Origin of the sequence: Micromonospora sp. NPDC049044, from assembly GCF_040649215.1 — a bacterium.
Classification (GTDB): Bacteria; Actinomycetota; Actinomycetes; order Mycobacteriales; family Micromonosporaceae; genus Micromonospora.
The window spans coordinates 1-212,925 of the sequence record NZ_JBEZFA010000008.1 but is presented as its reverse complement, the minus strand read 5'-3'; the positions used below and the strand labels follow the sequence as shown (position 1 = coordinate 212,925).

The window sequence follows — 212,925 nt, the reverse complement described above, 5'->3', positions numbered from 1 at the left end:
CACCCGCTACGACAAGACCGCGACCTCGTACCAGGCCACCGTCACCATCGCCGCGCTACTCCAATGGCTGTGAACCTTTGAAGACACGGCCTAGCACGGACGGGGGGAGATTGGGGGTTGTGCACAGGGCCGGTAGTTGTCCACAGGGCACCGGGTTGGGGTCGAGGAGTGGCCGCATGGTGCCGCAGATTCTGCGGCATGGCAGAGCCCCTGTATCGATATTCGGAGCTGCTCGCTGCCGGCTTCAGCCGGCAGCGGGTCCGGACGTTTGCCGAGCTGTCCCGCCTGCACCGGGTGTCGCGGGGCATCTACGCGCCGTCGGCTGATCCGGCAACACACCTCCCGGCGATTCTCCGACGGCTGCCCGCCACCGCCGTCGTCGGTTTCCACACCGGTGCGCAACTGCATGGCTTCGGCGACGTCCGCAGCAACGAGGTGCATGTGATCGTCCCGGCTGGGGAAAACGTCCCGCACATCCAGGGCGTGGTCGCCCACGAGGCGGTACTGCCGGTACGCGATCCGGTGCTGCTGGCTGGAGTGCCGTGCGCACCCGCTGCCAGGTGTGCGGTGGATTTGGCCCGATCGATGCGTCGGATGGAGGTGATTCCGCTGCTGGACCTCTGCCTCCGCGTAGGCGCTTGCCAGGCTGAGGAGCTGCTGGTTGAGGTCGCTCGCCACAAACGTCTGCGTGGGGTCTGCCAGGCCCGCGATCTCGTGCCACGTGCCGATCCTCGTGCGGAGTGCCGTCAGGAGAGCCAGCTTCGACTGGTCCTGATCGACGGCGGCCTTTCACCGCCGGAACCGCAGATCTGGGTCCGGGACGGCAACGGGATACCGCTCTACCGCCTGGATCTTGGCTATCGGCAACACCGTGTCGGTGTCGAATACGACGGCTCGTCCCACCTGGACCGCGCCCGTCTCCGACGCGATCGTTTCCGATCGAACTGGCTCGCCGCCAACGGCTGGCAGATGCGCCACTTCACGGACCTGGACCTCTACCGCCGCCCTACCCACATCATCAAAACCCTGCTCCCCCTCCTCCACCCCTAAACCCACCCCCGCCTCGCCCTCCACCCCCAGGCCCCCCGCCCCGCTCTCCAACCGGTCGATCATGGACTTGTGGTGCCCGATAAAACGGGCAAAGTTGGAGCTGGCGCCCACCACAACTCCATGATCGACGCGGCCGGGGGTGCGGGACGCGGGACGCGGCCGGGGGTGCCGGGGCGTGGCCGGGGGTGGTGTAGGTCACGTTGGGGGGTTTGGGACGGATGGCGCAGGGGGTTGGCGATCGGTACGAAGTCGACGGCGTCCGGGGTGCTTGCTGGTTTGCCCGCCGGACGCTCGCGTGGAGGATGGCTGCTGCGGGTGCTTACAGAACCCTTAACCCGGGCCTGCGACGGTATGCCGGGCAAGCGGAACTCGGGGGAGCAGACGACGTGCGGGTGCTGGTGGCGGACGACGAGCGGTTGTTGGCGGACACGGTGGCCGAAGGGCTGCGCCGTCTGTCGATGGCCGTTGACGTCTGCTACGACGGCGGCGGTGCGCTGGAGCGGATCGGGGTGCACCGCTACGACGTCGCGGTGCTGGACCGGGACATGCCCGTGCACACCGGCGACGAGGTGTGCCGCAGCATCGCCGACTCCCAGGTCGGCACCCGGGTGTTGCTGCTCACCGCGGCGGCCGGCATCCGCGACCGGGTGGAGGGGCTCGGGCTCGGTGCGGACGACTACCTGACCAAGCCGTTCGCCTTCGCCGAGTTGGTGGCCCGGGTGCAGGCGCTCGGCCGACGGTCCACCCCGGCGCTGCCACCGGTGCTCAGCCAGGACGGCCTGACCCTGGACGTGGGCCGGCACGTGGCCACCCGGGACGGCCGGCCGCTCACCCTGAGCCCGAAGGAGTTCGCGGTGCTGCACGTGCTGCTGCGGGCCGACGGGCAGGTGGTGAGCGCCGAGGAGTTGCTGGAGCAGGCCTGGGACGAGTTCGCCGACCCGTTCACAAACGCGGTACGGGTCACCGTGATGACGCTCCGGAAGAAGCTCGGTGATCCGACGATCATCCACACCGTTCCGAAGGTCGGCTACCGGATCGGCGGTACGGCGTGAGCTGGACGCCCCGCCGTCGGGTGCTGCTCGTGGGCCTGCTGGCACTGCTGGCCGGGCCGGTGCTGCCGACGATGGGCAAGTGGCTGACCGGGGTGACCTGGGCCTGGGGGCAGCAGTTCTGCGACGTGCCCCTGCCCGGCCTCAGCACGGTCTGCGCCGAGGCGCGGCCGGGGGCGTTCGTGCTGCCCCTGGTGGCCGTACTGCTCGTGACCGCGGCGGCCCTGGTGGCGCTCTGGTTCGGCGCGGCGTGGTGCCTGAGCCCGGTCCGGGACCTGGCCGGGCCGATCGGACACGTCGGCCCGCAGAACCTCGGCCACCGGATCCGCCCCCGGGGGCGCGACGAGCTGGCCCGGCTGGCCCGGGCGATCGACGAGATGATGGAACGCATCTCCGCCGGATACGAGGGGCAGCGGCGGTTCGCCGCGAACGCCTCGCACGAGCTGCGCACCCCGCTGGCGGTGCAGCGGACACTCATCGAGGTCGGCATGGCTCGGCCGCTCACCGGTGAGCAGTTGGAGTTGCTGACCGCCCAACTGCTTGAGACGAACGAACGCAACGAACGACTGATCGAGGGTCTGCTCGCGCTCAGCGAGAGTGACCAGGGTCTGCGATCGCGGATACCGCAGCGGCTCGACGCGATCGTCGAGGCGGTGCTCGCCGGGTACCAGGACCGTGCCCGGGAGGCTGCGATAACCGTCGACACGCACCTCACGCCCCGGGTCGTCGTCGGCGAGCGGGTGCTGTTGGAGCGCCTGGTCAGCAACCTGGTGGAGAACGGGATCAAGTACAACCGGCAGGGCGGCTCGCTTACCGTCGTGGTGAGCGGCGTGCCCGCGCTGTCCGTGGTCAACACCGGTCAGCCCGTGCCGGCCGAGGCGGTGGCCGGTCTCTTCGAGCCGTTCCGCCGGCTCGCCCGGGACCGCACCTCGCAGGGCGGAGGCGCCGGTCTCGGCCTGGCCATCGCCCGCTCGATCACCCAGGCACACGACGGGATCATCGCGGCCCGGCCCGCCGAGCACGGCGGTCTACGGGTCGACGTCCAACTACCCAATGTGACCTAGCGCCGCACCACCGTTTCCCGGGTCCGGCGTACCGGCGGATCCGATCCGTGGTGTGCCCGAAAGGAGAAACCGATGTCACGCACCGTTGCCCCGGTCCGGGCCGATGTGGAGGAGGCCGCCCGCTGGCTCGCCGGCCGGGTGGTCCGCACCCCGGTGCTGCGGTCCCCGGTGATCGACGGACTGGCCGGGGCGCGCGTCCTGCTCAAGGCGGAGAACCTCCAGGACGGCGGCTCGTACAAGATGCGTGGCGCGCTGCGGGCGGTTGGTCGGCTCGCCGCCGCCGGCCACCGCGGGGTGATCGCGCAGAGCACCGGCAACCACGCGGTGGCGGTGGCGTTGGCAGCCCGGCAGCACGGGATCGCGGCGACGGTGGTGCTGCCTGTCGACGCGGCACCGACGAAGGTCGACCGGGCCCGCGCGGCGGGGGCGCGGGTGGTCTTCGCCGGCACCAGCGTGGCGGAGCGGGTGGCGGTGGCCAACGGCTTCAACGACGAGAGCGGTCACCCGGTCGTCGACGCGTACGACCATCCGGACGTCATCGCCGGGCAGGGCACCGCCAGCCTCGAACTGATCGAGGAGGCCGAGCGCGCCGGCACACCGTTGGACGCGCTCGTCGTACCCGTGGGTGGTGGTGGCGGGGTCGCCGGCGCCTGCCTGGCCGCCGCCGGCACGGGCATCGAGGTGTACGGCGTGGAACCGGTCGGCTGTGACTCGCTCGCCCGCAGCCTGGCGGCCGGTGAGCGGGTCCCGGTCGTGTCGGTGCCCACCATCGCGGACGGGCTGCGGCCGTCCTGCGTGGGCGAGTTGCCGTTCGCGATAGTGCGGGACGTGCTGCGCGGAGTCGTCCGGGTCGACGACGACGAGATCGGGGCGGCGTTCCGGCTGATCCTGACGGAGCTGAAGGTGCTCGCCGAGCCGTCCGGGGCGGCCGGCCTTGCCGGCGCGCTCCGGCTCGCCCCCGAAACCGGCCGGCGGCGAACCATCGGGGTGGTGCTCACCGGCGGGAACGTGGAGCCGGCGCTGGTGGCCAGGCTGCTGGTCCCGCCGCCCGCGGAGCTGCCGGGCCTGGAAACGGTGGCGGCATGAGCGCGCCCACGCGGATCGGAATCCTGTTCGGCGGACCGTCGGCGGAGCACGAGGTGTCCTGCGCGTCCGCGCTCGGGGTGGCGCGGGCGCTCGGCGGTGGCGGCTACCGCACTGTCGCCGTCGGCGTCACCCGCAGCGGCGGGTTCCGGCTGATGCCCGACGCGCTGCTCGCCGAGTTGCGGGACCGGCCGGCGGGCGAGCGCGCCATCGACGACCGGCTGCTGGTGACCGGACCGGCCGTCGAGCTGCGGGCCGGTCCGCGTCCCGGCGTCGTGCAGGTGTCCGCGGGTAACGCCCCCGGCGCGGTGCACGCCGAGCTGGACGTGGTCTTCCCGGTGCTGCACGGCCCGTTCGGCGAGGACGGTGTGGTGCAGGGGCTGTTGGAGTCACTGAATGTGCCGTACGTCGGGTGCGGCATCCTCGCCTCCGCGGTGGGTATGAACAAGGTGGCGATGAAGCGGGCGCTGCGCGCCGAGGGCATCCCCGTCACCCCGTACGTCGCGTTCGACGCACACACGTACCGGGCGGCCGGCGACCCGGAGAAGCTGGTCCTCGGGCTGCGTCGGCCGTTCTTCGTGAAACCGGCGAGCATGGGTTCCTCGATCGGCATCTCCCGGGTCGGGGAGGGCGACGACCTGGCCGCCGCCGTGACCGAGGCGTTCCGCCACGACCAGCTCGTCATTGTCGAGCAGGGGGTGGCCGGCCGGGAGTTGGAGTGCGCGGTGCTCGGCGGCTGGCGCCCCGAGGCGTCGGCGGTGGGCGAGGTGCAGGTGGCCGGCGGGTGGTTCGACTACCAGCAGAAGTACTTCGGCGACGCCGACCCGATGATCGTCCCCGCCGTACTGCCGGACGAGGTGACAGCGCGGATCCGCGACCTGTCGCTGCGCGCGTTCGCCGCGATCGGTGGCTGGGGCCTGGCCCGGGTCGACTTCTTCTACGACGAGAGCAACGGCGAGCTGTACGTCAACGAACTGAACACAATGCCCGGATTCACCGCGCACTCGATGTATCCGAAGGTGTGGGCGGCGGCCGGCCTCGGCTACCGGGAGGTGGTGGACCGGCTCGTCGAGTTGGCCCGTACCCGCCATGCGGAACGGGTCGCCACCACCGGGGGGACCATCCGATGATCCTGCTCGCCGATCCCCGGGTGGCGGCGGTGCCCAGCGCCGACGACGGCGATCCCCTGCTGGACCTGCGGAAGCTGCCGGAACTGCGGCTCGACGGCCGCGCGGCCGACCCCGCCGGGGCGTACGCGCGGCTGCGCGCCGCGGTCGTGGACCGCCTGCTCGCCGCGCAGCGTGCCCTGCCGGCCGGGATGCGACTGCTCGTGGTCGAGGGATACCGGCCGTACCAGGCGCAGCTGGCCATCTTCACCGGCTACCGGGACGAGTTGCGCCGACGGCACCCGGACTGGTCCCCGCAGCGTCTGCACCGGGAGACCACCAAGTTCGTCTCGCCGGTCGAGGTGGCCCCCCACACCACCGGCGGGGCGGTGGACCTGACGCTGTGCACCGACGACGGTGTGGAGCTCGACCTCGGCACGGCCATCGACGCGACCCCGGAGGACAGCGACGACGCCTGTTTCACCGCAGCGCCCACGATCTCCGCCACGGCCCGACGGCACCGGCAGATCCTGGTGGACGCTCTCGGCGGCGCGGGAATGGTGAACTACCCGACCGAGTGGTGGCACTGGTCGTACGGCGACCGCTACTGGGCGCTGATCACCGGGGCGCCGCGGACCAGGTACGGGCCGGTGGACCTGGCTGCCGCACGATCGGTGCCCGTCCCTGCTGAACGGTAGGGCGCTCCCGTCCGTACCAGGGTGGGAAGACACCACCGAGGACGGGAGTGACGTCGATGAGGGTGCAGCGCAGGCACGTGCTGGCGGCGACAGTGGCGGTGCTCGCCGCGGCGGGCGTGGCGGTGGGGACCAACTTCGGCTTCGCCGACACCGCCCCGGCCCGGTCGACGGCCTGCGCCGGCTCGGTCACCTTCTCGGCGGAGGGCGGTGCGCCGGCCGCGACCAGTGACCGCTTCCCGGTGGGCACGCGGTTGCGGGTGACGAACCTGGACAACAACCGGGCGACCACGGTGACGGTGACCGGCCCGTCGGGCAGTTGTGTGCTGCTCAACGCGGCTGCCATGGAACTGGTCCGGGAACCGGGCAAGAACGTGATCCGCCGCAACGTCGTGGAGCGGTTGGACGCTGCGGCGCCGCCCGCGCCCGGGACGATCCGCCCCGGTGCCGCGTCGCCGGGCGTGCCCGGTGCGGCACCCCGTTCGGCCTGCTCGGGAGCGATCACCTTCTTCGAGGAGGCGGCCGGACCGGCGGCGACCAGCGGGCAGTTCCCGGTGGGCACCCGGTTGCGGGTGACGAACCTGGACAACAACCGGGCGACCACGGTGACGGTGACCGGCCCGTCGGGCAGTTGTGTGCTGCTCAACACCGCCGCGATGGACCAGATCCGTGAACCCGGCAAGAACGTGGTCCGGCGCAACACGGTCGAGGTGATCCGCTGAGGCCGGCGCCTCAGTCGGACTGCCAGGTGCCGTCGGCGCGGACCCGGGCGGGAGCACGGCCGAGCAGCAGCGTGGTCAACGCCGCGTCGATGGTGTCGCCGAGAAACCAGTCGCCAGCCTGATCGAGGGCGAAGACCCGGCCGCGCTCGTCCACCGCCAGGATGCTGTCCTGTCGTTCGGTGCCGATCGGGAAGAGCCGTACGCCGAGCACCGCCCCGAAGTCCGCGAGGGTGTCGGCGGTGTGCGCGATGGTGTGCGGGCGGATGTCGAAACGGGAGATCCACACCTGCTCGCCGGGACCTCGTCGGGCACCGACAAGGCTGGGAAACGCGGTGAGCGCCTCGACGGCGGCGGGGAAGACCGCATGCTGGTGGGTCGCCCCCCGCACCGCTGTGACGTCCCGCACGGCGGCGGCAGCCATGATCTGGTCCCCGATGTGCGGTCGCCAACCCGCCGCGACCAGCGCGTTGGCGACCTCCGCCGGGAACCGGCCAGGATCAGGGTCGGGTTCCGCCGGGGCAACCCAGGTTTCGGTGTACGCCCGAGCCGCCTCCGGCAGGACGTTGGCGCGCACCAGGAACGTGATGCACGAATCGCACGGCAGGTCGGCGGGGCCGCCAGCCGGGTCACCCGGCTCCCGGACCCGGAAGATCTCGAACCGGGCGTCCGCAAGCAGTGCTGCCGCATCGGCCCGACCCATCGGCGCGATGCCCTCGGCGGCCCGGCGGTGGTCGTACTCGTGCAACACGTCGGAGACCACGATCAGCTCGGCGTGGGCTTCGCCGCCGCGGACCAGGTCGCCCGGAGGCAACTCGTCGAGGTAGCTGCGGACCAGCGGATGGTGGTGCAGCGGAACGTCCGCCCTGGTGCCCTGGGCCGTCCAGATCCGGCCTTCGAGGGTCAGGTGCGCTGTGGTGTTAGGGGTGGCGATCCGATGGATCTCCCGGGCCAGCAGACTCGCCGGGTCGACGGTGCGGGGAGCGGTCGGCTCGGCCGGCTGGCTGCGGCGGTACAGATCCGCCACCACATCGCTCGGCACCCGCGGCCAGGTGGTGACCTTGCCGGTCTGCTTGTCGATGACAGTCGTCGGCAGGTCACCGGGGACCGTGCGCACCTCGGTGGGGACGACGGACGTGATGACGAAGCCGAGGTCGAACTCGTCGACCATCGCGGTGCACTCGTGGCCGAGGCGTTGCGAGTCGCGACGGGCCCAGGTGGCCGCGAGCTGCTCTGCCTGTTGACGGTCGATCACGCATTGAAACTACCGGACTACGCGGATCGATGGCGGCCGGTATGGTGCTGGGTCTACCGACGGTGACGGAGGGGGCAGCGGTGAGCGACCACGTGGACCGGCACGCCAACCGCGAGCTACGGGCCCGATTTGACGACGTGTATGGGCAGTACCAGCAGCTCAGGTCCAGTTTGGACAGCTTGCAGACACGCCTTGCCGAGCTGCGGGTGACCCGGCGGTCCACCGACGGGCAGGTGACGGCCACCGTTGGTGCCCAGGGTCAGTTGATCGAGGTTGAGCTGACGCCGGCCGTCTACCGTGAGCGGGACGCCGGGGCGCTCGGCCGGAAGATCACCGAAACCATCCGGGCTGCCGCGACCGCCGCCGCCGACGCCACCCGCGACCTTGTCGCCGAGGTCGTGCCGGCCGGCTCCGGGTCGCCGGACTTCCTGCGCACCGGGGATTACGCCGCGCTGCTCGGCCGTGCCGACGCCGTTCTCGGCAGGGCTGCGGGGCAGCCATGACCGACGGACAGCTCTGGCTCGATCCGTCGCGGACCCGCCGCGGCGGTGCCGACCTGGCGCTCGCCGGCGAGGCGGTGACGGCCCGTCGAGCGGTCGAAGGGGGTGCGATCGAGGCTGCCAGCGGCGCCCGTCCGTGGGGCCGCGACGACATCGGCGCCGCCTTCGAGCGTAACTACCGCGGGTTCGAGCAGACGGTGCTGCGGGCCTGGGCGGGCGTCGGTCACCGGCTCACCGAGCTGGGCAGCGACGTGGTCCGGGCCGTCGACGCCAGCGTGCAGACCGACGGGGACAGCGCCGCCCGGTTCGGCCGGGCCACCGACCAGCGCTGACGGCGACTGCGATGAGTGTGCTGCCGAGCCCGATTCCCCACCCACTTGATTACGCACCCTGGGACGTGCCGGGCTGGATCTACGAGGCCCTCGACTGGGTGGTCGGTGTGCAGTGGCCGGAGGGCGACGAGCGGGCCGTCTGGGATGTCGCCGACAAGTGGTACGCGGTCGCCGGCGTCCTCTCCGCCCCGTACGCCGACGCCGCCGCGGCCGCCGCCGAGGTGCACGACGGGTACGGCGGTGTCGGGGCGGTCGACGCGGCGTTCGAGGCCGCCTGGCGGGGGATCGCCGAAGGTGTCGACGCCCCGCTGCCCGTGCTGCTCGCGGTCACCGCCGACCTGGGCCGGCTGGTCGAGGAGTGCGGCTGCGACATCGAGGGCGCCAAGCTGGAGGTCTGGATCGAGCTGGGCATCCTGGTCGTCGAGCTGCTCTCGGTGGCGGTCGCGGCGGTGCTCACCGCCGGCGCGGCAAGCCCGGCGGCCGGCGCGGCGGTCACCGCCACCCGGCTGGTGGTGCAACAGATCTTCAAGCGGCTGATGGGGCAACTCGCCAGCAAATCCCTCAAACACGGGCTCAAGGAGGCCGGCGAGCGGGCCGCCAAGGAGGTTGCCCGGGGTGGCGTGCGCGGTCTCACCAGGCGGGCCACCCGGGAAGGGCTTGAGGAAGCCGCCGAGGAGGCCGGGGTCACCCTGGCCACCCAGGCGTACCAGAACTCCACAGGGCGGGCACACGGCCTGGACCTGACCGACCTGGGCGCGTCGGCGGTAGGTGGCCTCGCCGGCGGGGCGGTGGCACCGCTGGCCGGTCTGGGTCGGCACGCGACCGGGCGGGTGGCGCGAGTCGGGGAGCACCTGGGGCGGGAGATGACCGGCGAGGTGCTCGCCGAGAGCGCCGCCAGCCTGGCCACCGGTCAGGGCCTCACCTCCATGCAGGACGTGGCCCGCGCCGCCGCGTCCGGGGCCACCGGTTCGGCCACCGGGCAGACCGACCACGCGTTGCGCACCCGGCTCGACGCGCAGGCCAACGCCCTCGCCGGGGCGTCATTCGCCGGTCCTTCCCTTCCACCAGTGGCACCCGTCGCCGGAGACCTGTCCGCCCCGGCCGACGCGGCTTCGCGAGGGGGTCGGCTCGGATCGGATCCGGCAGCACTGGCCGTACACCCGGCGGGTTCGAGTGACACCGTCTCGGCGCCTGGCGTCCCGGTGCAGGCGATGCCGGCCGCCGCCATGTCACCACCGGACCACCTGGCGCCGCCGCGCGCCGAGCTGTCGAACGGTGGCGCGACCCAGGCGGCGGCACCGCCGGCCCCCGACGCCCACCTGTCGACGCCACAGTCGGTAGGCCCACTGTCCGATCTGGACACCGCCGGCCGATCGCCACAGCCGGCCGAGCCGGTCCCATCCGCGGACGGGCCTCTGCTGAAGGAGGCAGGCGTCACCTCCTCGGTCGTGGCCGATCCGACGCTGCCGCCACCGCCCGCCGATCCACGGCAGCCGCCGGCGCCGGTTCCCGGAGTCTCGCCGGGGGCCGCTCCCGGGGTCTCGCCGACAATTGCGCCGGGGCTGCCGTCGGGGATCGCGCCCGGGGGCCCGCCGACGGTTGCGCCAGGGCTCTCGGCAGTGGCCGCGGCCTCGCCGGTGCCGGCTTCCGGGCCTTCGGCAGTGGCCGCGCCCGGGGCCTCGCCGGTGCCGGCTTCCGGGCTCTCGGCAGTGGCCGCGCCCGTGGTCGGGGCCTTCGGGTCGACAAGCGGCCCAGCCACCGCCGTCCCGCCGGGCCACCCCGGCACCTCGCCGCACCCCACCACCGCCGGCCCGGTCGCCTGGTCGCCGTCGACCGGCACGCCAGCGTCGACGACAGCCACCGGCCCGACACCGCCGGTCACCGTCGCCACCCCGCTGATGCGGCAACCACCCGCCCCGACGCGGGCGCCGCGCGGGCCGGATCACCCGGCCCGGGGCAGGGCCCCGGTCCCCGTCGACGTCGTGGCGTTCGGCGAGCCGACGCCCACCACCGAGACCATCGACTGGTACGCCGCGCAGTGGGCCGCCGCGGCGGAAGCCGCCGAGCGGCAGCGCTACCAGGGCCACTACGAAACACAGCGGAGCGGGTTCGAGCGCAATCGCCGACAGGCCGAGGCCACCCGACTGCGCGGCCGGGCCGCCGAACACGATCGCCGGGCCGTCGAGTACGCCACCTACGCGCGACAACTGCACCAGGCTGGTCACCGGCAGTGGGCCGACGGCTGGCAGCGGGCCGCGAACGACGAGGCACGCGCGTACGCCCAGTGGCGTGACCTGGCGGACGCGGTGCTGGTTGGCAGCACGGCGCCGGCGGTCGTGGACATCGAGGCCAGCGCCTTCGAGCAGGCGAACCGGGACGTTGGCGCGCTCGCGCTCGGGGCGGTGGAGACCTCCGGTCCGTCCCGGCTCACCGGCGACGACACACCCCCGCCGATCGACGACTCCCGGCCGTACGGGCGGCCGGGAGGACTGCGTCCGCCGCTCGCCCTGCACCAGGTCGACGTCGAACGGCAGATGCCCCGCGAGCCGGACGGCACAGTTACGCGCACCGCCGATCCCCGTCGAGGCGGCTGGTTCCGGCTGCTGAACGACGGAGGCCCCAGGGCCGACGCCACCCGGGGCATCAACTGCCTGGACTGCACCCTGTCGATGTTCGAGACCTGGGTGCACGGGCGACCCCGGGTGTCGGCTCCGCGTACCTTCGACGGCTACCTGGACGGGGACATCCGCCGCCCGATCCGTGGCGAGGCAGGCGGCCCGGGCCGGGTGGAGGACGTGACCGGCGGGCGCTTCCAGCAGCTCCTCGCCCCGCCGTCCGGGCGACACCCGTACGCCGGGCAGGCACGGCAGGCCGCCGACCGGGGCTACCGCAACCTGCACGACCAGCTTCTGCTCGGCGGTCACGGCAGCTACGCGTTCCTGGTCACCGAGTGGCCGCACGGCGGTTCGCACGCGTGGGTGGCGCTCAACCAGAACGGCACCGTGCTCTACGTGGACCCGCAGAACGGCGTGGTCCGGGACCGGCCGCTGTACCCCGACGTGGTCGGCATCGACGCGCTGGTACTGAGCGGGGACGGCCGGCCGATGCCGCTCGGCGGGCTACCCCGTGGCCGGTTCAGCGAGCGGCCCGACCTGCCGGACCACCCTTCGACGGACGACGACGGCGGCCACGGCGACCCGTACATCAACCGGATGTATCTGCTGCTTGACGGTCCGGGTTCAGCTCCGGCCCCGACCTCGGACCCGGACCCGGACCCGGACCCGGACCCGGACCCGCCGGAGGGTGATCCGGCCGTCGCGAATGAGCTCGGTGATCCAACCGCCGGGTTGGCGCAGCTCACCGCAGGGGAGTTGGCGACTCTGACGGAGCTTCGTCATCGCGCGCTCGCGGTCGCCGATCGAGTCGAGGAGACGCTGACTCAGGTTGGCCGGAACGTGACAGAGTCGATGGGGCTCAGCGAGCCGGTGCGGTTGCGTAACCGCGCCTTTCGTGTCAAAGAGCTGGATTCGCTGGCACGCAAGTTCGTCGATGAGGCGCGGGGTCTGCACATCGGAGTCGAAGAATTCGCGGGTACAGTCAACGATGTCCTCCGGTTCTTGTTCGAGATGCCCTCCGGGGAGAACTACCGGCGGGGCGTTCAACTGGTGCTCGTGGGGCTCGCGGATGCTGGCTTCTCCATCCCACAGTCAGGCCTGAAGAACTTTTGGCGGGAAGGTAACAAGTTTTACGGATTCAATTGCACGCTTCGATCTCGCGACGGGTTCTTCGTTGAGTTGCAGTTGCACACGCGCGCCTCGCGGGAAGCATGGCTGCAGACTCATGGCGACTACGAGGTCCTACGCCGGGTGACCTCCACGTCTGAGGAGCAGGTGCAGGCGTATCTGCGAATGCTTGCCACGAACCGCGAGCGGCGGATGTCGGAGTGCATCCCGCCGGGGTTGGAGGATCATTTCCCAACTAAGGACGCAAGCTTTGCGAAGTGGTTGGCCCAAAGCGGAGATGCCTGGCAGAAGTATCGGTCGTGGCTCGATCGTCAAGGGATCACCTTCCCGCAGATGGTGCATGAGTTGGGGTTGAGTTCTTCCGATTTCCCGATAGCAGCGGACGTCGCCATCAAGTTGGAGAAAGAGATTGTTGACGTATTACGTGATTTACCGTAACGACGAGCGGGTGGAGGGCCCAGCCGGACTCTTCGTCATGGAGGTAGGCGCAGGCAAGGCCATCCTGTGGGATCACCGCAGTGGAGCCTGGGCCTTCGATCCGGCTCTAGTCATGCGCTTTGTCAACGACTATCGAAACTTCGACCGCTTTGAAACCGTTGATCGTGCCACGGCCGAGAGAGTGGCGGAGACCGTCAGCGGGGGTGCCCCGCTGCCCGACGAGGACGGCATCCGAGCGATGTTCGAGTCTGGCGCCAACGCCACTGGCGAGCGGTCGTCCGGTCAGCAGTGATGGGCTGTGCATGCGAGGGCGTAGGCGCACTCCCGGCCGCTGGTGATGCTGGCGCTAACCGGGCTCGATCGATCCGGAACCGGGGTTGTGCGAGTTCCGGGATCCGGACTTTCTTGTAGGCGAGGCGAATGTCGGCTAGTTGGGTGATTGATCTGCGCGGGCACGTGGACCGGAGCTCTTTGGGTCGTCTGCGGGCTGCGCTCGGCCTGCGTGAGGTGGGGCGTCTCGGCGACGACTGGAACGAGGTGTTCGGCGAAGCCAACCGGACGATCGCCGGGGTGCCGGCGACCATCGAGCTCTGGCGCGACGTGGATAGCCGGGGATGGCACCTCAACATCGAGCTGCCGGCGGACTCGGGTGACTCGGACGTGCAGGACCTGCTGGATGTGGTCCGGGCCAGGGCTGAAGCGGCGGGCCTACAGGTCGCGTCGATCGCCCGTCGTCGATAGGTCGGGTTCGAGCAGCTGATTCGGGTGTATGCCCGGGATTGGCGGCCGTCAGGTGGATCGCAGACTGAGCTACTACGCGGTCTGGCGGAGCGATGAGAGTCGATTGCCGGTGGGGTTGTTTGTGCTCGATGCGGGTCAAGGTCAGGCGCTGCTCTGGGACCACCGGCGTGGGTCGTGGGCCTACGATCCGAACCTGGTCGTGCGCTTTCTGGACGACTACCGCAACGTCGACCGCTACGAAAATATCGATCGGGCGAAAGCCGAGCAGATTGCCCCGATCGTGACGGGATCACCGGGGCTGCCGGATGAGGCGGCCTTCGAGTTGATGCTCGCGAACGGCGCGGCCGGTTTGCCAGGTGATCCAACAGGGGCAGGCGGAGCCGGTGACCAGTGACGGCGCTGGGGCAGCCGCTCAACGGCGCCGCCGGACTCGCCGGGCCTGCCGTGGCGCCCACCGGCTCGGTCCATCGATCGAGCTTGGTCGCAGCCAGTTGTGCCGTGCTGAGTGGACGTAGTTGCCGCTGTCGTGGAAGGCAGGGGACGGACGGGAAGTCGGCCGGGCCGAATAAGATCGACGGATGGCGAGGTCCGGTATGAAGAGCACCAAGTCCAACGTCTGGGCGTGGCCGGTCGGCATCCTGATCGGTGTAGCTGTTGGCATTCCCGTGTTCGGTCCGAAGGGTGGGGTGGCCTTCGGCATCGCCTTCGGGGTCGCGTTCGCGTTCGCCGTCGGCGCGATCAGGAGTCGGGTCGGCGGCGACCCGGTTGACGGGGCGCCGGGGCGGGACGCCAGCGCTACGGACGCGGGTCAGGGCGGCACCTCGACCGACGACGCCCCGGTGGCTCGCGCCGAAGGTTCGCGGCGAGAGTGATCGACTCGGGTTTCATGATGTCGGGGCATCTGAGGCCGTGGGACGGCCCGGCTTCAATGAAGTCGAGTGGATCATGGCGAGCGGCGGCCTCGGGGCCGGGCGGCGGTGTGGCGGGGCCAGGCCGAGCGGCGGCCTCGGCGCCGGGCGGTGGAGTGGCACCGGGTGATGTGGCGGTGCCGGGCAGCGTGGCGGAGGCGGTGGCCGTACAGGAGGAGTTGCGGCCGTTTGTCGACCTGGTCGGGCCGGGGCCCAGCGCGCCCGCGACGGTGGCCGGCCTGGACGTCGCGTACTCCCAGGGCGGTGACCTGCTGGCGGCGGCCGTGACGGTGCTGGATGCCCGAACGTTGGTCGTGGTGGACTCGGCGGTCTGTGTGGGGCGTCCGGCGTTTGGCTATGTGCCGGGGTTGTTCGCCTTCCGTGAGTTGCCCGCGCTGCTCAGCGCGTTGGACGGCCTGGCCACGGTCCCGGATCTGCTTGTGTGCGACGGGCATGGGCTGGCGCATCCGCGTCGGTTCGGGCTGGCCTGCCACCTCGGGGTGGTCACCGGCCTGCCGGCGATCGGGGTGGGTAAGACGCCGCTGGTCGGGACGTGGGATCCGCCGACGGCCGAGCGCGGTGCCTGGTCGCCGCTGCGCGACGGTGGTGACATCGTCGGTCGGGTGCTCCGGACCCAGGACGGTGTGAAGCCGGTCTTCGTGAGCGTCGGGCATCGGATGGGCCTGGAGAACGCGACAGCGCAGGTGCTGGCGCTGGCCCCGCGGTTCCGGCTACCGGAGAGCACCCGCACCGCCGACCGGCTCTGCCGTGACGCCCTCTCCCGCGCGGAGCAGGCCGGCTGATCGAGTTGGGTTTGGTGATGTCGCGGCATCCGAGGTCGTGGGGTGACCCGACATCAATGAAGTCGAGTGGATCACGGCGAGGAAGTCGAGTGGATCACGGCGAGTAAACCGTAACGCGGCACACATCCGGACCGCTCTATGACCGGCGAGGCGGATGGGGCGGTAGTAGCCTGGCCGCGGACCCCACCCGGGGAGAACGGCAGGTTGATCATGACGGTGCGTCGACGCGCGGCACGGCTCGCTGCGGTCTGCGGTCTGGTGGGCGGGCTGGTGATGCTCGGCGCCTCGCCCGCGCTGGCCGACGACGACTCGGTCCGGGTGGGTGCGGCCAGCAGCTTCGCCGCCGGTGGTTCCGCGCAGGGAGTGAACGTGGCGGTGCGCAAGCGCACCGACGGCTGCGTCCTGCTGCGTACCGCTGTGGTTCTCAGCCTTCAGGGTCTTCAGCCGAACCAGGTGAAGGTCGAGGTCAACGCGGGCCGGCACTGGTCCCCGGTAGGCCTGAGCGGTGGTGGCGGCAACGTGGGGACCGTGCAGACGTCGCCGGCGCAGCCGACCCTGTGCAAGGGCAAGGGCATCACCGTGCGGTACCGGGTGACCTTCGGTGCGGGTGTCTCGGGTGGTCGGCTCGTCGTGATCGGCGCGGGCTTCAACGCGGCCGGTCTGGAGATCGGCCGGGGCAGCGACACGGCGAGGGTGACCGGCGCGCGGGTCACCCCCTCGCCGACGCCCTCGAAGAAGGCGACGCCCACCCCGACTCCGACCGACGTCGCGGCCGTCGACGACGCGGTGACTCCGGCGGCGCTCGGCGACGCGTCAGGTGCGCCGGACACCTCGGCGGTCGCCGCGACCTCGTCCGGCGGCACGTCGCCGGTGATGATCTTCGGCGTCGTCATGGTGGCGATCGGGTTGCTGCTCATCGTGCTGCTGTTCCGTCGTTCGCGCCAGGACCGCCGGCCGGCCGACGAGCCGACAAGCGCACTGCCGGGCAACCCCGGTGGCACCACCTACCGGGCCGGCGGTGGGCCACCGGCCGCGCCCGGTCGCCCCGGCCAGGTGTACGGCCAGCAGCCGCCCGCCGGTCCGGGTGTCATGCCGCCAGCGCGCCCGGTCGCCGGTCCCGGTGCCGTGCCGCACGCTGGTGGTCCGGGTGCCGTGCCGCCCGCCGGTCCGGGTGCCGTGCCGCCCGCACGGCCGCCCGCCGGTGGCGTCTATGGCGCCCGACCCGCCGCCGGTGGGCCGCCGGAGGCGACGCAGCTGCTGCCGGGTGCGCCAGAAGGTCGACAGCTGCCCGGGGATCCGCCCCCCGACGATGGCGGTCGCACCGTGATCATGCCCCGGCTCCCCGGCTGAGCGGGGCGCGACCCGGACCCTCCGTTAGGCTCAGGCTCGGTGTCTACCTGCGGCCAAGGAGTGGAACACGTGTCTGATCTGTCCCAGATTGTGAAGGCGTACGACGTCCGAGGGACGGTGCCGGACCAGTGGGACGAACGGGTAGCCGAGGCGCTCGGAGCCGCATTTACCCAGCTGCTCAACTCCACCGAGGAGCCGGGCGACGCGGTGGTCGTCGGGTACGACATGCGCGCCACCTCGCCCGGCCTGGCCGCCGCGTTCGCCGCCGGCGTACGGGCCGAGGGCCGCTCGGTGATCGAGATCGGGCTCGCCTCCACCGACCTGCTGTACTTCGCCTCCGGCTCGCTCGACCTGCCCGGCGCGATGTTCACCGCCAGCCACAACCCGGCCCAGTACAACGGCATCAAGATGTGCCGTTCCGGCGCTCGCCCGATCGGCCAGGAGAGCGGTCTGGCGGAGATCCGGGAGCGGGCCCAGGCGCTGCTCGACTCGGGCGAAGCCCGCCCGGCCGGTGCGCCGAACCGGCCGGCCGAGCGGCGCGACCTGCTGCCCGACTACGCCGGTTACCTGCGCAAGCTTGTCGACCTCTCGGGCATCCGGCCGTTGAAGGTCGTCGTCGATGCGGGCAACGGGATGGGTGGCTACACAGTCCCGACCGTGCTGGGTGACGCCGCCCTGTCGGCGCTGCCGCTGGAGATCGTGCCGCTCTACTTCGAGTTGGACGGCAGCTTCCCCAACCACGAGGCCAACCCGCTCGATCCGGCGAACCTGGTCGACCTCCAGCGTGCGGTTGTCGAGCACGGGGCCGACATCGGGCTGGCCTTCGACGGCGACGCCGACCGGTGCTTCGTGGTGGACGAACGCGGCGAGCCGGTCTCGCCGTCGGCGATCACCGCTCTCGTCGCCGCCCGTGAGCTGGCCAAGCACCCGGGCTCCACGGTGATCCACGGCCTGATCACCTCCAGCGCGGTCGCGGAGATCATCCGCGAGCACGGTGGGCAGCCGGTGGTCGCCCGGGTCGGGCACTCCTTCATCAAGGCGGAGATGGCCCGGACCAACGCCGTCTTCGGCGGCGAGCACTCAGCGCACTACTACTTCCGCGACTTCTGGTTCGCCGACACCGGCATGCTCGCGGCGATGCACACCCTGGCCGCGCTGGGCGAGCAGTCGCTGCCGCTGTCCGTGCTGGCCGGCGAGTACGAGCGCTACATCGCCTCGGGGGAGATCAACTCGACGGTGACCGACCAGGCGGCGGCGGTGGCCGAGGTGCGGGCCGCGTACCCCGACGCGGTGGCCGACGAGATGGACGGGCTCACCCTGCGGTTCCCCGACGGCGCCTGGTTCAACCTGCGCGCCTCCAACACGGAGCCGCTGCTGCGGCTCAACGTCGAGGCGCCTACCCGCGAGCGGATGGTCTCGCTCCGGGACGACGTGCTCGGCCGCGTTCGCCGATAAGATCGCCTGCGCCGGTCGGCACCGCCACCGGTCAAGCCGCACACGTGGAAGGAGCCGTGCCATGGCCCTGGATCCGCAGTTGCTCGAGATCCTCGCCTGTCCGGACACGCACCACGCCCCGCTCGACTACGACGCCGAGGCGCAGACGCTCACCTGCACACAGTGCGGCCGGATCTTCGAGGTCCGCGACGACGTGCCGGTGCTGCTGTTGGACGAGGCGCGCGGCGGCCCGGAGCAGTCGTCATGATCGACGGTACGGCCGGGGTGAGTGGTCGTCGGGACGCCGACGAGGCGCTGCTCGACAACCCGGAGGCGCTGGCCGAGCACGACCCGGGCGGCATGCTCCGGCACACCGCGTCGGCCGGTGCGCAGGTTCGCGAGAGCGCGGCCCTGGCCGCCGAGGCGAATCTGGCAGTCCTCGCCGACGACGGGCGCCCACGTGCCGTCGTGATCGCCGGCATCGGCACCGCGGGGCGTACCGGGGATGTGCTGGCCACGGTCGCCGGGCCGCGCTGCCCGGTGCCGATCATCGGGCACCGCAGCGCGGGCGTGCCCGGCTGGGTGGGCGCGGCGGACGTGGTGATCGCGGTGAGCGCGTCCGGTCGTAGCCCGGAGGCGCTCGGTGCCGCCGAGGCGGCGCACCGGCGCGGTGCCCGGCTGGTCGCCGTGGGTGCCCCCGACTCGCAGTTGCAGTCGATCGCCGAGCAGGCCCGAGCGCCGTTCATCCCGGTGCCCCGGCGTGCCCCGGCCCGAGCCAGCCTCTGGGCGCTCACCGTGCCGGTCCTGCTCGCGGCCCGTTCGCTCGGGCTGGTAAAGGTCAACGAGGCGGATCTCGCGGAGACCGCGGCCCGGCTCGACGCCGACGCCGACCGCTGCCGCTCCGCCGCGGAGTCCTTCGTCAATCCGGCGAAGTCGCTGGCCCTGGGCCTGGCCGGCTCGATCCCGATCGTCTGGGGTTCGTCCCCGCTGGCCACCGTCGCGGCCCGCCGGTTCGGCGACACCCTGTCGGCCAACGCCCGCTACCCGGTGGTCACCGGAGCGCTCGGCGAGGCCGGCCGAGGCCGGGTCGGGCTGCTCGACGGCGTCTTCGGCGGCCTGGCCGAGGGCGAGCGGGACATTTTCGCCGATCCGGCGGAGGACGACGGCGAGGGCACCCGACTGCGGCTCGTGCTGTTGCGCGACGGCGGGCTCAACGCCGAGGACGACACCGACGAGCCGCTCGCCGTCGAGGAACGCCGCGCGGACGCGGTGCAGACCCTCGCCGAGCGTCGCGGCGTGCGGTGTGACGTGGTGACCGCCGAGGGCGGCTCCGCCCTGGAGCGGTTGGCCTCGCTCGTCGCGGTCCCGGATTTCGCCTCGATCTACCTTGCCCTGGCCCACGGGCTGGACCCGATGGCCGTCCCGGCCATCACCGAGATGAAGGAGCTGTCGAACCAGTGAACGACCGTAGGGGGCGGCGCGGCATGCGCGGACCGGTCAGCTTCGTGCGACGAAGCGGAGCGGCGGCATGAGCGCGAACGGCGGGACGAAGGCGATTGTCGCCGCACTGCTGGCCAACGTCGGCATCGCCGTCACCAAGTTCGTCGCCTTCCTGTTGACGGGGTCGTCGTCGATGCTTGCGGAGTCGATCCACTCGGTCGCCGACTCCGGCAACCAGGGTCTGCTGCTGCTCGGCGGCAAGCGGGCGAAGCGGGCAGCCACCCCGGAACACCCGTTCGGGTACGGGCGTGAGCGCTACATCTACGCGTTCATCGTGTCCATCGTGCTGTTCAGCATCGGTGGCCTGTTCGCGCTCTACGAGGCGTACCACAAGTGGCACGACCCGCACGGCATCGACTCCTGGCAGTGGGTGCCGGTGGTCGTGCTGCTGGCCGCGATCGTGATGGAGGGGTTCTCCTTCCGGACCGCCATCAAGGAGTCCAACCACATCCGCGGCAGCCAGTCCTGGGTGCGTTTCATCCGCCGGGCCAAGGCGCCCGAGCTGCCGGTGGTGCTGCTTGAGGACTTCGGCGCGCTCGTCGGTCTGGTGTTCGCGTTGTTCGGCGTCAGCATGACGTTGATGACCGGCGACGGTAGGTGGGACGCCGCCGGCACCGCCATGATCGGTGTGTTGCTGGTGGTCATCGCGATCGTGCTGGCCATCGAGACGAAGAGCCTGCTGCTCGGTGAGGGCGCTGAGCCGTCCGACCTTGCCGTGATCGAGCGAGCCATCACCGATGGCCCCGAGGTGGAGCGGATCATCCACATGAAGACGCTCTACCTCGGGCCGGAGGAGCTGATGGTGGCCGCGAAGATCGCCGTGCCGGAGTGGGAGAGCGCGCACGACCTGGCCCGCGGCATCAACGCCGTGGAGGCGCGGATCCGTGCCGCGGTGCCGATCGCCCGGGTGATCTACCTGGAGCCGGACGTCTACAGCGTCGCCGCCGCCGAGGCCGGCACTGGCGCGGCGGCCGACACCGCCGTGCCGCAGGACGTGGCGGGCGAGGCGGCCGGGCGGCCTGGGGGCTGACCTGTGGAGCCACTCTACGGACCGATTCGCGACTACGCCTGGGGCTCCCGCTCGGCCCTCGCCCTCCTGCAGGGTCGGGTGGTGCCCAGCCCGGGGCCGGAGGCGGAGCTGTGGTTGGGCGCCCACCCGGGCGCTCCGGCACGTGTGGACCGTGCCGGCCGGCGGGTTAGCCTCTGCGACCTGGTGCGCGACGAGCCGGGGCAGTGGCTCGGTCAGCGGGTGTCCGAGCGGTTCGGCAGCCGGCTGCCGTTCCTGCTCAAGGTGCTCGCGGCCGACGCTCCGCTGAGCCTGCAGGCACACCCGGACGCCGAACAGGCGCGGGCGGGCTACGCGGCGGAGGCCGGGCTGCCGGCGGGGCAGCGCAACTATTCCGACCCGTACCACAAGCCGGAGTTGCTTGTCGCTCTCACCCCGTTCGAGGCACTGTGCGGTTTCCGGGATCCGGCGGAGTCGGCCGAGGCGCTCGCCGCGTTCGGCGTACCGGAGTTGGCGCCGGTGGTCGACGCGTTGCGGACCGGGCCGGCGGGGCTGCGCCCGGCGGTACGGACGCTGCTCGGCTGGCCGGTGGCCGAGCGCGACGGGTTGCTGGCTGGCGTGGTTGCCTCCACTGTCGACGGCCCGGACGCGGAGTTGGCCCGCCGACTGGCGAAGGCGTACCCGGCGGATCCGGGCGTGCTCGTGGCGTTGTTGCTGCACCACCTGCGGCTGGTGCCGGGGGAGGCGATCTGGATGCCCGCCGGCAACCTGCACGCCTACCTCAGCGGTTGTGGCGTGGAGATCATGGCGGCCAGTGACAACGTGCTGCGGGGTGGGCTGACCCCGAAGCGGGTGGACGTCGACGAGTTGCTGCGGGTGCTCCGCTTCGAGGTGCTCGACGAGCCGGTGCGAGCCGCGTTGCCGGTGGGTCCAGGTGTGGACTGCTGGCCCGTACCGGTCGATGACTTCGCGCTGCACCGGGTGCGGGTGGGTCCGGCGGTGCCGTCGGTCACGCTGCCGTCGCCCGGTCCCCGGGTGGTGCTCTGCGCCGGTGGCGCGGTCACCGTGGACGACGGCGCCGGAGCGGTGACGCTGGCGTCCGGCGAGGCGGCGATCGGCACCGCGGCCGGCGAGCCACTGCGGATCAGTGGCGACGGCGAGGCGTACGTGGCGACCCCCGGACATCAGTGACCGGCCCTCGCCAGCGACGACACAAGTCCGACTTTTCCGGAATAGCTTGACGACGAGTTGCCCGAGTGTGACTCTATGAGTACGCAGCGTTATCGCGACGACGGTCCGAGAACGTGCGGGGGAAACCAAACCGGGGGGATGCACGGGGCGGGCGGGGCATGGACGGGTAGGTCCGTCCAGCACCGACCGCCCCGTGCGCTGTCCGCGGACCGTGCCTGATGCCCGTCGCCGACGCGCGTAAGGTGGAAGGTCGGCGCAGACATCGTTCGACAGGAGCTTTCATGACCAGCACCCTCCCGGCGTCCGCCAGCGGCACGCCCGAGGCCCGGCCGAGCACGCTCGCCGACGGCGACTTCAAGGTGGCGGATCTGTCGCTCGCCGAGTTCGGGCGCAAGGAGATCCAGCTCGCCGAGCACGAGATGCCCGGCCTGATGGCGATTCGTCGCGAGTTCGCCGAGGCGCAGCCGCTGGCCGGCGCCCGGATCACCGGCTCGCTGCACATGACCATCCAGACCGCCGTCCTGATCGAGACGCTTGTCGCGCTCGGCGCGCAGGTGCGCTGGGCGTCCTGCAACATCTTCTCCACCCAGGACCACGCCGCCGCCGCGATCGTCGTCGGCCCGAACGGCACCGCCGAGGCCCCGGCCGGCGTCCCGGTGTACGCCTGGAAGGGCGAGACCCTCCCGGAATACTGGTGGTGCACCGAGCAGGTGCTCGCCTGGCCGGACGGGCAGGGCCCCAACATGATCCTCGACGACGGTGGCGACGCCACCCTGCTCGTGCACAAGGGTGCCGAGTTCGAGAAGGTCGGCGCGGTGCCGCCGGTCGAGTCCGCCGACTCCGAGGAGTACGCGGTCATCCTGGAGCTGCTGCACCGCTCGCTCGCCGAGGACGGCCAGCGCTGGACCCGGATCTCCGCCGGCATCAAGGGCGTCACCGAGGAGACCACCACCGGCGTGCACCGGCTCTACGAGATGCACCGCGCGGGCACCCTGCTCTTCCCGGCCATCAACGTCAACGACTCGGTGACCAAGAGCAAGTTCGACAACAAGTACGGCTGCCGGCACTCGCTCATCGACGGCATCAACCGGGCCACCGACGTGCTGATCGGCGGCAAGATGGCAGTGGTGCTGGGCTACGGCGACGTGGGCAAGGGGTGCGCGGAGTCGCTGCGCGGCCAGGGCGCCCGGGTCGTGGTGACCGAGGTCGACCCGATCTGCGCGTTGCAGGCCGCGATGGACGGCTACCAGGTCGCCACCCTCGACGACGTGGTCGAGCAGGCGGACATCTTCATCACCGCCACCGGTTGCTTCGACGTCATCACCAACGAGCACATGGCCCGGATGAAGCACCAGGCCATCGTCGGCAACATCGGCCACTTCGACAACGAGATCGACATGGCTGGTCTGGCCAAGCGTTCCGACGTCGAGCGGATCAACATCAAGCCGCAGGTCGACCTGTGGCGCTTCGCCGACGGGCACGCGATCATCGTGCTCTCCGAGGGCCGCCTGCTGAACCTGGGCAACGCGACCGGGCACCCGAGCTTCGTGATGTCGAACTCGTTCGCCAACCAGACGATCGCCCAGATCGAGCTGTTCACCAAGACCGAGGAGTACCCGATCGGCGTCTACGTGCTGCCCAAGCACCTGGACGAGAAGGTGGCCCGGCTGCACCTGGGCGCGCTCGGCGCCAAGCTGAGCACGCTCACCAAGGAGCAGGCCGCGTACCTGGGGGTCTCGACCGAGGGTCCGTTCAAGCCGGATCACTACCGCTACTGATCGACGCGTTACCGGACCGGGTCGGCTGTTCGCAGCCGGCCCGGTTCGTCGTATCCGACGGAGCTGGCGGGGTCAGCCCGGACGGGAGTCGCGGCGGCTGGGGCGGAACCAGGTCCAGACGCACCAGAGCAGCCAGCCGAGCGACACCACGGTGGCCAGTGCCCGCAGGCGCAGCGCGCTGAGCAGCAGGACCAGGGCCAGCACGGCGAGCCACGGCAGGAATCCCTTCACGGCGGGCATCCTCGCACAGCCGAACGGGTGCGTCCCGGCGCCGGTCGGCCGAGCCTTGAGCGCGGGGTCGAGTGAGCTTGTCGTGAACAACTTGACGAGGATCCTGGGCAGGAGCAAGGTATGCCTGGCCTAAGTTAGTTGAGGCGTACCTAATGAACTCGGAGCCCGGATGTTCGCCACCTACCTGATCGGCCTGCGGGAGGGTCTGGAAGCCACCCTCGTGGTCAGCATCCTGGTCGCCTTCCTGGTGAAATCGCAGCGCCAGGACCGGCTTCCGCAGGTCTGGGCGGGCGTCGGCCTGGCCGTGGTGCTGTCGGTGCTCTTCGGCTGGCTCATCGAGTACACGTCGACCTCGCTGTTCTCGCGCTACGAGGATCGGGAGCTGTTCGAGGCGATCACCTCGGTCGCGGCAGTGGTCTTCGTCACCTGGATGATCTTCTGGATGCGCCGGGCGGCCCGGACCATCGCCGGCGAGTTGCGCGGAAAGCTGACCGAGGCGCTCGCCGTCGGTTCGTTCGCGGTCGCCGGCATGGCCTTCCTCGCGGTGATCCGGGAGGGCCTGGAGACCGCGCTGATCTTCTACTCGGCCGCCCAGGGTGCGGCGGGTGACAGCGGGCCGCTGCTCGCGTTGGTCGGTGGTGTCGTCACCGCAGTGGTGCTCGGCGTGCTGCTCTACGCGAGCGCCCTGCGGATCAATCTCAGCAAGTTCTTCACCTGGACCGGCGCGCTGCTGATCCTGGTCGCCGCCGGCATCCTCAAGTACGGCGTCCACGACTTCCAGGAGGCCGGTGTCCTGCCTGGCCTGAACGACCTGGCCTTCGACATCACCGGCGCGCTCGACCCGACCACCTGGTACGCGGCCCTGCTCGCCGGCATGTTCAACGTGACGCCGGCGCCCTCCGTGCTGGAGACGATCGCCTGGATCGGGTACGCCGTGCCGGTCCTCCTGCTGTTCCTGCGGCCGGCCCGCCGCAAGCCGGCACCCGCCGCGACCACCACAGTCACCGAGCACGGCGCCGACACCGGCACCGAGGCCGAGGCCGAGGCGGCAGCCACGCCGCAGCGGGCCTGACCCACGAGGAGAGACAGCTCAGATGCGTACCACCCGATTCTTCGCGCTGGCCGCCGTCGGCGTGCTGGCGACGGCCGGTGTGACCGCCTGCTCCGGTGCCGACAAGGACACCCCGGCCGCGGCCGGCGGGCCGATCGCGGTCAAGGCGACGGACACCGCCTGCGAGGTCGGCACCACGGACCTGGGCGCCGGCACCGCCACCTTCAAGATCACCAATTCCGGTGCCAAGGTGACGGAGTTCTACGTGTACGCCGACGGCGACCGGGTCATGGGCGAGGTGGAGAACATCGCCCCGGGGCTGAGCCGTGAGCTGCACGTGGAGTTGCCGGCCGGCACCTACCAGACGGCCTGCAAGCCCGGGATGAGCGGCAAGGGCATCCGGGGTGCGCTCAAGGTCAGCGGGTCGGCGCAGCCGCTCACCGCCGACGCCGCGTTGGCCGGCGCGGCCGAGAACTACCAGCGCTACGTCAAGAGCCAGACCGACGCGCTGCTGGACAAGACCGAGGAGTTCGTCACCGCGGTCAAGGCCGGTGACGTGCCGAAGTCCAAGGCGCTCTACCCGGTCGCCCGCACCTACTGGGAGCGGATCGAGCCGGTGGCCGAGATCTTCGGCGACCTCGACCCCAAGATCGATGGCCGCGAGGAGGTCATCGAGGAGGGGATGGAGTTCACCGGCTTCCACCGGATCGAGAAGGACCTCTGGCAGTCCGGCGACATCAGCAAGGACGGCCCGATCGCGGACCGCCTGCTGGTGGACGTCAAGGAGATCGTGACCAGGGCCAACGCCGAGAAGCTCTCCCCGCTCCAGCTCGCCAACGGTGCCAAGGAACTGCTCGACGAGGTGGCCAGCGGCAAGATCACCGGCGAGGAGGACCGCTACTCGCACACCGACCTGTGGGACTTCGCCGCGAACCTCGAAGGTTCCAAGGCCGCCGTGTCCGCCCTCCGCCCGGCCCTTCAGCAGCGCTCGCCGGAGCTGGTCACGCAGTTGGACACCGAGTTCGCCAACGTCGAGGCGCTGCTCGGCAAGCACCGCGACGGCGACGGGTGGAAGCTGCACACCGCACTGAGCAAGGCCGAGCTCAAGGAGCTCTCCGACGGGATCAACGCGCTCGCCGAGCCGATCAGCAAGGTCGCCGCAGCCGTCGCGAAGTGACCGGCCGACAGAAGGAGTGGAGTCGATGAGCGGGAGCAGGTTGACCCGGCGCCGGGCGATCACCCTGGCCGGCGCCGGGGTGGCCGGAGTCGCCGGAGTCGCGGCCGGCGCGGGGGCGCTGCTCAACGGCTCCCAGGGCCCGGCGGCGGCGAGCGACCACCCGGCCGGGGCGGTGCCCTTCCACGGTGAGCACCAGGCCGGCATCGTCACCCCGGCGCAGGACCGGCTGCACTTCGTCGCCTTCGACGTGATCACGAAGGACCGGTCCCGGCTTGTCGAGCTGCTCGAGGAGTGGACGGCCGCCGCCGCCCGGATGACCGCGGGACGCGACGCCGGGATCCTCGGCGCGGTCGGCGGGATGCCGGAGGCCCCACCGGACGACACCGGCGAGGCGCTCGGCCTGCCCCCGTCGCAGCTCACCCTGACGATCGGTTTCGGGCCGACGCTGTTCCGCGACGCCGACGGGCGGGACCGCTTCGGCATCGCCGACCGGCGGCCCGCCGCACTGGCCGAACTGCCGAAGTTCCCCGGCGACGCCCTGCAACCGCAGCTCTCCGGCGGCGACCTCTGCGTGCAGGCGTGCGCCAACGATCCGCAGGTGGCGGTGCACGCGATCCGTAACCTGGCCCGGCTCGGCATGGGCGTGGTGAGCGTCCGCTGGTCGCAGCTCGGCTTCGGGCGTACCTCGTCGACCTCCCGGGACCAGGCCACCGCGCGCAACCTGTTCGGGTTCAAGGACGGTACGGCCAACCTCAAGGCCGAGGACACCGACCTGCTGCGCGACCAGTTGTGGGTGCAGCCGGGTGACGGACCGGACTGGATGACCGGCGGCTCGTACCTGGTCACTCGCAAGATCCGGATGCTGGTGGAGACCTGGGACCGGACCTCCCTGGCCGAGCAGGAGGAGATCGTCGGCCGGACCAAGGGCAGCGGCGCCCCACTCGGCCGGACCGACGAGTTCGACGAGCCGGACTTCGCCGCGCGTGGAGGCGACGGCAAGCCGATGATCGCTGAGCACGCGCACGTGGCGCTGGCCCACCCGAGCCGGAACAACGGCGCCCAACTGCTGCGCCGCGGCTACAACTTCGTCGACGGCTCGGACGGCCTCGGCCGGCTCGACGCGGGGCTCTTCTTCATCGCCTACCAGCGCGATCCGCGCCGCCAGTTCGTGCCGATCCAGACCCAGTTGGCGCGGCACGACGTGATGAACGAGTACCTGCGGCACGTCTCCAGCGGCGTGTTCGCCTGCCCGCCCGGAGTACGCGACGGCGGGGACCACTGGGGGCGCGCGCTCTTCGGCTGAGCAAGGGTCAGGTTGGCGACAGCGGGACCGGCCCGAGCCGCGGTGGCGCCGGGCGGCTTCGACGGGGGATCATGGTGTCAGCCTGGGCCCGGGGCTCATCCGGGTGCCAGGCTCCGCAGCACGTGGCGCCGCCGCCCGGATTGCGACGAGCGCTTCTTCGGCGGCACCCTGCGTTACCGGCGGACGCCGGTCCCACCGAACCGAATAAGGATGCAATATTAATCCCATGAGAGCCCGCGTACTGGTGGTCGACGACGACCCCGCGCTCGCCGAGATGCTCGGCATCGTGTTGCGCAGCGAGGGCTTCCAGCCCTCGTTCGTGGCGGACGGCGAACGGGCGTTGGCTGCTTTCCGTGACAGTCGCCCCGATATCGTGCTGCTTGACCTGATGCTGCCCGGAATGAGCGGTATCGACGTGGCCCGGTCGATCCGGGCGGAGTCCGGCGTGCCGATCGTCATGCTGACCGCCAAGAGCGACACCGTGGACGTCGTGCTCGGCCTCGAGTCCGGGGCCGACGACTATGTGGTCAAGCCGTTCAAGCCCAAGGAGCTGGTTGCCCGGATGCGGGCCCGGCTGCGCCGAGGCGAGGACGTGGCCCCCGAGATGCTCACCATCGGGCCACCCGACAACCAGATCACCATCGACGTGCCCGCGCACACCGTCAGCCGCAACGACGAGGAGGTGAAGCTGACTCCGCTGGAGTTCGACCTGCTTGTCGCGTTGGCCCGCAAGCCGCGTCAGGTCTTCACCCGCGAGGTGCTGCTGGAGCAGGTCTGGGGCTACCGGCACGCGGCCGACACCCGCCTGGTGAACGTGCACGTCCAGCGGTTGCGCGCCAAGATCGAGCCGGACCCGGAGCGACCGGAAATCATCCTCACCGTGCGGGGCGTGGGATACAAGGCGGGGACCGGATAGCCTGGTCGCACTGTGTCGACCTCGCCGCCCCCACCCTCCCCGAGCACGGCAGCCCACCGGCCCAGCGCCGGTGGGGAGATCTGGCGCGCGGTGAGCGGGCGGGCCGCCCGGGTGGTGTCCCGGGTGCACCAGACCTGGCGGCGCTCCCTACAGGTCCGGGTCGTGACCATCACATTGGTCGCGTCCAGCCTGCTGGTCGGCGGCTTCGCGTTCCTGATCGCTGACAAGATCACCACCATCCTGCTCGACAACGCCCGCAGCGACGTCCGGCAGCGGGTGATCAGCGGTGCCAGCTACACGGCCAAGCAGGTCTCCCTCTACGGTCAGGCGCAGGAGGCGCAGCTCCAGGAGACCATCGACGGCACCGTCAACTACCTGGCCGGCGGTGACCCCCAGCAGACCAGCGGGGTGGTGGTGGCGATCACTGCCGACGGCTACCCCAACGACATCCAGACCCGCACCGCGCCGTCGGCGAACGTCCAGGCGCTGATCAGCCCCGAGCTGCGGGCCGCGATCGCCGACGGCAAGGTGGCCAGCCAGATCCGCACCGGGCGGCTCACCGGCGAGTCCACCAAATACCTGGTGTACGGCTCACCGGTGCCCACCCGCTTCGGCCAGATCGAGCTCTACTACCTGGTGCCGTTGACCCGGCAGGACGTCACCGCCGCCGACGCCCGCGCCACGGTCGTGGCCACCGGGGTCGCCCTGGTGATCCTGCTCGGGCTGCTCGCCGCGCTCGTCACCCGGTTGGTCGTCAACCCGGTCCGCGTCGCCGCACGGACCGCCCAGCGGCTCTCCGCCGGTCTGCTCGACCAGCGCATGGTCGTCAACGGTGAGGACGACCTCGCGCTGCTCGCCGCCTCCTTCAACCAGATGGCCACCAACCTGCAACGGCAGATCCTGCGCCTGGAGGAGATGTCCCGACTACAGCGCCGGTTCACCTCGGACGTCTCGCACGAGCTGCGTACCCCGCTGACCACGGTGCGGATGGCCGCTGACCTGATCTTCGCCGAGCGCGACGAGTTCGACCCGGCGGTGGCCCGCAGCGCCGAGCTGCTCCAGGCCGAGCTGGACCGCTTCGAGGAGTTGCTCACCGACCTGTTGGAGATCAGCCGCTTCGACGCGGGCTTCGCCATGCTCGACTCCGAGCCGACCGACCTGGTGCCGGTGGTGCACCGGGTGGTCGACCGGTTGGCTGGCCTGGCCGAGCGGGTGGGCGTACCCATCGAACTCGACCTGCCGGGCACGCCGGTGATCGCCGAGGTGGATCCGCGCCGGGTCGAACGGGTGTTGCGCAACCTGGTCGGCAACGCCGTCGAACACGGCGAGGCCCGGCCGGTGCTGATCACCCTCGGGGTGGACGAGACCGCCGTGGCGATCACCGTCCGCGACCATGGCGTGGGGCTCAAGGTGGGCGAGGAGAAGTTGGTGTTCAACAGGTTCTGGCGAGCCGACCCGTCCCGGGCGCGGCAGACCGGAGGCACCGGCCTGGGCCTGTCGATCAGCCTGGAGGACGCCCGGCTGCACGGCGGCTGGCTGGAGGCGTGGGGTGCTCCCGGGCAGGGCGCGCAGTTCCGGCTCACGCTGCCGGCCCGTGCGGGGGACCGGCTGACCACCTCACCGCTGCGCCTGGTGCCGGCCGACGCCGCGCTGCCGTTCGGCGGCCCCCGCGACCGTGGTCCGCTTGCCATCGGGCCCGGCACCGGTGGCGCACTGGCGATCGACCCGGCGCCGGCCGGAGAGGGACAGCGGGCGGAGGTGCGCTCATGAGACGGCCGACGCTGGTCGCGGCGCTCGGCGTGGTGCTGCTGGGTGGCGGCTGCGGCATCCCGGCGGCGTCCGACGTTCGGGTGGACGGCAGGGGCGGGACCGCTACCGAGGCCGGCGTGGTGAACGGTCCGAGCAACGAGCCGCCGACGCGTACCGCCAGCGGCAGCGTCAACGAGGCGTTCGTCCGCAACTTCCTGTCCGCTGCCGCCGGCGAGCCGGATCGGGCGTACGAGCGGGTCAAGGCCTTCGTCGCCCCGGAGAACAAGTCCCGCCTGCAGGAGAAGAAGGGCAGCGAGGTCGCGCTGAACGTGGTGCGGCTGCGGGAGGCGGTCTACACCCTCAACAGCGACTCGACCACCACTGTCAAGATCACCGTGCAGCAGATCGGCGTACTGCGGGCCAACGGCACCCTGGCACCGCCGGTGGCGACCGAGACGGAGTACGAGTTCGGGATCCGCAGCGCGGCGTTCGACGGCGGTGTCAACGACGAGCGGGCCGGGTTGTACATTTTCGACCCGCCGAACGTGCTGCTGCTCAGCGACGCCGCCCTTCGTCGCTACTACCAGGACGAGTCGATCTACTTTTGGAGTTCGGACGGCACCCGGCTCGTGCCCGACCAGCGCTACCGGCCGCTCGCGGTGCCGGCCGAGCGTCGGGTCAACGAGGTGGTGAAGTGGCTGGTCGGCGGCCCCTCCGACTGGTTGCGCCCGGGCGTCGTCGGGCTCCCCGACCGCACCGAGCTGATCAACAACGCCACCGGCGGCAACGGTCGGTGGGAGATCAACCTGGACATGTCCGACGACGACCAGACCAGCATCGACCAGTTGATCACGCAGATCGCCTGGTCGCTCGGGGATCTCCCGGGTGCGCTGGAGTTGAAGATCCGCAACAACTCGCTGCCCGTGCAGGACCTGAGCGAGCGGCGCAACACCCACCCGCTCTACCCCAACGCCGAGGGCCCGCAGCGGTTCGGCCTGTACGAGGGCGCCATCCATCCGCTCGACTTCGGCAGCGAACTCAGCGGCACCGTGCCGCTGGCACCCGGGGCCAACCGCGGCATCGTCTCCGCCGACCTGGCGTTGGCCAAGGAACAGCGGGTCCTCGCCGCGATGGTCGTCACCGGCGGCAGCGCCGGCCGGCACCGCCTGGCGGTGGGTACGGGCGCCGCGCCGGTCGCCGACCTCAACCGCAGCACGTCCGAATACTCCGCGATGAGTCGCCCGGTCTGGTTGCGTACTGTCGACGCCCGCGCCGCCCGTGGCCTGGTCGTCGCCGACGGGCAGCTCTACCGGTTCGACGAGGGCGCGCGGATGTACCAGGTCCCGCTCAACCTGCCCGCCGGCGTGACCGCGGTGGCTGCCGCGCTCGACGGCCAGCGGGTCGCGCTGATCGCCGGTGGCCGGCTCTACGTCGCCGCGGTGAACCCGGACGGTGGCGGCGTCTCCATCGGCCCACCCCGGCAGGTGGCCACCTCGCTCACCGCCCTCACCGCTGTCGACTGGGGCAGCGAGGACCAACTGGTGGTGGCGGGGTCCGTCGGCCAGCCGGCGATCTACGAGATCAGCGTCGACGGCGCCCTGGAGACGCCGCTGCGGACCGACCTCGGTGCCAAGGTCAACCATCTGACCGCGTACCCGACCAATCGCACAGTGCGGGTGCCCAGCGGGGCGTACATGTACGAGGCGAACGGGGTGGCGTACCGCAGCAGCCCCTTCGAACGGATCGAGCCGGACCGGGTCCGGGACATCGCCCCGGTCCCGGCCGGGGTCCGACCGAGCAACCCGTCGGCACCGTTCTTCCTCTACTGACCGGGTGACGTGGTGACCGGCCTCTGGGCGGACCTCGCCGACCTGGTGCTGCCCACCACCTGCGCGGGTTGTCGGGAGCGCCGGCCCGGCCTGCGGCACGGGGTCTGCCCGGCCTGCGCCGCGGCGCTTGGTGCGCTGCGCCCCCGGTCGGTCCGCCCGACGCCCGCGCCGCCGGGCCTGCCGTCCTGCGTCGCCCTCGGCCCCTACGCCGGCCCGCTGCGCGAGGCTCTGCTGGCGTACAAGGAACACGGCCGGCACGGTCTGGCCCGCCCGCTCGGCGCACTGCTCGCCGAGGTTGTCGCGGCGGCGGTCGGTGCGCCTCGTCCGGTGGCGCTGGTCCCGGTTCCGGACACTGCGGCGGCGGCCCGCTCCCGCTACGGCGACCACCTGGACCGGCTGGCCCGGCACTGCGCGGCCCGGCTCGACCAGGGCGGCTGGACGGCGCGGGTGCACCGTCCGCTGCGGGCGCTGCCCCGGCCCGACTCGGTGAGCCTGGACAGTGCCGGGCGCGCGGCGGCGGCCGAGGCCGCCTTCCGCCCGCGCGCCACGGCGGGTCGGGCCCGTGCCGCCGGTACGCCGGTCGTGGTGCTGCTCGACGACATCGTCACCACCGGGGTGACCCTGGCCGCCGCGACCAGGGCGCTGGGTGCGACCGGATGGGTGCCGAGCGTCGCCGCGGTACTCGCGGCGACCCAAAAAAGACACCTCTCGTAACCGACTGTGTTTCCGTTTCACCCGTTGGTGTATGAGCTGTGGAAAATCCTGGGCTGTCTCGGCAACTTGGGGTGACTGCCGGGCGAACAGGAGTTAGCGTTTCGCTGTCGGGGGTAGGAGGTCGTTCCACCCACCCCCGGCGGTGAGAGGAGGCGTAGCCGTACCAACCGGTCGACGCCAGCGGGTCCCCCCACGGCGCGCGACCGGGTTGCCGGATCGAAGACCGTCCGAACAAGGGAGGTCACGTGGACATCGTGGTCAAGGGCCGAAACGTAGAAGTGCCGGACCATTACCGGGTGCACGTAGCCGAGAAACTCGCAAAGATCGAACGCTACGACCACAAACTGATTCGCGTCGATGTGGAGCTGTTCCACGAGCGCAATCCGCGCCAGGCCGAGCACTGCCAGCGGGTGGAGATCACCTGCGTTTCCAGGGGCCCGGTGATGCGGGCCGAGGCCTGCACGAACGACTTCTACAGCGCGCTCGACGCGGCCATCGCGAAGCTCGACACCCGCCTGCGCCGCGCGGCCGACCGCCGTCGCGTACACCGGGGTCGGCACGCGCCGATCTCCGTCGCCGAAGCCACCGCCGGCCTGCCGGTCGCCGACCTGGGCACCAGCACGCTGAGCGCGCCGCTCGACGGCGCCCGCGCCGGCACCGCCGTCGCGGAGCGGGTCGAGGAGGAGCACGACGACCAGCCGTGGCACATCGCCCGGGAGAAGGTGCACCCGGCGGAGCCGATGACTGTCGACGACGCGCTGTTCGAGATGGAACTTGTCGGCCACGACTTCTACCTGTTCCAGGACAAGGAGTCCGGCCGCCCGAGCGTCGTCTACCGGCGCCACGCGTACGACTACGGCATCATCTCCCTCGCCACCTGACCAGCCTCTCGTCGATCAGGGAGTTGTGGTGGGGCCTCCCGCCACAACTCCCTGATCCGGTCTCACCGCAGGTCGGCGGGGAGCAGCGCGAACGTCAGGTCGTCCAGCCGGGCACCGGCCAGGCCCGGCAGCCGGCCATGCTGGAGCCCCTCCCGCCGGAACCCGACCCGCTCCAGCACCCGGTGCGACGCGGTGTTCTCCGGCACCGTGCCGGCGGTCAGCCGGGCGATACCGGCCGGCCCGAACGCCCAGTCCGCAAGCAGTCGGACCGCCCGGGTCGCGTACCCCCGGCCGCGCCACTCGGGCAGCAGCGCGTAGCCCACCGACGCCTCTCCGGCCGCCACGTCGGTGTACGACAGCCCGCAGCTACCCACCGGCTCCCCGGTCGCCACGTCCGTGATCAGCAGTCGGGCGATCTCACCGGTCAGCCAGCCGCTCTCCGCGAGCCGGCACCGCCGCCCGATCGCCTCAGGCGTCGGCGGCACCGGCGGCGCCTGGTTCGCTACCACCTCCGGTCGGCTGTGCAGTCGGTACATCAGCTCGGCGTCGTCCGGCGCGAGCCGGCGCAGACTCACCACCTGGTCGGTGAGCACCCCGTCGGGCAGGTCGGGCAGCAGCCGGGCGACCGGACCGGGCGGGTCGTCGGCGAGGCGTACCCAGGCCAGCAGGTCGTGCCGAGCACCGTCGCGGCCCGCGCCGGCCGACCGGCGCGAACCCTCGTACCGGAAACCGGCGGCCAGCGCGACCCGCTGGCTCGGGCCGTTCTCCGCCTCGGTGAGCAACTCCAGCCGAGCCGTTCCGGTGCCGAACGCGTGCTCGCTCAGCGCGCGGGTCGCCGCGGTGGCCAGTCCGCGCCCCCGCGCCGCCGGCCGCACCCAGTAGCCGATCTCGGCCTGGGCCCGCGCGGGCACCGGGTTGTTCAGCCCGACCGCGCCGAGCAGCCGGTCGGTGGCCGGGTCCGCGACGGCGTACGCCGCGCCGCCGCCGGTCCAGGCCGCCGGAGCGCCGACGTCGATCCACCACCGGGCGTCGGTCCGGGTGTACGGCGTGGGCAGGTTCGTGACGAACCGCTGGGTGAGCGGGTCCGTGCAGCCGTCGACCACGTCGGCGGTGTCGGCGGCCCGGAACGGCCGCAGCCGCACCCCGTGCGCCTCGACGACCTGGCCGGGGCTCACGTCAGGTCCTTGGCGAGCAGCGCGGCCACCCAGGCGTCGACCCGCTCGCCCCGGTGCTGCACCCCACCGCGGGCCGTCCCCTCGAACGTGAAGCCCGCCTTCTCGGCCACCCGCCGGGAGGCGGCGTTGCCCACGTTCGCCTTCCACTCGATCCGGGCCAGGCCCAGCGTGGCGCAGCCCCAGGTGCTGACCGCGACGAGCGCGGCGGGCATGTACCCCCGGCCACGGGCCGCCGGGGCGGTCATGAAGCCGACGTCGGCCAGCAGCGCGTCCCCGGAGGAGATCCGCAGGTCGATGGTGCCCGCGTACCTGTCGTCCGGGTCGGCGACCACGAAGCAGGCGGACTGTCCCCGAGCCCAGGTGTCCTGGGCGTAGACCAGGTACCCCTGCGCGTCGGCCCGCTCGTACGGGTCCGGCACGGTCGTCCAGCGGATGGTCTCCGGGTCCCGGCAGGTCTGCGTCACGGCATCCAGGTCCCGCTCTTCCATCGGCCGTACCGGCAGCTCACCGGCCCCGGTGGTGGCGAACAGGGTGGGCTGTGGGCGGCCGAAGACCGCGGCGCGCCGGGCGACGAGGGTGCCGGGGCCGGCCGGACCGGTCGCCCCGGGCTCGGGTACCTCGCCGGGCAGCAGCGACCCGATCCAGCCGTCCGCGTCGGACCGCGTCGCCGGGTTGGCCCGCCGCAGCCGGCCGTCGATCCGGAAACCGGCCCGGAGGGCGACCAGCCGGGAGGCATGGTTGCCCACCTCGGCCTGCCAGATCAGCCGGCGCAGCCCAAGGGTGGCGAAGGACCAGCGGGCCACCGCCCGGGTGGCCCGGGTCATCACGCCCCGGCCGCGCGCCCAGGGGGCGGTCCAGTAACCGACCTCACCGCTGCCGTCGCTGCCGATGGAGATTAACCCGCACGAGCCGAGCAGTTCACCGCTCGCCGGATCGCAGACCGCGAACGGCGTCCCGGTGCCGGCCGCCCAGGCCGACCCGGTCTGGTCGGTGACGAAGCCGAGGGCGTGTTCGGGCAGATACGGGCGTGGCACGCGGGTCCAGCGCTGAATGTCCGGGTCCTGGCACGCCCGGTGTACGGCGTCGGCGTCGGTCACGCGCCAGGGCCGCAGCAGCACGCCGTCCTCGATGATCTCCACGGGCTCCATCCGTGCATGGTGCCGCACCGTTCGCCGACGGCGTAACCGGATAACGTTCGAGGGGTGCGCAGGACGCGAATTATGTCGGGTTCGGCGGGGTCGACCCCCGCCACCAGTGACCATTGCGCCGATGGAGCGCCTACGATGGTTCGAGACTGTCTAGGGGAGCGTTGATCCGTGTCGATTCTGGAAAAGGTCCTTAACGCGGGCGAGGGCCGCATGGTGCGCCGGCTCAAGGCCATCGCCGCCGCCGTCACCTCGATCGAGGACGACTACGTCAACCTCACCGACGAGGAGCTGGCCGGCATGACCGAACAGTTCCGGGAGCGGCTCGCCGACGGGGAAACCCTCGACGACCTGCTGCCGGAGGCGTTCGCGGTGGCCCGCGAGGCGGCCGCCCGGGTGCTCGGCCAGCGCCCGTACGACGTCCAGGTGATGGGCGGCGCGGCACTGCACTTCGGCAACATCGCCGAGATGAAGACCGGTGAGGGTAAGACGCTGACCTCGGTCATGGCCGTCTACCTCAACGCGCTGTCCGGCAAGGGCGTGCACGTGATCACGGTCAACGACTACCTCGCCCAGCGGGACGCGGCGTGGATGGGTCGGGTGCACGAGTTCCTCGGGCTGACCGTCGGTGTGGTGCTGCCCAACCGGCCGGCCAGCGAGCACAAGGCCGCCTACGAGTGCGACATCACCTACGGCACCAACAACGAGTTCGGCTTCGACTACCTGCGCGACAACATGGCCTGGTCGAAGGACGAGCTGGTGCAGCGTGGCCACAACTTCGCGGTGGTCGACGAGGTCGACTCGATCCTGATCGACGAGGCCCGCACCCCGCTGATCATCTCCGGCCCGGCCGAGCACTCGGCCCGCTGGTACGGCGAGTTCGCCGGAGTGGTGGCCCGGCTCCAGCCCGGCACCGACGGCGAGGGCGACTACGAGGTCGACCACTCCAAGCGCACCATCGCGGTCACCGAGCGGGGTGTCGCCAAGGTCGAGGACCGGCTCGGCATCGACAACCTGTACGAGTCGGTGAACACCCCGTTGGTCGGCTACCTCAACAACGCCATCAAGGCCAAGGAGCTCTACAAGCGCGACAAGGACTACATCGTCAGCGACGGCGAGGTCCTGATCGTCGACGAGTTCACCGGTCGCATCCTGCACGGCCGCCGCTACAACGAGGGCATGCACCAGGCGATCGAGGCCAAGGAGGGGGTGGAGATCAAGCAGGAGAACCAGACTCTTGCCACCATCACCCTGCAGAACTACTTCCGTCTCTACGAGAAGCTGTCCGGGATGACCGGCACGGCGCAGACCGAGGCGAGCGAGTTCAACAAGGTCTACAAGGTCGGTGTCGTGACGATCCCGACCCACCGCCCGATGGTCCGCGAAGACCGGCCGGACGTCATCTACAAGACCGAGAAGGCCAAGTTCAACGCCGTCATCGAGGACATCGCCGAGCGGCACCAGCTGGGTCAGCCGGTGCTGGTCGGCACCGTCTCGGTGGAAAACTCCGAGATCCTCTCCCAGCTGCTGCGCCGCCGGGGCATCCCGCACAACGTGCTGAACGCCAAGTTCCACGCGCGGGAGGCCGAGATCGTCGCGCAGGCCGGGCGTAAGGGCGCGGTCACCGTGGCCACCAACATGGCCGGTCGAGGCACCGACATCCTGCTCGGCGGCAACGCCGAGTTCCTCGCCGCGAACGAGCTGCGTCAGCGCGGGCTCGACCCGCTGGAAAACGAGGAAGAGTACGCCAAGGCGATGGAGGAGGTCCTGCCCACGTGGAAGCAGGCCTGCGACGCCGAGGCGGAGGAGGTCGCGGCCGCCGGTGGCCTCTACGTGCTGGGCACCGAGCGGCACGAGTCCCGGCGGATCGACAACCAGTTGCGCGGTCGCGCCGGCCGGCAGGGTGACCCGGGCGAGTCCCGTTTCTACCTGTCCCTGCAGGACGAGCTGATGCGGCGGTTCCGGGCCGGGGCGGTCGAGGCGGTGATGGAGCGCTTCAACATCCCGGAGGACGTGCCCATCGAGTCGAAGATGGTCACCCGGCAGATCAAGAGCGCCCAGGCCCAGATCGAGGGTCAGAACGCCGAGATCCGCAAGAACGTGCTGAAGTACGACGAGGTGCTCAACAAGCAGCGCCAGGTCGTCTACGCCGAGCGGCTCCGGGTGCTCAACGGCGAGGACCTCTCCGACCAGGTCCGCAACATGATCGACGACACCGTCGAGGCGTACGTGCGGGGGGCCACCTCGGACGGCTACGGCGAAGACTGGGACCTTGAGCAGCTCTGGTCCAGCCTGAAGCAGCTCTACCCGGTCGCCGTGACGATCGAGGAGCTGGAGGAGGAGGCCGGCGGCTCGCGGGCCGGCATGGACGCCGACTTCCTGGTCGCCCGCCTCAAGGAAGACGCCAACGCCGCGTACGACAGGCGTGAGGAGCAGCTCGGCCCCGAAGGGGTGCGGCAGCTCGAGCGGATGGTGCTGCTCCAGGTCATCGACCGGAAGTGGCGCGAGCACCTCTACGAGATGGACTACCTCCAGGAGGGCATCAACCTCCGGGCGTACGCCCAGCGCGACCCGGTTGTCGAATACCAGCGCGAGGGCTTCGACATGTTCGCCACCATGATGGACGGCATCAAGGAAGAGACTGTCGGCTTCCTCTACAACATCGACGTCCAGGTGACCGAACCGGAGCCGGAGGCGGGCTCGGAAGAGGTCACGCTGCTCGACAAGCCGGTGGAGATCCGGGCCAAGGGTCTCAACCAGGCACCGCGTCGGCAGGGCCTGCAATATTCGGCTCCCACCATCGACGGTGAGGCCAGCCCCGGCGCTCCCGCGATCGAGCAGGCCGAGCAGCAGGCTCCGGCGCTCGGTGTGGGCCGACCGGCCCCGGGCGCTCCGGCGGCACCGGGGCGGACCGCCCCGTCCGCCCCGCAACGTCCGGCCACCGGGCTGCGTGGCCCGGCGGTTCCGTCGGCAGCCTCCCGTCGACCGTCGGCGAACCAGGCGGAGGCGAGCAACGGCCCGTCCCGCAACGCGCCGTGCCCGTGTGGCTCGGGTCGCAAGTACAAGCGCTGCCACGGTGCTCCCAACGGCGGCAACTGACCGACCCGACAGCACCTGACCGACGGGTCCCGGCCGACCAGGCCGGGACCCGTTTCGGTGTCCGGGTGTCGGCGGCGGCCTGCTTGCCCGGCTTCCCGAGGCTCCTGCCCTGCCCGGGGTGGCGGGCACCGCGGTGGCTCCCGCACCTGCCGGGGGTGGCGGGCGCCGCGGTGTCGGATGCGGTCAGAGGACGTGCAGCGCGGTGCAGAGCCAGCGGCCCCGGCGGTGTTCCAGCCGGAGTGCCACCGCCCAGCTCCGACCGCCCGCGCCGGTGACGACAGCCGCTGCCTCCACAGTTGCCGGCCGGGGCGCGCAGACCCGCATGCGGAGCAGCCGGACCAGTGGTCGGTCGGCGCGGCGGCGGGGTGACCCCGCCCGCCCGGACGCGCGGACCGACCCGGTCAGCACCTCGCAGGCTCGGGCCAGCTCGGTCAACAGGTCACCTGCTCGGGCTGGGTCGAGCAGGGCCCGCACCTGCGCCGGCGAGCGGTAGCCGTTTATCACTTCCAGGCAACTGCCGACGAACCGATGGGCGGCTCGGGTGGCTTCCGGGGCGGTCGCCGGCGGCGCTGGCGTGACCGGGTGGGTGATCGACCGGCCGGGCGCGGCGCGCAGGGCGGCCTGGCGTTGTGGTGGCCGGACCGGGTCCGGGCGGGTCGCCGCGAACAGGTCGAGGGCGAGCTGACCATGGGTTGGTGCCGGCCAGTACGACCCGTCGATCTCGTCGGCGTACGGCGGGTCGACGGGCGGGACGGGGCGCAGTCGCACCGCTGGCCGAGCAGGCCCGGATCGCGCCTCGCTCATCGTACCCCCTCTTGATCTTGCGTTTGCTTTCGTTTGCCTTCGACATCCTCGATTCTGGACCACGCACCAATGTCGGTCAATGCCTCAGGGTGGCGGGCCGGCCGGGGTGCTACTCCGGTTCGCGGTCGACCAGCGGGTTGCTCTGCACCCATTCAGCGGTTTCCTGGTATTTGCGGGCTATGTACTCTTCCAGGCGCGCCCGCTCGACCCGCCACTGACCCCGTCCACCGATCTTGATCGCCGGCAGTTCGCCGCTGCGCACCATGTGGTAGACCTGCGAGTCCGACACGTTCAGCTCGGTGGCGACGTCGGAGAGCAACAGGAACCTGGGCTCCACACGAACTCCCGGGGTTGATGTCGTTTGGCTAAGTTTGCCATCGACAGCCCGGGACGCCCAGCGCCGCACCGGTCCAACCGGAGGTCGACGCACCGGACACACCGGGCGGAAACTTCCACCGGCCTCCGGTCGGGGTGTATGACGGTCACGGCGTGCGGCATGATCTGCGCCCGTGCCGGCGGACGCCGGCGCGGGGACGAGGCGGGGGAGACGACAGGTGACCGACGAGCTTGTCCGGGTGTACGTGCCGGCGACCGTACCGATGTTGGCCCGACTGCGCGCGGAAGGGCTGGCGGCCGACCAGGCGCACGCGGTGACCCCGGCGCTGCGTGAGTGGTACGCCGAAGGGGACGAGGAGGAGTTGGAGTACGTCGCGTTCACCCGGGCCGCCCAGCAGGCGCTCCAGCTGCTCCGGGCCGACCCGACAGCTCCCCGCCGCCGCGTCGTCGTCTCAGCCGACCTGCCGGCCAGCGCGCTCGGGCGGGGCGACGGCGAGTTGGGTTCCAGCACTGTGACGTTGGCCGAGGCCGTGCCGATGGGCGCCGTCGCGGCCCTGCACGTGGACGGCGCGGACGCGGTGGCGGAGGTCGCCGCGGCGGCCGAGGTGGTGGCGGAGGCGGCCGCCGGCGATCCGGACGCCCAGTTCACGGTCGATGGCGCGGAGGACCACGAGCTTGAGTGGTACGACGTGACGGAGCTGGACCTGCTGCTGCACGCGGCCAGCTGAGCCGGCCCCGCGCTCCGGCCGCCGATGTCAGCGGGCTGGATCCGCCTTGGCCGGGTCCGTGTCGAACGCCTCGGCCGGGTCCGGCTCGTCGGCCGCCGGGTCGACCTGGTGCGCGCCGGCCTCCGGGTCGGCGGTCGGTTCGTCGTCCTCGGCGTGTGCCGGGCCGAGTGTGCGGCCGAACGCGATGAGCGCGGTCAGTGCCCCCACGAAGAGCACCCAGATGCCGTTGTCCACCCGCGAGGTGCCCAGTGAGGTCTGCGCCACCGCGTCCGCCTCGCTGAGTGCGCTGGCCAGATCGAGCAGCGACCGGCCACCGACCCGGATGATCACCTCGGCGAGCAGCAGGAGCAGGCCCGGCCCGGCCCCGGCGAGCAGGTACGCCGGCCAGCGCAGCGCCGGAGCGGCAGGATCGCGGCGAACCATCCGGCGTCGCGCCCAGGTCAGGTAACCGAAGGCGAGCAGCCCGGCGAGCAGCCCCGCGATGAACGACTCGGTGCGGGACACCCACTTGGCCGCGTCGACCACCGACTGCTGGCTGTCGCCGGCCCCGAAGAGGTCGAACAGCGGGTCCCGGGCCTGGCTGAACGCGACCACGAAGATCAGCGCGCCCAGTGCGGCGGTCACCACCGCACCGACCGCCGGGGCGGTCCGCGCGGCAGCCACCGCGCCACCGATGATCGCCGCGGCCGCGGTGGTGCCGGCGATCACGTTCGTGGTCGACGTGTCGAAGTAGGTGAGGTTGATGGCCAGTGCGGCCACCAGCCCGACAAGCATTCCGCCGCCGATCGCCCCGGCGAAGCGCAGGGTGGCCCAGTCGCCGTACCGGCGGGCGAGCAGGTTGCCGCCGGCCAGCGCGACGGCCGCCCCGCACACGAGCGCGGCCGAGATCACGCCGGGCAGCGCGAACGCGGAGAGACTGATCGCGGTCACCCCGGCCGCCGCCGAGTTGGTGGCCTCCCGGGTGGACCAGAGCATGGCGGCCAGCCAGCCGAGGGCCAGCAGCGCGAGCACCGCCGCGCCGGGCGCGGGCAGCGGCCGGCTGCCGGGGCGCGTCGCGTCGGCCGCCGGCTCGTGCGACTCCGCGGCCGGGACGCGGCCGGGCTGCTTGGTCATCGTCTCCCCTTCGAGGCGGCAGGTCACCGACCATTCAGGGTACGCGGGCCCGCTGGGCGCCCCACCGCCGCCGACCACGAGCGGGTGAGCTGGGGCACGCACCGCGGGCCGATCGCCGGATCGACTCCGGTCGGTGAGGGGAGAAGGGGTGGGCCGGTCCTTCGTGGAAGGCGATGGCGGAGGCAGGGTGGGCAGCCCTCCGTGGGAGAATTGTCGGAGGTCCCGCCGCTGCTCGGCCCACCCGTGCGGCGACCGGTCTCCGGCCGCCCGGTCGGTGCCCGCGGGTCCGGTTTCGCCACTGCTGTCGAGATCGCCAGGAGCCTTGATGGATGCCGTGTTCTCCGTTCCCGAGCCGCGCAACGAGCCGGTTCGCAACTACGAGCCGGGCAGCCCCGACCGGGACCGGCTCCAGCGGCGGCTGACCGACCTCGCCGCCGAGCGCATCGACCTGCCGATGACCATCGGCGGTGAGCAGCGGATGGCCGCCGGTGAGTCGATCGACGTGGTGCAGCCGCACCGGCACGCGCACGTGCTGGGCGTGACCGCGCACGCCACCCACGACGACGCCCGCGCGGCGATCAAGGCGGCCAAGGACGCCGCTCCGATGTGGCGGGCGCTGCCCTTCGAGGAACGGGCCGCGATCTTCCTGCGCGCCGCCGAGCTGCTCGCCGGCCCGTGGCGCGACACCCTCAACGCCGCCACCATGCTCGGCCAGTCGAAGACCGCGATCCAGGCGGAGATCGACTCGGCGTGTGAGTTCATCGACTTCCTCCGGTTCAACGTGCACTTCGCCAGGCGTCTGCTCGAGGAGCAGCCGGCATCCTCGCCCGGCGTGTGGAACCGTTTCGACCACCGCCCGCTCGAGGGCTTCGTCTACGCGGTCACCCCGTTCAACTTCACCGCCATCGCCGGCAACCTGCCGTCGGCCCCGGCCCTGCTGGGTAACACGGTGATCTGGAAGCCGGGCCCGACCCAGCAGTTCGCCGCGCACTTCACCATGCGGCTGTTCGAGGCGGCCGGCCTGCCGCCCGGCGTGATCAACATGGTCACCGGCCGGGGCGAGGAGGTCTCCGACGTGGTGCTCGCCGACCCCGACCTGGCCGGCATCCACTTCACCGGCTCGACGAAGGTCTTCCAGCAGTTGTGGCGGACCGTTGGCGACAACATCGCCCGTTACCGGGGCTACCCGCGCCTCGTCGGCGAGACCGGCGGCAAGGACTTCGTGGTCGCGCACACGAGCGCCGACGTGGACGCCCTGCACACCGCGCTGATCCGCGGCGCGTACGAATACCAGGGCCAGAAGTGCTCGGCGGCCTCCCGGGCGTACGTGCCGCGCTCCCTCTGGGAGGGTGGGCTGCGGGACCGGCTGGCCGCCACCACCGACTCACTGACCTACGGCGACGTGGCCGACTTCGGCAACTTCGGCGGCGCGGTCATCGACGACAAGGCGTTCGCCCGGCACACCGCCGCGCTGGAATTGATCGGCGGTGACGACAGCTGCCGGGTGCTCGCCGGCGGCACCGCCGACGACTCGGTCGGCTACTTCGTCCGGCCGACGCTCTTCGAGTGCTCCGACGCCGCGCACGAGACCTTCACGACCGAGTACTTCGGGCCGATCCTCGGCGTGCACGTGTTCGACGACGCCCGGTTCGACGAGGTGGTCGCGCAGGCCGAGTCGATCGCCCCGTACGCGCTCACCGGCTCGGTGTTCGCCACCGACCGCCGGGTGGTCGACGCGGTCGCCGAGCGGATGCGGTACGCGGCTGGCAACTTCTACATCAACGACAAGCCGACCGGCGCGGTGGTCGGGCAGCAGCCGTTCGGCGGCGCGCGGGCCAGCGGCACCAACGACAAGGCGGGCTCCTGGCTCAACCTGGTCCGCTGGGTGTCGCCGCGGACGATCAAGGAGACCTTCGTACCGCCGACCGACCACACCTACCCGCACATGGGCTGACCGGCGACGATCGGCCGGCGACGTCACCCGCGCCGCCGGCCGGTCGGCCCGGATGCCGCGAGGCATCGATAGTCCTCAACGGACAGTCTGCCGCCGACAGTGCACTTAGGAAGACCTGTTGGGTGGCAAACCGGCAAATCCTGGACGCCGGGTGCGCAAAGTGGCAGCGTAGAGGGCATGGCGGATTCCGGAGTCAACCCCACGGCGGCGGCCCTGCTCGGCCTCCTCCACGAGGGCCCGATGACAGGTGGTCAGTTGATGGCCGCTGCTGAGCGCCGTCTGGCGCCGTACTGGTCGATGACGCGTAGTCAGGTCTACCGCGAGTTGCCGGTGCTCGCCGAGCGAGGTTATGTGCGGCTCGGGAAACCGGGGCCGCGGATGAGCCAGCCGTACGCGCTCACCGCCAGCGGGAAACGGACATTTTCCCGTTGGCTCACCGAGAACCCGGGGCGGGACACCATCCGCAACCCGATCGCGTTGCGGATGGCCTTCGGCAACCTGCACTCCGCCAGCCAGTTGAAGGGCCTGTACGCCTCGGCGAACGAATACCACACCGAGGCCCTCGCCCAGGTCCGGGAGCAGGTGAAGAACGCCAAACGGGATGGGGAGACGTACGACGCCAGCGCGCTGGAGTTCGCCGTCGCCTATCACCGGGCCGCCCTGTCCTGGTTGAAGTCCGCGCCGGTCGGGTGATCGCCGGCGGGTGCTCCCGGCGGGTCGCAGCTGCTCAGCGCAAGGTGGCGCAGTGTCGCTTTCGCGCCGGACCGCGGGGCTCGCAAGCCCGATCGCCGTCCGCGCAGTACGCTTACCTGTCGTGACCGCTGCCGATTACGCCGAACAGCTCAAGGAACTCGACGCGACCCTGCGAAACATCGAGGCCGTCCTCAACCTCGACCGACTCCACGAGGACAAGGCCCGCCTTGAGCAGGAGGCTTCCGCCCCCGACCTGTGGGACGACCAGGCCAAGGCTCAGCAGGTGACCTCCCAGCTGTCGTACGTCAACGGCGAGATCAGCAAGCTGGGCAGCCTCCGATCCAGCCTCGACGACGCCCAGGTGCTGTTGGAGCTGGCCGAGGCCGAGTCCGACCCGGGTGTGCTGACCGAGGTCGAGTCGGAGATCACCGGGTTGACGAAGGCCATCCAGGAGATGGAGGTCCGCACCCTGCTCTCCGGCGAGTACGACTCCCGGGAGGCGCTTGTCGCCATCCGCGCGGGCGCCGGTGGCGTGGACGCCGCGGACTTCGCGGAGATGCTGCTGCGGATGTACCTGCGGTGGGCGGAGCGGCACGGCTACCCGACCGAGGTCTACGAGACCTCCTACGCCGAGGAGGCGGGTCTGAAATCGGCCACCTTCGCGGTCAAGGTGCCGTACGCCTACGGCACGCTGAGCGTCGAGTCGGGCACCCACCGGTTGGTCCGGATCAGCCCGTTCGACAACCAGGGCCGCCGGCAGACCAGCTTCGCGGGCGTCGAGGTCCTGCCGGTCACCGAGCAGACCGACCACATCGACATCCCGGAGAACGAGGTACGCGTCGACGTGTACCGCTCCTCCGGCCCCGGTGGGCAGAGCGTCAACACCACCGACTCGGCGGTCCGGTTGACCCACATCCCGACCGGCATCGTGGTGACCTGCCAGAACGAGAAGTCCCAGTTGCAGAACAAGGCCTCCGCGCTGCGGGTGCTCCAGGCCCGGCTCCTGGAGCGCAAGCGCCAGGAGGAGGAAGAGAAGATGGCCGGCCTCAAGAGCGGCGGCACCAGCTCGTGGGGCGACCAGATGCGCTCCTACGTCCTGCACCCGTATCAGATGGTGAAGGATCTCCGAACCGAGCAGGAGACCGGCAATCCGAGCTCCGTCTTCGACGGCGATCTGGACGGTTTCATCGAGGCGGGCATCCGTTGGCGCAAGCAGCGGCAACTCGCCAACGACGGAGCGTAACGACACGCGGGCGGAACGCGTCGTCGATCTCCAGGTAGAGGCCCGATTCGACGACTCGTGCCGGATGGACGGGGCGTGGGGCTTGGCTCAGTTGTTACACCGCGTAGACTCACCACCCGTGATTCAGCTTGAGCAAGTGACGAAGACGTACCCGAAGGCGTCCCGGCCTTCGCTCGACAACGTGTCCGTCTCGATCGAGAAGGGCGAGTTCGTCTTCTTCATCGGTCCATCCGGCTCCGGCAAGTCCACAATCATCAAGATGCTGCTGCACGAGGTGGCCCCCAACAAGGGCCGCGTCGTCGTCAACGGCAAGGACGTCACGTCGATGCGTTCCTGGAAGCGACCCCACTTCCGGCGCTCGATCGGCTGTGTCTTCCAGGACTTCCGGCTGCTGCCGAACCGCACCGCGTACGAGAACGTGGCGTTCGCCCTCGAGGTGATCGGCAAGACCAAGGCGGTTGCCCGCCGGGTCGTGCCGGAGGTGCTGGAGCTGGTCGGGCTCGGTGGCAAGGAGCACCGCTACCCGCACGAGCTCTCCGGTGGTGAGCAGCAGCGGGTCGCCGTCGCCCGGGCGTTCGTGAACCGTCCGCTGATCCTGCTGGCGGACGAGCCGACCGGAAACCTGGACCCGGACACCTCGATCGAGATCATGCGCCTGCTGGACCGGATCAACCGCACCGGCACGACCGTCGTGATGGTCACCCACGACTCCAACATCGTGAACCAGATGCGCCGCCGCGTCGTCGAGATCGAGAGCGGTCGCATCGTGCGTGACCAGGCCCGCGGCGTTTACGGGTGAGCCGGCTCTCCACCCCTGCGCAGCCTGACGACGAACACTTCATGCCGGAGACCCGGAGGAAATCCCGATGCGCGTGAAATACGTCCTGTCCGAGGTACTGGTCGGACTGTGGCGCAACGTGACCATGTCCATCGCGATGATCATCACGATGGCGGTCTCGCTGACCATGCTCGGCGCCAGCGGTCTCATGTACCGCCAGGTCGACGACATGAAGGTCACCTACTACAAGAACATCGAAGTCTCGATCTTCTTGAAGCAGGAGGTGAGCGAGCAGGAGCGCACCGACCTCAACGCCAAACTCGACGCTGACCCCCTGGTGAAGGAGGTCTTCTACGTCAACAAGGACGAGGCTTACAAGAAGTTCAAGGTCATGTACCAGGACGCGCCCGACCTGGTGAACGTGGTCAAGCCCGACCAGTTGCCCGAGTCGTTCCGGCTCAAGCTGAACAACCCGGAGCAGTACAAGGACATCTACGAGCAGTACAAGAACAGCGCGGGCGTCGACGAGATCATCGACCAGAGTCGACTGCTCGACAAGATCTTCGACATCCTCACCTCGATCCAGAACATCGCCCTGGCTGCCGCCATCGTGATGGCGATCGCCGCCCTGCTGCTTGTCGCGAACACCATCCAGGTCGCCGCGTACAGCAAGCGGCGTGAGGTGGCGGTCATGAAGCTGGTCGGCGCGTCCAACTGGTTCATCCAGGCGCCGTTCGTGCTGGAGGCCGTGGTGGCCGGTCTGATCGGCTCGCTGCTGGGTCTGGTGGCCTTGGTAGCGGCCAAGTATCTGCTCTTCGACCGCTCGTTGAGCGCGTTGCAGGGTCTGCTCTCGCCGATCTCCTGGGGCGACATCCTTGTCGTCTTCCCGCTGATGGCCGTCGTCGGTGGCCTGATCAGCGCGGGCACCGCCTGGATCACGCTGCGCTTCTACCTGCGCGTCTAGGCACCGTACGGGTCGTCCCGTCTGTGAAGGACCCTCCCGCCGCCGGAAATAAACGGCGCGGGAGGGTCCTTCTTATTCGGGTAGCATGATCGGTTGTCCGGCTGAGGTGAGTTCGATGCCCGGACCACGGAGGAGAGGGGGTGGCACCGATGCCACGGGAGAAGGGGCGCAAGGTGGTCGCCTCCAACAAGAAGGCCCGCCACGACTACGCCATCCTCGACACGTACGAGGCCGGCATGGCGCTGACCGGGACCGAGGTCAAGTCGCTGCGGGCCGGGCGGGCGTCGCTCGTCGACGCGTTCGCCCAGGAACGTGACGGCGAGCTGTTTCTGCACGCCATGCACATCCCGGAGTACACCCAGGGCACCTGGACCAACCATGAGCCCCGGCGGACCCGCAAGCTGCTGCTCAACCGGGGCGAGATCGACAAGCTCGTCGGCAAGACCCGCGAGGGCGGGCTGACGATCGTGCCGTTGCAGGTCTACTTCTCCGACGGCTGGGCCAAGGTCGAGATCGCGCTGGCCAAGGGCAAGAAGTCGTACGACAAGCGTCAGGACCTCGCCAAGCGGGACGCGGACCGGGAGATCGCCCGGGTGTCCGGTCGGCGCGGCAAGGGGATGGACGAGTAGATTGCCCCGTTTGTCCGGGTCGACGCACCGGTCCGGGGCCTCGGGATGAAAGCCGTTGCGGCAGGCGTTAGTCTTGTCAGTGCCACCACATCGGTGGCCCGTCGAGGGGGTGACTGGTTTCGACTTCGTACGCAGCGACAGGGGAAGCGAGCCGAGGAAGCCGACGTCGTCTCGAGAATCGGTCGTCGGAAACTTATAAGCGCCAATAACCAACGCGCTGACTTCGCTCTCGCCGCCTGAGGCGAGTAGCTAAGTCTGTCGGTCTGGGAACGCCTTCGTCCCAGTAGCCGGCATCAGCTAGGAGGCTGGCCAACCGGACCCGGTCGCGGGGTCCGTGCGGCGAGATCAATCAGCGACTGGGCCCGTCACACCAACTTGCTCGCGTGAGCGGTGGGGCCGAGTAGAGGCACAGCGAGCTGCGCTCGGAGAAGCCCTGACAAACCGGCGAAGGACCCGGGTTCGATTCCCGGCACCTCCACCACCTCGAGCGAAGCGCCCCGGCCCACCAGCCGGGGCGCTTCGTCGTGTTGGATCGGTCGCGCGGAGCGCCTACGCTGCCCCTGTGATGAGCCAGGAGCTGCGCCTTTCGGTGGGTGCCTCACCGTCGCAACGCACCTGGACGGTGGTGGTTGGCGTCTTCGTCGCGGCCGTCGGTGCGGCGTTCGTGGTGCTGCCGCTGATCGCCCGCGGGGTGCTGGGCCAACTGTCCGGCCCGGGTGACCCGTTCTCCTCCTACGAGGACGCTCGCGACGTGCCGCCGGGGATGCTGCCCCGCGCGCTGCGAGATTCCGGCAGTGGCACCGAACAGGTCGGGCTGAGCCCGTTCATCGGGCTCTGCGGCCTGCCGTTCGTCCTGCTCAGCATCTACCTGGTGCTGCGGGTGCTCCGTACTGCCGCATGGCTGGAGGGCAGCAACCTGCGGGTCCGGGGCGCGTTTCGGACGCGCGGCGTCGACCTCGCCACCGCCCGGATCGACACCGCGGCGCTGGCGTACCGGGAGGCGTCGGACGACTTCCCGACGGATGGGCAGCGGGCCCCCGCCATCATCGCTACCGACCGCGCGAATGGACGACGAGTCACCCTCGCGTTGCACGGCATGGGGCTGGTCAGCCTGCCCCCGTCCGAGTTGCGGGCCCTGGCCGACGCGATAGCGACGGGTCGGCCCGTCGACGGCAGGGACGGCGACGCGCACACCGTCGCCCGCCAACTGCGCCGCCTGGCGGAACACCCCCAGCTCGGCTGAGCGACGGTACCTCCGGGCCCACTGGGACGTACGGGACTCCCGGGGTCAACGGGGCGAATGAGCAGGCTCAGGCACCTTTACAGGCGCGGTCGGGCGGGCTCACCATCGCGGTATGGGGTAGCAGCACAGCGCGGGAGGTGCCATGGTCACCGGTCCGGTCCAGCAGTCGTCACTCGGCGCCCGGTCGTCCGCCGCACCGCACCACGCCACCGGGTTGCCCGGTGAGCCACGCCCGGCCGGGCTGGCCGGCGACGTCCACGCGTTCGGCCGGGCCGTCGCCGCACCGCCCACCGAGCCGCGCTGGCGTGACGAGGTCCTGCTCCGGTTGCGTCCGGTGCGGCAGGGCTTCGCCGAGCACGTCCGCGCCACCGAGGGTCCAGCCGGCCTCTACCGGGAGTTGCTCACCCAGTCGCCGCGGCTGCACCACGGGGTGCGGCTGCTGACCCGGGAGCACCCGGGGATCACCGCGGCGATCCTGGCCGTGCAGCGGATCGCCGAGCGGCCCGAGGGTGACCTCGACGAGCTGCGGTACCGGGCCGGGCACCTGCTGCGGAGCCTGGCCCGGCATCGGCGCAGCGGTGCCGACCTGCTCTGGGAGGCGTACCAGACGGACCTGGGCGGCGAAACCTGAGCGGTCGACCGGGAACCGGGGGGTCGACGGCGGCGTCGAACCGTACATGCGTCGACAAGCCCTGTTGCTCGTACTCCCGTTGCTGTTCGTGGCGGGCTGCGCCACCGGCGCGGATCCGGCCGACGGACCCCGCAGCGCGTCGCCCCGCGGGGAGGCGTTCGACAATCGGGCCGCCGAGGTGGCCGAGGCGTGGCGGCCCGGCTCCGAATGGCGCACCGGGTACGTCCCGCTCGAGGGGCCCACGGTGCTCACCGGAGACCCCCGCTTCACTCCCGACACCGAGACGGCCTTCCGGGCCGGGTGGTACCGGGCCGAGGTCGCGATACCGCCCACCCGGGTCGCCGGCGAGATCCGCTTCCCGGACGGCCGGTTGACGCTGCCGCTGGTCAGCGCCGCCGAGGCGTACCAGCAGCTGGCCCAGGGTGATCCGCTGCCCTGCCCGGGGCGACCGAAGCGCACCGGCCGACCGACCCCCGGTGGCCCCAGTGTCGAACCGGGGCCGGACGGGTGGGCCACCAGCTCGGCGCAGACGGCCTGTCTGCCGCTCACCGTCACCGCTGTCACGTTCGGTGCCGTGCCGGTCCGCACGAGCCGGGGCGAGGCGCAGGTCCCGGCCTGGCTGTTCACCGTCGAGGAACTGGCGACTCCGGTGGCCCGGCTCGCCGTTGCGCCGACCGCGGTGCGGCCCGTTCCCGAACCCTCCGCGCCGCCCCGCCCGCTGGCCGACGGTCTGGTGGGCGCCCAGGACCTGACGGCTGTCGACGGTGTCCGGATGACCGTGCGGCTCGGCGTCGGCTCCTGCGACACCGGCATCACGCCGCTGGTGTGGGAACGGCCCGACGTCGTCGTGGTCGGTGGCAGCATCACCCGGGCCACCGGCATCTGTGACGCCATGCTCAAGCTGGAGCCGGTCGCCGTCACCCTCGCGGCGCCGCTGGGCGCCCGGCCGGTCCTGGACGTCGCCACCGGCGCCCCCCTGTCGATCGCCCCACGCTGACCGGGCGGCACCGGAGCTGACGGGCTGCCTCAGAGGATGCTCGGCACGTCGGTGTTGATCGGCACCGGCAGCACGGTCGGCCGGTCGGCACGCAGCCCGGCGGCGAGCGCCGCGCCGAGCTGGTCGGGCGTCTCGACCACCTCGGTGGCGCAGCCGTAGCCGGCCGCTATCGCGGCGATGTCCAACCCCGGCAGGTCCAGGCCGGGCACCCCCGGGGTTTCCTTCAGCTCGGCGAACGCCTTCAGGATCGCGTACTGCTGATTGACCGGAACGACGACCACCAGCGGCAGGGCGAGCCGCGCGGCGGTCCACAACGCCTGCACCGAGTAGTGGAACGAGCCGTCGCCGATGACCGCCACCACCGGGCGACTCCGCCCGGTGTCCCGTTCGGCGAGGGCCACCCCGATCGCGGCCGGCAGGCCGTAGCCGAGGCCGCCGCTGGCCATGGTGAAGTACGACGCGGGGCGGCTGATCCGCAGCTGCCGACGCAGTGCGGACAGATTGGACGGTGACTCCTGCACCAGCACGCCGTCCGCCGGCCAGTGCGCGGCCAACCCGGCGAACAGGGCGTCGGCGCTCAGCGGGACGGTGATCTCCGGTGGGGCCGGTGCGTCCCGGGGCGCGGGCGGCGGCCGGTCGGCCGGCGGCACCCGGTCCAGCAACGCGGTCAGGGTCAGCCCCGGGTCGCCGAGCAGGCTGTCCCCGACCGGGGCCCGCGCGGCCTCGTCGGGGTCGTCCGTGACATGCAGCAGTCGGGCGCCGTCCGGTAGGTGCCCGCCCGGCACGTACGGGTAGTACCGGAACACCGGAGCGCCGACGACAAGCACCGTGTCGTGGCCGCGCAGCGCCTCGGCGAGGGGACCGATCGCGTAGGGGAGCACGCCGCGGAACTGCGGGTGGTCCTCCGGGAACACGGCGCGCTCGGGTGCGGGGGCGGACCAGACCGGTGCGGCCAGCCGCTCGGCGAGCGCTACAGCGGTCGGCCAACTGGCGGAGCGGTCGACCCCCGGCCCGTACACGAGCACCGGGTTGTCGCTGCTCGCCAGGACCCTGGCGAATTCGTCGAGCCGCTGTGGGTCCGGCGCGAACCGGGTGGCCACGGTCCGTGGCGCGGGCAGCGGGTCGGCCGGCTGGGCCCAGTCGTCCATCGGCAGGGAGAGGAAGACCGGCCCGGCTGGTGGCTGCACCGCCGTCGCGTACGCCCGCAGCACGGCCGCGGGGATGTCCTGCGCCCGGGCCGGCTCGTAGGCCCACTTGACGTACGGCTGCGGAAGCTCGGTGGGCCGCCGACTGGCCAGCCGGGGTTCGAGCAGCAGCATCTCCCGGGTCTGCTGGCCGGCCGTGACGATCAATGGGGTCTTGTTGTGCCAGGCGGTGACCAGGTTGCCCATGCCGTTGCCGGTGCCCGGGGCGGTGTGCAGGTTGACGTGGGCGGCCGTGCCGCTGGCCTGGGCGTAGCCGTCGGCCATCGCGACAGCCGTCGCCTCCTGGAGTGCGTGGACGTAGTGGAAGTCGGCGGGGAAGTCCTGCAGGAACGGCTCCTCCGTCGAGCCCGGATTACCGAAGACCGTGGTCACGCCGAGGGTGCGGAGCACGTCGTACGTCGCGTCCCGGACCGTTGCCATCGCCACCCGCCTCCGTGTCGCGGGAGGGACGACAGCAGTCGTCCCTCCCGATCAGCCGAATCTATCGGGATGTGACGGACCTTTCGGGTGTTTCCCGCTGGCTCATCCAGCCGGCCGCGCCCGTACCTGGTCAGGGCATCGTGGCGAACAGGGAGCTGTCTTAACTGTCTGATCACCTGCCGGTCAGCTCTTAGCCAGCGCCCGGGTCGCAGGCTATGGTGCCAGGCATGGCGTTGACAGCACGGCTGATCTCGATGCACCGGGCGGATTCGGCAGATGATCGAACCCCGGCGCGGGCTCACGGTTGACGGGTGTGTGGGATGCAGGGAGAGGGTCAGGCGATCGGCGGACGAGCGATGGAGTCGATGACCGGGCGGCTACTGGTCGCGACTCCGGCGCTCAAGGACCCGAACTTCGACCGTACTGTGGTGCTGCTTGTCGCCCACGAGCCGGGCGGTGCGCTCGGCGTGGTGCTGAACCGGGCCACCGAGGTGCCGGTGGCCGAGGTGCTCGGCGACTGGAGCGATCTGGCCCGTCACCCGGCGGTGCTCTTCGAGGGCGGTCCGGTGCAGCCTGACTCGGCCATCTGTCTGGCCCGCATGCGGCACCCGATGCGCCGGCTGAAGGGCTTCCACCAGGTCTCCGGAGCGGTCGGCACTATCGACCTCTCGGTGGACCCGGAGCGGCTGCGGGAGAGCATCGGCGGCATCCGGGTCTTCGCCGGCTACTCCGGCTGGGGCAGCGGCCAGCTGGAGCAGGAGATCGCCGACGGTTCCTGGTTCGTGCTGGACGGGCTGCCCGGTGACGCCTTCGTCGACCGACCCGACGATCTGTGGCCGATGGTGTTGCGCCGCCAGGGCGGGATGATGGCCGCCGTCGCCCACTTCCCCCCGGACGTGGCGCTCAACTGAGCCGGCCCGGCGGGGGACCCCGCGAGATGACCATGTCGGCCAGTCTGTGTATAGTTTCCCAGTGCCCGGGCGACCGGGTAACAGCAAGGGGCCGTGGCGCAGCTGGTAGCGCACCACACTGGCAGTGTGGGGGTCAGGGGTTCGAGTCCCCTCGGCTCCACCTTGAAGTAGCAGGACAAGGGCTTGCTCGCCGATCGTGGCGGGCAAGCCCTTGATCATTTGACCCCCGTTCGACCCCGGGCGGGGGTCCCATGGCCCGCAGGACGAATCATGTGATGGCCGTCACGCCGTGGGCCGGGTGGTTGGGCGGGGGAGCCAGGGCAGTGGCGTCCGCCGCCCGCCCCTGTCACCCTGTCCCGACGGCGAAGATGTGCTGCTGTCCGAGGGTCTTCTTGGGCAACGTCAACGACTTCACCGTCTTGCCCGCGAGAAGCGGGAAGGTGCTGGCGAAAACGTACGTCTTGAGTTCTTGCCTGCCGAAACGAGCACTGTTGCGGTATGGGAGTGCGGCGGCGACGGTGTTGCCGTAGCTGACAGTGCGACCTCCTCCGGCGAGGGTCCAGTCGCTGAAGCCGAGGGTGATCTGCTGGGTGGTGCCGTCGGTGTAGGTGATGGTGGCCAGACCGGAGGTCCCGTCGACCCAGCCGGTGGCCGCGCCGAGGAAGCCGATCCTCGTCGCGCCGGAGACGGGCGTCACGGGGATCTGTTGGCCTTCGGAGTGGTAGTTGTCGCGGTCTCCGGCGCCGACGTTGGGCCAGGTGTAGGTGACGGCGTTGTGTGTGAAGGTGGAGCCGGCGCTCAGGCCGGCTGCGGCAAGGGCTTGGCGGGAGTAGCTGTAGGTGGCGCCGTCGAGGTCAGCGCCTCCCGGGTAGGCGTCGTCGCTGATGCCGGCGCTGTCCCGGTGGCCACCGAAGCCGATGTCGAAGACGTGCAGCCGGCCCGCCGACCCAGTCGTCGCAGGCAGTGTCAACCCGACCACGTTCTGTCGTGGATCGATGGCGATGGAGGCCGAATACAGGTACGTGGGAATGTTCTCCCTACCACCCGCGAGGGCCTGGTTGCGGTAGGGCATGGCTGCCGCGATGGTGGTGCCGGGGCGGGTGGTTGCCTGGCCGGCGGCCAACGTCCAGTCGCTGAAGGCGAGGGTGACCTGTCGGCTCGTCCCGTCGGAGAAGTGGATCGTCGCCACACCGGCAGCGCCGTCGACGTGGCCCTCGGCGCTGCCGAGGACCCCGATCGTGGTGGCCCCGGATGGGCTGTGCACAGTGAGCCTCTGGCCCTGGGCGATGACGTTGTCGGGTTCGCCGGGGCGGACGTTGGGCCAGGTGTAGGTGATGCCCTCGGTGGTCAACCGGCTTCCCGGGACGATGCCGACGGCGGCGAGCGCCTCGGCCGAGTAGCTCGACGTCCACTGGTCGTAGTTGCTGGATCCGGGAGAGCCGTCCGCGCTGCTGCCGGCGTTGTTCGTCGCGGCGACGGCGTTGGCGCCGTAGGAGGGCGGGGCGGCGTCCGCCCCGGCCGCCCACGTCGTGTTCGGGGTGGCGGCCAGGTCCAGGTCGAAGGTTCCCCCGGCGGTCAGCGCCGCCGGCGGCAGGTAGGCCTTGTTCCAGCCGGATCCGTTGTACTGCATGGATTGGATGTACGGCGTCGAGGCCTGGGCGGCGGGTGCGTTGATAGTCCACGTCGCGCCACTGGGTAGCGTCACGACCGCCTGCGGGAACAGCGGGCTGCCGAGGACGAGGTCAGCGGTGCCCGGGACCGCCGGATACATCCCGAGCGCAGCCCAGACGTACCAGGAGGACATGGATCCGAGGTCGTCGTTGCCGGGCAGGCCGTCGGGGGCGTTCCGGAAGAGTTCGGTCTGCACCCGACGTACGACCTGTTGTGCCTTGTAGGGACGGCCGGTGTACGCGTAGAGCCACGGAGCGCCGAAGCTCGGCTCATTGCCCATCCACGCTCCGGTTCCGAGGACGTCGTTCAGGGTCGCGAAGTGGGTGTCGAGGTACTGGTTGAGGGCGGCGCCACCGCCCTTGGCGGCGGCAAGGCCACGGACATTGAACGGCACCGCGAGCGTGTACCGCCAGGAGTTGCCCTCGGCCCAGTCGTCGTAGGAGATGTCCGTGGGGTTGAATCCGGGCCGCCACTCGCCGGATTGCCGACGCGGTTGGACGAACCCGCTGACTGGATTGAGCAGGTACTGCCAGCCCTGCGCCCGTGACGCGAACCGGGCATGGGTCCTGGTGTCACCGAGCTGGCGTGCGAAGGCGGCGAGAGCGAAGTCAGCCGTGTGGTACTCCAACGAGGTGGAGGTCGTCGCGTTGTGGTTGCAACAGCCGTATCCGCCGTCCTCTGGCAGGTAGCCGAGGCTGTCCAGGTAGACGGTGCCCGGACGAGCGTTGCCGGGCCGCGTCGACTGCGCGACCATCGCCGCGAGGGCCTTGCCGGTGTCGAAGTCACGTGCCCCGAAAGCATGGACCGACGCGATCGTCGGAATCGCCGGATCACCGACCATCATGTACGACTCGTCGTTGGCGACCGACCACTTCGGCAGCCGCCCGCTGTGCTCGTAGTCGTTGAGCAGTGAGCGCACCAGGTCACTGGCACGATCAGGTGCCAGCAGCGCCATGAGTTGCACCTGGGACCGGTAGACGTCCCACCCGGAGAAGTTCGCGTACTGGTCGTCCTGCCCGGTGGGCAGCGTGCGGACCTGGCCGTCGAACCCCCGGTACTGACGATTCGCGTCGCTGTACACGTTCGGGTGTAGCAGCGAGTGGTACAAGGCCGTGTAGAAGGTCTTCTGCTCGTCGGTGGTGCCGCCACCGATCCGCATCCGGCCCAGCAGTTGATTCCACGCGGCCCGCGCCGCCGTCCGGACCGTCGTGACATCCCAACTGCTCAGGGTGTCACGGTTCGCCCGCGCGTTCGCGACACTGACGAAGGAGATGCCCACCTTCGCCTGCACGACCGATCCGCTGGGGAACGTCAGGACGACACCGCCGTCGCCGGTGACGAAGGGCCTCGGCGCCCACTTCTGGTTGCTGGTGAAGGCGCGGTCGAAGCTGACGGCGAAGTGCATCGTGTAGTCGTTGTCCTTGGTACAGAACCGTCCGTCGGTCACTGTTCCGGTGATCTCAGTCGAGCTTGGCACCGACACTGTCGCGTTCGACGTCCCGGCGCCCGCACTCGCCTTCACCAGAAGCGAGGCCGCCGGTCCGGCCGGGAAGGCGATCCGACCGAGCGCCGCGCGGACGGACGTCGTCAGCTCGACGCGAACGCTGTTGGCCAGGTTCACCGAGTAGAAGCCCGCCGACGCCGACTCGCCCGTGTGCGAGAAGCCGACGGTCGCGTTGTCCTTGTCGCTTGGCAGCGCACCGGTCACGGGCAGGAACGGCAGGTTGCCGTAGGCGAAACACCCAGCCCCGCTCATCCGGTTGACACCGAAGCCGGAGATCGCGGTAGCGGCGTAGTCGTAGCCCCCACCCGGCACCCGCGGGGCCGTGTCCGGTGCCCACTGCAGCATCCCAAAAGGCATACTCGGCCCCGGCGACGTATTGCCGGAATCCTTCCCCGCCGCGGCCCGGGTGCCGATCATCGGATTGACCAGCGCCGCCGGGTCCGACACGAGCGAAACGGCCGCGTGCGCCGACCGAATGGGCGCCGGCAGGACAAGCGTCGCCGCAACAAGGGCAGCCGCAAGCAAACCCCGGGGCAACCGTTTCATGGCGCACCTCCTCATCCATCGCCACCAGACCGAGCCGTGATCGACGAGACTCTAACCGCGCGGTTGGTTTTGTGCTGTCCCCTCGGCCGAATGACGCATCGCGTCCGACTGAATGGATCGGGCTGTCGACTGTCGGATGCTCCTATCGAGGTCATGGCCCGTGCGGCGGGGTGGGGAAGGTGAGCGATTGAGGGAACTGTAGGTTTGCACCCGGTCTGATCCGTTTTTATGTGATCCGCCGTCATCTGAGCCTGCGCCATGCCGCCAACTTCGTAGGTCCCCCGCGTCGAAATCTTGACAACCGTCATCAGGTAGCTCAAGGTTCCGCTCACGTGCGCTGTGCTGTCGGCCGAAGCCGATGTCAATACGGGGGAGTTCAGATGTGGGCCATTGACCGTTCGAAAACAACGCCGCATGCTAGAGGCTGGCAAGCGGCAGTGATTGCAATTCTTATGATGCTTGGCTTTGCATATTGGGCGGAGCCGGCACGGGCGGCGGTCTCGACAATGACGGCAGCGCAGCTGAACACGATGTTCAAGACCTATGGGGACGCCGGGAACCATTGGACCGGAGGTGACGGCACGACCTCGGTCGCCCTGCCGGACGGTCGGGTCGTCTGGCTCTTCTCGGACACCTTCCTGGGGACTGTGAACGCCGACGGCAGCCGGTCGGCCGACTCGCCGATGATCAACAATTCTGCTGTCGTGCAGACCGGTACCGCCCTCGGCGCGACTCTGCACAGCGGCACCGCGCTCTTGCCGGACGCGCTGGTCGTGCCGACCCAACCCGGCGAGTTCTTCTGGGTGGGCGACGCCGTGGTCGAGTCGGGAGAGCTGCGGGTGATCTACAACCGCTACCGGCGCAGCGGCTCCGCACCCCTTGACTTCGCCCTGACCGGGGTGTCACTGGCCAGGTTCGCGCTGCCGTCGCTGACGTTGAATTCGGTGCAGGAGGTGCCGGTCGGCAAGGACGTGAACTGGGGCGCCGCTATCACTCCGGACGGCAGCTATACCTATATCTATGGGACATCGACCGCCCCGGGACGGATGAAGTTCGCCCATGTCGCCCGTGTCGCCACCGGAAATCTTGACGGCCCATGGCAGTTCTGGAACGGATCAACGTGGTCGTCGGATCACGCGGCAGCGGCCCGGCTTCTCAGTGGAGTCGGCACCAGCTACTCCGTGCAGAAGGTTGGCTCGGAATATCTCCTGGTCACGCACGAGAACAACCTGGTCTTCGATCCGCAGATCGTGGCATACAGATCCACCTCGCCGACCGGGCCATTCACCGGCCCCATCCAGCTCTACACTGCCCCGGAAATCACCCCTGGCTCATCCAAAGTGGTTTACGACGCTCGACTTCATCCGGAGCTGGCGGCCTCCGGCAATCTGCTGATGTCCTACAACGTCAACAGTCTGAAGTTCGCCGACTCGCTCGCTGATGCACGCCTCTACCGTCCGCGTTTCGTGGACATCGCCTGGCCACCGCCGGCGCCGGGCACCGGGCTTCCGGCCGCGCCCACGGGGCTGAGCCTGACCGGGCAGGACGACTTCGCCGACCTGACGTGGTCGGCGGTGGCTGGTGTCTCCTCCTACCGCTTGTACCAGCGGGACGTCACCGGGGGGCAGACGCACTTCGCCCGGCTACCGGTCGCCTCGACCACGACGAGCAGACGGGCGGGCCTGCTGATCCCCGGTCACCAGTACGAGTTCAAGGTGGCTGCCGTCAACGGCTCCGGGGAAGGGGCGCACAGCACGACCGTCTCGATCACACCACGGAGCACCAAGCTGGCAGCCGACGTGATCGGGAACGCCAACATCGCGGACGCGATCCCCGGCAGCTACCTCGTCCGGCTCAAGGAAGAGGCGGCGCGGCCGGAGCGGCTGACCAGTTACGCGACACAGCTCGTCGCCCAGGCCGGCGGCACCCTCGGCCCGGTACTGCCCACGGCGATGCGAGGCTTCGGCGCGACTCTCACCGAGGCTCAGGCAGTGAACCTTGCCGCGCATCCGGACGTGCTCGACGTCGAACAGGACGCAATGGCCGACGTCTTCGGCGAGCAGGCCGACCCGCCATGGCACCTTGATCGTGACGACCAGCGAGACCTTCCGCTCGACCACAAGTATCAGTACCCGAACGACGGTCCGGTGCAGTCGTACGTCGTCGACTCCGGCATCCGGGCCACGCACAACGAGTTCGGTGGTCGCGTGACCACCGGATTCAACGTCCTCGACGGCAGCACCAACATCCCAGACTGCAGTAGGAGTCACGGTACCTCGGTCGCGGGAGCACTCGGTGGTGCGACCTTCGGTGTAGCGAAAGCCGTAAAGATCATTCCAGTCAAGGTGTTCCCCTGCACCGGTGAAGGAAAGGTCGGGCGGGCTGCCATCCTGGACATCATCAAAGGGATCGAATGGGCCATCGATGACGCGCAGGGGAAGAAGCCCGCGGTGCTGAACCTGAGCTTGGGGTCGGCAGCCAGCGAGAAACTCGACGATGCGGCCCGGGCTGCCACCGACAGCGGACTCACGGTTGTCGCCGCCGCTGGCAACCATGGTGGGGACGCGTGCGATGTCTCGCCAGCGCGAGCGTCAAAGGACAGCGCGGTCATCACCGTCGGGGCGACCAATAACGCCGACAAGTTGTGGCTACAGAGCGGAAAAGGCTCCTGTGTGACACTGTTCGCACCGGGCGTCGACATTATGACCGCCGGATCCGTCAGTGACACCGAAGTTGTGCCGAAAACTGGCACCTCCCTTGCCGTGCCGCAGGTTTCGGGTGCCGCCGCTATGCTGCTCTCGGCCCACCCCGGCCACAGCCCCAGCGACGTCAAGAAGGCGCTTGTCGGGGCGGCGAGTAAAAACAAGTTGGGCGGCACCGGCACCGGATCCCCAAACCTTCTGCTGTTCGTGGAACGGCCGCCGGCCACCGCACCTGCCAACTTGACGGCAACGGCTGTCGACGATGGCACAATCGCGTTGAAGTGGGATCCGGTCGCTGCGGAAAATGCGCACTACTTGGTTTCGTCAAGGGATGTGACCGCAGGTGAGGCCAACTTCGTGCGCTGGCCCTCGCCGGTCTTCGACGGGACCACCGCAATCGCGCGGAATCTGCTGGAAGGCCACCTGTACGAGTTCCGAGTAGCCGCGGCCAACAGCGCCGGCACCGGCCCGGAGTCCAACATCGCCCGTGCGACGAGCGATCGGGTCGGACCGCCGGCGCCGACGGGCCTGACGGCAACCTCGAAATCCGATGGATCGATCACCTTGGCCTGGAACTCCCTTGGCGCCGACATCTGGTACTGGATCTACCAGCGCGACGTGACGACGGGCGAGACCGAGTTCACCCGGCTGGAAATTCCGCTCAGCACCTGCTGCACGTTCAACGCTGGCCTACTGCTCCACGGACACGAGTACGAGTTCAAGGTCAGTGGTAGCCACCAGGGCGGCGAGGGTCAGGCATCTACACCGGCCCGAGCAACCTCGACCTATCCAAGACCAGCACCACCGACCAATCTCCTCGCCGCAGCGGAGGACGGACGAGTGGTGTTGAACTGGACAGCGAGTGCCACCTCCAACGTCTGGTATCTGATCCAGCAGCGGGACGTGACCCTCGGCGAAACCGAGTTCACCACACTGGAACTGCCGGTCACCACCTGCTGCACCTTCACTGCTGGTTACCTGGCCAACGGGCACACGTACGAGTTCATGGTGACGACAACCAGCCAAGGCGGGGAGTCCGTACCGTCGAATCGGGTGAGCGCCAAGCCGATGCCGCCGCTGCCCGGCAAGGTCACCGGACTCGCAGCCACGGCTTTGTCCAACGGAGACATCAAACTCAACTGGACGTCGCCGGCCGGCGACAGCCTCTGGTTCGACGTCTACCAGCGAGACGTGAGCCTCGGGCAGGGTTTCACCAAGCTGCCGGTGCCGATCACCAGCTGCTGCACGTGGACGGCCGGCCTACTCACTCACAACCACGTCTATGAGTTCAAGATAGCGGCGACGAATGCGTCGGGTGCCGGCGCGCAATCCGCTGTCGCCTCCGCCACCTCGCGCTACAGCCCGCCAAGCGCACCGGCGAACCTGCGCGGCGCTACCGCCGGCGACGGCACCATCGATCTCGACTGGGACGCGCCAGGACCGGAGGGCTACCTCTACTGGATCTACCGTCGGGATGTGACGGCCGGTGAGGCATTCAGCAAGCTCCCCTACCCGACAGAGGAGACCAAAGCTTCTGTCGGCCTGCTGGTCCACAACCACGTCTACGAGTTCAAGGTGACAGCCGAGAACCAGGGGGGTCAGGGACCGGCTTCGAACGCGGTGACGATTACGGCACGTGGTGGACTGCCCGGGGCTCCGACCGGACTCTCCGCCACCGCGGGCGACGGCCAGGTAACGCTGAGATGGACGGCTAGTCCGACCACAGGGGCCATCTACAACATCTACCAGCGGGACAAGACCGCCAATCAGTCGTGGCAGAAACTCTCGCTACCCATTTCTGGGACCAGCATGACCACGAGCTACCTGAGCAACGGGCACACCTATGAGTTCAAGGTCACCGCCTCGAACTTCGCCGGTGACTCGGCGGCCTCGAACGTGGCGTCGGCGCGGCCGATGCCACCATTCCCGCAGGCACCGTCGAACTTGAGCGCTTCGGCGGGCGACGGCAAGGTGACCCTGAGGTGGTCGGCCAGTTCGACGCCGAACGTTTCGTACTGGATCGAGTCGCGGGCCAAGGGCGGCAGTTGGTCCAGGTTGCCGGTGTCGATTGGCTGCTGTTCGGACACGATGAATCTGCTTTTCAATGGGACGACGTACGAGTTCCGCATCCGGGCGACGAACCTCAGCGGTGACTCGGCGGCCTCGAACGTGGCGTCGGCGCGGCCGATGCCACCATTCCCGCAGGCACCGTCGAACTTGAGCGCTTCGGCGGGCGACGGCAAGGTGACCCTGAGGTGGTCGGCCAGTTCGACGCCGAACGTGTCGTACTGGATCGAGTCGCGGGCCAAGGGCGGCAGTTGGTCCAGGTTGCCGGTGTCGATTGGCTGCTGTTCGGACACGATGAATCTGCTTTTCAATGGGACGACGTACGAGTTCCGCGTCCGGGCGACGAACCTCAGCGGTGACTCGGCACCCACGAACGTTGCCTCCGCCCGGCCGTGGCCTCCGATACCGCAGGCCCCATACACCCTCCGAGGCACCGTTAGTAAGAACGCCGTCACCCTGACCTGGTTTGCCAGTCCGACGCCGCGGATCTACTACCGGGTATACATGCGTAACGTGACCCGGGGTGGCGGCTGGAGCACTGCGGCCGGATTCCTGACCAACACCTCGGTGTATGTGCCGTACCTGATCGGCGGTGACCGCTACGAGTTCAAGGTTGTGGCGGAGAACATGGCCGGAGAGAGCGCTTCGACGAACACCGCCAGCTTCCGGATACCTGACGTCTACGCGGACGTGAACTGTACCGATTACTACACACCTATCAGAGGCATTCCGGTCGGGTGGACGTCGGTGGAGTCCAGCGCCTTCGGGATCGCCGGTGGGGACGGCGTCCGCATCAAGGTCCAGCTCAGGGTGTGGGAGAACAACCAACTGTGGACGAGCACCGACTTCTGGTTGACCACCAGTAGTATCGGTTTCTGGAGCACCCGGGTGGACGAGCACGAGTCATACGGGGGTGGAGATTACAGCCTCTACGCCAGTGTCTACGGCCCGAACGGCGAAGACTGGGGCCGGGGCAGCGACTCGGCTTCCTGCGACGGGCCCTAGCCTCGCCCCTCTGATCAAGGGCTGAATCCGAAACGGCGCCAAGGACGTAGGGCAGCGGCCCGGTTGATGACCCTCAACCGGGCCGCTGCTTTTCGTCCACACCTGTTCGTCCTGCGTCTATCGGACGATCGGCGACCACTCCCGCTGGCTGACGATCGTCACTCCGGGGGTGCGGTAATAGGGGTCCTCGGCGACGATCGCGGCGAACGCCTCGGCGTCCGGGACGTCGAAGATCAGGAGCGCGCCGGAGTCGTCGGAGAACGGCCCGGCCATGGTCAACCAGCCCTTTTGGTGCAGCGCCTGGAGGCGTTCCCGGTGCGCGGGCCGAGCGGCAAGCCGGTCGGGATCGTCGCCGAAGGACAGTTCCAAGATGTACACAGATGCCTCCTCGTCGGGGCGGTTTCCGCCGCACCCTAGCGTGAAGTTAAGAACGCCCCGACCGGTAGTGACCCGGTCGGGGCGCGCAATGCATCATGTCCGACAGGGGTTATCAGCCCTGGCGGCTCTTCCACTGCGGGTTCGCGCGGTTCACCACGACGACCCGGCCACGACGGCGGACCACCACCGAACCCGGCTTCTGCTTCAGTGCACGCAACGAGCTACGTACCTTCATGTCTGCCTCCTCGGTGCAAGCGGTTCCGAGTATCGAAACGCCGCGCCCACCCGGGGGATTCCCGCCGCCCAGCGTGCTCGCCGGGCGGTGCGGGGGAGGTGTCGCAGTGGTGTGTGGGGCGATTGTGACTAGTGTTTTCCCGCCGTGGTGGCCCGCTGTGGAATCGTCGGCAGCCGAACGGTGAAGGTCGCCCCGGCGCCGGGGCGGCTGTCGGCGGCGATCGTCCCGCCGTGGCTGGTCACCACCTCGCGCAGGAGTGCGAGGCCCAGACCGAAGCGCCGGTCCTTGGCCCCGGCACCCCTGTGGAAGCGGTCGAAGAGGCGCTCGGCGTCGGCGGGGTCGAATCCGGCTCCGCTGTCGGTCACCACCAGGTCCGCGCCACGGCGGGTGGTGCGCAGGGCGACGTCGATGCGGCCGCCGGTCGGGGTGTGGGTCAGGGCGTTGGCGAGCAGTTCGCCGACCATGCGACGCAGCGCCGAGGCGATGCCGGGCACGAGGACCGGAGCCTCCGGGACGGTCAGATGCAGCTGGACACCCTGCTCTGCCGCGCGGTCGGCCTCGCAGTCGACGGCCTGGGCGGCGAGCAGGGCCAGATTGACGGGCTCGGAGGGGTGCCGGTCGGCCGGGGTGGCGGCGAGGCGGGCGGAGAGCAGGAGCTCGTCGACGATCTCGCCGAGGCGACGGGTGGTCTCGATCAGGCGGTCGTAGTCGGCGCGGTCGCCACCGGCGCGGCGGGCCAGGATCTGGGCGCGGGTGTGGACCTGGGCGATGGGGGTGCGCAGCTCGTGGCTGGCGTCGGCGACGAAACGGCGTTGCCGGCCGAGCGCCTCGGCGAGCGGCGCCACGGCCCGGCGGCCCACCACGATGCCGGTGAACACCGCCGCGGCGAGGCCGACCACCGCGGCGAGGAGGAAGGCGGCGAGCAGGTGACGGCGGTCGGCGAGCTGGAAGCGCGCGTCGAAGACCGCCTGCACGACGCCCGAGCCGCGGGGCTGGGTACGGACGTAATAGGTGGTGCCGTTGCGCTCGACCTTGTCGCTGCGGACCTGGCGGTCACGGGCCACCGCGTCGATGGCGGACCGTAGCGGGAAGCCCGGCGGGGGCGGGTTCCGGCCCGAGTCGATCCGGCCGCCGTCGTACAGGATGATCCAGCTGCAGCCCGGCGGCCCGGCGATGGTGCCGTGGACCGCGCCGTAGTCGAGCTCCCGTTCGATCTGTTCGTGCTGGTTGCGCAGCAGTGCGGCATAGGAGACGGCCGCGCCCAGGGCGAGCAGTGCCGTCATGGTGAGTCCGACGAGCAGGCTGACCCGCGCCCTGGCCCGGCGCAGCATGGTGTCCTCGAAGCTCACAGGGTGCCCAGCTGGTAGCCGAGGCCGTGCACGGTCCGGATCACCGAGCGCCCGAGCTTGCGGCGCAGGTAGTAGACGTACGTGTCGACAAGGGACGCCGCGCCCGCCTCGTCGAAGACCCGGCTGCGCAGCTCGGAGCGGGAGTGGACGGTGTGCGGCCGGGTCGCGAGGACCCGCAGCAGCTCGAACTCGCGTGCGGACAGGGCGATCCGGGTGCCGTCGGGTAGGACGGCGTCGCGCACGGAGAGGTCGAGCTGGCCCGACCCGAGCCGCAACACCTCGGTGGCGTCATGTGTCCGGCGGCACAGGGCCCGGATGCGGGCGCTCAACTCGTCCAGGTCGAAGGGCTTCGTCAGGTAGTCGTCGGCGCCCGCGTCGAGCCCGGCGACCCGGTCCTCGACGGTGCCGAGCGCGGTCAGCAGCAGCGCCCGGGCGACCACCGCACGGGAGCGCAGCCGGACGACCAGGTCCAGCCCGTCGAGGGCGGGGAGACGCCTGTCGATCACCATCACGTCGTACGGGCGGGTGAGCCCCAGGTGTAGGCCACGCTGGCCGTCGGGGGCCTGGTCGACGACGTATCCCTCGCCGGTGAGTGTCTCGGCCACCATGCCACGTAGCTCCGAGTCGTCCTCGACGAGCAGGAGGCGGGTCATGTACAGATGGTGACATAGAAACGCGTCTATGTGTTGTGAAACTTGTCTCCTCAAACAATCAATCTACGGGGTACCGGCGGGCACGAGCGACGGTGTAGGAGCGGGGACCCGTGCCTCGCGCCGCTCGATCCAGCTCAGCAGGGGTGTCGTCATGATTGTCGTGACGAGCGCGACCAGCACCAGCACTGTGAAGAGCGACGAATTCACGACGCCCGCCTCCAGCCCCACGTTCAGGGCGATCAGCTGCATCAGGCCCCGGGCGTTCATCAGGGCGCCGACACGCAGCGCCACCGGGTTCGGCTCGCCCATCAACCGGGCCGCACCCCAGCAGGCGCCGAACTTGCCGACGATCGCCACGGCCACGCAGGCGACGGCGAAACCGAGCACGGCCGGGTTGCTCAGCAACGCGAACTCGGTGCGCAGCCCGGAGAAGGTGAAGAACAGCGGCAGGAACACCGTCGCCGCGACCGGCGTCAGCGTGTCGACCACCCGGTCGGTCTGCGCCGAGTGCGGCATGACCACGCCGACCGCGAAGGCGCCGAAGACCGCGTAGAGCCCGATCTCGTCGGTGTACCAGGCCACCAGGAAGAGCAGCGCCACAGTGCCCAGCAGGCGTGCGCGGTCACCCGAGAGCCCCATCACGTAGCCGGTAACCCGCCGCCCACCCAGCCACAGCGCCAGCCCGAACAGCACAGCGCCACCCGCACAGACCAGCGCCGGGCCGACGGAGCCCGAGGCGAACGCCAACACCACGGCCAGCAGGATCCACGCGACCGCGTCGTCGATCGCGCCGCTGGCCAGGGAGAGCAACCCGAAGCGGGTGCCGGCGAGGCCGCGCTCGGTGATGATCCGGGCAAGCATCGGGAAGGCCGTGATCGCCAGCGCCACACCGACGAACGCCGCGGACACCCCGAGCGACACGCCCTCCGCGCGGATCGGGACGAAGCCCGCCATGCCCAGGACCAGCAGGAACCCCAGCACCAGCGGAACCGTGACACCCGCGAGCGACACCGTTCCCGCAGTGCCCGCGAGCCCGGTCACCCGGTGCGAGGTGAAGGCGTACCCGGCCTGGAACATGAACAACACGAGGCCGACCTGGCCGACCACGTACAGGATCGGCAACAGCGGGGCGGGAAAGAGAGCTGCCTGCGCGCCCGGCCAGAGCAGGCCGAGCAGCGACGGGCCGAGCAGCACCCCGGCGAGCATCTCACTCACCACGGGCGGCTGACCCGCCTTGCCGAGCAGCCAGGAGACGAGCTTGCAGAAGAGCAGAATGACAGCGACCGCGATGAAGAACCGCGGGGCGAGTTCGGTGGGGGTCACGCGCCTGCCTCCTCGAAGAATCGGGTGCACAACTTCTGGCGTCGGGCGTCGACGACCATCCACGTACCGCAGACCAGCTGCTTGACCGACCGCCCCACGTCGAAGATCCGGTCGCGCTGCCGCATCAGGGCGAGCCGGTTGCGGCCGGGACCGGGGAGACCCCGGGGCGTCAGGTACGCGGGACCGCGGCTCGGCAGCGAGCGGGTGTGCGCCACCGACGAGCTGACCGAGAAGCGTCGCAGCACCTCTCGGGTGGCCGCGCGTAGCTGCACGGGGGCCGAGCCGCGCGCCGGGCAGGCCCGGTTGGCGGTCACGCCGTACGGGATGAAGTGCGCGTCCTGCCGGCGCAACGACAACCAGCGGTCCGGGTTGAACTCGTCGTCCGCGGCGGGGCCGGTGCGCTGGTAGGCCCGATAGTTGAAGAGCAGCACGGAGCCGGTGGGGAGGACGTGCTCGCCGACGGTGATGGGTCCGGAGGTGATCCGGTGCGCGATGCCGAAGAGCGGATACACCCGGAGCGTTTCGTCGATGAGCCGGTCGAGCGACAGGTCCGACGTGTCCGTGACGGACCCGGAGCACAGCAGGATGTGCGCCATCGCCTCCGACATCTGCACCACAGCCGTGTTGAAGAACGCGCCCTGTAGGTACCAGGCGGTCTCCAGGGCGGTGAAGGGCGGCGGCAGCACGACCGGGCAGGTCCCCGCGTTGATCCGGTCCAGCAGGTAGTCGGTGAGCCGAACCCGCCGGGACATGTGCCGCAGACTCATCCCCTTCAGGGCGGTCACCACGTCGTCCGCGTTGGCCACGATGAGCGCGCGGACGTCGCGCGGGCAGGGTGCGCCGAACACCAGCTCGTAGGAGACCTCGGCCCAGACCGGCATCATCAGGTCCCGCAGCCGCACGTGGCTGATCCGGCCGGCCGGGAGCGCGTCGAGGATCCGCCGGGTCGCGGCCGTCGCCAGCTCGTCGGAGCGCGCGTGCGGGATGGCGAGCACCTGCCGGGTCGTCCGGGCGACCGTCCGGTACCGCTCGCCGGGCTCGAGGTGCTCCTGGTGCATCTGCGGGCCGGGCGCCAACCAGTACCAGAACAGGTCCGACAGGCCGGCCCCGCGGCTGCGTCCGTCAGCGGCCGGATGGCCGTAGACGCGCTCGAAGTCCGCCGGCCCCACCAGCGGCCCGGGCACCGGAATGCCCTCGGTCCCGTTGACCCGCTCGAAGATCCACTCGCGAAGGTCGACAACGGCCTTCACCGGGTCACCACCTGGTCGGGCGTCAGGTCGGCCGGCCGCCGCGCCCCGGCCAGGGCGAGGGCCTGATCAAGCTCGGTGGTGAGTCGCTCAAGAGCTTCCTGTACGCCAGCCGCCCCGCCCGCCGCGAGCGCCCGCACCACCGGACGTCCCACCAGCACCCCCGCCGCCCCGAGCGCCAGCGCGATCAGCACATCGGTGCCGCCGCGCACACCCCCGTCGAGCAGCACCGGGATCTGCCCAGCCACTGCCGCCACGACCGCCGGCAGTGCGTCGAGCGTGGGAATCGTCCCGTCGAGCTGTCGCCCACCGTGGTTGGACACGATCACACCGGCAACGCCGTACTCGACAGCGAGGCGGGCATCCGCGGGATGCAGGATGCCCTTGAGCAGGATCGGCAGTCCGGTGACGCCGCGCAGCCAGGCGATCCGGTCCCAGCCCGCCGTCGGGTCCATCGCGATCGAGCGGACCCGGCCTGTCGCGTCGCGCATGTTCTCGCAGGCGTAGCCGGGCGGCAGGTCCGTGAAGCCGTTGCGCAGGTCACGCTCGCGTCGTCCGAACACCGGGGAGTCCACTGTCACCACAAGCGCCCGGCAGCCCGCCGACTCGGCGCGTTTGACCACGTACTCGGTGAAGTCGCTGTCGGGTTGCGGGTAGAGCTGGAACCACAGCGTCCCGCCCGCCGCCGCGATCTCCTCGACCGGCCGGGTGGCAGCCATGCTCACCACCATCGCCGTGCCGGCAGCCGCGGCCCCGCGCGCGGTGGCCACCTCGCCGTCGGGGTGCGCGAGCCGATGAAAGGCCGTCGGCGCGACCAGGACCGGCGCGGCCAGCGACGTGCCGGCCACGGTGACCCGCAGGTCCCGCTCGCCGGTCGCCCGCAGCACCCGGGGCACGATCCACCGTCGCGCGAAGGCCCGCTCGTTGGCGGCCAGGGTGCGCTCCGGCCCGGCCCCGCCCTCGACGAAGTCCTGGTGAACCGGGTCCATCTCAACCCTCGGTGCCGGCGAGGCAGCGATCCAGGAACTCCCGCAGCGGCCGTACGTGGACCTCGGGCCGGTCCCACTGGTTCTCCAGGTTCTCGGCGAGGTGGTGGGTGCTGATCACCTTGCCGTCGCTGTGGAACCGGACGACCGGGTGCAGGTACGCCGCGTCGTGCGCCTGCCCCACGACGTCCTGGGCCACGCGGGTCACCGTGACATCGAACGGGTCGACCTGGTCGTGGTCCGGGCCGTACTCCAGGGTGATCACGAACGCCTGGTCGTAGTCGTGCCCGGCGGTGCGCAGGCCGGTCGACACGAAGTAGTCCACCGGCACCTCCTCGTGGTAGCGGGCCTCGGATCCGGCGACGGTGAGCACGTCGGCGAGGAACCCGAACTGCTGCCACAGGGCCGAGGTGCGGTTGATCCGCTCGATGACGGCAGCGGTCATCGCCGCCGGTTCGGCGGCCAGGGTCTCGGCCGGCCAGTCCGTGGCGTCGTAGCGGCGGGACAGGATCCGGTGCAGTGCGCGTACGGCGTAGCGGAAGCCGTGCACGAACCCGCTCGTGGACTTCCTGAAGTCGCGCTCCTGGGAGATCGTCCCGGCGAAGAACAGCCCCGGGACGTTCACCGACTCCCACGCTTCGGTCTGCGCCGGGAATCGGTCCCTGATGGCGAGCTGTGGCCGGGCCGAGGAGTCGAAAATCGAGTCGTCGAAACGGAATCCCGTACACGCCAGCACCCGGTCGTAGTGCAGTTCCTTCACTACCTCGTTCGCCCGCGAGAAGCTGAACTCGACCCGGTAGCCCGTACCGTCACGCTTGATGCTCTTGATCGTGCCGTCGAGGATCGCGTTCGCCGACTTGAGCTGATAGGTGTCGAGGAAGTTGTTGTTCACCGCGCGCAGATGCCCGACGTAATGGGTACGCCACGCCATCCGGACCGAGCTGGGCCCCGCGACGTGGATCAGTGTCGTGGTCTCCATGAGGTTGTCGGCGGTCTCGAAGGCGGAGTTGCCCTTGCCGATGATCAGCACCTTCTGGTCGAGATAGTCACGTGGGTCGACGCTCATCACGTCGTACCCCTCGGCCAGTTCGAATCCCGCGATGTCCGGCTGGTAGGTCTTCGACACGCCGGTGGCGACGATCACCGCGCGGGCCTCCCAGCGCCGGTCGCCGGCCTCGACGGTGAACCCGTCGTCGTGCTTCGCCACCCGGGTCACCCGGGTGCCGTAACTGACCTTGACGCCGCTCTTCGCCGCGAAGTCCGCGAGGTACCGCACCATCACGTCGGCGTGGGGGAAGTACCGGTCGGTGTATCTGGTGAACAGCAGTGCCGGATCGTCGGTGAGCAGGGAATTCCAGTCGAGCCGCAGATTCAGCTCGGCGTCGTCCGAGCCGGTGCGCGGTTTGTTGATCGAGATGAGTTGGCGGTGTCGCGGATAGGTGGCGAAGAACGCCCCCGGTTCGTCGGCGCCCTCAAGCACCAGATAGTCACGCTTGCCCTCGGCCTCGAACAGGGCTGCGAGTTGAAGACCGGCCGGACCGGCCCCGATGATCAGATAATCAAGCGTCACGGCGCTCACCGTACGAGCCGGAAATCAGAGAGATTTCAAGTTCTTCGAGAATTGCGGCAGCCCGTCGCACGTCTCCGTCGAGCGGCCGGTCCGGGTCGATCGGAGGGATCTCCGCCAAGGCTTGCAGGGTGCGGTCACAGCCCACCGCCGTGGGCCGCCGGGCCCCCACGTGCACGGCCTGGCGTAGCCCGAGCCCGAGCGAACCGGTGATCAGGCGCAGCAGCTCCGCCTGGTCCAGGGCGCGGAGAGCGGCCTGCGTGCCGAGCGGGATGACGTCCTGGTTGTGCAGGTTGGTGGGGAGGCTCTGCATGCTTGCCGGCACGCAGTCGCGCCTGATCTCGGCGATCAGCGCGGTCGACGCGAGCTGTACGCCCTGCAGCCCGTGCTGCTGGCCGGGTCCCGCCGCGAGCATCGGCGGCAGCCCACCGTTGCGCCCGGGATCCACGAGCAGGTCGAGTTGGCGCTCGGTGAGGTTGCCGACCTGCGCGATCACCATGGACAGGACGTCGGCGGCGAACGCGGCGGGTTGGCCGAAGAAGTTGCCGCCGTGCACGACCTTGTCGTCGGCCGGGAAGAACAGCGGGTTGTCACTCACCGCGCCGAGGTCCGCCGCCACGACACCGTCGACATAGCGCAGGGCGTCCTCGGCGGCGCCGAGCAACTGCGGCGCGCAGCGGATGCTGTACGGCTCCTGCAACGGTCTCGTGCCGGACTTCCGCAGGCCGGTGGAGGTGGCCCGCATCGCGGCGCCGACCCCGATGGCGCCGGGGTGACCGTAGGCGGCGAGCAGGGCGGGATCGAGGAACTGCGGGTCGCTGCCGAGCAGGTCGGCGAGCAGGCAGCTGAGCGTCTGCACCACCCGGTGCGAGGTGCGCACCCGGTCCAGGGCGAGGGTCAGCGCCGCGGTGGTGAGCGACGTGCCGTTGACCAGCGCGAGGGCGTCCCGGCCGTCGAGCGGCAGCGGTTGCAGACCAGCCTTCGTCAGGGCGACCCCGGCGGGCATCCGGACGCCGTCCAGGTAGGCGTGCCCGCGACCGCGCAGCGCCTGGGCGGCGGCACCGAGCGGGATCAGGTCACCGCTGGCACCCACCGAGCCGAGCCGGGGCATCGCCGGGGTGAACGTGGTGCCGAGCATGGCCGCGAGCGCGTCGATCACGTGCGGCGAGACCCCCGACGCGCCCTGGGCCAGCGACCAGGCGCGCACCAGCAGCGTCGCGCGCACCACGTCCGGGGCGAGGTCCGGGCCCTGACCCGCCCCGAGATGGGCGAGGGTGTTGTCGGCCTGGTCGCGCTGGTCGGCCCGGCCCGCGTAGCCGACCAGCGCCCCGAAGCCGGTGGTGGCACCGTAGATCGCCCGGTCGTCGCCGAGCGCCTTGCCGAGGAACGTACGGCCGGCCGCCACCCGGTTGCGCACCTCATCGCCGATCACGACAGCGACCGGGCCTGCCGCGGCGCGCAGGTCGGCGGGGCGCAGCGGCGCTGCCAGATCCACCTCAATCGTCATGGCAGCGGATGCTATGGACAGCTTCTCAGAGCGCTCTGAAATCGCCTCAGTACATTGCGTCGCATGACGCACGATTGCCTGATCATCGGAGCCGGGCCGGCGGGTCTACAGCTCGCGGAGCTACTTGAGCGCGACGGTCACGACTACGTGGTGCTGGAGGGCGGCCCGCGGCCGGGCACATTCTTTGAGACCTATCCCCGGCATCGCCAGCTGATCTCGATCAACAAGGTGTGGACCGGGTCGGCGGACCCGGAGTTCAATCTTCGGTCGGACTGGAACTCGTTGCTGACCGACGATCCGGCGCTGCTCTTCAAGAACTACAGCACGCGCTACTTTCCGGCCGCCGACGATCTCGTGCGTTATCTCGCCGACTTCGCGCGGGGTCTGAACGTCCGCTACGACACCCGGGTGACCTCGGTGGCGAAGACCGACGAACTGTTCACGGTGCGGGCCGGCGACCAGGTTTTCCAGGCGCGCAGAATCGTCGTCGCCACCGGCGTCTCCCAGCTCTACGTGCCGCCGATCGAGGGCGCGGAGCTCGTCGAGCGCTACGACACGGTGAGCGTCGAACCCGCCGACTTCGTCAATCAGCGCGTGTTGATCATCGGTAAGGGCAACTCGGCCTTCGAGACCGCGGACGCGCTCGTCGAGACCGCCGCCACGATTCACCTCGCCGGGCCGCACTCCATCAAGCTGGCCTGGCAGACCCATTACGTGGGGCACCTGCGCGCGGTGAACAACAACTTCCTGGACACCTATCAGCTGAAGTCCCAGAACGCCGTCCTGGACGGCACCGTGGAGCAGATCAGCAAACGGGAGGACGGCGGGTTCCGGGTGGTTTTCCGCTACGCCCGAACGGTCGAGAAACTGCGCGAACTCGCGTACGACCGGGTCATCCTCTGCACCGGATTCCGCTTCGACGCGTCCATCTTCGCCGAGTCCGCCCGGCCGGAGCTGGTCATCAAGGATCGGTTCCCGGCGCAGACGCCGGCCTTCGAGTCGGTGAACGTCCCCGGTCTCTACTTCGCCGGCACCCTCAGCCAGCAGCGTGATTTCAAGAAGTCCACGAACGGCTTCATCCACGGCTTCCGCTACGCCACCCGCGCACTGCACCACATCCTGCGCGAGCGGCACCACGGGCAGCCCTGGCCGTCGCGGCCGATCCCCGCGACGCCGGAGGCGATCGCCGATTCGATAATCGCCCGGATCAACGTGACCTCGGCGCTGTGGCAGCAGTTCGCGGTGCTCGGTGACGTCATCACTGTCGACGGCGAAACCGCCCGCTACCGCGAGGAGGTGCCGGTCGCCTACCTGCGGGACGCGGAGCCGGACGTGTTCGCGTTCCTCATCACCCTCGAGTACGGCCCCGACCACGACCAGGTCGACCCGTTCGACATCACCGTTCCGCGCCCGGCCGAAAACGACCCGGACGCCGCGCAGGACGCCGGCTATCTCCACCCCGTGGTGCGGGTGCTACGCGACGGGCAGGTCGTCGCCGAGCACCACCTGGCGGAGAACCTGGAGAACAACTGGGACCTGCCGAGCGTGCATCGGCAGCCCCTGGAGGTCTTCGTCAAGGGCGTCCTCGCCGATGCCCGCTGACCTCTGGCCGCAGCCCGTTCTCGACCTCCTGGCAGCCGGCGGGGACCGGCCGGTCTTCGAGGACGGGCCGCTCGTCACGACCGCCGCGGAGATGGCGGGTCTGATCCGGCGCGTCGCGGCCGGGCTGCGCTCGTCCGGGGCGGGACCCGGAGTGGGTGTCACGCTCGATCTGCCGGTCACCGCCGCCGCCTTCGCCGCCACCATGGCCGCCTTCGCCATCGGGGCGCGGGTGTCCGGGTGGCGCCCCGACCTGAGCCCGGCGCAGCTGTCCGGCTCCCTCGTTGTCGACTCGGTTCAGCTGGCCTCGCTCGCCGAGCATCCCGACGACGGGCTGCCACTTGCCGCGGCGGGACGGCCCGACGATCCCGCGCGGATCATCTGGACCAGTGGGAGCACGGGCACGCCGAAGGGTGTGGTGCAGACCTACGCGGCCATGTCGGCGGCCTGGGTCCCGTACCCGGACCGGTGGCCCCCGGCCATCGCCGAACTGGCCACCCGGATGCAGCGCTACCTGGTCTTCGGCTCGCTCGCCAGTCAGGTGATGCTCGAGTACGGCGTCCTCGCCCTCGCGGCGGGCGGCACCCTCGTCGTGGCCCCCCGGCCGGTCTTCCCGGCTGCCCTCGTCGAACACCGGGCCACGGCGAGCGTGATCACCGTCGGCAAGCTGCACCAGCTGATCCGGGACCAGCGCGCCAACCCGGTGGACCTGCGCCACCTGCGGGCGTTGATGGTCTCCGGGTCGCCACTGGCGCCGGGCCGGCTGGCGGAGGCGCTCGACGTGCTGGGTCCGGTGGTCTTCCACGGGTACGGGCAGACCGAGACGTCGATGATCGCCATGGTGACACCGGCCGAGCTGGTGGCCGACGCGGCGACGCTGGCCACTGTTGGTCGGCCGGCCGTGGAGGTCTCCGTTCGCGGCGGGGAGATCTACGTCCGCACCCCCGCGCAGGCATCGTCGTACTGGCAGGACCCGGACGAGTCGGCCGAGGTGTTCGTGGACGGCTGGGTGCGTACCCGTGACCTGGGGGAACTCGACGCCGACGGATACCTGCGGCTGCTCGGGCGCGCCCGGGACGTGATCATCGTCAACGCGCAACTGGTCCACGCCGGACCGGTGGAGCGGGCGCTCGCCGCCGACGCCGCGGTCGGCGAGGCGTACGTCGTCGGGCGCCCGGACGAGCTGACCGGCGAGGCGGTGCACGCCTTCGTGGTGCCGGTGGCCGGGCGGACGCCCGACCCGGACGTGTTGCGCAAGCTGGTGGCGGTGCGGGTGAACGATTTCGCCGTGCCGCGAACCGTCACTGTCATCGATCGCGTCCCGCTCGCGCCGAGCGGCAAGCCGGACAAGAGCCAACTCGCCCAGCTCGGGTAGCGCTCGACGGGGAACGGTGATCGGGCCCGACGTCGAACCTTTGCCCTCCGCCGGCCGTACCAGTGGACGGGAGGTCAACCTCATGACCGTACGCCGGCTCCTCGCCACGGTGCTCGTCGCTGCCGCGACAGTGCCGCTGGCCGCCACACCCGCCCGCGCGCACGGCGCCCCGACCGACCCGATCAGCCGGGCGGCGGCCTGCGGGCCCGTTGGCCGGTACGCGGCCACCGCCGCCTGCAAGGCCGCCGTCGAAGCGGGCGCGGCCGTGCGGGAATGGGACAACGTGCGGGTCGCCGCGATCGACGGGCGGGACCGGGAGCGGATCCCGGACGGCGAGCTGTGCAGCGGCGGGTTGTCCGCGTACCGGGGACTGGACCTGCCCCGCACCGACTGGCCGGCCACCGACCTGACGGCGGGCGCGACGTTCACCTTCCGGTACCGGACCACAATCGAGCACCGGGGCACCTTCCGGCTCTACGTCACCAGGTCCGGGTACGACCCGAAAGCGCCACTGACCTGGTCGGATCTCGAAACACGCCCGTTTCTGACGCGCACCGACCCGCCGGTGCGGGCCGGCGCGTACCAGTTGGCGGGCCGGCTGCCGGCGGGGCGCACGGGCCGGCATCTGATCTACACGATCTGGCAGAACTCCAGCACCCCGGACACCTACTACTCCTGCTCGGACGTGGTGTTCCGGGGTGCCAAGGTCAAGGCCACCCCCGCGAAGGGTGCCGCGGTCGCGCCGCGTACCACAGCGAGTGGGCCGGCCACCACCGAGCCGGCGGCGGTGGTGGCGGCGGCCGACCCGGGCGTGCCGGTGGCGTCGGTGACCGACCTCGACGGGCGCTGGCCGGTGCTGGCCGGTGCCGCTGTCGTGCTGGTCCTGGTGCTGCTTGTCGGCGCGGGCCGACGACGCCGCACCGCGGCGGCCCCGGTCGGTCGGCAGTGCGAGGTACGCAACCACCGCCTCGGGCGGCGCCGGATCTGGTGACCCGGCCCGCCCGTGCCGGTCAGCCCAGCAGGCCGTCGATCTCGGCCAGCTCCTCGGCGGTGAAGTCGAGGTTGTCGAGCGCGGCGATGTTCGTCTCCAACTGCGCGACGCTGCTCGCCCCGATGATCAGGCTGGTCATCCGCGGGTCACGCAGCGCCCAGGCCAGCGCCAGCTGGGCCAGGGACTGGCCGCGCCGCTCGGCGACCGCGCCGAGCCCGCGGATGGTGGCCATCTTCTCGTCGCTGAGGTCGCTCTCGTTGAGGAAGACACTCGTGCGGACCCGCGAGTCGGCCGGGATGCCGCCCAGGTAACGGTCGGTCAACAGACCCTGGGCGAGCGGGCTGTACGCGATGCAGCCCGCCCCGACCTGCTCCAGCGTGTCGAGCAGGCCGTCGGACTCGGTCCAGCGGTTGAGCATCGAGTACGACGGCTGGTTGATCAGCAACGGGGTGCCCAGGTCGCGCAGGATCGCGGCGGCTCGGGCGGTCTGCTCGGAGTCGTAGTTCGAGATGCCCACGTAGAGCGCCTTGCCGGAGCGGACGACGGCGTCCAGCGCGCCCATCGTCTCCTCAAGCGGGGTGTCCGGGTCGAACCGGTGCGAGTAGAAGATGTCGACGTAGTCCAGCCCCATCCGACCCAGTGACTGGTCCAGCGACGAGATCAGGTTCTTCCGCGAGCCCCACTCGCCGTACGGGCCGGGCCACATCAGGTAGCCGGCCTTGCTGGAGATGACCAGCTCGTCCCGGTACGCCCGCAGGTCGGTGGCGAGCATCCGACCGAAGTTCTCCTCCGCCGAACCGGGCGGCGGCCCGTAGTTGTTGGCCAGGTCGAAGTGGGTGACCCCCAGGTCGAAGGCACGTCGGACGATGTCGCGCTGCCTGTCGAACGGGCGGTCCGGGCCGAAGTTGTGCCACAGCCCGAGGGAGACGGCGGGCAGTCGCAGGCCACTGCGTCCGCTGCGCCGGTAGGTCATTGTGTCGTAGCGGTCATCCGCGGCGAGGTAAGTCACGATCATGAGCCTAGCCACGGCCGGTAGTGCCCGGGATCGGGCGTGGAAACCAGGACAACGGGGTAGTTTCGAGGCCATGCGGTTCATCGCCCTCGACACCCCCAAACCGCTCTCCACAATCGGCCTCGGCACCTGGCAGTTCGGCTCCCGCGAGTGGGGCTACGGCCCCGACTTCGCGCAGCGGGCCGCCCAGATCGTCCGGCGGGCCGTCGAGTTGGGCGTGACGGTCTTCGACACCGCGGAGATCTACGGGTTCGGGCGCAGCGAGCGGATCCTCGGCGCGGCGCTCGGCGACGACCGGGCCAAGGTCGTGGTCGCCAGCAAGATCTTCCCCGTGCTGCCGGTGGCCGCTGTGGTGCAACAGCGGGCGGTAGCCTCGGCGGCCCGGCTCGGCGTCACGAGCATCGACCTCTACCAGGTGCACCAACCCAACCCGCTCGTCGCCGACCACACCACGATGCGCGGCATGCGGGCCCTGCAGGACGTCGGGCTGGTCGGCGAGGTCGGGGTGAGCAACTACGGGCTGCGCCGCTGGCAGGTCGCCGAGGCCGCACTCGGCCGGCGGGTGCTGAGCAACCAGGTCCGCTACAGCATGCTGGACCGCGCCCCCGAACAGGACCTGCTGCCGTACGCCCGGCAGGCGGGTCGGGTCGTCATCGCGTACAGCCCGCTGGCGCAGGGCTTCCTCTCCGGGCGCTACGACGCGAAGCACCCGCCGAGCGGCGCGGTCCGGCGGGCCAACCCGTACTTCCTGCCGGAGAACCTGGAACGCGGTGCGGTCCTGATCGACACAGTGCGCCAGGTGGCCGACGCCCACGACGCCACCCCCAGCCAGATCGCGCTGGCCTACCTGCTGCACCACCCGAACGTGCTCGCCATCCCCGGCGCGTCCGGGGTGGAGCAGATGGAACGCAACGCCGCCGCCGCGGACATCGACCTCGCCGACGACGAGTACGCGGCGCTCGCCGAGGCCGCCAAACGCTTCCGACCGGTCACCGGGCTCGCCGCGATGCCCCGCATGCTGCGTACCCGGTTCGCCGGCCCGACGGGAAAGTGAGCACAGTGGACGACATCACCGCACTGATCCTGGACGACCACGCCGCCTTCCGGCGTGGGTTCGCCCGCCTCGACGACGCCCGCGACGAGCAGGAGCTGCTCGCCGTCTGGGACGCCCTCGCCCTGCACCTGGACATCCACGCCGAGGCGGAGGAGGCGATCCTCTACCCGCACCTGGTCAAGCACGGCGACGACGGCGAGGACGAGACCGCCGACGCGATCGGCGACCACAACAAGATCCGTGACGCCGTCGCCGAGGCGAAGCTGCACCCGGTCGGCTCGGAGCAGTGGTGGGCGGCGGTCGGCACGGCCCGCCGGGAGAACAGCGAACACCTCGCCGAGGAAGAGGACGAGGCGCTGCCCGACTTCCGCCGGCACGCCAGCACCGAACTCCGCGCCGAGCTGGGCCAACGCTGGCTCACCTTCTACGGCGAGCACAAGAACGGCCGCAACCTGCCGTTCCGCGACAAGGACCCACAGCAGTACGTCGCCGACCACCGCTGAGATCTCCCCGGCACGGGGGAGTCGCCGGGCCCGGTTCCGGCACGAGAATGACGGGGTGACAGTCCGCGCGGCGCTGACCCCGCTGGTCGCCGGCACCACCTGGCGACGCGGCGTCTTCCTGCTGCTCGGCGGCGTGCTGGCAGTGCCGTACGGGGTGCTCGCGGTGACCTTCGCCCAACTGTTCGCCGACTCGGCGATCCCCCGACCACTTGTCTACGCCCTGCTGGTGATCGCGGTCCTGATCGCCGGGCTGCCGCTGCTGCTGGACGGCAGCCGGGCACTGGAGATCGCCGCCGTACGGGCCCTGCTCGGCGTCGACCTTCCCGAACCCGCACCCGGGTACAGAGGCGACCGGGAGACCCGGCTGCGCAGCGCGCTCTGGATCGCCACCCACCTCATCGTCGGCGCACTGGTGATGATCGCGCTGTTCAGCGCCCTGCCGATGGCACTTGCCTTCATCGCCCAGCAGTTCGGCATCGGCACCGAGGTGATCAGCCGCGAACGGTTCGGGCCGCTGGACGGGCGCGACGGCGGCTGGTTGACGGCGAGCGGGGTGGCCCTGCTTGTCGCCCTCGGTTACGCGGTCGCCGGGCTCGGCGCGCTGGCCGGCTCGATGGCGCCGGTGCTGCTCGGCCCCGCCCCCGCCGAGCGGATCGCCGCCCTGGAAACGCAGGCCATCCGGCTCGCCGAACGCAACCGGCTGGCCCGGGAGCTGCACGACTCGATCGGGCACGCGCTGACCGTGGCCACCCTCCAGGCCGGCGCGGCGCGCGAGGTCCTCGATACCGACCGGGAGTTCGTCCGGCGGGCGCTCACCGCCATCGAGGAGACCGGGCGAACCGCTATGGACGAGTTGGACCACGTGCTCGGGCTGCTCCGGGAGACCGGCAACGACCGCCGGGTGGTGGCGCCGCAGCGTACCCTCGCCGACCTGGACCGGTTGGTCACCGACGCCCGCGCGGCCGGGCTGGCGGTGCACGCGCACCGCGTCGGTGACCCGGCACGGGTGCCCGCGGCGGTCTCCCGGGAGGGCTACCGGATCGTCCAGGAGGGCCTCACCAACGCCGCCCGCTACGGCCACGGGCCGGTGACGCTGCGGCTCGACCTGCACCCGGGAGCACTGGAATTGGAGCTGGTGAACGCGCTGAACCGGCCCGGCCGGGCCGCCCCGGGCCGAGGCGGCCGAGGCCTGGACGGGATGCGGGAACGGGTGCTGCTGCTCGGTGGCCGGATCACCGTCGGCCCCGAAGGCGACCGCTGGCTGATCCGGGCCCGACTGCCGTACGAGGAGGCGACATGAGCACCGGGGTGCTGATCGTCGACGACGACGAGTTGATCCGGGTGGGGCTGCGGGCCATCATCGACGCCCAACCCGACCTGCGGGTGCTCGCCGAAGCCGGCGACGGCGCCGAGGTGCCACCGCTTGTCGCCCGGCACCGCCCGGACGTGGTGCTGATGGACGTGCGGATGCCCCGCATCGACGGCATCCAGGCCACCCGGCACCTGCTGGCCACCTCCGCCGACCCGCCCCGGGTGCTCGTGGTCACCACGTTCGCCAACGACGAGTACGTCTACGAGGCGTTGCGCGCGGGAGCGTCCGGTTTCCTGCTGAAACGGGCCCGGCCCGCCGAGGTGGTGGAGGCGGTCCGGGTGGTCGCGGCGGGCGAGTCGCTGCTCTTCCCAGCCGCGATCCGCCAGCTGGTCGGGGCGTACGGGCCGGTGGGCGGCGACCGGTTGCAGGCTGCCCGGCTCACCGAACGGGAGGCCGAGGTGCTGCGGTTGATGACCACCGGCCGGTCCAACCCGGAGATCGCCGCGCACCTGGTGGTGGGGGTGGAGACGGTAAAGACGCACGTCGGCAACGTGTTGGCCAAGCTCGGGGTCCGTGATCGAACGCAGGCGGTCATCGCCGCCTACGAGTCCGGCTTCGTCACCCCGTCCGGCTGATCGCTCCCTCCGCCGGGGGAGCCGGTTCACCGCCTGCCGGGAGGGAACCGGCCGGGCACCGACCGACGCTGAGAGCATGACAATCGTAAATTCCCCAGCGCTTCGCCCCGGCTCGCGCTGGCCGGACCGGCTCGCCCCGCTGGCCGCCGGTTGGCTGGGCCTGTGGGGTGTCCTCGCCCTGATCGGCGCGCTCACCGACGCCGGTTACCCGTTCGGCGCGAACGACCCGCACGGCGGTGACGTCAACCTGCTGCGCCTGGTCCCGGTGCACCTGGCCACCGCACTGTTCGCCGGCGTACTGCTCACCGCCGCGGTGGCCGCGCTGGCCATGAGCCGCCCGGCTGCACACACGCCCGGCCCGCTGCGGGTGCTGCTCGCCGGCTACGGCTGGGCGGTGGCGTTCCTACTCGCCGTGGTCGTGCCCGACGCCCGGGTGCTTGTCGTTCTCGGCTACCTGCCGATCCTCATCGTCGGAGCACCGTTCGGCTGGCCCCCGGTCGACTACTCCGACGTCTTCAACTGGGCGCTGTTCGCCCGGTTCGCCGCACTGGCCGGCGGACTGCTGCTGGCCGGGGCGGTGCTCACCTGGCAACGGCGTACCGCAGGGGCCTGCGTCGGCTGCGGCCGAGGCGACACCGACCGGGGGTGGACCACCCCGGCCGCCGCCACGCGCTGGGGCCGGTGGGCCGCCGGCACCGCCGCCGTCATCCCGTTGACGTACGCGCTGACCCGGTTCGCCTGGGCTGCCGGCATCCCGCTGGGCATCTCCCGGGAGTTCCTCACCGAGATGCAGGACAGCGGACTGGTGTGGGCCGGGTTCGGGCTCGGTGCGTTCGCCACCGTCGGCGCGATCCTCACCCTCGGGCTGGTGCAGCGCTGGGGTGAGCGATTCCCGCGCTGGATGGTCGGGCTGGCCGGCCGCCGGGTGCCGGCGACTCTGGCGGTGGTGCCCGCCACAGTGGTCGCCATCGCGGTGACGGCGGCCACGCTGGGGCTGCTCAGCAACCCCGAGTTCTGGCGGCTGACCGGCGGCTTCAGCCTGACCGGCGCGCCGATGCTGCTCTGGCCGCTGTGGGGAGTGGCGCTCGGCGCCGCCACGTACGCGTACCACCTGCGCCGCCGGGGCACCTGCCGGCGCTGCGGTCGGGGCTGAAGGTGGGACGGGGTGCTCGCCGATGCTCGGGGCACCCCGGCAAAGGTGAGCTAGCGTGGGGCGGGTGACTGCGCCTAACCCGGTAATCCCGGTTCCACCGGCCGACCTGCCCGGCACGCTCGGCGCGCTGCGGGCAGCCGGTCACCAGTACCGCACCGTCAAGCAGGAACTCCGCGACAACCTTCTCGCCCGGATGCGCTCGGGCGAAGCCCGTTTCCCCGGCATCGTCGGCTACGACGACAGCGTGCTGCCCGAGGTCGAGCGGGCCCTGCTCGCCGGGCACGACATGGTGCTGCTCGGTGAGCGTGGCCAGGGCAAGACCCGGCTGATCCGCGCACTCGGCGCACTGCTCGACGAGTGGACCCCGGTCATCCCCGGCTCGGTGCTCAACGAGCACCCGATGCACCCGCTCACCCCGGCGTCCCGCGCCCAGGTCGCCGAGGCCGGCGATGAGCTGCCGATCGGCTGGCTGCACCGCTCGATGCGCTACGGCGAGAAGCTCGCCACCCCGGACACCAGCGTCGGCGACCTGATCGGTGACGTCGACCCGATCCGGATCGCCCAGGGCCGCACCCTCGGCGACCCGGAGACCATCCACTTCGGGTTGGTGCCGCGCACCAACCGGGGCATCTTCGCCGTCAACGAGCTGCCCGACCTGGCCGAGCGCATCCAGGTGGCGCTGCTCAACGTGCTGGAGGAGCGGGACATCCAGGTCCGCGGCTACCAGCTGCGGCTGCCGCTGGACCTGCTCCTGGTGGCCAGCGCCAACCCGGACGACTACACCAACCGGGGCCGGATCATCACGCCGCTCAAGGACCGGTTCGGCGCGGAGATCCGTACCCACTACCCGGTCGACCTGGAGTTGGAGCTGGCGTTGATCCGGCAGGAGGCCGACCTGGTCGCCGCCGTACCGGAGCATGTGCTCGAGGTGCTGGCCCGCTTCGCCCGCGCCGTGCGGGAGTCGCCCTCGGTGGATCCGCGCTCCGGCGTCTCCGCCCGGTTCGCCATCGCCGCCGCCGAGACGGTCGCCGGTGCCGCGTTGCGCCGGGCCGGGCTGCTGGCCGCCACCGCCACCCCGGAGGGTCGCCCCGAGGCGGCGGTGGCCCGGGTCGGTGACGCGGTGTCGGTGACCAGCACCCTGCGCGGCAAGGTGGAGTTCGAGTCCGGCGAGGAGGGGCGGGAGATCGAGATCCTCGCTCACCTGCTGCGGACCGCGACCGCCGAGACGTTCCGGGCGCACCTGGCCGGGCTGGACCTGTCCGGGTTCACCGCACTCGTCCAGGACGGCGCGGCGATCGAGACCGGCGAGCTGGTAAGCGCTCACGAGCTGCTGCACCAGGTCGGCACCGTGCCCGGTCTGGCGAAGGTCCTCGACCGGCTCGGCCTGGGCGACGCGCCCACCCCGGAGGAGGCCGCCGCTGCCGTCGAGTTCGTGCTGGAAGGGCTGCACCTGACCCGCCGGCTGGGCAAGGACGTCACCGACTCGGGGCGCACCGTCTACGGCGGCCGGGGCTGACCATGGCCGGCAACCGGTTCCGGTACGGGCAGTGGACCGGCGGGCCCGACCCGCTGGCACCCCCGTACGACGTGCGTGGGGCGGTGGACGAGGTCGGCGCCGAGGTGCTGGCCGGCGGCAGCCTGCGGGAGGCGCTACGCAACCTGCTGCGCCGTGGCCCGCAGGGGCGGGGCGGGCTGGACGACCTGGCCGCCCGGGCCCGGCGGCTGCGCCGGGAGGCGCTGCGCCGGGGTGACCTGGACGGCGCGGTGACCAGGGCACGCGCCCTGCTCGACCAGGCCCTCGCCGCCGAGCGCGACGAGTTGCGAGGCCGTGACGACGACGGCGCGCGGTTCGCCGAGTCGGTGCTTGACAATCTGCCCCGCTCGACCGCGCGGGCGGTGGAGGAGTTGTCCGGCTACCAGTGGGCCAGCGACGAGGCGCGCCGGTCGTACCAGCAGATCCTCGACCAGCTCCGGGACGACGTGCTCGGTCAGCGGTTCGCCGGGCTGCGCGACGCCGTCCGCGCGTCCGCCGACCCGGCCGCGCAGCAGCGGCTGGCCGAGATGATGGGCGACCTGAACGACCTGCTGGCCCGGCACGGTCGCGCGGAGGACACCACGGACGCGTTCGCCGAGTTCATGCGGCGGCACGGCGACTTCTTCCCGGAGCAGCCGGAGACCGTCGACGAGCTTATCGACGTGCTGGCCCGCCGCTCGGCGGCCGGTGAGCGACTGATGAACTCGCTCTCCGACCGGCAGCGCGCCGAGCTGGCCGGTCTGATGCAGCAGTCGCTCGGCGACCGCCTCGCGGGGGAGTTGTCCGCGCTCGACGCGAACCTGCGGGCACTGCGCCCGGATCTGCGCTGGGGGCGTGGCGAACGGGTCCGGGGCGACCAGCCACTGGACTACGCCGACGCGGCCGGCGCGCTTGGTGAGATCGGCGAGTTGGACGACCTGCTGGACCAGCTCGACCAGGAACATCCGGGGGCCACGCTTGACGACGTGGACGTCGACGCGGTCGCCCGCACGTTGGGCCGGGAGGCGGCCGACGATGTGCGCCGGCTGCGGGATCTGGAGCGGGAGCTTCGCCGGCAGGGCTGGGTGGGCCGGGACGCCGAAGGGCTCACGCTGAGCCCGAAGGCGCTGCGCCGGCTCGGCGGGACCGCGCTGCGGCGGGTGTTCTCCGACCTGACCGCCGGGCCGCGCGGCCAGCACGACCTGCGCTCTGCCGGGGCCGCCGGCGAGGTCAGCGGGGCGTCACGCGCCTGGGAGTACGGCGACGAGCAGCCGTTGGACGTGGTCCGGACGCTGACCCGGGCGGTTCGCCGGGCCGGGCCGACGGTTCCGGTGCAACTCGCGGTGGACGACTTCGAGGTGGTGGAGACCGAGAAGCGGGCCTCGGCGGCGGTGGTGCTCTGCGTCGACCTGTCGTACTCGATGATCTCCCAGGGTCGTTGGGGGCCGATGAAGCAGACGGCGCTGGCGTTGGCGCACCTCATGGAGACGCGCTTCCCGCAGGACGCCCTGCAGATCGTGGGCTTCGGCCGGGAGGCGATGACGCTCACCCAGCAGGAGTTGGCCGCCGTCGAGCCGGACGGTGAGCAGGGCACCAACCTCCAGCACGCGCTGCGGTTGGCGGGTCGGCACCTGCGCCGACACCCGGACGCCGAGCCGGTGGTCCTGGTGGTCACCGACGGCGAACCGACCGCCCACCTGGACCCGGACGACGGGGAGGCACTGTTCCACTGGCCGCCGCTGCCGGAGACGATCGAGGCGACGGTCCGTGAGGTGGACCGGCTGAGCCGCTACGGTGCCACGCTCAACCTGTTCATGCTCGGCGACGACCCGGGCCTGCGGCGCTTCGTGGACGCGGTGGCCCGGCGCAGCCGAGGTCGCATGTTCACGCCCGACACCGACGACCTCGGCGAGTACGTGGTCTCCGACTATCTCCGCTCCCGCCAATCCCGCCGCTAACGCCCCGCCGGGCAGGTTGACTGGGGGCATGGAGAGTGGAGGGCTGCGGCGGGCCTATGACGGGGTGTTCGTCGAGCTTGACGAGGGGGAGTTCGGTCCGGCTCCGGAGGGGCAGCTCAGCGCGGAGCAGATCGTCGCGCACCTGGTCGCCAACGACGAGCTGATGATCCAGGCCACCGAGGCGCTGCTGGCCGGATCGCCGTTCGCCTACTACGAGTTGGAGGAGGACATCCACCGGCCGCAGCTCGACGCGCTGGCCGCCGAGCAGGGCGGTCTGCGGGGTTTGACCGCCCTGCTGCACGCCACCAGCGACCGGCTGTGCGGGCTCGTCGACCGGCTCGGCCTGGCCGCGGAGACCCCGGTCGAGACCCACCTGCGCGAGGGCTTCGACCTCATCGTGGACGAGCCGCTGCCCTGGTCCCGCACCCTCGACCTGCACACCCGGGTCCACCTACCCAAACACCAGGCCCAACTCCACCTGCTCCGCCCCTGAGCGCCGGTGCCGTTCGCCGGCGCCTCGGGGTGTCGCAGGATCGGCTGCCCCGCCCTGTTGAGCCTGATTCCGCTCTGGCATCAAGATGCCCCACCGGAATCAGGCTCGCCGCGGCAACTCCGCCCCGATCGCGTCGATCATGGAGTTCTGGTGGGGTATAAAAGCGGCATAATCGGGCTTACCGGTCACCACGACTCCATGATCGACGCGGACATGGGCGACGCGGACATGGGCGACGCGGACATGGGCGACGCGGGCCGGGGGTGGAAGGTGCGGCGGTAGGTCGACGGCGCGACGCCGATGCGTTGGTGTAGTTGCTGGCGCAGGGCGGCGCTGGTGCCGAAACCCGTGCGGTGCGCGATCTGCTCGACGGTGAGTTCGGTCGTCTCCAGCAGCAGTCGTGCGTGATCGGTGCGCTGTTGCAGCAGCCACTGCGCCGGGCTCAGGCCGGTCTCCGAGCGGAAGCGCCGGGTGAAGGTACGCACGCTCATCCGCGCCTGTTCGGCCAGGTCCCGCAGAACGATCGGCTCGTGTAGCCGTTGCCGTGCCCACTCCCGGGCGCCCGCGGTGCTGGTGTCGGTGACCTTCGGCACCGGCCGCTCGATGTACTGCGCCTGGCCGCCGTCCCGCCACGGCGGCATCACGCAGCGGCGGGCCGCCCGGTTGGCCACCTCGCTGCCGTGGTCGAGGCGGATGACGTGCAGGCAGAGGTCGATGCCGGCGGCGACTCCGGCCGAGGTGAGCACCCGGTCGTCGACGATGAAGAGCACACCCGGGTCGAGGTCCACCTTGTCGTGCAGGCGGCGAAACTCCTCCGTGTACGCCCAGTGGGTGGTCGCCCGACGCCCGTCGAGCAGCCCGGCGGCGGCCAGCACGAACGCCCCGGTGCAGATCGACATGATCCGGGCGCCCCGCTGGTACGCCGCCCGTAACGCCTCGGCCGCCGCCGGCTCGACGGTGCCCGAGGTCAACGCGCTGCCGGCGTGGATGCCGGGGACGATCACCGTGTCGGCGGTGTCGAGCAACTCCAGACCGTGGTCGGGGAGCACCTGGAAACCGGCAGTGCTCCGCACCGGCCGCCCGCCCGGGGTGCACACCCGTACGTCGTACAGGTGCGTGTCCTCGGCGGTGCGGGCGGTGCTGAAGACCTGCGAGGGGGTGCCGAGGTCCAGGCCGACCACCTGGTCCAGGGCGAGTACGGCGATCCGGTGCGGGCGAACGGTCATGGCCCGATTATTGCGCATGATGGCTTTCCGGCCACTCGTCGCGGTGACCGAGCCCGCCCAGACTGGTTCCGTGACCAAGAACCGTCGTCTGCATCCCGCCTGGCTGGTCGCCGCCGTCGCCTTCGTGGCGCTGGTCGGCGCGGCCGGCTTCCGCGCCACCCCGTCGGTGCTGCTGCACCCGCTGCACGAGGAGTTCGGTTGGCCGCTGGCCACCATCTCCGCCGCCGTCTCGGTCAACCTGCTGCTCTACGGGCTCACCGCGCCGTTCGCCGCCGCCCTGATGGACCGGTTCGGCATCCGCCGGGTGGTCTCGGTGGCGCTGCTGCTTGTCGCGGCGGGCAGTGGGTTGACGGTCTTCATGAGCGCCAGCTGGCAGCTACTGCTCTGCTGGGGCGTGCTGGTCGGGCTGGGCACCGGGTCGATGGCGCTGGCGTTCGTGGCCACCATCACCGGGCGCTGGTTCGTGCGTCGCCGAGGTCTGGTCACCGGTGTGCTGACCGCCGGTGGGGCGGCCGGACAGCTGGTGTTCCTGCCACTGATCGCCGTCCTGGTCCGCGACCACGGCTGGCGTACCGCCGCGCTCGTCGTGGCCGGAGCCGCACTTGCGGTCGTACCCCTTGTGGTGTGGTTGCTGCGCGAGCACCCGGCGGATCTCGGGCTGCCCGCCTACGGGGCGACCGAGGTCGTCGCGGCACCGCCGGCGACCGGCGGGGCGGCGGCCCGGGCGCTGGGCGCGCTGACGACGGCGGCCCGGACCCGCCCGTTCTGGCTGCTGGCCGGCGGGTTCGCGATCTGCGGGGCGACCACGAACGGCCTGGTCGGTACGCACTTCGTGCCCGCCGCACACGACCACGGCATGCCCCAGACCACCGCGGCCGGACTGCTCGCCCTGGTCGGGCTCTTCGACATCGTCGGGACCATCGCCTCCGGCTGGCTCACCGACCGGGTGGACAGCCGGTTGCTGCTCGGCATGTACTACGCGCTGCGTGGGGCGTCCCTGCTGGTCCTGCCGAGCCTGTTCGCCGGCTCCGCCAGACCGAGCATGCTGGTGTTCATCATCTTCTACGGCCTGGACTGGGTGGCGACCGTGCCGCCGACGGTGGCGCTGTGCCGGGAGTACTTCGGCACCGCCGGGGCTGTGGTGTTCGGTTGGGTGTTCGCCGCCCACCAGTTCGGCGCGGCGATCGCCGCGACCGGTGCGGGGCTGGTGCGGGACCAGCTCGGCGACTACGCGATGGCCTGGTACGCGGCGGGAGCGCTGTCGATCGGCGCCGCCGGGCTGTCGTTGCTGCTGCGTCGACGGCCGGGCCAACCGGTGCCGGCGGCCGTGCTGGCCGCCGCGACCGCACCGAAGGCGTGGAGCTTCCGGGGCTGAGCTGCGGTGCGCCGGCCGGTCAGCCCAGCGTCCACTGCTGGGCCGGCCGGCTGTCGCACTGTCGCTGCCGGATGTCGTCGCCGGCCTCGACGCCCTCGTTGTCGGCCTGGGCGCACTTGCCGCTGTGCACCGCGACCAGCAGCACCGGGCCGTTGCCGATGGGGTTCAGCCGCCACTGCTGGTTGGTCCCACCGTGGCAGGGGAACTGCATGAGCGCCGTGCCGTCGTCCTGGCTGCCACCCTCGACGTCGAGGCACTGCCCGGACGCGGCGTTGGTCACCGTCGACGCCTCCGGGCCGACCGGGGTGATCACCCAATCCTGCTCCGGGCCGCCGGTGCAGACCGCCAGGTGCGCCTTCGCCTGCTGGCCTTCGCCGTAGAGCCCCAGGCACAGGCCCGAGTCGGCCTTGAACACCCGGGGCCCGGTCACCGGCTCGGCGGCTGTCCCCGGGCTGGGCTCGGCCGCCGCGCCGGTGGGCTGCGCTTCGGTGGGCTGCGGTTCGGTGGGCTGCGGCTCGATGGACGGTGCGCCGACCGGCGCCGGCACTGTCGGCTCGTCGTCGCTGTCGAACAGCCCGGTGCCGAAGAGCACCCCGAGGAGTACCCCGACCACCCCGACCGCCAGCGCCACCCGCAGCAGCGGATCGGCGAGCGGGCCAGACCGGGCTGCTCGTCGGCCGCCGCCGTAGACGGTGCCGGTGGGGTTGGGGCGTTCCTCGGACGCGGACATGGGCGTCATCCTCACCCACCGCCGCCGGCGGCTGCCAGTCGGCGGGTCGGTCGCCGACCCGGAGCGGCGTTCAGCGGGTGGGTTGCGGGTCGGTGACGTCGGCCACTGTGGCATCCAGGGCCGTGATCGCGGCGTCGGCGTCGATCGCGACGGCGAGGCCACGCTCCCCCGAGCCAAGCGTGATCTCCCGGCCGCGTAGCCGCTCGTCGGCGATCACCGGCCAGGCCGTGCTCGCGCCGAACGGGGTGATGGTGCCGCGCTCGTAACCGGTCGCGGCCAGCGCGCCGGCGGCGTCCGGCATGGAGAGTCGGTGCACCCCGAGCAGGGCGCGCAGTTTGGGCCAGGAGATGACCCGGTCGCCGGGGGTGAGCACGAACAGGTGATCAATTGCACTCCGGCGCACCACTATCGTTTTGACGACGTCGGGAACTGCCACCCCCCGAGCTGCGGCGGCCTCCGCGAGGCTGCCGACCGCACCGTGGCTGACCAGGCGATATGTCAGTCCGGCGGCGTCCAGGGCGGTGATCGCGGGCGATGGCATGCCCGCCACGGTAACCGCCTGACCTGCCACCGGACGGGAAACCGCCGCAGCCCACATCCCACGGTTTCCCAAGTACGAGCGTAAGGTGATCACATGCGCGCTGAGCGTGTGGATCACCCCATTGACCATGATCAAGCGGTGGACACGCTGCGACGGTCGTACGCCGCGGTGCCCACTGGCGAGCCTGTCCGGCTGGCCAAACGAACCTCCAACCTGTTCCGCCCCCGGTCCGCACCCCGGACTCCGGGGCTCGACGTGAGCGGCCTGAACGGCGTGCTGTCGGTCGACCCGACCGGGCGCACCGCCGACGTGCAGGGCATGTGCACCTACGAGGACCTGGTCGACGCCACGCTGCCGCACGGGCTGATGCCGCTCGTGGTGCCGCAGTTGCGCACCATCACGCTCGGCGGCGCGGTGACCGGCCTGGGGATCGAGTCCACCTCGTTCCGCAACGGCCTGCCGCACGAGTCGGTGCAGGAGTTGGACGTGCTCACCGGCTCGGGTGAGATCGTCACCGCCCGACCCGACGGGGAGCACGCCGACCTGTTCACCGCGTTCCCCAACTCGCTGGGCAGCCTCGGTTACGCGACCCGGCTGCGCATCGAGCTGCAACCGGTGGGCCGGTACGTGGCGCTGCGCAACGTCCGGTTCACCGACCTGACGGCGCTCACCGACGCGATCGCGGAGGTGACAGCGACCCGGTCGTGGGCCGGGCAGGCGGTCGACGCGATGGACGGGGTGATGTTCAGCCCCGGCGAGGCGTACCTGGTCTTCGCCACGTTCACCGACGCCGCAGACCCGCCGAGCGACTACACCGGTCAGTCAATCTACTACCGGTCACTGCGTCGGCGCACCCGGGACGTGCTCACCGCGTACGACTATCTCTGGCGCTGGGACACCGACTGGTTCTGGTGCTCTGCGGCGTTCGGCGCGCAGCACCCGGTCGTGCGGCGGCTCTGGCCGGCGCGCTACCGGCGCAGCGACTTCTACCACCGGCTGGTCCGGCTTGAGCACCGCCACCAGGTGGCGGCCCGGATCGACAGGCTGCGCGGGCAGCCCGCCCGGGAGCGGGTCGTGCAGGACGTGGAGATCCCGCTCGACCGCACGGCCGGCTTCCTGCGCTGGTTCGCCGGCGCGGTGGGGATGACCCCGGTGTGGCTGTGTCCGTTGCGGCTGCGTGAGCCGGCGGGAGCCGGTTCGGCGCGGTCGTGGCCGCTATATCCACTCCGGCCAGGGCAGGACTACGTCAACATTGGGTTCTGGGGGAGCGTGCCGATCGCGTCGGGCGCCGCCGACGGCGACGTCAACCGCACGATCGAACGCAGGGTGTCGGAGTCGGGCGGGCACAAGTCGCTCTACTCCGACGCGTACTACGACCGGGACGCCTTCGATCGCCTGTACGGCGGCGACACATGGCGGGCGGTGAAAGACCGCTACGACCCGGACCACCGGCTGACGGGACTGTACGAAAAGGCGGTAGCACGAGCATGAGCCTGACCGACAGAGATCAGGGGGCGGCGAGCGTCCCCGCCACCCCGCCGGCGGGGGGCCGGCACACGGGTCCGACCGTGGCGGATGTCGTCCGCGCGGTCACCACGGGGCCGTTACCGGTGCGGATCACCGGGTACGACGGCAGTTCCGTCGGCCCTTCCGACGCCGGTATCACCCTGGCGATCCGTTCCGAGCGAGGGCTGTCCTACCTGCTCACCGCTCCGGGTGACCTGGGCATGGCGCGGGCCTACGTCAGTGGTGACCTGGCGTTGCAGGGGGTGCACCCGGGTGACCCGTACGAGGCGTTGCGGGTTCTCAAGGACGAGTTGCGGCTGCGCCCACCGTCGCTTACCGAAGGGCTGGCGCTGGTCCGTGGGCTGGGCTGGGAGCGGCTGATGCCGCCGCCGGCTCCGCCGCAGGAGGCCCAGCCGCGGTGGAAGCGGGTGATGAACGGGCTGCGGCACTCCCGGGTGCGCGACAGCACGGCGATCTCGCACCACTACGACGTCTCCAACGCCTTCTACGAGAAGGTGCTCGGCCCGTCGATGACGTACACCTGCGCGGTTTTCCGGTCTCCGGACGACACGCTGGAGCAGGCCCAGGCGGCCAAGTACGACCTGGTCGCCGGCAAGCTGGCGTTGAAGAAGGGGATGCGGCTGCTGGACGTGGGCTGCGGTTGGGGTGGCATGGTCCGGCACGCCGCCCGCGAGTACGGCGTCAAGGCGCTCGGGGTGACCCTGTCGAAGGCGCAGGCGCAGTGGGCGCAGGCGGCGATCGAGCGGGAGGGGCTGACCGGGCTGGCCGAGGTGCGGCACCTGGACTACCGGGACGCGCCGGCGGAGCAGTTCGACGCCATCTCCTCGATCGGGCTGACCGAGCACATCGGGGTGCGCAACTACCCGGCCTACTTCGGGGCGCTGCGCTCCCGGCTGCGGGCCGGGGGCCGGCTGCTCAACCACACAATCACGCGGGCGGACAATCGGGCGCCGCACCGCTCCGGCGCGTTCATCGACAGGTACGTCTTCCCGGACGGGGAGTTGGCCGGTCCGGGTCGACTGATCAGCGAGGTGCACGACGCCGGGTTGGAGGTGCACCATGAGGAGAATCTGCGCCAGCACTACGCGCTGACGCTTGCCGCCTGGTGCCGCAACCTGGTGGAGCACTGGGACTTCTGCGTCTCCGAGGTGGGTGCGGGGACCGCCCGGGTGTGGGGCCTCTACATGGCCGGCTCGCGGATGGCGTTCGAGCGCAACGGCATCCAGCTGCACCAGGTGCTGGCCACGCACAACGGCCCGGATGGGGTGAACGGCTACCCGTTGCGACCGGACTGGTTGCCCTGATCACCTGCTGAACGCCGCCTGAAGCCGCGTCGAGAAAAGTCGGCGCGGCTTCTCGCGAAGCGATTGACAAAGAAGTTTTGTACGTACAAACTGATTTTGCCATGAGAGAGATCCTGTACCTGGAGCAGATCGAGCAGGCCGAGGTCCTGCTCAAGCCGCAGCGCGTCGAGGTGTTGCGGCAACTCGCCGAACCGCGCACCTGCACCGAGGTCGCGGCCCGGCTCGACCAGACGCCCCAGCGCGTCTACTACCACGTCAAGCAGCTCGTCGCGGCCGGCCTCGTCGAGCTGGTAAACGAGCGCAAGGTCCGCGGCATCACCGAAGGCATCTACCAGGCGGCCGCCCGGTCGTACTGGCTGTCCCCCCGGCTCGTCGGCCGGATCGGGCTGCGCCGGGCCCGCGACGAGCTGAGCCTGGGCTACCTGCTCGATCTGATGGAGGAGGTCCAGGCCGACATCGCCGGCCTGGACCGGACGGCGCCCGAGCTGCCCTCGATCGGCGTCTCCGGCGAGATCCGAGTGCCGGCCGAGCAGCGCCAGCAGTTCCTGCACGACCTGCAAACCGCACTTCAGGACCTGTTCACCCGCTACGGCGGCAGCGAAGGAGACGCCTTCAAGCTGGCCGTCGCCTGCTATCCGAAAGGCACTGACAATGAGTGAGCCGATGAAGATCCAGGCCCGCCTCTCCGCGCCCGTCGGGCGCGTCCGGAAGGCCCTGACCGACCCGGCCGAGCTGCGACTCTGGCTGGCCGAGCACGCCGAGGTCGAGCTGCCCCAGCGGTACGAGTTCTGGGGCCGCTACACGCCCGAGGGTGACGCCCCGCACCAGCGGCTGCTGCACGCCGACGACGACACGCTGCGCTTCAGCTGGCTGCTCGACGGGGTGGAGACCACCACCGAGTTCCAGTTGACCGCCGAGAGCGCCGACAGCACAGTGCTGACGCTGATCCAGAGCCACTTCGACTTCGCCGAGGCGATGAGCGGCTCAAGCATCCGGGGCGTGCTCCAGACGTACTGGTCGCTGTCCATCGCCAACCTGGCCGCCCGCCTGGAGGGCAAGCCACTGCTGCCCCGCACCGACTTCACCTCCGCCGACCTGCGCGGTGAGCTGGTCATCGCCGCCCCCGCCGACAAGGTGTGGGAGTCGCTCACCGACTCCGAGCAGGCCAGCGCCTGGTTCGGCTACCCGATCGGCATCGAGCCCTGGGTCGGCGGCCGGTACGCCATGGGCGGCTTCGAGACCGGGTACGCGGCCAAGATCGTCGACCTGGAGCCGGGTCGCCGGATGTCTGTCGACTGGGGACCGACCGGTGTGACGAACTGGGAGCTGGCCGAGTCCAACGGCCGGACCACGCTGACCTTCGTGCAGAGCGGCTTCGACGAGGCCAACCCCCCGTACGGGGCCTGGAGCGGGTCGGTTGCCGGGCTGTTCGAGCTGCGCCGCTTCCACGAGGTGTCGAACTGGCAGCCGATCTGGCTCCCCGCCGAGATCCCCGGCCTGGAGCCCGCCAGCTGATTCCCGCCCGACCGCACGATCGTGCTCGACCACGGATCCGGTGACCTCGCTGCGCCGGGAGGCCACTGCTTCCGGGGGTCGAGCACTTTCGTGCGGATCCTTGGAGCGGATCTGGTGACTTTTCGCTGTGGAGTGGGTACTGGCGGGCGATGTTCTTCATCTTTGGTCTGCGTACCAAGGTCGACCGGTCCGGTGTCGTGCAGCAGGTCTGCCGACACTGCGGCAACCAGGCCGCGCAGGTGATCACCCGCCGTTCGACGAAATTCAGCCTGTTCTTCATACCCCTCATCCCGATCCGCACCCGGTACGCGCAGCAGTGCACGTTCTGCGGGGCGCAGTACGAGATCTCCAGGTCCGACGCCGAGCGCCTCCCGGTCGGCTGAGCCGCAGATGTCCTGGCTTTTCGCGTGGCTGATCCGTCGGCCGTCGCCGTCCTGTGGCCCTGCGGTGCACACCGCCCCGCGCGCACCCTGCACCCCGGGCCGGCGTAAGCGCCGTCGGGCCCGCCGTCCGGTGGCCGGCACCGGGTTGCCCCGCTCGCCGTGGAACCGCTCGGCCGGGCGCTGACCACCTCCGTCGCCGATACCGGTGGCCGACCCGCACCGGTCAGGTGCCGGCCATCGGTGCCGGCGCGAACAGGGGCGGCACCGGATCGGCCGCCCGGATCACGGCGACCAGGTGTGTCAGCTGCCGGAAGTCGCCACCGGCCGCCCTGATCTGGACGTCCGCGTCGGCGTGGTTGCCGAGGTGGCATTCGGCGATCGCCCGCAGGAGGAACCCGACGCTGCACAGCTCCGGCGGGTCGGCACCGGGCCGGATGTCGAGAAGCAGCGAGCGGGCCTGCTCCGGCCGCTGGTTGAGCAGGTGGGCCAGGCCCATGGCGACCCGAGCGGACAGGCTGCGCGGGTGTACGCGGTAGCCGATCTCGGCCAGTTCAGCGATCTCCAGCACCTCGTGGTGGGCCACCGGCGATCCGGGCACCACAGCGGCGTACAGGTACCACAGTCCGAACTGGACGCTGAGCACCTGCCCGATCGCCGCGGCGGTCCGGGGATCGGTGCTGTCGGCGCGGGCCATTGCCGCAAGCCGCTCGGCGTCGGCCATGAGTTCCGCCACCGAGTGCCCGTGTCCCGTGCTCCAACGCTCGTGAAAGGCGGCGAGCGCGAGTCGCGGATCGTCACCCCCATCCGGATCGCCGAGACGACCGCTGTGGGTCGCGCCGCCCCTTATCGCCCGCAGGGTTCTGGCGATCTCCTCCTGGTAGTACGCCGCCAGCAGCGCGGCGGTGGTGGCCTTCGGTGACCGTAGCCAGCGCAGCAGGTTGCGGCCGTCGCTGTGGGGCGAGGCCAGGGGGCCGCTGTGGGGCGGGGCCAGAGGAATGAGGTTGGTCAGCCCGAGCAGCGCCGCGAAGAACGCCGCGCCGATCAGTGCGGCCCGGGTCAACGGAGTGCTCGTCATCGCCGTGGCGGCACCGAGCACCGCCGCGGTGCAGAGGTTCGCCATCGGCCCACCGAGGTAGAACAACGCCATCCGCAGTGGCAACGCGGACGTCGACGGTGCCGGCCGGACCGACACCTCGTTGCGCCACCCGTTGAACGGCGCGATGCGCACCGAGATGACCTCCAGGCGCAGCAGCTTCGCCACCACGAGGTGCCCGCCCTCGTGCAGGACGAGGTGCAGCCAGAACGCCAGGCAGGTGCAGCCGACGGCGACGAGCGCGCCGGTCACGGACTCGGTGACGAGCAACGCGAAGACCATCCCCTCCAACACCAGCAGGAGGGCGACGACGATCAGTCGGCGGAGGGAAATCACCGGGGGATGGTACGGCGAGACGGCTCGACGCGTGGGTACGCCACAGTGCACCCCCGCGCGGTCGGGCCCGGCCGAGGTGATCCGCCCCGTTGTGGCCGGACCGCCCCGACCCTGGCGGGCACCCCTGCCGCTGGCTAGGCTTTCGGGGTTTGCCGGACAGGTCCGCCGAGGGTGCACGTACGACGAAGAGCCGGAGCGACCGTGTCGCGACAGGACGTGAAGCAGACCGCGGGGGAGCCCACCCCTGCCGGGCCGACCGGCGGGCCGCCGACCCTCGGGGACGCGATCCCGGTGCCGCTGGTCCCCGGGGTGCCCGCCGCCGGGCAGCCAGCTGGCGAGGCGCCGGGATCCGGGACCGCCACCGGCGTCGCACCGCCCCGGCTGAGCCGTGCCGGGCTGGTCGCGGTGAGTTCGGTGGTGCTCCTGGAAACGGTCTGGCTCCTCGCCGCACTACCCGAGGCCGCGCTGGTCAGCGACGTGGGCGCACTGTTGGTGGCCGGTTGGGCGACTGTCGCGTGTGTCGGCGTGGCCCGCCGCCATCCGGTCCCGCTGCGCAGGTTCTGGACGCTGCTCGCCGTCACCATGGCGCTCGCCGCGCTGGGCCGGGCCATCTGGACAGTGCAACGCCTGGTCGGTGGCGACCTGCCGCACACCCCGGTGGTCGGGGTGGTGTTCACCGCCGGCATCCTCACCGGCACGGCCGCGCTGCTCAGTTCGCCGTCCGCGCCCCGGAGCGCGGTGGGACGGGCCCGCACAATGCTGGACGGGGTGATCGTCGCGCTGGCCCTGGTGCCGATCGGGTGGGTGCTGGTCTTCCAGGGGGTCGCCGCCGCGCAGTTGGCCGACCCGGCGCGCACGCTGGGGCTGCTCTACCCGATGTTCGACCTGATGCAGCTCACCATCCTGGTCGCGGTGTCCGGGCCGGCCCGGCCGATGTGGCGTCCGATGACTCTGCTCGCGGCGAGCCTCACCCTGCGGGTGGTCGCCGACGTCGTCTACGTCTCGCTCGTCGCCCGCGCCGACTACGCCGCCGGTCACCCGATCGACCTGTGCTGGCCGGTGAGCTACCTGCTGATCGTCCTGGCCACCCGCAAACCGCCGCCGCCGGACTGCGACGGCACCGACGACACCGCCGAGTCGCCGCTGCCGCCCTGGTGGCGGGTGGCGTTGCCGTACCTGCCGGTGGGTGGCGCGATCGTCGCTGTGGTGTTGGCCCGTCGACCCACCGGGCAGACCCCGCACCTGATCTTCGTGACCATGATGGTTCTGCTGGCGGCGCTGGCCGTGCGGCAGGGGTTGGCCGCGAACGAGAACCTGCGGCTGGTGGTCCGGCTGCGCCACCTCGCGTACGGCGACCAGCTCACCGGGCTGCCCAACCGGTTGCTGTTCAACCGGCGGCTGCGGCTGGCCCTGCGAGATGGCCGGCCGACCGCCGTGCTGCTGCTCGACCTGGACGGGTTCAAGCAGGTGAACGACCGTTTCGGGCACGCCACCGGGGACACCCTGCTGACCGGGTTGGCGGCCCGGATGCGGGCGGTCGTGGCCGACGACGGCATCATCGCCCGGCTGGGTGGGGACGAGTTCGCGGTGCTCGTCGGCGGCGACCGACCGGTCTCACCCGAGCGGCTCGCCGAGCGGCTGTTGGACGCGTTGCGCCCCTCCGACGATGAGGACGATGTCGGGGTCCACCCGTCGGCGAGCATCGGCATCGCCGAGTTCGGCCCGCAGCACGCCTCGCACACCGATCTGCTGCGCGACGCCGACATCGCCATGTACGCGGCCAAGGCGGCGGGGAAGTCGGCGTACCGGACGTGCACCTCGGCGCTGCGCGAGTCGGCCGTCTCGCGTGCCGAGCTGATCGCCGACCTGCGCCGGGCGGTCGACGAGGATCAACTGCGGCTGGAGTTCCAACCCATCGTCGACCTGGCCACCGGCGCGGTGCGCAGTGCCGAGGCGCTGGTGCGGTGGCGGCACCCCCGGCTGGGGCTGCTGCCGCCGGCGAGGTTCCTGCCGTTGGCCGAGGAGACCGGACTGATCCTGCCGATCGACCGGTGGGTGATCCACGAGGCCTGCCGGGCCGCGGCGACCTGGCGGGACCGGGTGCCGGACGCGACAGTGGCGGTGAACATCGCCGCGGCGCACCTGCGCCGTCCGGACCTGATCGCCACGGTCACGGCTGCCACGAGTGCCGTCGGGCTGGCACCCCGGGCGTTGACCCTGGAGCTGACCGAGTCGGCGCTGATCGAGGGCACCGAAGCGGTGCTTGAGCGGCTGCACCAGTTGCGCGAGCTGGGCATCAAGATCGCCATCGACGACTTCGGCACCGGCTACTCGTCGCTGAGCTACCTGCACCGCATCCCGGCGACCGAGTTGAAGATCGACAGGTCGTTCGTGACCCGGTTGGGGTCGGACGACCGTGCGTACGCCACGGTGGAGATGGTCACCCGGCTGGCCGGCGCGTTCGACCTGACAGTGGTCGCCGAGGGGGTGGAGACCGAGCGTCAGCACGAGGCGGTCACCGCGATCGGCTGCCCACGCGGTCAGGGCTATCTGTACGGGCGACCGGACGCGCCCGCCATGGTGGGCCAGAATCGGGCTTGACCCTGACGTAACGGCAGGCGGGAGCCTGGTTTCCGGAAGGGAGGGAAACCATGGCGTACACGGTGGGTCAGGTGGCGAAGCTCGCTGGCGTGACAGTGCGGACGTTGCACCACTACGACGAGATCGGCTTGCTCTCGCCGAGCGGGCGGACCTCGGCGGGTTACCGCCGCTACGACGACGCGGACCTGCAACGGCTGCAGATCGTCCTGTTCTACCGGGAGTTGGGTTTCCCACTTGAGCAGATCACCGCGATCATCGACGACCCGGCGGCCGACCCGGCCGCGCACCTGCGCCGCCAGCACGAGTTGCTGACCGGACGGGTGAAGCGGTTGCAGGAGATGGTCACGGCGATCGAGTTCGCGATGGAGGCGAGCAAGGTGAACATCAACCTCACCCCGCAGGAGCGGTTCGAGGTCTTCGGCGACGTCAATCCGGAGGACCACCAGGCCGAGGCCGAGCAGCGCTGGGGTGACACCGACGCGTACCGGGAGTCGAACCGGCGGGTCGGCCGGTACACCAAGGACGACTGGCTGCGGCACAAGGCGGAGAACGAGGACTGGGGCCGGCGGATCGTCGCGGTGCTGACCTCGGGTGTGCCGGCGGGCAGCCCGGAGGCGATGGAGTTGGCCGAGGAGCACCGGCAGCTGATCAGCCGCTGGTTCTACGAGTGCTCGTACGAGATCCACACCGGTCTGGCTGACATGTACCTGGCCGACGAGCGGTTCACCGCGTACTACGAGAACATCGCGCCGGGGTTGACCGCGTACCTGAACGAGGCCATCCACGCCAACGCGATAAGCCGCGCCTGACCCGGCCGGCTTCGCGTCGGGACACCAGCGCGGTGCGGTCCGGCTAGTCTGGCCGGACCGCCACCGCCCCGGGGAGATGACCGTGCAGAAGTCGAAGCTGATCGTCGCCGGTGCCGTCTTCGCGGTGGCGGTCGCCGCCGGGGGATGGGCCCTGATGACCACCGGCGACGACTCCGACCCGGGCCGCCCGGCGGCATCGGCGGGCCCGACCGACCCGGCCGGGGTGCTGACGGCAGCCGCCGCGAAGGTCGACAGGCAGACCTACAAGCTGACGTTGGGCACCGGCGGGCCGGCGGGCGGCGACGGCACCGTGGTGCTCTGGGATCCGTTGGCGAAGCGCGGTCTGGAGACCACCTCGCTCAAGGTGCCCGCCGGTGCGGTGAAGATCGAACGGTTGACCACCGGCCCGGACGTCTACGTGCGGATCACTGCCCCGGACCGCCGCGTTCCGGTCTGGGACGGCAAGACCTGGTGGCATGTCGGCGCTCCCGGTTCGCGGCCCGCCCAACAGGGCCTGGACAACACCAAGCTCGCCGGCACCCTCAGCACGGCGACGGTCGTCCGGGAGACCGGGGTACGGGCGTACGCCGGCACCCTGGACCTGCGCGAGAGGGGCGCGGTGCTGGGCAACGGGGTCGGCGGAGTGCTCGGTGACCGGGCCGGGGCGGTGCCGTTCACCGCGGAGGTCGACGAGCAGGGCCGTCTGGTCCGCTACCGCATCGAGTTGGCGAGCGAACAGTCGGAGACCGCCCAGCTCGACCTGACGTACTCGGACTTCGGGTTGCCGGTGTCGGCCGAGTCGCCGGCGGCCGACCTGGTCGGTGAGGATCCGCCGGCGAACATCCCCGGCGCCTGAGCGTCGTCACTCCTCGACCGCGCCGGTCGTGGGGGTGACCAGGAAGTCGTAGACGGTACGGGCCATCCGGCGCACCGTCTCGTCGCCGGTGGCCATCGGCCCTGCGGTGAGGAACGCCACGGCGGTCTCGGTGCCGGGGATCAGGTAGTAGCCGACGTCGTGGGAGGCGTCCGGCAGGTCACCGGTCTTGTGGGCCACCGGCACCCCGGGTGGCAGCGCCGCCGGGATCTTGGTGTTGAGGGTCTGCTCCCGCATGAACCCGATCATCAGGTCACGGGAGGCGGGGGTGAGGATCTCGCCGTCCCATACCGCGCCGAGCAGGGACACCACGTCATCAGGGCTTGTGTAGTTCTCCTCGCCGCGTTGCGCCGCCGCGCTGTCGAGCATCCGGCGGGCCAGGATGGTGGAGCGCTGGTTCATCGAGTCGATGAGCGCGTTGACCGGGGCGAACCCGCCGAGGTAGGTGATCAGCACGTTCGCGGCGACGTTGTCGCTGTACTTGATCAGGTATTGGGCGAGCCGATGCAGGGTGACCACCTGCGGAAACGTCTCGAACTGGAGCTGGCCGGTGCCGCCGACCACGTCCTGCGGAGTGACGAGCACACCGTCGTCGAACGCCACCTGTCCACAGTCGACCCGGCGGAGCAGCTCGACCAGGATCCACAGTTTGATCACGCTGGCGGCCTTGGGGCGCAGCGCGCCGTTGACGGCGATCTGCTGGTCGCCGTACCGGCCGGACAGGTCGCGCACCGTGGCTCCGGCCGGGTTGTGGCTCGCGTCGGCGACCACCCGGGCGAGCTGCCCGCTGAGCGGGAACAGCAGGGCTCCCGCGACCGGGTCGGTGGGCGGCTGCGGGCTGGTGACCACCACTCCGGTCAGCTCGACCGGCGGGCGGTGCCGTTGGATCACCTCAAGCGTGCCGTCGCTGCGGCCGGTCAGCGGCACCCGGTAGCGGTAGGCGGTGCCCCCGACGACGACCGCGCCGCTGGCGACCCCGGCGGCGACAAGCATGCCCGGGTCGGCGACCCGACCGGTGTCACCGTCGCAGGCCCGGTAGCGCACTGTGTGCCCGAGTGAGTCCACCGCGAACACCCCGCCGGGAAACGACAGCCAGGACACCTCGCTTGTCGGTGCCCGCTCCGGCGTCGGCTCGACGCCGGGCTCATGGCCCGCCCCGTCGGCCGGCTCGACAGTGGACCCCGGCTCGGTCCGCTGCGCCGGGTCCGCGCCGGGCTCATGGCCCGACCCGTCGGCCTGCTCGGCCGTCGACCCCGGCTCGGTTCGCCGCGCCGGGTCCGTGCCGGGCCCGGGGCCGTCGGCGGTGGCCGGTCCGGTGGTGGCCAGCACGGCGAGCGCGACCCCCGCCGCCAGCCAGTTACGGGGTACGCGGGCAGCGGCGAACAGCAGCGAAGATGAGCGCCTCTTGTCGCTTTTTCTCACGTTTGCACGATATGGAGCGCCGGGGGCGGGTGGGGTCGCCGGGACTGGTGTCACCCGTCCGGGCGGTGTTGGCCCCGGCGGCGTCACACCTCACGGGTACAAATATGCCTCTGCGGTACCAGGCGCATCAGCCAACCCCAGCCCGAGGGAGCAGCAATGTTGATCATCGCCGGCAGCCTGCGCGTCGAACCTGACGCACGCGACGGCTACCTCGCCGACTCTGCACCGATCATCGCGCAGGCCCGTGCCGCCGCGGGCTGCCTCGACTTCCTGCTCGCGGCCGACCCGTTGGAGCCGGGACGGATCCACGTCTACGAACGCTGGGAGTCCGCGGAGCAGTTGGCGGCGTTCCGTGGTTCCGGGCCGGACGACGTGCAGACGACGGCGATCCTCGACGCCGACGTGCGGCGCTACGTGATCGCCAGCGTCGAGGCAGCCTGATCGATCACCGGGCGGCCCCGGGACCGGCGCTGCACCCGGGGCGGGTCGGCCGACGGGTCAGATCGGTTGTCCGGTGGCCGGCTCGGGTTCGGCGGGTAGGCCCGGGGCCAGTCGGCGCAGCGAGGCGAAGGCGGGCGTCAGCGCGTCGTACAACTCGGCGAAGAGGGGCAGCAGTGCCGCGTACGTGGCGGCGGCCGCCGGATCGGGTCGGATGGTCTCCTCGATCCGGACGAGGTCGGCGGCGACGTCGATGCTGGCGATCAGCCCCAGCGCCTGCATGCCGAGCAGCGCCGCGCCGAAGCTGGACCCCTCGTGGGCGGCCGGGAAACTCACCGGCAGGCCGAGCACGTCGGCGAGCATCTGTCGCCACAGGCCGCTGCGGGCGAAGCCGCCACCGGCGCGGATCTCGCGGACCTCGTTGCCGGCCGCCCGTACCGAGCTGAGCACCAGCGCGAGCTGTTGGCAGACCCCCTCCAGCGCGGCCCGGACCAGGTGCTCGCGGCGGTGGCTGTGGGTCAACCCCACGTACGCGCCGCGCGGTAGCGCGCTCCAGTGCGGTGCCCGTTCGCTGTGCAGGTACGGCAGCATGATGAGCCCGCCCGAGCCGGCCGGCGCGCGGTCCGCCAGGGCGACCAGGTCCTCTTCGGAGTGCTCGCCGAGGTCCGGGGCGAGCGCCTCACCGGCCCACTTGAGGACGATGCCACCGTTGTTTATCGCACCGCCGACCGTCCAGCGGTGTTCGGTGAGCGCGTAGCAGAACACCCCGCCGAACGGGTCCACACCGGGCCGCTCCACCATCACCCGCATCGCGCCGCTGGTGCCGATCGAGCAGGCCACCATGCCGGGGTGCACCGCCCCCAGGCCCAGGTTGGCGAGGGGCCCGTCGCCGGCACCGACCACCACCGGGGTGCGCTCCGGCAGGCCGGTGGCGGCCGCCGCCTGCGGGGTGAGCCCGGGCAGTACGGCGGTGGTGGCGACCAGTTGGGGCAGCTGCTCCTCGGTGAGGCCGGCGATGGTGAGCGCCTCGCTGTCCCATTCCAGTCGGTGGATGTCCAGCAGGCCGGTGGCCGAGGCGATCGAGTGGTCGGTGACGAGCGCGTCGCAGAGCCGCAGCAGCACCCAGTCCTTGATGCCCACCCAGTGCGCGACCCGCTCGAACAGTTTCGGCTCCTGCTCGGCGAACCAGAGCAGCTTGGGCAGTGGCGACATCGGATGCATCGGCGTGCCGGTACGCCGGTGCAGAGCCAGCCCGGACGGGACCGCCCGCAGCCGTTCGGCCTGCTGGGTGGCGCGGGTGTCGGCCCAGGTCACCGATGGGGTGAGCGGGTTGCCGTCGGGGTCGAGCCCGATCAGGCTGTGCATCGCGGAGCTGAACGACAGGCCGGCCACCGGCTGGACCAGCTCGGCCACGACCACGCTCACCGACTTGAGGACCGTGTCGAGGATGAGCTGCGGGTCCTGCTCGGCGTAGCCGGGCTGTGGGTCGTTCAGTGGGTAGCCGGCCGAGTGGCTGCCGAGCTGCCGCCCGTCGGTGTCGTACGCGACGGCCTTGGTGCTCGTGGTGCCGATGTCGACGCCGATGACCACGCCGGGCCGGGTGTCCTGCGGCATGACGCTCAACCCCTTCGGACGGCGGTACGGCGGCAACGCCAGCCAGCTGCGGCTGACGTTACCGAGGCAGCGAACCGCCCCGTACGACACGCGCCCAGGAGAACCGTCGACGCGGCAGTATCGGCCTATCGTCCGATTTGGTCCGCTGATCGGACATTTTGCCGAGATTGGCGTGTCCGGGTGCCACGGGCCGTCTGTTTAACCGAGCAGACACCCAGATTTGGTGGCCTACGCGGCGAAGGAGTCGGCGTGGCAAAGACTGATTCGACGGGTTCCACCTGGCGCTACCGCTGGGCACACCGGCAGAACGTGCGGCGGGTCAGCACGTACCGGGGCGCCGAGACGGCCTGGCGGCGACGTGACGACGAGTTGCGGCGACTGCGCGCTCTCGCCGCCGACTTCCAGGGCTCCGCCACGGCCGGGGACGGCCTCCCCCTGGAGTTGGCCGCCGACGAGGTGGTGTTCTGGGCGCTGCCGGCCGCGCAACTGGTCGAGGTACGGCACACCCCGGTGCTGCCCGCCCCGGATCTCACTGTCGACGTGCCGGCCGGTCCGCTGCGCCCGCGCCGCCCGGACGGCGTACGCGTCACCGACGCGGGCCTGGCCGTGATCACCAGCCGCCGCCTGGTGCTGCTCGGCGGACGCGGCCGGCGCGACTGGGCGTACGGCCGGCTGACCGGCCTGGCCCACGACCCCGTGGCACCGGTGACGCTGATCCAGGTGCTGGACCGGCGGTCGACCGCCGGGTTGCTGCTGCCCACCGACGCGGCGCCGGACTTCCGGTTCAAGCTGACCCTGGCTTTCGCCGACGCGATCGAGCAGCGCGCCGCGGTGCTCGCCCAACTCGACGAACTGATCGCCGAGCACGCCCAGCTCAAGCCGTTCCGGCAGGCCGCGGCCACCCCGGGGCAGGCCCGGCTCACGTCGCTGGTGCCCGGTGGTCGCCGGAGCATCGCGGTGGCTGCCGCGCTGGCGTTGCTGGTGCCGGCGGCGCTCGTCGAGTCGGACCCGTCCGACCCGACCGGTGGCCCGGAGATCGCCGCCGCCGCCACCCCCAGCGCAGAGCCCGTGCTGATCCGCCCGGCGCCCCCGGCGCACACCCGCGCCACGGCACCGCCAAAGCCGAAGCCGACGACATCGCCGCGCCCGACGCCCAGCACGACCGGCGACCCACGCTGCGGGGCCCCGGAGAACCCCCTGGGGTACGGCTTCTGCGGCGGCACCCGCATTCGTCGGCCCGCCGCCGAGGTCTGCGACTGGTTCGACTGCGTGCCGCAGTTCTGGGCCGGACGGGGTTACCTGGTGCAGTGCCGCGACGGTTCGGTAAGCCTGGCCGGCGGCAGCGCCAAGGCCTGCGCCGCGCACCATGGCGTACGACGAACCATCACCAAGTGACCGATTTGGTAGTTGGAGTCCGCTTCGCTCGGCCACAATTGTCGAGTGGAGATCCGGTCTGACGACGGCGCGCGGGTGCGGATACGCCCCGTGGGCTACCAGCCTGGCATCGACCCGCCCGACGACCCCGACCGGGCCGCGCCCGGCTGGCGCGACTGGCTGCTGATCGAGGTGGACGCCCGCACCGCCGACGGTCAGACCTGGTCGCACCACTATCCGAGCCTGATGGTCGAGGAAGCCCGCGCGCTCGGCGGCTGGCTGCACGGACAGGCCGCCTCGGCGCTCGGATCGAACGCGTCACCGGCGATCGTCACTTTCACCGAACCCAACCTGGCCCTCCGCTCCCGGGTACTCCGCCGCCGCCGGCTGGAGTTGATCGTGGAGTTCTCCGCCGAGTCGTTGCCGCCGTGGCTGCGCCGCCCGTCCGGCGCGATCTACCGGTTGATCCTCACCGTCTCGGCGGACGCCCTCGCCGCCGCCGCCCAGCAGTGGGCCGAGCACTGCGCGGCGTACCCACCGCGTACCCGGTCGAGGTTCCCCGCCGAGAACGCGCCGCCCAGGTCGGTGAACCACCCGCGCCGCGCCGGCTGAACGGTCCACCGCACACGGTCCTTGTGGAGCGCGTGTCGCCCTGCTCTGATGGGCGGTCATGGGGGTCGAGCAGGTCCACCGCACGGTGGAGGCGGTGTGGCGTATCGAATCCGGGCGGGTCGTCGCCGCCCTGGCCGGGCTGGTACGCGACGTCGGTTGGGCCGAGGAGTTGGCCCAGGATGCCCTGGTCGCCGCGCTGGAGCAGTGGCCGCGGGACGGCGTACCGACCAACCCGGGCGCGTGGCTGACCACCGTCGGCAAACGGCGGGCGATCGACGCGCTGCGTCGGCGGAGCCTGCTCGAACGCCGGGTGGCCGACCTCGGGCGCGACCTCGACGAGGAGCAGTTCACCCCCGACTTCGATGCGGCGTTCGAGGAACGCATCGACGACGACCTGCTGCGGCTGGTGTTCACCGCCTGTCATCCGCTGCTCTCGCCGCAGTCGCGCGCGGCACTGACCCTGCGAGTGCTGGGCGGGCTGAAGACCGAGGAGATCGCTCGGGCGTTCCTGGTGTCGGAGACCACCGTCGCGCAGCGCATCACCCGGGCCAAGAAGACGCTCGCCGAGGCGAAGGTGCCGTTCGAGGTGCCCGGCGTGGCCGAGCGCGGCGAACGGCTCGCCTCCGTGCTGGAGGTCATCTACCTGATCTTCAACGAGGGCTACTCCGCGACGGCCGGCGACGACTGGATGCGTCCGGCGCTCTGCGCGGACGCGCTGCGGTTGGCCCGCCTCCTGCAGGAGTTGATGCCCGAGGAGCCGGAGGTGCACGGACTGGCCGCGCTGCTGGAGATCCAGGCGTCGCGTACCGCCGCCCGGGTCGACGCCGACGGTGAGCCGATTCTGCTACTCGACCAGGACCGGGGGCGCTGGGACCGCCTGCTGATCCGCCGCGGCCTCACCGCACTGGGCCGGGCGAGAGCGGCGGGCGACCCGCCCGGCCCGTACACCCTCCAGGCGGAGATCGCGGCCTGCCATGCGCGGGCGCTCAACCCGCAGGAGACCGACTGGGCGCGCATCGCCGCCGGCTACGCGGAGTTGGCCCGGGTCGTACCCTCGCCGGTCGTGGAGCTGAACCGGGCCGTCGCGGTCTCCTTCGCGCACGGCCCGGCCGCCGGTCTGGAACTGGCCCGAGCGCTCGCCGACGAGCCGGCGCTGGCCGGCTACCACCTGCTGCCCAGCGTGCTCGGTGACCTGCTGGCCAAGCTGGGCCGCCACGACGAGGCACGCGCCGAGTTCGAACGGGCCGCCGAACTGACAGGCAACGAACGCGAGCGCGCACTGCTGCGCGCCCGTGCGGCCGACTGCGCCAGTGGGAGCCCACCAAGCCGCTGAAAAATTCTTGGACTGCCATGTCGTATCCCGCCCCGGCCGCTCGACGCGTCAGCGAAAGCCGGCTCGCACCGGCCCGCGGGACCAGCGCCCGGCTGGCAGAGACAAGGAGAGCGACATGACGACGACGGCGAACATGACGAGCGCGGGGTCCGCGGTGGCGGGCGACGACTTCCGGCGTACGACCAGGGTGCTGTTGGCCGGCGGAGCCGCCGCCGGCCCGCTGTTCCTGGTGGTGGCCGCCGCCCAGGTGCTCACCCGCGACGGATTCGACCTCAGCCGGCAGCCGCTCAGCCTGCTGGCCCTGGGCGACCTCGGGTGGATCCAGATCGCCAACTTCGTACTGACCGGGCTGCTGGCCCTGGCCGGCGCGGTCGGGCTGCGTCGGACGCTGCGGGGTGAGCCGGGTGGCACGTGGGGGCCGGCCTTGATCGCCGTGCACGGCCTCGGTCTGATCATCGGCGGGGTGCTGGTCTCCGACCCGAGCATGGGCTGGCCGACCGGTGCGCCGCAGGGCGCGCCCGACACGCTGAGCTGGCACGCCATCGGTCACGGCGTCGGCGCGGGACTGGCCTTCGGTTCGCTTACCATCGCCTGCCTGGTCTTCGCCCGCACCTGGTGGCGGGCCGGGCAGCATGGTTGGGGCGCCTTCTCGCTGGGCAGTGCCCTGGCCGTCGTCGCGATCCTGGCCTGGCCCGACCAGGGCAGCCTGAGCGTCCGGATGGCGCTCGCCTGTGTGGTCAACTTCGGCTGGCTCACCGCGCTCTGCACGCGACAGTTCGTCCGCTGACCCGCACCCAACGATCACGAGAGAGGACCGCACCGATGCGCTACATGATGATGCACAAGCTCGACGAGAACCTGCCGGGAGTGTTCAACCCGAGCCCGGAGTTCGTGGCGCGGATGGAAGGTTTCATGAAGGAGGTCGCGCAGGCCGGGATCCTGGTCGCCGCCGAAGGGCTCTGCCCGACCGTCACGGACGCCACCCGGATCACCGTCAGCGGCGGCACAACCACGGTCACCGACGGGCCGTTCACCGAGACCAAGGAACTGATCGCCGGGTTCGCGCTTGTGGACGTGCGCTCCCACGAGGAGGCGGTGGAGTGGGGCCGACGGTTCGTCGATGTCTTCACCGAGACGTTCGGTGACGTGGAGGTGGACATCCGCCGGGTCTACGAGGCTCCCGAGGCCGGCCCGCCGGGCTGACCCTCGTCGCGCCGCCGCCCGGGTCACCCGGGCGGCGGCGCGATCCTGGGCCTGCGGTCCGGACGCGCAGGCCCGACCCCCGGGAGGGTAGAGTGATCTTCGTCAGCCACGAGAGGAGGTGAGCCCGGTGATCACCAATCGTCATTCCTGGGCGCTCCTCTCGGCCGTCCCCCTCAGCTGACCTGTCGCGTCGGGGAGCGCCCTCCTGTTTCGGAGGACCAATGTCCAACTCCCCATTCCGCATCGACGTATCCGATGCGGTCCTCGACGACCTGCGGGCCCGACTGGCCCGTACCCGTTTCACCGACCGCAGTGGCCACCAGCCGTGGCAGGGTGGCGTCGACCCCGACTATCTGCGGGACCTGGTGTCCTACTGGCAGGACGGCTTCGACTGGCGTGCGCGTGAAGCCGAGCTGAACGCGTACCCCCAGCACCTGGCCCTCGTCGGCGGCCGGAAGCTGCACTACCTGCACGTCCGGGCGGCGCGCCCGGCCGGTACGCCCACGCCGTTGCCGTTGCTGCTGAGCCACGGCTGGCCCAGCAGCTTCGTCGAGATGCTGCCGCTTGTCGACCGGCTGACCGACCCCGACCGGCCCGGCGGCGCGTTCGACGTGGTGGTGCCCTCGCTGCCGGGCTTCGGCTTCTCGGAGGTCCCGGACGAGCCGGTGACCCGGGCTCTGCTGGCTCGGACGCTGCACGAACTGATGACCGACGTGCTCGGCTACGAGCGTTACGGGGCCTTCGGCGGCGACGTCGGTGGTGTGGTCACCGGCTGGCTCGGTGCCCTCTACCCGGAGCAGGTGGCCGGTATCCACATGATCCATCCACCGTTTCCGGCGAACTTCGACGACCGTCCACTGTCGGCGGCCGAGCAGCTGTACCTGGACGCCGAGGCCGCGTACGACGAGACCGACGGCGGTTACAGCGCCATCATGGGCACCCGCCCGGACACCCTCGCGGCGGCGCTCGCCGACTCGCCCGCCGGGTTGGCCGCCTGGCTTGTCGACAAGTACCGCGACTGGAGTGACAACCACGGTGACCTGGGGAACAGCATCGATCGGGACACCCTGCTCACTGTCATCACGCTCTACTGGGTGACCGACTCGATCGGCTCGTCGTTCCGGCAGTACGCCGACTTCGACCACAACACGGCACGCCCGATGATCACCGTGCCCGCCGCGTTCACGGTGAGCACCGAACCCGCGCAGACCAACTTCCCTCGCTCGATCGCCGAGCGGGCCTGCACCGACATCCGGCACTGGAGTGAACCCGGCCGGGGCGGGCACTTCATGCCACTGGAGGAGCCGGACCTGTTGGCCGCCGAGATGAGGCAGTTCTTCAGCTCGCTGCGCCGGTAGTCGCTGTTCTGCACGGCGGCTGCTCCGGTGTCCTCGCCGGAGCAGCCGCCGTGCGGCCTGTCAATTCTCTCCTTTCGGGTGCAAAGGGATGCATCGATCCCGCGAGCGTTGCCTGTCACGTACGTGAGCGGTTGTACCGCGTGTGACCGTGACCTATGTGGCCTGCGCCCCCTGGCGGATCGCCTGGGCCGAGCGCGAGAACGAGCGCCGGCAGCGCGCCTACCGCGACGCCACCGACGCCTGGCTGCACCGCGACGACCACCTGGTCCGGCTCCGCATCGAAGCGGCGAGCTTCCTCGGGTGTACGCAGCCCCGCACCGGCCTACCGGTGGACCTCTACGACGACGAACTCGTCTTCCGCGTCCTCCCCGTCGCCACGCTTGTCGAGGCCGAGGCGCGGCACGTTCCCGGCCTGCCCACCCCGGGTCCGTGCGACCTCGCCGACACTGCCGACGAGGTGCTGCCGGCGGGCCTGCGGGCAGTCGGCACCGGCATGGCCGTCGTGACCAGCCACCGCGTGGCCTTCGCCGGCGGTGGGCGCCGACGCGAGTGGCGGTACGCGGACCTGCTCGGCATGGCCCACCACCCCGACGTGCCGGTCACCCTGCTGCACGACAACTGTCGACTCGCGGGTCTGCTGGTGCCGGCCAGTGCCGCAGTGAACTTCCGGTTCTACCTCACCCTGGCCGCCACCGAGGATCGCGCCGCCGTCACCGGGCAGGTCGACGCCCTGCTGGCCGCGCACCGGGCCACCCCGCCGGAGCCGCTGCCGACGGTCGCGCCGGCCGACGCGCCGCTGTCGGCAGTACGCCCCGACCGCCGGGCCCTCGCCGTCGCCGCCGTCGCGACAGTGGTGTTCGCGATGCTCGGCCCCGGCGCGGTGGGACCACCGCAGGCCGGCCCCCTGCGACGGGCGGAGGCGGCGACCATCGTGCCCGTGCGGAACTCCGCCGTGATCGGCCCGCTGCGGGCACCCGCCATCCTGGCACCGCCGAACCTGGCCATGCCGACCCGTCCGGCCGAACCGGCCCGGCCGCCGAAGGCCGGTCCGGTGCGCCCCGCCGCACCGGCCGTCGCGGTGGCTGTCCCGCTCCCGACCTCCGCCCCGGTGCCGTCCACCGTGTCGGTGCCCCTCAGCGTGCCGGTGCCCCTCAGTGTGCCGGTGCCCTCCGTGGCTCCCGGCCCGTCCGTCAGCGTGACACCGACGCCCACGCCGGCACCAACCGACCCGGCCACGGCCGCCGGGCCCGTCGTGTCCCCGCCCACGCCCACCGCGCAAGCCGCGACAACCACGCCCAACCCGGCAACGCCGTCGCCCTAACCCGCCGCCTCGTGGATCATGGAGTTGTGGTGGGTGGCAAAGTGCTCGTATCGCCCTGCATCGGACGCCATGACTCCATGATCGACGAGGACTGACCGTCGTGGACGTGGTTGGGCTCGGGTTAGGTTGTGGCGTTGAAGTCGGGGAGGGTGAGGGAGCCGTCCGGGCCGAGGGTGAAGCCGGGGTTCCAGGCGATCTCCCAGACGTGACCGTCCGGGTCGGCGAAGTAGCCGGCGTAGCCGCCGTAGAACGTCTCCCGCGCCGGTTGGGTCACCTCGGCGCCTGCCTTGCCCGCGGTGGCCATCACCTCGTCGACCTCCGCCCGTGAGCGGACGTTCTGGGCCAGGGTCATGCCGCCGAAGCCCCCGGTGTCCGGGTTGGGGACGCCCGCGTCGGCGGCCAGCTTGTCCCGGCTCCACAGCACCAGGGCCAGGCCGCCGGCCTGGAGGAAGACGGTGTCCTCGACCTCCTGGCCCTGCCAGCCGAGGTGCGCGTAGAAGGCCTTGGCCCGCGCCAGGTCCGAGACGCCGAGGGTGATCAGACTTATCCGCTGCTCCATCCTCGTAACCTAACGCCCGATCAGTCGGGGGTGCGGCAGACGACTCCGGCAGAGTTGCCGGTAGACCAGATCAATCCGAGGAATCTACACTCTTCTCTGTTAGCGCTCACACTCGTCCCAGTGCTGAGGCAGTAACGCCATGCCGATGTGACGATCGGCGCCCGCCGGCTGCCCCTGGTGGCCCCACCGGCCGGCCATGCCCTGGGCCAGCTCGACCGAACCAGGGAGAAGCTATGCGAACAAGGGCACGATGGCTCGCGACGCTCGCCGCGCTCGGTGTCGTGGTCGCCGGAGTGGTGACACCCACCGGCCCGGCCAACGCGGAGTCCAACGGTGGGGTACGGGTGATGCCGCTCGGCGACTCCATCACCGAGGGCACCCAGGTGCCGGGCGGCTACCGCATCGGACTCTGGCAGCGCCTGGCCACCAACCGGTACACGGTGGACTTCGTCGGCTCGCAGTTCAACGGGCCGGCCAGCCTGGGCGACCACGACCACCAGGGGCATCCCGGCTGGCGCATCGACCAGATCGACGCGAACATCGTCGGCTGGCTCAACACCCAACGGCCGCAGACCGTCCTGCTGCACATCGGCACCAACGACATCCTGCAGAACTACAACGTCAGCACCGCCCCGAACCGGCTCTCCACGCTCATCGACAAGATCACCAACACCGCGCCCACCGCCGAGGTGTTCGTGGCGCAGATCATTCCGATCTCCAACAGCGGCCAGGACGCGGCGGCCCGCACCTTCAACGCGGCGATCCCCGGCATCGTCCAGAGCAAGGTCAACGCCGGTAAGCGGGTGCACCTTGTCGACATGCACAGCGCGCTCAGCACCGCCGACCTGATCGACGGCGTCCACCCCACTGCCGGCGGCTACGACAAGATGGCCGCCCGCTGGTACAGCGCGTTGCAGTCGGTGCCCGGCAGCATCGGCAACCCGGGCAGCGGCGGTGGACAGACCACCGCCACGATCGTCGGCACCCGGTCCGGCAGGTGCGTCGACGTCCCCGGCTACTCCACCACCAACAGCACCCAGGTGCAGTTGTGGGACTGCCACGGCGGCACGAACCAGCAGTGGACCTACACGGCAAGCAAGGCGCTCACCGTCTACGGCAACAAGTGCCTCGACGCCGCCGGCAACAGCACCGCCCCGGGCACCCAGGTCACCATCTACGACTGCCACGGCGGGACGAACCAGCAGTGGAACGTCAACGCGAACGGCACCATCACCGGAGTGCAGTCCGGCCTCTGCCTGGACCCGTACAACCAGGGCACCGCCAACGGCACGAAGCTCGTCCTCTGGACCTGCACCGGCCAGACCAACCAGCAGTGGAGTCGCCGGTGAAACGGCCAAGCACCGCCAGATGGCTGACGGCCGCGCTCGCGGCGGTCCTCGGCCTGGCCCTGGCGACGACGACACGGGACGCCGCCGTCGCGGACAGCCCGTACCAACGGGGTCCGGACCCGACCCCGGCCAGCGTCGCCGCCACCCGCGGACCGTTCGCCACGGCGCAGGCGACGGTGCCCGCCGGCAACGGCTTCAACGGCGGGTACGTCTACTACCCGACCGACACCAGCCAGGGCACCTGGGGTGCGGTAGCGATCGTTCCCGGCTACTCCGCCCTGTTCGCCAACGAGGAAGCCTGGATGGGGCCCTGGCTGGCATCCTTCGGGTTCGTGGTGATCGGCATCGAGACCAACAGCCGTACCGACGGCGCCGACGCCCGCGCTACCCAACTGCTCGCCGCACTTGACTACCTCACCCGAACCAGCCCGATCCGCGACCGGGTCGATCCCAACCGGCTGAGCGTCATGGGCCACTCGGCGGGCGGGGCCGGAACCCTCCTCGCCGCCCTCCGGCGGCCGACCCTGAAGGCGGCCGTCGGCCTCGCACCCGGCACGCCCGGCAACAACCTGAACATGTCCACCACCCGGGTCCCCACCCTGCTCCTGTCCGGGCAGAACGACGGCACCGTCACGCCCTCCTACGTGCAGGGCATCTACAACACGCTGCCGGCCGACGTGGAACACGCCTGGGCGGAGTTGGCCGGCAACGACCACCTCTCGTTCACCAGGTCGAACCCCACCGAGATGCGACTGTTGATCCCCTGGCTCAAGATCTTCCTGGACAACGACACCCGCTACACCCAGTTCCTCTGCCCACTGTCGAACAGCAGCGGCGTCTCGCGGTACAGCGCCACCTGCCCCCTGGTGCCGTCGGATGTCCCGACGACCCCGCCCACGACCACACCACCACCCACGACCCCACCGCCCACCACCCCGCCACCCACGACGCCACCGCCGACCACCCCGCCGCCCACTGGCGTCGCCTGCACGGCGGCCTACCGCACCACCAACTCGTGGTCCGGCGGCTTCCAGGGCGAGGTGACGGTGACCGCCGGCACCGCCGCCATCAACGGGTGGACCGTCAGGTGGACGCTGAACAGCGGCCAGAGCATCACCCAGGTCTGGAACGGCACCCTGAGCACCAGCGGCTCGACCGCGACGGTCCGCAACGTGTCCTACAACGGCTCGCTGGCCGCCGGTGCCACGACGACCTTCGGCTTTCTCGGCTCCGGTGCGCCAGCCGCCGCATCGCCGACCTGCACAAGTCCATGACCAGCCGGAGGGCGTGAACGCCGCGCCCGAGCGCTTTGTCGTGGTGAGCGATATACCTGTGGGCCGTGTCTTCGACTCACAGGTATATCGCCGATTCAGGTCACCGCGCTCTGACGACAGATGAGCCGCGTCATGCGACGGGAAGCGGAGCCCTCGTTGATCGCCGCGCCCGTGGTCGGCGACATGTCACGCCAGTGTCGAGGCACGCGGCGAGGCCCGTCGACAGCGCCTGACCAACACGGCGCCCGGCGCTCTCGGCGGTGGGTCGACGCCAAGCCGATTGACGACACGCGTCCAGTTGACGCTCACCGACTACTGAGCAACCCATAGCATCAATGCTATGGGTTGGGGTAGCGTGGAGCTGGAACCAGAGGTCCGAGACTGGCTGGAGGAACTGTCAACCGCAGACTTCGCTCGAGCGGTGTTCCGCAAATCGCGGATGCGGGAAGACCCGGAGGTCGAACGGGCTCGACGCGCGTTCGAGCGGTGCCTGGCAGAGCAGCACATCGTGAACGAGGGGGCAGAGCGATGAGTGATCGCCTGGACTGGAACGACCTGCGTGAGCGCCGGATGGCGGAGCCCGGGGCGGCCGAGACGTACGAGGCCACCCGGATCGCCTTCGAGCTTGGGCAGGAGGTGCGCCACCTGCGGGAAGGGCACGGCTGGAGTCAGAGCCAGTTGGCCCGCGTCGCCGGCATGACTCAGTCCGCAATTGCCCGCTTCGAGGCAGGCGGGACCGTGCCGACCCTGCCGGTCCTGGAGCGGCTAGCCAGAGCCTTGGATCGGCGACTGGACGTCAGGTTCACTCCGAACGCGGACGCAGCCTGACTGCCGGCGCCTATCGCGAACGGCGGCAGACGTCTTCGCGTACGGCGGCCGGCGGTCGTTGATCTAGGATTCCAGGTCATGCGGGAGTTCTTCACGGTCGGCGGTCGGAGGCTTTCGTATCTGGACTTCGGTGGCTCGGGTGCTCCCCTGCTGGCTTTGCACGGGCACTACAACGAAGCGTCGGCTTTCGCGCCGCTGGCGGAGGCGTTGGCACCGCGATGGCGGGTGATCACGCTCGATCAGCGTGGGCATGGAGAGTCCGATCGTGCCGAGAGCTACGAGCGGGAGGACTACGTCGCCGACGTCGCCGCGCTCCACCGACATCTGAAGATCGGTCCCGCCGTGGTGCTGGGTCACTCACTCGGCGGAGTGAACGCCTACCAGTACGCCAGCCGGCACGCGGACCGGGTCACCGCCCTGGTCGTCGAGGACATCGGAGCAGTCGTGGACTGCGACTGGTCGTTCACCACCACCCTTCCTCGCCGGGCGTCATCCCGCGAGGCGCTGGCCTCGGTCCTGGGTACGGCGGCTCCCTACCTGGAATGTTCCGTCCGCCAGTCGACGGACGGCTGGGGCTTCTCCTTCGACATCGATGACACGGTGGCGTCCCAGAAAGCGCTCAACGGTGACCACTGGGCGGACTGGATGGCGGTGACCTGCCCCACCCTGTTGATCCGCGGCACGCGTAGCGATGAACTGACGGCCGCCCACGCCCGCGAGATGGTCGCCCGTCGCCCCGGCCAGGCCCGACTTGCCGAGCTGCCAGCAGGTCACGTGGTGCACCACGATGCCGAGGCGCAGTTCGCCGCCGAGGTCGGTGCCTTCCTGTCCGAGCTTGCTTGAGCCGGGGGTGGTCAGCGTCGAGGTGTCGTCGGCTCGGGCGGGAGCGGCGACGTGCAGGCTCGCCAGCGCGGCGGGACCGACGGCGGCGGTGACGCGGAGGGCGCGCACGTTCACGTCGTAGCCACTATGGACGGAACCAATGCCTATTCCTACGTCGCGGCCGATAAGCGGCTGCAACTTCCCTGCGATGAAGCCGGCCGGGCGCTGAGGGACAGCGCCAGCAGGGAGCCCGGTACTAAGCTCTCGCCTGGCCGTCAGCATGCGACTGGCCGACACGGGGAGGTGTCATGCGGCGTCGCCAACTGCTGGCGTCCGGGGTGTTCGCGGCGATCGGGCTCAGCGCTGGGGAGCTGTTGAGAGCTACCCCGGCCGCCGCCGAGCCGGCCGTGCTGAAGAGCGTCGGCGTCCAGCTGCCGGTGGACGACCTGCGGGCGATCGAGCTCGACGAGGCGCGCGGCCGCCTATACCTCGCACAGGGGGTTGGTGGCGCACTGCCGCTGGTGGTGACCGACCTCGACGGCCGCCTGCTGTCCCGGGTCACCGACGTCGCTGACATTTCCGACCTCGTCCTCAGTGCCGACGGACGAATCCTGTACGCGGCCCAGGGCTTCAACCGGATCATCGCGTTGGATGCCGCCACGCTCACCATCGTCGCCAGCTATCCCGCACCCGTCGGCGCCCACCTGTACACGGTCGAACCGACCGGCGAGAAGGTCGTCGGCGGGTTCATCGACGCCGGTATCGGCTCCGGCGGTCTGCTGGTCTGGTCCGCGCCCGAAACCCCGCCGGTGGTCTACACCGCGGGTCCCAACTACCACCCGATCATCGACGCCAGCCCCGGCGCGCCCGGTCTTCTCGTCGCCGGGGACACCGGGTACTCGCCCGTCACCACGTACGTCATCGATGTCTCCGGTGACAGCCCGACGATCGTCGCCCAGCGGGATTACACCGGTAGCAACCTCATCGACTACGCCGTGAGCCCGGACGGCACCGAAGTGGTGGAGACGGTGGGCAGCCCGTACGAGCACCACTCGTACCGGCTGCCGGATCTCGCCGACGCCAACGTCTATCCGAGCGGCGTCTATCCGCAGGACGCCGCCTGGTCCGGGGACGGCTCGACCGTCGCCATCGGCCGCGCCTTGACCGCCTCCGGTACCGCCGATGTCTACCTCTACGCCAAGGGCAGCACGGTCCCGACGTACGCCGTCGACTTCCGCAGCGACGACAGCCTCTGGGCGGGCACGCTGCTGGTGAACCGGGACGGCAGCCGGGCCTGGGCGGTCACCTCGTCCGATCCCTACCAGGAGACTCAGCTGCTGCACTCCTTCGGGCCGGCGCACCCGCCGACGCCGCCGGTCACCGACCTGGCCGTCACCGCCCAGCTCGGCAGCGGCAGCAAGCAGACCGCGCAGCTCACCGTGACCTGGAGCTCGCCCATCGGTGCCGACAACTACTGGTGGATCACCGCGTCGACCAACGGCGGGGCCGAGCGGGAGTTCTGGCGCGGCAAGCTGGACGCCAGCGGCAGATACACCCTCACCTACTCGCTGCCGCGCGGCACCACCATCTTCACGGTCCGGTTCCGCGACTTCTACGAGTTCTACCCGGACGGCTACGCGACCGCGACGCTGCAACGATGAGCGCGCCCGGAAACTCCCGCAGCCCCTGACGGCCAAGCATCCGAAAAGGAGTGGCGGGCGACTGTAGTCTGCACAGCGGGTAGCGGAGACCACCCACAAGAGTGATGGGGTGCGCGCCCTGGGCGTTCCAGGCCCAGACGACTGTGGTGTCGAACGCACGGGGGGAACCATGTTCGAGCGGCTGGGCAGATTCGTTGTGGGCAGAGCGTGGTGGGTGATCGCCGGGTGGGTGCTGGCGGCGGCGGCCATCATCGCGACCACACCATCGCTGAGTGACATCACCTCAGCGGATCAGGAAAGCTTCCTGCCCCGCTCGTACGAGTCCGTGCAGGCGACCGAGCTGGGGCAGAAGGCGTTTCCGCAGCAGGCCACCGCGACAGCGGTCATCGTGGTCAAGCGCGCCGACGGTCAGAAACTCACGCCGGCGGATGAGGCGAGGGTGGGCCAGCTCGCCCAGGCGCTGAAGGCCAAGAACATCCCGCACACGTCTGGCTACCTGACCGGTCCGCAAGCTGTGGCGCCGGACAAGTCGGTGCAGATCGTCAACGTCGGGCTGGACGCCCCCACCCCCGACGACCCGACGCTGCTCGACGCCGTCCGCGATCTGCGGGCGGACATCGGCCCGGAGCTTGCGAACAGTGGACTGACCGCGGGCGTGGCCGGTGACGTGGCGAGCTTCGTCGACAACGAGGACACCTTCAACAACGCCTTCGCCGTGGTCGGCATCGCGACGATCATCCTGATCATCGGACTGATCCTGATCATCTTCCGCAGTCCCATCGCCGCGCTGCTGCCCGTTGTGGTCGTCGGTGTCGTCCTGAGCATCACGACGGGTCTCGTCGCCGCCGCGGGCAAGGCATTCGACCTCAGTGTCAGCCAGGACCTGCAAACGATCCTGCTGATCGTGCTGTTCGGCATCGGCACCGACTACATCCTGTTTCTGCTCTTTCGCTACCGGGAACGGCTGCGCGCCGGCGACGACAAGCGCACCGCGATGATCGTCACCGTCCAGCGGGTCGGCGAGGTCATCACCTCGGCCGCCGGAGCGGTAATCGTCGCGTTCCTCGTGCTGCTCCTCGCCTCCCTGGGCTTCTTCGGCTCGCTCGGCCCGGCGCTCGCGATCGCCGTCGGCGTCATGCTTGTCACCTCGCTCACCCTCGTCCCGGCGGTCGTCTCGCTGCTCGGCCGGTACGTCTTCTGGCCGTCGAAGGCGTGGCAGCGTACGCCCAAGGCCACCATCTCGCACCGGCTCGGCACCACCGTCGGGCGTCGGCCGGCACTCGTCGCGGCGATCTCCGGAATCATCCTGGTCGCGCTCGCCGCAGGCGTGCTGAGCTACAAGGCCGACTACGACTTCAGCGCCGGCTTCCCGCAGGACACCGAGTCGGCGAAGGCCGCGCAGGACCTCCAGCGCGGGTTCGCCGCCGGTGCGCTCGCCCCCACCGAGGTCTACCTGACCACAAGTAACGGGTCACAACTGACCGAGCAGCAGGTCAACGAGTTTGCCGCGGCCATAGCGAAAGCCCCGGGTGTGGGCCAGGCGCAACCCCCGGAGCGCAGCACCGACCCGAGTGTGGCCCGGGTCAATCTGCTGCTCAACGAGAACCCGGTCTCCAACAAGGCGATCAACCTTGTCCGCGAGGACCTGCGCGATGCCGTACACGCGTCGGCCCCGCCCGGCACCCGGGCGCTGGTCGGCGGGACCACCGCGATCTTCGCGGACATCAACTCGGCGAACAACCGCGACCTATCGGTGATCCTGCCGGTCGCAGCCGGCCTGATCGCGCTCATCCTCGCGCTGCTGCTGCGCAGCCTTGTCGCGCCGATCTACCTGGTGATCGCGGTGCTGCTCAACTTCGCCGCCACACTTGGCGCCACCGTCTACCTCTTCCAAGGGGTGCAGGGCGAGCCCGGTGTCACCTTCCAGTTGCCGATCATCCTGTACCTCTTCGTTGTGGCGATCGGGACCGACTACAACATCCTGATGATCGCCCGACTACGCGAGGAAGCGCGGGAAGGCAACGAACCACACGAGGCCGCCGCCATCGGTGTGCAACACGCCGGCCCAACCGTCGCGGCAGCCGGACTGATCCTGGCCGGCACGTTCGCGGTGCTGCTGCTCGCTCCGATCTCCTTCCTCCAGCAGATGGGCTTCGCGGTGGCGATCGGCATTGTGCTGTCGGCGTTCGTCATGGCGATGTTCTTCGTCCCGGCGCTGACCGCGCTGATCGGGCACAAGGCGTGGTGGCCGGGCCACGGCGACGAGCGGCCGGCCGGCGGGCGACACGCCCGCGCCGTCGACCAGCCGAGCTAGCGGAACCGCACCGGCAGGAGACGAACCGAATACCGCTCGACCACCCCCGACCCACCGCCGGAGCAGCACTAGGCGGCGATCGTGCGGGCGGTGGCGTAGACGTCGGCGGGTAGGGCGTGGTCGAGTCGCCAGAGAATCCGCATCGGCCGGTCGCCGGTGTGCGACTCGTACGTCATGGTGCCGGCATAGAGATACGGCGGCGCGCCCAGGTCCCGGTCGGCGATCCGGGTCTCCCGGACGAACAGGTGCACTGCCGAACCGCCCGACGTGTAGCGCTGCCCGGTCGCCGACGCCGCAGAGGTGGTGCTCTGCGACTCCCACTGGAACAGCGTGTCGGTGATGGCCCGGTCGGCGTACATGGTGGTGGGGGAGTAGTGCGCTTCGGACTTCACCAGGGTGACGAAGAACAGGTCGGCCTGGGCGTCGGGCAGCCACTTCACGCCCTCACGCAGCGACCCCGGGTTCGCCATCCCGAAGGCGGCGCACGCCTCGTTGCGGCTGTACCGGGCGTGCACCCGCAACGGCACCGCCCCGGCAGCGAGCGTGGGCGTGACCCGGTGGATGCGGTCCCGCAGCACCTCGGCGACCTGCCGCAACTCGCCGCAGCGCGCCGGTTCCTTCCACAGCCGTGCCAGCCGCTCGTCCCGCGTGGCGAGGGGTGCGTTCGGCCCCCAGAGGCTGAAGTGCAGCATGTCCAACAGTCGGGTGTCTCCCGCGTACACCTGCTGACCTGGCGCGGGCGGTCCGGCCGCGACCCGGGTCAGCAACTCCAGCCGGTCGACGTCGTCGGTGTGCAGCATGCGACCGATGGCCCGGCCCAGGTCCCGGTCCTCCGGGCCGGGCGCGGACGTCTCGATGCCGGCGAGCCGGCGCAGGCCGGTCCAGCCGCCAATGCTCGCCGAGCGGTACACGTCCTCGATCTCCAGGCCGGTCTCACGCAGGAACGTCGCCAGGCTGACGTCACCGAGTTGCCGCAGCTCGGCCACCAGACCGGCTTTCGAGGTGGGTAGCGCGCTCTTCAGGTTGGCGAGCACTACCTCCTTCGCCACCCGGTCCAGCTCGACGTGGCAGCCGCTGGGCAGGCTCGGGAAGTCGTCGCGGACCGCCTCGGTGATCGCCCGCCGGCTCACCCCGGTCAGGGCACGCCACCGCAGGTCGAAGCGGAAGTTGGCGTGCTGCCCGCCGATGAAGTCGAGCACCGTGAGGCAGGGCTTGTCGTCGTCGAGGCGCAAGCCACGACCGAGCTGTTGCAGGAAGATGGTCGCGCTCTCGGTGGGGCGCAGCATCAGGATCGTGTCGACCATCGGCAGGTCGACGCCCTCGTTGAACAGGTCCACTGTGAAGAGCACCCGCAGCTTGCCGGCCTTGAAGTCCCGCAACAGCGTCTTCTGCGTCAGACGGTCGACCCCCGAGGTGACTGCCGCCGCCGGCACGTCGTGCTGGTTGAACCAGGCGGCCATGAACTCCGCGTGCTTGATGCTTACGCAGAATCCGAGCGCTCGCATCCGCCCGACATCCACCTTCTCGCGCACCGCACGCAGCACTGTCCTGGCCCGTGCATGGTCGGCGGTGTAGAGGGTGGTGAGTTCGGTCAGGTCGTAGCCCTGGCCGCGTTTCCAGGTGACGTGCGACAGGTCCACGTCATCGTGCAGCCCGAAGTACTGGAACGGCGCCAACAACTGCCGCTCCAACGCGTCCCACAGATGCAGCTCAACGGCCGCCCGGCCGTCGAACCACCGGCGCACGTCGCCGCCGTCGGTCCGGTCGGGGGTCGCGGTCAGTCCCAGGAGTACGCGCGGACGCAGCCGCTCCAACAGCCGGGTGTACGTCGGCGCCTCCGCGTGGTGGAACTCATCGACGATCACCATGTCGTACGCCTCGGGGTCCACCTCCCGCCGGTGCAGCGACTGGATGGAGGCGAAGACGTGCTTCCAGCCGCCCGGCCGCTCACCCGCGACAAGCGTTTCGCCGAAGCTGCCGTCGCCCATCACCTGCCGGAACGTGGAAAGGCTCTGCCGCAGGATCTGCTCCTGGTGAGCGACGAACAGCAGCGAATCCACCCGGTTGTTGCGGTGCAGCCGGCGGTAGTCCAGCGCCGCGACGACGGTCTTGCCGGTGCCGGTCGCCATCACCACCAGGTTGCGCCAACGCCCGTGGACCAGTCGCTCGGCGTCCAGGTCGGCCAGGATCTCCGCCTGGTACGGGTACGGGCGCACGTCCAGGTTCGAGATCTCGGTAGGCGTCTGGTCGCGCCGCTCGCCGCTCAACGCCTGCCGCAGTCGCTCAGCATCTCGGGTCGCGTCGTACGCCTCGAACGCCTGGTCGTTCCAGTAGTCCTCGAACGTCGCAGTGAACGTGTCGATGACGTGCGGTTGCTCCATGTTCGAGATGCGCACGTTCCACTCGACGCCGTCGACAAGCGCGGTCTTCGACAGATTCGACGAGCCGACGTACGCGGTGGTGGTGCCGTTGGCCCGGCGGAACAGCCACGCCTTGGCGTGCAGGTGGGTGGTCCTCGTCTCGTACGACACCTTGATCTCGGCGCCCAGCTCTTTCAGGCGGTCGAGCGCCCGCTGATCCGTTGCGCCCAGGTAGGTCGTGGTGATGACGCGGACCTTGCCACCCCTGGCGATCAGCTCGCGGAGGGCCGGCTCGACGACGCGCAGCCCGTACCACTTGATGAACGCGCAGAGCAGGTCGACGCTCTCGGCCGACGCCATCTCGTGGTTGACCTCGTGGCCGATGCGGGGCTGGTGGCGGCCGTTGACAAGCAGGGCGCCGGTGGCGAGCGGAGTGGTGGGGCGCTGCGGGAAGGCTGGCAGCGCCGGTGGGGTTGGCGGGGCCGCGATGGCGTGGAGCAGGTGCTTGGCGTCGGTCACCTGGTCCTGCTCTGTTGCCGCCTTCGGGCTCAGGGTGGCGATGGCGTCGGCGATCTGGTTCGCCAGGTCGACCTGGTGGTGGAGCTTGTCGTCGCCGTTGGGGACGGCTTGGAGGGCGCGGGCGGCCAGGGCGGCGATGTGCCGGGCGAGGGTGTGGTGGGCATCGGCGGGGTCGAGCTTGTGGTGCTGGATCAGGCCGGGATCGACGTGTTGGAGCTGGTTGGCCAGCTCGCGAGTGATGAGGTGCTCGTAAACACCTCGCTCAAGATCCGTCATCCGGGCACCCTAACCACGGCGCACCTTCCACGAGTGACGACTCACCCAACGCGCAGTGCGGGCAGAAGGCCGACTGATTGCAACCGGTCGTACGCTAGCTCGATATGTGCGGGCGTGAAGAGGCGCGCCTTTCGGCCACTCCAGGAACGAACCCGCTCGGTTAGCTCGTCTAGATCGTCGGTTGGCGGATGCGATGTGGCCGCGTAATGCACAGTGGCCAAGAGTTCCAGGCTGTACGGTGCCTCGAAACCGTCGGTCAGCACGGCTAGCTGCGCCAAAGCCTCGGTCGCAGCTCCGCCGTGAGCTCGGGACCAAGCCGCAACGGCGTCGGCGGCGCCAGCAGTCAGCCTGATGGGTTGTAACTCTTCGACCCGTGCTGAACGGTCGCCGAAGCCAGTCAGGTAGTGACCTTCGAGTCGGTCGAGAACATGGTTGAGGCTCTCGGCGTACGGGCCATATCTGCCCCGAGCGAACTGCAACCGCAACGGCTGCCCGAGCACCTGAAGAAAATAAGCGATCTTCTGAATCTCCAGGACGGTGACGCCATCGCGTGGCTCAAGTCTGCGTGCTCGGCTCAGGTAGTGGTCGATGGCATGGATGAGAGTAACGCGCCCCGGGGTCAGCGGCGGTGCCTCAGAACGGCTCGATTGAATCACCGGCGGCTCCTTACCGGGAGGGAAGATCGGCGAAGGGGGTCCAGCGGGCCGTCGGATCATTGTGTCGTACCGAACGGAGGCGGTTGGTGAACTCGCCCGCGACACTCGGCCCCGTAGTGAGAAGTGGTACGGCAGCTGCGATCATCTTCAGCTCCCGCGCATCTCGCAGTAGTGGCCAGGACGGGTCGGCGGTGACGTCGAAGCCATATGCGGTGGCCAACGCGCCGTGTGTCCCTGATCCTCCGAACCTCGCCTCGCCGACCGCTACCGCTGCTAGGTCGACCTGCCACGGGCCGATGCAGGTGGCGTCGAAGTCGCATAGGACCGCGCGGCCCGACGACTCCCGGAGGAGATTGCCGGCGTGGGCATCCCCGTGGATCAGTGTCAGCGTCCCTCCGTCGACGAGGGTCGCGACTTCCGGCTCCAGGCGGTCACACCAGTCAACCAGGAAGTCCCGGTCAGGCTTGCTGAGTCTGTCCGCGTCGGCCAGCCGTCGTCGTGCGTCGCCCACTGGATCCCAGACGGGCAGAGGAAAGGGGGGCCGGCCGAGATCATGGAATTCCCGTAACACCTTGCCGAGGTCTTCGACGTTCGGGGCGGGTGGATGCGGTGGGACGAACTGCCAAACCGAAGCGACCAGGCCCCCGACCTCGATCGGCTGCTCGACGTCGTCCGCTAGGCGAATCGTCGGCGCGTCGATCTCAGCGAACCAGCGCGCGAGCTGCACCACCTTCGTGACCCTGTTCCGCAGCTGGTGGGTCCGGGCGATTCGAACGACGAGCCCGGCGTCGGGCAGTGCGAACACGGCGTTGTTGGTCAACCGCAGCAACTGGGCATCGTGGGTCGAGACGTTCAGGGTTGCGGCGACGGACCGCACCGCCGCGGTCATCGTCTCCTCGGAGAACCGCCCGTTCATGCGGCCGCCGCAGATCGAGCGGTAATGGCCCGCTCGAATGCGGCTACCTCGGGAATCTCCCGGTGCCGAGTGAGATCGCGACGCAGACTGACCACCCGATCGAGCACCCGCCTGGAGCTCATTGCCTGTTCCTGCTTCAGCACCCGCACGCCCACCGCAAGAGCCTGCTCGGGCTCATCGGCCAGGAACAGCGCGCTGCACAACCCGACCTCGTTGAGTACGGTGCTGCGAACGTTCGCCGCGCCAAACGCAGCGATGGACTCCCTGCCCCAGCGCACCGCCTCGGACGCGTGCCTACGGTCCCGCCGTGCCATGTCCCGGTAAACGCGCCCGTACTGGGCGAACAACTCGCCGCGGTCGTAGAAGCCCATCCACGCCGGCTCGCGCTCCTTGTCGATGCGCTCGAACTGGTCGCGCGCCTCGCCCAGGGTTCGCACGGCAGCCTCGTGGTCACCGAGTGCCGCGATCGAGGCAGCCTGGGCACCCAACAGCAGGGCGCTTACCGCTGGCGTTGCGTGCGACCCGAGCTGCGCATGTGCGATTTGCAGAGTCGCGAGGGCATCCCGGTTGTGTCGGAGGTGTTGAAGTTGCTTGACCTGCGCGTACCGAATCATGGCGACGAGTGCGGCGTTGTCAGCAGTCAACGCGGCGCGCTCCCCGGCGACGAAGTGTCGCTGCGCGTCGTCATGCCTTCCCGCGTCGAGCGCAGTCCAGCCGGCGAGCTGCCGGGCTGTCGCCACCGCTGCGATGAGCGGCGGCGCGAGCGCAGCAGGATACGACCAATCAAGCATCCGATATACCGACTCAGCGAACCGGGCCACCTCCCGATAGAGCAGGCCACCACCACATTCACGGTCCACGGACCGGTACAGCTCCAAGACTGCGTTCAGTCGAGCGACATCCGCCGTGCCGATACGCCGAGGCTGGACGAGCTCGCAACCGCTGAGCAGGCCAGCGCCCGCAGCGACAGCGGCGATGCCGGCCAACAACGCCCGTCTACCTTCGTCCGGCCCAGCGCTCTGCGGCTCCATTGAGGCGGAGGTACTTTCGGCCTTTGCAACCGACCTTTGAGGCCGCCCAGGGAGCGCGAACCATAGGCAAGAGGCTGGTATCCCGAGCAGCTTCGCCCAGTGCGCCAGGCGATCCAGATGTACGAGCGGTGGGCCGTTTTCCACCCGGCTCAACTGGGCCTGCGTGATCCCCAACCACCCCGCCACCACGGTCTGCGGTAACGCGACCCGACCGTGGTACGGGTGGCAGCGGTACGCGCGGATCACCCGCCCCAGATGCCGCTCGGCCAGCGCCAGCCGCACCGGCTCGTGCTCCCAGAAGCTCGCTGGCACCACCGGCGGCGCGCTCAACCGGTCCCGCTCGGCGGCCTGGCATGGCGCACACCGTCCGCTGTCGTTGTCCCGGGCCAGCCGTCCGCCGCACCGGGGGCAGTTCGTGTGGGTCACGGGCGGCTCCGTCCGTCCAGATCAATCGAACCTCTCCATTGAACACGCTGCGTGGAGCGCTGATATACGCACAACGCATATGGTCAGAGGGCCGCCGGAGAAGCGAACGGACTACAACTGCTCAGGATGGGCGCGCCGCCCGCAGCGCCTCGATGACCGCATTCCAACGCTCCGGGCCGTGCGTCGGGTCCAGCGGCTTCCCGTCCGCGACGGCGACGCCGGCAGCGCGCAGCACCGCCAGGTGACCCGCGTACGCGGGATGCGCGGCCAGTTCCGCCTTGACGTGCGGGAAAGCGATGATCGGCAACCCCGCCCCGAGCGATTCGTTGAGGACGCCGAGCGCCAGCGTGTCGTTGATGCCCAACGCCCACTTCGTCACCGTGTTGAACGTGACCGGCGCCGCCAGCACCACGTCGGCCGGCGGGTGCGGCTCGGGGTCGCCGGGCATCCGCCACTCCACGCGTACCAGATAGCCGGTCTTGTCTTGCAACGCCTGACGGTCGAGCCACGGCGCGGCGGTCGGGCTGACGATCATGCAGACCTGCCACCCGTCGGCGATCAGGAGGTCGACCAGCTCGTCGATGTGTTCCGCCGGTCCTGCGGCGCAGACGACCAGATGCAGCACCGGGAGTTCCATCATGTCCGCAGTCTGCCCGATCCGACAGTCCCGACGTCGCCCGCATACCGATCGCGCATGCCGCCGATGATCACCGTGACATGCCGTCGTACCTGGTCAGCCGCGACAGTCGAGACATGGCCCGGGGCGGGTGCCTTGTCCCGGGGCTGCGCCGGCCCTCAACGGCACAGCTCCTCCCGCCCGCCCCGGTGCCAGCCCATGAGTCAACGTCCTGGAGCGAGCATGCCCACCGTGATCGACGACCAGCCAGCCCGCGTGAGCCTGACCGCCGTCTGGGAGTCGGTCGATGCGCGGGCCGCCGGCGACTTCTGGTGCACAGTCGAAGACCGCCGACCCGGCCTGCTTCCACACCGTGACGCGCCGCTGTTCTTCACCGCGCTGGGCCGCCTCCTGGTCGGCGGTGACGATTCGGCGAGCCGGGCGGCGCTGCTCCTGGTGCTCGGCCGCGCGTACCGTCATTTCGACCTGCTCCCGCACACCACCACCATCGGCGACGCGCTGCTTGCGACCGTGGCCCGTCACGCCCACCCACTGTGGACACCGCAGCTCGCCATCGCCGCCGAGCTCGCCCTGCGCCAGGCCACGCACGTGATCCGCCGCGCCACCGCGCAGGCCAGCGACGGCCCGGCGTGGTGGCACGTCCAGGTGATCGACCACCACCGGCCGTCGCCCGACATCGCCATCCTGACGGTACGTCCCTGGCGGCGACTGCCCTTCCAGCCAGGTCAGGCGGTCCCGGTCTGCACCCCTCGCCTGCCGGGGCACTGGCGCTGGCTCTCGCCGGCCAACGCCCCACGCGCGGACGGCACCGTCGAGCTGCACGTCCGCGCGGTTCCCGCCGGCGCCGTCTCCCACCGCCTGGTTCATGAGGTACGCCCCGGCGAGCTGCTCTGGCTCGGCCCACCCGTCGACACCGGCCTGAGCCTCGATGAGACGACCACCAACGATCTGCTGCTCGTCGCCGGTGGCACCGGCCTGGCGCCGCTACGCGCCCTGGTCGAACAGGTCGCCGCCGCGCCCGACGGCCGGCGGGTGACGCTGATCGTCGGTGCGCGCACCTTCACCGACCTGTACGACGCGATCGCCCTCGACAAGCTCCAGTGCGCCCACAACTGGCTGACCGTCGTGCCGGCCCTCTCCGACGACCCCTTCGCGGAGCCGGCCGAGCAGGGCGACGCCCTGACCATCGCGCTCGACCATCACCAGCCGGGCCAGGACATCTACCTCTGCGGCCCACCCGCGATGCTCACTGATGCGCGGCCACGGCTGCGCGCCCTCGGTGTCCCCGCCGCACGCATCCACCTGCCCGTTGGCTTCAGCCGCTGATGGCTGTCTACCGCAGTCGACACACTCTGACCGGGCCGCTCACCCCCGACCGGGTCGCCGCGCTGGACCTGCCCCGCACCCGGCTCGGCCGCCGTGGCTACCAACCCGATGTCGTCAACGCGCTGCTCCACCGCCTCGCCCACGAACTGCACGAACAAGGCCGCCGACTCGACCTCGCGGAAGCCGAGAACCACCGCATCAAGAACGCCCTCCGCACCTGGCAGAACCAGCAGACTAGGAACCGGCATGATCCCGATCGCGAACGCCCCACGCTCGTCGCAGCCGAGCCGGACATCCTGGATACGTGACTTGCTGGGTGCGGTTGGCTGGCAGCGGCTGAGCAACCAGGGGTCGAACGGCAGATTCCCCGAAGTGGTTGATGCCTGTGAGGCATCTTGATGCCTCACAGGCATCACGCTCGTCAGGACAAGGCCCGCCGACACCGCCCACGCGGTCGTCCTGCCGAGTCAGGAGGAGGTGTCGCCGAACTCGCGTACCCCGTCGACGTCCAGCGTGATCCGGTCGTTCTCGATCCACTGGCCGGTGGGGGCGAGCCAACTCGGGTCGTCGCGTTCGTCAATGTCGCTCCAACTGTGCCGGTGGTGCCGTAGCTGGATCGGCCCGGTCGACTGGCCCGGCGCGAGTGTGCCGTCGGTGAAGGTCAGCTCGACCCAGCCGGGGGCCGGCGTTCCCGGGGCCGGGTACGGCGGCGCTGACGTCGCCGGCGCGGGGGGTGCACCCGGCGGGACGAAGAACTGCACGGTCTGCCGGATCCGGTCACAGCCCAGTGCGGCCCAGTCGCAGTTGGGCACCAGCGAGGTGTTGCCGCCCTCGAAACGCAGGTGGTAGCGCACCCGCAAGGTGCTCAGGTCCAGCGGCCCGGTGCCGGTGTTGGCGACCTTCACGAGGTGCTGGATCTGGTTGTTCGTGGGTGACCAGTCGAGGTTGAGGTAGCTGACCGTCGCGCGGCCGCTGGCGGTGCGCACTGTGGTGGTGGGCGAGGTGTCGGAGTAGCCGCCGAGCGCGCGGGCGGCGACCCCGATCCGGTACGTCGTGCCGGGCGCCAGGTCGGTCAGGGTGATGGTGGTCTCGGTGGTGGAGCCGAGGAAGCGGTAGGTGTTCGGCCCCAGCGGCACCTGCACCTCGTAGTTGATCGGCTGCTCCGCGCCGGGCTCGACCCAGGCGGAGGGCGCCCAGCTGAGGGTGAGCTGATGCGGTGCGTTGGCCACGACGGTGGGGGTGCCGGGGGTGCTGATCGCCGGGCCGTCGGCCCGGGCGGCGTTGACGGCGAGCAGGCTCGCCAGCGCGGCGAGGGCGATGGTGGCGGTGACGCGGCGAGCAGGCATGGCCGAATGGTAGGCACGGGCATCGACGTTCATGCATCGTCCGCCGGTCCAGTGTGCGCCGCCGGCAAGCCCAGTCCGTTACGCGACGTAGTCGGCTTGGAGATAATGCCTGGTCGCGTGGCTACCTAGCGTGAATCCGTCAATGAACGGCCCTGACGTCGGCGTCGTACCTGCCGCCCCGTCCGGCCACAGACGGGAGAAACACATGCGTGCTCAGAACGAAGCCCGGCGGTTTGGCGCTCGTGCGTCGGTGCTCCTGCTCGGTCTTGTCGCGACCGGGGCGGTACTCGCCCCGGCGAGCCAGGCGTCCGCCGCGGTCCCCGGCCTGGTGCGGGTCGCCGCGACGAGCGTCAGCAACTCGGCCGACTTCCACAGCGTCACGGCGACCTGCCCGGTCGGCAAGGTGCTCACCGGCACCGGTTACGAGCTGAACGGCGTCACCGGCGAAGGGGTCGTCGACGACCTGCGCCCCAACGGCGGCCCGGTCACCGCCCCTACGGCAGTCACTGTCGGGGCCTACGAGACCGAGGCGTTCGCCGGGAACTGGTCCGTCACGGCGTACGCGATCTGCGCCAACCCGGTGCCCGGCCTGGTGCGGGTTTCCAGTGTCGGGGTCAGCAACTCGGTCGACTACCACAGTGTCACGGCGACCTGCCCGGCCGGAAAGGTGCTGACCGGCACCGGTTACGAGCTGAACGGCGTCACCGGCGAAGGGGTCGTCGACGACTTCCGCCCCAACGGTGGCGTCGCCACCGCACCGACAGCGGTCAGCGTCGGCGCGTACGAGTCGGATGCCACGGCCCTGAACTGGTCAGCGACCGCGTACGCGATCTGCGCCAATCCGCTCGCCGGTCTGGTGCGCGCCGCCGCCACGGGGGCCAGCAACTCCCTCGACTTCCGCAGCATCACGGCGACCTGCCCGGCCGGGAAGGTGCTGACCGGTGCCGGCTACGAGCTCAACGGGGTGACCGGTGAGGGCGTCGTTGACGACTTCCGCCCCAACGGCGGCCCCGCGACCGCCCCGACATCCGTCGCCTCCGGCGCATACGAGGAGGACGCCTTCGCCGGCAACTGGTCCGACACGGCGTACGCCATCTGCGCCACCCCGTAACGCCGATGAAGTGTGACCGCCCCGCAATTCGTGCGCGGGGCGGTCACGCCGCGCCCCTACCCGCGCCCAGCTCGCCCCGGCAGGACAGGGCCGCCCGGCAACGCCCCGGACCGGCCGGCCGGGGCGGGTCAGGTGGAGGATGCGTGCTCGGCCGGCCTCACGGATTCCAGTAGACGAGGACGCTGGCCTGGTCGAAGCGTCGCTCCTTCAGGTCAGCACGCTGGATCACCCAGTGGATGCTCGCGCCGCCTTGTCTGCCACCGTGGAACTCGGCAAGCACAACCCAGTCACCATGGTCGGGTGTCCCACCACCGCGCCCCGGCCCTTCGTAACCGGACCGGCCCGAGGGGTGGGCGCCCAACCACGCGGGGTTGAAACCGTTGCAGTCAGTGCCGTAGCCGCCCAACAGCAGCGGCGAGCCACCACGGGAGAACATGCCGTCCGGTACGCCGCGGAGGATTTTCTGCCACACCTTGGTCATCTCTTCGAACGGGGGGTCTCCCGGCAGCGGCGGAGACCACGGGGGCCCCGGGATCGTCTTGACGTAGGGCAGAGATATGTCGACAGTGAGGCGCAGGTCGCCCGGCGGGATTTCCGCGTAGACCTCGGCGAACTCCTCGTCGTCCGGAGGGAAGCCAGGCGGATACTGCTCCCGCTCCTCGACTGCCACGCCTGCCGGCACGTACCTGACCTCGCCGTAGCCGCTTTCTTCGGGCCAGCCGAACAGCAGCAGTTGGCCATCGGACGGTAGTGGAAGGTCGGTCACGTCTGTCGGAAGAGCAGCGCAGTCGATGGTGGCGATCAAGGGGTACTCGGGGTCCTCGGCGTCTGCCGGAAGCATCACGGGCCCACGGATGGCGCCGACGACCGGCCCGTCGCCTCCCTGTCTCAGGAGGGCAGACGGGCGGGCGAGCCCCACCCAGCGCTCCACGTCGGCAGCGGGGATGTCGCGGCGAAGCGCCTCGGCGCGGACCTGATCGAGGATCTTCACGTTTCGGGGAAGCACAGGAGCACCGTAGAGCAACAGTGTGACGTTACCGCGATCTGCCGTCGACGGGCGGTATGTGGAAGCGCCCGACCATAGCGTCCGAACCACGGTGTTCCGCGAGTGCGCGATCTGGGGGAGGCGGCCATGCAGGCGACCGATGGTGTGGTGTCACCGGGGGAGCGGGCTCCGGTCAGGGTCAACATGGACAGATGGCGGGCGGGGCTGCCGCCGGAGGCGTGGCCCGACACCCTGCCAGCGAGCGGGGAGCTCTGGCGACGCGACGTCTTCGTGGTGGCCGACGCGTACCGGGCGGGGTCCGCGAGTCCACGGCAACTACTGACCGCCGTGCTGGTCTGGGCTTACGGACCGATCGGGTACGGCCCGTGGCGCGCCGCCAGGTCGCTCGGCGCCGACCCGGGCGGCAAACGCCTGGCGTACGCGTTGGAAGAGGTGTCCGCCCCAGCCCCGGACGAGGAGGCGTTGCGTACCGCGTACCGCCGCTTCGGCGATCCCGACCAGGCTCGCCTGCCCTGGTTGGGGCCGGGCCTGTTCACGAAGGTCCTCTACTTCGTCGGCTACCGGCGCGGGGTGGGCGGGGTGCAGCCCCTGATCCTCGACCGTGTCGTGGCCAGCCAACTCCCGGCCGAGGCGGGCGTCGGTCGCCGCAACGGGTGGTCGTCGGAGGAGTGGCTGGCCTATCTCCGCTGGGCCGCCGAGCAGGCTCGGGCCAGGGGTGTGGAGCCGGACGCGGTGGAGATGGCGGTCGTGCCCGACCGGTGAGCTGGTTATCTGCCGGCGCGTAGGCGAGTGTCCAGCGCTTCGAGGTCGGGGACGAACCAGATCTGCCCGCCCTGGTTCGACTCGTGCACCAGCGCGCGTAGCGCGGAGCTGCCCGCGAGCTGCGCCGAGATGTCGCCGACGACGGCCAGCCGCACCCGGTAGTTGACGAACTTCTGCATCACGTCCCCGGCGAAGCGGGTGCCCAGTGAGAAGAAGCGTTCGTCGAGCCGGTTGGCCGGCACGGCCACCACCTGGGCGCCGAGGAACGCCGCGCCGATCAGGTCCAGCGCGTCCTGCTCGGTGGCCACCAGCGGCCCCGCCGGGTCGCAGACCAGCACCGGCACTCCGGCGCGCTCCTGGATCTCGTCAGACATCGCGAACCTCCCGGTCAAGCAGGCCATTGTCGGCGTTCAGGACGGCGTCGAGCAGGTGCAGCAGCTCGGCGGTGGCGGCGGGATCACCGAGGATGATGATCTTCATGCGGTGGCGTTCCTCGTCGTGCACCGTCTGCACCCGCAGCGGGTGGGCTTGGTCGTGGCCGGTGTTGGCGCTGGTGAGCACGAGCGTGCCGAGCCGGTCGGCGGCGGCCCGGTCGACGCCGTCGATCTGCACGATGCTCGACACCTCCGCCGACCCGCTGGCACGGGTGGCGGCCGGGGCCTGCCCGGTGAGCGCGTCGAGATCACGGGCGGCGATCCGGTACTGCTTGCCGATCCGCACCGCCCGGAGCCGGCCCGAGCGGATGTAGCCGCGCACTGTGCGTACGTGCAGGTTGAGCCGGTCGGCCACCTGCTCAACCGAGTACATTTCTTCCGTCATCGTTCCCTATGATAGCCGGATAGGGAATCTTAGGTAACGATGGGACTGATTCGTTGGCGGCATCAGCTCCAAAGGTCCCGAACGTCACAGGGACGGCGAGGCCCGCGCGGGCGTACGGCTGATTAACCCGCTCGCGCTGTCGGACGGTTGCAGTACCGTCTGGAAACCATGGACGCGCGGCGCGGCGACGCCATCATCGGGCGGGATCACCCTGCGGGCCTGTTGCGCGCCGAGCTGGACCGCGCCACCACCAGCCACGGCGGTCTCGTCCTGGTCACCGGCGAGCCGGGCATCGGCAAGACGACACTGGTCACGTCGGCGGCCCGGGAGGCCCGGCAACGCGGCGCGCTGGTGCTGGGCGCCGCCTGCTGGGATTCCGACAGTGCCCCCGGCTACTGGCCGTGGGTGCAGGTGCTGCGCGGCCTGCGGCGCTCCGCCGACGACTGGGCGGCGGCACGGCCGGACGCCGAGCCGGCCCTGGCGGCCCTGCTCGGCGAGGCCGACACCAGCAGCGAACAGGCCGTTCGCGCCGCCAGTTGGGCAGGCGTCGGCACCGGTGCGGACAACGTCGGCACCGGTGGGTACAGCGCCAACCAGGAAGAGTTCGCGCTGTACGACGCGGTGACCGCCGCGCTTGTCGCCGTCTCCCAGCAGCGGCCGGTCGTGGTCGTCCTCGACGACCTGCACTGGGCAGACCCGGCCTCGCTGCGGTTGCTGAGCTTCGCTGCCCAGCACACCTGGTTCGAACGGTTGCTGCTGGTCGGCACCTACCGCGACGCGGAGGTCGAGTCGGGCGAGCACCCGCTGCGCCCCCTGCTGATGCCGCTTGTCGCGAAGGCCACCACGATCACCCTCACCGGCCTCGCCCGCGACGAGGTGGCCGCGCTGATGGCACGCACCGCCGGGCGGGAGCCCGACGCCGACCTCGTTGACGAGGTGCACCGGCGCACCGGTGGCAACCCGTTCTTCATCGAGCAGACCGCCAGGCTGTGGCACGCCGACGACGCGGCCGACACGATCGCACCCGGCGTACGGGAAGCGGTGCGCCGCCGCCTGGCCCAGTTGCCGCCGGCCGTGGTCGAGGCGCTCACCGTCGCGGCCGTGCTGGGCCGTGAGTTCCACCGCCAGGTCCTGGCGGCGTGCGGCGCCGCCCCGGTGGCGCAGGTCGACCGGCTGCTCGACCGTGCGGTGACCGCCAGGCTGGTGGTCGCCCGGGGCGGCGGCAGGTTCGCCTTCGCCCACGACCTGGTCCGGGAGACCATCTACGACGGGCTGTCCCACGACGAGCGGCAGGCGCGGCACGGCGCGGTCGTCCGGGCGGTCGACGACGACCTGGGGGAGCTCACCGATCAGCTGATCCCGGCCGACCTCGCCCGCCACGCCTACCTCGCCGGCCCCGCGCTCGACCGCGCGCGGGTGGCCACGCTGCTGGTCGCCGCCGGGCGGGACGCGTTCGCCCGGCTGGCCGCCGACGAGGCGTCGGTGCACTTCCGTCGGGCGCTGGAGGTCGTCGAGGACCGGGAGCAACGCGTGCGGATCCTCATCGAGTTCGGCCAGGCGCAATATCACCACGCCGACCGGGAGGAGTCCGCCGCACTGCTCGCCGAGGCCGGGGTGCTGGCTCGCACACTCGACGACCCGGTGCTGCTGGCCCGCGTCGCACTCATCATGAACCGCGCCCGTCAGGTGGAGGCCGTTCAGCCGATCGACGCCGCGGAATTGGTGCGCGACGCGTACCGGAAGTTGATCGGCGAACCGGACGCCGCCGCGTCCGTCGGCACGCTGGTCGCCGACCTGATCACCGCCACCGAGACGATCGCCCGGCGAGGGCAGGACGACGAGGCGCTGACGTTCAGTCTCTGGGCCCGCCACGACACCACCTGGGGGTTGGGCACCGCGACAGCCCGCGCCGCGCTGACCGCCGAGATCCGGGAAGTGGCCCGCCGCACGGGAGACCGGGAGACCGAACTGTGGGCCACCTCGCTGCGCTGGGTGGCGCTACTGGAGTTGGGCGACCCGCACTTCAACGAGGAGTTCACCACCTTCGTCAGCCCGGACCGGCACGGCGACGCCGCCCGGCACCGCATCGCGGCGACAATCGACAGCGGGATCATCGCGGCTTTCCGGGGTGACTTCGCCGAGGCCGACGAGCGGTTCGCCGTCCTCAGTGACTTCTCCGACCCGAGCCATGCAGAGTTCGGGTTCATGGGCCATCACCTGCGCTGGTCCCGGCTGCTGCTCCAGGGTCGGTTCGCCGAGGCCGACACTTTGCTGGACGCGCTGGCCCCGATCGACTACCCCCACCAGGAGTTGCTGCGGGCGATCACCGCCGCGGAGCGGGGCGACGGCGAGACGGCGGTCCGGCTGACCGCCGGCATCGAGGCCGCCGCCATCCGCTACCCGCGCCCGGTGTCACCGATCTGGCTACGGTTACGCGCGCAGGCCGCCGCCGCGTCCGCCGACCCGCAGCGCTGCGACGCCGCGCGGGCCGCACTCGCCCCGCACCGGGGAGAGTGGATGGTGGCGCTTTTCGGCTGCGACGTCAGCGGCCCGGTCGACCACTGGCTGGCAGTGATCGACGCCGCCCAGCACCGCTGGGACGACGCCATCGCCGGCTTCACGGCAGCCCACGAGTCCGCCGACCGGCTGGGCTCCCGTACCTGGTCGCTCATCGCCCGTGCCGGCCTCGTGCACGCCCTCGCCGGCCGGGACGAGCCGGGCGACGTCGCGACAATGGCCGCGCTGCGCGCCACCACCGCCCGGGAGGCGACCGCTCTCGGTATGACGCAGGTGCTGCACCGGCTTGCAGTCCCGACGGACCCCGACGCCGACCACCCGGATCAGGCCGTAGCGGGTCGGGCCGCAGCGGTCGGGCCGGCCAGCGGGGGGTACGAGTTTCGGCGCGACGGGCCGGTCTGGCAACTCGCGCACGCCGGTGTGGTCGTGCACCTGCCCGACGCCAAGGGGCTGCACGATCTGCACCTGCTGCTCAGCCGCCCGGGCACCGACGTGCCAGCTGTCGAGCTGCTCGACCCGGCCGCCGGGCCGGAGTTGGTCGCCGCCCGCCGGATGGGCGCCGACCCGGTCCTCGACGACGAGGCGAAGGCCCGCTACCGGCGGCACCTTGCCCGCCTCGACGAAGAGATCGACCGGGCCGCCGCCCGCGACGACGACCAGAAGGTGGCCAAGCTGGACGCAGAGCGGGGTGCGTTGCTCGACGAGTTGCGTGCCGCGGCGGGCCTCGCCGGCCGGAGCCGCCCCCTGGGCGACGAGGCCGAACGGGCCCGCAAGACGGTGACCGCGCGAATCCGCGACACGCTCCGCAAGCTCGACGACCGGCACCCGGCACTGGCACGTCACCTGCGTGACTCCGTCTCCACCGGGAACACCTGCCGCTACTGGCCCGCGGAGCCGGTGCCCTGGCGGCTGTGACAACGACCCCCGCCACCCGGCCGTGGCAGGGGGGCCGTGGGGTCAGCGGCGGTTGTACCTGTACATGGTCAGGGTGCCGAAGACGAGCACGAAACCGGCGCTCCACAGCAGCAGCCACATCGTGGCCGACGGGTCCGAGTCGCCGCTCATCGAACCGCGGATCGCGGCCACCAGCTGCGTAACCGGGTTGACCTTCACGAAGGCCTGGAGCCAACCGGGCATGGTGCTCGGCTCGACGAAGACGTTGCTGAGGAACGTCAACGGGAACAGCACCATCATGCTGACCCCCATCACCGACTTCTCACTGCGCAGGATCAACCCGAAAAAGGTCCACACCCAGGAGAAGGCGAACGAGAAGACCACGAGCAGTCCGATCCCGGCGGCCACGCCGACGACCCCGCCGGCGGGGCGGAATCCGAGCACGAGCCCCAGGCCCAGGATCACCAGCGCGGCGAGGATGTAGCGCAGCACGTCGCCGAAGATCATGCCGACCAGGGCGGCCGGACGCCAGACGGGCAGCGTCCGGAACCGGTCGAAGATGCCCTTCTCGATGTCGGTGTTGAGGCCGACGCCGGTGTACATGGTGATCATCACGACGCTTGTCACCATGATGCCGGGCAGGAAGAACTGGAGGTAGTCGCGCGGACTGCCGGCAAGGGCACCACCGAACAGGTACGTGAACATCAGCACCATGATGATCGGGAACGCGGTCACGTCGAAGAGTTGCTCCGGCACGTGCTTGATCTTCAGCATGGCCCGCCAGCCGAAGGTCAGCGACGCACCCAGCGCGCTCGGTCGAGGCGGTCGGGCACCGGGCGCGAGCACCGTCGCCAGCGCCTCGGCGGACGGGACGAAGACGGCTGGCGCCCGTTCGGTGGTGGTAGTGGTGTCGCTCATCGGGCTGCCTCCAGCTCGTCGTCGCGTTCGTCGGTCGGCACGGCCGGGTGGTCGGTCAGGGCCAGGAAGACCTCGTCCAGGCTCGGCTGGCCGAGGGAGAAGTCGTCCACCACGATGCCGGCGCGGACCAACTCGCCGAGGGCGCGCGAGGCCTGGGCGCTGGCATCGAGGTCGGTGCCGGCCTCGCCGACCCGGGCGGTCAACGCCACCGGATCGGCGGCGAGCTGCACCGGCACGCCGAGCGCCGCGCGGAGCAGACGTTCCGCCTCGGGTCGCTGACCGGGGTCGCGCAGTCGCAGGTGGACGGTGCCGGATCCGACCGACGACTTCAGCTCACCCGGGGTGCCCTCGGCGATCACCCGGCCGTGGTCGACGACCGCGATCCGCCCGGCGAGCTGGTCGGCCTCGTCGAGGTACTGCGTCGTCAGCAGCACCGTCGTGCCGTGCGACACCACCGCCCGGACGATCTCCCACACCTGGTTGCGGCTGCGCGGGTCGAGGCCGGTCGTCGGCTCGTCGAGGAAGAGCAGGTCGGGGGTGTTGAGGATGCTGGCGGCGATGTCGATGCGCCGCCGCATCCCACCCGAGTACTTCTTCACCTGCCGGTCGCTCGCCTCGGTCAGCCCGAACGCGGCGAGCAGGGCCGCCGCGCGCTCCCGGGCGGCCGGCTTACGCAGGCCGAGCAGGCGGCCCAGGAGCACCAGGTTCTCCGTACCGGTCAGGTCCTCGTCGACGGAGGCGTACTGGCCGGTGAGGCTGACCCGGGAGCGGACCTTGTCGGCGTCGGTGACCACGTCGTGGCCGAAGACCCGGGCGGAACCGCCGTCGGGACGCAGCAACGTCGCCAGCACCCGGACCGCTGTGGTCTTGCCTGCCCCGTTCGGGCCGAGCAGCCCGTAGACAGTGCCGGCCGGCACCTGTAGGTCGATCCCGGCCAACGCCCGGGTGTCGCCGAACGAGCGGGTCAACCCGTCGGCCTCGATGGCCAGTCCGGTGGTGCGTCTACTCATGATCCTTACCTTCCGTCGGACGTGTTCAGGAGACGTACGGCCGAGCCGCCCGGCCGTCGCGCAGGGCCAGACCCCACCAGCGCAGCTGGTCGAGCAGGACACCCGCGTCGCGGCGCAGCTCGTCGGTGCACCGCGGGGGCGGCTCCCCGGCGAGCAGGTCGATCCCGACGACGTCGCGCACCGTCATCGCGTGCAGCGCGGTGAAGACGGTGCGCAACTGGTCGACGGCGTGCAGGCCGGTGGACCGACAGCCGTACGACACGAAGCCGACCGGTTTGGCCTGCCACTCGTCGTACGCGTAGTCGATAGCCTGTTTCAAGGGTGCCGGAAAACTGTGGTTGTACTCGGGGGTGACCACGACGAACGCGTCCGCCCGGCCCACCTCGCTGACGAACGCCCGGATGGACGCTGTCGGCTCGGCGGGATAGCTGGCCGGGAAGTCGTAGTCGGTCAGGTCAACGACCGTGACCGCCAGGTCGTCGTGTCGCGCGGCCTGGTCGACGAACCAACCGGCGACCCGGTCGCCGGCCCGCCCCTCCCGGGTGCTGCCGACGATCACGGCGATCCGCAACTGTGTCATCGCCACCCCCTTCCATTCTGAAGGCGCTAGGTGACGGCTGGTCGCCCGCTAGATCCGATCTAGCGGCGCGTTTCGGGGCGTGATGTCACACGGGTCGGCTTGACTGTGGCCGACGAACAGGGGGCGGGGAATGACGCAGGTACGTATCGAACCGTGGCACGAGGACGACCTCGACCTGCTGCGGCAGCTCAACTCACCCGAGACGCGTCAGCACACCGGCGGTCCGGAGACCGACGAGCAGGTGCTCGCCCGGCACGACCGCTACGTGCACTTCGCCGACAACGGTCAGGGCTGCATGTTCACTGTGGCGCTGCCGGACGGCACACGGGTGGGCAGCGTCGGCTACTGGGCCCGCGAGTGGCGCGAGCAGCCGGTGTACGAGCTGGGCTGGGCGGTGCTGCCCGCGTACCGGGGGCGGGGGTTGGCCACTGTCGCGGTGCGCGCGGCGCTCGACGTGGTCCGCGCCCGACGGGACCGGCGTTTCGCCCACGCCTACCCCTCGGTCGACAATCCCGCCTCGAACGCGGTGTGCCGCAAGGCAGGTTTCACGCTTCTCGGCGAGACGGGTTTCGAATACCCGCCGGGGCGGATGATGCGCGCCAACGACTGGCAGCTCGACCTGACCGCCCCACCGACCGGGAGCTGAAGGTCGACGGGACGGCCAGGCGGCAGGTCACCAGGGCAGCACGCCGTATCCGCCGCCGGCGTCCATCTGAAAGCCCCAGAGCAGCCCGCTGGGCCCGTCGGCGGGCAACGTCGCCAGGTGCACGCTCACCTCGGCACCCTGCTCGGCGGTGCGGAAACCGCTGTTGCCGTTCAGGTCGGTCGCGCAGTAGCCCGGGTTCGCCGCGTTCACCTTGATCGGGGTGTCCCGCAACTCCTTGGCGTACATGGCGGTGAGCATGTTCAACGCCGCCTTCGACGACGGATACGGCACCGAGGTCAGCTCGAACAGCGCGCCGTCCGGGTCGGTCATCGCGGTGATCGAGCCGACCTCGCTGGAGACGTTGACGATCCGTGCCGCCGGTGCCCGCCGGAGCAGCGGCAGCAAAGCGTTTGTCACCGTCACCACCCCGAAGACGTTTGTCTCGTACAGCCGACGCAGTGTCGCCACTGTCGTCTCGCTGGGCAGCCCTCGCGCTCCGTCGGCGAGGACGATGCCCGCGTTGTTGACAAGGACGTCGAGGTGGCCGTGTTCCTCCTCCACCAACTTCGCGACTGCCGTCACCGAAGCGGCGTCGGTCACGTCGAGTGGTACGAACCGAGCGTCCGCGCCGCCGTCGCGCAGCTCCCGCTCCGCTGCGCGGCCCCGGTCGGCGTCCCGCGCGCCGACCAGCACTGTCATCCCGAGACCGCCGAGCCGACGGGCGGTGGCCAGGCCGATTCCCTTGTTGGCCCCGGTGATCAGGGCGATCATGTTCGTCATGCCGTCGAGCCTGGACCGGCAGGCGGCCTGCCGGGAGAGACGGGCCGAGGCTGGGACCGGCGGTACCACCCTCGCCGGCGTCGGGCGGGGCATGCTGGACGGCATGACGAGCAGCCTGCGCCGTGACGAACTGGCGGCGTTCCTGCGCACCCGTCGGGCCCGGCTGCGTCCCGCCGAGGTCGGGCTCCCGGAGGGTGAGCGCCGACGCACCCCTGGGCTACGCCGACAGGAAGTGGCCCAGCTCGCCGGGATGTCGATCGACTACTACATCCGGCTGGAGCAGGGCCGAGGGCCGCATCCGTCCCGGCAGGTGCTCGCCTCGATGGCCCGGGCGCTGCTGCTGAGCCGCGACGAGCGCGAGTACCTGTTCCGGCTCGCCGGGGAGAACCCTCCGCCGACCCGTGGGCCGAGCCGGGAGGTGCCGTCGGGCCTGCGGCACCTGCTCGACGCGATGACCGAGACCCCGGCGTACCTCGTCGACGCCGCGTACCACGTGCTGGCCTGGAACCGGCTGGCCACGTACTTCGTCGGGGATCTCTCGACAGTGCCCGACGCGGACCGGAACATGATCCGCTGGACGTTCCGGCAGCCGGCGACCAGCGGCCGTTGGGACGACGCCGAAACACTCCGGTTCGTCCGCGGCACCATCGCGGACCTACGGGCCGCCTACGGCCGCTACCCGGCCGACCCGGCGATCCGTGAGCTGGTCACCGAGCTGCTCGGCACGTCATCCCGGTTCGCCCAGCTCTGGGCCGAGCACGACGTGGCCGAGCGTCGTCCCATCGTGAAGCGGGTGCCGCACCCCGAGCTGGGGCCGTTGGAGTTCGAGTGCCGGGTGCTGCACGTGCAGGAGACCGACCAGCGGATGATCGTCTACGTCCCCGAGCCCGGCTCGACGACCCAGGCGGCGTTCCGCCGGATCGCCGAGCGCGTCGGCCCCTGACCGCACGCAGCAGCGCCGTACCGCGTGGTGACTCCGCGGTACGGCGCTCCTGCGGGACATGACCCGCCGGACGGCGGGCCCGGGTCAGTTGGGCAGGTAGGCGAAGGTGTCCGGGTTCGGGCCCTGCCGGCCGGCCTCGCCCTTGTCCAGCGCGGTGATCCGCTCCATCGCCGTGTCGTCCAGCTCGAAGTCGAAGATCCGGGTGTTCTCCTCGATCCGCTTCGGCGTTGTCGACTTCGGGAAGATGATGTCGCCACGCTGCACGTGCCAGCGGAGCACCACCTGCGCCGGGGTCCGGCCGACCTGCTCGGCGAGGTCGACGACAGTCGGGTCGTCGAGCACCTTGCCCTGCGCGATCGGCGACCACGCCTCGGTGAGGATGTTGTGCTCCCGGCCGTAGGCGCGGACCTCGTCGTTGCAGAAGTACGGGTGCGCCTCGATCTGGTTCACCGCCGGCACCACGCTCGCCTCGGCGGCCAGCCGCTCCAGGTGCGCCACCTGGAAGTTCGACACGCCGATCGACCGGGCCCGGCCGTCGCGCTGGAACTCCTCGAGCACCTTCCAGGTCGAGACGTAGTCGCCGTCGTACAGGGTCGGCAACGGCCAGTGGATCAGGAACAGGTCGATGTAGTCCATCTTCAGCGCCGCGAGCGTCGAGTCGAACGCCCGGCGGGCGTCGTCGGGGCGGTGGAAGCCGTTGTTCAGCTTGCTCGTCACGTAGACCGAACCCCGGTCGAGGCCGGATGCGCGGACCGCCTCGCCGACCTCCGCCTCGTTGCCGTACATCTCGGCGGTGTCGATGTGCCGGTAGCCCGTCTCCAGGGCCGTCGTCACCGCCGCGACGGTGTCCTTCGGCTCGATCTGGAACACCCCGAAGCCGAGCTGCGGAATGGTGGTGCCGTCGTTCAGGCTGATGTCGGGAATAGTGTTCGCCACTACTACGGCTCCTTCGCGTCATCGTCGTTGCCTGTCATCCATACCCGGGCGGCCAGCCGGAAACCCGCACAACGCGGGGTGACGAGCGCAACGTCCGGGCGGTTCACCCGGTCGTGTCGAAGAGCACCGGCCAGGGCCGGGCCGCCGGCACCGGCGCGGGCGCGGGGGCGACGGGCTCGGCACCGGCCAACACCTCGGCGGCGAGCTGCCCGAACATCGGGGCCGCCGGGTGCGCCGAGCGGTCCGGCCAGGCCGCCGAGATGCGCCTGACCAGCGACACGCCGTCGATCGGACGCCAGGCGATCCGGGGTTCCCGACGCGCCACCGTGGCCGGTTCCACGGCCACCGCGCCGCCGGCGAGCACCAGCCCGAAGAGGAACTCCGGGTTGCGCGCCGGCCGGACCCGAGGTGGTCGCCAACCGTGGCGCCGGCACACCGCCAGCAGGTGGTCGTGCCAACCGGGCGCGGTCGCCCGGGGCGCGGCCACCAGATCCAGCTCGGCAAGCGACGCGAGCGCCACCGTACGACCGCGGGCCAGCGGCGCGGCGCGCGGCAGCAACACCCCGAGGGGTACGTCCACCGGGACACCGAAACGCAGCCCGTCCGCCGGCATCGGGTGATGCACCAGCCCCACGTCGAGCGTCCGCTCGGCGAGCATCCGCACCTGCTCGGCGGTGGTCAGCTCGTGCAGCTCCACGTCCAGGCCGGGCGCCCGGGTGGTGAGCCCGTCCAGCAGTGCGCGCAGCGTCACCGCGGGCGTCTCCGGTGGCACCCCGGCCCGGAGTACGCCCAGCTCACCCGCGCGTACCTGGCCCATCAGGTGCCGGACCCGATCCGCACCGGCGAGCAACTCCTCGGCCTCGCCGAGCAGCAGCTCACCGGCGGTGGTCAGGCGTACCTGGCGGCGGGACCTGTCGAACAGTTCGACGGTCAGCTCCCGTTCCAGCCGCTGGATCGACTGGCTCAGCGGCGGCTGGGCCATCCCCAGCAGCTCGGCGGCCCGCCCGAAGTGCAGCTCGTGCGCGACCACCACGAAGTGCCGCAGGTGTCGGAGCAGATCCACGGCCGGGACCCTACGCCAGCGCGGCCCCGGTGCCGCTGGCTACCGTGCTGGCGTGGACGTCAGCGAGCGCATCGAGGCCATCTTCGCCGCCGTGGGGGTGACGGCCAGCCTGCACGCCGTCGACCTGGACGCCGTGGATGTGACAGTCGACGTAGGCGCTCCGGAGGTCGGGGTGCGGGCCGACGAGCAGGTGGTGATCGCCTCGATCTTCAAGATTCTGTTGGTGCTGGAGTTCGCCCGGCAGGTCGAGGCCGGCCAACTGGACCCCACCGAACGGGTACTTGTCACAGCGGCCGACCGACTGGGCGGGTGGGGCCTGGCCGGCTGCGCCGACGACGCCGAGGTGTCGCTGCGCGACCTCGCGTACTTCGCCATGTCGGTCACCGACAACACCGCCGCCGACCTGCTGCTGCGCCGGGTCGGCCCGGACCTGCTGCCAATGCTCGCCGTCGAACTGGGGCTGACCCGTACCCGGGTCCTCGGCGGTCCCCGGGAACTTGTCGAGATGATGCTCACCGACGTGGGCGCGCGGACCGAGGCGGAGTTCGCGCGGATCTTCCCCACCCTGTCGGCGGACCGGGTCCGGGCGATGCGGGTCTTCGATCCCGCGCACACCACCTCCAGCACGGCCCGGGAGATCACCCGGCTGCTCACCCTGATCTGGCGGGACGAGGCCGGGCCGGCGGCGGCGTGCGCGATGGTCCGCACCTGGATGGCCCGGCAGATCTTCTGGACCCGACTGGCCGCCGGGTTCCCGCCCGGTGTCCGGGTCGCCGGCAAGACCGGCACCCTGCCGGGCCTGCACCTGGAGGCCGGCGTCGCCGAATACCCCGACGGCGGCCGCTACGCGATCGCCGTCTTCGCCCGAGCCGACCGACTGGCCGCGCGCCGGATCGACGTGGACCTGGCGATGGGGGAGGCCGCCCGGACGGCCGTCGAGGCACTACGCGGCGAGTGACTTTCGCGGCCGTCGCCGCCTCGATTCACAGTCGGTGAGCTGGCCCGATATCCGTTGGCGTATCGGAGTCGTCCGTCTTCGATCTTGGACCGGAGCGCGGTGGCGCTGCTTGGCTCGTGGTCGACAAACCACCCGACCACGGGGAGTGGAACCGCATGCCCAGTCTCGACCGCCGTCGCTTCCTGCGCGACGCCGCCGCCACCACCGCACTCGTCACCGCCGGTGGTCTCGCCACCGGCCCCGCCACCCCGGCCCAGGCCACGACACCCGCCGCCGCGCCCACCCCGTCCGCCCGCCGCAAGGGCGCGGTCAGCTTCCGCTGGTGGGGTACGGCCGGCTGGCGCGTCGACATCGCCGACCGGACCGTCCTGGTCGACCCGTTCCTCAGCCGGATCGACACCGGGCTGTTCACCGGCGCGTTCCGGACGGACACCAAGGTGACGGTCCGGGCCGACGTGATCGACCCGCGCGTCGACCGGGCCACCACGGTGCTGGTGACGCACACCCACTGGGACCACTTCATGGACGTGCCCCACATCGCCAAGCGCACCGGCGCGCGGGTGTTCGGCACGCTCACCGCGTACCACCTGGGGTTGGCCTACGGGGTGCCGTCGACGCAGCTCAGCCCGGTCAAGGGCGGGGAGGTGCTGGACTTCGGGGACCACACCGTCGAGGTGGTCGGCTCGCTGCACAGTCGCAACCCGACGTACTCGATGGCCTTTCCGGGGGTGCGGGTGACCCAGCCCGCGCCGCCGGCGACCATCGCGGACCTGCCCGAGGGCGACACGCTCGGCTATCTGTTGCGGGTCGACGGCGGCCCGTCCGTCTACTTCACCGGGGCCAGCGACGTCGCCGAGCGCAACCTCACCGGGCTGGCGCCCGACGTGGCGATGGTGGCCCTGCAGAACGCCACCACCACCGGCGACTACCTGCCCCGGCTGCTTGCCGGCCTCGACTACCCGAAGGTCATCGTGCCGGTGCACTACGACAACTTCGAGACACCGCTGGAGAACCCGCCGACGGTCGCCGAGACCGACCGCACCCGGCTGAACGACATGATCGCGGCGGTCCGCCGGATCTCGCCGCGTAGCCGGGTGCTGGTGCCCGAGTACGAGACCGCGTACCACTTCTGACCGGTCCCGGGCGGGCGTTCGCGCCCGCCCGGTCAGCCGGCGGTCAGCTCCGCCAGGGCGCGCACCGACTTCCAGTTGCGGCTTGTGGACACCACGCCGAGCTGCTTCTCCAGGTACGCGTTCGTGAACTTCGACCGGCCGTAACCGCCGTCGGGGAAGTGCAGGAAGACCTCCCGACCGGTCACCGTGAACGACACGTTCTCCCCACCGGGCACGGCGAGCGCGTCCACAGCGGACTTCTTCGGCGCGGTGGCGAGGAAGGCCACCAGCAGTCGGGTCGGGTCGTCCTCCCGGTCGGCGTACGGGTTGCCGCCGGCCACCGCCGCCATCTCCCGGCCGCTGCGCACCAGCACCGGCACGCTCAACGCCAGCTCGTCGGCGAGCGCCCGTTCGATCCCGGCGGCCAGCTTTCCCGCGTCGCGTACGGTGCTGCCGAAGGCCACGTTGCCGCTCTGCAGGTACGTCTTGACCTCCTCGTGCCCGAGGTCGGTGACGATCCGGCGCAGGTCGGCCATAGCCAGCCGGGTGGTGCCGACGTTGACCCCGCGCAGCAGGGCGACGTACCGGGTCATGGGGCTCCTCCTCTGGTGCGGGTCGACCGGGTCAGCGTAGGCTGCCCGGCCCCACCAGACCCGTTTCGTAGGCGACGATCACCAGTTGCGCCCGGTCCCGCACCGCCAGCTTGGTCAACAACCTCCCGACGTGCGTCTTCACAGTTGCCGGGCTGAGGTTGAGCCGTTCGGCAAGCTCCGCGTTCGACAGCCCACGGGCGATGAGCGTGAGCACCTCCCGTTCCCGCTCGGTCACCCCGTCCAGGTGGCGCGGCAACGGTCGGGTCGGCTCCGCCCGCCTGGCGAACTCGTCGATCAGCCGGCGGGTCACCGTCGGCGCGAGCAGACCCTCCCCGGCGGCGACCACCCGGATCCCGGCCAGCAGGTCCGCGGGCGGGGTGTCCTTCAGCAGGAACCCGCTGGCCCCGGCCCGCAACGCGCCGTAGACGTACTCGTCCAGGTCGAACGTGGTCAGGATGATGACCCGGGTGCCAGCCGTGGCCGGGTCGGCGCAGATCCGCCGGGTCGCCTCGATGCCGTCCATCTCCGGCATCCGGACATCCATCAGCACCACGTCCGGACGATGCTCGCCGGCCAGGGCGACGGCCTCCACACCGGTGCCCGCCTCGCCGATCGTGGTGCAGTCCCCGGCGAGGTCGACGAGCAGTCGGAAGCTGCCGCGCAGCAACGCCTGGTCGTCGGCGATGAGTACCCGGATCACGCGGCGACCCGGTAGGGCAGGCTTGCCGTCACCGCGAAACCACCGTCGGAGCGTGGCCCGGCCCGGAACTCCCCGCCGTGCAACGCCACCCGTTCCCGCATGCCGATCAAGCCGTGGCCCTCCCCGCTGAGCAGGACCGGCCGCCGGCCGTCGTCGGTCACCTCCACCCGCACCTCGTCCGGGGTGACAGTCACCAGGGCCCGGCACGCGGCCGGCGCCGCGTGCTTCACCACATTCGTCACCGCCTCCTGCACGATCCGGTACACCGCGAGACCCACCGACTCGGGCACCGCGACCTCAGGTTCGTCGCGAAGCACGTCGAGCCGGACGTCGACGCCGCCGATCGCCGCCTGCCGAGCGAGCGCGGGCAACTCGTCCAGGCCGAGCGTCGGCGCGTACGGGGTGCCCTCGCGCAGGATGCCGAGCACCCGACGGACGTCGGTGAGCGCGTTGCGGCCGGTCTCCTCGATCACCCGCAGGGCGGCCCCCGCCTCCCGTGGGTCGGCCTCGGCGACGTGGTTGGCGACGGCCGCCTTCACCACGATGAGGCTCAGCGTGTGCGCGACCACGTCGTGCAGCTCGCGCGCCACCCGCAGCCGTTCCTCGGTGGCGGCCTGACGGACCAGTTGGTCGCTCTGCCGGGCGGCGAGGGCCCGTCGTTCGCGGAGCAGCCAGCCGATCACCCAGGTGGGCGCGATCATGACGGCGGCGTAGACGACGGCACCGGTCCGGGACCAGAGGTCACCAGCGGTCAGCACAAGTGCGAGGCTGACCAGGGCGAGGCAACCCGCGGCAGTGAGCAGCGACCGGCGGGTGGTCGTGGACACGGCCACCGTGTAGAAGGACAGGCCGATGGCGACCGCCGGCGCGGCGGCGGCGAAGTTGGGAATCACGCCGGTGACCAGGGTCGCCGCGGTGCAGGCGCTGATCACCACGGCGACGGCGATCGGCCACCGTCGCCGGACCGCCAACGGCAGCCCGATGACCATCCCGACGAGCACCGACATCCAGAGCGGCTCGCGGACGCCACCGTGCAGCGGTGACTCAAGCGCCGCGTACGGGCAGAGCAGACCGCCGACCGCCACGGCGAGGACGGCGTCCACCAGGTACAGATCCATCGGCCGGAGCCGTCGGGTCAGCAGGAGGGTGGTCACCGGTCCGACGGTATCGGTCGGCCGGGTCGGCCGCGTCCGCCCCTGGGTGGTCATCATCGGGGATGACGTCCCGGTGGTTGCGGGCCGCCGCCTCCACCCACGGGAGGGCCGGAAAGTGTCAGCTGCGGCCCGACGCGCGACACCCCGCCCGACCGGCACCGTGATGGTCATGACCACAGACACGGTGACAGTGACGGGGCTGCGCGCGGTGTACGGCACCGGCACCCGGCGGGTGACGGCGCTCGACGGCGTGAGCACCAGCTTCGCGAGCGGCACATTCACGGCGGTGATGGGCCCCTCGGGCTCGGGGAAGTCCACCCTGCTGCACTGCGCGGCGGGGCTGGACAGCCCGACCGAGGGGGTCGTCACTATCGACGGCACCCGCCTGAACGACCTCGGCGAGGACGAGCTGACCCGGTTGCGGCGCGACCGGATCGGCTTCGTGTTCCAGGCGTTCAACCTGGTGTCCACGCTTACCGCCGCGCAGAACGTCGAGTTGCCGTTGCGTCTGGCCGGTCGCCGACCGGCGGCCCGGGACGTGACCGCCGCACTCGACGCCGTGGGCCTGGCCGACCGGGCCGGGCACCGGCCGGGTGAGTTGTCCGGCGGCGAACAGCAGCGCGTCGCCGTGGCCCGCGCGTTGATCACCCGTCCGGCGGTGGTCTTCGCCGACGAGCCGACCGGGGCACTTGACAGTGCGGCGTCCCGTCAGGTGCTCCGACTGCTCCGCGCGCTCGTCGACGACCATGGGCAGACGGTGGTGATGGTGACCCACGATCCGGCCGCCGCCGCGTACGCCGACCGGGTCCTGCTGCTCGCCGACGGTCGAGTCGTCGACGAGCTGGTCGGCGGGATCAGCGCGGCGGCCGTCGCCGCCCGGATCGCCGAGCGGGAGACGAACCCGTCCCGGTTCGCTGCGGAGTCGTCGTGCTGAGCATCCGGCGGTCGGCGAGTGCGTTCGTGGCGGTCGCCATCGGGGTCGCGCTTGTCGCGGCGGCCACTCTGCTGCTCGCCTCCGGGCGTCCACAGGTGCCGGACCGGCTCGCGCGGGCCGCGGTCGTGGTGCAGAGCCCCGAGGCGGGCGCGTCGGCCGACTCGTTCCTGCCGACCCGGCCCTGGTCCGCCACCGCCACCGCAGGACTCGTCGACCGGCTGGCAGCCCTGCCCGGCGTCGCGGCGGCGGTGCCGGACCGGACCTTCTACGCCCAGCCGCTCATCGACGGCCGACCCTCCGGCGTCGACTCCGGGCGGGCGGACGCCCACCAGGGGCACGGCTGGTCCAGCGCCCGACTGGGCGGACTGCGTCTGACGGTCGGCGAGCCGCCCAGTGGGCCCGGTGAGGTGGTCGTCGACAGCGCGCTCGGGTTGCGTACCGGTGCGCCGGTCACAGTGCTCACCGCCGCCGGCCCGGAGCCGTACACCGTCACCGGTCTGGTCGACGCGCCAGGCGTGCACGTCGCGGACGAGGTCGCCGCCGCGCTCGCGCCCGGCGTCCGGGCGATCGGGCTGGTGCTCGCGCCGGGGGCCGACCCGGACCGGGTCGCGGCGGCGGCGCGCGGCGTGGTCGGCCCGGACGGACGGGTGCTGACCGGCGACGCGCGGGGCGCGCTGGAACCACCCGAGGACGCGCGCATCCGCTGGATCGGTATGCAGGTGCTCACCGGCACTGCGGTCCTCGCCGCCTTCGTCACGGTGTTCGTGGTCGCCTCCACCTTCGCGTTCACCGTCGCGCAGCGCCGCCGTGAACTGGGTCTGCTCCGCGCCGTCGGTGCCACCGGACGCCAGGTCCGGCGCCTGGTGTACGCCGACGCGCTCGTCGTCGGTGCCGCGGCGGGGCTCGTCGGTCTGCTTGTCGGGGCGGTGCTCGCCCCGCTGCTGGGTCGGCTGCTCGTCGACGTCGGCTTCGAACCAGCCACCTTCCGGGTCCGGTACACCCCGTGGCCGGTGGCGCTCTCGCTCGTCGCCGGGCCGGTGATCGCGTCGCTCGCCGTCTGGTCGGCGTCGCGCCGCGCGGCGCGGGTTCGACCGATGGAGGCGTTGCGTGCGGCGGCGGCGGAGCAGCGGCCGATCGGCTGGCTGCGGGTCGGCACCGGCGCGCTGCTCGTCACGGCGGGGGTCGCCCTCAGCGTCGGGACGGCGACCGCCGACCAGGCCCGCGTGGCGGCGCAGTACGCCCTGTACGCGGTGATGGCCCTGGTCGCCGGTGCCACGGTGCTCTCCCCGGCGGTGGTGAGGCCGGTGGTGCGACTGCTGCGCTCGCCGATCCGGCGACGCGGTGGTGCGATCGGGATGCTGGTCCGGGGAGCTGCGCTCACCGCGACCCGACGGACCGCCTCCACGGCCGCCCCGGTGCTGCTGACCGTCGCCTTCGCGGTGCTGGTGTCCGGGATGGTGCGGACCACCACCGCCGCGTACGCGGCAGGTCGGGCGGACAACGTGAACGCCGGCTGGATCGTGGTGCCCGACCGGTCGCCTGGTCTGTCGGACCAGGCGGTGGTGGCGACCGGTGGCACCGCCCTCCTGCCGACCACTGTGTTCCACACCGACCCCGCCACGGTGCCGGCGGAGCGGCCCCTTACCGCGCTCGGGGTGGACCCGGTCGGCTTCGCCGCCGCGAACCGGGCGCTCACCGTCGTCGCCGGTTCGCTTGACGACCTGCGCGGCGACGACACGGTGGCGGTGACCGCCTCGGCGAACCTGCGGCCGGCCGAGCCGTACCCGGTGGTCTTCGCCGACGGGGAGCAGGTGTCGCTGCGCGTCGTCGCCGTCGTCAGCGACGACTCGCTCCCCGGTGATCTGCTGCTGTCCCGGGCGGTGGTGCGCACGCACGACCCGTCGGCACTGACGTCCACCGTGTACGTCCGGGACCGGATCGATCCGCCGGTCGGCGCGCGGGTCGTCGACGTCGCCACCTGGGCGGCCGAGGCGGACGCCGCGGAGGACCGCCTCGTCTGGCTCTTCACGCTGCTGCTGATCGGTGTGTCGAGCGGTTACGGGGCCATCGCGGTGGCGAACACGCTGCTGCTGGCCGCCAAGGGCCGGGCCGCCGACCTGCGGTTGATCCGGTTGGCCGGGGCGACCCGGCGACAGGTCATCTGGTTGGTCACTGCCGAGTCCGCACTTGTGGTGCTGATCGGCGCGCTGCTCGGTGGGGGTGTCGCGTTCGTCGGTCTGCTCAGCATCCGCGCCGGCCTCGCCGAGCAGGTCGGGGCGCCCGTCGACCTGGTGGTGCCGTGGTCGGTGATCACCGGGGCGGTGGGGCTGTGCCTGCTGCTCGCCGTGCTGGCCAGCATGCTGCCGACGTGGCGGTTGCTGCGGCACCGCCCCACGCGGTCACCGCTGGGCATCGTCTGACGACGACGCTCCCGCCCTCCGGGAGAGCGTCCGGGCCGCTACCGTCAATGGATGCGATTCGCGCGGCCGCTCGGGCTGCTGCTCTCCGCCGCCGCCGTCGTGCTCTGGGCGTTCGGTGTGACAGTGCTGCAACCGCTCACCGAGCCGATCGGCCCGTGGTCGGAACGGCTGCCGGGCAACAACGCCTACTGGGCGCGCGACCTGCGGTTCATCGCGATCATGGCGGTGGCGCTCGGGCTGGTGCTGGCCGGCCGGGGGCGGTTGCGCTGGAGCCGACCGGCGGTGCTGCTCGGCGGTTGCTGGGTCGCCGCCGACGTCGCGATCGACCGGGTCGATCCGATCGGCGGCCCGGCGACGCTGCTGCTCGCCGTCGGCGGTTGCGCAGTGCTCGGTGCGCTCGCCGCCGCTCTGTGGTGGTCCGAGCGGGGCACGTCAGCAGCCGCTGGGCGGGGCGCGCCCTCCGCGGGAGGACGGGGCACCCCGGGAGCCGCCGAGCGGAAGGCGTTGACCGGTGCGGCGTGTGTGGCCGGGGTGCTGGCGCTCGTGGCGGCCGGCATCGAGTCACCGACGGACCGGGAGCCGGAGTTGCACCCGGGCGCGTTGGCCACCGCGGCGCTGCTTGTCGTCCTGACCGTCGCTGCGGCGCTGGCGGCGGCGCCGGTCAGGTCCCGGGCCCGCGTCGGGCTGGCGGCTGGCCTCGCCGGGGCGGCGCTGCTCGGCGTGGGGCTGGTGCGTGCCGTCCCGCCCGGGCCGCGACTCCTGCCGGAGCTGGTCCTCGGGGCGGCCCTGCTCACCGGGGTCACAGTGCTGGCCTGGGACTGGCCGGACGGTCGACCGAGTTGGCGGCACCACGCGCTGGCCGCCCTCGCCGCGCTTGTGGGTCCGATGGCCTTCCTGCTGGTCACGGCCATCCTCATGCTGGTCGTGCTGCCGATCGGGGCGACGTTCACCGCGCTGGCCGGCAACAGCCCGATCCACGCGGCCGACTCCGACCTGCTGATCTCGCTGTGCGGGCTGCTCGCCGGGTGCGGGATGGCCCTGCTGCTGGCCTGGCCGACCGCCGAGAAGCGCCGGTAGCTCACTCGACGACCGGCAGCACGACCTCGTTGCGGCGCAGGAACCACGGCTTCCACGGCAGGTCGAAGCGCGCGTACCGGATCGCGCCGGTGGGTTGCAGCCCGGCCGCGGTGACCGAGCGGCCGAGCATGGTGCCGCGCTGGCTGAACGCCTGTTCCGTCCACCGCCCGGAGAAGCGCATCGCCGCCGCCAGTTGCGCCGGCACCTCGCGGATCCGCACCCTCGGGTCGACCGGTTCGGGCAGGATGTCGGTGGTGAAGGCGACAGGCATCACGAACTGGATCAGGTACGCGCCCGGCCGCTCACCCTCCACCTGGATCACCGGCACGGTCATCGCGATCCGCTCCGAGTTGCCGGCCGCGGGCGTCGTCGGCGCGGCCGTCCCGAGCGGCTGCCGGACCCGGTTGGCGCCACCGAGGTACGCGGCCAGCGGCCGGAACGCCTCGATCGGCGCCCGGGTGAACGACGCCTGGATCTGCATCTCGGCCACCAGGTGGGCCGGGTACCGACGCAACTCGAAGCCGGGGTGGCGGGACACCACCCGGTACGGCTGCTGTTCGGTCATCGCGCGGCTCCCAGGATCTCCTGGGACAGACGCTACCGCCCGTCCGACTCCCGCTCGGCTGAAGTCGGCTGCTCCGGTCCCGGGGTGACCGCCCGGGCGGTCAGCCGCCAGTACTGCCGCTTGCCCTCGTCGCGCAGCACCACCCCGATCAGGGCCAGCTCCCGGCGTAGCTCCCGGGCGTCGTCGCGGCGGTCCCGCTCGATCGCCCGGGCCCGGGCCCGCAGCAGCGCGTCCGCGCCAGCCGGCAGACCGGGCAGGTCGGGAACCCACAGCCGGTACGCCGACCGGTGTGGATCGTCGTCCGCCCAGCCCCAACCGTGCGCGCGGAACGCCTCCGCCAGCGCGGCGGCCGGCAGGTCCGTCGACTCCCGGACCAGTTCCGTGCCGTCGCCGTCGAGCAGCACCAGGTGTTTGTCGGCGAGGAAGGCCACCCGGGTGTCGACCCGGGCGACGGCCCGGTCCTGGTCGGCGCGGCGCAACCGGACCTGCGCCGCGTCGACTGTGACGATCAGCCGTTCGGCGGTGCCGAGCCCGGCGACGACCAGGCCGGCCAGGACGCCCACCGCGATCGTGCCGCCGGTGGCCTGCGGCTCGGGCAGCCGGTCCAGCCACTCGACCAGGTCCGCGAACGGCACCCAGGGGAGTCGGGCGAGCCAGCCGGTGCTCGCCGCGAGCAGCCATCCGACACCCGCACCCACAAGCGGGAAGCCCAGCCACATGACGGCCAGTTCCAGTGGGCCGCCGCTGACCACGGTGCGCGGTCGATGACCGGCCGCGTCCATGGTCAGGACACCTCGCGGCGCAGCGTCCGGAACAGGCCGGCGGCCAGCGGGAGGACCATCCAGACAAGCAGGGACACCGCCAGCCGCTCCCACTGCTCGCCGGTGAGGGCAGCGCTGCTGAACAGCGGGTCCATGGTCTTGCTGGTGTCCAGCCATTCGGACGGGCCCCGCAGGGGCTTGACCATCTCGCCGAGCACCCCCCAGAGGGTGGGCAGCAGCAGGTAGCCGACGATCGCCAGCGGCGGGTTGAGCAGCAGCAGCCCGAAGGCCGCGCCCATCAACACGCTGGTGATCTGGATGACCGCCGCGTTCAGCAGCAGCGAGCCGTCGAACTGCCAGGTGCCGGCACCGCCGGTGGCGGACGCCACGAGCGTGCCGACGGCGGCGACGGCGAGGCTGGCAAGCACCGAGGCGAGCGCGGTCAGCGACACGGCGATCAGTTTCGCGGTGACGACCCGCTCCCGGCGGGGCACCAGGGCGTACGTGGTGAGGGCGGTGCGCTGCGACCACTCGCCGGTGATCGACAGGATGCCCAGCACCGGTAGCAGCACCGACACCGGCAGCAGCGAGGGGACGAAGAAGTTGAGGAAGGTCTGGTCGGCGTCCCCGGCGTAGATCAGTTGCAGGGTGACGATCGCCGCGGTGGCCAGGCCGATGGTGATCAGCAGCCAGCGACCGGCCCGGGTGTCGACGAGCTTGCGCACCTCCACGGTGCTGAGGCGCAGCAGCGACGGTCGGCGTAGCGGGGTGTGCTGCCGGGGGGCGACGGCGCCGGCAGCGGGCGCGGTGGTGGTGGTCATCGGACGGCCTCCTTGGTGGATTCCCCGGCGGTGAGGGTGAGGAACAGTTGTTCGAGGCCGCCGCCGCTGGCCGGGCGCAACTCGGCGAGCGCGACGCCGGCGTCCGCGGCGGCCTGGCCGACCGCCTCGGCGTCGGCCTGCACGAGCAGGCCTTCGGAGCTGTCGGCGGCGGTGAGGTCGGCCGCGTCAAGCGCGCGGCGCAGCGCCGCGCCGTCGCGGGCCCGGACCACGGTGCCGCCACCGGCCAGCAGTTCGTTCTTGTCGCCCTGGGCCACGATCCGGCCGCCCCCGATCACCACCAGCCGGTCCGCGACCGCCTCCACCTCGCGCAGCAGGTGGGAGGAGAGCAGCACGGTGCCGCCCCGGTCGGCGAAGTCGCGCAGCAGGCCGCGCATCCAGAAGATCCCCTCCGGGTCCAGCCCGTTGGCCGGCTCGTCGAGGATCAGCACCCGGGGGTCGCCGAGCAGCGCGTGGGCCAGCCCGAGCCGCTGGCGCATCCCCAACGAGTACGCCCGTACCCGCCGCTTCGCCGCCACCGCGTTCAACCCGACCAGGTCCAGCTTCGCGGTGACCTCGCGCCGGTCCAACCCCATGGTGTACGCGGACAGCGTCAACGCCTCGCGGCCGGTGCGCCCGGCGTGCTGCGCGGAGGCGTCCAGCAGTACCCCGACCTCCCGCCCCGGGTTGGGCAGCTCCTGGTACGGGTGCCCGGCGACTGTGGCGCGGCCGGCGGTCGGTGCGGTGAGTCCGCAGATCATGCGCATGGTGGTGGACTTGCCGGCGCCGTTGGGGCCGAGGAAGCCGGTGACGGTGCCCGGCTCGCACGTGAACGACACGTCGTCCACCGCCGGGTGTGGCCCGTATCGCTTGGTGAGGTTCTCCACGGTGATCATGCCGTCGAGCCTGCCCGCGCCACCCGGCTATGCGCTTCGGCCACCAGTCGGTGCCGCGCCGACCTTGGTCGCAGCTCTCGTCGACTTTGGTAGCTGGTAGTGGTGGCCGTCGGCTGCCTAGCATGGGGCCGTGACCAGCCTCGCCGTACCCGAACACCCCTGGCTGCTGCCAGGGGAGCTGGTGGTGCCGGCTGACCGTGGGCGTGCGCGTCCCCGCCGCACCACCCGCGACTGGATCGTGGACAGCCTCGCGTTCCTGGTCTCCCTGATCTGGGTGCTGTTCGCCACCGCCGACGCCCTGTCGCCCGACCCGGCGATGGCCACCCCGCTCCCGCACGACTGGATGGCCGGTGCCGACGCCCTGGCCGGGCTTGTCTGCTGCGGGCTGCTCTGGTTGCGCCGCCGATGGCCACTCGGGCTGGTGGTGGCGACGACACCGCTCACCCTCTTCTCGATGGCCGCCGCCATCCCACTGTTGATCTTCTACTTCACTGTGGTGGTGCACCGACGGACCGCCGTCGCGATCGCTGTCACCGGTGCGGGTCTCGTCACCAACCTGGTCTTCAGCTGGATACGGCCGGACCCGAGCATGCCGTACTGGGTCACCATGTCCTGGGGCGTGGTGCTCAGCTTCGCCGTGCTGGCCTGGGGGATGTTCGTCCGGGCCCGCCGGCAGTTGATCGTGTCGCTGCGCGAGCGGGCCGACCGGGCCGAGGCGGAGCAGCAGCTCCGGGTCGCCCAGGCCCGCCACCTCGAACGCACCCGGATCGCCCGGGAGATGCACGACGTGCTGGCCCACCGCATCTCGTTGCTCAGCCTGCACGCCGGTGCGCTGGAGTTCCGCCCGGACGCGCCGGCCGACGAGGTGGCGCGGGCCGCCGGGGTGATCCGGGGCAGCGCGCACGCCGCGCTACAGGACCTGCGGGAGGTGATCGGGGTGCTCCGGGCCGAGAACGACGGCGGCGACGACGCCCCGGAGCCGCCGCAACCCACCCTCGCCGACCTGCCGGCGCTGATCGCCGAGTCGCGGGCAGCCGGGGTGCGCGTCAACGTCAGCGACAGCGTCACCAGCCCGGGGGAGGTACCGGCGGCGCTGGGCCGGGCCGCGTACCGGATCGTGCAGGAGGGGCTGACCAACGCCCGCAAGCACGCGGCCGGCGCGGCGGTCCGGGTGGACGTGACCGGCGGCCCGGGTTCCGGTCTGACAGTGGCGATCGGCAACCGGTGGCCGGTCGGTACGGCGGCGGCTGACGCGCTGCCGGGCGCCGGCACCGGCCTGGTGGGCATCAGCGAGCGCGTCACGCTGGCCGGCGGTCGGCTCGCCTACGGACGGGACGACTCTGGCGACTTCCGGTTGGCGGCCTGGCTGCCGTGGCCGGCGTGACAGTGCCCTCCTCGGTGCCGGGTCCGTCGGGTGTGCCCGGGCCGGCCGGTGCCGGCGGGCCCGGGTCGGTGGTGCCGTCGGTGCGCGTGTTGATCGTGGACGACGACGCGCTGGTCCGGGCCGGCCTCTCGATGATCCTCGGTGGCCTGCCGGACCTGACGGTGGTCGGCGAGGCGGCCGATGGCAGCGAGGTCCCGGCCGCTGTCGCCGCGTACGCCCCGGACGTGGTGCTGATGGACATCCGGATGCCCCGGGTCGACGGGCTGACCGCCACCGAGGCGCTGCGCGCCCAGCCGCACCCGCCGGAGGTGTTGGTGTTGACCACCTTCGACGCCGACGAGCAGGTGCTGCGGGCGCTGCGCGCCGGGGCGGCCGGTTTCCTGCTCAAGGACACCCCACCGGCGGAGATCGTGCACGCCGTGCGACGGGTGGCGGCCGGTGAGGCGACGCTCTCCCCGACTGTCACCCGGACGCTCATCGCCCACGTGACCGCCGCCACTCCCGGCCCGGTCGGTGCCGACCCGCGCCGCGAGCGGGCGCTGCGGGCGCTCACCGGGCTCAGCGAGCGGGAGCGGCAGGTGGCGGTCGCGCTGGGGCGGGGCCGCACCAACGCCGAGATCGCGGGCGAGTTGTTCATGAGCGTGGCGACTGTGAAGGCGTACGTCTCCCGGCTGCTGACCCGGCTCGACCTGAACAACCGGGTCCAGGTGGCCCTGCTGGTGCACGACGCCGGGCTGGTCTGAGCCGGCGGCCGGTCCCGCGGCAACCGACTCGATCTGCCTACCGCGTACGGGATTGAACCTTCGTCCGGTGTCGGCCGTACCCATGGCCGAGGATGTCGGTGCGGTGAGTCCGCCGTACCGCTGCCGAGCTGCGGGAGGCCTGCCGTGCGAGTTGGTGAGCAGTCGACGGATCCCATCGATCAGGTGCTGGGGGAGGTGCCAATGCCGGCACCGCTGACCCCGGAAGACGTTCGGCTCGCGGTGCGGGCGGTGGTAGTGCACACCGCCGAGGAGTGGCCCACCGGGCCGCTGTGCCGCAACGACGGCGCCTCCTACCCGTGCCGCCTGCACCGCTGGGGGCGACGGGTGTTGGAGACACACGGGCTCAACGAGCGGCAGATCGAGGCGGTGATCCGGCACGGCAACCCGTTCGTGCACGTGCCCTTCCCCTTCACGGCGACCGGGCCGTCGCGGCAGCAGGCCGCGCGGGTCGTTCCGCCGGGGGCCCGGACCACCGCCGCTGGCCGGCCGGTGAAGCCCCCCGTCACCACGCCGCGCTGGCCCCGGGCGAGCTGAGTACCGGTCCGACCCGGGCGGCATGACGCCGGCCCGGCGCGAAGATCCCCCTCCGCGTCGGGCCGACGTCGCGCCGATCGGACGGCTCAGTTGCCGACCCCGCAGTCCGGCGCCGACCAGCTCGTCGTGTTCGAGCTGCCGTCGTTGTTGTTCTCGCGCCGCGAGTCGACGTGCACGTGGTCGTCGTGGTCCGGATAACCCGGCCCGTAGATGCCGCTGAAGCCGTGGTTGCGGGCGGTGCGGGCGGCCTGGCACAGCGAGGACGACCGTGGCGTGACGTCTGCCGCGTTGCCGTACAGGTGCTGGCTGTCGGACGCACCGCCGACCTGGTTGTTGCACGCGCGGCTGCGGAAGCCACTCGACACGTCGAGCGGTTTGTCGCCGAGGCTCTTGCGCAACGCCTCCAGCTTCCACATGGTGCGCAGCGCGTTCTGCCGGGTCTGGGCCGCCGAGAGCGGGCCGCCGCTGTAACCGGACCCGCCGCACCCGTTGTCCAGCTCGTCGAAGCTGAAGTGCGCGGGCGTGCAGTCGTTGTCCTGGAGTTGGTACAGCTTGCTGTAGGTCTGCGGCCCGGCGATGCCGTCGGCCCGCAGCCCGTACGCCTGCTGGAACCGCTTGACCGCGGCGGCGGTCTTCGGTCCGAAGCGGCCGTCGTTCTCCACGATGTCGCGGTAACCGGCCCAGCCGGCGATCCGGATCTGCAACTGGCGGACGTCGTCGCCCGAGCGTCCCTGGTACAGGTTGCGGTTCCAGGTGTAACAGCCGTCCGCGTGTGCCGCCGGTGCGGCGACCACCGTGGCGATTGCTGCCCCGGGCAGCGCCAGGGCGAATGCGACGGCGGCTCGCTTCAAGGTGTTTACGCGCACAGAAGTCCTCCCGATAGGAGAGCGAATGGGGTGGCTCCAGGACATCGACCGAGAAGTCCCGCGATTTCCACACTGACACTGATCGGGGCCGTTGGAGGTGATTAACGAGAATCGTCCTCACAAACTGTCGTGCCTGGGTATCAGCTGGGAATTAGGCTGATTTGCGAAACAGCCATTCACCACCGATCACCCCTGAGTTGGCCATCCGCCACGAAGCACACCGAACGTCGCAATCAACCACACCGAGGGTGATGTTCGACTGTCACCGGTGGGCGGTAACGTCAGCCCCGGGCGGCGGACTGGCGGAGGTGCACGTGGCACGCGGTGGCGTCTTCTGTGTCGAGGGTCAGTGGCACCGGGACCTCAACGAGCGGGGTTCGGTGTTGCCCACCCTTGAGCTGCTGGAGCGACTGGGCAAGATCCGCTTCATCCACAAGGACGCGGCCACGCGTGACGAACTCTTCTACTTCCTGGACCGCTGGCTGCTCAAGCAGTACGCCGACCACCGGGTGGGCTTCTTCGCCATGCACGGCGAGCCCAGCCGGCTCTGCCTCACCGACTGGCAGTCGGTGGAGCTGAGCGAGGTGGCCGACCTGATGGCCGGCCGCGCCGAGGGCCGCCGGCTCTATTTCGGCAGCTGCTCGGTCCTGCGAGCCTCGGACGCGGTGCTGCGCGAGTTCCTGGAGGTCACCGGGGCCGCGCTGATCTGCGGTTTCAGCCGGGAGGTCGACTGGGTCGAATCGGCGGCCTTCGAAACCGTCCTGCTCGACGTGCTCGCCAACGGTCAGCGGCACAATGCCGCCGAACTGCGGATGGGCTCCGCCCACTGGGCGCCGCTCGCCTCGTACCTCGGCTTTCGGGTGATCTACGCCAACGGTCGGGCCTGGCGCCCCTCCAACCGCCCCCGGGTGCCCACCCAGGCGGTGCGCCGCGCCGCGACCCGGCCCCACTGACCCGCCGCCGACCCGTCGCCGCCACAGTGGTAGGAACGGGGAATGGCGCGCAGCATCGCACAGAACACCCGGGTCGACCGGGACAGTCTGCTCGACTTCCTCCGGCCGCGACACCGCGTCGTGCTGATGACCACCCGGGCCGACGGCCGCCCGCAGTCGTCCCCGGTCTCCGCCGGGATCGACGGGCAGGGCCGGCTGGTGATCTCCACCTATCCCGAACGGGCCAAGGTGACAAACATCCGCCGCGATCCCCGGGTGTCGGCGTGCGTGCTCAGCGACGACTGGAACGGCCCCTGGGTGCAGATCGACGGCACCGCCGAGGTGCTCGACCTGCCCGAGGCGGTGGAGCCACTCGTGGAGTACTTCCGCAGCATCTCCGGCGAGCACCCGGACTGGGACGACTACCGGGCGGCGATGGTGCGCCAGGGCAAGTCCCTGATCCGGGTCACTATCGACACCTGGGGTCCGATCGCCACCGGCGGTTTCCCCGCCCGCCTCGCCGACTGACCACGGCCTCGACGCCCGGGTCAGTCCACAAGTGCGGCGTAGACGAGTTGGCGCAGCTGGGAACGGAGTGGGTAGGTGCTCGACGGCATCAGCTGGGCGAACAGCAGCGCGGTGATCTCCTCGGCCGGGTCCACCCAGAACGCGGTGCTGGCCACCCCACCCCAGTAGAACTCACCCACACTGCTCGGCACCCGGCTGGGCACCGGGTCCTCGACCACCGCGAACCCGAGGCCGAAGCCGATCCCGTCCAGTGTCGTCTCGGCGAAACCACCAGTCGACAGGGTGCCCAGGTCCTTGCCACCCGGTAGGTGGTTGCGGGTCATGAACCGCAGCGTGCGCGGCCCGAGCAGCCGGACCCCGTCCAGTTCCCCACCGCGCAGCAGCAGTTGGGTGAACCGGTGGTAGTCGGCGGCGCTGGAGATCAGACCGCCACCGCCGGAGAAGAGGGTCGGCTTGCGGTACGCGAGCGCGCCGAGGCCGTCGTGGCGCACGGCCCGGCCGCTGCGCGGTTCCGGTACGTAGAGCGCGGCCAGCCGCCCGGCCTCGTCGCCGTCCATCCACCAGCGGGTGTCGGTCATGCCCAGCGGGCCGAAGATCCGATCGGCGAAGAACGCGTCCAGGCTCTGTCCGGAGATCACCTCGATCAGCCGGCCGAGCACGTCGGTGGCGACCGAGTAGCCCCAGGCGGAGCCGGGCTGGAACAGCAGCGGCAGCTCGCCGAAGGCCGCGCAGGCGCCGGCGAGGTCAACGTCGTCGGGCGGGTACAGGTCGTAACCGGCGGCCCGGTAGAGCCCGTCCACCACCGAGGTCTGTAGGAAGCCGTACGTCAGCCCGGCGGTGTGGGTGAGCAGGTGCCAGACCCGGATCGGCTCGGTCGCCGGCACCGTGAACGGCTTGAGCGTCGACCCCTTCGCGTAGACCCGCAGGTCGGCGAACTCCGGTAGCCAGCGGCTGATCTCGTCGGTCAGCTCGAACCGGCCCTCCTCCCACAGCATCATCGCCGCGACCGAGGTGACCGGCTTGGTCATCGAGTAGATCCGCCACAGCGTGTCGGCCTCGACCGGTGCGCCCGACTCCCGGTCGGCCAGCCCGTACGTCGAGGAGTGCGCCACCTCGCCACGACGGGTGACCACCACCTGCCAACCGGCCAGCCGGCCGTCGTCGACGTACCGGCCGAAGTGCTCGTCGATCCGCGCCAACCGGGCCGGGTCGAAACCGATCTGATCAGGGTCTGTGCTTCGCGCCACGCTCACGCCGCCGAACCTACTAGCCGGTACGCGAAGATCGAAAGAGGGCCGCCACCGGTGGCGCCCATCCGTCGGCCGACGCTGGCGCCGACTAGCCTGGCCGGATGCCGGAGCTGACCGAGGACGCGACCTTCCGCAACGAGGACTGGTACGGCGAGGAGCTGGTCGACCGGCACTTCGTGGGCTGCGAGTTCTTCGACGTGGACCTGACCGAGGCGGTGAGTCGGGGCGCGGTCTTCACCGGTTGCACGTTCGGCAACGTGCTGTTCAACGCGTCCCGGCACGTCGACTCCGTCTTCACCCGCTGCGTCTTCCGGCGGTGCAACTTCTTCGAGGCCGAGTTCACCGGCTGCAAGCTGATCGGTAGCACCTTCGTCGAGTGCGACCTGCGTCCGATGGTGGTGGACGGCGGGGACTGGTCCTTCGTCGCGCTGCCCGGTGCCGACCTGCGGGGCGTCCGGTTGACCGGGGTGCGGATGCGCGAGGCAGACCTGACCCGAGCCAATCTCACAGGTGCCACTGTCACCGGCGTCGACCTGTCCGGCGCGCAGCTGCTCAACGTCCGGCTCGGCGGCGCCGACCTGCGCGGCAGCGACCTCACCGCGCTCGACCCGACGGTCGTCGAGCGGGCCGGCGCCATCGTGGACGCGGAGCAGGCAATCGTCATCGCGCAGGTGCTCGGGTTCCGGATCGGCTGACGCGGGTGGGCCTCGGAGGTCCAGCCGGTATCCCGTTCGCGTGGGGCCGGGCCGTGCGACGGCGTGCGGTCGCGGGCTGGACACGTCCGGCGCTCCGGATCTAGCGTGTCGACCACACCGGTGCAAACGTGAAACAACCCACAGTGGATGGCGCGGATCGCGACGGTCGATGGCAGCCGGGGTGGCGGAGGTGGAGGGTCGGTGGCGGACGACGACCGCACGGGGACGAAGACCCGCACCGGGCTGCGCCGGGTCGCCCGTGCCCGGCAGCGGCGGCGTTGGGCGGTGGCGGGGGTCGCCGTACTCGTCTGCCTGGTGCTGCTGGTGTCGTACCTCGCCAGTCGGTCCGACCCGGAGCCCGGCGACGAGCAGGCGGGCGGCGCGGGTGCGGCGCCGGGCGGCGGCGCCCGTTCCGTCGCTCAGCCCGCCATCGACGGGCGCACCGGTGATGCGGGGCCGGCGATGCCGGGCCTGCGTCCGCGGCAGCGGCCTCCCCTGCCCGATCCGACACCCGCGACCAGCGCGCCCGCCGTGCCGTCCACGCCGTCCGCGCCCGCTGACGCCCCGCTGCTGTCGGTGACCCAGGCGGAGATGCCCGCCGAGGTCGACCTCACCGCCGTGGGCACCCGGGACTGGGTGCACTGGGGGCCGCGCGGCGGCAACTCGACGGTCCGTAAACGCGCCGGCTCCGGGGAGATCACCGACGCGGGTGGCGCCGGCACGCGGGTCGGCTGGGACGGCAACCAGGAGTACGTGCGCTGGTCCGACGGCTCGTCGCAACGGTCGACGGACGGCAGCTCCAACGGCGTCTACACCTGCGGTGCCGGCAACGGGTTCACCCTCGCGGTCGCCGGCAGCGGTGCGCCGCGCACGGTCCAGGTCTACGGCGGCACCTGGATGGCCCGGGGTCGGCTGGAAGCCCGCCTGTCCACCGGCGGGCCCGCCCGTACCGCTTCGTTGGAGGACCCGTACACCGCCCGGAGTGCCCAGTTCACCGTCCGGTTCACCGCGCCGAAGACCGCCAGACTGCTGTTGACCTGGACCGTTGACAAGGTCTTCACCACGCACTGCGGCAACGTCGGTCTGCAGGCGGTGGCGCTGCGCTGACCGGTCGAGCGCAGCGCGGGACAGTTTGTCCGTCGCGGACCGTCGAGGACGCCGTAACTTTCTGCTATCCCCATCCGACTATCCAGTGTGGAGGCAGCGGAGATGAGCAGCAGCACCGCCCACCGCGTCCGTCGCGCCGCCAGCTCCGGCGATGATGAACCGTCCGGGGAGGTGCTCCGCGACATCCCCCTGCCGCCGTACGTGACCGGCGAGGACACCCAGTTCGCGGTGCGGGCGGTGGTGGTGCACGCCCCGCAGCGCTGGTCCGGGGGAGTGGTCTGCCGCAACGACGCCAGCCCGCACCCGTGCCGCCTGCACCGCTGGGGCACCCGGGTGCTCGCCCTGCGCGGGCTGCGGGCCGCCGACATCGACGCGCTGATCGAGCGCGGCGACCCGACGGCGGTCGTCCCCCCACCGGACCGGCCGGCCTGAGCGTACGACCGCCCGGGAGGCGCGGACACGCCTCCCGGGACGTCGCTCAGCAGGTGATCGGCTTGACCCAGGAGCACTCGATACCCTCCGGGGTGCGGGGCGTCTCCGGCACCGCCGGCGGTGCCACCCGTGCCGACGCGGCCGGGCCGTCCTCGCGGTACCCCGCCAACGTCACGGCGATCTGGTCCTCCAACGGCTTGACCGAGGACGTGAGGTAGTTGTTCAGCAGGATGGAGAACGCCAACAGCCGGCCGTCGGCGCTTGTGACATAGCCGGAGAGCCCGGAGACACCGGTCAGGCTGCCGGTCTTGGCGTGCACGTTGCCCGCTGCCGGAGTGCCGGCCATCCGGCTGCGCAGAGTGCCGCCGACGAACCGGTCGGGTTGACCAGCGATCGGCAGCGCCGAGTACCAGGTGGGAAACCACGGTTCGGCGCGGACGGCGCTCAGCAGGTCGACGAACTCGGCCGCGGGGACCAGATTGCGCCGGGACAGCCCGGATCCGTCGCGCTGACGCAGCTGCCCGGTGTCCATGCCGGAGTCGGCGACGTACTCGCTGATCGCGGTGACTCCGGCCGCCCAGGTGCCCGAGCCGGACAGCACCCGGCCGATCTCCTTCGTCAACACCTCGGCGTGGCCGTTGTTGGAGAGCTTGAGGAACGGCGTCATCAGCTCACCCAGGCTCATCGACTCGTGCTGCGCCACCGGGTCGGCCGTCTCCGGGGTGGGTTGGCCGAGCACGGTCCGGCCGAGCACCCGGACGCCGTGCCGGTGCAGCGCGGCCCGGAACACGTCGGCCGCGTAGCCGGCCGGCTGATCGACTGTCACCCAGTCGCTGGCGGGCGCGTCCCCGACGGCGATCTGGCCGGTCACCACGACGGTGTTGCCGCCGTGTTCGCGCTCGAACGAGATGGCGGTCTCGCCGTCGGCGACAGTGCGGGCCCGGTTGTCGATGCGCAGGTACCCGGTGGGCGGGGTGGTGCTGATCACCGGTGCGGCGCCGGCCCGGTCGCCCGCCGCGGCCTGCACGATCACGGTGCCCGCGTCATAGTCGGTGTTCGGTGCGACGGTGAGCGCGGAAACCTGCGCGGCGTAGTAGTAGGGCTCGTCGTCCCAGGTCCAGTCGGGGCCGAGCCGGGTCTGGTCGTAGCGGGTGTCGTCGGCGACCAGGTTGCCGGCGACCACGCGTACGCCGTCGGCGGCGACCTGCGCGGCGAGCGCGTCGTAGTCCGTGGCGAGCATCGTCGGGTCGCCTCCGCCACGCAGGTAGAGGTTGCCGGAGAGCAGCCCGGCGCGGCGCTTGCCGGTGGTGCGTACGTCGGTGGTGAAGTGGTGCCCCGGGCCGAGCAACTCCAGGGCCGCCGTCGAGGTCAGCAGCTTGGTGTTCGAGGCCGGGATCAGCCGGCGGGCACCGTTGCGGTCGTAGAGCGTCTGGCCGGTGCTGGTGTCCACCACCACCACGGACGTCTGCGCGCCGGTGAGCCGGGCGTCGGCGAGGATCGCGTCGATTGTGGCGTTCAGTCGGGTCGTCGCGGGTGTGGGCGACTCGGCGGTGGCGTCGGGCGCTCCGGCGGTGGCTGCGACGGCGGCCAGTGTGAGCAGCGCGAGGGCCCGGGGAAAGTGACGGCGATGCATGCGCTGATGCTGTCACGAAGGTATTCGCCGGAGAAGGGGCTCGGCTGTAGGTTCTTGCCGGACCGGGCTAGCTCGGCCGGCCGACCGACCTGTCGTGCCCACCCCAGTAGTGCCGCTGCGCGCCCATCACCATCGGCGCGACAAGCGCGGCGAGCGCCCCGCCGAGCAGCGGGAAGACGATGAACACCCAGAGCTGCCGCAGCGCCACACCGCCCTCGAAGACCGCAGGGCCGAACGCGCGGGCCGGATTGACAGCGCCGCCGGTGAGCGTCACACCCACCAGTTGGGTCACGGCGAGGGCCAACCCGATGGCCAGGCCGGCGGTGCCCGGGTTCTCGCTACGACTCGTCACCACGAGGACGACAAGCACGAAGAGGAAGGTCAGGATGACCTCCAGCACGGCCGCGCCACCCCGGTTGATGTGCGCGCCGTAACCGTTCGTGCCCAGTGCCCCGGTCTGGTCCGCGACGTCACCCCACCGGGTCAGTGCCCAGAGCACGAAGGCCGCCACCGTCGCGCCGACGAACTGCGCGATCCAGTACGCCACAGCACCGATCACCGAGATCTTTCCGGAGAGCAGCACACCGAGCGTCACCGCCGGATTGACGTGGCTTCCGGACAGTGGGCCGATCGTGTAGACGAGGGCGACCATCACGAAGCCGAAGGCCAGAGCGACCACCACCACGCCGCCCTGGATCCGCGCGGCCACGGCACTACCCACCCCGAAGAAGACAAGCAGCAGGGTGCCGAGGAGTTCGGCCGCGTACCGGCGAAAGTCGCTCATCCACTCAGCGTATGCGCTGGCCAGGTGGCTGTTGCCGGATTGCCCCGGCTTCCCCGATGTGCCCGCGCCGCCGGCTGACCCGGCACGCGCTCGACTGACCTGGCTCTATTTGACGGATGGCCCGCCAGCGGGCACGGTGGGAGTGACGGGGCCGTCAGCTGCCCCGATTCCTGCGACGGCGACGACAGGTCGCCCTCCGGTCGCCTCCCACGTGCGCTCGTACGCGAGCCGACCGTCCGGTCTGCCCATCATCGCGACCGCGAGCCGAGATCCCACGAGGAGTTCCGTACATGCTCACCATGACCGACAACGCCGTGCTCGTCATCCGTGACCTCGCCAACCAACAGGACGTCGGCCAGGACGGCGGCGTACGCATCGCCGCCGACACCGAGGCCGGCTCGCTGACCGTGGAGTTGGTGCCCGAGCCGGTGCAGGGGGATCGGGTGGTCGACAACCAGGGTGCCCGGATCTTCCTCGACGAGGACGCCGCCGAACTGCTCGGTGACGCCTCGGTGGACGCCACAGTCGACGAGGAGGGCGTCATCCAGTTCGGCTTCACCGAGCGGCAGTAGCCGCCGCGGGCGGGTCGGAATTCGGCTGCTCGGCACCGGCCCGATGGCTAGGCTGCGCCGATGCCCACGCCTACGCACCGTTACCGATCCGAGGACGAGGACAGCGCCCGCTGGACCGGCTTCCCGTTCCGCGACGGCGACATCGTGATCAGCACCCGGTCCAAGAGCGGCACCACCTGGATGCAGATGATCTGCGCCGTCCTGGTGCTGGGCACCGCGGAACTGCCGGCGCCGCTGGCCGTGCTGTCGCCGTGGCTGGACTGGTTGGCCGAACCGCGCGACGAGGTGTTCGACCGACTGGCCGCGCAGTCGCACCGGCGGTTCATCAAGACGCACACCCCGCTGGACGGCGTGCCGCTCGATCCTCGGGTGCACTACGTGGTGGTGGCCCGGCACCCGCTCGACCTCGCGGTGTCCCTCTACCACCAGGCCGGCAACCTGGACCGGGCACGCCTGGCCGAGCTGACCGGCGAGCCCGCCCCGGCCGGGCCGCCGCGGCCACGCCCACCGGTGGAGCAGTGGTTGCCGACCTGGGTGGACCGGGAGGTGGACCCGCGCGCCGAGCTGGATTCGCTGCCCGGGGTGATGATGCACCTGACTGACGCCTGGGACCGCCGGCACCAGCCCAACGTCGCGCTCGTGCACTACGACGACCTGCTTGCCGACCTGGCCGGCGAGATGCGCCGGCTCGCCGAACGGTGGGGCATCGCTGTCGTACCCGAACGATGGCCCGAGCTGGTCGAGGCGGCCACCTTCGGGCGGATGCGGGAGCGTGCGGACCGGCTCGCGCCGGACCGGCTCGGCGTGCTGCGCGACCGGCAGGCGTTCTTCCGCCAGGGTCGTTCGGGGCAGGGCCGTGACCTGCTCGACGCGGCCGCGCGGGCCCGCTACCGGAAGCGTACGGAGGCGCTGGCCGCGCCGGACCTGCTCGACTGGCTGCACCGCTAGCCACACGAGCGCGCGGCGCCGCTTCGACCTGAGGGTCGGAACGTCGCCGCGCTCTGGCCGTCTCCCACCACCGCAGCCGTTCGGCGGTACGACAGCGGGGACCTGGCTCGACCGGCAGTTGGTGCCGGTCCGAGTTGTCGATCCCCGTTCCGCCCGGATCCAAACCTGCCGACCAGGGGGACTACCACCATCTGCGATTCCCGGCGTGGCCCGCCACCGAACGGGGTATGTCCGTGGTCATGGAGCATTTCACTATCGCGACCGTCGCCGAGCAGAGTCCGGATTTCCGGCGGGTGCTGTGGACCGGCGAGCACAGCCAGTTGGTCATCATGACCATTCCCGAGGGCGGGGAGATCGGCGAAGAGGTGCACGACGACGTCGACCAGATCCTGACCTTCGTCAGTGGCGTCGGAGAGGCCCGGGTCGCCGGCTCGAAGCGCAAGGTCGTCTCCGGGGATCTGGTGGTCGTACCGGCCGGGACAAAGCACAACTTCGTCAACACCGGCCCCAACCCGCTTGTGCTGTACACCGTCTACGGGCCGGCGGAGCACGCGGACCAGGCCGTCCACCGGACCAAGGAGGAGGCCGACGCGGCCGAGGCGGCGGGCAAGGACGAGCCGCCGACCGAGTGAGGAGTCGGGCGGCGGCCTGATCCGGGCCGATGCGGGTACCCGCGGCGGGTGGAGCGGCAGCCGGAGATCTCCGACTACGGGTTCCTCTCGGACTCCCGTTCGGGCGCCCTGGTCGGCAAGGATGGCTCGATCGACTGGTGGTGCCCGGGCCGGTTCGACGGGGCGTCCGTGTTCGGGCGGCTGCTCGACCCGAGCGGCGGGCACTTCCGGTTGGCACCGGTCGGTGCCGGCGGCCCGGGGCACCGGTTGGAGCGGGCCTACCTCCCGGACTCGTTGGTGCTGCGGACGGTTCATCACACCCCGCAGGGCAGCGTGGCGGTCACCGACGCCCTCGCCGCCGAGGTCGGAGCCCGCGCGCACGAGCTGGGCAAGAACTCGCCCGCCGTGCTGATCCGGGTGGTGCAGGGGTTGTCCGGGCGGGTACGGATGGCGCTGGACTTCGCACCCCGACCCGAGTACGGGCTGCTCACGCCGTACCTGCACGAGCAGCCCGACGGTAGCGTGCTGGCCGGCGCGGGCCCCGTGGTGCTCGTGTTGCGCGCCGACGGGCTGGGCCTGCGGGCGGACGACGACCGGGTGACCCACGAGTTCGAGATCTCCGCCGGTCAGACGGTCGGCATGGACGTGGCGTTCGGCGAGGCGTACGGCACCCCGCCGGCCCGGGTCGAGCCGCTGACCGCCCTCGCCGAGACGACACAGGCGTGGCAGGCGTTCCGGGAGACGCACACCTATTCGGGCCGGTACCCCACACTCGTCCGGCACAGCGCGACAGTCCTGACCGGCCTCACGTACGCCCGCAGTGGCGCGGTCGCCGCGGCGCTCACCAGTTCGCTACCGGAGCAGATCGGCGGCGACCGGAACTACGACTACCGCTACTCCTGGCTGCGGGACTTCTCGTTGACGATGCGGGCGCTCTGGGTGGCGGCCTGTCCCGAGGAGACGTCCCGGCTGTTCGCCTGGGCGACCCGCTCGATCGGCCGGTTCGGAGACGAGCCCGTGCCGGTGCTCTTCGGGTTGGAGGGTGAGCGTGACCTTTCCGAGCACCACTGCAACCACCTGCGCGGCTACCGGGACAGCAGGCCGGTCCGGGTCGGCAACGACGCCTGGCGGCAGCGGCAGCTCGACGTGCCCGGGGAGGTGATGTCGGCGGTGTGGCGGCTGCGCGACTATCTCGGCGCGCGGTTCGAGGACGAGCTGCGGGAGATGGTGCTCGGGTTGGCCGAGCAGGTGGCCGCGACGTGGCGGCTGCCGGACCGGGGGATCTGGGAGACCCGGGGCGAGGAGCGCCACTACGTCTGGTCCAAGGTGTCCTGCTGGCTGGCGTTGGACCGGGCGGTGGGGCTCGCCGACCGGCTCGGCGACCGGGCCGACCCACGCCGCTGGGCCGGCGTACGCGACGAGATCCGCGACACCGTGCTGCGTGAGGGCTGGAACGACCGGATCGGCGCGTTCACCGGGGCGTTCGGGTCGGCCGAGCTGGACGCCTCGGTGCTCGCCATGCCGGTGGCGCGGTTCCTGCCGGCCACCGATCCGCGGATGCGCTCCACTATCGAGATGGTCGAGCGTGAGCTGGGCACCGAGGGTGGCTTGCTGCGGCGGTGGACCACCGACCCGGCCGGCTTCCTGCTCTGCTCGTTCTGGTTGGTGGAGTGCCTGGTGATGGTGGGTGAGCCCAAGCGGGCCGAGGCGCTGTTCGAGCGGGTCGTCGGGTACGCCAACGACGTGGGACTGTTCAGCGAGCAGATCGACCTGAGCACCGGGGTGCACCTCGGCAACACCCCGCAGGCGCTCTCCCACATCGGCCTGATCAACGCGGCCTGGCGGTTGACCGAGCCGAACAGTTTCTGATCGGCCCCGGTGCGCCGGCTCACTCCAGCACTGGTACGCGGGACACGTCGACGGTGTCCGGATACTTCAGCCCCGAGCCGGTGTTGAGCACCACCACCCGTTCACCGGCCCGGATCCAGCCGCCGGCGCGCAGGTGCCGCGCCGCCGTCAGGCAGGCCGCCCCCTCCGGGCAGAGCAGCAACCCCTCCCGGCTGGCGAAGTCCCGCAGGTCGGCGAGGATGTCCGCGTCGTCGACGGCAACCGCGGTGCCGGCGGACTCCCGCAGCGCCGTCAGGATCAGCTCGTCGGCGAGCGGGGCCGGTACGGTGATGCCGAACGCCACGGTGTGCGCGTCCGCCCAGGGTCGGGCCCGATCCTCGCCGGCGGCGAACGCCCGCACGATCGGGGCGCAGCCGGTCGACTGCACCGCCACCAGCCGGGGCAGCTTGTCGCCGACCCAGCCCAGCTCGCGCAGCTCGTGCATCGCCTTGTGGATGCCGATCAGCCCGACGCCGCCACCCGTCGGATAGATGATCACGTCGGGCGTCTGCCAACCGAGCTGCTCGACGATCTCGTACCCCATCGTCTTCTTGCCCTCCAGCCGGTAGGGCTCGCGCAGCGTGCCGGCGTCGAAGATCGCCCCGTTCGACTCCGCGATCAGCTCGGCCACCCACCGGCCGGCGTCGCTGATCAGCCCGTCGATCAGACGCAGGTCGGCCCCGGCCGCGACGCACTCGCGTCGGCAGATACTCGGCGCGTCAAGCGGCATGACGATCGTCGCACCCATCCCGGCCCGCGCGGCGTACGTCGCCCAGGCCGACCCGGCGTTGCCGTTCGTGGGCATCGCGATCTGCTGTACGCCCAGCTCGCGGGCCCGGCTCACGCCGACCGCCGCCCCGCGCGCCTTGAACGAGCCGGTCGGGATCAACCCCTCGTCCTTGACCATCAGGTCGGCGATGCCGATCTCGGCGCCGTAGGCCGGGGCGCGCAGCAGCGGTGTCCAGCCCTCGCCGAGCGTCGTGACGTGTCGTGGGTCGCCGACCGGCAGCAGCTCGCGGTAGCGCCACAGGTCGGCCGGGCGCAGCGGAAAGCGCTCCGGGGTGACCGCCTTAGCCACCGCCGGCAGGTCGTAGCGAGCCAGCAGCGGGGAACCGCACGCGCAGAGGTTGCGCAGCTCGTCGGCGGAGTGCTCCATCGCGCAGCGCGGGCAGTCCAGGTGGGTCAGGTACACGTCGCTCCTCACCGGTGCTCCGTCGGCCGGTCGGTCACAGGGGCATTCTCCGGCAAAGCGCACCGGCGCGTTGGCTGCCGGAGTGTCCGGTTCGCTCGGCGGCGGCGGGCTCGGCGGGGTAGAACGGACCTCATGGACCTCACCGACCAGCCCACCGTCCTGCTCCCCGGGGACGTCCGGATGCCCCTGCTCGGCTTCGGCACCTGGCAGGCCACCGGCCAGGCCGGCTACGACGCGGTGCTGGCCGCGCTCGACACCGGTTACCGGCACATCGACACCGCCGCGGTGTACGGCAATGAGCGCGAGGTCGGCCGCGCCGTGCAGGAGAGCGGGCTGCGCCGCGAGGACATCTTCATCACCACCAAGCTCCCGCCGAACCGGGTGGGTCAGGAGCGCGCCACGTTGGAGGCCAGCCTGGAGGCGCTCGGCGTCGAGCACCTGGACCTCTGGTTGATCCACTGGCCGCCGTCGTCGCCGTCGGACAGCATCCCGCTCTGGCGTGAACTGCTGGCGGCCCGCGACGAGAACCTGGTCCGCGCGGTGGGTGTCAGCAACTACAGCACCGGGCAGATCGACGAGCTGATCCAGTCGACCGAGGAGAACCCGGCGGTCAACCAGATCGAGTGGAGTCCGGCGCTGTACGACAGGCAGCGGCACGCCGAGCACCGGGACCGGGGGGTGGTGCTCGAGGGTTACAGCCCGTTCAAGACCAGCGACCTCAGCGACCCGGTGCTGACCAGGATCGCCGGGGCGCACGGGGTCTCCCCGGCGCAGGTGGTGCTGCGGTGGCACATCGACCACGAGATCGTGGCGATCCCCAAGTCGGTGACGCCGGAGCGGATCACCGCCAACTTCGACGTCTTCCACTTCTCGCTCACCGCCGAGGAGATGCGCGACATCGACGCGCTCGGCGACGCCTGATCTGGCGGTTTCCTTCAGTCATCTCTTCAGGGGTGAAGGGTATCGACATCGACGTTCGTGACGGTATAGCGTGCCCGTCATCACGATCGTCGATCCGTTCGTGCCCGCCGTCGCTGGAGGATCGCCATGACCCGATCACCATCCATCCGTCTACGCCGCCGCGGGGTGCTCGGCATCCCCGCCCTGGTGGTCGCCGCGCTGACAGTCGTCGCGCGCCCCGGCGCGGCGAGCGCCGCACCGAAGGCCGAGTGCCTCGCCGACCTGCTCCGGGACGTCTGATGGCGACCATTCCCTGGCTGGTGGACGTGCTCCGCGGCGCCGGGGTCCAGGTCGTCGTCGAGGGCGACTGGCTCAACCGGATGCGGCCCGGCTCCTTCGACCCGATCGGTGTGCTCTGGCACCACACCGCCTCGACCAGCAGCGCCAGCAACCCGCACCCGGCCCTCGGCATCTGCATAAACGGTAGGTCCGACCTGCCCGGGCCGCTGTGTCAGGCGCTCGTGGACTACAACGGTGTCTTCCACGTCATCTCCGCCGGCCGCTGCAACCATGCCGGGGTCAGCGGTGGCAGCGGGCCGATCCCGGCCGGGGACGGCAACACCCTGATGATCGGGTGGGAGATCGACTACAACGGCGTAAACCAGGAGATGACCGCCGCGCAGTACAACGCGTCGATCGCCGCCACCGCCGCCGTGCTCACCCGGCTCGGCCGGGACAGCAGTTACGCCCGGGGGCACCGGGAGACGAGCACCACCGGCAAGATCGACCCGTCGTTCATCGACCTGAACGTGATGCGCGCCGACGTCGCGGCGAGGATGGCCGGCGGCGGCACGGCGTGGTCCGCCACAGTGGACAACGCCACGGCGGGCCGGTTCACCGCCAGCGCCAACTGGGGTGTCTCGACGTACTCCAGCCAGCGCTACGGCGCCGACTACCGCTACGCCGACCCGGTCGCCGTCAGCGACCCCGCCTGGTACCGGTTCAACGTCCCGGCGGCCGGCAACTACCGGGTCGAGGCCTGGTGGCCGACGAACAGCGGCTACAACAGCGCCACCCCGTACATCGTCGCCACCAGCAGTGGCAACCGGACCGTCTACGTCGACCAGCGGGCGACCGGCGGGCAGTGGCGGGTCCTCGGCACATTCGCGCTGCCGGCCGGGGACGCCAACCGGGTCGCGGTGAGCCGGTGGAGCAACGCCGCAGGTCTGGTCATCGCCGACGCCGTACGCCTCACCCGGGTCTGACCCCTCGCTGCCGGCCGGTCCCGGCCGGCCGCGCTCGGGCTTGATCGACCCGGTTGTCCGGAAGTCGGGGCATCCCACGTGGGAGGATGCCCCGACTTCAGGGATTCCGAGGGGATGTCGTGGAGAAGATGAGCGAAAGAGGTGTGCAGCGAGACGCGGGTCTGATGGCGGTGTTACGTCGCCTCGACGATCCTCGGTGGCTGGAGTTTCCCGCCGACTACGGCAGCGCCGCGCTCGCGGCCTCGTGCCGCACCCTGGTCGCGGATCTCGACTCCCGCTTCGCGACGAGTTGCCCGATCGAGCGAGACATCCAGGACTCCGCCCAGTACGGGCGAATCGAAGTGCCGGGGCCGGCCACTGTCTGCGGGACACGGATCGTCGTCCTGGTGAGCAAGTTCACGCCGCTGGCCATGGTCGCCGCCGACAACCCCGGTGCCTTTCTCGGCACCGATGAGGCATGCGCCGAAGGTGAACTCGACGCGGGTGACCTCGAAAAGGTCGAGCAGGCCCTCGTCGGGTCGGGGCACCTGGTGATCCCCGAAGAACTCCTGATGACGCGTTATGACGGGGTTGCCCACCTGCGCTTCTGCGGTTCCGGGGGGCCTTACTGGTGGGACCGGTTCTTCGGATCGTTCTGAATGGTCGTCCAGGCAGGGGTCAGGGCGTGCGCGGCCACGCGCACGCCCTGACGCCACCACGGTCAGTTCAGGAGCGGGAGCAGGTCGCCCCGTTGAGCGAGAAGTTGGTAGGCGACGAGTACGACCCGTTCAGGGTGCCCTGGTAGCCGAAGCTGGCCGTGCCGCCGGGAGCGATGGACCCGTTGTGGCTCACGTTGCGGGCGGTGACCGCGGAGCCGCTCTGGCTCACCGTGGCGTTCCACGCGTTGGTGACCGTCTGCCCGCTGGGCAGGTTGTAGTTGAGCGTCCAGCCGTTTATCGCGCTGGATCCGGTGTTGGTGACCAGCACGTCGGCGGTGAAGCCGTTGTTCCACGAGTTCGCTGTGTACTTCACCGCGCAACTGCCACCACCGCTGGGCGGCGGGGTCGTCGGCGGCGGGTTGGTGGGGTTGCCGCCACCGCCGTTGACGCTCGCCGAGAACGAGGTGACCGCCAGGCCGACACCGCCCTGCCAGGGCTCGAAGCCGGCCTGGATGCTGGTCAGGTACCAGGAGTTGGTGATCGCGCCCCGGTTGCGGGTGTCGTTGATGAAGTCCAGCACGCTGAAGTTCAGGCTGGAGATCGCCGACTGCGCCACGTACGAGATGACGTTGTTGGAGCCGTTGCTGCCCCGCCAGACCTCCCAGGTGCGGCCGGCCAGGTTGGTAGTGCCGACCACCGAGCCGATGGGCTGGATCGAGCCCTGTCGGTTGAGCCAGATCATGATCTCCATCTGGTTCACCCCGTCCCGCTTGGGCGACGGGTCCAGCCAGATGTCGTACGAGGCGTTGTAGGTCGCCCCGCTGACGTACCGGTAGGAGATGCTGCTGGTGGCGCTGCTGATCTGGCTCACCTGCATCGGCAGGTTGGTGCCGGGGGAGCAGTTGGTGTAGTGGCAACCGAAGAACACCGAGGGGTACGCCGTCGGTGCGCCGTTCGTGGGGCTGCTGCCGTTCAGGGTGGTGATCTCGAAGCCGTTGCTTGTGGCGTTGATGCACTGCTGGGCGGTGGTGCCCCAGCGGTTGTTCTGCACCACGTACCGGCCCTGGATCACCGTCGAGCCGTACTGTTCGCAGATCAGGGTGTCGGCGGAGGCGCTGCCGCCGAAGGCCACCGCTACCAGTGAGCCGGCGAGCAGCACGCCGGCCGCGGCCAGGGCCCGAAGTTGACGTTTCATGACGCTCCTTGACTCGGCGCATGCCGGGCGCCGCATGTGGTGGGGTCGTGCGGGAGCGCTCCCACGCTCAACGACACATTTACATGCTTGAAACTGCCGCGCAACCGTAAGCGCCAAACTGGTGAATCGGGCGGATTGCCGTGCACCCACCGGACGGCCGCCGCCCGCCGACCGGCCAAGCGGCACGGCCACACCGACGAGTGAAACCGGGCGACCGATCGGGCCTGGCGTGCGCCGATCGCTCCGAGTAGCGTGTTGCCTCCAACGCGTTCCGCTCCCCCTCCGGAGGCGTACACCACAATGGGTGGCTCCCCCCTGCGCATCCTCGTCGTCGGCGCGGGCATCGCCGGTCTGGCCGTGGCCCGGGCGCTGCGCCTTGCGGGCTTCCGGCCCGACGTCACTGACAAGTTGCCACCGGGGGAGTGCGCCGAAGCCGGCCTCTACCTGCCCGGCAACGCCGCCCGCGCGCTGCACCAGCTCGACCTGCACCACCCGGTCCGCCCGCTCGGTCAGGTGATCCACCGGCAGCGGTTCTTCGACGCCACCGGCGCGCGCCTCTGCGAGGTGGACCTCGACACCCTCTGGGCCGGCGTCGGCGAATGCCGGGCGCTGCCCCGGGCCGACCTGCACCGGGTGCTGCTCAGCGGTGCCGGCGGCGCGGTCCGGCACGGTGCCGAGGTGCGCACCCTGGAGTTGCTGCCGGGCGCGGTCGGGGTCACCTTCACCGACGGCACCGCCACCGAGTACGACCTTGTCATCGGTGCCGACGGGCCACGCTCCTCGGTCCGCGCGCTGGCCGCGCTCGGCGGGCCGCCCCGCCCGGTCGGTCAGGTGGTCTACCGGGCCGTGCTGCGCGACGGCCCACCGGTCACCGAGTGGACCGGTCTGCTCGGCCAACGCTCCGGGTTCCTGATGGTGCCGATGGGCGCCGGGCGACTGCACCTCTACGCCGACGAGGCCGGCACTGAGGCGCCTGCCGACCCGCTGGGTCGACTGCGCGCGCTCTTCGCCGACTACCGCGGTCCGGTGCCGGAGGTGCTGGCGGCACTCGACAGGGTGCACGTCGGGATCACCGACGAGGTGGAGTTGGGCCGCTGGCACCGAGGACGGGTGCTGCTGGTCGGCGACGCCGCGCACGCCACCGCGCCCACGTTGTCCCAGGGTGCGGCGATGGCACTCGAGGACGCCGTGGTGCTCGCGGAATCGTTGCGCGCCGCCGGCAGCGTGGAGGCGGCCCTGGTGGCGTACGAGAGTCGTCGCCGTCCGCGTACCCGATGGGTGCGGGACCGGACCCGGGACCGCAACCGGACCAGGGACGTGCCGCCGGCGCTGCGCGACCCGTTGCTGCGCGGGCGCGGCGGCCGGATCTTCGGGGAGCACTATCGGCTCCTGCTCGGTCCGCTGTAGGCCCGTAGTAGATCGTGTCACGCCACCCCACGCGGCGCTGCGACCTGCCGGGGACTATCCTCCTTGCGGATGACGGCCCGCCGATAACCAGCGTGTGCCGAGCGGGACAACCGAGAACCGGAGGCCACTCGTGACCACCGTCGCACCCAAGCCGGTCGTGACCCGGCCCTGGCCGGTCCGGGAGCCGGTCAAGGGGTCGGCCATCGCGCGGCTGCTGCGAACCACGGACGCGAAGCAAATCGGGATCATGTACATGGTCACCGCGTTCGCGTTCTTCATGATCGGCGGCCTGATGGCCCTGATCATGCGTGCTGAGCTGGCCCGACCCGGGCTGCAGTTCCTGTCGCCGGAGCAGTACAACCAGCTCTTCACGATGCACGGCACGATCATGTTGCTGTTCTTCGCGACGCCGATCGTGTTCGCCTTCGCGAACTACATCGTGCCGATCCAGATCGGCGCGCCTGACGTCTCCTTCCCTCGCCTGAACAGCTTCGCCTACTGGCTGTACCTGTTCGGCGGCACGATGGCGACAGCCGGTTTCCTCACCCCGGGTGGCGCCGCTGACTTCGGCTGGTTCGCGTACGCGCCGCTGAGCAGCGTGGAGCACTCACCCGGCGTCGGCGCCAACATGTGGATCATGGGTCTGGCCATCTCCGGCCTGGGCACCATCCTCGGCGCCGTGAACATGATCACCACGGTGCTCACCCTGCGTGCGCCCGGCATGACCATGTTCCGGATGCCGATCTTCACGTGGAACATCCTGGTCACCAGCCTCCTGGTGATCCTGGTCTTCCCGCTGCTGGCCGCCGCGCTCTTCGCGCTCGCCGCGGACCGCATCCTCGGCGCCCACGTGTACGACCCCGCGACCGGTGGGCCGATGCTCTGGCAGCACCTGTTCTGGTTCTTCGGGCACCCCGAGGTGTACATCGTGGCGCTGCCGTTCTTCGGCATCATCAGCGAGGTCATCCCGGTCTTCTCCCGCAAGCCGATCTTCGGCTACAAGGGCCTGGTCGCCGCGACCGTCGCGATCGCCGCGCTCTCCATGAGCGTCTGGGCGCACCACATGTTCGCCACCGGCCAGGTGCTGCTGCCGTTCTTCAGCTTCCTGAGCTACCTGATCGCCGTGCCGACCGGTATGAAGTTCTTCAACTGGATCGGCACCATGTGGCGGGGTCAGGTCAGCTTCGAGACGCCCATGCTCTGGGCGATCGGCTTCCTTGTCACGTTCCTCTTCGGCGGTCTCACCGGTGTGCTGCTGGCCAGCCCGCCGATCGACTTCCACGTGTCGGACTCGTACTTCGTGGTGGCGCACTTCCACTACGTGCTCTTCGGCACCATCGTGTTCGCGGTCTTCGCCGGCATCTACTTCTGGTTCCCGAAGATGTTCGGCCGGATGCTCGACGAGCGCCTGGGCAAGGTGCACTTCTGGCTCACCATGATCGGCTTCCACACCACCTTCCTGGTGCAGCACTGGCTCGGCAACGAGGGCATGCCCCGCCGCTACGCCGACTACCTGCCCAGCGACGGCTTCACCACGCTGAACATGATCTCCACGATCGGCGCGTTCATCACCGGTATCTCGACGCTGCCGTTCATCTACAACTGCTGGAAGTCGTACAAGACCGGCCCGGTGGTCGAGGTGGACGACCCCTGGGGCCACGGCAACTCGCTCGAGTGGGCGACCAGCAGCCCGCCGCCGCTGCGCAACTTCGACCGGATGCCCCGGATCCGCTCCGAGCGGCCGGCGTTCGACGCGAAGTTCCCGGAGCTGGCCGCCGGCCAGACCCTGGCCGGCCCGCCGGAGGGCGGCGCCAAGCCGCTCACCAGCGAGTCGGACGGCGGCGCCAGCTACCGCGAGGACACCGCGAGCGACGTCGACCGGCACTGACGCGCAGATCCAGCAGTACGACGGGCGCCGCCCCCGGGACCACCGGGAGCGGCGCCCGTCGCCGTGCGCCGGGTCGGCCCGTCGCCGTGCGCCGGGTCGGCCTGTCGCCGTTGCATCCGGGGCGCTGTGCGGACCGGTTGCTGCCTGGTGGCGGCCGGGGATCGTTCCTGGTCGGGGTGGTTCGGCGTGCTCTCGGGCCTGGGGTGTCGGGGTCGTGTTCTGGGTCGGGGTGATTCGGAGTGCCCTTCGGCCTGCCGAGGGCTGTGACCTGATGAGCTTGATTCCGCTGTGGCATCTAGATTCCGCTGCGGCATCACTGTCTCCCGCCGCCCGCCGCCCGCTGCCGGCCGCCCGCTGCCGGCCGCCCGCTGCCGGCCGCCCGCTGCCGGCTGCTCGTCGCCCGTTGCCCGCTGTCCGCCGGAGGGCAGCGACGCTGGGGTGCTGCCGTCAGCGAGCGGCGGAGGTGAGGTCCGCGTCGACCGGCGGTGGGGTGGCCGCGGCGGCGCGGCGGCGACGCAGCTCGATCGGGAGTACCACAAGGGTGATCAGGGCGCCGAGCGCTCCGGTGACCGCGAAGCCCCATGGTGGCGAACTGGCGTCGATGACCGCGCCGGCGAGCGGAGCGCCGACAGCGATGCCGACGGTGACCGCCGACCCGTGCAACCCCATCGCCTCTCCGCGTACCTGGGCCGGGACCAGGCGGCTCACCGCGTCGGAGCCGGCCGCGATTGTCGGCGCGCAGAGCGCGCCGGCCGGGATCAGCGCCAGGCACAGCAGCCACCAGTGCGCACCGCCCAGCCCGACCGGGATGGTGAACAGGGCAAGTGCGGCGGTCAGTACCAGCGGGGAGAACGAACGGTGCACGGCACCGTAGGCGAACCCGCCGACCAGCGAGGCGACCGCCCAGATGGTGAGCACCGCGCCGGTCCAACCGACCTCTCCGCTGGCCCGCAGGACGGCGACCACCGCCACGTCGGTGCCGCCGAGCACCAGGGTCGCGGCGGCGCTGAGCGCCAGCACGGCGAGCAGCCGAGGTGTCAGCCACTCCCGGCGGGGCGTCCGGCGTTGCGGGCCGGTGACCTCGGCCGCCTCGGCCGCGTCACGGATCGGTGGGTTCACCAGCCACAGGGCGATCCCGGCGGCGACGATGCCGCCGCCGACCAGGTACATGGTGGTCTGCGCGGAGATCGCGGTGACCAGCGCCACTGCCAACGCCGGGCCGATCATGAAGGACAGTTCCACAGACATCGAGTCCAGCGCGTACGCCGGGCGGCGTTGGTCCTCCGGAACCAGCGCCGCGATCGACTGACGGACCACCGAGAAGATGGGCAGGGCCAGGGAGCCGGCCACGAAGGCAGCCGGCAGCAGCACCGGGTACGGCAGTCCGGGTGCGGTGGTCCAGAAGATCGCCTCCGCGATGCCGGTGAGCACCAGGACCGGGCGCAGGCCACGCCGGTCCACCAGCCGGCCCAACAGCGGGCCACCGATCGCCGCACCCACGGTGACCGCCGCACCCACCAGGCCGGCGGCCCCGTAACCGCGATGTAGGTCGAACACCACGTGGAAGGTGAGCGTCACCCCGGTCGCGGTGAGCGGGATGCGGGCGAGGACGGCGACCACCAGCAGCGATCGCAGGCCGGGCAGGGCGAGCGCCTGCCGGTAAGGCTTCATGTTCACGTGGGTCCGTACCTCCGGCGACATCCTCAACCGGCGGCGTCCCGATGGCCAACCAATTACGGTGCTATGCGGTCCTGATCACAGGTCGGCCGTGCAAGGTCACCCCGGCGCCGTCCATGGCGCGCAGTGCCACGTCGGTGGTCGCCGGAGCGACGGCGGCGGTCAGTTCGAGCAGCACGGTGGTGGCGAAGCCCTCCCGGGCGGCGTCCAGCGCGGTCGCCCGGACGCAGTGGTCGGTGGCGATGCCGACCACGTCCACCCGGTCCACATCGTGCCGGCGCAGCCAGTCGGCCAGGCACTCGCCGTCTTCGGCGTGCCCCTCGAACCCGGAGTACGCCGCCGCGTGCTCGCCCTTGTGGAAGATCGCCTCGACCCGGCCGGTGTGCAGCTCGCTGTGGAACTCCGACCCGCTGGTGCCGACCACGCAGTGCCTCGGCCAGGACTCCACGAAATCCGGCGGATCGCCGAAGTGCGCACCCGGGTCGACGTGGTAGTCCTTGGTGGCGACCACGTGCGACCACCGCTCCGGCTCGGCGGCGAGCAGCCGGGAGATGCCGGCGGCCACCTCCGCACCGCCCTCGACGGCCAGCGAGCCGCCCTCGCAGAAGTCGTTCTGCACGTCCACGATGATCAGAGCGTTGGCCACCGGGGTTCCTCTCCTCACGGTCTGTCTGCGGCAGTGGTGTTCGACGTGCTCAGTCGGCGGGTACGACGGAGACCGGCACCGCCGGGTCGCCGGCCGACAGCTTGAGCCCCTCCCACGGGATGGAGATCAGGCATTCGCGCAGGTGCTCCCGCGACTCGTCGAGGGTGGGCAGCCACGCCGGTTCGCCGGCGACGGCGTACGAGTGTTGGAGCATGCGGTCGTTGGGCTGCCGGTCCGGTACACCCTGCGGCACGATGATCTCCTCGGTGGCGGTGCCGGTCGGCTTGTGCCGGCGGACCGCGACCTTCCGGCCGCCGATTGTCGCCTTGTGTTCGGAGCGCTTCACCACCGGCCGCCCCTCGACCTCGACGAGCTTGTAGACCAGCCCGGCGGTCGGGGCGCCGGAGCCGGTGACCACTGCCGTGCCGGCACCGTACATGTCCACGGGCTCGGCGGCGAGCGCGGCGATCGAGTACTCGTCCAGGTCACCGGAAACGATGATCTTGGTTTCGGTGGCTCCCAGCGAGTCGAGCAGTTCCCGCGACTGCTGGGCGATCACCGCCAGGTCACCCGAGTCGATCCGTACCGCCCGCAGCTCCGGCCCGGCCACCGCTATCGCGTTACGGATGCCCTGGCTGATGTCGTACGTGTCGACAAGCAGCGTCGTGTCCTTGCCCAGCGTGGCGACCTGCGAGGCGAACGCCGCCCGCTCGTCGTCGTGCAGCAGGGTGAAGGCGTGCGCCGCCGTGCCCGCCGTCGGGATGCCGTAGCGCGCGCCGGCGGCGAGGTTGGACGTGAACCGGAAACCGGCCAGGTACGCGGCCCGCGCCGCGGCCACCGCCGCCTCCTCGTGAGCCCGGCGCGACCCCATCTCGATAAGCGCCCGCCCCCGCGCCGCGGTCACCATCCGTGCCGCCGCCGCGGCCACCGCGCTGTCGTGGTTGAGCACGGAGAGCGCCAGCGTCTCCAGCACCACGCACTCGGCGAAACCGCCGGAGACGGTGAGGATCGGTGAACCGGGGAAGAACAGCTCACCCTCGGCGTACCCGTCGATGTCGCCGGTGAAGCGGTAGTCGGTGAGCCAGGCCGCGGCCGCGTCGTCGACCACGCCGGTCCGCCGCAGGAAGTCGACCTCGGTGGGGTCGAACCTGAACTCGCGGATCAGTTCGATCAGGCGGGCCGTGCCGGCGACCACGCCGTAGCGGCGGCCGCTCGGCAGCCGGCGGCTGAACACCTCGAAGACACACCGGCGGTCGGCGGTGCCGTCCTTCAGTGCGGCGCTGACCATGGTCAGCTCGTAGTGGTCGGTCAGCAGCGCGGGGCGGTTGATGCTCACCGCCCCAGCCTAAGGTTCAGTCGGCGTCGCCGTCGTCGTGGCCCGGGATCGCCCGCAGTGCGGCCCACAGCTCGGCCCGGCCGGTCACGCCCAGCTTGCTGTAGATCCGCTGGAGGTGATTCTCGACGGTGCGGGCCGAGAGGTAGAGCTGTTCCGCGATGGCCCGGCTGGCTATGCCGTTCGCGGCGAGACGGGCCACCTGCCACTCCCGCTCGGTCAACACCGGTGCCCCGGCGTGCAGCGCCGGCGTCCGGATCACGTCACAGCGCCCGAGCAACCCGGCCAGCCGTTCCCGGGCGCTGTTGGTCGCCGTCGAGTTCTGCCGGCGCAGCCGCTGCACGGCCTGGGCGGTGGCCTCGGCGGCGTACACGGTCAACTCCAGCGCGGCGTAGTCGTCGGCGACCGCGAGCAGATCCGTTGCGCAGTCGGTCACCGCCGCGCGGGCGTGCCGGGCCAGCAGCGGCGGGATCACCCCGTCGACCCGCTCGGAGAGCTCGGCCAGGCGCTGCGCCACAGTGCGCCGACCACCGTCGGAGCAGGTCGGTCCGACCGGCATGCCGGCCTGCTCCAGCCGGACGAGATCATGCAGGACGAGCACCTCGTGCCCGGCGAAGCCGTCCGAGCGCAGCCGGTCCACCAGGTCACCGAGGTGCTTGATCGCACCCGGCAGGTCACCCGACGTGGCGAGCACCGCACCCCGGGCCTGCTCCAGCCACGGGTAGAGCACCGCCATGCCCGGCGCGTGGGTGCGGTCCGCCTCGGCCATCGCCGCCGCGGCCTGGGCGGCGTCGCCACGCAGCGCGGCCGACTGGGCTCGCTCGGCCTGGGCCAGACCGGCGTAGACCCGGCTGGTGGCCAACACCGCGCAGGCACCGAGCGAGGCGCGGGTGGCGACGTCGCTCTGCCCGCGCAACCGGGCCGCGTACGCCTGGAGGATGGCCAGGTAGCCGGTGCCGAGCCGGAAATCGCCGGCGTCGGCGAGGTCGGCGAACTCGTCGGCCACTATCGCGTCGATCCCGGCCAGGTCTCCGCTGAGCATCAGCCGGGTGCCGCGGGCCAGCTCCAGAGCCAGTTGCAGGTACGGCATGTCGGTGCGCCAGGTGGCGACGGCCGAGTGCACCTGGGCGATAGCCGTGCCGCTGTGGGTCAGCTGGCCCTGCGCGGCCTGGACGTACGCGATGGTGCAGCGGGCCAACTCGCGGGCGGCGACGCCGGCCGCCGGCCGGTCCAGCACCTGTTGGCTGAGCCGTACTGCGGTGGTCGTGTCCATCCGGTGCAGGCGCATGATCGCCTCGAAGGCGTGCACCCGGGACCGGTCCGCCGAATCCTTGAGCTGCTCGACGCGGCTGGCGATCTCCTCCACGGTGGACTGTTGGCTCAACCCCCAGTAGCTGACCATTCCGCGTACGGTCAGCCAGCGGCAGTAGCGCCGTTCGTCGCCGGGCTCGGGGGTCACCGCGTCGAGGACGTCGATGGCCTCCTCCGGCCGGTCGGCGAACATCAGAATGGTGGCCAGCAGCTCCGCCGCGTCGGACCCGCCACCGGCGTGCAACGCAGCCCGCGCCAGGCGGGTCGCCAGCGGCACGTCGTAGCGGGTGAACGCCTGGACCGCCGCGTCCACGAGCAGGGCCGGATCCTGTGCGGTGCCCGAGTCGAGGCGCCACACCGCGACCCGCAGCAGGTCGTCGCGGCGGCGCTTGCCGACCTGTTCGAGAAGCTCCGCGAGGTGTGCCTGAAGCCGGCGGGTGCGGCTGACCGGGCAGCGGCGGCGCATCACCTCGCCGTACAGCGGATGGGCCAGTCGCACGTTCGTCCGTCTGTCGTTCTGGACCACGCTGATCAGCCCGCGCTCCTCGGCGGTCTCCACGTCGACCTGGTCGGCGGCCTGCTTGAGCAGGTGCAGGCCGAGTGGTTCGCCGAACGCGACAAGCTCGACGACCGCGCGGACGCCGTCGGTGAGTTTGCCGACCCGGGTGTCGATCAGGTCGGTCAGGTTGGGCGCCAGCTCCAGCCGTCCGGTCCACTTCCAGAGCCCGTAGGTCTGCTTCAGCTCCGAGCTGCCGTTGGCGGCGTGCACCAGCTCCCGCAGCAGCAGCGGATTGCCGGCCGACAGCTGGCCCAGCCGGTCGGCGGAGTTGGCGTCGACCGGGCCGCCCAGCATCTCGGCCAGCAGACCGGCGGTCTCCGCGGGTGGCATCGGGGTCAGCTCGACGTGCTCGACCAGGTCGTCGGTCCAGAGTGCGCGGATCGGCAGTGGGATCTGCTCGCCGTCGCGCAGGGTGCCGACCACAGTGGCGTTCTCCGCGCGGGCGACCAGGTGGACGAGTGCCGCCGAGGGTGGATCGAGCAGGTGCGCGTCGTCGATGGCGAGCACGATCCGTCGACCGGCCGCCTGCTGTTGCAGCACGTTGAGCGCCCAGCGCAGGATGCCGGCCGGGGAGAGGCCCTGGGGCTGCTCGGTGGGAAGGACCTGCACCAGCCCGCCGAACGGCAGGGCCGCGGTGGTGGCGCTTGCCGCGATGGACCAGATCGCGAAGCGTTCGGTGGGCAACGTGCTGACGCCTTCGCGGAGCAGCCGGCTCTTGCCGATCCCGGCGCTGCCGCTGAAGAAGAGCCCGCGGCCAGCCTCGCCGGTCACCGCCGCCATCAGGCGGTTGAGCTCATCGGTCCGGCCGACGAACTTCCATCGACTCATTCGCGCAGCATATCGACCGGAATCCGTCCGCGCCCGCATCGTCACTCAACGAAGTTGAGTAGCCGCACAATTACCGCTGAGTATCTGAGGTGTTCCACCTGGTTGCCGGCCCGCCCGTAGTCTTCCGGCAGCCGGGTTTTTCGACCGGGTTTCACCTGGCCGGGCGTCCGGCCACCTGCCACGGGAGGCCGCCTGATGAAGCAGGGCCCCCTCTCCTCGGTCGACTCCTCGGACGACGTGGCCGGCCCGAGCGATCCGCCGAGTTGCGGCCCGCTGCCCGCGCGCGTCGGCGTGACCAACCCTGGCCCGGAGGAGCCGCTCGGCGTGGTGGCGGTCGGTCCGGCCGGCGCCGAACGACGCGCCGTGCTCGCCTCACTGCTCGCGCTCGACCCGGTCATGCTCACCGTGCCGTCGGGCAGCTGGTTGCTTGTGCGAAACGCCAAGGTGCCCACCCGGGCGGCGTTCGTGCCCGGCTACCGCCAGCCCCACTCGTACGGGGCCGACCGACACGCCGCCGGCCCGGCGTTGGCCCGTCCACCCCGGCGGGTCGAGCTGAGCGTGCCCGAGCCGCTGCTGCGGCACTTCACGCTCATCGACGTGCCGGACACCGGGACGCTCGGGGTGTCCGGCCGGCAGGTGCTGCTCGACGCGGTGGGCCGGGCCGGCGCGATGCTCTTCGTGATCGCCGCCGACCAGGCGTTCACGGCGGCCGAGCTGAACCTGCTCGCCGAGGTCGCCTCGACCTCGGTGAAGGTCGTCTTCGCGGTGACCCCCGGTGCGGCAGGGCGGTCCCCGCTGGCCGAAGGTGCGGCGACAACGGAGGACGCGGGGGCGTCCGTCTCGCCGGTCGATGGTCAGGCGACCGAGGTGGACGCGGCGGCGGTGACAGTGGCGGCTCACCGTGCGGCGCTGCTGGCCGCGGTGCCGGCGCTGGCTGACGCGCGGTGGTTCCCGGTCGACGCCCACTCCGGCGACTCCGCGGCCGACCTGCGGCGGGCGTTGGTGGGCTGGGCGTCGGAGGAGGGGTTGCGGCGGGCCAGCGTCGAACCGCCGGTCCTGCCGGGGCAGCATGATCGGGTGGCCGTGGCCGCCGATCCGGGGGACTGGTCCGAGCGGCTCGACCGGCAGACCCGGACGTGTGCTCAGCGGATCCGTCAGCACCTCGCCCTGGAGTTGGCGAACATCCACCTGCGGGCCGTCCAGGAGATCGTGTTCGGGGTCGGCTGCGCGGGCCTACCGGATCTCCTGGATCGGGAGATGGCGGCGTTGTCGTTGTTGGCCACCGCGCAGTGTGACCAGGCGGTGCGCGGCATCGTCGCCGACGCCGCGGCCCGGGTGCTCGGCGCGCCACCTGTCGAAGGAGTGCGGCGGCGGATCGCCACCGCCGTGCGGTACGGCCTGGTCGACGACCGGCCGGGCCAGGAGTTGGACAACGTCCTGCTGATCACCAGCACAGCCGGGGTGGCCGGATTGACCGGCCCGGAGGCGATCGACGCCCTCGCCCACTATCCGACGGTGTTCCGCGACGAGGTGCTTCCGCCGATGGCGGTGGCGCTCTCCGGCGGGTGCTGGCAGCAGTGGCGGATGCCCGGCAGGGACGACCACAACGCGGCGCGAGCCTGGTCGCAGCGCGCGGTGCGGGAGGTCGAGTTGGGGTTGTCCCGGGAGATATCCCGACGGTTCGAGGTGATCCGCCTCTCGCTGGGCGTGGTGCTCTCCGATGCAGTCGATCACGGCATCCTGCTCGCCTGACGGTGGGGCCGCCCCCTGGTCCGGGTCCACGCCAGACCACGGATCCGCGGACGCCCGCGGCGGGTCGGCGGGGTCTCAGGTGCACGATCCGCGCCCGGCCGGCGTTCCGGTTCCTCGGTTCCGGGAAACCGGTGGCACGATGGGGGACATGGCGGCTCCACAGGTTGCACCGGTCGAGACGCCGGACACTGACGAGGTGCCGGCGGCTGACCGGCAATGGGTGACGATCGTGTGGGACGACCCGGTCAATCTGATGACGTACGTGACCTGGGTCTTCCAGAAGCTTTTCGGCTACAGCCGGGAGAGGGCCGAGCAGCTGATGCTTGACGTGCACCACAAGGGCCGGGCAGTGGTCTCCACGGGTGCCCGGGAGCGGATGGAGCACGACGCGTCGCAGCTGCACGCGTACGGGCTGTGGGCGACGGTGGATCGGTCGTGAGCATGTTCCGTCGTCAGGCCGGCCACTACGTCGCCACCTTCGCTGTCGACGAGGTGCGGGTGCTGCGCAAGGTCGCCTCCGAGGTGGTCGGCCTGCTCACCGATGGTTTCGACCACACCGACCCGGTCGTGGGTCGGCTCTTTCCGGCGGTCTACCCGCAGGACGCGCCGGGGACCGCCGAGTTCCGGCGGTACACCGAGGGCGATCTGAAGACTGCGAAGATCGATCAGGCGGGGGCGATCCTGGCCGCGTTGCCCGACGACGCCGGTGGTGAGGTGCGGCTGGACGCCGAGGCGGCCGAGGCGTGGTTGCGGGCGTTGAACGACGCCCGGCTCGCGATGGGTGTCCGGCTGGAGATCAAGGACGGCACGGACCTGGGCGAGGAACTGGACGACGCGGTCGCCGAGGACCCGGGTTCCAGCCGGGTGTTCCAGCTTTCGGTCTACGCGTATCTCGGATATTTACAGGAGTCGCTGCTCAACGCCTTGATCGACTAGGCGTGACCGGCACCACTTCGGCCCGCGCTCATCAGGCGTTAAGGTGGTCCTCGTGCTGAGCATCGACCGGTCGATCGTCGACGCGATCGTCGCCCACGCCCGCCGGGATCATCCCGACGAGGCGTGCGGCGTGGTCGCCGGTCCCGTCGGCAGCGACACCCCGACCCGGCACATCCCGATGGACAACGCCGCGCGATCGATGACCTTCTACGAGTTCGACTCGATGGAGCACCTGCGCGTGTGGCGGGAGATGGACGACCGGGACGAGGAGCCCGTTGTCATCTACCACTCGCACACCGCCACCGAGGCGTACCCGTCGCGGACGGATGTCTCCTTCGCCGGTGAGCCGGGCGCGCACTACCTGCTCGTCTCGACCCGCGATCCCGACTCGGAGGAGATCCGCTCGTTCCGGATCGTCGACGGTGTGGTCACCGAGGAGCCGGTCCGGGTCGTGGAGGCCGGGGTGGACCCGCATGCCGTCCAGTCCTACATGTTCGGGCAGAGCCCGGCGACGGTCGACTACGAGTGTTCCGGCCGCTGATCCGTCAGCGTCCGCTCTCGTCCTGTCCCGTCACCGTAGGCACACCCGATCGAGGAGTTCGACATCATGGCCATTGAGGTTCGCATCCCCACCATCCTGCGCAGCTACACCGGCGGCGCCAAGGTCGTCGACGGCGCCGGCGACACCCTCGCCGAGCTGCTGACCGACCTGGATTCCCGGCACGGCGGGCTGCGGGGCCGGCTGATCACCGAGGCGGGCACGCTGCACCGCTTCGTCAACGTCTACGTCAACGACGAGGACGTCCGTTTCCTCGGCGCCCTGGACGCCAAGCTCTCCGAGGGCGACAGCGTCACCATCCTGCCCGCCGTGGCCGGCGGCGCGTTCGGCTTCGCCGCGGCGGCGGCGATCAGCTCGCACAGCGCCGCGGCGGCGGCGATCAGCTCGCACAGCGCCGCGGCGGCGGCGATCAGCTCGCACAGCGCGGCGGCGGCGGCGATCAGCTCGCAGAGCGCCGCGGCGGCCGGTTCGCACCGCGCCGCCGACGTGCTGGTCCGCGGCACCGTCGCGGCTCGCTGAGGCCGGCCGCCATGGCGCGGTACGACAGCCTGCTCGACGCCTGCGGGGGCACGCCGCTGGTCGGCCTGCCCCGGCTCTCCCCGACGGTGTCCGACGGGGCGCCGCCGGTGCGCCTCTGGGCCAAGCTGGAGGACCGGAACCCGACCGGCAGCATCAAGGACCGCGCCGCGCTGTTCATGGTCCGGGCGGCGGAGGAGGCCGGCCGGCTCCGGCCGGGTGACACCATCCTCGAACCGACGAGCGGCAACACCGGTATCTCGTTGGCGATGGTCGCCAAGTTGCGCGGCTACCGGCTGGTCTGCGTGATGCCGGAGAACGTGTCCACCGAGCGGGTCCAGCTGCTCCGGATGTACGGCGCCGAGATCATTTTCTCGCCGGCGGCGGGTGGTTCCAACCAGGCGGTCGCCACCGCCAAGGTGATCGCCGCCGAGCACCCGGACTGGGTGATGCTCTACCAGTACGGCAACGAGGCCAACGCGCGGGCGCACTACGAGACGACCGGGCCGGAGCTGCTGCACGACCTGCCCAGCATCACGCACTTCGTGGCCGGGCTGGGCACCACCGGCACTCTGATGGGCACCGGGCGCTACCTGCGGGAGAAGGTCGAGGGCATTCAGATCGTGGCGGCCGAGCCGCGCTACGGCGAGCTGGTCTACGGCCTGCGCAACATCGACGAGGGGTACGTGCCGGAGCTGTACGACGCCTCGGTGCTCTCCCGGCGGTTCTCGGTCGGCACCCGGGACGCGGTGCTGCGTACCCGCCAACTCGTGGAGGTGGAGGGCGTCTTTGCCGGCTTCTCCACAGGTGCCATCCTGCATGCCGCGCTGGCGGTGGCGCACGAGGCGGTGCGTGACGGCCGGCGGGCCGACGTGGCCTTCGTGGTCTGCGACGGTGGGTGGAAATACCTGTCCACCGGCGCGTACGGCGGCACGCTCGCCGATGCCGAGGACGCCCTGGAGGGGCAGCTCTGGGCCTGACCGATTCGGTCTGCCGACTACGGGCCGTCGACATTTTGTCGGCGGCCCGTCCGCTTGCCGGCGTACCGCGAGCGGGTGTCACGTTCGTGACACCTTCCAGCGGATGATTCTTGCTGCCGCCTGCGCCAGCGTAGGCTGCGCAGCGTGACGCAGGCGTCGGTAGAGATCATGGCCGGGACCATCGCCGGCGCGGGTGCTACTGATAGTGACAGCGAGACCACTCGATGCGACTGACAGTCCTTGGGTGCGCCGGCAGTTTTCCTGGCCCCGAGTCGCCCTGCTCGGCCTATCTCGTCGAGGCTGACGGCTTCCGGCTGCTTGTCGACTTCGGTTCCGGTTCGATGTCCAGCCTCCAGCGGTACGCGGGGCTGCACGCCCCGGACGCGATCCTGCTGACCCACCTGCACTGCGATCACATCCAGGACGCCGTGACGTACGTGGTGGTCCGCCGGTACGCCCCGGAAGGCCCCCACCCCGCCCTGCCGATGTACGCGCCCTCCGGTGCTCCCGAACAGCTCAGCGCGGCGTACCACGACGACGGCCCGTTGGAGGACGTCTACCAGTTCTACGCGCTCGAACCGGGCACCTTCCCGATCGGCCCGTTCACGGTCACCGTCGACCGGGTGAACCATCCGATCGAGACGTACGGGGTGCGGCTGGAGCACGACGGTCGGTCGCTGTGCTACTCGTCGGACACCGCGCCCTGCGACGCGTTGCTGCGGTTGGCCCAGAACGTCGACGCCTTCCTCTGCGAGGCGAGCTTCCTCGACGGGGTCGACAATCCGCCGGATCTGCATCTGACCGGCCGGGAGGCCGGCGAGGCGGCGACCAAGGCGGTGGTGGGTCGGCTGCTGCTCACCCATCTGGTGGCGGCCTGGGGCAGCGAGGCGCACACCCTGGAGTCGGCCGCGGCCGCGTACACCGGACCGATCGACGTGGTCCGCCCCGGCGCCAGCTACGACATCTGACGCACCGGGTCCCGGTTCGCGCGACCGCGCCCCTGCCCCACCGTCGGCCTGCGGGCCGAGGAGTTCGGCTGGCCGGCGGCGGTCGCCGGAATCCTCCGGGTACACGGCGCGGCCACTTCTCGGGGACACCCCGGCCGAGGTGGATCAGCGCACCGCATAGGGTGCAGGGATGGCGCGACCTGACGGGCGAGGGCCCAATCAACTTCGACCGGTGACCCTGACCCGAGGCTGGAGCACCCATCCGGAGGGCTCGGTGCTCGTCGAGTTCGGCGGCACCCGGGTGCTCTGCACGGCGAGCGTCACCGAGGGGGTGCCCCGTTGGCGCAAGGGTTCCGGCCTCGGCTGGGTGACCGCCGAGTACGCGATGCTGCCCCGGGCCACCAACACCCGCTCCGACCGGGAGAGCGTCAAGGGCCGGGTCGGTGGCCGTACCCACGAGATCTCCCGGCTGGTCGGCCGCAGCCTGCGGGCCAGCATCGACCTCAAGGCGCTCGGCGAGAACTCGATAGTGCTCGACTGCGACGTGCTCCAGGCCGACGGTGGCACCCGCACGGCCGCGATCACCGGCGCGTACGTCGCGTTGCACGACGCGGTGAACTGGCTGGCCGGCCGCAAGGCGTTGGCAGGTAAGCCGGAGAAGGTGATGCACCGGTCGGTGGCCGCGGTCAGCGTGGGCATCATCGCCGGGGAGGCGCGGCTGGACCTCTGCTACGAGGAGGACGTCGCCGCCGAGGTGGACATGAACGTGGTCTGCACCGGCGCGGGTGACTTCGTCGAGGTGCAGGGCACCGGCGAGGCGGGCGTGTTCGCCCGCGACCAACTCGACAGCCTGCTCGACCTGGCCGTGGCCGGGTGCGCGGAGCTGGCCGAAGCCCAGCGGAAGGCTCTCTCATGAACAAGGTCCTGCTCGCCACCCGTAACCGTAAGAAGCTCGTGGAGCTCCAGCGGATCCTGGACGGCGCGCTCGGCGCGCAGCGGATCGCCCTGCTCGGGCTTGACGACGTCGAGCAGTACGCGGAACTGCCGGAGACCGGCCTGACCTTCGGCGAGAACGCGCTGATCAAGGCGCGGGAGGGCTGCCGGCAGAGCGGGCTGCCGACCATCGCCGACGACTCGGGGCTCGCGGTGGACGCGCTCAACGGGATGCCCGGGGTGTTCAGCGCCCGCTGGTCCGGCCGGCACGGCGATGACCGGGCCAACCTCCAGCTGGTGCTGGACCAGATCGCCGACGTGCCCGACGAGCAGCGCGCCGCCTCGTTCGTCTGCACTGTGGCGTTGGTGCTGCCCGGCGGCAAGGAGCACCTCGTCGACGGTCGGCAGCCGGGGCGGGTGCTGCGCGTTCCGCGCGGTGACGGCGGGTTCGGCTACGACCCGATCTTCCTGGGCGACGGACAGGACCGGACGAACGCCGAGCTGACCCCGGCGGAGAAGGACGCGATCAGCCACCGGGGTAAGGCGCTTCGCGAGCTGGCCAAACTGGTCGCCAAGGTGCTGCCGCCCGCCGCCTGACGTGCGTGAGGTGCTGTCGTCCGCCGCCTGACCCGCGGCGGACGACAGCTACCTGACGGAGCTCAGCCCAGCGGGCCGACCTCCCGTTCGATGGCGGCACGCAGCTCCGGGCCGGCGACCACGGCACGGGCCGCCTCCATCACGGGGGCGAGGAACACGTCCGGGCCGGGCTCACCGGCCGCGCCGCCGAGCGCGGCGACGGCCGCCCGGCCGGCCGGGGACGGCTCCAGCGGAGCACGCAGTTGCAGACCGCGCACGCCGGCCAGCAGCTCCACCGCCAGCAGGCTGGTGAGGTTGTCAAGCACGGTGCGCAGCTTCTTCGCCGCCGCCCAGCCCATCGAGACGTGGTCCTCCTGCATGCCGCTGGTGGGCAGTGAGTCCACCGAGGCCGGGGCGGCCAGCCGACGGTTCTCGGCGACGATCCCGGCCGCCGTGTACTGGGCGATCATCAGCCCGGAGTTGACTCCGGCGTCGGGGGAGAGGAACGCCGGCAGCTCGCGGGAGCGGGTGACGTCGAGCAGCCGGTCCACCCGCCGCTCGGCGATCGCGCCCACCTCGGCGGCGGCGATGGCGAGGAAGTCCGCGGCGAAGCCGAGCGGTGCGCCGTGGAAGTTACCTGTCGACTCGACCCGCCCGTCCGGCAGCACCACCGGGTTGTCCACAACGGACACCAGCTCCCGGCCCGCGACCGTACGGACGAAGTCCAGGGTGTCGCGGGCGGCGCCGGCCACCTGCGGGGCGCACCGCATCGAGTACGCGTCCTGCACGGCGTGCGCCAGGTCGTCGCGGTGCGAATCCATCACCCGGGAGTCCTGCAACAGCCGGTGGATGTTCGCCGCCGACGCCGCCTGACCGGGATGCGGCCGGATGGCGTGCAGCTCGGGCAGGAACGGCCGCTCGGAGCCGAGCATCGCCTCGATGGCCAGCGCGGCCGTCACGTCGGCCATGGCGAACAGGTGCGCCGCGTCGTGGCTGGCCAGCAGCAGCATGCCGAGCATGCCGTCGGTGCCGTTGATCAGCGCCAGCCCCTCCTTGGCGGCCAGCTCGATCGGCTTGAGCCCGGCGGCGGTGAGCGCGTCGGCCGCGTCCTGCCGCTCGCCGGTCGGGCCGAGCACCCAACCCTCGCCGAGCAGCACCAGCGCGCAGTGCGCAAGCGGCGCCAGGTCACCGGAGGCGCCGAGCGAGCCGTGCTCCGGCACCCACGGGGTGATGTCGTGGTTGAGCAGGTCGACAAGGGCCTCCGCGACGAGCGGCCGGACCCCGGAGCGACCCAGCGCGAGGGACCGGACCCGCAGCAGCATCATGGCCCGGACCACCTCGCGTGGCATCGGGGCACCCACCCCGGCGGCGTGCGAGCGGATCAGCGCGTGTTGCAGCTCGGCCCGCCGCTGCGGGGCGATGAAGGTGTTGGCGAGCGCCCCGAACCCGGTGGAGACCCCGTAGACGGGCCGGCCCGACGACTCGATGCCGTCCACGATGGCCCGGCTGGTCGCCATCGCCTCGATGGTGGCCGGGGCCAGGACGACAGTGGCGGTGCCGCGAGCCACCGCCAGCACGTCGTCCGCGGTGATCCCGGTGGGGTGGATTGTCACGTTCGTCATTGCGGAACTCCGTTGCGTATTACCTGGCGGATCAGGGGTACCCCGGGCCGGTAGGCCAGGTGCAGGTGAGACGGCGCGTCCAGGATCACGAGATCGGCCCGCGCGCCGGGGGTGAGCACGCCGATGTCGTCGCGACGCAGGGCCCGCCCGCCGCCGGCGGTCGCGGCCCAGACCGCCTCCGCCGGGGTCATCCGCATCTCGCGGACCGCCAGGGCCACACAGAACGCCATCGACGAGGTGTACGACGAGCCGGGGTTGCAGTCCGTCGCCAGCGCGACTGTGACACCGGCGTCGAGCAGCCGGCGGGCGTCCGGGTACGGCGAGCGGGTGGAGAACTCGGCGCCGGGAAGCAGGGTCGCGACTGTGGTGGTGTGCGGGCCCTCGTGGCACATGCAGACGACCTGACTCGACGCGAGCGCGTCGATGTCGGCGTCGGACAGGTGGGTGCAGTGGTCCACGCTGGCCGCGCCCAGCTCCACGCCGAGCTGTACGCCCGGCCCGGGGCCGAGCTGGTTGGCGTGCACCCGCACACCGAGCCCGAGGGCCTGCCCGCAGGCCAGGATGGCCCGGGCGTGGTCCACGTCGAAGGCACCCCGCTCACAGAACACGTCGATCCACTTCGCGTGCGGAGCGGCGGCGGCCAGCATCGGCCCGCAGAGCAGTCCGACGTAGTCGTCCGGACGGTCGGCGTACTCGGCCGGCACCACGTGCGCGCCGAGAAAGGTGGTCTCCTCGGTGACCTCGGCGGCGATCCGCAACGAGCGGGCCTCGTCGGCGACGGTCAGCCCGTACCCACTCTTGATCTCCATGGTGGTGGTGCCCTGGCGCAGCGCCTCCCCGCGCAGCCGGCGCACTGTGGCCCGCAGCTCGTCGTCGCTGGCGGCCCGGGTCGCGCGGACAGTGGTGCGGATGCCGCCGCCGGTGTAGGGCTCACCGGCCATCCGGGCGGCGAACTCGGCCGACCGGTCCCCGGCGAAGACCAGGTGGGCGTGGCTGTCCACGAAGCCGGGCAGCACGGCGGCCCCACCCGCGTCGAGCCGCCGGTCGGCGGCCGGCGCGGTCGCGGACGACCCGACCCAGGCCACCCGGCCCTCCTCGACAAGCACTGCGGCGTCGCGGCGGATGCCCAGCGGGCGCGTGCCGGGGCCGTTGGTGACCAGTTCCCCGATGTTGTCGACGAGCAGGCTGCCGCTCACGCGGGGCCTCCTTCCGTTCGCGACTGCGGGGCTCGCAGAATCGGCTCATTCCTCGCGTTCACCGGGTTGTCACCGCCTCGATCGCGGCGGCCAACTCGGCCGGCACGTCCACGCTCAGGTGCTGGCCCTCGGCCACCACCACCCGACCGTCCACGAGCACGTGCTCGACGTCCCCGGCGGTGGCCGCGAAGAACGCCCCCACCGCGGGCACCCCGGCGGTGCGGGGGGTGTCCAGCCGTACCGTCACCAGGTCCGCGCGGGCGCCGACGGCGATCCGGCCGGCGTCGGCCCAGCCCAGCGCGGCGTGCCCGCTGACGCTGGCCGCGGTCAGCAGGTCGACTGGCGCGAAGTGGCCTCGCCGGCGGGTACGCAGTCGCTCGTCCAACTCCACAGCGCGGCCCTCCTCGAACAGGTCGATGACGGCATGGCTGTCGCTGCCCAGGCTCAGCCGGATCCCCGCGTCGGCCATCCGGCGGGCCGGGCCGATCCCGTCGGCGAGGTCCCGCTCGGTGGTCGGGCAGAGGCACACCCCGGTCCGGCTGTCGCCGAGCACTGTCAGGTCGGCACTTGTCGGGTGGGTGGCGTGCACGGCGGTGCTGTCCGGCCCGAGCACGCCGTGCTCGGCGAGCAGCGCGGTGGGCGTGCGCCCGTGCACCGCCCGGCACTCGTCGTTCTCGGCGGGCTGCTCGGAGAGGTGCACGTGCAGCGGTGCCCGCCGCTCCCGGGCCCAGTCGGCGACGGTGCGGAGCTGGTCGGCCGGCACCGCCCGTACCGAGTGCACGGCCGCGCCGACCCGGACGTGGGCGTCCGCCGGCTGGAACGCCGCCGCCCGCTCGGCCCAGCGGGCCGCGTCGCCGTCACCGAAACGGCGCTGTGGCCCGGTCAGGGCCTGACCGTCCACGCTTGCGGTGAGGTAGCAGGCGTCCAGCAGGGTGAGCCGGATCCCGGCGTGCGCGGCGGCCTCCACCAGCGCCGCGCCCATCGCGTTCGGGTCGTCGTAGGCGCCGCCGTCGGGCCGGTGGTGCAGGTAGTGGAACTCGCCCACGCAGGTGATCCCGGCCAGCGCCATCTCGGCGTAGACGGCCCGCGCCAGGGCGAGGTAGGTGTCCGGGTCCAGCCGGTCGGCCACGGCGTACATCTGATTCCGCCAGGCCCAGAAGTCGCCCCGACCGCCGTGGGTGCGCCCGCGCAGCGCGCGGTGGAAGGCGTGCGAGTGCACGTTGGCCAGGCCGGGCAGGGTCAGCCCGGGCAGCCGGGTGGCGTCGGCGTGCACCTCGACCCCGGCTCGCGGTTGACTGCCGGGGGTCAGCGGCGTCACCGCGCTGATCCGGCCGTCCTCGACCTCGATCAGCACGTCGGGGGTCGGTTCGGCGTGCTGAGGCAGCCACGCGTACTCGGCGAGCCAGCGGGTCGCGGTCATGCTCCTCGCCTCCTTTGGAGCTGAATCGTTTGCGACATCAACCGCGACGCGGGCCGCGATAGTGGCGCTGGCATCGGCCGCACCGGCCACGACGTCTGCGTCTGCCGCTGCCGCTGCCGCTGCCGCTGCGTCTGCCGCTGCCGCTGCGTCTGCCGCTGCCGCTGCGTCTGCCGCTGCCGCTGCCGCTGCGTCTGCCGCTGCCGCTGCGTCTGCCGCTGGGTCGATGGCGGGGTTGGGTTTGATGCGTTTGCGACATCAGCTCCAAAGGACGTCACCACCAGGTGTCGACCCCGGCTGGGCCGGAGGCCTGGCGGCCGGAACCCTGGCGGCCGGAACCCTGGCGGCCGGAACCGCCGCAGATCCGTGCCGTCCGTCGACCGGCTCGCCACCTCGTTCAGTGGCATGTCAGCTCCCGCAGCACGCTGGCCAGCGCCCGCACCCCGGCGGCGCAGTCGTCGTCGGTGGCCGCCTCGGCGGGGGAGTGCGACACCCCGCTCGGGTTGCGGACGAACAGCATCGCGGTGGGCAGGTGCGCGGCGAGCACTCCGGCGTCGTGCCCCGCGCCGGTGGGCAGCACCGGTGCGGCCAGCAGCGCGGCCAGCCGTTGGGCAAGCCCGCCGTCGAAGGCGACGAGTGGCGTCGCCGACTCCTCGGTGACGGTCACCGCCGTACCGTCGCGACGGGCCCGCTCGGCGAGCTTGCCCCACACCGCCTCGACCAGACCGGACAGCGTCTGCTCGTCGGCGGCCCGCGCGTCCAGCCAACCGGTCACCTTCGACGGGATCGCGTTGGTGGCGTTGGGTTCTACGGCGACCCGTCCCACTGTCGCGTGCGCGCCGCGCAGCCGGGCCTCCTTGTTGGCCGCCAGCACCGTGAAGGCGTAGGTGAGCATCGGGTCGCGGCGGTCGGCCATCCCTGTCGTACCCGCGTGGTTGCCCTCGCCGGCCACGTCGAAGCGCCACCGGCCGTGCGGCCAGATCGCGCTGGCCACCGCGACCGGCGCGGCCGTGTCGATGAGCGCCCGGCCCTGCTCGACGTGCAACTCCACGAAGGCGCCGAACCGGCCCAGCAGCTCCGGGCGGGCGCCCGCCGGCTGCCCGCCGAACGCCTCGGCGAAGCTCACCCCGGCCGCGTCCCGCAGGCCGGCAGCGCGCTCGGGCGACAGCGCCCCGGTGAGCAGCCGCGACCCCAGGCACGGTACGCCGAAACGCGCCCCCTCCTCCTCCACGAAGGCGGCCACGACAAGCGGCCGGTCCGGGGCCACCCCGGCGGCCCGCAGCTCGTCCACGGCGAGGAACGCGCTGACGATGCCGAGCGGCCCGTCGTACGCCCCGCCGTGCGGCACCGAGTCGAAGTGGCTGCCGGTCAGCACTGCGTCGGAGCCCTCCGGGTCACCCCAGTGGGCGAAGAGGTTGCCGTTGCCGTCCTCGGTGACCGGCATCGCACGCCGCTCGGCCTGCCCCCGGAACCAGGCACGCAGCTTCTGCTCCGGCTCGGTGAACGCGTACCGCAGGTAGCCGCCGCTGTGGGCGTCCCGCCCGATCGGCGCGATCTCGTCCCACAGGGCCCGGAACCGGGCGGAGAGGTCGTCGGTCACGAGTCGACGCCCTCAGCCATCGGGATGCGGACGCCGGTGCGCTCGGCCACCTCGCGGGCGCTGTCGTAGCCGGCATCGACGTGCCGGATCACGCCCATCGCCGGGTCGTTGGTGAGCACCCGCTCGATCTTCTGACCGGCCAGCGGGGTGCCGTCGGCGACGCAGACCTGACCGGCGTGGATCGACCGGCCGATGCCCACGCCACCGCCGTGGTGGATGGACACCCAGGACGCGCCGCTGGCGGTGTTGACCAGCGCGTTGAGCAGCGGCCAGTCGGCGATCGCGTCGGAGCCGTCTGCCATGCCCTCGGTTTCCCGGTACGGGCTGGCGACGCTGCCGGTGTCCAGATGGTCCCGGCCGATCACCACCGGCGCGGAGAGTTCACCGGAGGCGACCATGTCGTTGAACCGCACCCCCGCCCGGTCCCGTTCGCCCTGGCCGAGCCAGCAGATCCGCGCCGGCAGACCCTGGAAGGCGACCCGCTCACCGGCCAGCCTGATCCACCGGGCCAGCGACTCGTTCTCCGGGAACAGCTCCAGGATGGCCCGGTCGGTGGCCGCGATGTCGGCCGGGTCGCCGGAGAGCGCCGCCCACCGGAACGGACCCTTGCCCTCGCAGAACAACGGCCTGATGTACGCGGGCACGAAGCCGGGGAAGTCGAAGGCGCGCTGGTAGCCGCCGAGCTGCGCCTCACTCCGGATCGAGTTGCCGTAGTCGAACACCTCGGCTCCAGCGTCCAGGAAGCCGACCATCGCCTCGACGTGCGCGGCCATCGACGCCCGGGCCCGGTCGGTGAACTCGGCAGGCTTCGCGGCGGCGTAGTCCCGGGCGTCGGCCAGCTCGACCCCCACCGGCAGGTACGCCAACGGGTCGTGCGCACTGGTCTGGTCGGTCACGACGTCGATCTCGACGCCCCAGCGGAGCAGCTCGGGGAAGACCTCGGCGGCGTTGCCGACCACACCGACGCTCAGCGCCCGCCGCTCCCGCTTCGCCGCGCGGACCCGTGCGATCGCGTCGTCCAGGGAGTCGGCGACCTCGTCGAGGTAGCGGTCGTGCACGCGACGGTCCAGGCGGGTGCGGTCCACGTCCACGATCAGGCAGACACCGCCGTTCATGGTGACGGCGAGGGGCTGCGCGCCGCCCATCCCACCACAGCCGGCGGTCAGCGTCAGAGTGCCGGCCAGTGTGCTGCCGCTCTGCCCCTGCCCGTCGCCGCGGGCGTCGGCGAGTTTGGCGGCCACCGCGGAGAACGTCTCGTAGGTGCCCTGGAGGATGCCCTGGGTGCCGATGTAGATCCACGAACCGGCGGTCATCTGCCCGTACATGGTCAGGCCGAGCTGTTCGAGGCGGCGGAACTCGGGCCAGGTCGCCCAGTCACCGACCAGGTTGGAGTTGGCCAGCAGCACCCGGGGGGCCCACTCGTGGGTGCGCATCACCCCGACCGGGCGGCCCGACTGCACCAGCATCGTCTCGTCCTCGCGCAGGTCGGTGAGCGTGCGGACCAACGCGTGGTACGACGGCCAGTCCCGGGCCGCCTTGCCGGTGCCGCCGTAGACGACCAGGTCGTCGGGGCGCTCGGCCACCTCCGGGTCGAGGTTGTTCATCAACATCCGCAGGGCGGCTTCCTGCTGCCACCCGCGGGCGGTGAGCTGGCTGCCCCGTGCGGCACGGACGGGCTGGGTCATCTCGGGTCTCCTCCGGTCATCCGCGGAACAACTGTCGGCGGGCCGCGGAGGCCTCGAACGCCTCCAGTCGGCGTTGGGTGTCGGCCGGTGCCGCGTCGCAGATCGCCTGTAACAACACCATGGCCAGCGTCATCGGGGCGGTGTGCAGGTCGAAGACGAGCTGCGCGCCGACCGCCGCCGGCAGCACCACGTGGGCGTACTCGGTGGCCGGGCTGACCGGTGAGTCGGTGATCGCCACCACTGTCAGCCCGGCCTCGCGGGCGTCGCGGAGCGCGTCCAGTGTCTCCCGGGGGTAGCGGGGCAGGACGAAGGCGAGCACTGCGGACGCGCCGGCCTCGGCGGCCTGCTCCAGCCGGTCGGTGAGCAGGCTGCCGCCGTCGTCGAGCACCCGGACGTCCGGGTGCACCTTCGCCGCGAAGTACGCGAAGTACGCGGCGAGCGGTGCGGCGGCGCGCAGGCCGAGCACCGGTAGGGGTCGGCTCCGGGCCAGCAACCGTCCGGTCTCGGCGATCCGGTCCCGGTCGGCGAGTTGGCCGGCCAGCCGGTCCAGGTTGCCCATCTCCGCGCGTACCGCCTGCTGTAGCTCGTTGCCGGCGTCCGTCGACCCGCCCGGCGTCGCGGTGGTGAGGTGGCGCAGCCGGCGGCGCAGCGCCGGGTAGCCGTCGTGGCCGAGCGCGACGGCGAACCGGGTGACCGACGGCTGGCTGACCCCGGCCAGCTCGGCGACCTCGGCGGCGGACAGGTACGCCACGGCGGGCGCGTGTTGCACGAGGCAGTGCGCGATTCGGCGCTGGGTGGGCGTCAGCCGCACCCCGTCGAACAGGTCGAGCAGTTCGGTGCCCTGCGCACCACTTTCATTCACAGGCCGACTCTATGCATCAAATCTTTCACCTGGCAAGGCGGCGTCCGACGCCGTTCCGGCACGCTTGCGCGCCGTCCGGAGGGTGGTCGAGAGCACGTCCTGACGGGGCAGTCCGCGTTCAGAGGTGATCGGTAGTATCCGCTCGGCGAAACGACCGAGGAGCGCACATGCAGCCGGAAAATCCCTACAGGTTCACCCGTGTGCTCGGCGGGTCTCTGGTGGGAAAGGCGTGGTCCGCCGTCGACGGGCAGGAACGACCCGCGACTGTCATCCTGCTCGACGGGCCGGCGGCGGCTGACCCACGCTGGCGGGAGGCGTTCGCCCAGGCCGTCAGGATGTTGTCCGAGGCACCCGGCGGTCACCCCTACGCGGATGCCGACCTGTCCTCGACGAACCCGTGGGCGGCGTACGAGGGCGACCAGCCGGACGTGCCGGAGCGCCTGTTCGGGCTCCTGCAGCAGGACTACCGGGCTGACGACGCCACAATGCCGCTCGGTGCCTCCGTGACCCCGGTCAGCGGCACCCCCGTGTCGACCGGCGGCCCGGGGCAGGCCCCGACGGGCGGCGACGTCTCCGGCGCGCTTGCGGAGCCGACCCAGCAGGTCGCCCTGTACGCGCAGGCACCGTGGGCCGGGCCGTCGTCCCAGCCGGTCTCGGCGGCACCCTCGTCCGGCGTGCCGGTCCCGCTCGACCGGGAACCGTTCGGGATGTCCGGCCGGCGGATCGCACCGGTCCAGGTCGTCCGGAGAGGCGTGAGCTGGATCTGGCTCGTCGTCGGCGGGTTGGCGCTCACCCTCGTCGCCGGTGTCGCGGGGTACGCCCTCGGTGGACGTGGCGACTCGGACGAGCCGCCGCCCCCCGCAACCGCCTCCCTCCCGCCCTATCAGGCGACCCAGCTCTCCATCAACAAGTCGAAGTTCACCGGCGAGTTGGCGCAGATGGGCGACCTCTGGTTGGCCGAGGTCAGCGGCTGCGTGGTCTACGGTCGCGGCGGCCCCGCACTGCCGGAGAACGAGGAGGGCCACGTCTTCTGCCCCAACGGCGCACTGCAGGTGCACTTTTCGCTGTTCCGGGAAGAAGCCCTGAAGATCGCGGCGCGAGCGCAGCGTGAAGAACTCGGCCGCACTGCCAACGCGTTCGCCCCCGGAGTCCGGGAGGCGACCCGCACGACGGGCGGCGTGACGGGTGTGCCTGGTAGCTACGTCGAGTACGGCTTCCTGTTCGAGGGCCAGGCATACTGCGGTGTCTGGTGGGACCGGGACGACTCCAACGCCGTAATGGTTCTCGAGACTCCCTGCATGGTCGGCATCGCGGGCAACTGGGACGCGCTGCGCGACATGTGGCGTCGGCACAGCTGAGGCTCTGGCACAACTACTACCTGGTCGGCCTGGGCGTTGCGAACGGCCCAGGAGCGCCGCCGCGCTGACTACGGGGTCTTGCGCCGAGGAGGCAGCACGGGCTCCTGCAGCTGACCGCGCAATGCCCTCACCCCTTGAACAGAATGGTACTGATGAACGACATCACTGGTCTCCGTGGCCGGGCCACCCGCGCCGGCGGGAGATTCGTCCGTAGCATCTGGCTCTTCCCGGCTCTGTTGACTGTCGCGTTGCTGGGGCTGACGGCTTTGCAAATCAACGGGTCCTCAATGGGCATGGTCCACAACATGCTGTACGGCGCACAGCAGGACCCGGCCCTCCTGTTCAACAGTCCGCAGGGGATCCGGTCAGACGAGTGGAACGTCAACACTCAAATGACCGTCGCCCAGGACGCGGCCGGTTACCCCCAGATCAACCCGAACATGGGGGAGGAAGGCGAGGATGTCTCCCTGGTCAGGGACGTCCCGTACAAGGAGTGGTCGGTCGCCTTCAAGCCGCACAACCTGGCTTTTCTGGTGCTGCCGTTCGACTTTGCTTTCGCCTTCAAATGGTGGCTGATGGGCTATCTGCTCATCCTGAGTTGTTATTTCTTCGTGCTGGCTCTGATGCCCAGGCAACGATGGTTTGCCGCCGGGCTCTCCCTGGCGCTGTTCTTCAGTCCGTTCGTTCAGTGGTGGTACCAGTACGTGACGTTGTCGTCGATGTACTACGCCCTGTTCGCAGCTACGGTGCTGATTCTTCTGGTGCGTTCGAAACGGCTGCTCGTCACAGTTGCCTGGGGGGCGCTCCTGGCCTATCTGCTCACCTGCTTCGCGCTCGTGCTCTACCCGCCGTTCCAGATCGCCTGCGTCCTGGCGGTGACGCCGTTCGCCATCGGCTACCTGATCGAGCAGGGCCGTGTACTACAGCGCCGACTGCTGCTGCGGCAGCTGAGTATCGTCGCCGCATCGCTTGCGGTTGCGGGTGCCGTGATCGGTGCGTTTATCGCGACCCGGCTGACCGTCATCGACACCATGCAGAGCACGGTCTATCCGGGAAAGCGTGTCGTGGAGAGCGGTGGTTTCGATCTGCTGCACCTGTTCTCCGGGCACACCAGCTTCGGATTGCAGTTCGCCGAGAAGGCCGAGCTCTACCAGGTCATGGACAATCAGAGCGAGAACTCCAATTTCCTGCTCGTATTCCCGTACCTGGTAGTGCCCAGCATGATCCTGCTGTACCTGTTGTACCGCGCCCAGCGGGCCATTGACTGGCCGCTGCTGCTCGCCAGTCTCACGCTTCTAGGCGCATTGGTCTGGCTGTCCGTCCCCCATCTGGACCTTGTCGGCAAGATCCTGTTCCTCAACCTGGTGCCGCACGCGCGGTTGCTCGTCGGCATCGGTCTGCTCAGTGTCATCGGGGTGGTGCTGGTCGTCCGTCGGCTGCAGGACGAGCGATCGACCAAGCCGGGTTTCAAGGTCGTCGTCGGATACGCCCTCGTCGTCCTGCTCGTTCAGGTGCTGCTCAGCCTGCACGTGCAGCGGGCATTTCCCGGCTTCATGCAGTCGCGCGGCTTCCTCTTGTCGATCATCCCGGTTCCGCTGGTCGTGTATCTGCTGCTTCGTCAGCGTTTCACCTGGGCCGCATCCGTCCTGCTGGCCTTCTCGATTGCCATGACGGTGTTCATCCATCCGCTCTACCGCGGCACCGCAGCACTGACCCGCACGCCGCTGGCGGAGTCGATCCGAACCATCCATGCCGAAGACCCCGGCGCCGCCTGGGTGACCGATGTGGGAGGCATTCAGAGCTTCGCCTCGATGAGCGGCGCCCGCTCGTTGTCCGGCGTCTACGCCTATCCTCAGCTGGATCTCTGGCGGACCGCAGACGAGCAGGGCGAGCAGGACGCGGTCTACAACCGTTACGCCCACGTCTGGTTCGTGTTCGATCGGGACCCCGCCCGCGACTCACCGACTACCTTCGAGCTGCCGACGCCCGACCATTTCGAGGTCGCCACCGAACCGTGCGGCAGCTTCCTCCAGCAGCATCAGGTCCGGTACCTGGTGACAGCGACGGCGCTCAACGAGCCGTGTCTGGAACTTCGCGAGACAGTCCGCTATCCGGCTGCCACATTCCTCATCTACAAGATCCGGTAAGCCCGCCCGAAGGCGGAGATTCGCCCGGATGCATCATCGATATCTGGACGAATCTCCGCCTTGCCGAACCGCCGCTGGTTCCCACCCGGGCTTGACCAGAAGCCTTTTACCCACGCCCTGGCGCGCGGTGAATCTTCGGTGCCGGGTTGGTCACCTCTTGCTGATCAGCAGGACCGGTTCCACACCATCGGTAACCTGCTCGACCCGGTAGTCGGCGAACACCTTCTGCCAGTCCTCCGTCTCCCACATCACGTGGGTTCGGATCAGCCATACGCGCCCGCCACCCCGCTGTGATGCCAATGCCAGCGCCTCATCGATCTTGGCGTGTATGAGTGCGATGTCGTGGTGGGGAATCACGATGACGTCGGACCGGGTGGGCATTTCGACCTGCCAGCCGACGGTGTTGTCGGCTGGTGCGACAAGCTTGACCTTGTCGGACCGCGAGTAGTACGCGAAGCCGTACCACGCCAGGTCGTTCATGACGATGGCATCGTTGGACGACCGATGGCTGTTCACGTATTCGGTCGCCGAACGGATGTCCGTCACGCCGATAGCGGTGAAGTAGAACCCCGGGTCGTTACCGTCGAACCGGTACCAGCGGCCGTTGTTGATGCCGAAGATCATGAGCAGGACGGCGCAGATCGCCGCGGTAAGGACTGTCGACGGCACGCGAGGAACCCCGCGGGCAACGAGCGCGGCCATCCCGTAAGCCAGTCCGGCGACACCGAGGCCGGCGACCGCAGCCGTCGCGACGAGCAGGAAGTGCGAGGTACGCAGCTCCAGTAGCGGATAGAACTTGCCGACCCCCAGCGTTGTCACCGCCACCGGCAGCAGAAGCACCGCGATCGCCGACGCGGGGCGGCCCTGCCAGGCGAGGGTGACGACACCAGCGATGAACAGCCCGCCGACGACCAGAGCGGACGCGCCAAGCATTGGGGCCAGGTCGTCGATCTGCCGGCTGAGGTAGCCGGGCAACTCGGTCAGGGTCGGGAAACTACCGACCCAGAATTCCCGCATCGCGTCATTGTTGCCCCGCGCGGAGATACCGAAGTAGACGGCGACGATGACAGTCATCGCGCCGAGCCCTGCCACCACGACGTCCCGGAGCCGCGCCCACTGGCGTTGCAGCGCGGTGACCAGCAACAACCCGCCGAACACGGCGGGGGTGGCGATGGCGGTAACGTGGCTGACGAATATGCCTGTGGCGGCCACGGCCGCAACCACGCCAAGCCGTCTCCGCGACCAGGTCTGCTCGGTCCAAGCGCCCAGAGCGAGCAGGGCCACCGTGACGGCGGCATCCGCTGTGTACTGCTTGAGGTCGTGACGGACCTGCTGCGCCGGCAGGAGCAGGACCGCCATGGCACAGACGAAGCCTGCGACAATTCCGAGCCACCGAGTCGGCCACCGCAGCAACCGCCCGAGCCCGTACGCGGCGACGACACCCAGGCAGAGGAAAGCAAGCGGCACCACACGTAGGTAGTCGGCGTCCGGCACCAGCCGCAGCAGAAGGGTCCACCCGATCGGGGTGGACGCGGTCGTCACCGGCAGGTCGCCGAGCGGGAGCCGGACCGAGAGCGCCACCCACGCCTCGTCGAGCCAGTACGACGCCGTGAGCATCGTCTTGACGTCGTGGACCACCGCGACGAGGGCCAGCAATACGCCAATGGCGATCCAGTCCGCGGAGGTGGGGCGGCGCCTGGTTGTCGGCGCCGCTGGGACGTCCGATGGGGTCACGTTCTCAAGTACGACTTGTCCGACCACGCCATTTTCCATCCAGAGTGCGAAACGACCATGCTTTCCCCCGACGACATCGTCGATGGGTGCGAATTGCGGTGTCGACCGGGCCTGCCGTGCCGGTCGAGGTGGAGCAGGGTGCCGTCAGCTGGCCCCTGCTTGACGACCCGGCGTGGGCAGCGACTCACCCGTGCGTCGTTGCGTGGGCACCGGGGCACCGATCAGGCGTGCCGCCTGCGGGTTGCGCCGGGAGGCCGACGGCAACCCGATGACGAATTCAGGGAACAGACTGAAGAAGGTCTTGGCGCTCTGCAGTTCCAGAGTGTGGGCACGCGACCACTGGAACGAGTTCGTCGCACGGGCCCAGTGGTGGGTCCACCGCACGTCGCCGAGCAGCACCACGGGCATGTCGTGCCGCCACGCCCGCAGACCGAGCTCGTGGTCCTCGTAGTAGAGGAAGAACTGCTCGTTCCATCCGCCCATGGCGATGAAGTCGGCGGTGCGGACGGCGATTGCGGCACCCATGGCCCAGGCGACGTAGACCGCTTCACCGGGGTTCGCCACCACCCGGTAGGTCGCGTGCATCCGGGACAGCGGCCAGATCTTCCGGTTGCCCAGTTTGGCGGTGGCGTAGGGGAAACCGCGCCCGTTGGGCTGGGGAGTGCCGTCAGTCGCGAGCAGTTGAGGAGCCACCAGACCGCCGTGGACGTCGAGGTGCCGCTTGAGCACGTCGAGACCGTCCGGGTCGATCTCAAGATCGGGGTTGGCGAATACCACGTATTCGCCCGCCGCCTGGCGCACGCCGACGTTGTTGGCCTTCGAGAAGCCGACGTTCTCCGGCAGGCGAATGACCCGGGCACCCAACTCCTCCGCCACCGCGACCGAGTCGTCGGAGGAGGCGTTGTCGACGACGATCCACTCGTAGGGCTTGGCTCCCCGCCAGCACCTGCGGAGCGTGTCCGCCGAGTTGTAGGTGACCGTCACGACACTCCACTGGTGTCCTGCCATCATGCTCTCCGAACTGTCAGGTAGCTGTACAGGGACGCGAAGCCGAATCGCTTGCCGTTCCACTGCCGTCGGGCGGCCGGGCTCTCCAGCAGGCCACGTCCGACGCCACGGAGGAACGGCCACAGCAGGCCTTGACGGACACGTCGGGCGGCGAGCGCGAGGTGCGCCAGGGCCAGTACCGGCATGGCGAGGAGCATCAGCGGCCAGGTGAAGACCCGGGCCGCGACCAGAAGTCGGTTTCGGGCCAGCAGGAAGGCACGAAAGCCTTGGAGCTTGTTGTCGCCCTCGACGCTGTGCCCACCCGCGTGGGGGAGCACGAGATCGAGCGCGCGGGTCCGGTATCCCGATGCGTAGAGACGGTAAGCCAGGTCAGCGTCCTCGCCCCAGGCGAATAGATGCTCGTAGAACCCCCCGAACTGGTGGAACAGTTCGGTCGGGAAGACGGCGGCGCCCCCCGACGGACCCAGTGGTCCCCGCGCTGCGGTGGCGGTCCTGTCGATGAAGAGCGAGACCGGATTGACGTCGATGCCGATGTACTCCCCACCGTGCATGGCCAGACCAACCGCGATCGGTGTGCCGGGGTCCTCGGCGATGGCGGCGCACACACGCGCAAGCGCGTCATCGGGCAGCCACACGTCTGGGTTGAGTAGCAGCACATGGTTCGTCCTCGCGGCCGCGACCGCGCGGTTGCAGCCCGCCGCGAACCCCGGATTCGAGGAGTCGGGAAGGTACTCGTACCGCTCTTCGTCCAGCCAACCGGCAACAACCTTCTCGCAGCCGTCCTCGGGCCAGTTGTCGGCGAAGATGAACCGCACCGGAAGGCCCTCGGCGCTGCGTACCCAGGTAGGCAGCGTCTGGGTCAACATGTCGCTCGAACGGTAGAGAACGGTGACGACTGTCAGCGCTTCATCCACTCTGGGATCCACCTCATCGGTTTGCTAAGCAGGTAAAGGGCAACGAGGCCAGGGGCGAGAGCCAGCCAGAAGGGTTGCACCACGGGATACAACTCGTAGACACCAAAAGTCGCGAAGTAGATCACGAACGCCCGGGTCAGTTGGTGGGCAGGGCTTGACGTGTATGTCAGCCGCCGATCGACGACCCCGACGCAGAAGCCCAACGCTGAGAGAAAGAGCACCGCGCCGATCGGCCCATAGTCGAGCAGAGGTATGGCCACGAACGTTGCGGTGTTCATGTAGAACGGTTTGCTCAGGCGCGCGGTGATCTTGTAGATGTCAGCCGGACCGAGCAGGCGATCGCCCAACGAACCCGTGAAGGTCAAGGTGTATCGGCCCCAGGTCGGCGGGTGCTGCTCGCGCACCTGCCACAACCGACCGAAGGTCTCGACGGAACTGCTCAGCGACAGGTCCAGCGACCCGACACTGGCATACAACGGGCTGGCGCCATATTGCGCTCGGAACTGGTCCTCGAACTGCCCGGTGCCGGCCAGCGTCCGTTGGCCGCCGAGGAAGACTGCCGCACCCATTGCGACAGCTCCGATCACGAGCACCACGAGCGACACCCGCAGCCGGTTCTTCCGGCTGATGGTCGCCGATCGGCGCACCGAGAGAGCGGCGACCAGCGGCGGCACGATTCCCAGTAGAACGGAGTTCTTGCTCGCGCCCAGCGCCGCGCCGAACGCGAAGATAACGACGAAGACGACGTAGGTCCACCGTCCCTCCGCCTTCCCGGTTAGCGCGCGAAGCAGCGAGATCGCCAAGCCAATCCCCCAGAACTCCGAGAACAGCCCGGTGATGAGGTTGGAGCGCAGCCGTACCGCCTCGCGCGCGGCGTCCGGGTTGTCGGCAAACAGCGGCGGTACCTCACCGCGGAACTTCAACGCCGCACCGATGAGAGAGAGCAGAAGGAGAAAGAGTACGAAGGCCCGGAGCCGACTTTCGGCGGGCCAGCGCAGTTCGGCCCGAGCCGACTCGACACCCGCTCGGTCCATCGGCGGACGCGTCGTCACGGCTGGCATGACGACGGTGTCTGCGGACCCCGTCGTGACGGCTGGCATGACGACGGTGTCTGCGGACCCCGTCGCGACGGCTGGCATGACGACGGTGACCGCGGACCCCGTCGCGACGGCCGGCATGACGACGGTGTTCTCGGTCACCGTCGACTGTTCCGGGCGACGCTTGTTGGCTGCCAGTCGACGGCCGAAATACCAGGCGGCGAGGAACCAGGCCGCGTAGATCCCCAAGATCGGCACTGCGGCGCGACCGGCCGGAGAGTCGTACGGCCCCGGAATGGTGAGGACGGCGAGGAAGACAAAGCCCCAGGCGGCCGTGCATATGGCGAGCCACGTGTGAGCACGGAAGATCAGGGCCGCCACGGCGAGGAAGGCGGCGGCGACGCCGAACTCGGTGTCCCAGAGGAAGACCGCCACGACAATGACGGCCGCCACCACCCAGGGCACCAGGGTCCGGTAAAGGGTGGGGCTGCTGGTCCTGGTTGTTGTGGTCACAGAAGAGACCTGTACAAGCTCTGCCACCGCTCGACACACCGATCGAAGGCATACTCCTGGGCGTACCACTCGGCCACCTGCTGCCCCTCGTCGACGGCACGGCGGCCGAGGGCGTCCCGGATGGCGCCGGCGAGCGCGGCGGGCGCGAGGTCCGCCTGGAACGCCAGGGTGCCGGTGGCGTGGCGGGTGACCTCGGCCAGGCCGCCGGCCCCGGTGTGCACCACAGGTACGCCGAGGGACAGCGCCTCCAGGGCGCTGAGCCCGAACGACTCGACCCGGGACGGCACCACGAGGCAGTCGATCTCCTGGAGGAAGTCCGCGGCGACGACCCGGCCGACGAGGTCGAGGTTGGGCCGGGGGTCGAGCACCATCGAGCCCGCCCCGGCGACCTTGAAGTCCACCTCCGGGAGGAGAGCGGCGATCTCGGGCAGGAGGTCGGCCCCCTTCTCCTTCTCCAGCCGGCCGAGATAGCCGACCACCGGCCGTCGACCCGGCTCCGGCGTGAGTGCCGGCTTCGGGCTGGGCCAGGTGGCCGGCAGCGGGTTCGGGATCAGGTGGATGTTCTTGACACCGCCACGGTCGCGCAGCTCGGCGGCCTCGAACTCGGAGACCGCCACCGTCGCGTGGGGACGGGCCCGACGCATGGCCAGGTCCAGCGTGATGTTGGACTGGATGAGCGCCTTCTGCTGGAACGACCCGGCGGTGTCCCGGTACTGCCAGAGGCTGTTGTGCAGGGTGACGACGAGCGGGGTCCGCCGGCGTTCCATGCTCAATGCCGCCCGGCAGTGCATGGCGGCGGACAGCAGGTGCGCGCAGACCACGTCTGGTTGCACCTCGTTGACCAGGCGGCGGATCTCCCGCGCGTACGCGAGGTCGATCCGACTTGTCGCGCTGAGCCCGATCCACGGCACCCCGGCCTCGCGCAGCGCGTGGCCGACCTCGTCGTCCGAGGTGGCGGCGATGACCTCCAGGCCCGTTCGGGCATGCGCCGGGATGATCTCGGTCAGGATGCGCTCGGCACCACCGAGTTGCCGCCGTCCGGAGCCACCCGTGGTGCAGACGAACAACACCTTCACGAGGTACGCAGCCCCTCAACGGCGCCCTTGGCGATGGCGCGGCGAACGGGGTTCGCGCCCACCGCGGCGCGCAGCAGCACCCCGCCCACGTACGCCGTCGTGGCGATGCGGCCGCGTCGGCCACCCATGTCCTTGCTCGCCCGGATGAACTCGCGGGTGCGGCGCTCGGAGATCTCCTCCTCGGACCAGCGCCGCTTCGCGGTCGCGTCGTCCTCGTGCATGATCACGGCCTCCGGCACGTACGCCAGTCGCAGGCCCTGCTGACGGACGGCCCAGCAGAGCCGCATGTCCTCGGAGTAGAAGAACGAGGTCTCGTCGACGCCGCCGATGGCGTCGAAGGTGCTCCGGCGCATGGCCACGAAGGGGCCGGTCAGCCAGTCCGCCTTCTCCGGCGGCGCGACGATCCGCAGGTTCGGCAGCACGAAGCTCAGCCCGGTGGCGTGCGCGAGACCCACGCCCAGGCCCAGGAAGCGACCGCCCTCCGTCTGCGACACCCCCGACGGGGTGACCACGCCCGGGAAGGCAGCGCCCACCTTCGGGTCCTCGAGGGCGGTCAGCAGCCGGGTCACGGCGTCTTCGTGCACGATGATGTCGTTGTTGGAGAGGATCACGTTCGCCCGGCTGGTGTGGCGCACGCCGAGGTTCATCCCCCGCGCGTAACCGAGGTTCGAGCCGGACTGGACATACGTGACACCCTGCTCGGCGCAGAACGCGCTCAGCGACTCCTGGATGTGCATCGAGCTGCCGTTGTCGACGACAACGATCTCCGCTTCCGCCGGCAGCGACAGGACGCAGGCGCGGGTGCGCTCGAAATCCTCCCAGGCGAGAACAACAATCGAGACATCCATGTCAAACCGTCCCATGATTCGGCGACTGCGCTCGTCGCAGGCTTGCTCTGGAGGCGAAGGCGTGTACGGCGTAGGCGAGCGTCGAGGCGACCGCCGCCCCGATCACACCCGCCCACGGGATGATCGCAAAGTATGCGGGAATCGCGAAGCCGAGGGTGATCAGTGCGACCACCGTGGTGGCCCGCTCGCCCCGCCTCTTCAGCAGCAGGGCGCTCCAGCTCTTGCCGGCCGCGGTGGCCAGCGAGCCGGGCAGCAGAACGAGGCCGAGGATCCAGGCGTACCGGTATTCCGGCTGGAGGTAGCCGAGCACACCGAGCCCGAGGACGGCGGCCAGCGCGACCGGCAGCGCGGCGGTGACCACCGCTCGGGTGGGGTCGGGGCCGCCGTCACCGTCGCGGCTGGCCAGGATGCGCTGCGCCCGGACGACGGCACCCGCCTGTGCGAACTCGAGCGCGGCGACCGCCAGCGCGTACACGCCGAGTGGGCCGGCGCCGACGAACCTGGCCACCAGGATCTGGTTGAACCGCAGCGTCATCATCTGGGCGAAGATCCCCAGGTGCAGGTTGCCGACGGCGACCAGGTCGGAGCGGTAGTCCAGCGCGGTCGCCTCCGGCCGTGGTGCGGGCCCGATCCGGCGGAGCATCCGCAGCACCAGGGCGCACACGGACAGCGCGCTGACCCACTGGACGACCAGCCACACCATGCTCCACAGGCCGCCGTCCAGGTGACCGGCGAAGTACAGCGCCACGTAGCCACCGACCAGAACCGCCCCGCTCGCCGCGCGCATCGCGTAGACGACCAGGAAGCTCTTCTGGCGCAGCGCGATCGACGAGACGGTGTTGAAGATCGTCAGACCGGCCGCCGAACCCATGCCGACCAGGTAGCTGCCGATCCCGGCCACCGTGGTGAGCACTGCGGCGGCGACGATGGAGAGGAGGACCGAGGCCCCCAGCATGGCGAGGACCCAGGGGCGTCCCCGGGAGAAGACCCAGCCGCCCGGACGGGACAGCAGGAAGGTGTCCAGGGACAGGCCGCCGACGGCGGCACCGAGGGTCGCGCTGACCATGTTCGCGGACAGTTCACCGCGCTCCGCGGGTGGCAGGGCCACCGACAGCACCGCCGCCAGCCCGGTCAGGCCGAGCGCGCCGATGTAGAGCCGTTCGGGTGCGAAGAGCTGCCGCAACAGCCCCAGTGCACGGCGGCCGGGCGATGGTTTCGTGCCGGGACCCGACGATGGCCGAGCAGTATTGACCAGCGACACGCCGTTCACTCGCCCCCCATAGATGCGATACGTGCGGGCACGACGAGTCGTACTTCGCTGGCACTTTCTACCCGAAGGCAGCTACACCTGCAATCGCCCGGGCGGCCCTAACCGATAATGCCGAAACACCTGCCGTCGCCGCCAGTCGGCCGGCGTAGACTCTCGGACCCGTGAGGATCCTCGTCACCGGCGGAGCCGGATTCATCGGGTCGGAGTACGTTCGCCTGCTGCTGGGCAAGCCCCTCGGCAGCGCCGAGGGCGTGCCGCCACTCGAGCCGGCGGTCGTGACCGTGCTCGACAAGCTGACCTACTCGGGCAACCTGGCCAACCTCGACCCCGTCCGCGACGACCCCCGACTACGGTTCGTCCAGGGCGACATCTGCGACCCGGCCATCGTCGACGAGGTCGTCGCCGACCA

General features: G+C 71.0%; 189 protein-coding genes, 1 tRNA gene, 1 other RNA gene and 1 pseudogene. 121 read left to right on the top strand and 71 right to left on the bottom strand.

The genetic code is table 11. The features are described 5' to 3' along the window. The first annotated feature begins 198 nt into the window (after window positions 1-198). From AB0B85_RS09330 to AB0B85_RS09300, 7 genes are all read left to right on the top strand, one after another. A complete protein-coding gene (locus tag AB0B85_RS09330) occupies window positions 199-1,050 on the top strand; it encodes a DUF559 domain-containing protein (RefSeq protein ID WP_357405298.1) in 852 nt (283 codons plus the stop codon). A 386-nt stretch (window positions 1,051-1,436) separates the two neighbouring features. Continuing rightward, window positions 1,437-2,102, top strand: coding sequence for a response regulator transcription factor (locus AB0B85_RS09325; protein ID WP_357405296.1), 666 nt, complete (start codon window positions 1,437-1,439; stop codon window positions 2,100-2,102). Further along, window positions 2,099-3,163 carry a HAMP domain-containing sensor histidine kinase gene (locus AB0B85_RS09320; protein WP_357405294.1) on the top strand — a complete coding sequence of 355 codons (1,065 nt, stop codon included), beginning with the start codon at window positions 2,099-2,101 and terminating at the stop codon, window positions 3,161-3,163. Before AB0B85_RS09325 ends, AB0B85_RS09320 begins: the two co-directional genes overlap by 4 nt. A gap of 72 nt (window positions 3,164-3,235) precedes the next feature. Further along, window positions 3,236-4,249, top strand: a complete 1,014-nt coding sequence (locus AB0B85_RS09315) for a pyridoxal-phosphate dependent enzyme (RefSeq protein ID WP_357405292.1) — start codon at window positions 3,236-3,238, stop codon at window positions 4,247-4,249. Continuing rightward, entirely contained in the window at window positions 4,246-5,376 is a 1,131-nt protein-coding gene (locus AB0B85_RS09310) for a D-alanine--D-alanine ligase family protein (RefSeq protein WP_357405290.1), read from the top strand. The genes AB0B85_RS09315 and AB0B85_RS09310 overlap by 4 nt, the downstream gene beginning before the upstream one ends. Beyond that, entirely contained in the window at window positions 5,373-6,050 is a 678-nt protein-coding gene (locus tag AB0B85_RS09305; protein ID WP_357405288.1) for a M15 family metallopeptidase, read from the top strand. The genes AB0B85_RS09310 and AB0B85_RS09305 overlap by 4 nt, the downstream gene beginning before the upstream one ends. A 56-nt stretch (window positions 6,051-6,106) precedes the next feature. Next, a complete protein-coding gene (locus AB0B85_RS09300) occupies window positions 6,107-6,769 on the top strand; it encodes a hypothetical protein (protein WP_357405286.1) in 663 nt (220 codons plus the stop codon). 10 nt (window positions 6,770-6,779) lie between these two features. On the opposite strand, the gene AB0B85_RS09295 is transcribed toward AB0B85_RS09300, so the two are convergent. Beyond that, window positions 6,780-8,021 carry an SUKH-3 domain-containing protein gene (locus AB0B85_RS09295; RefSeq protein WP_357405284.1) on the bottom strand — a complete coding sequence of 414 codons (1,242 nt, stop codon included), beginning with the start codon at window positions 8,019-8,021 and terminating at the stop codon, window positions 6,780-6,782. A gap of 80 nt (window positions 8,022-8,101) precedes the next feature. Between AB0B85_RS09295 and AB0B85_RS09290 the strand changes: the two genes are divergently transcribed. From AB0B85_RS09290 to ahcY, 15 genes are all read left to right on the top strand, one after another. Continuing rightward, the gene (locus tag AB0B85_RS09290) at window positions 8,102-8,524 is read left to right on the top strand and encodes a YbaB/EbfC family nucleoid-associated protein (RefSeq protein WP_357405282.1); all 423 of its coding nucleotides are present in this window, start codon (window positions 8,102-8,104) and stop codon (window positions 8,522-8,524) included. Beyond that, window positions 8,521-8,853 (top strand): hypothetical protein, encoded by a 333-nt coding sequence (locus tag AB0B85_RS09285; protein WP_357405280.1) that lies wholly within the window; start codon window positions 8,521-8,523, stop codon window positions 8,851-8,853. The genes AB0B85_RS09290 and AB0B85_RS09285 overlap by 4 nt, the downstream gene beginning before the upstream one ends. A gap of 11 nt (window positions 8,854-8,864) precedes the next feature. Further along, entirely contained in the window at window positions 8,865-13,034 is a 4,170-nt protein-coding gene (locus AB0B85_RS09280) for a toxin glutamine deamidase domain-containing protein (protein ID WP_357405278.1), read from the top strand. After that, window positions 13,009-13,326 (top strand): hypothetical protein, encoded by a 318-nt coding sequence (locus AB0B85_RS09275; RefSeq protein ID WP_357405276.1) that lies wholly within the window; start codon window positions 13,009-13,011, stop codon window positions 13,324-13,326. Before AB0B85_RS09280 ends, AB0B85_RS09275 begins: the two co-directional genes overlap by 26 nt. A gap of 143 nt (window positions 13,327-13,469) precedes the next feature. Then, window positions 13,470-13,775, top strand: coding sequence for a hypothetical protein (locus tag AB0B85_RS09270; protein ID WP_357405274.1), 306 nt, complete (start codon window positions 13,470-13,472; stop codon window positions 13,773-13,775). A gap of 52 nt (window positions 13,776-13,827) precedes the next feature. Beyond that, window positions 13,828-14,169: a hypothetical protein gene (locus AB0B85_RS09265; RefSeq protein ID WP_357405272.1), complete on the top strand. Its 342-nt coding sequence runs from the start codon at window positions 13,828-13,830 to the stop codon at window positions 14,167-14,169. Between the two features lie 184 nt (window positions 14,170-14,353). After that, on the top strand, window positions 14,354-14,647 hold the full coding sequence (locus AB0B85_RS09260) for a hypothetical protein (RefSeq protein ID WP_357405270.1): 294 nt from the start codon (window positions 14,354-14,356) through the stop codon (window positions 14,645-14,647). A 173-nt stretch (window positions 14,648-14,820) separates the two neighbouring features. Then, window positions 14,821-15,486 carry an endonuclease V gene (locus AB0B85_RS09255; protein WP_357405268.1) on the top strand — a complete coding sequence of 222 codons (666 nt, stop codon included), beginning with the start codon at window positions 14,821-14,823 and terminating at the stop codon, window positions 15,484-15,486. Between the two features lie 210 nt (window positions 15,487-15,696). Further along, entirely contained in the window at window positions 15,697-16,836 is a 1,140-nt protein-coding gene (locus tag AB0B85_RS09250) for a hypothetical protein (protein ID WP_357405266.1), read from the top strand. 69 nt (window positions 16,837-16,905) lie between these two features. Continuing rightward, window positions 16,906-18,291: a phosphomannomutase/phosphoglucomutase gene (locus AB0B85_RS09245; RefSeq protein ID WP_357405264.1), complete on the top strand. Its 1,386-nt coding sequence runs from the start codon at window positions 16,906-16,908 to the stop codon at window positions 18,289-18,291. Between the two features lie 61 nt (window positions 18,292-18,352). Then, entirely contained in the window at window positions 18,353-18,538 is a 186-nt protein-coding gene (locus AB0B85_RS09240) for a Trm112 family protein (protein WP_357405262.1), read from the top strand. Further along, window positions 18,535-19,731, top strand: coding sequence for an SIS domain-containing protein (locus AB0B85_RS09235; protein WP_357405260.1), 1,197 nt, complete (start codon window positions 18,535-18,537; stop codon window positions 19,729-19,731). Before AB0B85_RS09240 ends, AB0B85_RS09235 begins: the two co-directional genes overlap by 4 nt. Before the next feature lie 67 nt (window positions 19,732-19,798). Continuing rightward, a complete protein-coding gene (locus AB0B85_RS09230) occupies window positions 19,799-20,800 on the top strand; it encodes a cation diffusion facilitator family transporter (RefSeq protein ID WP_357405258.1) in 1,002 nt (333 codons plus the stop codon). Window positions 20,801-20,803: 3 nt separating this feature from the next. Then, entirely contained in the window at window positions 20,804-21,967 is a 1,164-nt protein-coding gene (manA, locus tag AB0B85_RS09225; RefSeq protein ID WP_357405256.1) for a mannose-6-phosphate isomerase, class I, read from the top strand. A gap of 281 nt (window positions 21,968-22,248) precedes the next feature. Further along, window positions 22,249-23,745 carry an adenosylhomocysteinase gene (ahcY, locus tag AB0B85_RS09220; protein WP_357405254.1) on the top strand — a complete coding sequence of 499 codons (1,497 nt, stop codon included), beginning with the start codon at window positions 22,249-22,251 and terminating at the stop codon, window positions 23,743-23,745. Between the two features lie 72 nt (window positions 23,746-23,817). Here the strand turns inward: ahcY and AB0B85_RS09215 are convergent, their stop codons facing one another. After that, window positions 23,818-23,976 carry a hypothetical protein gene (locus tag AB0B85_RS09215; protein ID WP_357405309.1) on the bottom strand — a complete coding sequence of 53 codons (159 nt, stop codon included), beginning with the start codon at window positions 23,974-23,976 and terminating at the stop codon, window positions 23,818-23,820. A 169-nt stretch (window positions 23,977-24,145) separates the two neighbouring features. Between AB0B85_RS09215 and efeU the strand changes: the two genes are divergently transcribed. From efeU to raiA, 8 genes are all read left to right on the top strand, one after another. Further along, complete coding sequence (gene efeU, locus AB0B85_RS09210) at window positions 24,146-25,048, top strand: iron uptake transporter permease EfeU (protein WP_357405252.1); 903 nt, start codon at window positions 24,146-24,148, stop codon at window positions 25,046-25,048. 22 nt (window positions 25,049-25,070) lie between these two features. Further along, window positions 25,071-26,204 carry an iron uptake system protein EfeO gene (gene efeO, locus AB0B85_RS09205; protein ID WP_357405250.1) on the top strand — a complete coding sequence of 378 codons (1,134 nt, stop codon included), beginning with the start codon at window positions 25,071-25,073 and terminating at the stop codon, window positions 26,202-26,204. 25 nt (window positions 26,205-26,229) lie between these two features. Next, on the top strand, window positions 26,230-27,507 hold the full coding sequence (efeB, locus tag AB0B85_RS09200) for an iron uptake transporter deferrochelatase/peroxidase subunit (RefSeq protein ID WP_357405248.1): 1,278 nt from the start codon (window positions 26,230-26,232) through the stop codon (window positions 27,505-27,507). Between the two features lie 226 nt (window positions 27,508-27,733). Then, entirely contained in the window at window positions 27,734-28,423 is a 690-nt protein-coding gene (gene mtrA / locus AB0B85_RS09195; RefSeq protein ID WP_110564421.1) for an MtrAB system response regulator MtrA, read from the top strand. Window positions 28,424-28,435: 12 nt separating this feature from the next. Next, on the top strand, window positions 28,436-30,193 hold the full coding sequence (gene mtrB / locus AB0B85_RS09190; RefSeq protein WP_357405246.1) for an MtrAB system histidine kinase MtrB: 1,758 nt from the start codon (window positions 28,436-28,438) through the stop codon (window positions 30,191-30,193). Then, complete coding sequence (locus AB0B85_RS09185; protein ID WP_357405244.1) at window positions 30,190-32,001, top strand: LpqB family beta-propeller domain-containing protein; 1,812 nt, start codon at window positions 30,190-30,192, stop codon at window positions 31,999-32,001. The genes mtrB and AB0B85_RS09185 overlap by 4 nt, the downstream gene beginning before the upstream one ends. A gap of 12 nt (window positions 32,002-32,013) precedes the next feature. Beyond that, complete coding sequence (locus AB0B85_RS09180) at window positions 32,014-32,715, top strand: ComF family protein (protein ID WP_357405242.1); 702 nt, start codon at window positions 32,014-32,016, stop codon at window positions 32,713-32,715. Window positions 32,716-32,960: 245 nt separating this feature from the next. Next, window positions 32,961-33,596: a ribosome-associated translation inhibitor RaiA gene (gene raiA, locus AB0B85_RS09175; protein WP_357405240.1), complete on the top strand. Its 636-nt coding sequence runs from the start codon at window positions 32,961-32,963 to the stop codon at window positions 33,594-33,596. A gap of 62 nt (window positions 33,597-33,658) precedes the next feature. On the opposite strand, the gene AB0B85_RS09170 is transcribed toward raiA, so the two are convergent. Together AB0B85_RS09170 and AB0B85_RS09165 are read right to left on the bottom strand one after the other, a co-directional pair. Beyond that, complete coding sequence (locus AB0B85_RS09170; RefSeq protein WP_357405238.1) at window positions 33,659-34,771, bottom strand: GNAT family N-acetyltransferase; 1,113 nt, start codon at window positions 34,769-34,771, stop codon at window positions 33,659-33,661. Then, on the bottom strand, window positions 34,768-35,919 hold the full coding sequence (locus AB0B85_RS09165; protein WP_357405236.1) for a GNAT family N-acetyltransferase: 1,152 nt from the start codon (window positions 35,917-35,919) through the stop codon (window positions 34,768-34,770). The genes AB0B85_RS09170 and AB0B85_RS09165 overlap by 4 nt, the downstream gene beginning before the upstream one ends. Before the next feature lie 168 nt (window positions 35,920-36,087). On the opposite strand from AB0B85_RS09165, the gene secA reads away from it, so the two are divergent. After that, entirely contained in the window at window positions 36,088-39,015 is a 2,928-nt protein-coding gene (gene secA / locus AB0B85_RS09160) for a preprotein translocase subunit SecA (RefSeq protein WP_357405234.1), read from the top strand. 183 nt (window positions 39,016-39,198) lie between these two features. Here secA and AB0B85_RS09155 read toward each other — a convergent pair whose 3' ends face one another. Together AB0B85_RS09155 and AB0B85_RS09150 are read right to left on the bottom strand one after the other, a co-directional pair. Further along, on the bottom strand, window positions 39,199-39,819 hold the full coding sequence (locus AB0B85_RS09155; protein WP_357405232.1) for an Rv3235 family protein: 621 nt from the start codon (window positions 39,817-39,819) through the stop codon (window positions 39,199-39,201). Between the two features lie 109 nt (window positions 39,820-39,928). Then, complete coding sequence (locus AB0B85_RS09150) at window positions 39,929-40,156, bottom strand: helix-turn-helix domain-containing protein (protein ID WP_357405230.1); 228 nt, start codon at window positions 40,154-40,156, stop codon at window positions 39,929-39,931. 217 nt (window positions 40,157-40,373) lie between these two features. On the opposite strand from AB0B85_RS09150, the gene AB0B85_RS09145 reads away from it, so the two are divergent. Continuing rightward, window positions 40,374-40,883: a hypothetical protein gene (locus AB0B85_RS09145; protein WP_357405227.1), complete on the top strand. Its 510-nt coding sequence runs from the start codon at window positions 40,374-40,376 to the stop codon at window positions 40,881-40,883. Window positions 40,884-40,910: 27 nt separating this feature from the next. Here AB0B85_RS09145 and AB0B85_RS09140 read toward each other — a convergent pair whose 3' ends face one another. Beyond that, window positions 40,911-41,996, bottom strand: a complete 1,086-nt coding sequence (locus AB0B85_RS09140) for a hypothetical protein (RefSeq protein WP_357405225.1) — start codon at window positions 41,994-41,996, stop codon at window positions 40,911-40,913. A gap of 325 nt (window positions 41,997-42,321) precedes the next feature. Between AB0B85_RS09140 and pruA the strand changes: the two genes are divergently transcribed. The 10 genes from pruA (at window position 42,322) to AB0B85_RS09090 (ending at window position 51,128) form a co-directional block, all read left to right on the top strand. Further along, on the top strand, window positions 42,322-43,950 hold the full coding sequence (gene pruA, locus AB0B85_RS09135) for an L-glutamate gamma-semialdehyde dehydrogenase (protein ID WP_357405223.1): 1,629 nt from the start codon (window positions 42,322-42,324) through the stop codon (window positions 43,948-43,950). 177 nt (window positions 43,951-44,127) lie between these two features. Next, window positions 44,128-44,643, top strand: a complete 516-nt coding sequence (locus AB0B85_RS09130) for a PadR family transcriptional regulator (protein WP_357405221.1) — start codon at window positions 44,128-44,130, stop codon at window positions 44,641-44,643. A gap of 121 nt (window positions 44,644-44,764) precedes the next feature. Continuing rightward, the gene (gene prfB, locus AB0B85_RS09125) at window positions 44,765-45,886 is read left to right on the top strand and encodes a peptide chain release factor 2 (protein WP_357405219.1); all 1,122 of its coding nucleotides are present in this window, start codon (window positions 44,765-44,767) and stop codon (window positions 45,884-45,886) included. A 118-nt stretch (window positions 45,887-46,004) separates the two neighbouring features. Next, window positions 46,005-46,685 carry a cell division ATP-binding protein FtsE gene (gene ftsE / locus AB0B85_RS09120; RefSeq protein ID WP_030331491.1) on the top strand — a complete coding sequence of 227 codons (681 nt, stop codon included), beginning with the start codon at window positions 46,005-46,007 and terminating at the stop codon, window positions 46,683-46,685. A 67-nt stretch (window positions 46,686-46,752) separates the two neighbouring features. Further along, window positions 46,753-47,628, top strand: a complete 876-nt coding sequence (gene ftsX / locus AB0B85_RS09115; RefSeq protein WP_357405217.1) for a permease-like cell division protein FtsX — start codon at window positions 46,753-46,755, stop codon at window positions 47,626-47,628. Between the two features lie 149 nt (window positions 47,629-47,777). Next, the gene (gene smpB / locus AB0B85_RS09110) at window positions 47,778-48,257 is read left to right on the top strand and encodes an SsrA-binding protein SmpB (protein ID WP_355028000.1); all 480 of its coding nucleotides are present in this window, start codon (window positions 47,778-47,780) and stop codon (window positions 48,255-48,257) included. Window positions 48,258-48,362: 105 nt separating this feature from the next. Then, window positions 48,363-48,738: a transfer-messenger RNA gene (gene ssrA / locus AB0B85_RS09105) on the top strand. Between the two features lie 81 nt (window positions 48,739-48,819). Beyond that, a complete protein-coding gene (locus AB0B85_RS09100; protein ID WP_357405215.1) occupies window positions 48,820-49,500 on the top strand; it encodes a hypothetical protein in 681 nt (226 codons plus the stop codon). Between the two features lie 142 nt (window positions 49,501-49,642). Further along, a complete protein-coding gene (locus AB0B85_RS09095; protein WP_357405213.1) occupies window positions 49,643-50,131 on the top strand; it encodes a hypothetical protein in 489 nt (162 codons plus the stop codon). Window positions 50,132-50,177: 46 nt separating this feature from the next. Next, window positions 50,178-51,128, top strand: coding sequence for a hypothetical protein (locus tag AB0B85_RS09090; protein ID WP_357405211.1), 951 nt, complete (start codon window positions 50,178-50,180; stop codon window positions 51,126-51,128). 29 nt (window positions 51,129-51,157) lie between these two features. On the opposite strand, the gene mdlC is transcribed toward AB0B85_RS09090, so the two are convergent. After that, window positions 51,158-52,753 carry a benzoylformate decarboxylase gene (gene mdlC, locus AB0B85_RS09085; protein WP_357405209.1) on the bottom strand — a complete coding sequence of 532 codons (1,596 nt, stop codon included), beginning with the start codon at window positions 52,751-52,753 and terminating at the stop codon, window positions 51,158-51,160. Window positions 52,754-53,073: 320 nt separating this feature from the next. On the opposite strand from mdlC, the gene AB0B85_RS09080 reads away from it, so the two are divergent. Next, window positions 53,074-53,664: a YqgE/AlgH family protein gene (locus AB0B85_RS09080; protein WP_030490862.1), complete on the top strand. Its 591-nt coding sequence runs from the start codon at window positions 53,074-53,076 to the stop codon at window positions 53,662-53,664. A gap of 87 nt (window positions 53,665-53,751) precedes the next feature. Beyond that, window positions 53,752-53,824: transfer RNA gene (locus tag AB0B85_RS09075), tRNA-Ala, on the top strand. A gap of 186 nt (window positions 53,825-54,010) precedes the next feature. Here the strand turns inward: AB0B85_RS09075 and AB0B85_RS09070 are convergent. Further along, a complete protein-coding gene (locus tag AB0B85_RS09070; protein WP_357405206.1) occupies window positions 54,011-57,385 on the bottom strand; it encodes a GH92 family glycosyl hydrolase in 3,375 nt (1,124 codons plus the stop codon). 506 nt (window positions 57,386-57,891) lie between these two features. Between AB0B85_RS09070 and AB0B85_RS09065 the strand changes: the two genes are divergently transcribed. Further along, a complete protein-coding gene (locus AB0B85_RS09065; RefSeq protein ID WP_357405204.1) occupies window positions 57,892-63,159 on the top strand; it encodes a fibronectin type III domain-containing protein in 5,268 nt (1,755 codons plus the stop codon). A 117-nt stretch (window positions 63,160-63,276) separates the two neighbouring features. Here AB0B85_RS09065 and AB0B85_RS09060 read toward each other — a convergent pair whose 3' ends face one another. From AB0B85_RS09060 to AB0B85_RS09020, 9 genes are all read right to left on the bottom strand, one after another. Then, entirely contained in the window at window positions 63,277-63,537 is a 261-nt protein-coding gene (locus AB0B85_RS09060) for a YciI family protein (RefSeq protein ID WP_357405202.1), read from the bottom strand. A gap of 112 nt (window positions 63,538-63,649) precedes the next feature. Then, a complete protein-coding gene (locus AB0B85_RS09055; RefSeq protein WP_030490864.1) occupies window positions 63,650-63,772 on the bottom strand; it encodes a 50S ribosomal protein L36 in 123 nt (40 codons plus the stop codon). Between the two features lie 128 nt (window positions 63,773-63,900). Continuing rightward, window positions 63,901-65,121 carry a HAMP domain-containing sensor histidine kinase gene (locus AB0B85_RS09050; RefSeq protein WP_357405200.1) on the bottom strand — a complete coding sequence of 407 codons (1,221 nt, stop codon included), beginning with the start codon at window positions 65,119-65,121 and terminating at the stop codon, window positions 63,901-63,903. Continuing rightward, window positions 65,118-65,774, bottom strand: a complete 657-nt coding sequence (locus tag AB0B85_RS09045; RefSeq protein WP_357405198.1) for a response regulator transcription factor — start codon at window positions 65,772-65,774, stop codon at window positions 65,118-65,120. Before AB0B85_RS09045 ends, AB0B85_RS09050 begins: the two co-directional genes overlap by 4 nt. A gap of 63 nt (window positions 65,775-65,837) precedes the next feature. Continuing rightward, complete coding sequence (locus tag AB0B85_RS09040; protein ID WP_357405196.1) at window positions 65,838-67,097, bottom strand: cation:proton antiporter; 1,260 nt, start codon at window positions 67,095-67,097, stop codon at window positions 65,838-65,840. Continuing rightward, window positions 67,094-68,347 (bottom strand): cytochrome P450, encoded by a 1,254-nt coding sequence (locus AB0B85_RS09035; protein ID WP_357405194.1) that lies wholly within the window; start codon window positions 68,345-68,347, stop codon window positions 67,094-67,096. Before AB0B85_RS09035 ends, AB0B85_RS09040 begins: the two co-directional genes overlap by 4 nt. Next, complete coding sequence (locus AB0B85_RS09030; RefSeq protein WP_357405192.1) at window positions 68,344-69,333, bottom strand: alpha-hydroxy acid oxidase; 990 nt, start codon at window positions 69,331-69,333, stop codon at window positions 68,344-68,346. The genes AB0B85_RS09035 and AB0B85_RS09030 overlap by 4 nt, the downstream gene beginning before the upstream one ends. A gap of 1 nt (window position 69,334) precedes the next feature. Further along, window positions 69,335-70,900, bottom strand: coding sequence for an NAD(P)-binding domain-containing protein (locus AB0B85_RS09025; protein WP_357405191.1), 1,566 nt, complete (start codon window positions 70,898-70,900; stop codon window positions 69,335-69,337). Beyond that, window positions 70,890-72,404, bottom strand: coding sequence for an aromatic amino acid ammonia-lyase (locus AB0B85_RS09020; protein ID WP_357405189.1), 1,515 nt, complete (start codon window positions 72,402-72,404; stop codon window positions 70,890-70,892). Before AB0B85_RS09020 ends, AB0B85_RS09025 begins: the two co-directional genes overlap by 11 nt. A gap of 63 nt (window positions 72,405-72,467) precedes the next feature. On the opposite strand from AB0B85_RS09020, the gene AB0B85_RS09015 reads away from it, so the two are divergent. From AB0B85_RS09015 to AB0B85_RS09005, 3 genes are all read left to right on the top strand, one after another. Continuing rightward, window positions 72,468-74,006, top strand: a complete 1,539-nt coding sequence (locus tag AB0B85_RS09015; RefSeq protein WP_357405187.1) for an NAD(P)-binding domain-containing protein — start codon at window positions 72,468-72,470, stop codon at window positions 74,004-74,006. Continuing rightward, the gene (locus tag AB0B85_RS09010) at window positions 73,996-75,378 is read left to right on the top strand and encodes a fatty acid--CoA ligase family protein (RefSeq protein WP_357405185.1); all 1,383 of its coding nucleotides are present in this window, start codon (window positions 73,996-73,998) and stop codon (window positions 75,376-75,378) included. Before AB0B85_RS09015 ends, AB0B85_RS09010 begins: the two co-directional genes overlap by 11 nt. Window positions 75,379-75,460: 82 nt before the next feature. Next, window positions 75,461-76,369, top strand: coding sequence for a lytic polysaccharide monooxygenase (locus tag AB0B85_RS09005; RefSeq protein ID WP_357405183.1), 909 nt, complete (start codon window positions 75,461-75,463; stop codon window positions 76,367-76,369). A 19-nt stretch (window positions 76,370-76,388) separates the two neighbouring features. Here AB0B85_RS09005 and mgrA read toward each other — a convergent pair whose 3' ends face one another. Further along, on the bottom strand, window positions 76,389-77,384 hold the full coding sequence (mgrA, locus tag AB0B85_RS09000; RefSeq protein WP_357405181.1) for an L-glyceraldehyde 3-phosphate reductase: 996 nt from the start codon (window positions 77,382-77,384) through the stop codon (window positions 76,389-76,391). A 70-nt stretch (window positions 77,385-77,454) separates the two neighbouring features. Between mgrA and AB0B85_RS08995 the strand changes: the two genes are divergently transcribed. The 8 genes from AB0B85_RS08995 to AB0B85_RS08960 all read left to right on the top strand — a co-directional run bounded on the left by AB0B85_RS08995 (window position 77,455) and on the right by AB0B85_RS08960 (window position 86,002). After that, on the top strand, window positions 77,455-78,435 hold the full coding sequence (locus AB0B85_RS08995; RefSeq protein ID WP_357405179.1) for an aldo/keto reductase: 981 nt from the start codon (window positions 77,455-77,457) through the stop codon (window positions 78,433-78,435). A gap of 5 nt (window positions 78,436-78,440) precedes the next feature. Then, the gene (locus tag AB0B85_RS08990) at window positions 78,441-78,938 is read left to right on the top strand and encodes a hemerythrin domain-containing protein (RefSeq protein WP_357405177.1); all 498 of its coding nucleotides are present in this window, start codon (window positions 78,441-78,443) and stop codon (window positions 78,936-78,938) included. Between the two features lie 55 nt (window positions 78,939-78,993). Continuing rightward, window positions 78,994-80,238, top strand: coding sequence for a histidine kinase (locus tag AB0B85_RS08985; protein WP_357405175.1), 1,245 nt, complete (start codon window positions 78,994-78,996; stop codon window positions 80,236-80,238). Then, a complete protein-coding gene (locus tag AB0B85_RS08980) occupies window positions 80,235-80,885 on the top strand; it encodes a response regulator transcription factor (protein WP_357405173.1) in 651 nt (216 codons plus the stop codon). The genes AB0B85_RS08985 and AB0B85_RS08980 overlap by 4 nt, the downstream gene beginning before the upstream one ends. A 76-nt stretch (window positions 80,886-80,961) precedes the next feature. Then, window positions 80,962-82,038, top strand: a complete 1,077-nt coding sequence (locus AB0B85_RS08975; protein ID WP_357405171.1) for a hypothetical protein — start codon at window positions 80,962-80,964, stop codon at window positions 82,036-82,038. 55 nt (window positions 82,039-82,093) lie between these two features. After that, window positions 82,094-83,554, top strand: a complete 1,461-nt coding sequence (locus tag AB0B85_RS08970) for a sigma 54-interacting transcriptional regulator (protein ID WP_357405169.1) — start codon at window positions 82,094-82,096, stop codon at window positions 83,552-83,554. 2 nt (window positions 83,555-83,556) lie between these two features. Further along, window positions 83,557-85,509, top strand: coding sequence for a VWA domain-containing protein (locus AB0B85_RS08965; RefSeq protein ID WP_357405167.1), 1,953 nt, complete (start codon window positions 83,557-83,559; stop codon window positions 85,507-85,509). Window positions 85,510-85,537: 28 nt separating this feature from the next. Beyond that, window positions 85,538-86,002: a hypothetical protein gene (locus tag AB0B85_RS08960; protein WP_357405165.1), complete on the top strand. Its 465-nt coding sequence runs from the start codon at window positions 85,538-85,540 to the stop codon at window positions 86,000-86,002. A 185-nt stretch (window positions 86,003-86,187) separates the two neighbouring features. Here AB0B85_RS08960 and AB0B85_RS08955 read toward each other — a convergent pair whose 3' ends face one another. Beyond that, entirely contained in the window at window positions 86,188-87,246 is a 1,059-nt protein-coding gene (locus AB0B85_RS08955) for a DJ-1/PfpI family protein (RefSeq protein WP_357405163.1), read from the bottom strand. 52 nt (window positions 87,247-87,298) lie between these two features. Here AB0B85_RS08955 and AB0B85_RS08950 point away from each other — a divergent pair, with 52 nt between their 5' ends. Beyond that, window positions 87,299-88,603, top strand: coding sequence for an MFS transporter (locus AB0B85_RS08950; protein ID WP_357405162.1), 1,305 nt, complete (start codon window positions 87,299-87,301; stop codon window positions 88,601-88,603). A gap of 19 nt (window positions 88,604-88,622) precedes the next feature. Here the strand turns inward: AB0B85_RS08950 and AB0B85_RS08945 are convergent, their stop codons facing one another. Both AB0B85_RS08945 and AB0B85_RS08940 read right to left on the bottom strand, forming a co-directional pair. Further along, on the bottom strand, window positions 88,623-89,333 hold the full coding sequence (locus AB0B85_RS08945) for an RICIN domain-containing protein (RefSeq protein ID WP_357405160.1): 711 nt from the start codon (window positions 89,331-89,333) through the stop codon (window positions 88,623-88,625). A 70-nt stretch (window positions 89,334-89,403) separates the two neighbouring features. Then, window positions 89,404-89,874 carry a YbaK/EbsC family protein gene (locus AB0B85_RS08940; protein WP_357405158.1) on the bottom strand — a complete coding sequence of 157 codons (471 nt, stop codon included), beginning with the start codon at window positions 89,872-89,874 and terminating at the stop codon, window positions 89,404-89,406. A 93-nt stretch (window positions 89,875-89,967) separates the two neighbouring features. Between AB0B85_RS08940 and AB0B85_RS08935 the strand changes: the two genes are divergently transcribed. The 5 genes from AB0B85_RS08935 (at window position 89,968) to AB0B85_RS08915 (ending at window position 94,603) form a co-directional block, all read left to right on the top strand. Continuing rightward, the gene (locus AB0B85_RS08935) at window positions 89,968-91,365 is read left to right on the top strand and encodes an FAD-binding oxidoreductase (RefSeq protein WP_357405156.1); all 1,398 of its coding nucleotides are present in this window, start codon (window positions 89,968-89,970) and stop codon (window positions 91,363-91,365) included. Continuing rightward, window positions 91,362-92,705 carry a class I SAM-dependent methyltransferase gene (locus tag AB0B85_RS08930; RefSeq protein WP_357405153.1) on the top strand — a complete coding sequence of 448 codons (1,344 nt, stop codon included), beginning with the start codon at window positions 91,362-91,364 and terminating at the stop codon, window positions 92,703-92,705. The genes AB0B85_RS08935 and AB0B85_RS08930 overlap by 4 nt, the downstream gene beginning before the upstream one ends. Window positions 92,706-92,806: 101 nt before the next feature. Beyond that, window positions 92,807-93,364 (top strand): helix-turn-helix domain-containing protein, encoded by a 558-nt coding sequence (locus AB0B85_RS08925; protein WP_357405152.1) that lies wholly within the window; start codon window positions 92,807-92,809, stop codon window positions 93,362-93,364. Beyond that, the gene (locus AB0B85_RS08920; RefSeq protein WP_357405150.1) at window positions 93,357-94,220 is read left to right on the top strand and encodes an SRPBCC family protein; all 864 of its coding nucleotides are present in this window, start codon (window positions 93,357-93,359) and stop codon (window positions 94,218-94,220) included. Before AB0B85_RS08925 ends, AB0B85_RS08920 begins: the two co-directional genes overlap by 8 nt. A 149-nt stretch (window positions 94,221-94,369) precedes the next feature. Further along, entirely contained in the window at window positions 94,370-94,603 is a 234-nt protein-coding gene (locus AB0B85_RS08915) for a zinc-ribbon domain-containing protein (RefSeq protein WP_355592395.1), read from the top strand. A 223-nt stretch (window positions 94,604-94,826) separates the two neighbouring features. Here AB0B85_RS08915 and AB0B85_RS08910 read toward each other — a convergent pair whose 3' ends face one another. Next, complete coding sequence (locus AB0B85_RS08910) at window positions 94,827-96,032, bottom strand: hypothetical protein (RefSeq protein WP_357405148.1); 1,206 nt, start codon at window positions 96,030-96,032, stop codon at window positions 94,827-94,829. A gap of 201 nt (window positions 96,033-96,233) precedes the next feature. Between AB0B85_RS08910 and AB0B85_RS08905 the strand changes: the two genes are divergently transcribed. From AB0B85_RS08905 to AB0B85_RS08895, 3 genes are all read left to right on the top strand, one after another. Then, window positions 96,234-98,633: an EAL domain-containing protein gene (locus AB0B85_RS08905; protein WP_357405146.1), complete on the top strand. Its 2,400-nt coding sequence runs from the start codon at window positions 96,234-96,236 to the stop codon at window positions 98,631-98,633. A gap of 50 nt (window positions 98,634-98,683) precedes the next feature. Then, window positions 98,684-99,442, top strand: a complete 759-nt coding sequence (locus AB0B85_RS08900; RefSeq protein ID WP_357405144.1) for a MerR family transcriptional regulator — start codon at window positions 98,684-98,686, stop codon at window positions 99,440-99,442. An 82-nt stretch (window positions 99,443-99,524) separates the two neighbouring features. Further along, complete coding sequence (locus AB0B85_RS08895; protein ID WP_357405142.1) at window positions 99,525-100,298, top strand: hypothetical protein; 774 nt, start codon at window positions 99,525-99,527, stop codon at window positions 100,296-100,298. 6 nt (window positions 100,299-100,304) lie between these two features. Here the strand turns inward: AB0B85_RS08895 and AB0B85_RS08890 are convergent, their stop codons facing one another. Continuing rightward, window positions 100,305-101,738 carry a serine hydrolase gene (locus tag AB0B85_RS08890; protein WP_357405140.1) on the bottom strand — a complete coding sequence of 478 codons (1,434 nt, stop codon included), beginning with the start codon at window positions 101,736-101,738 and terminating at the stop codon, window positions 100,305-100,307. A gap of 156 nt (window positions 101,739-101,894) precedes the next feature. Here AB0B85_RS08890 and AB0B85_RS08885 point away from each other — a divergent pair, with 156 nt between their 5' ends. After that, window positions 101,895-102,179: an antibiotic biosynthesis monooxygenase gene (locus AB0B85_RS08885; protein ID WP_357405138.1), complete on the top strand. Its 285-nt coding sequence runs from the start codon at window positions 101,895-101,897 to the stop codon at window positions 102,177-102,179. Between the two features lie 57 nt (window positions 102,180-102,236). Here the strand turns inward: AB0B85_RS08885 and AB0B85_RS08880 are convergent, their stop codons facing one another. Then, window positions 102,237-103,880 carry a gluconokinase gene (locus AB0B85_RS08880; RefSeq protein WP_357405135.1) on the bottom strand — a complete coding sequence of 548 codons (1,644 nt, stop codon included), beginning with the start codon at window positions 103,878-103,880 and terminating at the stop codon, window positions 102,237-102,239. A 159-nt stretch (window positions 103,881-104,039) separates the two neighbouring features. On the opposite strand from AB0B85_RS08880, the gene AB0B85_RS08875 reads away from it, so the two are divergent. From AB0B85_RS08875 to AB0B85_RS08845, 7 genes are all read left to right on the top strand, one after another. Next, a complete protein-coding gene (locus AB0B85_RS08875) occupies window positions 104,040-105,185 on the top strand; it encodes a hypothetical protein (protein ID WP_357405133.1) in 1,146 nt (381 codons plus the stop codon). A 45-nt stretch (window positions 105,186-105,230) separates the two neighbouring features. Next, window positions 105,231-105,776 carry a hypothetical protein gene (locus AB0B85_RS08870; protein WP_357405131.1) on the top strand — a complete coding sequence of 182 codons (546 nt, stop codon included), beginning with the start codon at window positions 105,231-105,233 and terminating at the stop codon, window positions 105,774-105,776. Between the two features lie 58 nt (window positions 105,777-105,834). Continuing rightward, complete coding sequence (locus AB0B85_RS08865; protein WP_357405129.1) at window positions 105,835-107,109, top strand: RNA polymerase sigma factor; 1,275 nt, start codon at window positions 105,835-105,837, stop codon at window positions 107,107-107,109. A 115-nt stretch (window positions 107,110-107,224) separates the two neighbouring features. Next, entirely contained in the window at window positions 107,225-107,896 is a 672-nt protein-coding gene (locus AB0B85_RS08860) for a DUF998 domain-containing protein (RefSeq protein ID WP_357405127.1), read from the top strand. A gap of 35 nt (window positions 107,897-107,931) precedes the next feature. After that, on the top strand, window positions 107,932-108,312 hold the full coding sequence (locus AB0B85_RS08855; protein ID WP_357405126.1) for a YciI family protein: 381 nt from the start codon (window positions 107,932-107,934) through the stop codon (window positions 108,310-108,312). Window positions 108,313-108,533: 221 nt separating this feature from the next. After that, a complete protein-coding gene (locus AB0B85_RS08850; RefSeq protein WP_357405124.1) occupies window positions 108,534-109,670 on the top strand; it encodes an epoxide hydrolase family protein in 1,137 nt (378 codons plus the stop codon). Between the two features lie 148 nt (window positions 109,671-109,818). After that, window positions 109,819-110,991, top strand: coding sequence for a hypothetical protein (locus AB0B85_RS08845; RefSeq protein ID WP_357405122.1), 1,173 nt, complete (start codon window positions 109,819-109,821; stop codon window positions 110,989-110,991). Between the two features lie 121 nt (window positions 110,992-111,112). Here AB0B85_RS08845 and AB0B85_RS08840 read toward each other — a convergent pair whose 3' ends face one another. Further along, window positions 111,113-111,550 carry a VOC family protein gene (locus AB0B85_RS08840; RefSeq protein ID WP_357405120.1) on the bottom strand — a complete coding sequence of 146 codons (438 nt, stop codon included), beginning with the start codon at window positions 111,548-111,550 and terminating at the stop codon, window positions 111,113-111,115. A 233-nt stretch (window positions 111,551-111,783) separates the two neighbouring features. On the opposite strand from AB0B85_RS08840, the gene AB0B85_RS08835 reads away from it, so the two are divergent. The 6 genes from AB0B85_RS08835 (at window position 111,784) to AB0B85_RS08810 (ending at window position 119,798) form a co-directional block, all read left to right on the top strand. Continuing rightward, window positions 111,784-112,899, top strand: a complete 1,116-nt coding sequence (locus tag AB0B85_RS08835) for a ricin-type beta-trefoil lectin domain protein (RefSeq protein WP_357405118.1) — start codon at window positions 111,784-111,786, stop codon at window positions 112,897-112,899. Next, window positions 112,896-114,173, top strand: coding sequence for a cellulose binding domain-containing protein (locus tag AB0B85_RS08830; protein WP_357405116.1), 1,278 nt, complete (start codon window positions 112,896-112,898; stop codon window positions 114,171-114,173). Before AB0B85_RS08835 ends, AB0B85_RS08830 begins: the two co-directional genes overlap by 4 nt. A gap of 528 nt (window positions 114,174-114,701) precedes the next feature. Further along, window positions 114,702-115,001, top strand: coding sequence for a helix-turn-helix transcriptional regulator (locus AB0B85_RS08825; protein ID WP_357405114.1), 300 nt, complete (start codon window positions 114,702-114,704; stop codon window positions 114,999-115,001). A gap of 78 nt (window positions 115,002-115,079) precedes the next feature. Next, a complete protein-coding gene (locus tag AB0B85_RS08820) occupies window positions 115,080-115,844 on the top strand; it encodes an alpha/beta hydrolase (protein WP_357405112.1) in 765 nt (254 codons plus the stop codon). A gap of 287 nt (window positions 115,845-116,131) precedes the next feature. Continuing rightward, window positions 116,132-117,484, top strand: coding sequence for a hypothetical protein (locus AB0B85_RS08815; protein ID WP_357405110.1), 1,353 nt, complete (start codon window positions 116,132-116,134; stop codon window positions 117,482-117,484). Window positions 117,485-117,653: 169 nt separating this feature from the next. After that, window positions 117,654-119,798: an MMPL family transporter gene (locus AB0B85_RS08810; protein WP_357405108.1), complete on the top strand. Its 2,145-nt coding sequence runs from the start codon at window positions 117,654-117,656 to the stop codon at window positions 119,796-119,798. A 68-nt stretch (window positions 119,799-119,866) separates the two neighbouring features. Here the strand turns inward: AB0B85_RS08810 and AB0B85_RS08805 are convergent, their stop codons facing one another. From AB0B85_RS08805 to AB0B85_RS08785, 5 genes are all read right to left on the bottom strand, one after another. Next, window positions 119,867-122,953: a DUF3427 domain-containing protein gene (locus AB0B85_RS08805; RefSeq protein ID WP_357405106.1), complete on the bottom strand. Its 3,087-nt coding sequence runs from the start codon at window positions 122,951-122,953 to the stop codon at window positions 119,867-119,869. 41 nt (window positions 122,954-122,994) lie between these two features. Continuing rightward, window positions 122,995-123,609 (bottom strand): hypothetical protein, encoded by a 615-nt coding sequence (locus tag AB0B85_RS08800; protein WP_357405104.1) that lies wholly within the window; start codon window positions 123,607-123,609, stop codon window positions 122,995-122,997. A gap of 10 nt (window positions 123,610-123,619) precedes the next feature. Beyond that, window positions 123,620-124,525 (bottom strand): aminoglycoside phosphotransferase family protein, encoded by a 906-nt coding sequence (locus AB0B85_RS08795; protein WP_357405102.1) that lies wholly within the window; start codon window positions 124,523-124,525, stop codon window positions 123,620-123,622. Next, window positions 124,522-125,982: an XRE family transcriptional regulator gene (locus AB0B85_RS08790; RefSeq protein WP_357405100.1), complete on the bottom strand. Its 1,461-nt coding sequence runs from the start codon at window positions 125,980-125,982 to the stop codon at window positions 124,522-124,524. Before AB0B85_RS08790 ends, AB0B85_RS08795 begins: the two co-directional genes overlap by 4 nt. A 121-nt stretch (window positions 125,983-126,103) precedes the next feature. Further along, window positions 126,104-126,622, bottom strand: a complete 519-nt coding sequence (locus AB0B85_RS08785; RefSeq protein ID WP_357405098.1) for a flavoprotein — start codon at window positions 126,620-126,622, stop codon at window positions 126,104-126,106. Between the two features lie 219 nt (window positions 126,623-126,841). Between AB0B85_RS08785 and AB0B85_RS08780 the strand changes: the two genes are divergently transcribed. Both AB0B85_RS08780 and AB0B85_RS08775 read left to right on the top strand, forming a co-directional pair. Next, window positions 126,842-127,945 (top strand): FAD-binding oxidoreductase, encoded by a 1,104-nt coding sequence (locus AB0B85_RS08780; protein ID WP_357405096.1) that lies wholly within the window; start codon window positions 126,842-126,844, stop codon window positions 127,943-127,945. Further along, entirely contained in the window at window positions 127,945-128,253 is a 309-nt protein-coding gene (locus AB0B85_RS08775; protein ID WP_357405094.1) for a hypothetical protein, read from the top strand. The genes AB0B85_RS08780 and AB0B85_RS08775 overlap by 1 nt, the downstream gene beginning before the upstream one ends. A 159-nt stretch (window positions 128,254-128,412) precedes the next feature. Here AB0B85_RS08775 and AB0B85_RS08770 read toward each other — a convergent pair whose 3' ends face one another. Beyond that, complete coding sequence (locus tag AB0B85_RS08770) at window positions 128,413-129,291, bottom strand: fibronectin type III domain-containing protein (RefSeq protein WP_357405092.1); 879 nt, start codon at window positions 129,289-129,291, stop codon at window positions 128,413-128,415. A 205-nt stretch (window positions 129,292-129,496) separates the two neighbouring features. Here AB0B85_RS08770 and AB0B85_RS08765 point away from each other — a divergent pair, with 205 nt between their 5' ends. Then, window positions 129,497-130,402, top strand: coding sequence for a hypothetical protein (locus AB0B85_RS08765; RefSeq protein WP_357405090.1), 906 nt, complete (start codon window positions 129,497-129,499; stop codon window positions 130,400-130,402). Window positions 130,403-130,559: 157 nt separating this feature from the next. On the opposite strand, the gene AB0B85_RS08760 is transcribed toward AB0B85_RS08765, so the two are convergent. Further along, entirely contained in the window at window positions 130,560-131,408 is an 849-nt protein-coding gene (locus tag AB0B85_RS08760; protein ID WP_357405088.1) for a hypothetical protein, read from the bottom strand. Window positions 131,409-131,534: 126 nt separating this feature from the next. Here AB0B85_RS08760 and AB0B85_RS08755 point away from each other — a divergent pair, with 126 nt between their 5' ends. Then, the gene (locus AB0B85_RS08755; protein ID WP_357405086.1) at window positions 131,535-132,170 is read left to right on the top strand and encodes a hypothetical protein; all 636 of its coding nucleotides are present in this window, start codon (window positions 131,535-131,537) and stop codon (window positions 132,168-132,170) included. A 5-nt stretch (window positions 132,171-132,175) separates the two neighbouring features. On the opposite strand, the gene AB0B85_RS08750 is transcribed toward AB0B85_RS08755, so the two are convergent. Then, entirely contained in the window at window positions 132,176-132,544 is a 369-nt protein-coding gene (locus AB0B85_RS08750; RefSeq protein WP_357405084.1) for a DUF4180 domain-containing protein, read from the bottom strand. Next, window positions 132,537-132,989 carry a helix-turn-helix domain-containing protein gene (locus AB0B85_RS08745; protein ID WP_357405082.1) on the bottom strand — a complete coding sequence of 151 codons (453 nt, stop codon included), beginning with the start codon at window positions 132,987-132,989 and terminating at the stop codon, window positions 132,537-132,539. The genes AB0B85_RS08750 and AB0B85_RS08745 overlap by 8 nt, the downstream gene beginning before the upstream one ends. 168 nt (window positions 132,990-133,157) lie before the next feature. Between AB0B85_RS08745 and AB0B85_RS08740 the strand changes: the two genes are divergently transcribed. After that, window positions 133,158-136,421 carry an AAA family ATPase gene (locus tag AB0B85_RS08740; protein ID WP_357405080.1) on the top strand — a complete coding sequence of 1,088 codons (3,264 nt, stop codon included), beginning with the start codon at window positions 133,158-133,160 and terminating at the stop codon, window positions 136,419-136,421. Between the two features lie 42 nt (window positions 136,422-136,463). Here AB0B85_RS08740 and AB0B85_RS08735 read toward each other — a convergent pair whose 3' ends face one another. The 3 genes from AB0B85_RS08735 to AB0B85_RS08725 are packed head-to-tail and all read right to left on the bottom strand — an operon-like array spanning window position 136,464 to window position 138,908. Then, window positions 136,464-137,318, bottom strand: a complete 855-nt coding sequence (locus AB0B85_RS08735; protein ID WP_357405078.1) for an ABC transporter permease — start codon at window positions 137,316-137,318, stop codon at window positions 136,464-136,466. After that, window positions 137,315-138,328 (bottom strand): ATP-binding cassette domain-containing protein, encoded by a 1,014-nt coding sequence (locus AB0B85_RS08730; protein WP_357405076.1) that lies wholly within the window; start codon window positions 138,326-138,328, stop codon window positions 137,315-137,317. The genes AB0B85_RS08735 and AB0B85_RS08730 overlap by 4 nt, the downstream gene beginning before the upstream one ends. Before the next feature lie 25 nt (window positions 138,329-138,353). Continuing rightward, a complete protein-coding gene (locus AB0B85_RS08725; RefSeq protein ID WP_357405074.1) occupies window positions 138,354-138,908 on the bottom strand; it encodes an NAD(P)H-dependent oxidoreductase in 555 nt (184 codons plus the stop codon). A 130-nt stretch (window positions 138,909-139,038) separates the two neighbouring features. On the opposite strand from AB0B85_RS08725, the gene AB0B85_RS08720 reads away from it, so the two are divergent. Then, window positions 139,039-139,554 (top strand): GNAT family N-acetyltransferase, encoded by a 516-nt coding sequence (locus AB0B85_RS08720; protein ID WP_357405072.1) that lies wholly within the window; start codon window positions 139,039-139,041, stop codon window positions 139,552-139,554. Between the two features lie 27 nt (window positions 139,555-139,581). Here the strand turns inward: AB0B85_RS08720 and AB0B85_RS08715 are convergent, their stop codons facing one another. After that, the gene (locus tag AB0B85_RS08715) at window positions 139,582-140,334 is read right to left on the bottom strand and encodes an SDR family oxidoreductase (protein WP_357405070.1); all 753 of its coding nucleotides are present in this window, start codon (window positions 140,332-140,334) and stop codon (window positions 139,582-139,584) included. On the opposite strand from AB0B85_RS08715, the gene AB0B85_RS08710 reads away from it, so the two are divergent. Next, on the top strand, window positions 140,333-141,277 hold the full coding sequence (locus tag AB0B85_RS08710; protein WP_357405068.1) for a helix-turn-helix transcriptional regulator: 945 nt from the start codon (window positions 140,333-140,335) through the stop codon (window positions 141,275-141,277). The two genes, AB0B85_RS08715 and AB0B85_RS08710, sit on opposite strands and share 2 nt — an antisense overlap. Before the next feature lie 84 nt (window positions 141,278-141,361). Here the strand turns inward: AB0B85_RS08710 and AB0B85_RS08705 are convergent, their stop codons facing one another. Next, entirely contained in the window at window positions 141,362-142,213 is an 852-nt protein-coding gene (locus AB0B85_RS08705; RefSeq protein ID WP_357405066.1) for an aldo/keto reductase, read from the bottom strand. A 103-nt stretch (window positions 142,214-142,316) separates the two neighbouring features. Next, a complete protein-coding gene (locus AB0B85_RS08700; protein ID WP_357405064.1) occupies window positions 142,317-143,276 on the bottom strand; it encodes a LysR family transcriptional regulator in 960 nt (319 codons plus the stop codon). Between the two features lie 52 nt (window positions 143,277-143,328). On the opposite strand from AB0B85_RS08700, the gene AB0B85_RS08695 reads away from it, so the two are divergent. Further along, window positions 143,329-144,234, top strand: a complete 906-nt coding sequence (locus tag AB0B85_RS08695; RefSeq protein WP_357405062.1) for a serine hydrolase — start codon at window positions 143,329-143,331, stop codon at window positions 144,232-144,234. Window positions 144,235-144,389: 155 nt separating this feature from the next. Further along, window positions 144,390-145,367 (top strand): MBL fold metallo-hydrolase, encoded by a 978-nt coding sequence (locus AB0B85_RS08690; RefSeq protein ID WP_357405060.1) that lies wholly within the window; start codon window positions 144,390-144,392, stop codon window positions 145,365-145,367. Window positions 145,368-145,399: 32 nt separating this feature from the next. On the opposite strand, the gene AB0B85_RS08685 is transcribed toward AB0B85_RS08690, so the two are convergent. Genes AB0B85_RS08685 through AB0B85_RS08675 form a run of 3 tightly spaced genes read right to left on the bottom strand, consistent with a single transcriptional unit; the run spans window position 145,400 to window position 147,793 of the window. Continuing rightward, the gene (locus AB0B85_RS08685; RefSeq protein ID WP_357405058.1) at window positions 145,400-145,939 is read right to left on the bottom strand and encodes a DUF1697 domain-containing protein; all 540 of its coding nucleotides are present in this window, start codon (window positions 145,937-145,939) and stop codon (window positions 145,400-145,402) included. Between the two features lie 31 nt (window positions 145,940-145,970). Beyond that, entirely contained in the window at window positions 145,971-146,639 is a 669-nt protein-coding gene (locus tag AB0B85_RS08680) for a response regulator transcription factor (RefSeq protein WP_357405056.1), read from the bottom strand. Beyond that, entirely contained in the window at window positions 146,636-147,793 is a 1,158-nt protein-coding gene (locus tag AB0B85_RS08675) for a sensor histidine kinase (RefSeq protein ID WP_357405054.1), read from the bottom strand. Before AB0B85_RS08675 ends, AB0B85_RS08680 begins: the two co-directional genes overlap by 4 nt. Before the next feature lie 169 nt (window positions 147,794-147,962). Between AB0B85_RS08675 and AB0B85_RS08670 the strand changes: the two genes are divergently transcribed. Genes AB0B85_RS08670 through AB0B85_RS08660 form a run of 3 tightly spaced genes read left to right on the top strand, consistent with a single transcriptional unit; the run spans window position 147,963 to window position 152,224 of the window. Then, the gene (locus AB0B85_RS08670) at window positions 147,963-148,727 is read left to right on the top strand and encodes an ABC transporter ATP-binding protein (protein WP_357405052.1); all 765 of its coding nucleotides are present in this window, start codon (window positions 147,963-147,965) and stop codon (window positions 148,725-148,727) included. Further along, the gene (locus AB0B85_RS08665; RefSeq protein WP_357405050.1) at window positions 148,721-151,147 is read left to right on the top strand and encodes an ABC transporter permease; all 2,427 of its coding nucleotides are present in this window, start codon (window positions 148,721-148,723) and stop codon (window positions 151,145-151,147) included. The genes AB0B85_RS08670 and AB0B85_RS08665 overlap by 7 nt, the downstream gene beginning before the upstream one ends. 51 nt (window positions 151,148-151,198) lie before the next feature. Beyond that, complete coding sequence (locus tag AB0B85_RS08660) at window positions 151,199-152,224, top strand: hypothetical protein (protein ID WP_357405048.1); 1,026 nt, start codon at window positions 151,199-151,201, stop codon at window positions 152,222-152,224. Between the two features lies 1 nt (window position 152,225). Here the strand turns inward: AB0B85_RS08660 and AB0B85_RS08655 are convergent, their stop codons facing one another. The 4 genes from AB0B85_RS08655 to AB0B85_RS08640 are packed head-to-tail and all read right to left on the bottom strand — an operon-like array spanning window position 152,226 to window position 155,264. After that, window positions 152,226-152,789, bottom strand: coding sequence for a heme-binding protein (locus tag AB0B85_RS08655; protein ID WP_357405046.1), 564 nt, complete (start codon window positions 152,787-152,789; stop codon window positions 152,226-152,228). A gap of 32 nt (window positions 152,790-152,821) precedes the next feature. Then, window positions 152,822-153,571, bottom strand: coding sequence for a hypothetical protein (locus tag AB0B85_RS08650; protein WP_357405044.1), 750 nt, complete (start codon window positions 153,569-153,571; stop codon window positions 152,822-152,824). Between the two features lie 2 nt (window positions 153,572-153,573). Further along, complete coding sequence (locus AB0B85_RS08645) at window positions 153,574-154,371, bottom strand: ABC transporter permease (RefSeq protein ID WP_357405042.1); 798 nt, start codon at window positions 154,369-154,371, stop codon at window positions 153,574-153,576. Then, on the bottom strand, window positions 154,368-155,264 hold the full coding sequence (locus AB0B85_RS08640; protein WP_357405040.1) for an ATP-binding cassette domain-containing protein: 897 nt from the start codon (window positions 155,262-155,264) through the stop codon (window positions 154,368-154,370). The genes AB0B85_RS08645 and AB0B85_RS08640 overlap by 4 nt, the downstream gene beginning before the upstream one ends. Window positions 155,265-155,394: 130 nt before the next feature. Here AB0B85_RS08640 and AB0B85_RS08635 point away from each other — a divergent pair, with 130 nt between their 5' ends. The 3 genes from AB0B85_RS08635 (at window position 155,395) to AB0B85_RS08625 (ending at window position 157,946) form a co-directional block, all read left to right on the top strand. After that, on the top strand, window positions 155,395-156,648 hold the full coding sequence (locus tag AB0B85_RS08635) for a histidine kinase (protein ID WP_357405038.1): 1,254 nt from the start codon (window positions 155,395-155,397) through the stop codon (window positions 156,646-156,648). Beyond that, window positions 156,627-157,391: a response regulator transcription factor gene (locus tag AB0B85_RS08630; RefSeq protein WP_357405306.1), complete on the top strand. Its 765-nt coding sequence runs from the start codon at window positions 156,627-156,629 to the stop codon at window positions 157,389-157,391. The genes AB0B85_RS08635 and AB0B85_RS08630 overlap by 22 nt, the downstream gene beginning before the upstream one ends. A gap of 201 nt (window positions 157,392-157,592) precedes the next feature. Further along, window positions 157,593-157,946 (top strand): hypothetical protein, encoded by a 354-nt coding sequence (locus tag AB0B85_RS08625; RefSeq protein WP_357405036.1) that lies wholly within the window; start codon window positions 157,593-157,595, stop codon window positions 157,944-157,946. An 86-nt stretch (window positions 157,947-158,032) separates the two neighbouring features. On the opposite strand, the gene AB0B85_RS08620 is transcribed toward AB0B85_RS08625, so the two are convergent. Then, a complete protein-coding gene (locus tag AB0B85_RS08620) occupies window positions 158,033-158,812 on the bottom strand; it encodes a D-Ala-D-Ala carboxypeptidase family metallohydrolase (protein ID WP_357405034.1) in 780 nt (259 codons plus the stop codon). A 314-nt stretch (window positions 158,813-159,126) separates the two neighbouring features. On the opposite strand from AB0B85_RS08620, the gene AB0B85_RS08615 reads away from it, so the two are divergent. After that, entirely contained in the window at window positions 159,127-159,765 is a 639-nt protein-coding gene (locus AB0B85_RS08615; protein WP_357405032.1) for a hypothetical protein, read from the top strand. A gap of 42 nt (window positions 159,766-159,807) precedes the next feature. Then, window positions 159,808-160,272: a PPOX class F420-dependent oxidoreductase gene (locus AB0B85_RS08610; RefSeq protein ID WP_357405030.1), complete on the top strand. Its 465-nt coding sequence runs from the start codon at window positions 159,808-159,810 to the stop codon at window positions 160,270-160,272. Between the two features lie 20 nt (window positions 160,273-160,292). Here the strand turns inward: AB0B85_RS08610 and AB0B85_RS08605 are convergent, their stop codons facing one another. Continuing rightward, on the bottom strand, window positions 160,293-161,525 hold the full coding sequence (locus AB0B85_RS08605) for a serine hydrolase domain-containing protein (protein WP_357405028.1): 1,233 nt from the start codon (window positions 161,523-161,525) through the stop codon (window positions 160,293-160,295). 98 nt (window positions 161,526-161,623) lie between these two features. Here AB0B85_RS08605 and AB0B85_RS08600 point away from each other — a divergent pair, with 98 nt between their 5' ends. The 3 genes from AB0B85_RS08600 (at window position 161,624) to AB0B85_RS08590 (ending at window position 163,756) form a co-directional block, all read left to right on the top strand. Continuing rightward, entirely contained in the window at window positions 161,624-162,217 is a 594-nt protein-coding gene (locus tag AB0B85_RS08600) for a pentapeptide repeat-containing protein (RefSeq protein WP_357405026.1), read from the top strand. 201 nt (window positions 162,218-162,418) lie between these two features. Beyond that, window positions 162,419-163,324 carry a hypothetical protein gene (locus AB0B85_RS08595; RefSeq protein WP_357405024.1) on the top strand — a complete coding sequence of 302 codons (906 nt, stop codon included), beginning with the start codon at window positions 162,419-162,421 and terminating at the stop codon, window positions 163,322-163,324. A 102-nt stretch (window positions 163,325-163,426) separates the two neighbouring features. Continuing rightward, window positions 163,427-163,756 (top strand): hypothetical protein, encoded by a 330-nt coding sequence (locus AB0B85_RS08590; RefSeq protein WP_357405022.1) that lies wholly within the window; start codon window positions 163,427-163,429, stop codon window positions 163,754-163,756. Window positions 163,757-163,802: 46 nt separating this feature from the next. On the opposite strand, the gene dacB is transcribed toward AB0B85_RS08590, so the two are convergent. Both dacB and AB0B85_RS08580 read right to left on the bottom strand, forming a co-directional pair. After that, window positions 163,803-165,389, bottom strand: coding sequence for a D-alanyl-D-alanine carboxypeptidase/D-alanyl-D-alanine-endopeptidase (gene dacB / locus AB0B85_RS08585; protein WP_357405020.1), 1,587 nt, complete (start codon window positions 165,387-165,389; stop codon window positions 163,803-163,805). A gap of 67 nt (window positions 165,390-165,456) precedes the next feature. Then, entirely contained in the window at window positions 165,457-166,173 is a 717-nt protein-coding gene (locus AB0B85_RS08580) for an aquaporin (protein WP_357405018.1), read from the bottom strand. 290 nt (window positions 166,174-166,463) lie between these two features. Between AB0B85_RS08580 and AB0B85_RS08575 the strand changes: the two genes are divergently transcribed. The 4 genes from AB0B85_RS08575 (at window position 166,464) to AB0B85_RS08560 (ending at window position 170,173) form a co-directional block, all read left to right on the top strand. After that, a complete protein-coding gene (locus tag AB0B85_RS08575; protein ID WP_357405016.1) occupies window positions 166,464-166,745 on the top strand; it encodes an adhesin in 282 nt (93 codons plus the stop codon). 60 nt (window positions 166,746-166,805) lie between these two features. Then, a complete protein-coding gene (locus AB0B85_RS08570; protein ID WP_357405014.1) occupies window positions 166,806-167,693 on the top strand; it encodes a sulfotransferase domain-containing protein in 888 nt (295 codons plus the stop codon). 239 nt (window positions 167,694-167,932) lie between these two features. Beyond that, entirely contained in the window at window positions 167,933-168,325 is a 393-nt protein-coding gene (locus tag AB0B85_RS08565; RefSeq protein ID WP_357405012.1) for a cupin domain-containing protein, read from the top strand. A 48-nt stretch (window positions 168,326-168,373) separates the two neighbouring features. Further along, window positions 168,374-170,173, top strand: coding sequence for a glycoside hydrolase family 15 protein (locus AB0B85_RS08560; RefSeq protein ID WP_357405010.1), 1,800 nt, complete (start codon window positions 168,374-168,376; stop codon window positions 170,171-170,173). A gap of 19 nt (window positions 170,174-170,192) precedes the next feature. Here AB0B85_RS08560 and AB0B85_RS08555 read toward each other — a convergent pair whose 3' ends face one another. After that, the gene (locus tag AB0B85_RS08555; RefSeq protein WP_357405304.1) at window positions 170,193-171,383 is read right to left on the bottom strand and encodes a threonine synthase; all 1,191 of its coding nucleotides are present in this window, start codon (window positions 171,381-171,383) and stop codon (window positions 170,193-170,195) included. Between the two features lie 132 nt (window positions 171,384-171,515). Here AB0B85_RS08555 and AB0B85_RS08550 point away from each other — a divergent pair, with 132 nt between their 5' ends. From AB0B85_RS08550 to AB0B85_RS08535, 4 genes are all read left to right on the top strand, one after another. Then, a complete protein-coding gene (locus AB0B85_RS08550; RefSeq protein ID WP_357405008.1) occupies window positions 171,516-172,304 on the top strand; it encodes an aldo/keto reductase in 789 nt (262 codons plus the stop codon). A gap of 126 nt (window positions 172,305-172,430) precedes the next feature. Next, window positions 172,431-172,583: a hypothetical protein gene (locus tag AB0B85_RS08545; RefSeq protein WP_357405006.1), complete on the top strand. Its 153-nt coding sequence runs from the start codon at window positions 172,431-172,433 to the stop codon at window positions 172,581-172,583. Then, on the top strand, window positions 172,583-173,548 hold the full coding sequence (locus AB0B85_RS08540) for an N-acetylmuramoyl-L-alanine amidase (RefSeq protein WP_357405004.1): 966 nt from the start codon (window positions 172,583-172,585) through the stop codon (window positions 173,546-173,548). Before AB0B85_RS08545 ends, AB0B85_RS08540 begins: the two co-directional genes overlap by 1 nt. A gap of 128 nt (window positions 173,549-173,676) precedes the next feature. Next, entirely contained in the window at window positions 173,677-174,186 is a 510-nt protein-coding gene (locus AB0B85_RS08535) for a hypothetical protein (RefSeq protein WP_357405302.1), read from the top strand. Window positions 174,187-174,253: 67 nt separating this feature from the next. Here AB0B85_RS08535 and AB0B85_RS08530 read toward each other — a convergent pair whose 3' ends face one another. Then, on the bottom strand, window positions 174,254-175,381 hold the full coding sequence (locus tag AB0B85_RS08530; RefSeq protein ID WP_357405002.1) for a cellulose binding domain-containing protein: 1,128 nt from the start codon (window positions 175,379-175,381) through the stop codon (window positions 174,254-174,256). A 300-nt stretch (window positions 175,382-175,681) separates the two neighbouring features. Here AB0B85_RS08530 and AB0B85_RS08525 point away from each other — a divergent pair, with 300 nt between their 5' ends. Next, window positions 175,682-176,788 carry an FAD-dependent monooxygenase gene (locus AB0B85_RS08525; RefSeq protein ID WP_357405000.1) on the top strand — a complete coding sequence of 369 codons (1,107 nt, stop codon included), beginning with the start codon at window positions 175,682-175,684 and terminating at the stop codon, window positions 176,786-176,788. Between the two features lie 130 nt (window positions 176,789-176,918). Next, window positions 176,919-178,676: a cytochrome c oxidase subunit I gene (gene ctaD, locus AB0B85_RS08520; protein WP_357404998.1), complete on the top strand. Its 1,758-nt coding sequence runs from the start codon at window positions 176,919-176,921 to the stop codon at window positions 178,674-178,676. Window positions 178,677-179,123: 447 nt separating this feature from the next. On the opposite strand, the gene AB0B85_RS08515 is transcribed toward ctaD, so the two are convergent. Genes AB0B85_RS08515 through AB0B85_RS08500 form a run of 4 tightly spaced genes read right to left on the bottom strand, consistent with a single transcriptional unit; the run spans window position 179,124 to window position 185,030 of the window. Beyond that, the gene (locus AB0B85_RS08515) at window positions 179,124-180,377 is read right to left on the bottom strand and encodes an MFS transporter (RefSeq protein WP_357404996.1); all 1,254 of its coding nucleotides are present in this window, start codon (window positions 180,375-180,377) and stop codon (window positions 179,124-179,126) included. Window positions 180,378-180,417: 40 nt separating this feature from the next. Beyond that, window positions 180,418-180,999 carry an isochorismatase family protein gene (locus tag AB0B85_RS08510; protein ID WP_357404994.1) on the bottom strand — a complete coding sequence of 194 codons (582 nt, stop codon included), beginning with the start codon at window positions 180,997-180,999 and terminating at the stop codon, window positions 180,418-180,420. 49 nt (window positions 181,000-181,048) lie between these two features. Then, a complete protein-coding gene (locus AB0B85_RS08505) occupies window positions 181,049-182,335 on the bottom strand; it encodes a nicotinate phosphoribosyltransferase (protein WP_357404992.1) in 1,287 nt (428 codons plus the stop codon). Window positions 182,336-182,351: 16 nt separating this feature from the next. Continuing rightward, window positions 182,352-185,030 (bottom strand): LuxR C-terminal-related transcriptional regulator, encoded by a 2,679-nt coding sequence (locus AB0B85_RS08500; protein ID WP_357404990.1) that lies wholly within the window; start codon window positions 185,028-185,030, stop codon window positions 182,352-182,354. Window positions 185,031-185,225: 195 nt separating this feature from the next. On the opposite strand from AB0B85_RS08500, the gene AB0B85_RS08495 reads away from it, so the two are divergent. The 9 genes and pseudogenes from AB0B85_RS08495 to rdgB all read left to right on the top strand — a co-directional run bounded on the left by AB0B85_RS08495 (window position 185,226) and on the right by rdgB (window position 192,250). After that, window positions 185,226-186,782, top strand: coding sequence for a hypothetical protein (locus tag AB0B85_RS08495; protein ID WP_357404989.1), 1,557 nt, complete (start codon window positions 185,226-185,228; stop codon window positions 186,780-186,782). Window positions 186,783-186,930: 148 nt separating this feature from the next. Then, entirely contained in the window at window positions 186,931-187,221 is a 291-nt protein-coding gene (gene clpS / locus AB0B85_RS08490; protein WP_110565539.1) for an ATP-dependent Clp protease adapter ClpS, read from the top strand. 2 nt (window positions 187,222-187,223) lie between these two features. Further along, window positions 187,224-187,718, top strand: a complete 495-nt coding sequence (locus AB0B85_RS08485) for a DUF2017 domain-containing protein (RefSeq protein ID WP_357405300.1) — start codon at window positions 187,224-187,226, stop codon at window positions 187,716-187,718. Between the two features lie 52 nt (window positions 187,719-187,770). Continuing rightward, window positions 187,771-188,259 (top strand): M67 family metallopeptidase, encoded by a 489-nt coding sequence (locus tag AB0B85_RS08480; protein WP_357404986.1) that lies wholly within the window; start codon window positions 187,771-187,773, stop codon window positions 188,257-188,259. 66 nt (window positions 188,260-188,325) lie between these two features. After that, window positions 188,326-188,625: pseudogene (locus AB0B85_RS08475) on the top strand (MoaD/ThiS family protein); the annotation flags it as partial. A gap of 182 nt (window positions 188,626-188,807) precedes the next feature. Beyond that, window positions 188,808-189,773 (top strand): pyridoxal-phosphate dependent enzyme, encoded by a 966-nt coding sequence (locus AB0B85_RS08470; protein WP_357404984.1) that lies wholly within the window; start codon window positions 188,808-188,810, stop codon window positions 189,771-189,773. Window positions 189,774-189,997: 224 nt separating this feature from the next. Continuing rightward, window positions 189,998-190,741: an MBL fold metallo-hydrolase gene (locus AB0B85_RS08465; protein ID WP_357404982.1), complete on the top strand. Its 744-nt coding sequence runs from the start codon at window positions 189,998-190,000 to the stop codon at window positions 190,739-190,741. Between the two features lie 169 nt (window positions 190,742-190,910). Beyond that, window positions 190,911-191,636, top strand: a complete 726-nt coding sequence (rph, locus tag AB0B85_RS08460) for a ribonuclease PH (RefSeq protein ID WP_357404980.1) — start codon at window positions 190,911-190,913, stop codon at window positions 191,634-191,636. After that, on the top strand, window positions 191,633-192,250 hold the full coding sequence (gene rdgB / locus AB0B85_RS08455) for an RdgB/HAM1 family non-canonical purine NTP pyrophosphatase (protein WP_357404978.1): 618 nt from the start codon (window positions 191,633-191,635) through the stop codon (window positions 192,248-192,250). The genes rph and rdgB overlap by 4 nt, the downstream gene beginning before the upstream one ends. 62 nt (window positions 192,251-192,312) lie before the next feature. Here rdgB and hutH read toward each other — a convergent pair whose 3' ends face one another. The 6 genes from hutH to AB0B85_RS08425 form a co-directional block, all read right to left on the bottom strand. Beyond that, window positions 192,313-193,851 (bottom strand): histidine ammonia-lyase, encoded by a 1,539-nt coding sequence (hutH, locus tag AB0B85_RS08450; protein WP_357404976.1) that lies wholly within the window; start codon window positions 193,849-193,851, stop codon window positions 192,313-192,315. Continuing rightward, a complete protein-coding gene (gene hutI / locus AB0B85_RS08445; RefSeq protein ID WP_357404974.1) occupies window positions 193,848-195,047 on the bottom strand; it encodes an imidazolonepropionase in 1,200 nt (399 codons plus the stop codon). The genes hutH and hutI overlap by 4 nt, the downstream gene beginning before the upstream one ends. A 58-nt stretch (window positions 195,048-195,105) precedes the next feature. Then, window positions 195,106-196,467 carry a formimidoylglutamate deiminase gene (locus AB0B85_RS08440; protein WP_357404972.1) on the bottom strand — a complete coding sequence of 454 codons (1,362 nt, stop codon included), beginning with the start codon at window positions 196,465-196,467 and terminating at the stop codon, window positions 195,106-195,108. Window positions 196,468-196,861: 394 nt separating this feature from the next. Then, window positions 196,862-198,064: an allantoate amidohydrolase gene (locus AB0B85_RS08435; RefSeq protein WP_357404970.1), complete on the bottom strand. Its 1,203-nt coding sequence runs from the start codon at window positions 198,062-198,064 to the stop codon at window positions 196,862-196,864. Then, the gene (gene hutU, locus AB0B85_RS08430; protein ID WP_357404968.1) at window positions 198,061-199,749 is read right to left on the bottom strand and encodes a urocanate hydratase; all 1,689 of its coding nucleotides are present in this window, start codon (window positions 199,747-199,749) and stop codon (window positions 198,061-198,063) included. Before hutU ends, AB0B85_RS08435 begins: the two co-directional genes overlap by 4 nt. A gap of 16 nt (window positions 199,750-199,765) precedes the next feature. After that, complete coding sequence (locus tag AB0B85_RS08425; RefSeq protein WP_357404966.1) at window positions 199,766-200,611, bottom strand: MurR/RpiR family transcriptional regulator; 846 nt, start codon at window positions 200,609-200,611, stop codon at window positions 199,766-199,768. A 167-nt stretch (window positions 200,612-200,778) separates the two neighbouring features. Between AB0B85_RS08425 and AB0B85_RS08420 the strand changes: the two genes are divergently transcribed. Together AB0B85_RS08420 and AB0B85_RS08415 are read left to right on the top strand one after the other, a co-directional pair. Further along, the gene (locus AB0B85_RS08420) at window positions 200,779-201,969 is read left to right on the top strand and encodes a hypothetical protein (RefSeq protein WP_357404964.1); all 1,191 of its coding nucleotides are present in this window, start codon (window positions 200,779-200,781) and stop codon (window positions 201,967-201,969) included. Window positions 201,970-202,121: 152 nt separating this feature from the next. Next, window positions 202,122-204,116: a hypothetical protein gene (locus AB0B85_RS08415; RefSeq protein WP_357404962.1), complete on the top strand. Its 1,995-nt coding sequence runs from the start codon at window positions 202,122-202,124 to the stop codon at window positions 204,114-204,116. Window positions 204,117-204,266: 150 nt separating this feature from the next. On the opposite strand, the gene AB0B85_RS08410 is transcribed toward AB0B85_RS08415, so the two are convergent. From AB0B85_RS08410 to AB0B85_RS08380, 7 genes are all read right to left on the bottom strand, one after another. Continuing rightward, the gene (locus AB0B85_RS08410; RefSeq protein WP_357404960.1) at window positions 204,267-205,772 is read right to left on the bottom strand and encodes a hypothetical protein; all 1,506 of its coding nucleotides are present in this window, start codon (window positions 205,770-205,772) and stop codon (window positions 204,267-204,269) included. Between the two features lie 222 nt (window positions 205,773-205,994). Beyond that, on the bottom strand, window positions 205,995-206,861 hold the full coding sequence (locus tag AB0B85_RS08405; RefSeq protein ID WP_357404958.1) for a glycosyltransferase family 2 protein: 867 nt from the start codon (window positions 206,859-206,861) through the stop codon (window positions 205,995-205,997). Continuing rightward, window positions 206,858-207,772, bottom strand: coding sequence for a glycosyltransferase (locus tag AB0B85_RS08400; protein WP_357404956.1), 915 nt, complete (start codon window positions 207,770-207,772; stop codon window positions 206,858-206,860). Before AB0B85_RS08400 ends, AB0B85_RS08405 begins: the two co-directional genes overlap by 4 nt. Continuing rightward, window positions 207,757-209,322 (bottom strand): O-antigen polymerase, encoded by a 1,566-nt coding sequence (locus AB0B85_RS08395; RefSeq protein ID WP_357404954.1) that lies wholly within the window; start codon window positions 209,320-209,322, stop codon window positions 207,757-207,759. The genes AB0B85_RS08400 and AB0B85_RS08395 overlap by 16 nt, the downstream gene beginning before the upstream one ends. Continuing rightward, window positions 209,319-210,398 (bottom strand): glycosyltransferase family 4 protein, encoded by a 1,080-nt coding sequence (locus AB0B85_RS08390; RefSeq protein WP_357404952.1) that lies wholly within the window; start codon window positions 210,396-210,398, stop codon window positions 209,319-209,321. The genes AB0B85_RS08395 and AB0B85_RS08390 overlap by 4 nt, the downstream gene beginning before the upstream one ends. Continuing rightward, the gene (locus AB0B85_RS08385; protein ID WP_357404950.1) at window positions 210,395-211,246 is read right to left on the bottom strand and encodes a glycosyltransferase family 2 protein; all 852 of its coding nucleotides are present in this window, start codon (window positions 211,244-211,246) and stop codon (window positions 210,395-210,397) included. The genes AB0B85_RS08390 and AB0B85_RS08385 overlap by 4 nt, the downstream gene beginning before the upstream one ends. A gap of 1 nt (window position 211,247) precedes the next feature. Continuing rightward, window positions 211,248-212,429 carry a hypothetical protein gene (locus tag AB0B85_RS08380; protein ID WP_357404948.1) on the bottom strand — a complete coding sequence of 394 codons (1,182 nt, stop codon included), beginning with the start codon at window positions 212,427-212,429 and terminating at the stop codon, window positions 211,248-211,250. A gap of 248 nt (window positions 212,430-212,677) precedes the next feature. Here AB0B85_RS08380 and AB0B85_RS08375 point away from each other — a divergent pair. Next, window positions 212,678-212,925, top strand: a 248-nt coding sequence (locus AB0B85_RS08375) for an NAD-dependent epimerase/dehydratase family protein (RefSeq protein ID WP_357404946.1), incomplete at its 3' end; no start/stop codon positions are given.

Coding starts and splice junctions, on each gene's coding strand:
- rph (WP_357404980.1), top strand. CDS start 190,911: ATGGCGCGACCTGACGGGCGAGGGCCCAATCAACTTCGACCGGTGACC.
- AB0B85_RS08590 (WP_357405022.1), top strand. CDS start 163,427: ATGAGCAGCAGCACCGCCCACCGCGTCCGTCGCGCCGCCAGCTCCGGC.
- AB0B85_RS08405 (WP_357404958.1), bottom strand. CDS start 206,861: ATGATGGCAGGACACCAGTGGAGTGTCGTGACGGTCACCTACAACTCG.
- AB0B85_RS08930 (WP_357405153.1), top strand. CDS start 91,362: ATGAGCCTGACCGACAGAGATCAGGGGGCGGCGAGCGTCCCCGCCACC.
- hutH (WP_357404976.1), bottom strand. CDS start 193,851: ATGACGAACGTGACAATCCACCCCACCGGGATCACCGCGGACGACGTG.
- AB0B85_RS08940 (WP_357405158.1), bottom strand. CDS start 89,874: ATGCCATCGCCCGCGATCACCGCCCTGGACGCCGCCGGACTGACATAT.
- AB0B85_RS08640 (WP_357405040.1), bottom strand. CDS start 155,264: ATGATCACCGTGGAGAACCTCACCAAGCGATACGGGCCACACCCGGCG.
- AB0B85_RS08440 (WP_357404972.1), bottom strand. CDS start 196,467: ATGACCGCGACCCGCTGGCTCGCCGAGTACGCGTGGCTGCCTCAGCAC.
- AB0B85_RS09045 (WP_357405198.1), bottom strand. CDS start 65,774: ATGACCCGCCTCCTGCTCGTCGAGGACGACTCGGAGCTACGTGGCATG.
- AB0B85_RS08900 (WP_357405144.1), top strand. CDS start 98,684: ATGGCGTACACGGTGGGTCAGGTGGCGAAGCTCGCTGGCGTGACAGTG.
- AB0B85_RS09055 (WP_030490864.1), bottom strand. CDS start 63,772: ATGAAGGTACGTAGCTCGTTGCGTGCACTGAAGCAGAAGCCGGGTTCG.
- AB0B85_RS09155 (WP_357405232.1), bottom strand. CDS start 39,819: ATGAGCGAGGCGCGATCCGGGCCTGCTCGGCCAGCGGTGCGACTGCGC.
- AB0B85_RS08840 (WP_357405120.1), bottom strand. CDS start 111,550: ATGGAGCAGCGGATAAGTCTGATCACCCTCGGCGTCTCGGACCTGGCG.
- AB0B85_RS08750 (WP_357405084.1), bottom strand. CDS start 132,544: ATGTCTGACGAGATCCAGGAGCGCGCCGGAGTGCCGGTGCTGGTCTGC.
- AB0B85_RS08515 (WP_357404996.1), bottom strand. CDS start 180,377: ATGTCGCCGGAGGTACGGACCCACGTGAACATGAAGCCTTACCGGCAG.
- AB0B85_RS08550 (WP_357405008.1), top strand. CDS start 171,516: ATGGACCTCACCGACCAGCCCACCGTCCTGCTCCCCGGGGACGTCCGG.
- AB0B85_RS08495 (WP_357404989.1), top strand. CDS start 185,226: ATGAAGCAGGGCCCCCTCTCCTCGGTCGACTCCTCGGACGACGTGGCC.
- AB0B85_RS08580 (WP_357405018.1), bottom strand. CDS start 166,173: ATGAGCGACTTTCGCCGGTACGCGGCCGAACTCCTCGGCACCCTGCTG.
- AB0B85_RS09310 (WP_357405290.1), top strand. CDS start 4,246: ATGAGCGCGCCCACGCGGATCGGAATCCTGTTCGGCGGACCGTCGGCG.
- AB0B85_RS09315 (WP_357405292.1), top strand. CDS start 3,236: ATGTCACGCACCGTTGCCCCGGTCCGGGCCGATGTGGAGGAGGCCGCC.
- AB0B85_RS08885 (WP_357405138.1), top strand. CDS start 101,895: ATGTTGATCATCGCCGGCAGCCTGCGCGTCGAACCTGACGCACGCGAC.
- pruA (WP_357405223.1), top strand. CDS start 42,322: ATGGATGCCGTGTTCTCCGTTCCCGAGCCGCGCAACGAGCCGGTTCGC.
- AB0B85_RS08915 (WP_355592395.1), top strand. CDS start 94,370: ATGTTCTTCATCTTTGGTCTGCGTACCAAGGTCGACCGGTCCGGTGTC.
- AB0B85_RS09230 (WP_357405258.1), top strand. CDS start 19,799: ATGAGCGCGAACGGCGGGACGAAGGCGATTGTCGCCGCACTGCTGGCC.
- AB0B85_RS08685 (WP_357405058.1), bottom strand. CDS start 145,939: ATGACCCGGTACGTCGCCCTGCTGCGCGGGGTCAACGTCGGCACCACC.
- AB0B85_RS08765 (WP_357405090.1), top strand. CDS start 129,497: ATGCGTGCTCAGAACGAAGCCCGGCGGTTTGGCGCTCGTGCGTCGGTG.
- AB0B85_RS09185 (WP_357405244.1), top strand. CDS start 30,190: ATGAGACGGCCGACGCTGGTCGCGGCGCTCGGCGTGGTGCTGCTGGGT.
- AB0B85_RS09280 (WP_357405278.1), top strand. CDS start 8,865: ATGAGTGTGCTGCCGAGCCCGATTCCCCACCCACTTGATTACGCACCC.
- AB0B85_RS08545 (WP_357405006.1), top strand. CDS start 172,431: ATGACCCGATCACCATCCATCCGTCTACGCCGCCGCGGGGTGCTCGGC.
- AB0B85_RS08745 (WP_357405082.1), bottom strand. CDS start 132,989: ATGACGGAAGAAATGTACTCGGTTGAGCAGGTGGCCGACCGGCTCAAC.
- AB0B85_RS08535 (WP_357405302.1), top strand. CDS start 173,677: ATGAGCGAAAGAGGTGTGCAGCGAGACGCGGGTCTGATGGCGGTGTTA.
- AB0B85_RS08610 (WP_357405030.1), top strand. CDS start 159,808: ATGGCGCGCAGCATCGCACAGAACACCCGGGTCGACCGGGACAGTCTG.
- AB0B85_RS08730 (WP_357405076.1), bottom strand. CDS start 138,328: ATGAGTAGACGCACCACCGGACTGGCCATCGAGGCCGACGGGTTGACC.
- AB0B85_RS08965 (WP_357405167.1), top strand. CDS start 83,557: ATGGCCGGCAACCGGTTCCGGTACGGGCAGTGGACCGGCGGGCCCGAC.
- mgrA (WP_357405181.1), bottom strand. CDS start 77,384: ATGATCGTGACTTACCTCGCCGCGGATGACCGCTACGACACAATGACC.
- AB0B85_RS08600 (WP_357405026.1), top strand. CDS start 161,624: ATGCCGGAGCTGACCGAGGACGCGACCTTCCGCAACGAGGACTGGTAC.
- AB0B85_RS08540 (WP_357405004.1), top strand. CDS start 172,583: ATGGCGACCATTCCCTGGCTGGTGGACGTGCTCCGCGGCGCCGGGGTC.
- AB0B85_RS08725 (WP_357405074.1), bottom strand. CDS start 138,908: ATGACACAGTTGCGGATCGCCGTGATCGTCGGCAGCACCCGGGAGGGG.
- AB0B85_RS08570 (WP_357405014.1), top strand. CDS start 166,806: ATGCCCACGCCTACGCACCGTTACCGATCCGAGGACGAGGACAGCGCC.
- AB0B85_RS08655 (WP_357405046.1), bottom strand. CDS start 152,789: ATGACCGAACAGCAGCCGTACCGGGTGGTGTCCCGCCACCCCGGCTTC.
- AB0B85_RS08735 (WP_357405078.1), bottom strand. CDS start 137,318: ATGAGCGACACCACTACCACCACCGAACGGGCGCCAGCCGTCTTCGTC.
- AB0B85_RS08710 (WP_357405068.1), top strand. CDS start 140,333: ATGCCGTCGAGCCTGGACCGGCAGGCGGCCTGCCGGGAGAGACGGGCC.
- AB0B85_RS08865 (WP_357405129.1), top strand. CDS start 105,835: ATGGGGGTCGAGCAGGTCCACCGCACGGTGGAGGCGGTGTGGCGTATC.
- AB0B85_RS08955 (WP_357405163.1), bottom strand. CDS start 87,246: ATGCGCAATAATCGGGCCATGACCGTTCGCCCGCACCGGATCGCCGTA.
- AB0B85_RS09130 (WP_357405221.1), top strand. CDS start 44,128: ATGGCGGATTCCGGAGTCAACCCCACGGCGGCGGCCCTGCTCGGCCTC.
- AB0B85_RS08525 (WP_357405000.1), top strand. CDS start 175,682: ATGGGTGGCTCCCCCCTGCGCATCCTCGTCGTCGGCGCGGGCATCGCC.
- AB0B85_RS08825 (WP_357405114.1), top strand. CDS start 114,702: ATGAGTGATCGCCTGGACTGGAACGACCTGCGTGAGCGCCGGATGGCG.
- AB0B85_RS08420 (WP_357404964.1), top strand. CDS start 200,779: ATGCAGCCGGAAAATCCCTACAGGTTCACCCGTGTGCTCGGCGGGTCT.
- AB0B85_RS08935 (WP_357405156.1), top strand. CDS start 89,968: ATGCGCGCTGAGCGTGTGGATCACCCCATTGACCATGATCAAGCGGTG.
- AB0B85_RS09020 (WP_357405189.1), bottom strand. CDS start 72,404: ATGACGATTGAGGTGGATCTGGCAGCGCCGCTGCGCCCCGCCGACCTG.
- AB0B85_RS08530 (WP_357405002.1), bottom strand. CDS start 175,381: ATGAAACGTCAACTTCGGGCCCTGGCCGCGGCCGGCGTGCTGCTCGCC.
- AB0B85_RS08850 (WP_357405124.1), top strand. CDS start 108,534: ATGTCCAACTCCCCATTCCGCATCGACGTATCCGATGCGGTCCTCGAC.
- AB0B85_RS08785 (WP_357405098.1), bottom strand. CDS start 126,622: ATGATGGAACTCCCGGTGCTGCATCTGGTCGTCTGCGCCGCAGGACCG.
- AB0B85_RS09065 (WP_357405204.1), top strand. CDS start 57,892: ATGACGGCAGCGCAGCTGAACACGATGTTCAAGACCTATGGGGACGCC.
- AB0B85_RS09305 (WP_357405288.1), top strand. CDS start 5,373: ATGATCCTGCTCGCCGATCCCCGGGTGGCGGCGGTGCCCAGCGCCGAC.
- AB0B85_RS08975 (WP_357405171.1), top strand. CDS start 80,962: ATGACAATCGTAAATTCCCCAGCGCTTCGCCCCGGCTCGCGCTGGCCG.
- AB0B85_RS08860 (WP_357405127.1), top strand. CDS start 107,225: ATGACGACGACGGCGAACATGACGAGCGCGGGGTCCGCGGTGGCGGGC.
- AB0B85_RS09330 (WP_357405298.1), top strand. CDS start 199: ATGGCAGAGCCCCTGTATCGATATTCGGAGCTGCTCGCTGCCGGCTTC.
- AB0B85_RS08960 (WP_357405165.1), top strand. CDS start 85,538: ATGGAGAGTGGAGGGCTGCGGCGGGCCTATGACGGGGTGTTCGTCGAG.
- AB0B85_RS09080 (WP_030490862.1), top strand. CDS start 53,074: ATGCAGGGAGAGGGTCAGGCGATCGGCGGACGAGCGATGGAGTCGATG.
- AB0B85_RS08995 (WP_357405179.1), top strand. CDS start 77,455: ATGCGGTTCATCGCCCTCGACACCCCCAAACCGCTCTCCACAATCGGC.
- AB0B85_RS09095 (WP_357405213.1), top strand. CDS start 49,643: ATGGTCACCGGTCCGGTCCAGCAGTCGTCACTCGGCGCCCGGTCGTCC.
- mdlC (WP_357405209.1), bottom strand. CDS start 52,753: ATGGCAACGGTCCGGGACGCGACGTACGACGTGCTCCGCACCCTCGGC.
- AB0B85_RS08805 (WP_357405106.1), bottom strand. CDS start 122,953: ATGACGGATCTTGAGCGAGGTGTTTACGAGCACCTCATCACTCGCGAG.
- AB0B85_RS08385 (WP_357404950.1), bottom strand. CDS start 211,246: ATGGATGTCTCGATTGTTGTTCTCGCCTGGGAGGATTTCGAGCGCACC.
- AB0B85_RS08770 (WP_357405092.1), bottom strand. CDS start 129,291: ATGCCTGCTCGCCGCGTCACCGCCACCATCGCCCTCGCCGCGCTGGCG.
- AB0B85_RS08670 (WP_357405052.1), top strand. CDS start 147,963: ATGACCACAGACACGGTGACAGTGACGGGGCTGCGCGCGGTGTACGGC.
- rdgB (WP_357404978.1), top strand. CDS start 191,633: ATGAACAAGGTCCTGCTCGCCACCCGTAACCGTAAGAAGCTCGTGGAG.
- AB0B85_RS08775 (WP_357405094.1), top strand. CDS start 127,945: ATGGCTGTCTACCGCAGTCGACACACTCTGACCGGGCCGCTCACCCCC.
- clpS (WP_110565539.1), top strand. CDS start 186,931: ATGGCGGCTCCACAGGTTGCACCGGTCGAGACGCCGGACACTGACGAG.
- AB0B85_RS08945 (WP_357405160.1), bottom strand. CDS start 89,333: ATGTCCGCGTCCGAGGAACGCCCCAACCCCACCGGCACCGTCTACGGC.
- AB0B85_RS08575 (WP_357405016.1), top strand. CDS start 166,464: ATGCTCACCATGACCGACAACGCCGTGCTCGTCATCCGTGACCTCGCC.
- AB0B85_RS09250 (WP_357405266.1), top strand. CDS start 15,697: ATGACGGTGCGTCGACGCGCGGCACGGCTCGCTGCGGTCTGCGGTCTG.
- AB0B85_RS08565 (WP_357405012.1), top strand. CDS start 167,933: ATGGAGCATTTCACTATCGCGACCGTCGCCGAGCAGAGTCCGGATTTC.
- AB0B85_RS09090 (WP_357405211.1), top strand. CDS start 50,178: ATGCGTCGACAAGCCCTGTTGCTCGTACTCCCGTTGCTGTTCGTGGCG.
- AB0B85_RS08925 (WP_357405152.1), top strand. CDS start 92,807: ATGAGAGAGATCCTGTACCTGGAGCAGATCGAGCAGGCCGAGGTCCTG.
- AB0B85_RS08820 (WP_357405112.1), top strand. CDS start 115,080: ATGCGGGAGTTCTTCACGGTCGGCGGTCGGAGGCTTTCGTATCTGGAC.
- AB0B85_RS08815 (WP_357405110.1), top strand. CDS start 116,132: ATGCGGCGTCGCCAACTGCTGGCGTCCGGGGTGTTCGCGGCGATCGGG.
- AB0B85_RS09235 (WP_357405260.1), top strand. CDS start 18,535: ATGATCGACGGTACGGCCGGGGTGAGTGGTCGTCGGGACGCCGACGAG.
- AB0B85_RS08795 (WP_357405102.1), bottom strand. CDS start 124,525: ATGAACGGGCGGTTCTCCGAGGAGACGATGACCGCGGCGGTGCGGTCC.
- AB0B85_RS08485 (WP_357405300.1), top strand. CDS start 187,224: ATGTTCCGTCGTCAGGCCGGCCACTACGTCGCCACCTTCGCTGTCGAC.
- AB0B85_RS09015 (WP_357405187.1), top strand. CDS start 72,468: ATGACGCACGATTGCCTGATCATCGGAGCCGGGCCGGCGGGTCTACAG.
- efeB (WP_357405248.1), top strand. CDS start 26,230: ATGAGCGGGAGCAGGTTGACCCGGCGCCGGGCGATCACCCTGGCCGGC.
- AB0B85_RS08920 (WP_357405150.1), top strand. CDS start 93,357: ATGAGTGAGCCGATGAAGATCCAGGCCCGCCTCTCCGCGCCCGTCGGG.
- AB0B85_RS08625 (WP_357405036.1), top strand. CDS start 157,593: ATGCCGGCACCGCTGACCCCGGAAGACGTTCGGCTCGCGGTGCGGGCG.
- ahcY (WP_357405254.1), top strand. CDS start 22,249: ATGACCAGCACCCTCCCGGCGTCCGCCAGCGGCACGCCCGAGGCCCGG.
- AB0B85_RS08810 (WP_357405108.1), top strand. CDS start 117,654: ATGTTCGAGCGGCTGGGCAGATTCGTTGTGGGCAGAGCGTGGTGGGTG.
- AB0B85_RS08500 (WP_357404990.1), bottom strand. CDS start 185,030: ATGAGTCGATGGAAGTTCGTCGGCCGGACCGATGAGCTCAACCGCCTG.
- AB0B85_RS08465 (WP_357404982.1), top strand. CDS start 189,998: ATGCGACTGACAGTCCTTGGGTGCGCCGGCAGTTTTCCTGGCCCCGAG.
- AB0B85_RS08660 (WP_357405048.1), top strand. CDS start 151,199: ATGCGATTCGCGCGGCCGCTCGGGCTGCTGCTCTCCGCCGCCGCCGTC.
- dacB (WP_357405020.1), bottom strand. CDS start 165,389: ATGCATCGCCGTCACTTTCCCCGGGCCCTCGCGCTGCTCACACTGGCC.
- AB0B85_RS09260 (WP_357405270.1), top strand. CDS start 14,354: ATGGCGAGGTCCGGTATGAAGAGCACCAAGTCCAACGTCTGGGCGTGG.
- efeU (WP_357405252.1), top strand. CDS start 24,146: ATGTTCGCCACCTACCTGATCGGCCTGCGGGAGGGTCTGGAAGCCACC.
- AB0B85_RS09240 (WP_357405262.1), top strand. CDS start 18,353: ATGGCCCTGGATCCGCAGTTGCTCGAGATCCTCGCCTGTCCGGACACG.
- mtrA (WP_110564421.1), top strand. CDS start 27,734: ATGAGAGCCCGCGTACTGGTGGTCGACGACGACCCCGCGCTCGCCGAG.
- AB0B85_RS09285 (WP_357405280.1), top strand. CDS start 8,521: ATGACCGACGGACAGCTCTGGCTCGATCCGTCGCGGACCCGCCGCGGC.
- AB0B85_RS09010 (WP_357405185.1), top strand. CDS start 73,996: ATGCCCGCTGACCTCTGGCCGCAGCCCGTTCTCGACCTCCTGGCAGCC.
- AB0B85_RS08835 (WP_357405118.1), top strand. CDS start 111,784: ATGCGAACAAGGGCACGATGGCTCGCGACGCTCGCCGCGCTCGGTGTC.
- AB0B85_RS08415 (WP_357404962.1), top strand. CDS start 202,122: ATGAACGACATCACTGGTCTCCGTGGCCGGGCCACCCGCGCCGGCGGG.
- AB0B85_RS08470 (WP_357404984.1), top strand. CDS start 188,808: ATGGCGCGGTACGACAGCCTGCTCGACGCCTGCGGGGGCACGCCGCTG.
- AB0B85_RS09005 (WP_357405183.1), top strand. CDS start 75,461: ATGACCGTACGCCGGCTCCTCGCCACGGTGCTCGTCGCTGCCGCGACA.
- AB0B85_RS08740 (WP_357405080.1), top strand. CDS start 133,158: ATGGACGCGCGGCGCGGCGACGCCATCATCGGGCGGGATCACCCTGCG.
- AB0B85_RS09300 (WP_357405286.1), top strand. CDS start 6,107: ATGAGGGTGCAGCGCAGGCACGTGCTGGCGGCGACAGTGGCGGTGCTC.
- smpB (WP_355028000.1), top strand. CDS start 47,778: ATGCCACGGGAGAAGGGGCGCAAGGTGGTCGCCTCCAACAAGAAGGCC.
- AB0B85_RS09030 (WP_357405192.1), bottom strand. CDS start 69,333: ATGGACCCGGTTCACCAGGACTTCGTCGAGGGCGGGGCCGGGCCGGAG.
- efeO (WP_357405250.1), top strand. CDS start 25,071: ATGCGTACCACCCGATTCTTCGCGCTGGCCGCCGTCGGCGTGCTGGCG.
- ftsX (WP_357405217.1), top strand. CDS start 46,753: ATGCGCGTGAAATACGTCCTGTCCGAGGTACTGGTCGGACTGTGGCGC.
- AB0B85_RS08645 (WP_357405042.1), bottom strand. CDS start 154,371: ATGACCACCACCACCGCGCCCGCTGCCGGCGCCGTCGCCCCCCGGCAG.
- AB0B85_RS09070 (WP_357405206.1), bottom strand. CDS start 57,385: ATGAAACGGTTGCCCCGGGGTTTGCTTGCGGCTGCCCTTGTTGCGGCG.
- AB0B85_RS08650 (WP_357405044.1), bottom strand. CDS start 153,571: ATGGACGCGGCCGGTCATCGACCGCGCACCGTGGTCAGCGGCGGCCCA.
- AB0B85_RS08980 (WP_357405173.1), top strand. CDS start 80,235: ATGAGCACCGGGGTGCTGATCGTCGACGACGACGAGTTGATCCGGGTG.
- AB0B85_RS08780 (WP_357405096.1), top strand. CDS start 126,842: ATGCCCACCGTGATCGACGACCAGCCAGCCCGCGTGAGCCTGACCGCC.
- hutU (WP_357404968.1), bottom strand. CDS start 199,749: ATGACCCAGCCCGTCCGTGCCGCACGGGGCAGCCAGCTCACCGCCCGC.
- AB0B85_RS09165 (WP_357405236.1), bottom strand. CDS start 35,919: ATGGAGCCCGTGGAGATCATCGAGGACGGCGTGCTGCTGCGGCCCTGG.
- AB0B85_RS08755 (WP_357405086.1), top strand. CDS start 131,535: ATGCAGGCGACCGATGGTGTGGTGTCACCGGGGGAGCGGGCTCCGGTC.
- AB0B85_RS08720 (WP_357405072.1), top strand. CDS start 139,039: ATGACGCAGGTACGTATCGAACCGTGGCACGAGGACGACCTCGACCTG.
- AB0B85_RS08690 (WP_357405060.1), top strand. CDS start 144,390: ATGCCCAGTCTCGACCGCCGTCGCTTCCTGCGCGACGCCGCCGCCACC.
- AB0B85_RS08855 (WP_357405126.1), top strand. CDS start 107,932: ATGCGCTACATGATGATGCACAAGCTCGACGAGAACCTGCCGGGAGTG.
- AB0B85_RS08715 (WP_357405070.1), bottom strand. CDS start 140,334: ATGACGAACATGATCGCCCTGATCACCGGGGCCAACAAGGGAATCGGC.
- AB0B85_RS09140 (WP_357405225.1), bottom strand. CDS start 41,996: ATGACCAAGCAGCCCGGCCGCGTCCCGGCCGCGGAGTCGCACGAGCCG.